At 39.5% G+C, this 230686-nt stretch carries 161 protein-coding genes, 9 tRNA genes, 1 other RNA gene, 1 CRISPR repeat array and 2 riboswitches (2 of these 174 running past the window's edge); of the genes, 120 read left to right on the plus strand and 51 right to left on the minus strand.

Annotation, left to right across the window (positions count from 1 at the left end; translation table 11 throughout):
- The 3 genes from HXT47_RS03265 to HXT47_RS03275 all read right to left on the minus strand — a co-directional run.
- On the minus strand, window positions 1–532 hold the 5' portion of the coding sequence (locus HXT47_RS03265; protein ID WP_421789394.1) for an FtsK/SpoIIIE domain-containing protein. The gene continues 1292 nt to the left of window position 1, outside the view; only the first 532 of its 1824 coding nucleotides appear in the window; its start codon is at window positions 530–532; its stop codon lies off the left edge, out of view.
- A gap of 235 nt (window positions 533–767) precedes the next feature.
- Entirely contained in the window at window positions 768–2066 is a 1299-nt protein-coding gene (locus tag HXT47_RS03270) for an LCP family protein (RefSeq protein ID WP_032842522.1), read from the minus strand.
- 103 nt (window positions 2067–2169) lie between these two features.
- Complete coding sequence (locus HXT47_RS03275) at window positions 2170–3603, minus strand: LCP family protein (RefSeq protein WP_421789396.1); 1434 nt, start codon at window positions 3601–3603, stop codon at window positions 2170–2172.
- A gap of 321 nt (window positions 3604–3924) precedes the next feature.
- Between HXT47_RS03275 and HXT47_RS03280 the strand changes: the two genes are divergently transcribed.
- Both HXT47_RS03280 and HXT47_RS03285 read left to right on the plus strand, forming a co-directional pair.
- On the plus strand, window positions 3925–7326 hold the full coding sequence (locus HXT47_RS03280; RefSeq protein ID WP_101885989.1) for a glycosyltransferase family 2 protein: 3402 nt from the start codon (window positions 3925–3927) through the stop codon (window positions 7324–7326).
- On the plus strand, window positions 7313–8899 hold the full coding sequence (locus tag HXT47_RS03285; RefSeq protein ID WP_421789367.1) for a DUF5719 family protein: 1587 nt from the start codon (window positions 7313–7315) through the stop codon (window positions 8897–8899). Before HXT47_RS03280 ends, HXT47_RS03285 begins: the two co-directional genes overlap by 14 nt.
- 76 nt (window positions 8900–8975) lie before the next feature.
- On the opposite strand, the gene HXT47_RS03290 is transcribed toward HXT47_RS03285, so the two are convergent.
- Entirely contained in the window at window positions 8976–9404 is a 429-nt protein-coding gene (locus tag HXT47_RS03290; RefSeq protein WP_004119868.1) for a metallopeptidase family protein, read from the minus strand.
- A gap of 119 nt (window positions 9405–9523) precedes the next feature.
- On the opposite strand from HXT47_RS03290, the gene HXT47_RS03295 reads away from it, so the two are divergent.
- Window positions 9524–10345, plus strand: coding sequence for an HAD-IIB family hydrolase (locus tag HXT47_RS03295; protein WP_004119866.1), 822 nt, complete (start codon window positions 9524–9526; stop codon window positions 10343–10345).
- A 91-nt stretch (window positions 10346–10436) separates the two neighbouring features.
- Window positions 10437–11330, plus strand: a complete 894-nt coding sequence (locus tag HXT47_RS03300; RefSeq protein ID WP_101885990.1) for a ComF family protein — start codon at window positions 10437–10439, stop codon at window positions 11328–11330.
- Here the strand turns inward: HXT47_RS03300 and HXT47_RS03305 are convergent.
- From HXT47_RS03305 to glgB, 3 genes are all read right to left on the minus strand, one after another.
- On the minus strand, window positions 11327–12502 hold the full coding sequence (locus tag HXT47_RS03305) for a sensor histidine kinase (protein WP_004107079.1): 1176 nt from the start codon (window positions 12500–12502) through the stop codon (window positions 11327–11329). The genes HXT47_RS03300 and HXT47_RS03305 overlap by 4 nt on opposite strands.
- 61 nt (window positions 12503–12563) lie before the next feature.
- A complete protein-coding gene (locus HXT47_RS03310; protein WP_116442670.1) occupies window positions 12564–13316 on the minus strand; it encodes a response regulator transcription factor in 753 nt (250 codons plus the stop codon).
- Between the two features lie 16 nt (window positions 13317–13332).
- Window positions 13333–15606 carry a 1,4-alpha-glucan branching protein GlgB gene (gene glgB, locus HXT47_RS03315; protein WP_410295040.1) on the minus strand — a complete coding sequence of 758 codons (2274 nt, stop codon included), beginning with the start codon at window positions 15604–15606 and terminating at the stop codon, window positions 13333–13335.
- A 134-nt stretch (window positions 15607–15740) separates the two neighbouring features.
- Here glgB and HXT47_RS03320 point away from each other — a divergent pair, with 134 nt between their 5' ends.
- Window positions 15741–16337, plus strand: a complete 597-nt coding sequence (locus tag HXT47_RS03320; RefSeq protein WP_180946758.1) for a CarD family transcriptional regulator — start codon at window positions 15741–15743, stop codon at window positions 16335–16337.
- A gap of 220 nt (window positions 16338–16557) precedes the next feature.
- Here HXT47_RS03320 and HXT47_RS03325 read toward each other — a convergent pair whose 3' ends face one another.
- Window positions 16558–17610 (minus strand): metal ABC transporter solute-binding protein, Zn/Mn family, encoded by a 1053-nt coding sequence (locus HXT47_RS03325; protein ID WP_116442672.1) that lies wholly within the window; start codon window positions 17608–17610, stop codon window positions 16558–16560.
- A gap of 122 nt (window positions 17611–17732) precedes the next feature.
- Between HXT47_RS03325 and HXT47_RS03330 the strand changes: the two genes are divergently transcribed.
- The 21 genes from HXT47_RS03330 to glgX all read left to right on the plus strand — a co-directional run bounded on the left by HXT47_RS03330 (window position 17733) and on the right by glgX (window position 50549).
- Window positions 17733–18617 carry a bifunctional methylenetetrahydrofolate dehydrogenase/methenyltetrahydrofolate cyclohydrolase gene (locus HXT47_RS03330; RefSeq protein ID WP_174191543.1) on the plus strand — a complete coding sequence of 295 codons (885 nt, stop codon included), beginning with the start codon at window positions 17733–17735 and terminating at the stop codon, window positions 18615–18617.
- Window positions 18618–18763: 146 nt separating this feature from the next.
- The gene (gene rpsA / locus HXT47_RS03335) at window positions 18764–20266 is read left to right on the plus strand and encodes a 30S ribosomal protein S1 (RefSeq protein WP_004107061.1); all 1503 of its coding nucleotides are present in this window, start codon (window positions 18764–18766) and stop codon (window positions 20264–20266) included.
- Window positions 20267–20478: 212 nt separating this feature from the next.
- Entirely contained in the window at window positions 20479–20805 is a 327-nt protein-coding gene (locus HXT47_RS03340; protein ID WP_004119289.1) for a TM2 domain-containing protein, read from the plus strand.
- A 67-nt stretch (window positions 20806–20872) separates the two neighbouring features.
- Window positions 20873–21583, plus strand: a complete 711-nt coding sequence (gene coaE / locus HXT47_RS03345) for a dephospho-CoA kinase (protein WP_032835422.1) — start codon at window positions 20873–20875, stop codon at window positions 21581–21583.
- A 6-nt stretch (window positions 21584–21589) separates the two neighbouring features.
- Window positions 21590–23704, plus strand: a complete 2115-nt coding sequence (gene uvrB, locus HXT47_RS03350) for an excinuclease ABC subunit UvrB (RefSeq protein ID WP_421789370.1) — start codon at window positions 21590–21592, stop codon at window positions 23702–23704.
- Window positions 23705–24004: 300 nt separating this feature from the next.
- Entirely contained in the window at window positions 24005–24277 is a 273-nt protein-coding gene (locus HXT47_RS03355) for a type II toxin-antitoxin system RelB/DinJ family antitoxin (protein WP_004107052.1), read from the plus strand.
- Window positions 24274–24555, plus strand: coding sequence for a type II toxin-antitoxin system YafQ family toxin (locus tag HXT47_RS03360; RefSeq protein WP_004107050.1), 282 nt, complete (start codon window positions 24274–24276; stop codon window positions 24553–24555). The genes HXT47_RS03355 and HXT47_RS03360 overlap by 4 nt, the downstream gene beginning before the upstream one ends.
- A 397-nt stretch (window positions 24556–24952) precedes the next feature.
- Window positions 24953–26392, plus strand: coding sequence for a pyruvate kinase (pyk, locus tag HXT47_RS03365; protein WP_004107046.1), 1440 nt, complete (start codon window positions 24953–24955; stop codon window positions 26390–26392).
- Between the two features lie 233 nt (window positions 26393–26625).
- Window positions 26626–26699 (plus strand) — tRNA-Leu (locus tag HXT47_RS03370).
- A 275-nt stretch (window positions 26700–26974) separates the two neighbouring features.
- Window positions 26975–28513, plus strand: a complete 1539-nt coding sequence (locus HXT47_RS03375) for an alpha-amylase (RefSeq protein ID WP_410299670.1) — start codon at window positions 26975–26977, stop codon at window positions 28511–28513.
- 216 nt (window positions 28514–28729) lie between these two features.
- Window positions 28730–34597: a type I pullulanase gene (gene pulA / locus HXT47_RS03380; protein ID WP_415688472.1), complete on the plus strand. Its 5868-nt coding sequence runs from the start codon at window positions 28730–28732 to the stop codon at window positions 34595–34597.
- Between the two features lie 179 nt (window positions 34598–34776).
- Entirely contained in the window at window positions 34777–36459 is a 1683-nt protein-coding gene (locus tag HXT47_RS03385) for a VWA domain-containing protein (RefSeq protein WP_004119297.1), read from the plus strand.
- Window positions 36460–36511: 52 nt separating this feature from the next.
- Complete coding sequence (locus HXT47_RS03390; protein ID WP_415688473.1) at window positions 36512–37939, plus strand: glycoside hydrolase family 3 protein; 1428 nt, start codon at window positions 36512–36514, stop codon at window positions 37937–37939.
- A 561-nt stretch (window positions 37940–38500) separates the two neighbouring features.
- Window positions 38501–39127 (plus strand): hypothetical protein, encoded by a 627-nt coding sequence (locus HXT47_RS03395; protein WP_004107001.1) that lies wholly within the window; start codon window positions 38501–38503, stop codon window positions 39125–39127.
- 223 nt (window positions 39128–39350) lie between these two features.
- Window positions 39351–41315: an ABC transporter ATP-binding protein gene (locus HXT47_RS03400; protein ID WP_415705900.1), complete on the plus strand. Its 1965-nt coding sequence runs from the start codon at window positions 39351–39353 to the stop codon at window positions 41313–41315.
- Window positions 41316–41341: 26 nt separating this feature from the next.
- Complete coding sequence (locus tag HXT47_RS03405) at window positions 41342–42115, plus strand: energy-coupling factor transporter transmembrane component T family protein (RefSeq protein ID WP_004106997.1); 774 nt, start codon at window positions 41342–41344, stop codon at window positions 42113–42115.
- A gap of 54 nt (window positions 42116–42169) precedes the next feature.
- On the plus strand, window positions 42170–43255 hold the full coding sequence (gene menA, locus HXT47_RS03410; protein ID WP_004119308.1) for a 1,4-dihydroxy-2-naphthoate octaprenyltransferase: 1086 nt from the start codon (window positions 42170–42172) through the stop codon (window positions 43253–43255).
- Between the two features lie 232 nt (window positions 43256–43487).
- Window positions 43488–44276 (plus strand): ANTAR domain-containing response regulator, encoded by a 789-nt coding sequence (locus tag HXT47_RS03415; protein WP_421788828.1) that lies wholly within the window; start codon window positions 43488–43490, stop codon window positions 44274–44276.
- Window positions 44277–44354: 78 nt separating this feature from the next.
- Window positions 44355–47432, plus strand: coding sequence for a DNA polymerase I (gene polA / locus HXT47_RS03420; protein ID WP_004106991.1), 3078 nt, complete (start codon window positions 44355–44357; stop codon window positions 47430–47432).
- Window positions 47433–47453: 21 nt separating this feature from the next.
- Window positions 47454–48338, plus strand: coding sequence for a Nif3-like dinuclear metal center hexameric protein (locus HXT47_RS03425; protein WP_004119313.1), 885 nt, complete (start codon window positions 47454–47456; stop codon window positions 48336–48338).
- An 81-nt stretch (window positions 48339–48419) separates the two neighbouring features.
- Window positions 48420–50549, plus strand: coding sequence for a glycogen debranching protein GlgX (gene glgX / locus HXT47_RS03430; protein WP_032835386.1), 2130 nt, complete (start codon window positions 48420–48422; stop codon window positions 50547–50549).
- 106 nt (window positions 50550–50655) lie between these two features.
- Here the strand turns inward: glgX and HXT47_RS03435 are convergent, their stop codons facing one another.
- On the minus strand, window positions 50656–51759 hold the full coding sequence (locus tag HXT47_RS03435; protein WP_004119320.1) for a hypothetical protein: 1104 nt from the start codon (window positions 51757–51759) through the stop codon (window positions 50656–50658).
- Between the two features lie 184 nt (window positions 51760–51943).
- On the opposite strand from HXT47_RS03435, the gene HXT47_RS03440 reads away from it, so the two are divergent.
- A tRNA-Pro gene (locus tag HXT47_RS03440) sits at window positions 51944–52017 on the plus strand.
- 81 nt (window positions 52018–52098) lie between these two features.
- A complete protein-coding gene (gene aroA / locus HXT47_RS03445) occupies window positions 52099–53460 on the plus strand; it encodes a 3-phosphoshikimate 1-carboxyvinyltransferase (RefSeq protein WP_064340547.1) in 1362 nt (453 codons plus the stop codon).
- Window positions 53461–53537: 77 nt separating this feature from the next.
- On the opposite strand, the gene HXT47_RS03450 is transcribed toward aroA, so the two are convergent.
- The 3 genes from HXT47_RS03450 to HXT47_RS03460 form a co-directional block, all read right to left on the minus strand.
- Window positions 53538–54767, minus strand: a complete 1230-nt coding sequence (locus tag HXT47_RS03450; protein WP_004106960.1) for an acetate/propionate family kinase — start codon at window positions 54765–54767, stop codon at window positions 53538–53540.
- 150 nt (window positions 54768–54917) lie between these two features.
- Window positions 54918–56624, minus strand: coding sequence for a phosphate acetyltransferase (gene pta / locus HXT47_RS03455; RefSeq protein WP_004111340.1), 1707 nt, complete (start codon window positions 56622–56624; stop codon window positions 54918–54920).
- A 263-nt stretch (window positions 56625–56887) separates the two neighbouring features.
- Complete coding sequence (locus tag HXT47_RS03460; protein WP_004111342.1) at window positions 56888–59365, minus strand: phosphoketolase; 2478 nt, start codon at window positions 59363–59365, stop codon at window positions 56888–56890.
- 401 nt (window positions 59366–59766) lie between these two features.
- Between HXT47_RS03460 and guaA the strand changes: the two genes are divergently transcribed.
- The 3 genes from guaA to HXT47_RS03475 all read left to right on the plus strand — a co-directional run bounded on the left by guaA (window position 59767) and on the right by HXT47_RS03475 (window position 64178).
- A complete protein-coding gene (gene guaA / locus HXT47_RS03465; protein ID WP_004106945.1) occupies window positions 59767–61329 on the plus strand; it encodes a glutamine-hydrolyzing GMP synthase in 1563 nt (520 codons plus the stop codon).
- Between the two features lie 518 nt (window positions 61330–61847).
- Window positions 61848–63236, plus strand: coding sequence for a PTS ascorbate transporter subunit IIC (locus HXT47_RS03470; RefSeq protein WP_004106942.1), 1389 nt, complete (start codon window positions 61848–61850; stop codon window positions 63234–63236).
- Between the two features lie 210 nt (window positions 63237–63446).
- Window positions 63447–64178, plus strand: a complete 732-nt coding sequence (locus HXT47_RS03475) for a GntR family transcriptional regulator (protein WP_004106937.1) — start codon at window positions 63447–63449, stop codon at window positions 64176–64178.
- Window positions 64179–64277: 99 nt separating this feature from the next.
- Here the strand turns inward: HXT47_RS03475 and HXT47_RS03480 are convergent.
- The 5 genes from HXT47_RS03480 to HXT47_RS03500 all read right to left on the minus strand — a co-directional run bounded on the left by HXT47_RS03480 (window position 64278) and on the right by HXT47_RS03500 (window position 70208).
- Window positions 64278–64365 (minus strand) — tRNA-Leu (locus tag HXT47_RS03480).
- A 114-nt stretch (window positions 64366–64479) separates the two neighbouring features.
- Window positions 64480–66435 (minus strand): FAD-binding protein, encoded by a 1956-nt coding sequence (locus tag HXT47_RS03485; RefSeq protein ID WP_421788829.1) that lies wholly within the window; start codon window positions 66433–66435, stop codon window positions 64480–64482.
- Between the two features lie 40 nt (window positions 66436–66475).
- A complete protein-coding gene (dprA, locus tag HXT47_RS03490) occupies window positions 66476–68020 on the minus strand; it encodes a DNA-processing protein DprA (RefSeq protein WP_421788830.1) in 1545 nt (514 codons plus the stop codon).
- A complete protein-coding gene (locus HXT47_RS03495; protein ID WP_117008853.1) occupies window positions 68017–69660 on the minus strand; it encodes a YifB family Mg chelatase-like AAA ATPase in 1644 nt (547 codons plus the stop codon). The genes dprA and HXT47_RS03495 overlap by 4 nt, the downstream gene beginning before the upstream one ends.
- Window positions 69660–70208, minus strand: a complete 549-nt coding sequence (locus HXT47_RS03500; protein WP_421788832.1) for a YraN family protein — start codon at window positions 70206–70208, stop codon at window positions 69660–69662. Before HXT47_RS03500 ends, HXT47_RS03495 begins: the two co-directional genes overlap by 1 nt.
- 320 nt (window positions 70209–70528) lie before the next feature.
- On the opposite strand from HXT47_RS03500, the gene HXT47_RS03505 reads away from it, so the two are divergent.
- The 4 genes from HXT47_RS03505 (at window position 70529) to HXT47_RS03520 (ending at window position 78101) form a co-directional block, all read left to right on the plus strand.
- Complete coding sequence (locus HXT47_RS03505) at window positions 70529–71851, plus strand: O-acetylhomoserine aminocarboxypropyltransferase/cysteine synthase family protein (RefSeq protein WP_117008851.1); 1323 nt, start codon at window positions 70529–70531, stop codon at window positions 71849–71851.
- A 270-nt stretch (window positions 71852–72121) separates the two neighbouring features.
- Window positions 72122–72961, plus strand: coding sequence for an ABC transporter ATP-binding protein (locus tag HXT47_RS03510; RefSeq protein ID WP_004106907.1), 840 nt, complete (start codon window positions 72122–72124; stop codon window positions 72959–72961).
- Between the two features lie 17 nt (window positions 72962–72978).
- Window positions 72979–75672, plus strand: coding sequence for an ABC transporter permease (locus HXT47_RS03515; protein WP_064340419.1), 2694 nt, complete (start codon window positions 72979–72981; stop codon window positions 75670–75672).
- A gap of 383 nt (window positions 75673–76055) precedes the next feature.
- Complete coding sequence (locus HXT47_RS03520; protein ID WP_004106902.1) at window positions 76056–78101, plus strand: hypothetical protein; 2046 nt, start codon at window positions 76056–76058, stop codon at window positions 78099–78101.
- An 81-nt stretch (window positions 78102–78182) separates the two neighbouring features.
- Here the strand turns inward: HXT47_RS03520 and HXT47_RS03525 are convergent, their stop codons facing one another.
- Entirely contained in the window at window positions 78183–78965 is a 783-nt protein-coding gene (locus HXT47_RS03525; RefSeq protein WP_004106900.1) for a response regulator, read from the minus strand.
- Window positions 78966–78983: 18 nt separating this feature from the next.
- A complete protein-coding gene (locus HXT47_RS03530) occupies window positions 78984–81512 on the minus strand; it encodes a sensor histidine kinase (protein ID WP_421788835.1) in 2529 nt (842 codons plus the stop codon).
- Window positions 81513–81628: 116 nt separating this feature from the next.
- On the opposite strand from HXT47_RS03530, the gene HXT47_RS03535 reads away from it, so the two are divergent.
- The 4 genes from HXT47_RS03535 (at window position 81629) to HXT47_RS03550 (ending at window position 86008) form a co-directional block, all read left to right on the plus strand.
- Window positions 81629–83011 carry an alpha/beta fold hydrolase gene (locus HXT47_RS03535; RefSeq protein ID WP_064340433.1) on the plus strand — a complete coding sequence of 461 codons (1383 nt, stop codon included), beginning with the start codon at window positions 81629–81631 and terminating at the stop codon, window positions 83009–83011.
- A gap of 126 nt (window positions 83012–83137) precedes the next feature.
- Window positions 83138–83941, plus strand: coding sequence for a pyrroline-5-carboxylate reductase (gene proC / locus HXT47_RS03540; RefSeq protein ID WP_004106891.1), 804 nt, complete (start codon window positions 83138–83140; stop codon window positions 83939–83941).
- Between the two features lie 54 nt (window positions 83942–83995).
- Entirely contained in the window at window positions 83996–85084 is a 1089-nt protein-coding gene (gene ychF / locus HXT47_RS03545) for a redox-regulated ATPase YchF (protein WP_415683855.1), read from the plus strand.
- A gap of 159 nt (window positions 85085–85243) precedes the next feature.
- Window positions 85244–86008, plus strand: coding sequence for a L,D-transpeptidase (locus tag HXT47_RS03550; RefSeq protein ID WP_004106885.1), 765 nt, complete (start codon window positions 85244–85246; stop codon window positions 86006–86008).
- Window positions 86009–86110: 102 nt separating this feature from the next.
- Here the strand turns inward: HXT47_RS03550 and HXT47_RS03555 are convergent, their stop codons facing one another.
- Window positions 86111–87172, minus strand: coding sequence for a YeiH family protein (locus HXT47_RS03555; protein WP_032842515.1), 1062 nt, complete (start codon window positions 87170–87172; stop codon window positions 86111–86113).
- A 220-nt stretch (window positions 87173–87392) separates the two neighbouring features.
- Here HXT47_RS03555 and HXT47_RS03560 point away from each other — a divergent pair, with 220 nt between their 5' ends.
- The 3 genes from HXT47_RS03560 (at window position 87393) to HXT47_RS03570 (ending at window position 93049) form a co-directional block, all read left to right on the plus strand.
- A complete protein-coding gene (locus HXT47_RS03560; protein ID WP_004106880.1) occupies window positions 87393–87758 on the plus strand; it encodes a DUF488 domain-containing protein in 366 nt (121 codons plus the stop codon).
- 337 nt (window positions 87759–88095) lie between these two features.
- On the plus strand, window positions 88096–89385 hold the full coding sequence (locus tag HXT47_RS03565) for a uracil-xanthine permease family protein (RefSeq protein ID WP_004119362.1): 1290 nt from the start codon (window positions 88096–88098) through the stop codon (window positions 89383–89385).
- Between the two features lie 133 nt (window positions 89386–89518).
- Window positions 89519–93049 carry a UPF0182 family protein gene (locus HXT47_RS03570; RefSeq protein WP_421788837.1) on the plus strand — a complete coding sequence of 1177 codons (3531 nt, stop codon included), beginning with the start codon at window positions 89519–89521 and terminating at the stop codon, window positions 93047–93049.
- Window positions 93050–93148: 99 nt separating this feature from the next.
- Here the strand turns inward: HXT47_RS03570 and HXT47_RS03575 are convergent, their stop codons facing one another.
- Complete coding sequence (locus HXT47_RS03575; RefSeq protein WP_421788839.1) at window positions 93149–93940, minus strand: ABC transporter permease; 792 nt, start codon at window positions 93938–93940, stop codon at window positions 93149–93151.
- A 308-nt stretch (window positions 93941–94248) separates the two neighbouring features.
- Between HXT47_RS03575 and HXT47_RS03580 the strand changes: the two genes are divergently transcribed.
- The 3 genes from HXT47_RS03580 (at window position 94249) to mfd (ending at window position 99638) form a co-directional block, all read left to right on the plus strand.
- On the plus strand, window positions 94249–95301 hold the full coding sequence (locus HXT47_RS03580) for an ABC transporter substrate-binding protein (RefSeq protein ID WP_421788841.1): 1053 nt from the start codon (window positions 94249–94251) through the stop codon (window positions 95299–95301).
- A gap of 139 nt (window positions 95302–95440) precedes the next feature.
- Entirely contained in the window at window positions 95441–96040 is a 600-nt protein-coding gene (pth, locus tag HXT47_RS03585; RefSeq protein WP_421788843.1) for an aminoacyl-tRNA hydrolase, read from the plus strand.
- Window positions 96030–99638, plus strand: coding sequence for a transcription-repair coupling factor (gene mfd, locus HXT47_RS03590; protein WP_421788845.1), 3609 nt, complete (start codon window positions 96030–96032; stop codon window positions 99636–99638). Before pth ends, mfd begins: the two co-directional genes overlap by 11 nt.
- A gap of 77 nt (window positions 99639–99715) precedes the next feature.
- On the opposite strand, the gene HXT47_RS03595 is transcribed toward mfd, so the two are convergent.
- From HXT47_RS03595 to HXT47_RS03605, 3 genes are all read right to left on the minus strand, one after another.
- Window positions 99716–100453 (minus strand): ABC transporter ATP-binding protein, encoded by a 738-nt coding sequence (locus HXT47_RS03595; RefSeq protein WP_064340217.1) that lies wholly within the window; start codon window positions 100451–100453, stop codon window positions 99716–99718.
- Between the two features lie 175 nt (window positions 100454–100628).
- Window positions 100629–101627: an ABC transporter substrate-binding protein gene (locus HXT47_RS03600; protein WP_004106854.1), complete on the minus strand. Its 999-nt coding sequence runs from the start codon at window positions 101625–101627 to the stop codon at window positions 100629–100631.
- Window positions 101628–101778: 151 nt separating this feature from the next.
- A complete protein-coding gene (locus HXT47_RS03605; RefSeq protein ID WP_004119379.1) occupies window positions 101779–102594 on the minus strand; it encodes an ABC transporter permease in 816 nt (271 codons plus the stop codon).
- Window positions 102584–102708, minus strand: a riboswitch (TPP riboswitch). It overlaps the preceding gene by 11 nt.
- A gap of 210 nt (window positions 102709–102918) precedes the next feature.
- Here HXT47_RS03605 and eno point away from each other — a divergent pair.
- From eno to cas2, 10 genes are all read left to right on the plus strand, one after another.
- Window positions 102919–104214, plus strand: coding sequence for a phosphopyruvate hydratase (gene eno / locus HXT47_RS03610; protein ID WP_004106847.1), 1296 nt, complete (start codon window positions 102919–102921; stop codon window positions 104212–104214).
- Window positions 104215–104411: 197 nt separating this feature from the next.
- Entirely contained in the window at window positions 104412–105326 is a 915-nt protein-coding gene (locus HXT47_RS03615) for an L-lactate dehydrogenase (protein WP_004106846.1), read from the plus strand.
- A gap of 262 nt (window positions 105327–105588) precedes the next feature.
- On the plus strand, window positions 105589–106089 hold the full coding sequence (gene folK / locus HXT47_RS03620; RefSeq protein ID WP_116971370.1) for a 2-amino-4-hydroxy-6-hydroxymethyldihydropteridine diphosphokinase: 501 nt from the start codon (window positions 105589–105591) through the stop codon (window positions 106087–106089).
- Window positions 106090–106143: 54 nt separating this feature from the next.
- Window positions 106144–107283 carry a dihydropteroate synthase gene (folP, locus tag HXT47_RS03625; protein WP_116971371.1) on the plus strand — a complete coding sequence of 380 codons (1140 nt, stop codon included), beginning with the start codon at window positions 106144–106146 and terminating at the stop codon, window positions 107281–107283.
- A 189-nt stretch (window positions 107284–107472) separates the two neighbouring features.
- Window positions 107473–107949 (plus strand): FtsB family cell division protein, encoded by a 477-nt coding sequence (locus tag HXT47_RS03630; RefSeq protein ID WP_004106839.1) that lies wholly within the window; start codon window positions 107473–107475, stop codon window positions 107947–107949.
- 94 nt (window positions 107950–108043) lie between these two features.
- Complete coding sequence (locus tag HXT47_RS03635; RefSeq protein WP_162861605.1) at window positions 108044–109711, plus strand: DUF501 domain-containing protein; 1668 nt, start codon at window positions 108044–108046, stop codon at window positions 109709–109711.
- A 140-nt stretch (window positions 109712–109851) separates the two neighbouring features.
- Window positions 109852–109935 (plus strand) — tRNA-Leu (locus tag HXT47_RS03640).
- A 278-nt stretch (window positions 109936–110213) separates the two neighbouring features.
- Window positions 110214–113729 carry a type II CRISPR RNA-guided endonuclease Cas9 gene (gene cas9 / locus HXT47_RS03645; RefSeq protein WP_421788848.1) on the plus strand — a complete coding sequence of 1172 codons (3516 nt, stop codon included), beginning with the start codon at window positions 110214–110216 and terminating at the stop codon, window positions 113727–113729.
- Between the two features lie 17 nt (window positions 113730–113746).
- Complete coding sequence (gene cas1, locus HXT47_RS03650; RefSeq protein ID WP_421788850.1) at window positions 113747–114652, plus strand: type II CRISPR-associated endonuclease Cas1; 906 nt, start codon at window positions 113747–113749, stop codon at window positions 114650–114652.
- Window positions 114649–114981 (plus strand): CRISPR-associated endonuclease Cas2, encoded by a 333-nt coding sequence (gene cas2 / locus HXT47_RS03655; protein ID WP_101886016.1) that lies wholly within the window; start codon window positions 114649–114651, stop codon window positions 114979–114981. Before cas1 ends, cas2 begins: the two co-directional genes overlap by 4 nt.
- A 49-nt stretch (window positions 114982–115030) precedes the next feature.
- Window positions 115031–115324: direct repeats of the CRISPR family, unit length 38 nt; unit sequence ACAAGTATATCAAGAGGGGTAAGAGCTAATTCTCAACT.
- A 23-nt stretch (window positions 115325–115347) separates the two neighbouring features.
- On the opposite strand, the gene HXT47_RS03660 is transcribed toward cas2, so the two are convergent.
- Window positions 115348–115635: a hypothetical protein gene (locus HXT47_RS03660; protein ID WP_346284388.1), complete on the minus strand. Its 288-nt coding sequence runs from the start codon at window positions 115633–115635 to the stop codon at window positions 115348–115350.
- A 2057-nt stretch (window positions 115636–117692) separates the two neighbouring features.
- Between HXT47_RS03660 and HXT47_RS03665 the strand changes: the two genes are divergently transcribed.
- The 16 genes from HXT47_RS03665 to HXT47_RS03740 all read left to right on the plus strand — a co-directional run bounded on the left by HXT47_RS03665 (window position 117693) and on the right by HXT47_RS03740 (window position 137945).
- Window positions 117693–118292, plus strand: a complete 600-nt coding sequence (locus HXT47_RS03665; RefSeq protein WP_421788852.1) for a hypothetical protein — start codon at window positions 117693–117695, stop codon at window positions 118290–118292.
- A 313-nt stretch (window positions 118293–118605) separates the two neighbouring features.
- A complete protein-coding gene (locus HXT47_RS03670; protein WP_004119400.1) occupies window positions 118606–119241 on the plus strand; it encodes a zinc ribbon domain-containing protein in 636 nt (211 codons plus the stop codon).
- 189 nt (window positions 119242–119430) lie between these two features.
- Window positions 119431–120462: a cation diffusion facilitator family transporter gene (locus HXT47_RS03675; RefSeq protein ID WP_410294523.1), complete on the plus strand. Its 1032-nt coding sequence runs from the start codon at window positions 119431–119433 to the stop codon at window positions 120460–120462.
- A 116-nt stretch (window positions 120463–120578) separates the two neighbouring features.
- Window positions 120579–121487 (plus strand): TrmH family RNA methyltransferase, encoded by a 909-nt coding sequence (locus HXT47_RS03680; RefSeq protein WP_410294522.1) that lies wholly within the window; start codon window positions 120579–120581, stop codon window positions 121485–121487.
- Between the two features lie 35 nt (window positions 121488–121522).
- Entirely contained in the window at window positions 121523–122623 is a 1101-nt protein-coding gene (gene pheS / locus HXT47_RS03685) for a phenylalanine--tRNA ligase subunit alpha (RefSeq protein ID WP_116973279.1), read from the plus strand.
- Between the two features lie 5 nt (window positions 122624–122628).
- Window positions 122629–125250, plus strand: coding sequence for a phenylalanine--tRNA ligase subunit beta (gene pheT / locus HXT47_RS03690; protein ID WP_421788854.1), 2622 nt, complete (start codon window positions 122629–122631; stop codon window positions 125248–125250).
- Window positions 125251–125507: 257 nt separating this feature from the next.
- Window positions 125508–126047: an arginine repressor gene (locus tag HXT47_RS03695; protein WP_421789399.1), complete on the plus strand. Its 540-nt coding sequence runs from the start codon at window positions 125508–125510 to the stop codon at window positions 126045–126047.
- A 275-nt stretch (window positions 126048–126322) separates the two neighbouring features.
- Window positions 126323–127537, plus strand: coding sequence for an argininosuccinate synthase (locus tag HXT47_RS03700; protein ID WP_076002803.1), 1215 nt, complete (start codon window positions 126323–126325; stop codon window positions 127535–127537).
- Between the two features lie 37 nt (window positions 127538–127574).
- On the plus strand, window positions 127575–129092 hold the full coding sequence (gene argH, locus HXT47_RS03705) for an argininosuccinate lyase (protein ID WP_421788856.1): 1518 nt from the start codon (window positions 127575–127577) through the stop codon (window positions 129090–129092).
- Window positions 129093–129258: 166 nt separating this feature from the next.
- The gene (tyrS, locus tag HXT47_RS03710) at window positions 129259–130578 is read left to right on the plus strand and encodes a tyrosine--tRNA ligase (protein ID WP_421788858.1); all 1320 of its coding nucleotides are present in this window, start codon (window positions 129259–129261) and stop codon (window positions 130576–130578) included.
- Between the two features lie 154 nt (window positions 130579–130732).
- A complete protein-coding gene (locus tag HXT47_RS03715) occupies window positions 130733–132373 on the plus strand; it encodes a hypothetical protein (RefSeq protein ID WP_421788859.1) in 1641 nt (546 codons plus the stop codon).
- Window positions 132374–132518: 145 nt separating this feature from the next.
- Window positions 132519–133619, plus strand: coding sequence for an HAD-IIA family hydrolase (locus HXT47_RS03720; protein ID WP_421788861.1), 1101 nt, complete (start codon window positions 132519–132521; stop codon window positions 133617–133619).
- Window positions 133616–134419: a TlyA family RNA methyltransferase gene (locus tag HXT47_RS03725; RefSeq protein ID WP_421788862.1), complete on the plus strand. Its 804-nt coding sequence runs from the start codon at window positions 133616–133618 to the stop codon at window positions 134417–134419. The genes HXT47_RS03720 and HXT47_RS03725 overlap by 4 nt, the downstream gene beginning before the upstream one ends.
- A 90-nt stretch (window positions 134420–134509) precedes the next feature.
- Window positions 134510–135433 carry an NAD kinase gene (locus tag HXT47_RS03730; protein ID WP_419399301.1) on the plus strand — a complete coding sequence of 308 codons (924 nt, stop codon included), beginning with the start codon at window positions 134510–134512 and terminating at the stop codon, window positions 135431–135433.
- A 54-nt stretch (window positions 135434–135487) separates the two neighbouring features.
- Entirely contained in the window at window positions 135488–137281 is a 1794-nt protein-coding gene (gene recN, locus HXT47_RS03735) for a DNA repair protein RecN (RefSeq protein WP_421788863.1), read from the plus strand.
- On the plus strand, window positions 137265–137945 hold the full coding sequence (locus HXT47_RS03740) for an HAD family hydrolase (protein ID WP_119526734.1): 681 nt from the start codon (window positions 137265–137267) through the stop codon (window positions 137943–137945). Before recN ends, HXT47_RS03740 begins: the two co-directional genes overlap by 17 nt.
- A 20-nt stretch (window positions 137946–137965) precedes the next feature.
- Here HXT47_RS03740 and rnpB read toward each other — a convergent pair.
- An RNA gene (gene rnpB / locus HXT47_RS03745) (RNase P RNA component class A) lies at window positions 137966–138339 on the minus strand.
- Window positions 138340–138550: 211 nt separating this feature from the next.
- Here rnpB and hpf point away from each other — a divergent pair.
- Both hpf and secA read left to right on the plus strand, forming a co-directional pair.
- Window positions 138551–139222, plus strand: a complete 672-nt coding sequence (gene hpf / locus HXT47_RS03750) for a ribosome hibernation-promoting factor, HPF/YfiA family (protein ID WP_004106803.1) — start codon at window positions 138551–138553, stop codon at window positions 139220–139222.
- Window positions 139223–139410: 188 nt separating this feature from the next.
- The gene (gene secA / locus HXT47_RS03755; RefSeq protein ID WP_421788864.1) at window positions 139411–142206 is read left to right on the plus strand and encodes a preprotein translocase subunit SecA; all 2796 of its coding nucleotides are present in this window, start codon (window positions 139411–139413) and stop codon (window positions 142204–142206) included.
- 82 nt (window positions 142207–142288) lie between these two features.
- Here the strand turns inward: secA and HXT47_RS03760 are convergent, their stop codons facing one another.
- Window positions 142289–142957, minus strand: coding sequence for a hypothetical protein (locus HXT47_RS03760; protein ID WP_421788865.1), 669 nt, complete (start codon window positions 142955–142957; stop codon window positions 142289–142291).
- A 75-nt stretch (window positions 142958–143032) separates the two neighbouring features.
- Between HXT47_RS03760 and HXT47_RS03765 the strand changes: the two genes are divergently transcribed.
- Window positions 143033–143740 (plus strand): lysophospholipid acyltransferase family protein, encoded by a 708-nt coding sequence (locus HXT47_RS03765; RefSeq protein ID WP_032842512.1) that lies wholly within the window; start codon window positions 143033–143035, stop codon window positions 143738–143740.
- Between the two features lie 123 nt (window positions 143741–143863).
- Here HXT47_RS03765 and HXT47_RS03770 read toward each other — a convergent pair whose 3' ends face one another.
- Both HXT47_RS03770 and HXT47_RS03775 read right to left on the minus strand, forming a co-directional pair.
- Window positions 143864–146254, minus strand: a complete 2391-nt coding sequence (locus HXT47_RS03770) for a protein kinase domain-containing protein (protein ID WP_421788866.1) — start codon at window positions 146252–146254, stop codon at window positions 143864–143866.
- 97 nt (window positions 146255–146351) lie between these two features.
- Window positions 146352–147458 carry a polyprenyl synthetase family protein gene (locus HXT47_RS03775; RefSeq protein ID WP_415686892.1) on the minus strand — a complete coding sequence of 369 codons (1107 nt, stop codon included), beginning with the start codon at window positions 147456–147458 and terminating at the stop codon, window positions 146352–146354.
- A 207-nt stretch (window positions 147459–147665) separates the two neighbouring features.
- Here HXT47_RS03775 and HXT47_RS03780 point away from each other — a divergent pair, with 207 nt between their 5' ends.
- The 4 genes from HXT47_RS03780 to HXT47_RS03795 all read left to right on the plus strand — a co-directional run bounded on the left by HXT47_RS03780 (window position 147666) and on the right by HXT47_RS03795 (window position 153910).
- Window positions 147666–148532, plus strand: a complete 867-nt coding sequence (locus HXT47_RS03780) for a hypothetical protein (RefSeq protein WP_415683886.1) — start codon at window positions 147666–147668, stop codon at window positions 148530–148532.
- A gap of 129 nt (window positions 148533–148661) precedes the next feature.
- On the plus strand, window positions 148662–150131 hold the full coding sequence (locus tag HXT47_RS03785) for an RNA polymerase sigma factor (protein WP_421788868.1): 1470 nt from the start codon (window positions 148662–148664) through the stop codon (window positions 150129–150131).
- A gap of 106 nt (window positions 150132–150237) precedes the next feature.
- Complete coding sequence (locus HXT47_RS03790; protein ID WP_004106785.1) at window positions 150238–152619, plus strand: DNA gyrase/topoisomerase IV subunit B; 2382 nt, start codon at window positions 150238–150240, stop codon at window positions 152617–152619.
- A 115-nt stretch (window positions 152620–152734) separates the two neighbouring features.
- The gene (locus HXT47_RS03795; protein WP_032842534.1) at window positions 152735–153910 is read left to right on the plus strand and encodes an MFS transporter; all 1176 of its coding nucleotides are present in this window, start codon (window positions 152735–152737) and stop codon (window positions 153908–153910) included.
- Window positions 153911–154044: 134 nt separating this feature from the next.
- Here the strand turns inward: HXT47_RS03795 and HXT47_RS03800 are convergent, their stop codons facing one another.
- On the minus strand, window positions 154045–155769 hold the full coding sequence (locus HXT47_RS03800; RefSeq protein WP_004106782.1) for a PASTA domain-containing protein: 1725 nt from the start codon (window positions 155767–155769) through the stop codon (window positions 154045–154047).
- A gap of 144 nt (window positions 155770–155913) precedes the next feature.
- Window positions 155914–158577 carry a DNA gyrase/topoisomerase IV subunit A gene (locus HXT47_RS03805; RefSeq protein WP_004106781.1) on the minus strand — a complete coding sequence of 888 codons (2664 nt, stop codon included), beginning with the start codon at window positions 158575–158577 and terminating at the stop codon, window positions 155914–155916.
- Window positions 158578–158738: 161 nt separating this feature from the next.
- Between HXT47_RS03805 and HXT47_RS03810 the strand changes: the two genes are divergently transcribed.
- Window positions 158739–159998, plus strand: a complete 1260-nt coding sequence (locus HXT47_RS03810) for an alkaline phosphatase family protein (RefSeq protein ID WP_410297343.1) — start codon at window positions 158739–158741, stop codon at window positions 159996–159998.
- Between the two features lie 138 nt (window positions 159999–160136).
- Here HXT47_RS03810 and sepH read toward each other — a convergent pair whose 3' ends face one another.
- The gene (sepH, locus tag HXT47_RS03815) at window positions 160137–161345 is read right to left on the minus strand and encodes a septation protein SepH (protein ID WP_421776938.1); all 1209 of its coding nucleotides are present in this window, start codon (window positions 161343–161345) and stop codon (window positions 160137–160139) included.
- Window positions 161346–161503: 158 nt separating this feature from the next.
- Here sepH and HXT47_RS03820 point away from each other — a divergent pair, with 158 nt between their 5' ends.
- The 3 genes from HXT47_RS03820 (at window position 161504) to HXT47_RS03830 (ending at window position 164750) form a co-directional block, all read left to right on the plus strand.
- Window positions 161504–161797, plus strand: a complete 294-nt coding sequence (locus tag HXT47_RS03820) for a DUF4193 domain-containing protein (RefSeq protein ID WP_004106775.1) — start codon at window positions 161504–161506, stop codon at window positions 161795–161797.
- Window positions 161798–162277 (plus strand): dUTP diphosphatase, encoded by a 480-nt coding sequence (gene dut, locus HXT47_RS03825; RefSeq protein ID WP_004106773.1) that lies wholly within the window; start codon window positions 161798–161800, stop codon window positions 162275–162277.
- Between the two features lie 121 nt (window positions 162278–162398).
- Complete coding sequence (locus HXT47_RS03830) at window positions 162399–164750, plus strand: RelA/SpoT family protein (protein ID WP_004119477.1); 2352 nt, start codon at window positions 162399–162401, stop codon at window positions 164748–164750.
- Between the two features lie 89 nt (window positions 164751–164839).
- On the opposite strand, the gene HXT47_RS03835 is transcribed toward HXT47_RS03830, so the two are convergent.
- From HXT47_RS03835 to HXT47_RS03885, 11 genes are all read right to left on the minus strand, one after another.
- A complete protein-coding gene (locus tag HXT47_RS03835; protein WP_004119480.1) occupies window positions 164840–165121 on the minus strand; it encodes an HU family DNA-binding protein in 282 nt (93 codons plus the stop codon).
- A gap of 205 nt (window positions 165122–165326) precedes the next feature.
- Window positions 165327–167762, minus strand: a complete 2436-nt coding sequence (locus HXT47_RS03840) for a lysylphosphatidylglycerol synthase transmembrane domain-containing protein (protein ID WP_116442712.1) — start codon at window positions 167760–167762, stop codon at window positions 165327–165329.
- A gap of 15 nt (window positions 167763–167777) precedes the next feature.
- A complete protein-coding gene (purB, locus tag HXT47_RS03845; protein WP_112928637.1) occupies window positions 167778–169220 on the minus strand; it encodes an adenylosuccinate lyase in 1443 nt (480 codons plus the stop codon).
- Window positions 169221–169281: 61 nt separating this feature from the next.
- The gene (locus HXT47_RS03850) at window positions 169282–170889 is read right to left on the minus strand and encodes an esterase/lipase family protein (protein WP_117008801.1); all 1608 of its coding nucleotides are present in this window, start codon (window positions 170887–170889) and stop codon (window positions 169282–169284) included.
- A gap of 300 nt (window positions 170890–171189) precedes the next feature.
- Window positions 171190–171780, minus strand: a complete 591-nt coding sequence (locus HXT47_RS03855) for a DUF6466 family protein (RefSeq protein WP_004106760.1) — start codon at window positions 171778–171780, stop codon at window positions 171190–171192.
- Window positions 171777–172892 carry a vWA domain-containing protein gene (locus tag HXT47_RS03860; RefSeq protein ID WP_421788870.1) on the minus strand — a complete coding sequence of 372 codons (1116 nt, stop codon included), beginning with the start codon at window positions 172890–172892 and terminating at the stop codon, window positions 171777–171779. The genes HXT47_RS03855 and HXT47_RS03860 overlap by 4 nt, the downstream gene beginning before the upstream one ends.
- Window positions 172889–174025, minus strand: coding sequence for a vWA domain-containing protein (locus tag HXT47_RS03865; RefSeq protein ID WP_117008798.1), 1137 nt, complete (start codon window positions 174023–174025; stop codon window positions 172889–172891). Before HXT47_RS03865 ends, HXT47_RS03860 begins: the two co-directional genes overlap by 4 nt.
- Window positions 174025–174552, minus strand: a complete 528-nt coding sequence (locus tag HXT47_RS03870) for a hypothetical protein (protein WP_004106752.1) — start codon at window positions 174550–174552, stop codon at window positions 174025–174027. Before HXT47_RS03870 ends, HXT47_RS03865 begins: the two co-directional genes overlap by 1 nt.
- Before the next feature lies 1 nt (window position 174553).
- The gene (locus HXT47_RS03875; protein ID WP_064340180.1) at window positions 174554–175495 is read right to left on the minus strand and encodes a DUF58 domain-containing protein; all 942 of its coding nucleotides are present in this window, start codon (window positions 175493–175495) and stop codon (window positions 174554–174556) included.
- The gene (locus HXT47_RS03880; protein WP_421788871.1) at window positions 175492–176616 is read right to left on the minus strand and encodes an AAA family ATPase; all 1125 of its coding nucleotides are present in this window, start codon (window positions 176614–176616) and stop codon (window positions 175492–175494) included. Before HXT47_RS03880 ends, HXT47_RS03875 begins: the two co-directional genes overlap by 4 nt.
- Window positions 176617–176706: 90 nt before the next feature.
- On the minus strand, window positions 176707–177423 hold the full coding sequence (locus HXT47_RS03885) for a uracil-DNA glycosylase (protein WP_004106746.1): 717 nt from the start codon (window positions 177421–177423) through the stop codon (window positions 176707–176709).
- 129 nt (window positions 177424–177552) lie between these two features.
- Here HXT47_RS03885 and HXT47_RS03890 point away from each other — a divergent pair, with 129 nt between their 5' ends.
- Window positions 177553–178227, plus strand: coding sequence for a LytR C-terminal domain-containing protein (locus tag HXT47_RS03890; RefSeq protein ID WP_004106743.1), 675 nt, complete (start codon window positions 177553–177555; stop codon window positions 178225–178227).
- 199 nt (window positions 178228–178426) lie between these two features.
- Window positions 178427–180052, plus strand: coding sequence for a chaperonin GroEL (gene groL / locus HXT47_RS03895; protein WP_004119509.1), 1626 nt, complete (start codon window positions 178427–178429; stop codon window positions 180050–180052).
- 103 nt (window positions 180053–180155) lie between these two features.
- Here the strand turns inward: groL and HXT47_RS03900 are convergent, their stop codons facing one another.
- Window positions 180156–180449 (minus strand): WXG100 family type VII secretion target, encoded by a 294-nt coding sequence (locus HXT47_RS03900; RefSeq protein ID WP_410294514.1) that lies wholly within the window; start codon window positions 180447–180449, stop codon window positions 180156–180158.
- Window positions 180450–180502: 53 nt separating this feature from the next.
- Here HXT47_RS03900 and HXT47_RS03905 point away from each other — a divergent pair, with 53 nt between their 5' ends.
- The 5 genes from HXT47_RS03905 to HXT47_RS03925 all read left to right on the plus strand — a co-directional run bounded on the left by HXT47_RS03905 (window position 180503) and on the right by HXT47_RS03925 (window position 186050).
- The gene (locus tag HXT47_RS03905; RefSeq protein ID WP_410299633.1) at window positions 180503–181408 is read left to right on the plus strand and encodes a hypothetical protein; all 906 of its coding nucleotides are present in this window, start codon (window positions 180503–180505) and stop codon (window positions 181406–181408) included.
- A gap of 79 nt (window positions 181409–181487) precedes the next feature.
- Window positions 181488–182228 (plus strand): response regulator transcription factor, encoded by a 741-nt coding sequence (locus HXT47_RS03910; protein WP_004106736.1) that lies wholly within the window; start codon window positions 181488–181490, stop codon window positions 182226–182228.
- A 2-nt stretch (window positions 182229–182230) separates the two neighbouring features.
- Window positions 182231–184180 carry a sensor histidine kinase gene (locus HXT47_RS03915; RefSeq protein WP_112928644.1) on the plus strand — a complete coding sequence of 650 codons (1950 nt, stop codon included), beginning with the start codon at window positions 182231–182233 and terminating at the stop codon, window positions 184178–184180.
- Window positions 184181–184371: 191 nt separating this feature from the next.
- On the plus strand, window positions 184372–184761 hold the full coding sequence (locus HXT47_RS03920) for a cold-shock protein (RefSeq protein WP_004106732.1): 390 nt from the start codon (window positions 184372–184374) through the stop codon (window positions 184759–184761).
- 17 nt (window positions 184762–184778) lie between these two features.
- Window positions 184779–186050, plus strand: a complete 1272-nt coding sequence (locus tag HXT47_RS03925; protein ID WP_421788872.1) for a DUF3027 domain-containing protein — start codon at window positions 184779–184781, stop codon at window positions 186048–186050.
- Here the strand turns inward: HXT47_RS03925 and HXT47_RS03930 are convergent.
- Window positions 186028–186216, minus strand: coding sequence for a hypothetical protein (locus HXT47_RS03930; RefSeq protein WP_421788873.1), 189 nt, complete (start codon window positions 186214–186216; stop codon window positions 186028–186030). The two genes, HXT47_RS03925 and HXT47_RS03930, sit on opposite strands and share 23 nt — an antisense overlap.
- A gap of 130 nt (window positions 186217–186346) precedes the next feature.
- On the opposite strand from HXT47_RS03930, the gene HXT47_RS03935 reads away from it, so the two are divergent.
- Window positions 186347–188953 (plus strand): ATP-dependent Clp protease ATP-binding subunit, encoded by a 2607-nt coding sequence (locus HXT47_RS03935; RefSeq protein ID WP_410299635.1) that lies wholly within the window; start codon window positions 186347–186349, stop codon window positions 188951–188953.
- An 83-nt stretch (window positions 188954–189036) separates the two neighbouring features.
- On the opposite strand, the gene HXT47_RS03940 is transcribed toward HXT47_RS03935, so the two are convergent.
- The 3 genes from HXT47_RS03940 to HXT47_RS03950 all read right to left on the minus strand — a co-directional run bounded on the left by HXT47_RS03940 (window position 189037) and on the right by HXT47_RS03950 (window position 189920).
- Entirely contained in the window at window positions 189037–189201 is a 165-nt protein-coding gene (locus HXT47_RS03940; RefSeq protein WP_223293642.1) for a type IIL restriction-modification enzyme MmeI, read from the minus strand.
- Between the two features lie 81 nt (window positions 189202–189282).
- Window positions 189283–189609 carry a type II toxin-antitoxin system RelE/ParE family toxin gene (locus HXT47_RS03945; protein ID WP_004119526.1) on the minus strand — a complete coding sequence of 109 codons (327 nt, stop codon included), beginning with the start codon at window positions 189607–189609 and terminating at the stop codon, window positions 189283–189285.
- Window positions 189606–189920 carry a type II toxin-antitoxin system RelB/DinJ family antitoxin gene (locus HXT47_RS03950; RefSeq protein WP_421788874.1) on the minus strand — a complete coding sequence of 105 codons (315 nt, stop codon included), beginning with the start codon at window positions 189918–189920 and terminating at the stop codon, window positions 189606–189608. The genes HXT47_RS03945 and HXT47_RS03950 overlap by 4 nt, the downstream gene beginning before the upstream one ends.
- A 987-nt stretch (window positions 189921–190907) precedes the next feature.
- On the opposite strand from HXT47_RS03950, the gene HXT47_RS03955 reads away from it, so the two are divergent.
- The 8 genes from HXT47_RS03955 to HXT47_RS03990 all read left to right on the plus strand — a co-directional run bounded on the left by HXT47_RS03955 (window position 190908) and on the right by HXT47_RS03990 (window position 201747).
- Window positions 190908–191906, plus strand: a complete 999-nt coding sequence (locus HXT47_RS03955) for a hypothetical protein (protein WP_004119533.1) — start codon at window positions 190908–190910, stop codon at window positions 191904–191906.
- Window positions 191884–195960: a DEAD/DEAH box helicase family protein gene (locus HXT47_RS03960; protein ID WP_421788875.1), complete on the plus strand. Its 4077-nt coding sequence runs from the start codon at window positions 191884–191886 to the stop codon at window positions 195958–195960. Before HXT47_RS03955 ends, HXT47_RS03960 begins: the two co-directional genes overlap by 23 nt.
- Before the next feature lie 124 nt (window positions 195961–196084).
- Entirely contained in the window at window positions 196085–196636 is a 552-nt protein-coding gene (locus HXT47_RS03965; protein ID WP_421788876.1) for an AAA family ATPase, read from the plus strand.
- A 78-nt stretch (window positions 196637–196714) separates the two neighbouring features.
- Window positions 196715–197611, plus strand: a complete 897-nt coding sequence (locus HXT47_RS03970; RefSeq protein ID WP_004119543.1) for a HamA C-terminal domain-containing protein — start codon at window positions 196715–196717, stop codon at window positions 197609–197611.
- Window positions 197608–199743 (plus strand): DEAD/DEAH box helicase, encoded by a 2136-nt coding sequence (locus HXT47_RS03975; RefSeq protein WP_004119546.1) that lies wholly within the window; start codon window positions 197608–197610, stop codon window positions 199741–199743. The genes HXT47_RS03970 and HXT47_RS03975 overlap by 4 nt, the downstream gene beginning before the upstream one ends.
- Before the next feature lie 100 nt (window positions 199744–199843).
- Window positions 199844–200062, plus strand: a complete 219-nt coding sequence (locus HXT47_RS03980; RefSeq protein WP_004119547.1) for a hypothetical protein — start codon at window positions 199844–199846, stop codon at window positions 200060–200062.
- Window positions 200063–200083: 21 nt separating this feature from the next.
- On the plus strand, window positions 200084–200527 hold the full coding sequence (locus HXT47_RS03985) for a hypothetical protein (RefSeq protein WP_004119548.1): 444 nt from the start codon (window positions 200084–200086) through the stop codon (window positions 200525–200527).
- Between the two features lie 446 nt (window positions 200528–200973).
- Window positions 200974–201747 carry a helix-turn-helix domain-containing protein gene (locus HXT47_RS03990; RefSeq protein WP_004119551.1) on the plus strand — a complete coding sequence of 258 codons (774 nt, stop codon included), beginning with the start codon at window positions 200974–200976 and terminating at the stop codon, window positions 201745–201747.
- Window positions 201748–202965: 1218 nt separating this feature from the next.
- On the opposite strand, the gene HXT47_RS03995 is transcribed toward HXT47_RS03990, so the two are convergent.
- Both HXT47_RS03995 and HXT47_RS04000 read right to left on the minus strand, forming a co-directional pair.
- The gene (locus tag HXT47_RS03995) at window positions 202966–203268 is read right to left on the minus strand and encodes a hypothetical protein (protein WP_004574237.1); all 303 of its coding nucleotides are present in this window, start codon (window positions 203266–203268) and stop codon (window positions 202966–202968) included.
- Window positions 203269–203271: 3 nt separating this feature from the next.
- Complete coding sequence (locus HXT47_RS04000; protein WP_421788877.1) at window positions 203272–203427, minus strand: hypothetical protein; 156 nt, start codon at window positions 203425–203427, stop codon at window positions 203272–203274.
- Window positions 203428–203916: 489 nt separating this feature from the next.
- Between HXT47_RS04000 and HXT47_RS04005 the strand changes: the two genes are divergently transcribed.
- The 14 genes from HXT47_RS04005 (at window position 203917) to HXT47_RS04070 (ending at window position 218489) form a co-directional block, all read left to right on the plus strand.
- Window positions 203917–203989: transfer RNA gene (locus tag HXT47_RS04005), tRNA-Gly, on the plus strand.
- A gap of 28 nt (window positions 203990–204017) precedes the next feature.
- Window positions 204018–204088: transfer RNA gene (locus tag HXT47_RS04010), tRNA-Cys, on the plus strand.
- Window positions 204089–204118: 30 nt separating this feature from the next.
- Window positions 204119–204190 (plus strand) — tRNA-Val (locus tag HXT47_RS04015).
- A gap of 39 nt (window positions 204191–204229) precedes the next feature.
- Window positions 204230–204302 (plus strand) — tRNA-Val (locus HXT47_RS04020).
- Window positions 204303–204560: 258 nt separating this feature from the next.
- A riboswitch (TPP riboswitch) is annotated at window positions 204561–204650 on the plus strand.
- Window positions 204651–204844: 194 nt separating this feature from the next.
- The gene (locus tag HXT47_RS04025) at window positions 204845–206041 is read left to right on the plus strand and encodes a hydantoinase/carbamoylase family amidase (protein WP_421788879.1); all 1197 of its coding nucleotides are present in this window, start codon (window positions 204845–204847) and stop codon (window positions 206039–206041) included.
- Window positions 206042–206384: 343 nt separating this feature from the next.
- On the plus strand, window positions 206385–207869 hold the full coding sequence (gene allW / locus HXT47_RS04030) for an allantoin permease (RefSeq protein WP_004574240.1): 1485 nt from the start codon (window positions 206385–206387) through the stop codon (window positions 207867–207869).
- Window position 207870: 1 nt separating this feature from the next.
- Window positions 207871–209247, plus strand: a complete 1377-nt coding sequence (allB, locus tag HXT47_RS04035; protein ID WP_004106667.1) for an allantoinase AllB — start codon at window positions 207871–207873, stop codon at window positions 209245–209247.
- Window positions 209248–209307: 60 nt separating this feature from the next.
- Complete coding sequence (gene thiS / locus HXT47_RS04040; RefSeq protein WP_004574242.1) at window positions 209308–209505, plus strand: sulfur carrier protein ThiS; 198 nt, start codon at window positions 209308–209310, stop codon at window positions 209503–209505.
- Window positions 209506–210129 carry a sulfur carrier protein ThiS adenylyltransferase ThiF gene (thiF, locus tag HXT47_RS04045; RefSeq protein ID WP_004106663.1) on the plus strand — a complete coding sequence of 208 codons (624 nt, stop codon included), beginning with the start codon at window positions 209506–209508 and terminating at the stop codon, window positions 210127–210129.
- Entirely contained in the window at window positions 210119–210886 is a 768-nt protein-coding gene (locus HXT47_RS04050; protein WP_421788880.1) for a thiazole synthase, read from the plus strand. Before thiF ends, HXT47_RS04050 begins: the two co-directional genes overlap by 11 nt.
- Before the next feature lie 143 nt (window positions 210887–211029).
- Window positions 211030–211105: transfer RNA gene (locus HXT47_RS04055), tRNA-Gly, on the plus strand.
- A 174-nt stretch (window positions 211106–211279) separates the two neighbouring features.
- On the plus strand, window positions 211280–214531 hold the full coding sequence (locus tag HXT47_RS04060; RefSeq protein ID WP_421788881.1) for a tetratricopeptide repeat protein: 3252 nt from the start codon (window positions 211280–211282) through the stop codon (window positions 214529–214531).
- Window positions 214532–214589: 58 nt separating this feature from the next.
- A complete protein-coding gene (gene ligA, locus HXT47_RS04065; RefSeq protein ID WP_421788883.1) occupies window positions 214590–217358 on the plus strand; it encodes an NAD-dependent DNA ligase LigA in 2769 nt (922 codons plus the stop codon).
- 3 nt (window positions 217359–217361) lie between these two features.
- A complete protein-coding gene (locus tag HXT47_RS04070; protein ID WP_004574245.1) occupies window positions 217362–218489 on the plus strand; it encodes an Mrp/NBP35 family ATP-binding protein in 1128 nt (375 codons plus the stop codon).
- A gap of 91 nt (window positions 218490–218580) precedes the next feature.
- Here the strand turns inward: HXT47_RS04070 and HXT47_RS04075 are convergent, their stop codons facing one another.
- Window positions 218581–219951, minus strand: a complete 1371-nt coding sequence (locus tag HXT47_RS04075) for a DUF349 domain-containing protein (RefSeq protein ID WP_004574246.1) — start codon at window positions 219949–219951, stop codon at window positions 218581–218583.
- Window positions 219952–220047: 96 nt separating this feature from the next.
- Between HXT47_RS04075 and hisS the strand changes: the two genes are divergently transcribed.
- The 8 genes from hisS to HXT47_RS04115 all read left to right on the plus strand — a co-directional run.
- A complete protein-coding gene (hisS, locus tag HXT47_RS04080) occupies window positions 220048–221448 on the plus strand; it encodes a histidine--tRNA ligase (RefSeq protein ID WP_004106651.1) in 1401 nt (466 codons plus the stop codon).
- 91 nt (window positions 221449–221539) lie between these two features.
- Window positions 221540–223336, plus strand: coding sequence for an aspartate--tRNA ligase (gene aspS, locus HXT47_RS04085; protein WP_116431675.1), 1797 nt, complete (start codon window positions 221540–221542; stop codon window positions 223334–223336).
- A 146-nt stretch (window positions 223337–223482) separates the two neighbouring features.
- Window positions 223483–224295: an amino acid ABC transporter ATP-binding protein gene (locus HXT47_RS04090; RefSeq protein WP_004106646.1), complete on the plus strand. Its 813-nt coding sequence runs from the start codon at window positions 223483–223485 to the stop codon at window positions 224293–224295.
- A 68-nt stretch (window positions 224296–224363) separates the two neighbouring features.
- Window positions 224364–225197, plus strand: coding sequence for a glutamate ABC transporter substrate-binding protein (locus tag HXT47_RS04095; protein WP_116971043.1), 834 nt, complete (start codon window positions 224364–224366; stop codon window positions 225195–225197).
- A 1-nt stretch (window position 225198) separates the two neighbouring features.
- Window positions 225199–225876, plus strand: a complete 678-nt coding sequence (locus HXT47_RS04100) for an ABC transporter permease subunit (RefSeq protein WP_004574250.1) — start codon at window positions 225199–225201, stop codon at window positions 225874–225876.
- A gap of 5 nt (window positions 225877–225881) precedes the next feature.
- Complete coding sequence (locus tag HXT47_RS04105; RefSeq protein WP_004106637.1) at window positions 225882–226967, plus strand: amino acid ABC transporter permease; 1086 nt, start codon at window positions 225882–225884, stop codon at window positions 226965–226967.
- 208 nt (window positions 226968–227175) lie between these two features.
- On the plus strand, window positions 227176–228615 hold the full coding sequence (locus tag HXT47_RS04110) for a UTP--glucose-1-phosphate uridylyltransferase (protein ID WP_004106635.1): 1440 nt from the start codon (window positions 227176–227178) through the stop codon (window positions 228613–228615).
- A 292-nt stretch (window positions 228616–228907) separates the two neighbouring features.
- On the plus strand, window positions 228908–230686 hold the 5' portion of the coding sequence (locus tag HXT47_RS04115; RefSeq protein ID WP_004106631.1) for a helix-turn-helix transcriptional regulator. It continues 141 nt past the right edge of the window; 1779 of the gene's 1920 nt are visible here — the first part of the coding sequence; the start codon lies at window positions 228908–228910; its stop codon lies beyond the right edge, outside the window.

A 230686-nucleotide genomic window follows, 5' to 3' on the forward strand; every position in this document is an offset into this window, starting at 1 on the left:
TCGTAAGAAGTACTGATTTACCAGAACCAGTTGTTCCAGCAACTAAAGCATGTGGTCCATTGTTAATTAAATCTAAATAGCAGTATCCATTATTGCTTATTCCAAGTGGAGCTATAAGGTGTTTAGTTTTTGAATTAGGTAAGTAGTTATAAATATTTGTATTTAGATTTTCCTTCATACTATTAGATTGGTTTTTTGTGTCGTATGTTCCTGCATTTTTTAACCATATTTGCAATACTTCTTTCCAGTGATGTTGCGTATTAGAAATTGCATTTCTTCTCATAAGTAATGTTTCTAAACTTACTGGTGTAATAGTATCTGGCAAACTTTCTACAGTTTGTTGATTATAAGTTAAGTTATTTGACGATTGCGTAGTGTTTAATAATTGAATTTGCTGATTTTGTTGAACACTTTGAACAGAATTTTTCTCAGATATGTATTGAAAAATTTGTGGAATAAGACTTGCTATGTACATCATAATGCTTGGAATAATCATGGTTAGCATCATCCAATTATTTTGCATCCATGCCATTATAGCCAATGCTATGTGAGCGAATATGGGAACTATACTCGCTGCCATCTGTACATGCATAAGTACTTTAGTTGTAGACATTCCTGTATTAGATTTGTTACTCATAAATGTATGAGACAATATTTTTGATTTTTGTGCAATACTTATGCAAGATTGTGGTTAAAAGATACGAGTTTAGTGCTTTCTAAGTTATGGTATCTAATTGAAGTGTTGTTTATACAACAATACTTCGAAATTATTGTTGCTCAGCAAGAGTTCCAACTGATCCAGGTTTATGAGTGCCTGATGCAAGTTGGTTGAATAAATCTAAGTTTTTAGCATCATCGAGAAGCACAGATGAACCAACTCCTGGAACTTGATAGTCAGGATTCGTCCAATATACTGTTCCAGATATGCCTGACGGTCCAGTTGCTTCTTTGAATGCTTGAGCCATTTCCCATAATGTTCCTGGATTGGTTTTCTCGTCAAAAATAACTGAAGCAAGTCCCGTTTCAGCAAGCTTTTTTACTTTTCCAAAATTCAATAATGTATTGTGATCTAAAGCTTTTTTCATAATAGCTGCAATAACCATTCGTTGACGTGCAGCTCGTCCAAAATCAGATTCTGGATCTGCGTATCGCATTCGCGAAAATGCTAACGCTGTATTCCCATCAACGTGATGGCATCCAGAAGTCCAATTTAACCCACTAAACTTATCGCTTACGGTACGGTTGTAGCATAAATCAATGCCGTCTATAGCGTTAACAACATTAGTAAGACCGCCAAAACGTATTTCTGCAACATGGTCAATGCGATGACCTGTAATTTTTTCTATTGCTGCTGTTAATGCTTTATTTCCAGCTGCTTGCGCAACGCTATTAATTTTTACTTGTTCGCCATTTAAAGAAACAAGAGAATCTCGAGGAATAGAAATTAGAGAGCTGTGACCATTGCTCGGCTTTGTCAATACAAGAATAGTATCTGTTCTAAATCCTGTTATCTCTTTAGCTTCTTCGCCTTCTCTTTGATCAGAACCAAGAATAAGCCATGCTTTGCCTTGAGTGCTAGGAGTATTAGTAAGCCAAGTAGTGCGGTTAATTCTTGAGTCAACCCAGTTCCACGAATATACCCCAAAACCAGTTACACCTACTGCCAGAACAACAAAAAATGCAATAAATGCATGTAAAATTCTGTGCGGTTTGTGCGGTAGTATTTTTGCTGCACTTCCAACTGCTTTATTTATAGTTGTTGGAATACGCATTTGTGAAATAGAACTTGTGCGCGGTGCTGGTCTTGGTTGCAATTGCGATGTGTAAGAAACAGGTCTAGAAGAACATTGTTCTGGACTTTTTAAGATTCTTGTTCTTTGAGTTGTAGGCGCAAAAGACGGCGCTTGTGATGGAAGCGCATTAGACTCTATTTTGCCTCTTTTTACGCGTTTTGGAGTGAAACTAGGAGGCACGTTTGAGTTAGATGAATCGTTATTATGAGAAGGAGTGAAGATAGGTGGGTTTATATTATCTTCAGAAGGGTCCTCATACAATCTCGAATTCATTCATCCTCCAAAATAAGCATGTATCTTCAATGACTATGAATATATAATATATAAATTTTATGCTCGTACATTAATATTCATAGATTACATCTTGCTTAATTGTTTACTTTTTTCTAGGCACAGCGCAAAGTACATTGTTTGCATACTTGTCTGCAAAGCCAACGTATTGTCCTGTTTGTGGATCGTGAATAGTTCCATTTTCAGGATTTACAATTCCTCCAGTATTTGGATCAATAAGTTGTCCTTGAGAATTTTTTATTAATCCTGTTTTTGGATCAACATGTCCCATCTTCTTTGGATTTGTAGTTTTATTAAGTTTGTCGTTTTCGCTTATATTGCTATTGTCATCCGTATCTTCATTGTCTTGATCGTTCGTATCATTAGGCGAATTATTGGCATTCTTTTTGTTAGTGCCGTTAGTTTTATGATTTAGCGATAGCGGTTTATTTTCACGCATTAAATCCCAAATATTGTCTGCTTCGTCAGACCATACAACACGATTTGGATCATAAGGATCTGGAATAACAGGAGTAGTACGAGCATAAATATGTGAAGAATCTAATTTACGCATGCTTAATGCCAAACCGACCAAAGTGGTAGGATTGGCCAAGCCTTCACTTATATTTAATGCTCCCAACGATGCTTTTGCAAGCTGGTAAAGCTCACTTGTCTGAGTAAATAAGTTTTTAGACAGTGCTTGATGTAAAAGCTGTTTAATCAAGTATTGCTGTCTTGTTGTTCGCATTATGTCAGAGCCATCGCTTGCTGTATCGTGGCGCATTCTAGCGTATTGAGTAGCAAGTCGACCATTAAGATGCTGCATTCCTTGTTTGAAATTTACACCCGTATAGGCATCGCGAGTTGCTGTTGGGATGCATACGGATACTCCACCAACTGCATCAATCATATTGCTTAATCCACTGAAATCAGCGACTATAAAATGATGGATATTTAAACCAGTAAGTGAATTAACAGCTTTTAACGAGCATGATGCTGCTGAGGCTAAATCTCCGCCTTGTGCATATCCTAAGGCGAAAATTGAATTAAACATCACATGTTTTCTTGCAGGAATATGTCCTTTTGTAGTGTCGCATGCTGGTGCGTTTACCATAGAATCTCGTGGAATAGAAACGATATTCATGTATGATCTATCTGCGCTAATTTGAACTACCATAGTAGTATCTGACTGATGATCACCAGTTTCACCGTCGTGTGTGAAGCTTTGATTGTTCCCATCTCGAGAATCTTGACCTAAAACAAGAAAAGTTACTGGTTTGCCTGCGTTAATATCAAGTGTCTGATTAGCTTCTGGATCTTTAGATATGACGTTTACAACTCTGTTACTTACAGCAGAAGAAAAATCTAACCACACTGCAGCTATGATTGTTGAAAAGAATGTAAGTACTGAAATAACAAGCATACACAGTATCTTGCGCGTGCGGTTAATCATTCTATAACCAAGACTATGATGAGGAGTTGAATTCCAATCTTCGCCTGGTTGGTACCGCATGCCTTCATGATACCGTGAAGTTGTCATCGTACCTTCTTTCTCAATAATGAGGAACCTTTTAGGTTGTGGCAATATCATTTCTTTTGCCATCGAATAAATCAATATTCAATGGACACATATAACGCGCCATTATAGTACATGGCAATGAGATTTATGACACCTGGTTGTGTTGAATATTATTTGATCTTTTAATGAAAATTTTAATAAGTTTAAGCAAATATTCTAATTAAATTTATATGGAATGCACTGGTTAATATGAACAAAAATATTAATAAAATATGTATAAATTTATTTAGAATTACGACTTGTGTTTTGGTGGATACATACCCCCTGCGTAAACTGGTAAGTATGGATTCGATAACCGCTCATAATCTTACATTTGAAGACGAAGTTTTACAGGTGCTGTCATCTGCGAAAGATGCGCATCCTCATGATGTGGATTCGTCCATTATGGCAATGATGTGTGTGGAGCGAGATACTCGTTTTTATGCTGATACGTTACATGCAGTACTAAGTCAATCAATTCTTCCTGGAACTTTGGTAATAGTCGATTGTGCTAGTCGAGTAAAGCAGACTATGCAAACGAATTTACAAATAAAAATTAATTCATCTATGCTTGCGGGAGCAATTAATACTAGAAAATCATTATTGCAGAATGCTAATAATATCGATTCCAATAATACAATTGATAGCGATTCAAAATATAGACCAAATACTAATCGCGTAAATAATGCTCGCGTAAACAATAGTGAAAATAAATCTGTACGCATAATTATTATTCCCATTTCTTATGCTCATTCTTTTGGAGATGCAATAGAAAAATCTTTGCGCAAGATTTTGCCTTGTGCAGGAGTTTCTGCATTATGGCTTTTGCATGATGATTCTCGTCCTGCAGACTTCCATTGCTTAGAATATTTGCGTGAAACTTGGCGCAATACTCCGACTGCATCAGTATTGGGAGCTAAACAAGTTGATTGGCAAGGAAATATCTTGCACAACGTTGGAATGTATGCTTGGCGTCACGATGTTCATACTCTTACTGTTGACGGCGAGCCAGATCAAGAACAGTATGATGGGCGTGGAGATGTGTATGCAGTATCGCTAGCAGGTGCTTTAGTCACATTAACTGCATGGCAAACTTTACGCGGTACGCAACCATGGATGACAACTTTTGGCGAATCAAGAGATTTTTGTCGTAGAGTATGTCTATCTGGAGGTCGTGTTGTTGTAGTTCCTTCAGCTCGTATCGCACACAGGCGTGCAAGGTTAGAAGGTATCCGTACTCGTAACGGTGATGCTAGAAATCATAATAATTCAGGATCTAAATATGGTGTAGCAGCTTCTCTCGTAGCTAAGCAGCGTTACAAATACACTGATATTAGTATTTTTTTGTGGCCTCTTATATGGATTCTTAGTTTGCCTGCTTGTTTCGTTGGCGCTTTGCATTCGCTGTTTGCTAAACATCCTTATATAGCGTGGATCCGTCTGCTTTTGCCATGGCTTGCTATCATGCAATTACCTAGAGCAGTTTTTGCTCGCAGAAGGATTGCAAGGAATACTCGTGTTCCATTAAAGCGACTTGTTCCTCTTATCGCAGATCGTCATCAAGTTGCACGTTGGCGTGATCGTAGTTCTGCTTTCCAAGCTCAACAGCATTTCGTGCTGTTAAGTCCTCTAGCGAAGCGGCATTTGCATATTCGAGTGTTGCGTAGGTGGAGTGCTGTTATTCTTGCGTCTCTTCTTCTTTTTGCAGTCATATTGAATTTATATGGCTCTCCATGGCGTGAAATTTTAAGTGGCGCTTCTTGGAATGCGCAGCAATGGTTACCAACGGGTGCAGATTTCAATCAACTATGGAATTCTGCTATTGGTGCATGGGTTCCTGATGATGGTTTTGGACCTGCAATTCCTCCAGCACCATGGCTAAGTATTTGGGCAATCGCATCAACTGTGGTTGGCGCTAACCCGTTATTGGCTGTCACATTAATGTTCTTCTTAGCTGCTCCAGCTATGTGTTTAAGTTTTTGGGCTCTTGCTGGCGTATTTACGCGCTCGGATACTGTACGTGTATGCGCTGGTATTTGCTGGACTATGATTGCTATTGCTTTTGGTTTGTTTGCACGCGGTGATTTGCCAATGTTAATGACTATGGCATTTTTGCCTGCAGCATTTGCTTTTGCGTTCCATGCTGTTGGAATGTACGTAACAGAAGATCCTGTGCGTCCTGTTAAATCCACTCAATGTGCAGCATGCGCAGCATTATGCTTTATGGTTCCAGTAGCTGCAGAACCGCAGCTTGTTTTGCCTCTTATTGTTATTTTTATTGCAGCGTTTATTATGGTGCGCTCTCATCGTATTATGTTTGCGCTTATGCCTATACCATCGATAATTGTTCTGCTTCCTACAATAGGAAGTGCTATTAGATATGGCGGATCTGGAATGTGGCGTCAATTGTTCTCTAGTATGGCTTTGCCATTGAGAAGTGTGCAAGGTGCTCCACGCGTAAGCGATTACGCTGATGTTTTGTTGCACGCTTTTAATATGGCTTCTCCTAATGTTGAAATTAATATGCCATTGATGAGCTTAAGAACAATAATAATGGTAATTTTTGCAATTCTAGCTGTTGTTATGGCTGTTACGTCATTAACTTTGCCTTTTGCTTTGCGAGTTTCTCGAATGATGTGGGTTGTGATTATTTCCGGAATGCTGTTATCTCTTATTGCTGCTCGTGTTGTAGTTGCATCCGATATTTCGGGACCTGTTGCTGCAAGCGTTTTGCCTGGAGTCGCATTATCTACTGTCGGCATTTTATCTTGTATGTGCATGGTTGCCGGTCAAGCTGTTCGACGCTTTGAGCCACTACGTACTTCGAAGGAATCTGAGTCCCAAATTTTTGATAACTATAAAACTCGTGCAAGTAGACGTGCTGCAATGCGTCGTTCTGCGGCACAATTGTTGCAGCACATAATTCGCGTAGCACGCGCTGTTCTTGCAAGTGGCATGTTGACTATGGCGGTTCTTTTGGGTCTTTTTGCTGTATTGAGCGGACCTGCTACATCTATTTGCGCAAATAACAATGAGCTCCCTATGGTTGTTTCTGATTATTTGCGAAAAGACGATACTCGGCGAATACTTGCTTTAAGAGCTCAAAGTAGCCATGATTTGTCAATCTCTATTATGCGAACATCTAAGGGAGATGCAATAGACGAATCTCCAGCACTTCGTGTTAGACAAGTAATGTTTGGTGATTCATCAAGTAATAAAGCAATATATCGCGCCTCAGCACAATTGTTATCTCATGCAGATAATGGCGCAATTTCAACGTTAAAGCAACTTGGAATTGGCGGTATTTATATTGTTAATAGTTCAGAAAATAAGCAGGTTTCCCATAAAACTTCTATGTCAATACAACAATTGTTACATCCTTCTGTGCAAACTGTAAGTAATGTTAACAAAGAAGCTACTGAACAATTAATTGCACACGTTAACGCTTCTGACGGTACACAATTGGTTGTTTCATCACCGCAAGGAACTTATTGCAGATTTGATGGTGTGCCTGATTCTAAGTCGTTGTCTTCTACATCTCCGTATTATCGATCTAGGCCTCTTGCGTGGAGAGTTCCTTGGATTATTGTTTCTTCTATGGTATTACTGCTGTACTGTATTGTTGCCGTGCCTCGATTTGGCAGACATGCAATGATAGAACGTTCAGATGACAGGCATGAGGAGGAATTAGATGAACTGGCATAAAAATCCTCATGAGGGCTCTAAGCATGGTGAAGTAAATGCAGATGTAGATATTAATCGCAAGAACAAAATAGTCAGTATTGTCTCACTTGCTATTTTTAGTGCAATAATACTTATTGCTTCTGCATGTGTTGTTGCATTATGCCTACCAATGCCTCACTTTGTAGATAATCCTAATACTCCATCTAGTGGCGTTATAAGTAGTGTTGGTTCTACTCGTTTGCAAACTATTTGTCCTATTCGATTGTCTCTTCCAGATTTGACTCAATATGGTGATAGCGAATATAACGAATCAGAAGGCGATTTACAATCTTCTGCTCGTTATGGTGCTTTTGGAGATGTGTATAGTTCTAGCTTGCGTAACATACGAGATAACAATGATCAATCTATTACGTTGAATTCAAAATCAACTGATGATGATACGTCAGCTTTTATTGTTAACAATAATGTAAATCATGACGCTCAAGTTCTAGAAGGACATTTGTCACGAGTTGGATCTGGCACTGGAATATCTGCTTCCATGGTTTCATGGGCTACTAAAGGTGACGTAAAAGGTTTATCTGCAACTACCTGTTCCATGCCGTCTATGAAACAGACATTCCTAGTTCCAGAATCTGCTGATGGAATTTCTATTCGTTTAGAAGCATTTAATGCTGCTTCAAAATCTACTGTTGTTCGTGTTAAAGCTTGGTCTGCAGAACATGGCAACAATCAGTTAAATCTTTCTACAGGAAGTGCTTTTACTGTTCCTGCTCGTTCTCACGCATATTTTGATCTTGCTGCTGCTTCTCCTAAGACTTCTGGATTATACGTGCAAGTTGAAAGCGAACAGACACCTATAGCATCATTTGTAAAAGTCGTTCATATGAGTGGCTTATCTGTAAAAGGTGTAGATATTGTTCATGAATTAAGCACTCAATCTAATACAAATATTCTTTCAGGTATTAGTGAAGGCGATCAATCTAAGTTATATGTATGGCCAAATAAAGATGGTAATGTAACACTTTCATGGATGAATGATACAGGTTCTAAAGAAGTAAAGAATTTGACGTTAAAAGCACACCATTTGCAAGTTGTCGATCTTGGAAAAGTTCCAGAGCATGTTAATGCTTTGAGCGTAAGTGGAGATGTTCCTACTCAAGTAATGATGTCTATTACTAAAGATGGCAAAGATAATCAATCAGATGTAGCTTTTATTACACCATCTAGCGTGCAAGGTAGTGGCGCAATTGTTTCACCTGTTTCTGCTAATGAAACAGCTCTATACCTTTCTTCTTCAAGCGATAAAGATACTTCTGTGCGTTTGCAAGGATTTGATTTAAATGGTGTATTAGCTGCTACAAAAAACGTAACGATTCCTGCGAATGCATCTTTAAGAATTCCTGTTTCAGACATTTCGCACGATGTAGTTATGTTTATTGCGAAATCGCATAGCAAAGTTTCTTTGTCTGCCCGTATTCATAAAGATGAAATCGATAAGGCTGGTATAGCAGGTATTTCTTGGCTTTCTGCGCAATCTTTGGAGCCGCAAGAAATGAAGGTATACGTTAAAACTGACAATCATATTGTGCAATAATACGAATAAAAATATTGCTATAAGCGACTATAAATTAATTAAAATACTTAATAATTTTAATTAATTTAAAAATTGTTTACAAACCCCAATCTGGATCAATTTCTTCTGGTCTGCGACCGTATAGTTCTGCTAAGCGTTGCACAAGCTCATCTCTGATAGCATATTGAAGTTCACTTCTGCTGCTTACATGAGTGCATAGCGGAAGCCTATACAATACAATTCTAGATTGCATACCACGGCTAGCTGGAAACGCTTGTGAAAGTATTCTGCGGTTTTGTTCCCATAACAGTGGTTGTGAAGGTGGCACATCTTCTACTGCAAATTGAACGTCTTTAGTTAATGCTCTCCAAGCACTGTTAAGACGTCTAATTTGAGCCGCTACCATAGCATCGAACATTCCGCTAGCGGTTCTATATTGTGGCAGGCGAGTACCAAATATTGGTGCCCTAAGACCTCTACCATGCCTATTTCTATAGTGACGTTCTTCCCAAATTAGACCTGTCATGCTTCCACTTTACGAGAAGGCTAGGGCAATAATATGTAAATAATTAATATGCGGTGTGTGAAATACGCTCACACTATAGAATACTATATATATGGTTTTAAAAGTCAGGAGGATTTGTAATGCTCAAACCAATAGTGCATGATTGGAATGAGTTTAATCTTGACTTGAGCATTGCTGAATCGTCTCTTATTGCTTTTGATTTAGATAACACACTGGCATGTTCTAAAAAACCTATGCTTAAATCGATGGCTGAATCATTAAGTAAGCTGATTGATATAATTCCTGTTGCTGTAATAACAGGTGGCTGCTTAGAGTTAGTTAAGAAGCAAATTTTAGATATGCTAACTACTGGCACTAATCTTAAAAATATTCACATAATGCCCACTAATGGAACTAGTTATTATCGTGTGAATAATGACATGTCATTGCAATGTGTTTATGAGCATAGTATCGATTTTAAGCAAGCGCAATGCGTTATTGATGCAATACACAAGTGTGCAAAAAATATGGGCGTTTGGAAAGAACCCGGCGATCCAATGCTGTGGGGAGAACAGATAGAGAACCGCGGTAGTCAAATTACTTTTTCGGCACTAGGACAACTAGCTCCTATTGAATATAAAAAAACTTGGGATCCTAGCGGTTGTTTGAAAGCTCAACTTGCACAAAGCATTTCTCAAGCTTTACCTAATTTTGCTGTACGCGCTGGAGGAGATACTAGCATCGATATATACAGGCGCGGTGACGATAAAGCTCAAGCTTTGCGAATGCTATCTCAATATTGTGATTTTAATATTGAAAAAATTACTTTTATTGGCGATCGTATGTATCCTGGAGGAAACGATTATCCTACTGCCTTTACAGGAGCGTTAGTTGTTAAAGTAAGTAATCCTTCGGATACCTTAGAGCTTTGTAATAAGGTACTTAATATTTTAGAAATATAGAATTTTATTAATTTTTCATTTTAAAATACCTTTTATCCACAATAACATTTTTTATTTGCATAGTTAATAAGCGATCGCATATGCTGTCATTATGGTTGGGAGACGCAAGGTTATAAACCACCAAAACAAAAAGAAGTATAGAAGCGTGACATCTCATGGGGGATTAGCATGTCACGCATCTGTACCTTGTGGTGTATGTGAAAACAAGGATGTTGATTCTGTAAATTGGCGTTTTGCTACTTGGAAGAATGTAGCGATTGCTTTATTTAATTTATTTTTGCCTCGCGCATGTGCAGGCTGTGATACTCCAGACTATATATTGTGTGACAACTGCAAGAAAGCGTTGCAATGCTGGAAACGTGCACCATTTACCAGAACAGTATGTGGATATCGCTACGCGTGTGGTTCGTATTCTACGGTTGTTCGCCGCTCAATATTATTGTGGAAGGATCATTTCGATATTGCATGTGACAAAATATTTGGTGAACTTATTGGCGATTTAGTAGTAGAAGTTATATCTAAATTTTTGCGCTCGCATTCTTGTTATATAAGTGAAAATCCTATATTTGTTATACCAGTTCCGTCATCTAAGTATTCATCAAGACATCGTGGGCGTAAACATATGTTGCCTGTTGCAAATTGTGTTGCTAAACGATTGTGTAATAGTGGCATTAGGGCATACGTTTTAGATATTGTAAGTATGAATGCTAGAATTACTGCGAAATCAGTGCAAACTTCCGGTTTTCGTGGAAGGTCTAACAGAATTTCTAAAGCGTTTAGCATCGATTTCAAAGAATTGAGAAAGCAAAAGTCTGAAAATCAACGCGAGTATAAAGCTATTGTATTGGATGATATTGTAACTACTGGCTCAACTATGAATAGCTGCGTTTCAACTCTACAGAGTAGTGGAATTACTGTTTTGGCATGCTTTTCTTTAGCGTGTGTATGCAATAAGGATGATCGTACAGCAGATTACGAATGTTAGTTTACTATTGTATTGCTATAGTTTAGCGGAAGCGTAATCTCAAAGTTTGGACCACGCTTATCGTCTACTACTTTTACAGTTCCATGGTGCAATTGTGCAGCCCAACGAGCAATTGACAATCCTAATCCTGTTCCTCCTGATTCTGTGCCAATTCGCTGATTTCCTTTAACAAATCTTCTGAAAATATCGGCGCGATCTTCTTGAGGAATTTGTTCTCCAAAATTCACAACATTACATATTACAGAGTTTTGGTTGTGATTAATATGAGCACTTATAAGGACACGAGTTCCATCATCTGAATGTTTTAGAGCGTTGGAAATAATATTAGTAAAAAGTTGCGAAAGGCGAGCTTGATCTCCTGTTAATTCAATCTCATCATTAATTTGAACTTCAATATTATGATTATGACCTGAATCAGCTATTTCTAGTGGCTCAATAATTTCGTCAATAAAGTCTGTGAAATTAAATGAAGTTATATTAAGGCTTTCCGCACCTGCTTCAACTCTAGATAAATCAAGAAGGAAAGTAATAAGATCAGCAAGTCTATGAGTTTGGTTTAATATAGCTTCCATATTAGATGGAGTAGGATCAACAACTCCATCTGCAAGATTTTCAAGCATTGCTTGTAAAGCAGAAACAGGAGTGCGTAATTCGTGGCTTACGTTTGCTATAAGCTCTCTACGCATCTGATCTGCATGTTCAAGTTCTTCTGCCATTTCATTAAATGCAAGAGTTAATTTACCTACTTCGTCACGACGATTTTCTACAGCAACTCGTACAGAGTAGTCGCCGTCAGCCATGGCTTCTGCAGCATTTTTCATTTGACGAAGTGGTGCTGTAAGTCCTCTAGAAAAAATGTATGTAATTCCTAGAGCAACAATAAGCGTTAATGGCATTGCAATCCAGCCATTTAGACCAGTTTTAAGTAAAAACCATGCCATTACAAAAGCAATTGCTGTTGCAAAAACAATAATTGCCGAAAGTTCAATTTTTAGAGATGAAAAAAATCCGACAGGTCTATTTGGATAATTATGCTTTATAGAAGAATTCGTAAATCGAGTTTTTGACTTATTTCTAAGTTGAGGATTTGAGTTTTTATTTAATAAATTACGTTGTTTAGTATTTTTATATTGTTCAGAATTAGCAGTATCTATTTTATTTTTTAATACCATTTACGAATTTTCCGAAGCTAAAGTGTTGTAACTATTTACTATTTATGAAAGTTATAACTATTTATGAAACTTGTGATTGCAGAACTTTGTCGTAATCACTAATAGGTGGCTCGAATGCGTATCCTATTCCGTGTACAGTACGAATCCATTCCGATCCAATTTTATGCCTTAAAGACTTAATGTGCGAGTCCACTGTGCGAGTTCCAGAGGCATCTGGCCAATCCCACACCTCTTCAAGTAACTCTTCACGCTTAAATACGGTATGAGGATGACGAGCTAGAGTAGCGAGCAAGTCAAACTCAGTTGGTGTAAAATGTACCTCTTTGTCGTTTAAAGTTACAAGTCTTTGACGAGGTCTAATAATAAGTGACCCAAAATTAATTGTTCGTTCATGTTCCATTGTCTTTGCTATTTGCGATGCGCGTTCTACGCGTCTCAGCAATGCTGCGCAACGAGCAATTAACTCACGTGGCGAAAATGGTTTAGTCATGTAATCATCTGCGCCTGCGCTTAAGCCAACAATTTTATCGGCTTCTGCATCGCGTGCTGTTAACATGAGGATAGGAACAGGCATTTTGGAGATAATTCGTCGAGTTGCTTCAATCCCATCCATAATAGGAAGCATAACATCCATAATTATGAGATCGGGTTTTAGTTGTTCAGCAGCTCTAACAGCAGACGCTCCATCTGCAGCGACTCTTGCTCTCCAGCCTTGTGCAGTAATGCGTTGTGCAATTGCTGTAGCAAGATCTGGCTCATCCTCAACAACGAGAATCGTACGAGCACTTACGCTAGCTGATGGAGCGTTTAGCATATTTTAAAAAGACCTTTCAGTGTTGTACTGGTTTCAAGAATACCGCACCTAACGCTGGAACAGTGATTCTTGCAGAGTATGGTCGAGAATGGTACTCTTCAGCAGCAGCAGTGAATGTGCCGTTGTGAATATTAGATCCGCAATACTTTGCATCATCAGTTGTGAGTATCTCTTCCCACTGTCCACCTTTTGGTAACGCAACCTGATAGTCTTGCCAAGCTTGACCTGAGAAGTTTACTACTACAACGATTTCTTCTCCGTCGTCGCCAATACGCATGTAGCTTAAAGTATTGTGATCGGAATCGTCGCTTGTAAGCCACTGGAAACCATCAGGAGTAAAGTCTTGACTCCAGAATGCACGAGAGCTCTTATACAGAGTATTCAAATCTGCAACAAGCTTTTGCACACCTTGATGGAACGGCCATTGCAGCTCATTCCAGTTAAGCGAAGTATTGAAATTCCATTCGCTGGACTGTCCGATTTCTCCACCCATGAACAGAAGGTTCTTGCCTGGATGAGACCACTGGTATGCAAGCAATGCTCGCAATCCTGCGAACTGTTGCCATTCGTCTCCTGGCATCTTTCCAAGTAACGAACCCTTACCGTACACAACTTCATCGTGGCTTAATGGCAACACATAATGCTCAGAGTATGCATAAACCATTGAGAATGTAATTTCGTTATGATGCCAACGACGATTAATTGGTTCCTCTTTAAGGTATTGCAAAGTGTCGTGCATCCAGCCCATATTCCACTTCAAGCCGAATCCTAAGCCACCCATATCGGTCGGTGCAGTTACGCCTTGGTAAGCAGTGGATTCCTCAGCAATCATCATGATGCCAGGATTATTCTTGTATGCAGTTGCGTTTGCTTCTTTAATGAAGTCAATTGCTTCAAGATTTTCGCGTCCGCCGTAGATGTTTGGTCTCCACTGTCCTGCTTCACGGCTGTAATCCAAGTAAAGCATTGAGGATACTGCATCAACGCGCAACGCGTCAACATGGTATTCATCAAGCCAGAAGCAAGCATTAGCAACCAAGAAGTTACGAACTTCATGACGACCAAAGTTGAAGATGTAAGTACCCCAATCAGGATGCTCGCCTCGCATAGGATCAGGATCCTCATATAATGCTGTGCCATCAAAACGACCGAGTGCAAAGTCATCCTTAGGGAAGTGAGCTGGAACCCAATCCATAATGACGCCAATACCTGCTTTATGGAGTTTATCTATCAAGTACTTAAAGTCATCAGGGGAGCCAAGGCGAGAATCGACTGCATAATAACCTGTTACCTGATATCCCCAAGATCCAGAGAATGGATATTGTGTCAACGGCATAAATTCGACGTGAGTAAAGCCTTCTCTTTGCACATAATCAACTAAATGATCAGCAAGTTCGCGATAATTACCCAGATCGCGATTCCAGCTGTTAGCTTGCACTTCGTAAATGCTTATTGGACCGTTGTGAGCGTCTGTTTTTGCGCGCTTATTCATCCAATCGGTATCGTGCCACTTAAACTCAGAATCAACAACAACAGATCCTGTGTTTGGTGGAACTTCATGAGAGCGCTCCATCGGATCGGCTTTCATAATCCAATTACCAGATTGCGTAAGAATTTCGTATTTATATACTTCGCCCGCTGTAACTCCTGGAATAAAAAGTTCCCAAATGCCAGAAGAGCCGAGCGAGCGCATAGCGTGGCGACGACCATTCCAGTAATTAAAGTTACCAACTACGCGTACTGCACGAGCATTTGGTGCCCACACTGAGAAAGCAGTACCAGTAACTTTCTTTACCATCTTTCCAGTTTCAGGAGATATAAGCCCCCATGAATCTGTTATTGTTTTGACATGTGCGCCTAATGCTTCCCAAAGACGTTCATGACGACCTTCTCCAAATAAGTACATGTCAAGTTCGCCAACTTGAGGCAAATAACGATAAGGATCGTCATCTGTGGATTCAGAACCGTCTATTTCCACAGTGTAAACGCGATAACTAGGAACAGACCAAGACTTTGTTTTTGTGTGCTTTACTGCAGGAATAACAGCTGTAAAGATGCCGTTATATTCGTGTTTAGCTTCGTATTCACCGTTCTTAGTAAGAATAACAACTCTCTTTGCCATAGGGCGCAATACGCGGACGGTTACAGTGTCGGCACCTTTGCCAGTTCCAAGGTGACCTCCGAGAACCTCATGTGGATTGTAATATTCTGCATTGCTCACCGCAGCTAATACGTCCTGTCGGACTGGGACTGCGACTGCATCTTCATTGATGTTAGTAACTGTACTCATGCTGACTATCATACATGCTTTATTGCTGTAAGTCGCGTGTGTTTCGCGCTATTGTGAAAAAAATATGAAAATTTTTTCAAGTCGTGACCTTATGGGAAACTGTTATGAGTTTTTCTGTGCATACGGAGGGTTCTGTGGAATATCAAGTCGGCGATATGGTCGTCTATCCTCGTCATGGTGCGGCTCGTGTTGAAGAAATTAGTGAGCGCACCGTAAAAGGTGTAACTCGTCAATATTTACGATTGGTAGTGTTATCATCTGATGGTTTAGAAATTAACGTACCTGTCGATAATGTTAAAAAAGTTGGCGTGCGAGACATTGTTGGAGCGCAAGAAGTTGCAAAAGTTTTTGAGATTTTGCGTACTCCAATAGTTGAAAAAGAAATGAATTGGTCTAGACGCTACAAGCTTAATGTAGAGAAGATTGCTACTGGCGATGTTAACAATATTGCTGAAGTAGTTCGTGATTTATCTCAGCGAGATGTTGATGAGCATGGTTTGTCTGCAGGAGAAAAGCGAATGCTTGCTCGCGCTCGCAGTATTTTAATTTCCGAAATTGCTTTGTCTGAAAAGATTGATGAGATTGAGGCGGAGCGACTTTTAGATGTGAATCTTGGATACAAGGAGCCTCAAAAAGGCGATGAAAATCACCATACTGTAGCTCCAGAAGAGCCTGCATCGCGAACTTTAGCGCTGTTAGAAGAGCGTAATAAGAAATCTAAGAAAAAGTGATTTGCGTTATGCAAAATAAATAGATATTAATTGTTCATATTATTTTAAGCCCTTCTAGACGTTGGTATATCGGCGAGTTAGAAGGGCTTTTGCTTATATATTTGCTTATTACGTATTTATTGTATGTTTTGCTTTTGTTCTTGCTTAAAACAGATAATAAAAAATCCTTGCATTTATAAAATGCAAGGATTTTTTATGTTAATAGATTATTCACCTAAATTTACTTACCTGGATCTTGTTGACCTTGGTTAGAATTTTTAGGATCGGTATTCTTTGCTATGTGTGGCTTCTCAGTGATTGGCTTTTTTTGAGGCTCTTTGTCATCAATGTCTTTACGCATATCCTTTGTTGCTTTTACAGCATTATGTAGGTCGTCACAAATCTTCATAATCCATTTATCAAGCTGATCTGCGTATTTTGGCATAAGTTCGCTTACTCGCACTGTGGACGTATAGCTGCGTCCTGCGATTCCGTTTAGCAAATTTAGAACATCGTTTCCTTGTTGGCTATCGCTAATCAACACATCGATTTTGCGACCTTCAATAAGCTTCTGAAACTCCTCAACGCTTGAATGTTCTGGTTCATTATTGTTATTTAGTGCGTCAGCATATTCTTTAGGTGAGCTATCTTTCAAATTGGCATCAGACATTAGCCAGAAAAGAATAGGAGATGTAGAAGCATACTTTGCATTACCATTTTCTTTAGAGAAATCACTTAAGTAGGTGGTTAATTTCTTTTCCTTTTCCTGCCATTGTGCTAGTCGCTTAGAAAAAGCTTGTTTTTTTGATGGCAAAACTTTGGAGAAGGTGTCAGCCATGGCAGATGCCATTGCGTCCCTAGCATCGTGAGAAAACCAAAGATATGGATTGTCTCCGTTAAGTGCTCCTACAGTACCTGCTGCACTAAGCACTTCAGCTTTAGCTGGGTGTACTTTGTTTGCCCAATCATCGTAGCCTGCACCATTTGTAACTAATACTTGTGCATTCTGCATATTTTTTAAATCTTTTGAGCTAGGTTTAAACGACGATATGTCTGTATCTGAGCCAGTCATAACTGATTCAACTTTGACGTCAGAGCCACCGATCTCTTGAGCTAAGCTACCCCAGGTGTCAACAGTGGATACAACAGAAATATTTGTTGCAGCTTTTGGTTTTTCTTTTGGTTTTTCCTCAGTTTTTCCACAAGCTGCAAATCCAAGTATTACTGCAGAAGCAATAAGGCATGTTATGGCAGTTTTTCCAAACTTCTTTACTGCACAAAGAACGGTACGCATCACTGTGACTCCTCCCGTGATAATGGTGCGTCGGCGCACGCAAAATTGTTAGTCGACCCATATCTTCTATACTTCACGATAGCCTATCCTTACGAATTGTGCGAGTTGGGAGGAAATTTTTTATGGCTATTGTGTTAGATGGTAAAGCTTTAGCTAGTAAAATTAAAAAAGATTTGGCAGCGCGCGTTGCTATTTTACATAAAAAAGGCATTAATCCAGGTTTGGGTACGTTGCTTGTAGGTAGTGATCCTGGTTCGTTGAAATATGTTGCTGGTAAGCATCGTGATTGCGAAGAAGTGGGGATTAATTCTATTCGTTGCGATCTGCCAGAAGATGCTAGTGAAGATGAGATTCTTGCTGCTTTACAGAAATTAAATAATGACCCTCTTTGTACTGGATTTATTGTGCAACTGCCATTGCCAAAAGGAATTGATGTTCAAAAAGTTATTTCTTCTATTAATCCTGCAAAAGATTGTGATGGAATGCATCCGTATAATTTGGGTGAACTTGTTACGCATATTTCCGGTAATATTACAACACCTTTGCCGTGCACGCCGCGTGGAATTTTAGCTTTGCTTGATGAGTACGGTATTGAACTTTCTGGTAAGGAAGTTTGTGTGCTTGGTCGTGGCATTACGGTTGGACGTACTATTGGTCTTCTTTTAACCCGCAGGGGAGTAGATGCAACTGTTACGTTGTGCCATACACATACTCGGAATGTGCAGGAGATTATGCGTCGTTCTGATGTAATAATTGCCGCAATGGGTTGTGCTGGTTTTGTTAAGCCAGAAGATATTAAACCTGGTGCTGTTCTTGTTGATGTAGGCGTATCTCGTGTTTTTGATGAAGAAGCTGGTAGATACCGCGTAAAAGGTGATGTTGATTCAGCTTGTCGCGAAATTGCTGGAGCGTATTCTCCGAATCCTGGTGGAGTAGGTCCGATGACTCGAGCTATGTTGCTGGCGAATGTTGTAGATATGGCTGAGCGAGCAGTTAATTGCAAATAAAATGCGACACGCCCGAAGTAAAACGTAAATTTTGGCTATGCCTGTATATAAAATCGACAAAGCGTGTGCATGGCATACATGCGTAACGTAAATACATAATTAAATATCGAGTAATATCCACCCCAAGAAGAAACCACTAATAACTAATGGCAGAGAATAATAACGAAGTCGCCAAGGTTGCGATTAATGATATTGGCACCGAAGAAGACTTCATCAAGGCAGTCGATTCAACCATCAAGAATTTTGATGATGGTGATTTAGTTGAAGGTACCGTCGTAAAGATTGATCACGACGAAGTATTGCTGGACATCGGCTACAAGACTGAAGGTGTAATTCCTTCCCGTGAACTTTCCATCAAAAAAGACGTTGATCCAGATGATGTTGTCGAGGTTGGCGACACCATTGAAGCCCTTGTTGTCACTAAGGAAGACAAGGAAGGACGTCTTATTCTCTCCAAGAAGCGTGCACAGTATGAGCGTGCTTGGGGTGACATCGAGAAGATTAAGGATGCAGACGGCATCGTTGAAGGTACCGTTATTGAGGCTGTTAAGGGCGGCTTGATCGTAGATATCGGTTTGCGTGGCTTCTTACCAGCATCCTTGGTTGAAATGCGTCGCGTTCGCGATCTTTCTCCATACATTGGTCAGAAGATTAAGGCTAAGATTCTTGAGCTCGATAAGAACCGCAACAATGTTGTGCTTTCTCGTCGTCAGTTCCTCGAGGAAACTCAGTCTGAAGTTCGTGAGACCTTCCTCTCGCAGCTTAAGAAGGGTCAGATTCGTGAAGGCGTTGTGTCTTCTATCGTAAACTTCGGTGCATTCGTTGATCTCGGCGGTGTTGACGGTCTCATTCACGTTTCTGAGCTTTCTTGGAAGCATATCGATCACCCATCTGAGGTTGTTAAGGTTGGCGATAAGGTTACCGTTGAGGTTCTCGACGTTGATCTCGATCGCGAACGTATTTCCCTTTCCCTTAAGGCAACTCAGGAAGATCCATGGCAGCGCTTCGCTCGCACTCATGTTCCTGGACAGGTTGTTAAGGGTAAGGTCACCAAGATCGTTCAGTTCGGCGTGTTTATCTCCGTTGAAGATGGCATTGAGGGCTTGGTTCACATTTCTGAGCTTGCAAACCGTCATGTAGAGAATCCAGAAACTGTTGTTAAGGCAAATGAAGACGTATTCGTCAAGGTTATTGATGTTGATCTTGATCGCCGTCGTATTTCCCTCTCCTTGAAGCAGGCTAATGAGGCTGTTGATCCAAATTCTGAAGATTTCGATCCAGCTCTTTACGGTATGCCAGCTGAGTACGATGCTGAAGGCAACTACAAGTACCCAGAAGGCTTCGATCCAAACACTAACGAGTGGATGGCTGGTTACGAGCAGCAGCGCGAAGAGTGGGAAGCTCAGTATGCTGCAGCTCACGAGCTTTGGGAAGAGCACAAGGCTTTCGCTGCTAAGGAACTTGCAGCTGCAGCAGAATCTGCTGCTGCTGACGGTCAGCAAGAAGAAGCTGAAAAGAAGCCAGCTAAGGAAGAAAAGAAGGAAGAAGTTGCTTCCAACTATTCTTCTGAAACAACTAGTGAAGGTGCTTTAGCTGATTCTGATCAGCTCGCAGCTTTGCGCGAACAGCTTTTAAGCGAAAAGAAGTAGTTTTCTACTAAAAGCGTATGAACGAAATGCCCTGGTGAGTAATCATCAGGGCATTTTGTTCATTGCGATTATCACAATGTGCTCTAAATACTCTGATTTTATAATTTATATTCTGTAATTAAATGTGAGTACAACAAATTTTCTTTTAAGAAGCACGATTATATGATTTTGTTAAAGCATTAATTAAGTTATTAAAAGGATTGGTGAAAATTATGAGTACATTTGATAACAATCAGAAGAATGCTCAGTTCCCTTCATACGATGGGAATAATTCAGCGAATAATGCTACTTTAGTAAGTTCTCGACATAAGCTTGCTGCCGGTCTTTTAGCGATTTTTGTAGGTGGTTTAGGGATTCACAATTTCTACCTTGGTTTTAAAGGCAAGGCTATTGCCCAATTGTTGATTTCTGTTCTTTCTATTGGTTTGCTTGCAGGTATTTCGATTATATGGTCATGTGTTGAAGGAATTTGCATTCTTTGCTCAAAGCCTGGGACTAAGTGGCATAAAGATGCTGATGGTGCAGAATTACAAGATTAACCATTTGTTTTCTTTTAATAACAATGCCCTGGTAATTATTTACTGGGGCATTACTTATAATTTATATATGACAATAATGCGGATTGCGGTAACAGGCGGAATTGCAGCCGGAAAATCTACTGTAGTAAACCATTTGCGTTTGCTTGGTGCGTTTGTTATTGATTACGATGTTTTAGCGCGTAAAGTAGTGGAACCGGGAAGCGCAGTATTGCAACAAATAGTAGGTATTTTTGGGGAAAATGCTGTTAAGAATGATGGTTCTTTAAATCGTGCGTTTATTGCAGAGCATATTTTTGGAGATGGCTATGAACGTAAGCAAGCATTAAGTAAGATTGAGTCTATAATTCATCCTGCTATTTATGATTGCGCAAAGCTTTTAGAAAGCGAGTATATTAGTAAAATTTCTAAGGAAAATTGCAATGCTAAAGAAAATCGCAATGAGGTAAGCAGCGTAAGCTCGGTTATTGTGCACGACATTCCACTTCTTGCGCAAGTAATCGACAGCATTCCATTTAGTTTTGATCATATTATTACTGTTGAAGCGCCTCAAGAAATTCGCGTTAAGCGAATGATAAGCGAGCGGAACATGACTGAGAGTCAGGCTTTAGCGCGCATAAATAGTCAACTTCCAAGTAAAGTTCGAAAAGATATGGCGGATTTTGTAGTTGATTCCACTAAACCAATGGAATCTATGCTTAACAGTGTTGACGATACGTTGAAATCATGGTTGCGCGAAATAAACAATAAAAGTGCTGAAATTGCGAAACTGGGGAAGTAAAAGATTATGTCGAATAAAATTCAGCGCACAAACAAGCCTTTTGTAGTAAAAGCGCCGTATGCGCCTTCGGGTGACCAGCCGCAAGCAATCGAAGAGTTAGCGAATCGCATTGAAAACGGAGAAAACGACGTTGTTTTAATGGGTGCTACTGGAACTGGTAAAACTGCTACAACCGCTTGGCTTATTGAGCGTTTGCAACGACCGACACTTATTATTGAGCCGAATAAAACTTTGGCAGCTCAGCTTTGCGCGGAATTTCGCGAGCTTATGCCAGATAATGCTGTGAGCTATTTTGTGTCTTATTACGATTACTATCAGCCAGAAGCGTACATTCCGCAAACAGACACGTATATTGAAAAAGATTCGAATATTAACGACGATGTTGAGCGGCTTCGTCATGCTGCTACAGCGAATTTGCTTACTCGACGGGATTGCGTTGTTGTGGCTACTGTTTCTTGCATTTATGGACTTGGTACTCCAGAGGAGTATGCCGAACGAATGCTTATGTTAAGCGTTGGCGAGCAGCTTGAGCGAGATGATTTATTACGCCAATTTGTGAGCATGCAATACAAGCGCAACGATATTGCTTTTACGCGCGGAACTTTTAGAGTGCGCGGAGATACGGTTGAGATTATTCCAGTTTACGAAGAATTAGCTGTGCGAATTGAGTTCTTCGGTGATGAAATCGACAGAATTACCATGTTGCATCCTCTTACAGGAGAAGTAATTCGCCAGGAGAGTAGCGTTCATATTTTCCCAGCATCTCACTACATTGCAGGACCAGAGCGCATGGAGCGCGCGTTAGAGGCGATTGAAAAAGAGCGCGACGAGAGAGTAGCTCAGCTTAAAAAGCAGAACAAATTGCTGGAAGCTCAGCGTTTGGAAATGCGAACTACGTACGATTTGGAGATGCTGCGTCAGGTTGGTGTGTGCCCAGGAGTGGAAAATTATTCTAGGCATTTTGACGGACGCGATGCAGGCACACCTCCGCATACTTTGCTTGACTTTTTCCCAGATGACTTTTTGCTAGTTTTAGACGAGTCGCATGTAACAGTGCCGCAAATTGGAGCTATGTATGAAGGTGATGCTTCGCGCAAAAGAACGCTTGTGGAGCATGGTTTTAGGCTTCCTTCTGCAATGGATAACCGCCCGTTAAAGTGGAAAGAATTTTTGGAGCACATTGGTCAAACTGTGTATCTTTCTGCAACGCCTGGAGATTATGAGCTGGGGCTTTCAGATGGCGTAGTTGAGCAAATTATTCGCCCAACTGGGTTGCTTGATCCTAAGATTGAGGTTCGCCCTGTTGAAGGCCAGGTTGACGATTTGCTTGCGGAAATCAAGGAGCGAGTAGCAAAAGATGAGCGCGTGCTTGTTACTACGCTTACAAAGAAAATGGCGGAAGACTTAACTGATTACTTTTTGGAGCTTGGTATTAAAGTTGAGTACTTGCATTCTGATGTTGATACTTTGCGCAGAGTGGAGCTTTTGCGTGAGCTTCGCGAAGGCAAAATTGATGTGATTGTTGGCATTAATTTGCTTCGTGAGGGTTTGGATTTGCCGGAAGTTTCGCTTGTAGCGATTTTGGATGCAGATAAGGAAGGTTTCTTAAGATCTTACCGTTCGCTTATTCAGACGATTGGTCGTGCTGCTCGTAACGTTTCTGGAACTGTTCTTATGTATGCGGATACTGTTACGGATGCTATGAGCAAGGCGATTAGCGAGACAGAGCGCCGCCGTGAAAAGCAAATTGCGTATAACAAAGCTCATGGAATTGATCCTAAGCCTTTGCGAAAGAAGATTAGCGATGTTAACGACATGCTCGCTAAAGAGGATGTTGATACGCAAACTTTGCTAGCAGGCGGTTACAGAAATGCTAATAAGGCTGGGAACTCGCATTATGGAGTGCCAAAAGAGCCAAATCTTGGGCGGCAAAGCAAAGAAAAGCGTATGGCGAATATTTCTGAGCTGCCGCAAGACGATATTATGTCGCTGATTAAAAATTTGAGCGATCAAATGCATGTTGCTGCTGAGCAGTTGCAATTCGAGCTTGCAGCGCGATTGCGCGACGAAATACGCGATCTAAAGAAAGAGTTGCGGCAAATAGATGCGGCTGATAAGTGATGCTAATAAATGAGCATTGCAAATTGATGAGCGTTGCAAATCAAAAATGTTCGTGCAATTGATTACTTTTATCTAGTGAAAATATTTGACGCGTATGTCAAAATATTTATTGATTTTTCTAACATGATGTAATTTTGGGCTTAAAACTACTTAATTAGTAAGAGAGTTTAATTTATTCAATCATGTGAATTAAAGATTATTGGATTACTTTAGTCAGTTTAAGTTATATACAATGCAATGACAATATGTTGAATGTAAACGAATGTTTGCGTATAGTAAAAGAAGATGGAGGTGTCGTATATGACTACTACGAATTTAAATATTAGAACAGATAAGGGAATTAAAGAACAAGCTGATAAGATTTTTTCAGAACTCGGGCTCAATATGACAACAGCGATTAACATGTTTTTGCGAACAACTATTCGTGAGAACGGGATTCCATTTTCTCTTAAATTAGAGGTTCCAAATGATACAACGATTGCTGCTATTGAGGAAGGTAGACGGATTGCGTCTGATCCTAGTGTAAAGGGTTATCGGAATATGGGAGATCTTAAGGTGGCTCTTGATTTATGAAATATGAAGTAAAATTCACGAATCAATTCAAAAAAGACCTTAAATTAGCTAAGAAGCAAAATAAAAATACGGATAATCTTTTAAAAGTAATTGATGTTTTAGCTAACGGTGGTGTACTAGAAGCTAAATATTGTGATCACGGTCTGACTGGAAAATATAGCGGAACAAGAGAATGTCATATTGAACCCGATTGGCTTTTAGTTTATGAAATTAAAAATGAAATTCTTGTTTTGATGTTATACAGGCTTGGTACGCATTCAGAATTATTTAAGAAATAAAAACACATTTTAAATCTACAGCTTTTGTTGATAAAAGGTTTAGTGTGTGGCTGCTTTAGGCTGAGCTTGTGCAGAATAAGCAGGTTGCAAAGTAGTCTGGCTGGTATAAATCGTAAGCATGCTAGGCATTTGCGCTAGCTAGTGTTAGCTATATAGTGCGCTAATCGCGGCTAATCGCAAGCTAAACGCGATTAATAAGAGAGCGTATCTAGTCGTGTTTAATCGTAGTAAATAGATATTCCTTGAGTATTTTTTGTGAGCGTTCACAAAACGCCGAATAAATACAATAAGCGGTCACAATACGTTGATACACTGGAAAGCGGAATTGGGCGTTTTATGGTTTTATCATTAAATCGCCCATAAAAAAATAAACAGAAATAGAAAATAGGTAGGCATTATGCGTAAAGCCAAAATCGTTGATACTATTGGTCCAGCTACCGAATCCTTGGAAGGTATTACCAAGCTTGTTGAAGCCGGTATGGATGTTGCTCGTTTGAACCGTTCTCACGGCACTCCTGAAGATCATTTGCGCGTTTACAACAACGTTCGTGCAGCTTCCAAGTCCACTGGCCGCAATGTTGCTGCTCTTGTTGATTTGCAAGGTCCAAAGATTCGCTGCGGATGGTTCAAGAAGAACGCTGAAGGCGAAGATAAGGTTTATTTGGAAGAAGGTCAGGAGTTCATCATCACTACTGATGATGTTGAAGGTGACGAGCACCGTACTTCTACAACCTTTAAGGGCTTGCCAGGAGATTGCCACGCAGGCGACCCAATTCTTATCGATGATGGTAAGGTTCGCCTTGAGGTAACTAAGGTAGAAGGCAACGACGTTCACACTAAGGTTATTGTTGCTGGTCCAGTTTCCAGCCACAAGGGCATTAACCTCCCAGGCGTTGCAGTTTCCCTCCCAGCTTTGACTGAAAAGGATGAGGCTGATCTTCGTTGGGCTATTCGCACTGGTGCTGACATTATTGCTATGTCCTTCGTGCGTTTCGCTACCGATATTGATCGCGCTCACGAAATCATGGACGAAGAAGGTCGTCGCATTCCAATCGTCGCCAAGATTGAAAAGCCACAGGCTGTTGAAAACTTGGAAGAGATTGTTAAGACCTTCGATGGCATTATGGTTGCACGTGGTGATATGGCTGTGGAAATGCCTCTCGAAGAGGTTCCACTTGTCACCAAGCGCTGCATTGAGCTTTCTCGTCGCTATGCAAAGCCAGTTATCGTTGCTACTGAAGTTCTTGGCACAATGGTTAACTCTCCAGTTCCAACCCGTGCAGAAGCTTCTGACTGTGCTAACGCTGTTCTCGACGGTGCTGACGCAACAATGACTTCTAACGAAACTGCTGTTGGCAAGTATCCAGATGTTACCGTTAAGACTATGTCTCGTATTTCTCAGTATGCTACTGAGCACGGCTATGATCGCATTCCTGCTGTTGAGCTTGACATGTCTAGCACCGGTGCAGTTTCTTCTGCAGCTGTTGATTTGGCAGATAAGCTTAATGCTAAGGCTATTGTTGCCTACACTCAGACTGGTCGCACAGTTCATCGCATTTCTCGTGAACGCCCAACCGCTCCAATCTACGGCTTGACTAACAATGAGCACACTTATCGTTGGTTGGCTTTGAGCTGGGGTACTGAAGGCTTCTTGATTGATGAAGATTACCATGACATGAATCGTCACGATTTGATGATCTTCACTGACAAGGTTCTTCGCGAAGCCGGTAAGGTTTCCGATGGTGATCAGATTGTTATCTTGAGCACTGCTCAGGGTGAACGCCAGGCTGGTCGCACTGACTCCATCTACGTTCACACCGTCGGTGCTTGCGACTAATTGCTTGATTCTGCGTTTCTTGTACTAATACGCTAGTTCTTCTAGTTTAAGTGCATTTGCGCAGTAGTATAGTTTGCATAATGCGCGCTAGCTGTTTTGCAGTTTGCGCGCATTATGTTATGTATGATCAATATTGTTGATTTGCGACACGCGCAAAACGCTTTAACTATTTGCATGTGGCTTAAAGTGTGCTATAGTCAACAAGTCGCAAAAAAATGCGGAAAATTAAAAATGCCCCTGTATCCCAATTGGTAGAGGAAACAGCCTCAAAATCTGTGCAGTGTGAGTTCGAGTCTCACCGGGGGCACGTGCACGACGTCGCTTAGCTTGCTAGGCGACGTTTTTATTTTATATTTTAATGTCTCGTACATAAACAATAAGCGTATAATAATAAAAGTATTCTCGCACAATGAAAGTGCTGTACGTGATGTGAAAGGAACAACGATGATCCACAGTGCACGATTGCAAGTAAGTGAGCGTAAAAGAAGTAATTATGCTTGCGAATTAATCAATAATTACAAGCGCAATGTAATGTGCTCTTTTACTGCAATTACTGCAATTGCTGCTGTAGCAACAGTATTAATGTGTATTTTTGCTATTGTTCCAAACTCTTCGGCATTTGCTTCAACTAAATCAACAGACGGTCTTCCGTCAAAAGGTGTGATTGTTACTGCTTTTCAGCAAAATTGGAAAAGTATTGCAAAAGAGTGTAAGCGAACTTATGGTCCTGAGGGTGTGAGTTATGTACAGGTTTCGCCGCCGCAGGATCATATTAAAGGTAAAGCGTGGTGGACTTCTTATCAGCCAGTTAGTTACAATCTAAATTCAAAGCTTGGCACTGAAGACGAGTTTAAAAATATGATTACTACTTGCAGGGCAGCTGGTGTTGGAATTGTTGTTGATGCTGTAATTAATCACACAACCGGTGATAGTAATAAAGATACTGTAGGTGTTGGCGGTAGTAAGTATGATGCGGCAAATCAAAGCTATCCGGATGCTGGTTACACAAAAGATGATTTTCACCAAATAGATAAAGATATTTACACATATAAAGATGCGCAAGTCGTTTGGAATTATCGTTTAGTTGGTTTGCTTGATTTGGATACTTCTAAGCCTCATGTACAAAAAATTCTTGGTAACTATTTTGCAAAATTGCTGAAAATGGGTGTTGCGGGCTTTAGAGTTGATGCCACAAAACATATGTGTCCTGAAGATGTGAAAGGCATAAAAGAAGCTGCTGCTAAAGCTGCTGGAATGAAGCCTGAAAATATTTGGTGGATGCAAGAAACAATTGGTTTTCCTGAACAAGATCCTAAAATTCAGCCAGATCAATATGTTGGTACAGGTGAAGTAGATGAGTTTGAATACTCGTATCGCTTGCGTAATTATTTCTATGGCTCAATTGAGAATTTGTCTCATATTACAGATCAGCTTATTCCTAATAAGAAAGCAGCTATTTTTGTGACTAACTGGGATACTGAGCGTGACAATTCGACTCGAGTTCTCACTTATAAGGATGGGGCAAAGTACGAGTTAGCTAATGCTTTTATGCTTGCTTATCCGTATGGAACACCAAATATTTATTCTGGATATAAGTTCACTCAGCGCGATGACGGTGCTCCTGGTGCAACTGATACGAACATTCCAGATGTAAAGTGCGGAAAGAATTCTCAGTGGCAATGCACTCAGCGTTGGACTTCTATTCGTGGAATGATTGGATTCTACAATGCTGTTAAGGGCACGAAAGTAACTCAATGGCAGGATGACAACGATAATAACATTGCTTTTAGCCGCGGAAACAAGGGATTCTTGGCGATTAACAATACTGATAAGCCTAAAAATGTGAGTTATAAAACTGATTTGCCTGACGGTGAGTATTGTAACGTATATGCTTCACGTAAATGCTCTAGCACAGTTACTGTAAATGGTGGGAAAGTAGAGACAACTATTCCAGCTAATTCTGCTATTGCTTTGCATGTTAAGGCTGTAGAGCATTTTGGAAGTACTTCCACGTTTAGTACTTTGTTAATGATCGTAATTGTTTTCGCTGTGCTATTGATTGAGTTAGCTCTGATTCTGTGCAAGAATAAGGCTGATTCTAATAAGAAAGATGCGAAGTAAAAGACGATTTGGAAATAAATTTGTATTGACATTATTACAGTTTCCGTATAGTTATTGCAATATTGTCAGTATGTAGATGTTATAATTTTCTCCGCTGATAATGCACGCTTATGACGATGGCTGGCAACATAGTAGTGCTAGCCATCGTTTGTGCATTGAGGCTATTAATGCGCCCAAGGAAGAAGCGTGTTGATACCAATGGAGGAAAGGATACTGATGAGTCATCGTCGACACTTTGCATCGAAGATGGTTGCTGTTGTTGCGTCTGTTGCAATGCTTGTAACTGGTTTTGCTGTTACGAGTAGTGCAAACGCTGTGACTAGCGGGGAGTCTAGCAATAGCAAAGAAACTTCTTCGAATGTAACTCTTAAAGGTAAAGGTGTTATTGTTACTGCTTTTCAGCAAAATTGGAAGAGTATTGCTCAAGAGTGCACTAAAACTTATGGTCCTGAAGGTGTGAAGTATGTGCAGGTGTCTCCACCGCAGGATCATATTAAAGGTAAAGCCTGGTGGACTTCTTACCAGCCTGTTAGCTATAAATTAAATTCTAAACTTGGCACTGAAGCTGAGTTTAAGCAGATGATTCAAACTTGCAAAGCGGCAAATGTTGGAATCATTGCTGATGCTGTTATTAATCACATGGCTGGCGCTGATAATAAAGATAAAGTCGGTGTTGGTGGAAGTAAGTATGATGTGTCTACTCAGACTTTTGAAGATGCTGGATACACTAAAGACGATTTCCATCAAAGTGCTGAAAATATTAAAGATTATACGAATGCTGAAGAAGTTTGGACTCACAGGCTTGTAGGCTTACTTGATTTGAATACTGGTAGTCAGCATGTTCAGCAAGTTTTAGGTAAGTATTTTGCAGATTTGTTGAAGCTTGGCGTTGCTGGTTTCCGTGTGGATGCAGTTAAGCATATTTCGCCAGAAGATATGAGGGGCATTAAAGCTTCTGCTATAAAGCAATACAACGAAAGTGTTGAAGATAGCAAAAAGATTAATGACATCTGGTGGATGCAAGAGACTATTGGCAACTCTTCAGAAGCTGCACAAATTCAGCCGTCTGCACATTTGAATGAAGGCGAAGTTAACGAGTTTGGCTACTCTTACCAGCTTAAGCAAAACTTCAAAGGCTCGCTGATTAAGGCAAGCAAGCCTCTGAACAAAATTCAAGACGGAATGGTTAAGAGCGATAAAGCTGCTATTTTTGTTACGAATTGGGATACAGAGCGCGGTAACAGCGTGCTTACGTATAAGGATGGTCGTCGTTACGCTTTAGCAAACGCGTTCATGCTCGCGTGGCCATACGGCACTCCAAACGTGTATTCCGGATACAAGTTCGATAAGAATGATGATGGCGCTCCTGGTGCAACTGATATTTCTGTTTCGGATGTGACTTGTGGTAAGGATTCCAATTGGCAGTGCACTCAGCGTTGGACTTCTATTCGTGGAATGATTGGATTCTACAATGCTGTGCAAGGTGCGAAAGTTACGAATTGGCAGGATGATGGAGACAATAACGTTGCTTTTAGCCGTGAAAAGAAGGGCTTCTTAGCAATAAACAATTCGCTTGACGAAAAAGAAGTTTCTTATAAAACTGATTTGCCTGATGGTGAGTATTGCAATGTGTACGCTGCAGGTGACTGCTCTAAGACTGTTAAAGTTGCAAAAGGTGAAGTTAAAACCAAGATTGGCGCTCGCGAAGCAGTAGTTTTACATGTTAATGCAACAAAAGCTACACATCCGGCTGGCACTGCTACAGACCCATCTGATCCTAAATATGGTGAAGAAAAGCCTGATGCAGGCATGCCAGAAGATCCTACAACAACTATTTACTTTAAGCCAGACGAAAAGTTTAACGGTAAAAAAGTATATGTTCATTACGGCATAGGCTCAAGCTGGACTCAGGCTCCTGGCGATGAGATGAAGAAGGCTTGCGACGGTTGGTATAAGAAGACAATTAGAACCAATGGTAAAGCTTATGAAGCAGTGTTTAATAATGGTGAAAACTACTGGTATCACGAAGGATATAATAATAACTTTAAGATTCCAGCTCACACTGATTCGTATTTAGCTCAAGATCACAAGGGTAGCGTTGGAGTAAATCCTTGCCCAGTAGCGTATAATCCAAAGACCACTGTTCGCATCCACTATGCACAAAAAGCGGGTGATACTCGCAATATTGGCATTTGGTTGTGGGGCAAAGACAAGGATGGTAAAGATTTACCTGGAGCTTGGTATAAGTTTAATGGCACTGATAAATTCGGCAAAGTTTTTGAAACTAAAGTTGATGGTGCTTTTGAAAACAAGTCACTTTCCTTTATTACTACTACAAAAGGTTGGAGTAAAGACGGTGGCGATCGTGCTATTGAAAACTGTGCAAGTGGTCTTGCTGAAGCTTGGGTAACAGGCGGATCGGATACTACACAGTTCACTGCTCCAGACAACCTTAAGAGTAAGCCAAAAGAATTAAAGGTAACAGTTCATTATCGCAGGAATGCTGGCGATTATGAAGGCTGGAACATGTGGACTTGGAACGACGGAACTAATGGATCTGCTCGTTACTTCACTTCGCATGACGATTACGGCAAAGTTGCAACCTTTACTGCTAAGAATGATGGTGGTATTGACAGTGTTGGTTTCAAAGTTAGAAAATCTACGCCAATTGACGCTTGGAATCAGCAAGATCCTAGCGATCGCAGTATTCCAAACAATGCTATTAAGATAGATCCAAGTGATCCAAACAAGGGTAGTGCTGAAGTCTGGTTAATGCAAGATGACATGACAGTGTATTTAAACGCTACTATGCCACAACTTACAGCTCACGTGATGTCTGCTGATATTGCTGGTTTAAAGAAGTTAGCTGTAAAAGTATCTGGAGATGTGTCTTCTGTAAAAGACTCTGACGTAACACTTTTGGATACTAGTGAAAATCCTAGCAAGAAAGTTGAAATTGCTTCTGCTAAAGCTAATGGTTCAGAGATTACTATCGAAACCAAGAATGACCTTAATATTAAGCATAAGTATGAGTTGAGTATTAAGGGATTAGCTACAGGTATTAAGCTTTCTGCTTCCTCGAAAACTGGTGCTAGCGTAATTCGTACCGATGAATTCGATAAGAAATACGCTTATACTGGCGATGATTTAGGTGCTGTGTATTCTGCTTCTTCAACTACTTTCAAGCTTTGGGCTCCAACAGCAACTGAAGTAAAGTTGATTACTTATAAGTCAACTGCTGAAAAAGCTGAAAAAGATAAAGAAACAGTTATGAAAGCAGAAAATCATGGCGTATGGTCTGTAAAGCTTGATGGCGACAAAGCTAATACGGCTTACGCATATGAAGTTCATTTTGCTGATGGCACAGTGAATGTTTCTGCTGATCCTTATGCTAAAGCTGCAGTAGTAAATGGTGAGCGTTCTGTTGTATTAGCAGATAAAGACGCTGGTAACGCTGGAAAGCGTATGCCAAAGTTTACGAATCCAAGTGACGCAACAATTGCAGAAATGGATGTTCGTGACTTCTCAATCGATCCAAACTCTGGTATTAGCGATTCTCATCGTGGTAAGTATCTTGGAGTAATAGAAGAAGGTACTAAGACCACAGATAAGCATAATATTTCTGGCTTTGATTATTTGAAGTCGCTTGGTGTCACTCACGTACAAATCATGCCAATGTATGATTTTGGTTCTGTGAATGAAGCAGGTAACTTGGGTTACGGTCAGCCAGGAGCTCAAAACTGGGGTTATGATCCGCAAAATTACAATGTTCCTGAGGGGTCTTACTCTACGAATCCTGCTAATCCAACAACGCGAGTTAAGGAAGCTAAACAAATGATTGCTGGCCTTCATAAGGCTGGTTTGCGTGTGATTATGGATGTTGTTTACAACCATGTTCATGATGTGCAAAAGCATTCGTTTAACAAGACAGTTCCTGGATATTACTTCCGTTATAAGGATGGCGCTCTGAATGGTAATTCTGGATGCGGTAACGATACTGCTTCTGAGCGTCAAATGATGCGCAAGTATATTTTGGATTCTGTGAAGTATTGGGCTACGCATTACAACCTTGACGGCTTCCGATTTGATTTGATGGGCTTAATTGACCTGAAGACTATGCAGGAAGTGCGTGCTGAGCTTAATAAGATTGATCCTTCAATTATTGTGCTCGGCGAAGGCTGGGATATGAATAAACTGCTTCCTAAGAGCGAGTCTACTATTCAGCCAAATGCTTATAAGATTCCAGGTGTAGCGTTCTTTAACGATTCCTTCCGTGATTCTACGAAGGGTTCTGTGTTTGGTGATGCGTCTACTGGTTTTGTCAATGGCAATACTAGTAAAGACACCAAGGCTTTGCTTGAGCATAATTTGCTCGGTTGCCAATTTGGTACAGGCAGTAAGACTGCAGATGGTAAGAGTACTATCAAGTGTTGGAATGGTAATGCTGAAACGCACTTTGCTGATGCAGGTCAAATTGTTCAATATGTTGAAGCTCACGATAACTTGTCGTTGTACGATAAGCTAAAGGTTTCTGCTACTCATGACACTGAAGACGTACGATTGAAGCGAGTAAAGCTTGCAAATTCAATGATTTTGCTTTCTCGTGGCATGCCATTCATTCAACTTGGTCAGGAGTTCTTGCGAACTAAGAACGGTAACGCTAATAGCTACAATTCTGGAGATAAAGACAATGCTCTTGATTGGAATCGTGCAACAGAAAAGTCTGATTCCGTGAACTATTTCAAGGGATTGTTGAAGTTACGCAAGAGCATTAAATCTCTTCGTGATTTTGATTATGCAACAATTAACAAGAACATGAAGATGATTGATGGCACTCCTGATGGTGTAATTGCTTACACGCTTAAAGATGCAGATAAGCAATACGTTGTAGTGTTCAATGCTAATAATGCTGAAACTCAAGTAAAGATTCCAGCAGGAAAGTATTCTGCTCTTGTTGCTAATGGCAAAGTTAATGACGCTGCTCAAGCTCAAGAGGCTAATGTTTCTGCCGACGGAACATATAAGGTTGCTGCTCTTTCGACTGCTGTGTTGCTTAATGCAGAAAAGACTCCAACTCCTAAGCCTGGTCCTGGTCCTGTTAATCCTCAGCCTGGTCCTGTAGTGCCAACACCTCAGCCACCAGCTCCTGGACCTCAGCCGCAGCCTGGTCCGCAACCAGCGCCAGTTCCAACTCCAACTCCTGGTCCTGTGAATCCTGCTCCGGCGCCAACGCCTCAGCCTGCACCAACACCGTCTCCGGCGCCGACTCCTCAGCCTCAGCCATCTGAGCATGAAACTCCAGCGAAGCCGGATCAGACTAAGCCAGGTCAGACTAAGCCAGGTCAGACTAAGCCAGGTCAGACTAATCCGGATCAGTCTAAGACTGAAACTCCAGCTGAGCATTCTGCACCAGCAAAGTCTGAACAGTCTGCGCCAGCCCAGTCTGAGCATTCTGCACCAGCAAAGTCTGAACAGACTGAGTCGGCTAAGTCTGAGCATTCTGCACCTGCAAAGTCTGAACAGTCTGCGCCAGCTAAGTCTGAGCATTCTGCACCGGCTAAGCCAGCATCAGCTGCTCCAGCTCCTACCGCTCCTGAAACTGTTCAGCAGCTTAATCCAGAATTAAAGGGAACTCTTAGCGTTGGTAACAATAACGTTGCAACTGCAGGTGTTGTTAACAGTGTAAGAATTAATCTTGTAAACAGCGAGTTCATCGAGCGTTTGCAGCGCGATGGAGTAGTTTATGCATACGCGTACATTTACTCGTCTCCTCGTTTGCTTAAGGGTGCTGATGGTTCAAAGTTTGTGACTGTTCGCATGGTTAATGGCAAGCCTCAGTTTGATGCTCAATTCCCAGCTGGATACATCGGAAAGCATACGGTTGTTTTGGTTGACGAGAAAGGTAATCAAGTTGCTTGGACAGATATCACAGTAACAAACAATGCAGTTTCGCAACAGCTTCATAGTTTAAGTGCGACAGGCAGTAATATATTCGTAGTTACTGCTGTATGCTCAATACTTATTGCTGCTGCGAGCGTATTGCTACTTCGTATTAAGAGTCACAAGCGCTATAGGAATTCGTGAGGTTTTATTAGTAAATAAATGAACTAATAAGTTCGCTCATTATAAAAGCCGAGGATAATTGCATTTGTTGCGATATCCTCGGCTTTGTGTTTGAAGCAGGGTATAGAATTAATAGATAGTTTGGTTTTTTATAACTGTATGTGAATGTTTTACTAATAAGGAAGAGAAAGAAGAAAATCATGTACTGCGTTAATTGCGGAGCTATTTTAAAAGATAATACGAGGTTCTGCACGCAGTGTGGTGCAGAAATTACTTCTTCAGCAAATAATACTCAGTCTCAGCAAGCAGAGCAGCCTCATCCTGAAGCGCAAACGCAAGTATTTTATACCAGCAACATTCCTAATCAGTATTATCGCCCTGAAGCAAATACACAATACCCGTATCAACAACAATACGGGTATGCGCAAGTTGCTGCTGAAAATGATGCGAAGCGAAGGAATATTATTATAGCTATTATTGTTATGATTGCTGTTATTCTTTCAAGTATTTTCGGGTATTGCATTTGGGATTATATGAGACCAAAACAAATTCCTTACGAAACTTTGCGAAAAGAAATTATGAAATCCAATAAATACGCGGATTATAAGTTGAAAATTGTTGACTCTGACGTATCTAAATATCCTCATGTAAAACTGTACTTTTCGCTTACTGATAGTAGTGGAAAAGCTTTGGAAATTGATTCTCCTACTGCTGCAATTCGTGAGAAGATTGGTGGTGGCAGAGAAGCTGAAAGACTTATCCATAAAGTTGAGCGCATTAAAGATAAACAAGGTGTTAATTACGAAATTCTGCTTGATAAATCTGGATCTATGGAAGATTCTATAGATACGATGAAACGTACTATGAGTGATTTTGTGCGCAATCTTAATTATAAGGTTGGCGATACAGGAGAGCTTATATCTTTCGATAGTTACTTAATGTATATGGCAACGTATACTAACGATAAAGATCGATTGCTTACAGGCATTGATAATATGACTCCTTACGGCATGACAGCTTTGTATGACGCACTTTATACCGGAATTACTAATGCTTCTAATCATCCTGGCTTTAATTGCGTAATTGCGTTTACTGATGGTCAAGATAATGAGAGTACTCATACTGCTGATGAGGTTATTTCTTTAGCTAAAGAAAAAGGTATTCCTGTATATTTGATTGGTACTAGTGAAGCTGATTCAAGTACTCTGCAAAATATTGCGAATGAAACGAATGGTTACTTCTGGGATATGAATTCAATTTCAGATATGCAAGAGGTAATGAATAGAATTCGAGTCAATCAAGATAATGTTTATTGTTTAGAATATGATTCTGATTCTTCTTCGAATGCGTATGCTGATCGAGTGGTTTCTGCATTGGTTGCAGATTCCAAGAATCATCAGTCTGGTGGTATTGGTGATGATTTGTCGTTTAAGCCAATTAAGAAGAAGAATTATAAGAAGGGTGCAACTCGCTTCGTGCTACATAAGGGCGATGTGAAGTGGACTGAAGCTAATAGTGCATGCATGCAAGATGGTGGTTACTTAGTAACTCTTACCAGTAAGAGTAAAGAGAAAAAGGTAATCAATATGGCGAAAAAGGAAGGCGTTAAGTATGTGTGGATTGGCGGTTATACTTCGCAACGTGAGAATGGTGACGTATTTGCGCACTGGGTTACTGGTGAAAAAGTAAAGTATGAAAACTGGTTGCCAGGAGAACCAAGTCGAAACGATAAAGATGGAGAGCCTGAGTTCTATCTTATGCTTTGGCGTTTAAATGATGAGTGGTCTTGGAATGATCAGCGCGATGATTTATTTACGACTCCTACATTGCGTAAAACCTTTAGCGGTAAAACTGGCTATGTTTGTGAGATAAATAGGCATTAGTATTACGCTACTACTTTTTGGTTCATTTTTAGCGAATTAGAGGAAACTCGTTATGCGAAAGCAAAGGACACGTAAACTACAAAGCAGTCCGCATTATGTAGATGGTCGCACTATGCAATATCGTAGTGCTCAGCATCATAATCAAATTGCAAGTGTTGTTCCAAGAAAGCGTTTTGCTGCTATTTTAGTGGCTATTATAGCTATTGTTTTACTTACAATATCTATGTTTGCTGCAGTATCTGTTATGCGCTCGCATTTTTTTAATGTTTCTTCTAAAACTTATGTTAGTAAGAAAACAGTTAACCCTGCGGATGTGGCTAAAAAACTTGAAGCACTAAAGCAAGCACGTAAAAGGCAAGCAAGACGGGGGATTGACCCTAATAGCAGTGTTGTTAAAAATGTGCTATCAAAGATGTCTCTTGAAGATAAAGTTGCTCAAATGTTCATAGTTAAGCCTGAAGAATTAGCTGGAACATACGGGACTGTGGTATCTTCTGGCTCGCAAATGCAGCAGTCGTTTAATTCCATACCTGTTGGCGGAATAATGTATAGCAGGGAGAATATTCAGAATCCTAATCAAACTCAGCAAATGATTTCTGGGTTGCAATCAATAAGCGAATCTAGAGTGTCACTGCCTGCTTTAGTAGCTGTTGATGAAGAAGGTGGCACTGTTGCGCGAGTTAGCTCAAATCCTCAAATGGGTGTTAATTCCTCGCCTAATATGAGGGATATTGGAGCGACTAAGAAAACTCGCAAAGCTTATAAAACTGGTGCTTACATTGGTAATTATCTTTCGAATTTAGGTTTTAATGTTGATTTTGCTCCAGTTGCTGATGTGATTACTAATCCGGATAATAACCTGATGATCAAGCGTTCATTCGGCTCTAATGCTTCGCTAGTTGCAAATATGACAGATGCGTTTACTGACGGTTTGCAAGAGCATCACGTTTTTGCCACGTATAAGCATTTTCCTGGTCATGGCTCAACTTTTGAGGATTCTCACAAAGGCGTTACTGTTTCGAACCAAACTCCACTTGCGTTAAGAAAAATAGATTTAGTACCATTCAAAGATGCTGTAGACACTGGTGTTAAGTTTATTATGGTCAGTCACGTGTCGTATCCGAAGATTACAGGTGATGATATTCCTGCTAGCATGTCTGAGAAAATTGTTACTGGTTTAGCTCGTAAAAAGCTTGGTTATAAAGGTATTCTTATTTCTGACTCTTTAGGAATGGGCGCAATATCGTTGCGCTATTCTCCTGGAGTTGCTGCAATTACAGGAATTAAAGCAGGCATCGATATATTACTTTCTCCTGCAAATTTGCGTCAAGCGTATTATTCTGTTGTTAATGCAGTTCGTCAAGGTAATATACCTGAGTCTCGAATTGATGAGTCTGTAAAGCGAATTATTGCAGTAAAATTGCAAATTGCTCAGCAATTAAAGAGTCAAAATGTAAAAAATTCTAAAATAACTAAATGAATCAGCGTGTTGCATTTATTTAAGTAAATTTTTTCTTTTACATTATTTCGGGAGTTTCTTTATTTAAAACGAGATTTTCTTTGCAAAATAAGGATTTACGAATAATAAATTTATAAATATTTTTGTAATAATTATTTCATTAGGAGAATATTTTTGAAAAAATGTTTGCATTTGTACTTTTATGGTGTTAGCATCATTTCCAACACAAACAAATATCGAATACTTCGGTTGGGGTTTGTGCGTGAACCACAGTTAGTATTAATGAGTTAAGGAGGCAGACATCATGCTTAACATGAACATGAATGCTGAATCTTTCGATACTCTTAATGCTGCACGTATGTGGTGGTGGCAGTCTTCTTTTTGGCGTGAGTTTACTCTGAAGTTTTAGAAGCTGCGTATAAAAGCTTGTAAAAGACCTCCGGGTAAGCCCCGGGGGTCTTTTTGTATACAAGCCTTAAATTTCAAAAATAACCAAATCACAAATCACAAATCACAAATCACAACAAAATATTCGATAGCTTTGTATTCAAATAATATGAAGCTTAAACAAGGAGAGAAATCATGGCTAATGAAACTAATGAAAAAGTTATGGAAGCTACTAGCGGCGTCGCAAATGCAACTGCTGATGTTGCGTCGGTAATGATGAAAAATGCGAAAGTTAAGAATCATGCACTAAATATTACTTCGTTAGTGCTGGTTGCAGTTCTATTTGCAGCAGGATGCATTCTTGATTTTACTGTTGCCAAGCCTCTTTCTATTGGAAATATCCAGCCTGAGTTTGTTATTGCTTCATTCTGCTTGGCGATTTTGTTGGTTCGTCCAAAGATTTATCAAGGAGCTATTATTGGAGCTCTTGCTGCAACATTAATCCAACTTAATACTTCGATTCCATTCCTTGAATATGCGTGTGACATTCCTGCTGCAATTATTATGACAGCTATTTTAATTGGATATGTCCATCTCTTCCCAAAGGATGCTGCTCGTAAAGTAAGTGTTTTCCCATTTATTGCAACTTTTGTTACAACAGTAATTTCTGGTTGCATTTTCGCTTCTATTGCTGCTTACTTTATTCTTCATTCTCCAAACATGGTAATCGTAATGATGCCAATTATTTTTGGTACTGCTGCATTTAATGCGATTATTGTTGAAATTCTTTATACTCCATTGCGACTTGTATTGCACAAATAATAAATAATGTAACTAAGAAATTCTTATGATTGCATGTTTAATTGCACGTTATACATCATTATTAACGAATGTGTTTAATGCGTATAAATGTATAAAGTCATAGAAGTATAAATATAAAGGTATAAAAGCAAGTTGGCATCAGTCTAATATGATTGATGTCAACTTGTGTTTTTGTGTTATTAATTTTTTAGCGTTTGCTCGGTGTGTTAGAGTTAGGAATGTTATGTCTCAGCAAGAAAAATATGTTGCAGATAATCATTTAGTTGATTCTGCCGAACCGTGTAAAGAGCCTATGAAAAAAAGTGATGAATCAGTAAAAGAAGTGCCATTGCTTGAATTAAGCAATGTATCTTTTCGTTACGATACTCATAGTGATGAAAGTGTTGCAAATAAAGATAAAAAAGACAATGAAGATAATTGCAACTATGCTCTTCATAAAGTAAACCTTAGTATTCATCAAGGTGAATTCGTTGGAATTATTGGACCTTCTGGGTCTGGTAAAACAACTCTTGCTTCACTTTTTTCTGGAGCAATTCCTCACCATTATTCGGGAAAGTTTTTCGGAACTGTCAGAATTGCTGGTCATGACACTACTACTCTTGAGCTCACTAATATTGCTTGTTTAATTGGCTCTGTTATTCAAGATATTGATGCGCAAATGGTTGCTGCAAACGTTGAAGATGAGTTGCTTTTTGGCTTAGAAAACTTCGGAGTTTCGCACGATGAAATTCCTGAGCGTATAGCAAATGCACTAGAAACTGTTGGTATTAGCAATTTGCGGAATCGTGATTTAGACACGCTATCTGGAGGTCAAAAGCAGAAGGTCGCAATAGCTGCTATTTTGGCTTTAAGGCCTAAAGTGATGGTTTTAGATGAGCCTACTTGTGCGCTGGATCCAGTTTCTTCACGTATGATTTTCGACGTTTTAAGTGATTTGAATAAAAACTTTGGTATTACTATTGTAGTGATTGAGCAAAAAGTAGCTTTATTAAGTGAATATTGCAAGCGTCTTATAGTGCTTTCTAAAGGTGAGCTTGTTCTCGATGCTCCTGTTTGCGAAGCTCTTAAAGATATAGAGTTACTTCGTAAAGTAGGTATTAATTATCCACGTACTACGCGATTGCTTAAACAATTACAAGATGAACAAATTTGCGATCCAGCACCTCTTAGTGTTGGCGTTGAAGAAACTGTAAATACTATTGTTAAAACTTTGCATTCTGATTATTCTAAACTTTCTAATAGCGATTACGCGCATGATGCAGAAGCTGATTTAGAACTTAATAAAGAAGATTCTAAAAGAGCTAACAATGCAGTTAATAATACTGATAAGCCATGCCTTTCAATAGATCATGTGAGTTTTGCTTATGCAAATGATGTCAAGGCTCTAAAAGATATTTCATTTGATGCTTATGCTGGTGAATTGATCGCACTAATTGGTAAAAACGGTGCCGGAAAAACTACTATTACAAAAATTATTAACGGTTTACTAAGACCTACTGAAGGTAGTGTAACAATTGATGGTATCGACACCAAGCCATTGCGAATTAGTCAAATAGCAAAATATGTTGCGACATTATTCCAAAATCCTGATCATCAATTATGTAAAGAGACTGTTCTTGAAGAAGTAGAGTTGAGCTGTATTTTAATTGGTGAAGATTCTAGTCAGGCGAAAACGCATGCAATGGAAATTATTGAGAAACTTGACTTAAATCCTACTGACAGCCCATTCATGCTTTCTAGAGGGCAGAGACAAATGGTGGCATTGGCTGCAACTGTCGTAACGCGTCCTAAAATACTTGTTCTCGATGAACCAACTTGTGGGCTTGATTACCATGAATGCGTGAGAATTATGCAAGTGGTTGAGGAGTTGCGAGCTCACGGTTGTTGCGTGATTATGGTTTGTCATGATATGGAAGTTGTGCTTGATTATGCAACTAGACTTATAACGATTAATGATGGAAAGCTTATTATTGATGGTTCAGCGCATGATGTTTTTGAAAAACCAGACGTCTGTTCAGCTGCTTCTTTATATCCACCATTATTGTGTGCTGTTTGCCAAGGTTTGGTTTCTAACGGTTTTAAGCAATGCTATGGATTGTATACGCGAAAAGAATTAGTTGAAGCGTTGCGTTTTGGTAAAATCGCAAAACTTAGTCAGAATAAGCAGCATAATCAGCAGAATAGTTAGAAGTAAAATAAAGGCATCTGATATTTATGAAAACGAGACTATTAACATATCAATCAGGCAACACATTCCTTCACCGCACAAACCCTATTGCGAAGCTAATTCTTGCTGCGAGTATTGTAATAAGCGTATTTATTGCTAAACAGTATTCTGTACTTATTGCGCTAGCTGTTATTATTTTTGTTGGCATGGCTTTTACTCATGTTGTTAAAACATTATTTGGCCTTATTAAAGCTATGCTAATAATTTCTTGCGTAATGTTTTTGCTACAAACTGTTATTGCTCAAAGTGGGAACTATATTTTTCTATGGTTTACGTTAAGAGGTATTGATATTGGAGCGAAAGCTTCTTTGCGTTTGTTCTGTTTTGCTTTTCCTCTTGTTACAGTGCTAACAGTAACTAAATTAAACGATCTTGCAAATGCTGTAGTCCAATATTTGCATATTCCATATTGTTATGCTTTTACTATAACTACTGCGGTTCGTTTTGTGCCTATTTTTGCGCAAGAAATGTCTCAAATCACAGAAGCTCAAATGGCTCGCGGAGTTGAATACGATAGTAAAAATCCATTTAAAAAATTAAAACTTATGATGCCTCTTATTGTGCCTCTTTTGGTTTCTTCAGTGCGTAAAGCAGATAGTTCTGCGCTAGCAGCGGAAGAGCGCGGCTTTTATTTGCGTACACGCAAGTCTTCGTATTACAAATACCCATTCGGATGGCGTGGATTCTTGTCTTTAGTTATTTCTGCACTTATTATTGCTTTACCAATATGCACTTCAATCTTTTTGCCAAATTTAGTGTAAAATATTTGTGTAAATCATAAATAAATAAATCATAAATAATTTATGAGGCTTTTGATGAAAAGTGTAAAAATTTGGCTTAAGGGTGCAAGAATTTACACGCTTCCAATAGGCTTAGTTCCTGTTGTTATGGCGTTTGCGGTTTCATTTAGAATGATGCGATTTTCGTATTTTGAAGAACCAATTATGCATCTAGAGCAATGTTTTATACAATTTTTCTTGTGCTGCATGGTTGCTGCGTTTATGCAAATCGCCGTCAATTATGCCAATGATTATTGTGACGGATTGAATGGCTTGGATGAGAATCGTAGTTTGCGTGCTTTAAGTAGCAATAATTCAAAGCCTTTATGCGATGTATCTTGGCGCCTTGCAAATGCTGGAATTTCCCCGAAATCTGTGCTTAAAGCTGTAATAATTTCTGCTTTTATTTCTTGTATTTTTGGTTTGATTATTGTTTTGCGAACTGGAATATATTGGTTTATTTTACTTGGAATTGCGTGCTTTGCTGCAGCCTGGTTTTATGCCGGGGGTAAACATCCTTACGGTTATAAAGGTTGGGGAGAAGTAAGTGCGTTTGTATTTTTCGGTCCTGTTCCTTTTATTGGTTCGTTATGCGCAATTACATATGGAATTGGTATTCCAGAAACTAGTATATTTATTAATGGCGGGCAAAGGATTTTGGCTTGTTTGCTAATATCTTGCATTCCTGGTGCTTATTCGGCTTGCTTAATGATGGTAAACAATCTTCGAGATATTAAAAGCGATAAAGAGCATGGAAAAATAACTGCTATGGTTAGAATTGGTGAGCGCAATGGTAGGCGTTTATGCGCTGCTATGAGCATTGTTTCTGCTGTTCTATTGATCGCATATTCTATTTTGATTATTGTGTTACCTTCTGCAGTGCCATCAATATGGCGCTTTTATAGTGTTGAAGTTTTCCTCAGTTTTAGTGCGATTGTATGCAATACTTCATGGCATTTATTTTTTGCTGCTTTTCAGTGGCTCTTATTGTTAGTCATTGCAATTAAAGCTTATAAGTTTACTAAATGTGTGCTTATAGGTGATTACAAGAACGCTTTTCCTATGTGCGTTGCTCAGGCAATACTTGGTGCGCTGGCTGTATTATTATCTGCGATTATATAAAATAAGCAAAATAGTGCTAATTGTATGTGCTTGTTCGCGCGTCTTGCAATTCTTATGATATTATTAATTGACACGAACATGGTGCGCGTGCGGTATTTTAATGACTTGCAAATTGTGTTATGATGCGCAATTTCCACTAGTGTTTGTGAGTGTGCCGTTGCGTGAGCGCCATGTTAAAGATGCATGGTGATGTTGCCCTGTGAATGTGTGGCAATGAAGTGAGGTTTTGAATATGCCAGGTATGGATGAAAATGAAGGGACAGAGCCAGCGATGCTTGAGGTACTTACTGATGATGAGCTGCGCAAAGCTGCAGATGATGAAGCTGCTCAGCGAGAATCTAAAGAAAAGAAAAACAATCATATTCGTACTGTGGTAGTTGCAGAAGATGAATCAGTTAATCGTATGGATTTAGTGGCAATGCTTGAAGATAACGGATATCAAGTTGTAGGTCAGGCTGCTAACGGTCAAGAAGCTATTGAGTTGACGCGTGAAAATCATCCAGATGTTGTATGCATGGATGTTAAGATGCCTGTTATGGATGGCATTACCGCCGCTGCAACAATCTGTGATGAGAATATTGCTCCTGTAGTAATGCTCACTGCTTTTTCACAGTCAGATTTAGTAAAACAAGCAACTGGTGCTGGAGCGATGGCGTACGTTACTAAACCGTATGAAGAATCTAAACTTCTTCCTGCTTTGGAAGTTGCTATGGGTCGCTTTAGCGAGATCAACGATTTATTAGATAGTGTTGAACGTGCAGAAAACAAGTTACACGATGCTGAAGATCAGTTGAAGAAAACAGAAGAAAAGTTGAAGAAAGCTGAAGATACTTTAGAAGAACGTAAGCTTGTAGATCGTGCTAAAGGTCTTCTTATGGATAAGGCTGGATTCTCTGAACAGGGTGCTTTCCGCTGGATTCAAAAAACTTCTATGGATCAGCGTATCCCTAAGAAGCGTCTTGCAATGGCTATTATTGCAAAGTATAGCGATGATAAAGCAGAATCTTCATCTGAAAATTAGTAGGGTTATATTTATTCATTTTTATATAACTGCATAGTTATTTATTAGTAATTACGGAACGTGGGTGAGTAGTCAACAGTGAATACCGACATCGTTGAAGAACATTCTTCGGAACTTAAGAATGAGAAAGGAACGTTGTTGGTTGTCGATGGCCATTCTCTTGCGTTCCGTGCTTTTTTTGCAATATCTGCAGATAATTTTTCTACTCGCTCTGGGCAAGCAACAAATTCCATTTGGGGATTTATTACTATGCTTTCGCAGGTTGTAAAAAAAGAGAAGCCTGACCGCTTAGCTATTGCTTTTGACGTTAAAGGTGGAACTTTTAGAAATACTATGCTTCCTCAATATAAAGGTACTCGTGATGCTGCTCCGCAGGAGCTTCTTTCGCAGCTTCCTATTATTCAACAGATGCTTAAAGCTCTTGGTATCACTTATATTGAGAAACCAGGTTATGAAGGTGATGATGTTATCGGCACCCTTGCAACAATGGGAGCGAATGCCGGTTATAGAACTTTGGTACTTTCTGGCGATCGTGATGCATTCCAACTTATAGATGACAATATTACTGTTTTGTATCCAGGACAGCATTTTAAAGATTTAAAAGAAATGGATAAGGATGCTGTTTTTGAAAAATATCATGTTACGCCTAAGCAATATCCTGATCTAGCAGCGTTAAGAGGAGAAACTGCAGATAATATCCCAGGAGTTCCAGGTGTTGGAGATGGGTACGCTGCTAAATGGATTAATCAATTCGGCAGCCTAGAAAATATTATTGAACATTCGAATGAGATTAGCGGTAAAAAGGGAGAAGCTTTAAGAGAAAATATTGATCAAGTTCGTTTAAACCGTAAAGTTAATGCTTTAGTTTGCGATTTGGATTTAGGCGTAACTGTAGATGATTTGTGCTTTGGTGATGTTGATGCTGCAAAATTAGGAATCTTGCTGTCTCAACTTGAATTTGGCGAATTAAAAAAGAGAAAGATTCTCAAAACTTTTAGCAACGGTACGCAACAATCTATTGAAAATAATATGCGTATAATGTTTTCGTCTACGTATGAAGGTAATGCTAATAACGATGAGCTAGTTCAAGGTGATCAATCAAATATTGACGCAGAAAATTTTCAAGAAATGCTAGCAAGCATTGACTTGCATCATGTTAAAACTGTAGAAGACTTTATTAATTGGGAGAATTCCGTTTCTTCTTTACTTTATACAGAAATAAAGAAAGATTCAAAAAATACTGAAGATACTTTCGACCAACTAAGTTCCGAAGAAGAGAATTTTGAAGAATTAAGTTCCGAAAAAATTATAAATAATTCTCGTAAATGTGCCGAACCTATACTGAAAAATCAAGAAGTTGTAATATACGCTCATGAGTGCAAGAAGAATTCAAAACATCATTTTGAGTTGACTGCAGATTCTTTAATAATTCTTGTTGCTCATAAAGCTGTGTTATTGTACGCGTCTGATTTGCAATCGGCAGATCGAGCTTTGCTCGAGATGTTGCGAAAGTTCTTGCAAAAAAATTCTTCAATAACAGTATTGCATGATTATAAAAAGCATTTGGGATTGCTAAAATCGCTAAAATTATTCGATTCGAATAATTCATTTGGCACTCCACTTCTTGATACTCGATTGGCATCATATTTATTGGAGCCTGATTTTCGAGCTGAAACTTTAGAAAATATGGCTGAACATTATTTAGATATTCAGTCAGATGAAGATAATTTGGGTGAAAATGAAGCTAAGCAGGGTGAGCTCGATCTTCTTATTGACGATGAAACGCCAGCCAGTGAAGAAGAAAATAATGAAAAGCAAACTCAAGCGCGTGAAGCTAAATTCTTAAGAACTGCGCTTCTTATTCGTCTTTTGGCTCTTCATTTTGCTTCAACACTTGATGATAGAAAACAAACTGGTTTGATGACTGATTTGGAAATGCCTATTTCGCGAGTTTTGCGTGGCATGGAAGACGTCGGTGCTGCAGTTGATATGCAACGTTTAAGTGGTATGCTTAAGCAATTTTCTGCAGATGCTGAGTTCGCGCAAAATATGGCTTGGAAAGTTGCAGGTAGTTCTGTTAATTTACAAAGTCCTAAGCAGTTGCAGCAAATACTTTTTGAGCATTTTGGTCTTAAACCTACTCGTCGCACAAAGAATGGCTCGTACACGACTAATGCCGAAGCTTTGCAAGCTATGTACGTTAAACTCGATCCCGAAGAGCCTGCAAGTCAATTCTTGGGCGCCTTACTTAAACATCGCGAAACTAATAAATTGAAGCAGATTGTGCAAAGTTTAATTGATGCGGCTCATTATGATGATAGGCGCATCCATACAACTTTTGAGCAGACTATTGCGGCAACTGGTCGTTTAAGTTCTGCTGATCCTAATCTCCAGAATATTCCTAATAGGAATGCTGCTGGTCGTGAGATTCGTGCTGCTTTTATTCCAGGAGAAGAATTTGAATATTTAATGAGTTGTGATTATTCACAAGTTGAGCTTCGTATTATGGCTCATGCATCTCATGATAAAACTCTTATTGAAGCATTCCGTTCCGGCGCAGATTTTCATAAATATGTTGCGAGCTTAGTTTATAAGATTCCTGTTGAACAAGTAACGCCGGATCAACGTTCTCATGTAAAAGCTATGAGCTATGGATTAGCATATGGATTGAGTACTTATGGACTAGCCAAACAGCTTTCTATTAGTCCGGCTGAAGCTGAAATGTTGAAGAATAAGTATTTTGATACTTTTGGCAATGTTCATGACTATCTGGAATCTCTTGTGTCAAAGGCAAAAGAACTTGGATATACAGAAACTATGTTTGGTCGACGTAGGTACTTCCCGCAGCTTTCTTCCAATAATCGTGCATCTCGTGAAGCTGCTGAGCGCGGAGCTCTTAACGCTCCAATACAAGGTACTGCCGCAGATATTATGAAACTTGCTATGCTTCGTGTTGATTTGGGATTGCGTGAAGCAAAAGTTCGTAGCCGAGTAATATTGCAAATACATGATGAATTGATTTTAGAAATTTCACATGGTGAGCAAGAGCAGGTAGAAAATATTGTGCGTAAAGCTATGGAAAATGCTGTGCATCTAGATGTTCCTCTTAATGTTTCTACTGGAGTTGGTGTAGATTGGCAACTAGCAGCGCATTAACACTACTTAAAGGTAGAAGAAATGATTAGATTAAGCAAAGTAATTGAAGCTATAGAAACATTGTACCCATTGAGCTTTGCTGAAGAGTGGGATGAGCCTGGTCTTATTGTTGGAGACTTGAATTCCCAAATTCAGCGAATCGTATGTGTCAGTGATCCTACGATTAGCGCAGTTGATCGAGCGTTATCAATGGGTGCCAACCTATTAGTGACTCATCATCCGCTATTTTTCAAAGCTGTGCATGGAGTTTCAAACGAAACTGTTCGTGGCGAAATTGTACAGCGTTTAATTAGTAATAATTGTGCGCTATGGGTTGGCCACACTAATGCGGATGTCGCGTGGCGTGGAGTTGCTCATGCTGCGGCAGAGTATTTTGGTCTTCATAATTTGCGTCCAATTGTTGTTTCTAAACAGATCGATTCTGCTGGACGTAACATTGGCTTAGGCAGAATTGGTGTTTTGGATGTGCCAATATCATTGCGTGATTTTGCGCAAAATGTTTTTAACGTTCTTCCTCATACAAAAGTTGGTGTTCAAGTTGCTGGAAATCTTGATGCGAAAGTTAGTACAGTAGCTGTTTTGCCTGGTTCTGGGGAAAGCTTGTTAGATGAAGTTCGCAAGGAAAAAGTTGACGTATATGTTACAAGCGATTTGCGTCATCATCCTGCACTTGACGCAATTGAGCGAGCTAAATATGAATCGAAACTGCGTCTTTCTTCTGGTGAAGATTACATTCAACACACATATCCTATGATTATTAACACTTCTCATAGTGCTATTGAGTCATTGTGGTTTACTTATGCGATTAATGATATTGCTGACTGCGTAGAAGAAATGTATGGAGAGCGTCCAGAAGTTGCTTGGTTAGGTGAAGCTTGCGATCCATGGAATTACGTTATTAATTGAGGCTTTCATTTAAAATTCAAGCTTTTTTAAATAACGTCAACATGACGTGAAAACTACTCGAATATATGAGATACTTATATTATGCATATACGACCAGGTTCCATGTATCCGCTTGGCGCAAACTATGATGGCGCTGGCGTGAATTTTGCGCTGTTTTCCGAAGTTGCAAAGCGCGTTGAATTATGTTTATTTGATGAGCATGATAATGAAACACGTATCGATATGACTGAGCAGAACTCATACGTGTGGCATAACTATGTTTCAGGCATACAGCCTGGTCAGCGTTATGGTTATCGTGTTCACGGACCCTATGATCCTTCTCATGGTTTATGGTGCAATCCTCATAAGTTGTTGCTTGACCCATATGCCAAGGCGATTGAAGGAAATATAGACGGTGATGAGAGTCTTTTCTCGTATTGGTTTGATAATCCAGATGATATTTCAGCAATGAATACTTTGGATTCTGCGGATCATACGATGAAGGCTGCAGTTATTAACCCGTATTTTGATTGGGGTAATGATCAGCACCCTATGATTCCGTATCATGATTCTGTTATTTACGAAGCTCATGTTCGTGGAATGACTAATCTTGATAAACGTGTTCCTCCAGATATTAGAGGCACTTATGCTGGACTTGCACATCCAAGCGTTATTTCTTATTTAAGGAAGCTTGGTGTTACTGCAATAGAATTGATGCCTATCCATCAGTTTGTAAACGATTCTTTCTTGCAAAATAAAGGATTAAGTAACTACTGGGGATACAACACTATTGGTTTCTTCGCTCCTCAAAATTCTTATTCCAGTTCTGGTCAGCGCGGAGAGCAAGTTAACGAATTTAAGTCAATGGTTAAGGCATATCATGCTGCAGGCATGGAAGTGATTCTAGACGTTGTCTACAATCACACTGCTGAGGGCAATGACCGTGGTCCTACTTTGAGTTTCCGTGGTATTGATAATCGCGCATATTATCGTCTTGTAGATAATGATCAGCGTCATTATTTTGACACTACTGGTACTGGTAATTCCTTACTTATGCGTTCTCCAAAAGCGTTGCGGTTAATCACAGATAGTTTGCGTTATTGGGTAACTGAAATGCATGTCGATGGCTTCCGTTTCGATTTAGCAGCAACTCTTGCGCGTCAGTTCCAAGAGGTAGATAAACTTTCTGCATTCTTTGACATTATTGAGCAGGATCCCATTATTTCAAGTGTGAAGCTTATTGCTGAGCCTTGGGATATTGGTGTTGGTGGATATCAAGTTGGTGGATTCCCTCCAAGTTGGTCTGAGTGGAATGGAAGATATCGCGATTGTGTTCGCGACTTTTGGCGCTCACAACCATCTACATTACCTGAATTTGCTAGCAGGCTTATGGGTAGCTCAGATTTGTATGAGCAAAATGGACGAAAGCCTGTAGCTTCCGTGAACTTTATTACAGCTCACGATGGCTTCACTATGAATGATTTAGTTAGCTATAACGAAAAGCATAATGAAGCTAATAAAGAAGGCAATTGTGATGGTGCAAACGACAATCGTTCGTGGAATTGCGGTGTTGAAGGACCTACTAATATTCACGATGTTAACGAATTGCGTGAACGTCAAATACGCAATTTGTTCTCAACTCTTTTGATGAGCCAGGGCATTCCTATGATATGCGCTGGTGATGAAGTCATGCGCACGCAAAATGGTAATAACAATGCTTATTGCCAAGATAACGCTATTTCGTGGATAAGTTGGGATTATAACGAAACTCAGCGAGATATGTTCGATTTCGTTTCTAAGCTTATTCACCTGCGTTTGAAGCACCCTGTGTTGCATCGTCGTCGTTTCTTTACGGGTCGTTCTGCTGGAGATGATGTAAGCGATATTCCACAAGTTGAATGGCTTGACCATAACGGTACTGTTATGGATATGGAGGACTGGTCAAATACTCATGCTTTATCTGTGATGATTTATTTGAATGGTTCGGATATTCCAGAAACTGACTGGTATGGAACGAGAATGGTTGATAATGACTTTATTCTTATTTTTAATGCGCATTATGAACCTATTACTTTTACTTTGCCAGATAAACGTTATGGTGAGAAGTGGAAGTTGATTGTGGACACATATAATCCAAAGGGTCCGGAATTGTTATATGAAGCAGGATTTAATATTGTCGCACAATCTCGTAGTTTCTTGCTTCTTATGAGCGAGCATAAGCCAGAATGTTGAGTATTATGCTTTATTCGTAAAGAAGTTCGTGACCTGTAAAAACTAAAAGCAGCGCAGAAATTTAAGTTTCTACGCTGCTTTTGTTAGTTTAATTTATCTTTTGTTCTTATTCTATTTGTGCTTTTGAGCTTCTATTTAATATTAAAGCTTGATTTATTTTTGATTGAAGACGATCGCTTTGCATAGCCGCAACTTGTCGTGAAAATACAATAATCCATCCAAGAAATAGCAGACATGATAATGCTTCAACATTTGTAAGAGTATTATTTCCATGTACCCACTGATTTCCTGCCCACGCAGTAAGAATAACCGCTAAATCGGAAGCAATATAGAATGTGCGAGAAAGCCTAGGAGCAAGCCATGGAAGGCAAACAAGCATTGTGCAAATTAATCCTGTCACTCCTCGAGCACATAAATCATGTAAGAAAGGATGTGGCGTGTATCTAAAAGTTCCTATTCCAATAAACGATATTCCTCCAAGAATCAGCAAAGCTGCCATAACAGTTGTGCGCATCTTGAAGTGTTTAATCAGTTTTTGGTTATTGTGTTGTAGCATTTCGTGCTGTGTTGCAACGAATTCAGTAATAGCAAAGTAGCTCGTTATGATAATGCAAATTCCTGACAAAACAAGTGTTGCATTAAACATACTAGCTGCAAATGTTGTGCGGTCTCCAAGTTGAGAGAAATTATTGTTATACCAGTACGGATCATCTGTCGTAAGACCTGCAGTTGCAGCTCCAGAAATAACGAATAATGGCAGGAGGGAAGCCACAGTTTTAGCTTCAAGAAGTTCAGCTTGAATAAGAGTTGCGTATCCAACTATTCCAGATAAAGCTGAGCATAATACTGGTAAATAGCTGTTCATTGCCGCTCTGCCAATAATGCTATTAATAATAGATAGCAAAGCAAAAGACATAAGAAACATCGTTGCGCCGTAAATCGTAGAAAGCGCTGTTATTTCAAACGCGTGCTTAGCTACTCGAATTAAGTGATGGCTGATAACTTTTTTATTTGTACGCAAGTATCCAACAATAAAAGCGCCTACGCTGCACAAAGACACAATAGTTGAAGCTGTAAGGAATAATCGCTGGCTAATTTGCCAAAATGCTGGCATTGTTGCCATATACATTCTCATAATAATCATTCCACAAGCTGCACAAACTATGAATGATATTAACCCCATTGCCTCTGTTCGCTGGAAGCGTCCCATACTTAGCCCCTTTTTCTTTAAACTAATTCTATTGTATCGTTTGGTGGCTAGTAATGAGTTTTGTTAGTCGAATTTTGTAATGAAGAAAAAATTTTCATAATACGTGTGTCGTAATTTGCATTTGTCTGCAAAGTGCGCTATTGTAATTGATTGTGCTTGGAACTGGTAATCAGTTCAAAAGCCTCGGGGTGTAGCGCAGTTTGGTAGCGCGCCTGCTTTGGGAGCAGGATGTCGCAGGTTCGAATCCTGTCACCCCGACTTTTTATATCTAATGAAATATGCGTATTTTTGCTTTTTATTCTTATTTAACAGTACATGTCAATCGATAGTATTCATAGTATGAGTGGTATTAACGATATTGCAGATTGCACTACTTTTTGGAAAGCGCCGTATGCTAATCATCAATTAAAAGCTTATATTGAGGTTCCTGGAAGTAAATCTTTGTCGAATCGTTATTTAATTTTGGCAGCTTTGGGCACAAAACCAGTAGTTTTACAAGGATTATTGCGCTCGCGCGACACGGAGCTTATGATTAGCGCTTTATCTACATTTGGCGTTAGATGTGAGTCATTAAATGAAGATGGAACTAAGCTTCGTGTAATTCCTCCAGAAGACGGAGTTTTTAGGATTCCAGATAATGCTGAAGTGTATTGTGGTTTAGCTGGAACTGTAATGCGTTTCGTTGCAGCTTTAGCTTTATTTGCAAATAAAGCTGTGCGATTTGATGGCGATAAGCAAGCTTATGCGCGTCCTATGAAGCCAGTTCTTGACGGTTTAGAGCAGCTTGGTGCTCGCGTAGAGTATCAAGGAGAAGAGGGTTTCTTACCTTTTACTATTACGCCACCTTCAGTCGAATTTAAAATAAATAATTTTTCTGAAAAAATCGTGCAAATTGATTCTTCTTCATCATCACAATTTATTTCTGCGATGCTTCTAATTGGTTCACGTATACCTGGAGGCTTAAGTCTTAAACATATTGGTGACACATTGCCAAGTATGCCGCATATTCGCATGACTATGGACGATATTTGCAAAGCGGGTGGGGTTGTAAATATGACTAGCAACGCAATGTGGCATGTTAAAGAGAGCAAAATAGCTTTATCTGATACTGTTACTATAGAGCCTGATCTTTCTAATGCTGCGCCATTTTTAGGAGCATCATTGATTGCTGGAGGAAGTGTCAGTATACCTAATTGGCCGTTTTCTTCAACTCAACCTGGAGGATTGCTTCCTGGAATATTAGAGAAAATGTGCGCAAAAGTTAGTTTTGAAAAAACAAGCGATGACGCTGGAATAATGCATGTGGAAAGCGATGGTTCGATTAAAGCAATTCCGTATCTTGATTTGAGTGCAGCAGGAGAGATTGCTCCTAGTATTGCAGCTATTCTTGCTTTTGCGGACGGTCCGAGTGAACTTCATGGTATCGCGCATTTGAGAGGGCATGAAACGAATCGTTTGCAAGCTTTAGTTAATGAATTGAATCGAGTTGGGATTGGTGCTAAAGAGCTCGAAGATGGCATTCGTATTGAGCCAAGTAATCATATGCATGGGGAAGTAATGGAAACTTATGCGGATCACAGAATGGCAACTTTTGCTGCAATGCTTGGATTACGCATAGAAAATATAAGAATCAAAAATATTTCTACTACTCGCAAAACGATTCCTGATTTTCCAGGAATGTGGCATAGAATGCTTGAATAATAAATAATCCCGAGCCTTTTTGACCCGGGATTATTCATATTTATTTATTTTGTTCTACGCCGTTAAGCGCAAACAATTTAGTGCTCAAACTTGTTGCCGTAGCTATCTTCACCAGCTTCAGCAATGGTTGCAGCCTTGCGCGCAATAGCCAACTCTTCGTTCGTTGGAATCACAGCAATAATCACAGAGCTGTCTGGAGTGGAAATAACGCGTGGCTCCTTAGAACGAACCAAATTCTTTTCCTTATCGAGCTTAACGCCGAATGGCTCAAGCTTTTCGCATACGCGAGCGCGCACAATTTCGTCGTTTTCGCCGACACCAGCTGTGAAGGTAATGACATCAACGCCGCCCATTTGAGCAGTATAGTTGCCAATATAACCAACAATGCGGTGCACGTATACGCCGAGAGCGAGCTTAGCGTTTTCATCGCCTTCTGCGATGAGCTTGTGAATATCACGCAAATCGCCATGACCAGTCATACCCATCATGCCTGAACGCTTGTTGAAGAGAGTGTCAAGTTCGTCCACGTTCATGTGAGCGTTGCGAATAAGGTGGAATACTACAGCTGGGTCAATATCGCCAGTGCGACCGCCCATCATCAAGCCTTCGAGTGGGGTTAAGCCCATAGAAGTTTCGACTGGTTTTCCAGAAATCTGAGCAGAAGCAGAAGCACCGTTACCAATGTGCAAAACAATCTGCTTCAAACCTTCTGCAGGCTTACCGACAACGCTTGGAACAACAGAGCCAATGTATTCGTGAGAAGTGCCGTGAGCACCATAACGACGAATATGATAGCGATCTGCGATTTCCTTGTTCAAAGCATAAGTTGCTGCAACCTGTGGCAAATCATGGAAGAATGAAGAATCGAATACCATAATTTGTGGAACATCTGGCAAAAGTTCAGTCATGACTTCAGCGCCAACAGCTTCTGGACCGTTGTGAAGTGGAGCCAAAACTGCCAAATCCTTAACCTTATTGATTGTCTTTTCATTGACTAATGCAGGCTTAGGGAATGTTAAGCCACCCTGAACAACGCGGTGACCGACAGCAACAATGCCAGACTCTGAAAGCTTTGGACCATATTCTTCGAAGAATCCAAGTACGCGTTTCAAGCCCTGCTCGTGATCGTGAACTGGCTCATTGAACTCATGCTTTTCGCCATTGAATACGTGCTTGTAGTGGCCGTCAACTGGCTCGCCAATCTTCTCAACGATGCCGGAAGCGATGCCTTCACCGCTTTCCAAGTCAACGAGTTGATACTTAATCGAACTGGAACCAGAATTGATAACAAGAACGGTTTTTGCCATGTGGGCATCCTCCATAAGTATTGATAAGGCTTATAAATTGCCACGCTCTAGTTTAGCGTTAAGTTCCTACAAACTTAAAGATATTGAGTGCAATGCAATACCTCAAGGTTACGTACGCACTGTGATGCTGTTTTAGGAGCTTTATTATGTTTATTCTGATTGTGCTTCTAACGCGGTTAAAGCAACGGTATTAATAATATCTTGTACTAAAGCTCCTCTAGACAAATCATTTACAGGCTTATTTAATCCTTGCAAAATTGGACCAACAGCCAGTGCTCCGCTAGAGCGTTGCACGGCTTTATAAGCGATATTTCCTGCGCATAAATCAGGGAATACAAATACATTCACATGACCAGCAATACTATTATTTTTTGCTTTTGCTGCAGCAACTGTAGGAGACCATGCTGCATCAAACTGTATAGATCCAACAATTGCTAAATCAGGTGCTTTTTCTTTCGCAATGCGTGTTGCTTCCTCTACAGTATCAACATCTGGCCCTTTTCCTGAACCAAGCGTTGAATAGGATAGCATTCCAACTTTAGGGTTGAGTCCGAAAGTCTCTGCAGTGTGTGCAGACTGAATAGCAATATCAGCAAGCTGTTCTGCACTAGGATTTGGGTTGATTGCACAATCTGCAAATACAGATACGTGATCTTTGAAGCACATAAGGAATGCTCCAGAAACCAGCTTAGAACCAGGCTTAGTTTTGATAACTTGAAGAGCAGGACGTACAGTGTTAGCGGTTGAATTAACTGAACCAGAAACAAGACCGTCTGCTTGACCTAGTACTACTAGCATGGTGCCGAAGTAGCTTGCATCTGTTAATTGTTCACGCGCTTGCTTTTCTGTCATTCCTTTCTTTGCTCTTAATTCGCAAAGTTTTGTAATCATATGGCTTAGCATTGCTTCATCGTGCATAGATTGGAAACTAGCTTTGCAAAGAGAATTGAGATTTAGTTCTTCTGCTCGAGCAAGAATAGATTCGCGTTCTCCAATGATAATTAGATTTACAATATCACGTTCTAGCAAATAGTTTGCTGCTTTAAGAATACGATCTTCTTCTCCTTCCGGAAGAACTATAGTTTTCTTATTTTCTTTTGCTTTCCCTAATAAACTGTATTGGAAAGCATAAGGTGTAGTTGGAACTTTAAATGGTTGGTGGAGAGCATTAAGAACATCATTTTCTCGAACGCAATTTACGAATGTTTCTAATGAAGAATTTTTAGTTTCTTCATCTATTGGTGGCAAAACCCATAATGGAGTTTGGCTTACTCGGGATGCTTCGTCGTTTGAGTTTGCATAATTCCTAGAGCTATAGTCACGCATTAACTCAGCTCCAAGTTCTGGATCGCAGTTTGTAACAAATACTCCTAAAACTTGTGTGCATGATTTAAGAACGCAAGCATTTGCAGAATCTATAGTTTGTAAAATTTGTTGTGAGTTTCTGCCTTGAGCTGAAACTGTGAGAAAAACAGGTGATGCCAAGTCAGCTGCAACAGTTGCGTCGAAAGAAAACAGTTCTGGATCATATGCTGGGTTTGCGTCACTAGAAACAATAATAGAAGCTTGAGCAGAGGTGGATTGCAACAATTCGTTATAGCGCGCAACGATATCTCCTCGCACTGTGTCTTTATTTGTTCTAACTATTTCTGGAGTTGTTGCAATAACTTGCTCTAATTTCGTTGAAGTATTTGTGATACCCAAAAGTTGTTTAGTAAAAGTGTCATTTGGTTGAGCGCATGGACGAAAAACAGTAGTGCTGTAGTTATTAGACAGAATATGTGTTATTCCGAATGCAACAGCATTTCTGCCGTACATATCTTCGTTGCCGATAATTGTTACATTAATATGCGACACGATGCGTTCTCCTTTGATACTTCGTGTTACTGCTAGGTTTATATTGTTAATGTAAGTTTTGCATTTTGCAATATAAACAAACTTTTTCTATTGTACGGCTTATCTATGTTGTACACGCACAAAATATTAATTATAAATGTAATTTATTTTGCATATAACTAGTTTTATTGCATTGTTTGTTTTAATACACAAAACGGGAGCCAATCTTTCGATTGACTCCCGAAATGTTTTAGCTAACCAATTTTAGCTTTATCAGCTTAAAACTACTCGTTATCGCCTGCGGTTGCAGCGGTAGCGGTGACAGCGCCTGGCTTATCGGTCTTAACGCCTGGCCATACCCAATCGGTGTAGTCTGGGTGATCAAGACCCTTGTCGACTGCATACTGGAAGGCTTCGAGGCGGAAGTCCTCGAGCTTCTTGATTTCGTCGGCATACTTAGCGGCGTCAACCATGCGCAATGCTTCAGCGGTAAGCTCGTAACGATCCATGTCGTTCACACGAACCATATCGTATGGCGTTGTGGTGGAGCCCTGCTCCTTGTAGCCATGAACGTTGAAGTTATCGTGGTTTGGACGATCATAAATCAAGCCGCGAACGTCATGTGCATAGGAGTGATAAGCGAAGAGGACTGGCTTGTCAGCAGTGAAGAGCTCAGTGAACTCTTCGTCAGTCAAAGCTTCGTTGTTTTCCTTAGCGGACTGCAACTTGAGCAAGTCAACAACGTTAACAACCTTGAACTTAACGCCAAGCTTGTTCAACTTGTCGGCAGCTGCCATCAATTCCTGCTGTGGAACATCGCCAACACCAGCGAGAACAACCTGAACTTCGTCATTGTTCTTAGCGTTGGAAGCCCACTTCCACTCAGCAGCACCCTTCTCGAGCTCTTCGCGAGCTTCGTCGAGAGTCAACCAAGTAGCAGCTGGCTGCTTACCAGCGAAGATAGCATTAATCATGTTGGTGGACTTGTAAGCCTTTTCAGCAACAGCAAGCAACATGTTGGAATCTACTGGGAAGTAAATGCCGATTACGTGATCGTTGTTGAAGGTCTTGTTCAAGAGCACGGAGGTTACGCCTGGATCCTGGTGCGAGAAGCCGTTGTGATCCTGACGCCATACGTGAGAGGACACCAACAAGTTCACAGAGGAGATTGGCTTACGCCATGGGATCTCACGAACGGTAGCCTCAAGCCACTTTGCGTGCTGGTTCAACATGGAGTCGATAACGTGTACGAAGGACTCGTAGGAGCTCCAGATGCCGTGACGACCGGTGAGCAAGTAACCTTCGAGGAAGCCTTCCATCTGATGCTCGGAAAGCTGCTCGGTGACCTGACCGGTAACAGCCATGTGCTCATCGACTAAGCCGGAGAGATAGCCAGCATCCCACTGCTTGTTGGTTACTTCGTAAGCAGCCTGCAAACGGTTGGAAGCAGTCTCATCTGGTCCGAAGATACGGAAGGAATCTGGGTTGTTCTTGATGATGTCACGAGTGTAAACGCCAAGACGACGGGTAGCTTCGAGCTGACCCCAGCCGTGACCGAATTCCTTAACTTCCTTGACTTCGTAATCCTCAAGCTTTGGAAGCTTCAAATCTTCACGAATACGACCACCGTTGGCGTTTGGATTTTCACCAATGCGGAGTTCGCCCTTTGGCATGAAGGAAAGAACGTCTTCCTTCACAGCGCCCTTTTCATCGAAGAGCTCTTCAGGCTTGTAGGACTTCATCCAGTTCTTCAAAACCTCGAAGTGAGCTTCGGTATCGCGAGCAGATGCCAGTGGCACCTGGTGTGCACGCCAAGAACCTTCGGTCTTCTTGCCATCGATGAACTTCGGGCAGGTCCAACCCTTTGGAGTGCGGAAGATAATCATTGGGTAGTAAGGACGAGTTACATCGTTAGTCTGAGCCTCAGCCTTAATATCGCAAATTTCATCGAAGATAGTTTCGAACATGTCAGCAAAGCGACGGTGGATGGACATATGATCCTCATCGTCGAAGCCAGCAACGAACTCGTATGGTTCATAACCCATGCCGTGGAAGAACTCATGAAGCTCCTCATCGGAAATACGGGAAAGAATTGTTGGGTTAGCGATCTTATAGCCGTTCAAGTGCAAGATTGGAAGCACGATACCATCGGTACGTGGGTTCACAAGCTTGTTGGACTGCCAACCGGTAGCCAAAGGACCGGTCTCAGCTTCACCATCGCCAACGATTGCTGGAACGAACAAGCTTGGGTTGTTCATAACAGCGCCGTAAGCGTGAGAAAGTGCGTAACCAAGCTCGCCACCTTCGTGGATGGAACCTGGGGTTTCAGGAGCGAAGTGAGAAGGAATACCGCCTGGGTAAGAGAACTGACGGAAGAACTTCTGCAAACCAGCTTCGTCCTTAGTAATCTTTGGATAGTACTCAGTGTAAGTACCGTCGAGGTAAGACTGAGCAGTACCAGCTGGACCGCCGTGGCCTGGACCCATGATAATCACGGTGTTCTGCTGGTGATCAGCGATAAAACGATTAATGTGGCCGATAAGGAAGTTAAGACCTGGAGTGGTGCCCCAGTGGCCCACCAGACGATGCTTAACGTCTTCGCGAGTGAACGGCTCCTTCATTAGAGGGTTGCTGCGAAGATAAATTTGGCCGATTGCAAGATAGTTGGCAACGCGCCAGTACTTGTCTACGCCTTCGATAGCTGCCTCGGAAACTGGAGCGTTTAGCTTCTTCCAAGGTGTGCCAATAACAGGACTCGTCATGTGTACTCCTGTACTCAAGCACTTTTCAGTGCAATTTGATCATTACCATTTGGTTATAGAGACTGGAAAACAAATGTATTACAGCTCTTTTTCCATCCGTTTCAGTATAGTGCCAGCGTCTGACTTTTGTTCGTTTGGTTACTTCTTCGTGCATTTGTGTTGAAAAAATGTGTGATTATGTGCGTAAAAAATGAGCCATTTGTATAGATTATGTTATATTTAATGTTCATTTTATACTTTATAGTTAAGCGTTTCGCACAAAAATCTACCAACGTTATTTGCAGTGTTAGACTGTACGTGTAACTTTTGTGTTTAATTTTCGGCGTTTTGTAATTACGTAACGTCGCAAAGTTTCACTATTATAAGTTGAATCGTGTTAGAACTTATATATAAGGAGAATCATGGCAAAAGGACCAGTGCTTGTCGTTGATTTTGGCGCTCAATATGCTCAGCTTATTGCTCGTCGAGTGCGCGAAGCAAATGTGTATTCAGAACTTGTTCCTCACTCTATGCCAGTTGACGAAATGCTTGCTAAGGATCCTCAAGCTATTATTCTTTCAGGCGGTCCTGCTTCTGTTTATGAACCAGGTGCTCCTGACATTGATCCAAAGATTTTTGAAGCAGGTGTACCGGTTCTTGGTATTTGCTATGGCTTCCAGGTAATGGCTCATGAGCTTGGTGGCGATGTCGATAAAGCTGCACTTGGTGAGTATGGCAAGACTGCTGCAACTATTGATGATTCTGAAGGTTTACTTTCCGGATCCCCATCTGCGCAGAATACTTGGATGAGTCACGGTGTTGCTGTTAAGCGTGCTCCAGAAGGTTTTACGGTTTTGGCTCACACAGAAGGTGCTCCAGTTGCAGCAATGCAAGACGAAAGTCGCAAACTCTACGGTGTGCAATGGCATCCAGAAGTTAAACACACTCCATTGGGTCAGGAACTTATATCTACATTCTTACATAAGTGTGCAGGACTAGATAATAATTGGAATCCTTCTAATATTATTGAGGATCAAGTTGCTAAGATTCGTGAAGAAGTTGGCGACGCGCAAGTTATTTGTGGTCTTTCTGGCGGCGTAGATTCTGCTGTTGCTGCAGCATTGGTACATAAAGCAATTGGCAATCAGCTTACTTGCGTTTTTGTTGACCACGGTTTGCTTCGTAAAGGCGAAGTTGAGCAGGTTAAGCATGATTTTGTTGAAGCAACAGGCATTAAACTTATTGCAGTTGATGCAGAAGATGACTTTTTGAACGCACTTAAAGGCGTGAGTGAGCCGGAGCGCAAGCGCAAGATTATTGGCGAAAAGTTTATACGCACTTTTGAAAAAGCTCAGCGTCAAGTTATCGAAGAAGCTGGAAAATCTGGAGCAGAAGTTAAGTTCCTTGTGCAAGGCACGCTTTACCCGGATGTAGTTGAATCCGGTGGCGGTGATGGTGCTGCAAACATCAAATCTCATCACAATGTTGGAGGTTTGCCAAAAGATTTGAAGTTTAAGCTTATTGAACCTTTGCGTACTTTGTTTAAGGATGAAGTTCGTGCTATTGGAACTGAGCTTGGACTTCCAGATGAAATTGTTTGGCGTCAGCCATTCCCAGGACCTGGTTTAGGTATTCGTATCGTGGGCGAGATTACACGCGAACGCTTAGCTGTTCTTCGTGAAGCAGATGCTATTGCACGCGAAGAGCTTTCTAAAGCTGGATTGGATCGCGACATTTGGCAATGCCCAGTCGTTTTGCTTGCTGATGTTCATTCTGTTGGTGTTCAAGGTGATGAGCGTACATATGGTTCTCCAATTGTTTTGCGTCCTGTGAGCTCTGAAGATGCTATGACAGCTGATTGGTCTCGTGTGCCTTACGATGTGTTGGCAAATATTTCTACTCGAATCACGAATGAATGCCGTCAAATTAATCGTGTAGTGCTTGATGTAACGTCTAAGCCGCCTGCCACGATTGAGTGGGAGTGACAGTTTTTGATGAGAATTATTGACTGAAATATAAACATATGTTTATACAGTAAAACATATGTTTATTTTCATTAAAAACTGTAATAATTACTGATTTTTATAAAGCACTTCGTGAAAATGGAGTGCTTTTTTCTGTATATTGGTGTGTCGAATTTTCTAAAAACAGGTAAATTTTCGAATTTTATCGATATTTAATGAATATTTTAGTAGTAAATACTGTTGTTTTTAATTGTTTATAATGTTTACGATATAATGAATTTTACATGAAACAACAGTATGAGCTGTAACAGTAGTTGTTGGCTGGGTGTAAAAACTGCTGCTCGTAGTAGCTCTTACTACTTTGCTTCATTGCGGAACCGTGAATTTTGTATGTGTAGTTTTACTGTGCTACGAAACTAATCGTGTATTTCGAATAGTTTCGCCTACGGTATCGTTTGCGAAGTTTGTAAGATATTTTTGCCGCCAATAATTGCGTAAGCCGCTCAAACTATATCGATTAATATGGTAAGGAGAGTTACGTGGACGGCATTCTGTCAGTACTGCTCGATATTTTCAGACAGCCATCTGTTATAGTTGCGCTTATTTCTTTTATTGGGCTTGCAGTGCAAAGAAAGAAATTCTCGGATATTTTGCAAGGATCAATCCGTACCCTTGTTGGTTTTCTTGTTTTAGCAGCTGGTTCTGGAGTTATTACTGAAGCGTTGAATCCATTTGGCAAAATGTTTCAATACGCATTTCATGTGCAAGGCGTAGTGCCGAATAATGAAGCAATTATTGGAACTGTTTTATTGAAGTATGGCTCTGAATCTGCGCTTATTTTCTTCTTTGGAATGATTGTTAATATTATTCTTTCTATTACTTCTCGTTTTAAATTTATCTATTTAACGGGTCACGTAGCTTTCTATATGGCAAGTATGCTTGCTGTTATATTTAATGTTGCTGGTTTTAGCATGTGGGAAGTCCTTTTATGGGGTTCAATTGCTCAAGGATTGTTTACGACAATTTCTCCAGCACTGGTGCAGCCGTTTATGAAAAAAGCTTCAGGCAAAGATGATGTTGCTTTAGGACATCCTGCTGGTACTGGTGTTGCTTTAGGTGCGTTAATTGCAAAGATTACTGCTTCAAAAAAGCGTCCTTCTAAGTCAACTGAGGATATTAAATTCCCAGCAGCATTGGGATTCTTGCGTGATACAACAGTTCTTATCACGCTTTCTATGGCTGTTATTTATATCGTAGTGGCACTTTTTGCTGGATCTTCGTATGTCGAAACACATTTATCTAATGGTCAAAACTCCATTGTTTTCGTTATGTTGAAGGCTGCAACTTTTGCTGCAGGTGTTTATATTATTCTTGCAGGCGTGCAGATTGTTCTTGACGAAATTGTTCCAGCTTTTAAGGGAATATCGGAAAAGCTTGTTAAAAATGCTCGTCCTGCTTTAGATGCACCAATGACTTTTGGCTTTGCTCCTAATGCTGTTCTTATTGGCTTCTTGGCTAGTTTCTTTGGCGGCTTGCTTGGAATGACGTTTATGGCGATTTTGGGAACGACAATTATTATTCCTGGAATTGTTGCGCATTTTATGGCTGGTGGTGCTGCAGGAGTATTTGGTAATGGTCAAGGTGGAATACGTGGTTGCTTGACTGCATCATTTATTAATGGCCTTTTCATTACTTTCCTTCCGTTGTTCCTTTTGCCAGTGCTTGGCAATTTAGGAAGTGCAAATTCTACATATTCTGATGCAGATTATGGCGTATTTGGTGTAATACTTGGTCACGTAAATATTGTCGGTGGTCGTACTGTTCTAATTTCTGTAATACTTATTGCACTAATATTGTTCTATTCTGTTTCGATATTGATGAATAAACGCGATTCTAATAATTTTGAAAAAGTTGAAGAAATAAAATAAGTAAAGAAAATAAAAATACAATTAAATAATTGTGTAGACATAGATTAAATTCTTTTTACTCATTTTCCTATTTGTTTGTACATTTTATGTTAGGGCTGATAGGATAACAGAGTTATTAGTTTTGCATGAGCCGTTGTTACTATGCTGTGTTTTACACAAACTAGTATCAGCGGCTTTTTCATGCTAGCGCTTAGTTAGGGGAGAGTGATAATGGTCGACGGTGTGCCTAAATATATTGCTGTGCGAGATAATCTACGCGCTCGTATTGATTCTATGGAAGCTAACGAACAATTACCTCCTGAAATTGAATTGTGCAAACAGTACAATGTGAGTCGTATCACTTTGAGGCATGCAGTTGATAATCTTATTACTGAAGGATTACTTGTTCGTGAGCAGGGTAGGGGAACATTTCGAGCTTCTTCAATTATTCATACTTATAATCAGGAAGTGATTTCTGATCGCGCGCAAGGATTTTATGAGCAGGCTTATTCTAATGATGCAAAAGTTAGAATAAAAGTTATTGAAAAAGATGTTATTCACGATGAAGATGCTGCTGCTCGTTTAGGTCTTGATCCAGAAGATGAGTTGATATGTTTGAAACGCTTGCGCTATGTTGACGATGTTTTATCGCGTTATAGTGTGATTTATTTGTCTGCTTCGCGTTTTCCTAAAATTTTGACGCATGATTTTTCAGATGATTCGTTAGCTGATTTTTTGTTCAAAGCGTACGCTGTTCAGCTTGTAGAAAATGAGGTGTCTGTGCATGTAGAAGAGCTGTGTGACCGGCTTGCGGCAGTACTGAATGTTGAAGTTGGAACTTCTGTAATTGCAGCTTATTCTACTGTAAAAGATAAGTTTGGCACGATTATTGCTTTTGGTGCAGCTGTTTATACGCCAAATTCTGGCGAGATTCGTTTCCATTTGCATTCAAATGCTGCTTAATTAAATTTTTTAGGGCTAGCTAAGATGATCTTCTTAGCTAACACCTTTTTGCGTTAGAAAACAATAAAACCTTGCTGGCTTTCCAGCAAGGTTTTTTCGTGTCCGGAGCGGGAGTTGAACCCGCACGCCTGTAACAAATAGGCACTAGCACCTCAAGCTAGCGCGTCTACCATTCCGCCACCCGGACAGGTGTTTTAGACAACAGATAAGACTATAACATCTTTTTTTCTTCTTCGCTTCGGCGTGTTGAAAAAATTACGAATTTTCAAAATATTTATATATGAAAATAGTAATAATAGTTTTAAATTATGCTATTTTCAGTATAAAAATCTCCTTTACTATCTTGTTTAAAATCAATAACATTCACTGGCTTTTTTGCCAAGTTTCCATCAAAGTCAATGAACGAGTGTTGTGGCAATGAAGAAATATCATGTTTTGGATAGTCTCTTCTAAAGAAAGCACCTCTAGATTCATGTCTAGCAAGTGAAGATTGTAATACTGCTTTTGCAAGTAGTGACATGTTCTTTATTTCCCATATTGCAGTAATTTCTTGGTTAAAAACTAAATTATCGCTATGAATGTGTAATGACTGAATTTTAGGATCTATAAATTCTTGTATGTCATTGAGTGCTTTCTTAATTGATTGTTCGTCGCATGATATTGCAACAGCGTTTTCCATGATTTTTCCTAAATCTGCAAATAATTTATAAGGATTATCTTCTTCTATTTGTGAAGATTCGTCGTTATAACTGTTGTCTGTAAAATCTGTAACTTGCTTCGCACTCGTTTCCATAAGCTGATTAAGTTCATTATTTCTTTGTTTATATAAGACTTGTAGTGCAACATTACTTGAGATAGTTTTATTGGTTTTGTTCGTTTCGTTCGTTTCATTGATTTCGTTACTGTTAGTTTCATCATCCTTGTTTAAGTTTTTCAATTCTTTTGCTATTGTTGCTCCCGAACGATTTCCAAAAAGGCATGCGTCAAGCAAGGAGTTTCCTCCTAATCGATTAGCTCCGTGCACTCCTACGCATGAGCATTCTCCGGCAGCATATAAACCATAAACAATATTTTGGTTGTTATTTTGCCATCTATATACTTTTCCATCCAAAGTTATCGGTATTCCGCCCATTGTGTAGTGAGCTGTAGGGCGAATTGGGACTAAATCGCAAGTTGGGTCAAGATGAGCATATTTTTCAATAGTTTCTGTAACTTGTGGCAAGTATTCCAACATATTTTCTCGGCTGATATGTGTCATATCTAGCCAAACACAATCGTTATGCGAATTGCTTTGTTGCGTAGTTGTTGAATCGTTTACACCTCTTCCTTCGCGAATTTCTTTGGCAATTGCACGAGAAACAACATCTCTTGGAGCTAAATCTGCATGTACTTCATCGTACTTTTTCATAAAAGCTTCGCCATTTGAGTTCCTAAGCACGCCGCCTTCAGCTCTTGCTGCTTCTGAAAGCAGAATACCAGTATGAGCTAGTCCAGTAGGGTGGAATTGGATGAACTCGCAGTCTTCAAGTTGTAATCCTGCTTTTAAAGCTAAGGCCATGCCGTCGCCTGTTAAATCCCACGAATTGGATGTTGTTGCAAATAATCTTCCCGATCCGCCTGTAGCTAAAAGTAAGAATCTAGACCTTATTGCTCGCAAGTTTCCTGCAGATAAATCAAATGCAACAATTCCTTCAACGCTCATAGTTTGATCGTTTATAGCAACATCTGTTACGTAACAATCTTCAGCAAATACAATATTCTCGGAAACACATTGTTGCCATAAGCTATGCAAAATTTGGTGGCCAATACGATCTGCAGCAAAAGCCGCACGTTCAATTGGATTCTTTCCAAAATTAGCAGTATGCCCACCAAAACGGCGTTGATTAATATACCCATTTTGCGTTCGAGAAAATGCTACGCCATCATGTTCAAGCTGAATAACTGTTTTCGGCGCTTCTTTTGCAAGTAGCTTTGCTGCATCTTGATCGCTTAGCCAATCTCCGCCATGAACTGTGTCATAATAATGCCATTGCCATTTGTCTTGTTCAACATTTCCAAGGCTTGCTGCTATACCTCCTTCAGCAGAACCCGTGTGTGAACGCAATGCTGGCACTTTAGAAATCACTAAAATTGATGGTGTTTTTCCTTCTTTTCTCATACATGCGTATTCTTCGGATTTAATTAATCCTAGTGCTGCAGATAATCCTGCAGCTCCAGCGCCAACAATAATAACATCGTAGTATTCGCTTGATTGCATACTTTTATTTTCTCACATATCTTGTATTGGGCGCGTTATTTTACGCTACTTTTTGCTGTGATAATGTTAAATTTTCTTTATTTTGTACAATAATTCCTTCCAATTCTAGCAATGCAATTTTCCCAGAAATTTCAGCAATAGATGGTATGTAATCTAATTGTTTTTCTTTGTAAGAAGCTTTTATTATTTCGTATATTCTGTCAACATTTGCAAGTTCACGTTTGCGTTTGCATGTTGTAATTGCGCCGATAATTAGTTTTTGCGTATTGTCATAATTTTTATAGTCTATACTTAATTTTTCTGGTTTAGGTTGAGAATAAGCAAAGTAATGATGAGATTGAGGAAACAGAATATCTATATCTTGAGTTGAACACAATATTATAGCTTGTGAATCGTGTATTAGCTTGTTGCATCCTGCGTTATTAGGCTGATTGATATCTCCTGGTATAGCGTATAGTTCGCGATTTAAATCAGTTGCCCATGTTGCAGTATTTAGCGCTCCGGATTGTAATCTTGCTTGAGCAACTATAATTTTTGATGCTAGAGCTGCAATAATTCTATTTCGTAATAAAAATCTGTGGCCTACAGGTGTTGTATCTGGGCATAGTTCGCTAATACACGCTCCGCCTTTTGCAATAATTTGTTCAAAAAGCTGATAATTGCATCTGGGTCCCATATGATTTAATCCTCCAGCAAATACAGCAATGGTTTTTCCTGTAGGCTTATTTTCATCTACATCTTGTGCATCTAATGCGCCCCAATGTGCTGCTGCATCAATTCCGTACGCTCCACCAGAAATAACAGTATGGCCTTTCGAAGCGCAATCATAAGCAAATTGATATGCAAGTTCTCTTCCGTAGTCTGTGCAAGAGCGTGAGCCAACAATAGCAAGTGGATTATGACATTGTGTTAATGCTTGTGGATTCCCTACACCCCACAAGCATAAAGGTGGTGAGAAATGACTCTGAAAAGCCAAATCTTGTAATTGTTTCGGCCAATATTTGCTGTGTGGTGCAATAATCCATTGCTTTCCGCCAGAAGTGAACCATTGACATAGTGATTCATTATTCCATGTTGGTAAATGCAATAATCGAACGCACCATTTTGAAATAGAATTGTGTAACACTTCTAAAGACTTAGGCGCATTATTGTTGTGATAACCCCACGCTGTTAAGCCCTTCTTGAAATAATTTTCTAAGAGTGTAAGTTCTTTATGGTTTTTTATGAAACTTAACATTGTAGATACTAATTCTTGATTTTTGTTACGTTTTCTTGAACTAAAAGTTTTAGAATTGGCATCGTTTTCTTGATCTGCTACTTCACTAATAATTGGAAGTTGCATTTGTTGAGCTGAGCCTGTTGATTGTTGTTTCGTATAATTTTTCACAATTGTTTTTAATATTGAAACAATTTCTTTAGCGCTTTTAGATCCCAATAGTAGCGTGTACATAATTGCATCCGCTCCTTCAAGGCAGAATGTAAGTATTGCACGAGATATTGTTTCTTCGTCTGGTGAAGAAAAATCGCTAGGTACACTAATGGTTTCTTCAGTGTTATCCGTGTTGTTTATGTTCTTAGTATTCATATTCGTGTCCTTAAACTGATAGCTTGTGCAATGTCTGTCATGTCTGGTGAAGTGTGTCCAGAAAGATCAGCAAGCGTCCACGCGAGTCGCAATGCTCTATCTGCTCCGCGCAAACTCAGTTGATGCTTTTCTAATGCACGGTTGATAAGTCCTACAGCTTGCTGTGAAGTGTATTTTCTAAGCCACGTTCCAGATGCTTGTGCGTTGCAATCCCAACCTTGTTTTATAAAACGGTCTCGAGCAATTTTACGAGCTTCTATTACGTTATCTCGCATTGTTTTGCTATTTAGATACGTGTTTTTAACTGTGTTTTGTACATTGTTTTGATGATGGTTTGAAATAATAATTCGTTCTACCGGAGGCACATCCATTTGAATATCAATACGGTCAAGAATTGGACCTGAAAGGCGTGAAAAATATCGTGCTCTTTCGCGCTCTTTGCAAGTACATCGTTCTCCATTTCCGTATGCGTATCCGCAAGGACAAGGATTTGCAGCAATAACAAGCTGGAATTTAGCTGGATAAAGAGTTGTCCCTTTTGAACGAGAAATAGCAATATGCCCTGATTCCAATGGTTCTCTTAGGGTTTGCAATACTCTAGGAGAAAACTCTGGAGCTTCATCCATAAACAGCACTCCGCAATGTGCTCTAGTAATAATCCCAGGTTTTGCAACTCCTGTTCCTCCTCCGATAAGAGAAGCTGCTGAAGCAGTATGGTGAGGTGCTTCAAATGGTGGAATATTGCTAATTCCGTAATAGGGTAGTGTTCCACAAAGTGAACGAATTGAAGCAACCTCAAGCTGTTCTTGTTCGTTAAGTGGACACATAATGCTTGGTATTCGTGAAGCTAGCATGGTTTTCCCAGATCCTGGAGGCCCAATCATCATTACGTGATGCCCTCCAGCTGCAGCAACTTGTAGAGCCCATTTTGTATGTTCTTGCCCTATTACTTCAGACATATCTCCAATTTCATATTTTGGTTCAATTTGTAGTGGAGAAGTGCTTTCTTCGTGAATTGACGAATTATAATCTTCTTCTCCATTGTTATAATTTCCATTTCGTTCAAGGACTTGCATATGTTTATACGCAGGGTCTTCTTCAATAAGCTTGAGTGATTCTTCGCTCAAACTGCCATGCAATTGCGTCACTAAATCTAAAATATGGTGTATTCCAATAGATTCAATTCCATCTACAAGTTGCGCTTCGGCAAGATTTTCTTGCGGAATAAGCATTCGTTTAAAATGCATCTTTTTTGAGTAAAGTGCAATAGGAAGAATGCCTTGAATAGGTAATACTGTCCCGTCAAGATTTAGTTCTCCTAAAATAACTGTATTTTCTAATTCTGTAAGTGGAATATACTTTTCTGCGCTTAGTATGCTTGCCGCGATAGCTAAATCGTATGATGCTCCGCTTTTTGGCATTGAAGCAGGTGATAAGTTTACTGTTACCCTTCCTTCAGGCCATTTGCAATGCAACGCAAAATGAGCTGATTTAACGCGCTCTCTTGCTTCGCTTAATGAAGTGTCAGGTAAGCCGATAATAGAAAAGTTTGGCATATTTCCAGATATAAAAGCTTGCAGATGAATAGTAAAAGCTTTAAGACCAATAAGTCCTATTGATGTTGCGTTTCCAATATGCATTAGAATGCTCCTTGAACATGCTTGAATTGGATTGATGAATTATCTTCAATTTCTTCCAAAGATTGCAATTCATATGCAGAATCTGGATAAGTGTATTTGTTAATAATAAGAATAGATACAGCGTCAAATCGAATACGGTAATGAGGTATGTCGCTTCCGAATTCTTCCAGCCATTTCATGCCAGTTGTACGTAATTTGCTACGTTTTTCTTGAGTAATTGCTTCAAGTGGAGTGCCACAACGTACGCTTCTTCGAGTTTTTACTTCCACGAATACCAATTTTTGTTCTGGAGTAATCATCACCAAATCTAGCTCTCCATTACGGCAATGCCAGTTTCGGTCAATAACGTGCCACCCTTTTTGTATGAGTCGCAAAGCTGCGTATGTTTCTCCCAGTTTTCCCAACTCTTTACTTTCAAGAGAATCATCTTGAAGCTCGTTGGACACTTGTTCAAGTTTTTCTTGCAAAAATACTTGAGCAGTCTCAGCGTCGTCAATCTCGTCAAGCGAGATAATTTCATCGTCAATAATGTGTTTTTGTGTAATCATGCTGCTATTTTCTGTGCTTATTGAGCAGTAATCCAGATTTTTTAAGCATTGTGGATAAAAGCTGCATACGGCGTGTTGTATTAGAAATTCAGTATATTTTCTGTATTTTTCTAAAACAGATTTCGCTATTTTTTGCAAACTGTTAATTCGTTATAGCTAATTTTGATAACCTCAGGTATGTACGAATGAACCATAGTGGCATATTGTCGTTATCACTTAAATAAATATGTAAACAGAAAACGGAAAAGTAAGCGGATGCGCAAAGTAAGCTGAAGCAAGCTAATCTACTGTTTAAAAAGTCGCAAAACTGGAGGGGTATTATGAGCGATATTGAAGAAACGCAAGGAAAGTATCATTTTGAAACCTTGCAGTTGCATGTTGGTCAAGAGCAGGCGGATCCGGCAACTGATTCTCGTGCAGTTCCTATTTATCAAACGACGAGCTACGTGTTCCACGATTTTGATCATGCCGCTGCTCGTTTTGATTTGCGTGACGCTGGAAATATTTATGGCCGTTTGACGAATTCTACTCAAGATGTTTTTGAGCGTAGAATTGCAGCTCTTGAAGGTGGAACTGCAGCTTTGGCTGTTGCTTCTGGTGCGGCAGCTGTAGACTATGCTATTCGTAACATCACTCAGCAGGGCGATCACATTGTGTCTTCAAAGAATGTGTATGGTGGAACTTATAACCTTCTTCGTCATACTCTTCCTCGAGATGGTGTAACAACTACTTTTGTGGATCCTAAGAATCCTCAGAACTTCGAGGATGCAATTCAGCCGAATACGAAGCTCGTGTACTTTGAAACTTTTGGTAATCCTAATGCTGATTTGCCTGATTTTGAGGCTATTTCCGAGATTGCGCATCGCCACAATCTTCCTGTTTTTGTTGACAACACTTTTGCAACTGCATACTTGTTCCGTCCGCTTGAGCATGGTGCAGATATTGTAGTTGAGTCTGCTACGAAGTTTATTGGCGGCCATGGCACAACTCTTGGTGGCATTATTGTTGAAGGCGGCAATTTTGATTGGGCTAAAGTCCCTGGAAAATTCCCAACTCTTACTGAAGCTGACCCTAGCTATCATGGTTTGAACTTCTATGAAGCTTTAGGTTCTGTGGCTTTTGTGACTCGTATTCGTGCGATTATTTTGCGCGATACTGGCGCTTGCATTAGCCCGTTTGCAGCGTTCTTGCTTTTGCAAGGCACGGAAACTTTGAGTTTGCGTGTTGAGCGTCACGTTGAGAATGCGTTGAAGGTTGTTCAATATTTGCAAACTGTGCCAGAGGTTGAATCTGTAAGTCATCCTTCTATTGAAGGTCGTTCTGATCACGAGCTTTATAAGCGTTACTTCCCGAATGGTGGAGGCTCTATTTTTACGTTTGATATTAAAGGTGGAAGGGATGCAGCTCGCGTATTTATTGACAATTTACAGCTTTTCTCATTGCTTGCAAATGTTGCTGACGTAAAGTCATTGGTTATCCATCCTGCATCTACTACGCACTCTCAGGAAACTTCTGAAGAGTTGGAAGATCAGGGCATTCATGAAGGTACTATTCGTTTGTCTATTGGAACTGAACATATTGACGATATTCTTGCCGATTTGCAGCGCGGATTTGACGCTGTTCGTAAAGCAGGACTTGCTTAAATAGAAAAGAGAAAGCAAAGTAAAAAATTATTAATTAAAAATATTCCTGAAGATCCATTACCATTTTATTCGGAGCGCATTCGTATTTGTATGTGCTCCGATTTTTTATACATTATGTAAATTTACGCATCATACTTTAGGATGAGATGCTAATTTTTTCTCAATAATTTCCGCCTTACGCACGATAGTAACCAGCAGTCTTTTCACGTAAATTTAAGTATTAGCAGTAGATAACTATGCGATTACTACTTTTTAAGAAAAGGAGCAGTTATGAACAGTCCGTACGAAACAAGCTCATACGAGCAAGAAAATGCTTTAGATTTTAGAGCAGATTTTAACCAAAACTTGATTGGTGAGACGGCAGTTGCAGCTTTGCATGTTGTTAAAGATTTTGGCAAGGGTGCAGGCATTGTTCACGCTTTGCGAGACGTTAGTGTTAGCTTTGAGCGCGGCAAGTTCACTGCGATTATGGGCCCGTCTGGCTCTGGAAAGTCAACTTTAATGCATTCTTTGGCTGGTCTTGACAGCGTTAATTCTGGAAAAGTTTTGGTAGATGGCCTAGATATTACAGGAATGAGCGATAAACAGCTTACGCTTATGCGACGCGAAATGGTTGGGTTCATTTTCCAAAGTTTTAATCTTCTTCCAATGTTTAGTGCTGAGCAAAATATTCTTATGCCTCTTACTTTGGCAGGCAAAAAGCCAGATAAGCAATGGTTTAATACTTTGGTTTTAACTCTTGGCTTGCAAGATCGCTTAAAGCATAGGCCTGCTGAGCTTTCTGGCGGTCAGCGACAACGCGTTGCAATTGCTCGAGCTTTAATCTCTAAGCCTTCCGTAGTTTTTGCGGATGAGCCTACCGGTAATCTTGACTCTGCTTCCAGCTCAGAAGTTTTGCATTTTTTGAAGAAGTCTGTAACGGAACTTGGTCAAACTGTGATTATGGTTACTCACGACGCTGTTGCAGCGTCTTATGCGGATCGAGCAATCGTGTTTGCAGATGGTCAAATCGTTGAAGACGTGCAAAATCCTACTGCAGAAGGAATGAGCAAGATGCTTATGGAACGCAGCGAGGCTGGCGTTAATAATCAGCCTGCTCAATTGCAATAAAAGGTGGTGAAGTTAGAATGTGGAAAATCGCACTAAAACTTATGCGTAAAAGCGTGCGCATGCTAATCGCCTCTGGAATTGCAATTCTTATAGGCAGCATGTTTATGAGCGCTACTTTGCTTTTTGCAAACAGCGTTGATGACTTGATGGTTCGTAACGCAACAAATGAATTCGGTAGCGCAAATTATGCAATCTCATTTAAAAATCCTAACAGCTCTCCGAGTAGTGAAATTCATTACAAAGACCTTCATTTAGACAAAATATCGAAGATGCCTGGTATCAACGGTATTCGTAGTGACGATGCGACTGCGCTTGTAAGAGTGGAAAAAGGTGATAAATCAGTTACAAGTATTGCTTGGTCTAGTGGTTTGTATGGAAATCTTCCTGTTTATAAATCAACAGAAGGTAGAGATCCGCAAAAAATAGGCGAAATTACGCTTATTAAAAGTATTGCAAAATCAATACATGCAAACATTGGCGATACTATAACTTTGGTTAAAGTAGATGACACTGGCGGAGATAAAGAAAAATCGTACGATGTTCGTGTGGTTGGTCTTGTAGACGATGGAGAACATTCTCAAATACCAGTTTCAAATCGCGGCACGTATCTTGGTGGAGTAACGAATGATTTTTGTGCAAAACTCAACAATCTTAAGAATTTTGACAATGAAGTTGTGCAAAGCAAAGTGTACATGAGTATTGATGAATCTAAAATAAACGATTTATCTCCTAAGATTAACTCTTTGCTTCCTTCGAGATTCTCTCTTATGTCTAGGCATGAAGTTGGCGTAAGAGCTGTTCGAAATGTGTCTAACGGCACTAATTTTGTAACCATGTTCTTGCTATCTTTTGGTATCCTAGCGTTGCTTATTTCTTCGCTTGTTATAGCAAACACATTTCAAGTTTTGGTTGCTCAACGCAGACGCACTCTTGCACTTTTGCGCGTAATCGGCGCACAATCGCACCAGCTTTATGCAGCAGTTTTGCTTGAAGCCGCAATACTTGGAGTTATTTCTGCGGCTGTTGGCGTGCTTTGCGCAATAGGATTTATGGGCGCAATTAGTAACGTGAATATTAATTCTGGACCGTTATCTAAGATTCCTTTGATTGTTTCACTTCCGGCAATTGTGTGGCCAATAGCAATTGGTACGATTGTAACAGTTCTTGCATCTATGAGTGCTGCTCGATCTGCTACAAAAGTAACGCCTATGGAAGCGCTGCGACCAATGGATTTGATTAAAGATAAGCGTGCAAGCATTATTCGCGCTGTTTTTGGCGTTCTGTTTATTGTTGTAGGTATTTTAGCTACGGCTTTAAGTGCTACTTCTTTGGCAAGCATGATTGCGGGTAAGTCGCCTACTGCTGGTTCTGACTCTTGGATGACTTTGCTTGGAGCAATGTTTGGTTGTGCGCTTGTTTTTATTGGCATTATTATTACAGCAACATTCTGGATGCCGTTTGCTATGAAGGCAACTGGAGCAATTATGGCGCTTTGTGGGCCCGCGTCTAAAGTTGCTAATGCAAACGTGCAAAGAAATCCTAGAAGAGTTGCAGCAACTGGAACAGCTTTGCTTATTGGAGTAACGCTTGTTTCTACAGTAGTAACGGGCGCAATTTGTGGTAAAGCAACTCTTAAAGGTGTTGTTGATGACCATTACAGTGTTGACATTATTATTCAAGGCAAGAATGTTGATGAATCTTTAGCTGCCGACATTTCAAAGATTAGTGGAATAAAGCATACTGAGTTGCTTCCTGCAGTTCCTATGACTTTTAAGAACGCTAAGGGCAAAACTGAGTATGCTATGGCAGCTGGAGTTGATAATGTAAATCAACTTAAAAATGTAATGCACACTGATCTTGATGGCGTTAATATAAACAAAGATTCTGTGCTTTTGCCTAAGTTTAACGAAGAAGGGGGAGAACCCTTTGAACTTAAAAAAGGAAACCTTAATCTACAAGCTTATGTAGAAAAGTACAGTTCTGGTGAAACAGACAGTGATGATATTACGCCATTTACCGGAATGAATACAGACCCGAGTAATAACGATAAGAGCATTACTGTAAAGCAAGTTCAGTTTAAGAAGTATAGGAATGTCAATATATATTCAAGGAATACTGCTTTTGTGAGCAAATCTTACTTCAATAACTACCTTAAGCCTACAACGCATATTCTGCTTATTTCGGTAGACTCTAGCAAAGCTAATCTTGTAGATATTGTTAAGAATATTAGAAATATTACATCTAGCTATGCGGAGGTTATGGCTGGTGGAAGCGTGTTCCAGCGAGCGCAGTGGGAAAGTGCTATCGACGTAATGATGATGTTGCTTGTTGGCTTAATAGCAGTAGCTGTTGTGATTGCTTTAATAGGTGTTGCAAACACATTAAGCTTGTCTGTTATTGAGCGAACCAAAGAATCTGCAACTTTGCGAGCAATCGGCATGACAAGAGGACAGGTTAGAAGATCTCTTGCGTTGGAAGCAACGTTGATTTCCTTAACAAGCACCGTTTCTGGCTTGATTGTTGGAACAGCGTTTGGGTGGATTGGATCCTACATGGTGTTTAGCGCAATTGGCAAAGTTCCGTTTGTAATTGATTGGACTATTTACGCGGTTCTTGCTCTAATCGCTTTGCTTGCAGCGCTTCTTTCCAGCGTTCTTCCAGCTCGTAGAGCAGTAAAGTCTTCGCCAGTAGTTGCGCTCGCGGAGGACTAAATTTCGTAAGAACATATGTGAAAAGATAGTCTGTAGAAGTTAAGTTGCAGAAAAAATAGAGATAATGCCGGTATGTAAATTTTACTTATCGGCATTATCTTTTTCTTAGGCTTTTTCGACACTCTGAAAAAATTTGTAATATTGTTATTATTTTTTAAAAATTATTGTGTATAACTATTCGAATTATATAATATTATGTGCATAATTGGCATTTTTTATTAATGGTCTTCAAAAATAATACGATTATTATTCATTATGACAAGTTTTATCGGAAATATTCCGAATAAATAGCGTTGAAAATGTATTTATTCCTTTGTTATGCTCAAGGATGACTGCTGACATAAGTTAGACATGAAGGCCGCTACGAGCAAGGAGTAACAAATATGGTAACGGTCAAGAAAAAATCTGCCGCAGCAATCGCAGGATTTGTTTTGTTCCTGCAAGGCCCAATGCCAGCATGGGCGCAAGAAGCTGTTGAGGATGTACAAAATACGCAAGCTCAAACAGAGGTGACTGCAAAAGCATCTACTGAAGAAGCAATTGAAAAAGCTGAAGAGCAGGTTCAGCAATTAGAAGCTCAAATTGAAGAGTATAAGAAAAAAGTTGCAGAATTTGACGATCTTTTAAGTAAAATCTCTGAAACTGAAAAAGGATTTGAAAACGTTGAGAAAGATAAGGAAAAGGAACTTTTAGAAGCTGAAAATGCATTGAAAATGGATTCCGAAGCCGCAAAAGTAAAAATTGCAGAATTTGAAAAATCCAAAGAAGAAAAGGATAACGAGCTTATTGGATTAAAAGCCGCATATGAACTTTTAAAAGAGCAATATGATCATGCAAAATTAGCTCTTGATGCTTTGCAAAGTGACGAAGAAGAAAAAAGTCAAACAAAAGAAAGAGCTGCAGCTAATATAAAACAATATGAATCACAGATTTCAGATCTTCACAAAGAAGTAGATAATCTTAATGAATCTATTGCAAGTGATTCTGCTCAAATTAAAGAGTATGATACAAAAATCGGTGAATTGGAATCCGCATTAGAAAAAGTTGATCCAAACGATGGTGATAATATTTATTCTATAGCGGAGCAGTTTAGAAAAGTCTCTAATGATCAAACTTCACTTAGCAAAAAAGTTGAAGAAAATAAGAAACTTGTTGCTGCTAAAGAAAAAACTGTGAAAGAATTAGAAGTTCTTTTCCAGAATGCAAAGCAAGAATTTGAAAAAGTAAGTGAAGATCTTCAAAAAATTAAAGATCAAATTGATGAGTCTAAAAAAGATGTAGCTAGTAAGCTTGAAGCTTCCAACAGTAAAGATTCTGAAGTAAAGAAAGCAGAGTCTGAAACAAAGCTTCTTAATAATATTATTGAGAACTATAAGTTAGTTGACGACAAAAAGAAACTAGATGAAAAAATTAAGTCATTAAGAAATGGCTTTGAAGGCGCTAAAACATTTAAGAACAATCAGATTCAGGAGAGAACTGCGAAAAGTGATTTAAAGAAGCAAGCTGAGGATTCTTTAAAGGACGCAGAAAAGAATCTTGAGGAAGCTAAAGCTAAAGTTACTATTCTTAAAGCTCAATTGAAGAAGGAAAAAGATCAAAAAGATCAGCAAAGTGGTAACAGTTCTGCTGGTAATAATGAGGCAAAAGAATCAGGAAAACAGACTGGTCCTACTGCTCCAGCACCTTCTGATTCTAAAAAAGATAATGAATCTCAAGAGCATGCTGCTCCAGTCCCTGCACCTCCAGTAGCATCTGCTCCGAAAGTAGCTGCTCCTGCCGAATCCGATACACAATCAAATGCTGCTTCTGAGGTTCCTAAAGCTAAGGTTCCAGTGCCATCTGTTAATTCTCCGGTTGTGCCGCCAGCTTCTGCGGCTCCAACAGTACCAGTTCCTACTGTTCCTACTGTTCCGTCGGCACCTGCTGCTCCTGCAACCCCTGCGGTTCCAGCAGTTCAAGTTGAAAATAATTCAACTCATGTTGTTCCTGCAGCTTCTGCGGTTCCAGCAGTGCCAAGCTCCAAGCCTTCTGATGCAAATACTCAGAAAGTAGTAGTTCCGGTTGTTGAAATAGTTAAAAAGGTTTCTTCTGCAGCCGAATCTCATGCTCCAGCTGCTGCTAATACTTCTTCTTCGCCTGTGACTCCGACAGACAATACTTCAAAAACAAACAAGTCAACCGAATCACAGGTTTCAGAAGAAAACTCTACGAAGCCTGAAAATAACAAGGGTGATGTTGAGGAAGTTGAAGAAAAGACTCCTGTTGAAAGCAATAAGCCACAAGCTCAAGCTAAAGTTGCAGGCGAAAACAAGTCTTCTGGTAATATGCTTAGCACTATAATGCTAGGCGTTTTGGGTGCATTAACTATTTCTGGAGCTGCTGCTGCCGGCGTGACTGTTATGCGTCACCGTCGCCTTCCAAGAGCATAAATTAAAAGGCTACTAGGTACGTTGATAATCTAAATTGCGGCTATTTGTGTCTATGCATAAACAGCCGCAATTTTATATTTTTTACGGCTTAACTAAGCCATTTTCGTAAGCGAAAACTACAGCTTGAACGCGGTCTCTAGCATCGATTTTTCCTAAAATATGCGCAACATGCGTTTTTACTGTGGGCAAGCTAATAAATAGTTTGTCAGCAATTTCCTGATTTGAAAGTCCGTGAGCAATTTCAACAAGAACTTCGCGTTCTCTATCAGTAAGTTCTGGAATAGCAGAATTTTCGTATGTGCAGCTTTGCGTTTCTTGTACATCCGGATTTGTTTGCGCAGTCGAACTTGCCTGTACATCGTAACTTGCTTGTGCGGTATAATTCGCAGCACTGTTTTCTGTAGTATTTGTTGCTACTTTGCTTTGCTGAATCATAGTTTCAATCAAACGCTTCGTAGCAGTCGGAGCAATAATTGCGTTTCCTTGATACACTGTTCGTATTGAATTAAGCAAAGTTTCAGGTTCAGTATCTTTCAAAAGGAACCCGGAAGCGCCAGCATGAATTGCAGCCATAACATATTCGTCTAAATCAAAAGTTGTCAGAATAATAATTTTAGTATTTTCGTTAGTTTTTTGCTGCAGAATCTTGCGAGTTGCTTCCAATCCGTCCATTACAGGCATGCGAACGTCCATAAGAATAATGTCTGGATGATCTCTTTCTGTAATCTCTACTATTTGTTTTCCATTCGCTGCTTGAGCAACAACTTGCATATCTTGCTGCGAGTTAATTACCATAGCAAATCCTGCACGAACAAGCTCCTGATCGTCTGCTATTGTAACGCGAATTACTCCATTGTTTTCCATATTTTCTATAGTATCAACTTATTCTTGCTTATTTAATGCACTGTGTTGAATTTGCTCATCGAGCGAGGGAGCAGGGCGAACTGCAATTTCAGTTACATTCGCACCATTATTTGCTGAATTAACGCTTGATCCTGTTTCTCGCAAAATTCCAAGCAATTTTCGCATATATTTTAGTGCTGAGCGACCTTCATCTCCAATATTTTTGAAAGCTTTACTAATTTCTTCACTTTGTCCCTGTGATTGCTCTGGGTCTGATGACTTTCGATTTTCTGTATTGTTATTTGCTTTTTCGTATTTATTTAGCATATCAATTCCGTTATTTGCGGCATCGATTACTTTATGCAGTGTAACAGCAACTTTTTGCTGAATATTTGAGCTAAGTCGCTGCCTTTCTGCGTTTGCTGCAAGTACTTCTAGCTGTTTTTGTTCTTGCTCGAGTTCTGTTCTGCGTGTTTTTAGAAGCAATAAATTATTGTCATCGTTTCTTCGGTAATAAGCAAACGCAATAACTGTAAAACAAATTAACGCAACTGCGAAACCAAAAACTAATCCTACGGATGCCATTTGCATAATGATATAAAAATTAGTCGTGTCTATATTCGATGTAAAGAATTGTATTGGAGTTGCATTTTTTGGAATATTTCTTGATGCGATGCCAATTTTTAGTGCAAAAATAGCAGATTCTAAAAGTACTATTGCGCTAATCCATTGCCATGCGCGCTTTTTGCCGTATAGAACCGCAGCATAAATAATGCTTGGAATGAATAAGTTAGCAAACAAAATATTAGGTAAGAATATTAGCTGTATTGCAGAAAATATTGCGGCAACAATTGCGCATGTTGTTGGAGATTTTCTACGGAACATAAACGGCACCATGGTTGCAAGAGTAAATACTCTATAAAATATTTCTAACGAAAGTGAGTCGAAATATTGTGAAGACATTCCATCTCCAAGAATAAAATCATAAGTTGGTACAAAAAGCATCAGAACAATCCAAGGCGCTGCATAAATAATGTCTCCAATAAGCCAATGTTGTTCAAACCATTGTGATACTTTCTCAATCTTATTTTTTGAAGCATTTACTTCTGGAAAAACTTTTGATGAGGTTGGAACATTTGCATTTGCCGGTTTTGTTTGCGCTACTGATTGATTATTAATTTTTGCATTCTTATAAGTAACGTTAGGAATACTATTTAATACAGAAGCAGTAGTATTTGACGGGTCTGTGCTGTAAGAATATGGAATAAAAGCAACAATACTAAACGTTCCATCGTTTAGTTTCCCGTAATTAAGCGTTCCGTGAAGATTTTCAATGCGTTCTTTCATGCCAATTAAGCCATAACCGTTTTTATGCTGCGCATTGCTATTTTGCGTTTGGTTAACTTCGATTTTGTGTATTTCATTTGTAATTTTTAGTTTTAAACCTTGGTTGTTCCATTCTTCATGAATGTTTACTTTAACGCATTCGCCTGCATGCTTGCGAATATTAGTAAGTGCTTCTTGAATAATTCTATATGCTACAGTTTGTGCAGCTTTGTTGAGTTTATGAGAAGAATTTATGCCATCAACAGTATGCCAAAAAATATTATTTGGTGAAGCAATTCGCGCTTGCTCAATAAGTGATGGCACGTGATTCAAATTTGTGTCGTTAGAAGGTGCATCAGTTAAAGCTTCTAGCAGCCTACGCATGTCGTGAACGGCGCGCTCAGCTTCATTTTTAATAATATGCATTGTTTTTTTAGCGAGCGAAATATTTTGTGTTGCGGCATAACGGCCGCCATCTGCTTGCACAATAATAATAGAAAGCGTATGAGCAACAATATCGTGCATATCTCTAGCAATTCTTGCTCGCTCTGCAGTAACAGCAATGTGTTGAGCTTTTCGGCGGTACGCGCGAATAGCGTTATTGTGTTCTTGCAAAAGTTGAATAGTATGCACATGAGTGCGCTGCCAGTAGCCAATAATAACCGTAATAGTGGTAATAATAATCGCAAAAATTATGGAAGGAATCGCAAAATTAAGTATATTTGAAACGCAATTTTTTATATTACTGCTATTTATATTTCGTACACTGCAGGTATAACTAGATTTCGAATGATTATTGCCATATATTGGTCCCATTACAACATTCCACGATATTAATGCGCAAGATAATATGGTTGTTATGTAAGCTGTAATAACAAAAACTTTCGTATGCGTTGGGTTTCCGCGCGCAATAGCGTTAACAAGCAGCACGAAACCAAAGAAATCAGCGAAAAGTTGAGCTGGACCAAATATTACTTGCACAATGCAAATAACAATAAAAATAATAGCCGCCTGTTCAGGCCATATCTTTCTTACTGAAAGTAGTAGTGCAACAACGATATTTGTAAGCGCTACTGTAACCAGCGAACCCTGAGTCAGTAAACCGTCAACATAGCTTATACTATATCTATTGTTTGAAAGTATAAAAAGAATAAGTGGAATAATACCCCATAATATGTCGTTTAATGTGAGCTCTTTTCGTAAGGACTGTATAACACTTTGAAACATATTAGGTACTTTCATAATTACTAGGCTAGTGCATAGCACTTTATAGAACAATCGAACTTGAGTATGATTTATATAAGAATGTGTAATTGACATTGCATGTAGCATGCAAGAGTACAGAAAGGGAGTGCGAAATGGCGTTACTTACAAGCTATTATGTTCCGGGATTGCATATCGAAGAACGTGCAATTGACGTGCCGCTTGATTGGGAAGGAAACACTCCTGGTGGAGCTATTAAAGGCGAAACAATCCGATTGTTCTGTAGAGTAGTTTGTGCTCCTGAGCATGTACATGATAATTTGCCTTTATTAGTATTTTTGCAAGGAGGTCCTGGTGGGCAGTGTCCACGACCGCTTTCGCCTTCTAGTGATGGCTGGATTCAAGAAGCTATTAAACATTTTCGCGTAGTCTTGCCGGATCAGCGTGGTGTTGGGCGTTCTTCAAGAGTAGACGCTTCAACTATGAAGCGCATGGCAGATGACGGTGTAAGCGTTGAGCGACAAGCCTGGTATTTAAAGCGTTTCTTGGCTGACTCTATTATTCGCGATTTTGAACATCTGCGACTTACTGAATTCGATGCTAAGCCATGGGTTTCACTTGGTCAAAGCTATGGTGGCTTCTTGACTCTTACATATCTATCACTATTCCCTCAAGGATTAATTGCAAGCTTTACAACAGGAGGTATTCCTCACGTTCCAGCAAATGCGCGTGAAGTCTATGAGCATACTTTTCCTCGTATGGCGCGTAAAACTGAGCAATTCTATGAGCGCTATCCGCAAGATGTTGCTCGTGCTGCAGCTATTGCAGATCGTATTGCACAGGGTGATGTTGTGCTTCCGAACGGTGAAAAACTTACGGTTGAGCGATTCCAAATGTTGGGTTCTTCATTTGGAATGAAACCAAGTTTTGAACGAGTGCATTGGTTAATTGACTCTGCGTTTGCAGATGGTGATGGTTCCTTGAAAGCATTTAAGCACGGCGGAGGAGCTTCTGCAGGTAGTTTAAGTGACGATTTTGTGTATGGTGTCATGGATTCTACAGCTTCTAGTCCACTTTATTGGCCATTACAAGAATTTATTTATGCTGATGGTGAATTGGAACACCCAATTTTGTGGGCTGCTCAGCAGGTTCGAGAAACTATGCCAGAGTTTTCTGGTTCTGCTCGCCCTATTATGTTTACAGGTGAAGCAATGTTTCCTTGGATGTACGATCAAGAGAAAGCTTTGCAACCATTCCTTCCAGCTGTTGACTGCTTGATGAAAGATAAGCAGTTTGGCAAAATTTACGATCAAGATCAACTTGCTAATAACGAAGTTCCATTGCAATCAGCAGTGTATTTTGATGACATGTATGTCGATTCTGGTCTTCAGCTTGACACTCTTTCTCGTATTGCCAACTCCCACTATTGGACAACGAACGAGTTTGAGCATGATGGTTTGCATGGAGACATTGTTTTCCGTCATTTGTTTGATGAGGCGCTGAATCGTGGTGATTTAGAGGGAATTTATAAGAGATAAGCCATATATAAAGGTAATAATTTTAATATGCGCAATGATTATAGTGCACTCTTTGCTATGCTATACATCTGTTTGCTTAGTAATGAGTGCGCTATTGTTTTATCAATGCGCTAAAGGGGGTCGTGTATGAGTACTTGTGTATCTGAAACTGTTGGTTTTATAGGTTATGGCAACATGGCACAAGCAATCGCTAAAGGTGCGCTGAATGCTGGCGTATTACAAGGTGAAAATATTGTTGCTTGCGCGCATAATTTTGAAAAACTCGAGCGTAATACTTCGCTGATTGGCGCTCGCGCTATGCACACTGCTCAAGAAGTATGTGAAGCAAGTGATGCGATTATTATTGCTGTAAAGCCATATCAGGTTGCTGAAGTACTTAAGCCAATTTGTGAAATTATTAATGAACGAGGTATTGCTGTTATTTCCGTTGCAGCCGGTTGGACGCTTGAGCGTTACATGGAACTACTTGGCAAGGAAGCTCATGTTCAGTGCATTATTCCTAATACTCCTATTTCTGTAGGCCAAGGTGTGACTTTAGCTGAAACTACTCATACGCTTACTGATAGTCAACTTTCAATGTTTAATGCTTTATTTGAGCCAATTTCTTTGGTAGAGCGAGTGACTAGTGATCATATGAATATTGCAATGTGTATTTCTAGCTGCGCTCCAGCTTTTACAGCAATGTACATGGAAGCATTGAGTGATGCTGGTGTGAAGTATGGTTTGCAACGTGATTGTGCTTACCGTTTGGCTGCAAAAATGATTGAAGGAGTAGGTGCGTTATACATGGATTCGCGCACGCATCCTGGTGCTATGAAAGATGCAGTGTGCTCTCCTGGAGGAACCACTATTCGTGGCGTTGCTGAGCTAGAATCTCGCGGATTTAGGGGAGATGTGATTGCTGCAGTTGATGCTATTGAAAATAAATAGTAAATAAAATCAAGTTGTGTCGGCTTTCCCGGCGCTGGTCTAAACTAGGTAAATATGTCTTTAACTATTGGAATCGTTGGATTGCCAAACGTTGGTAAGTCCACTATGTTTAATGCTTTAACCCGCAACAACGTTTTGGCGGAGAATTATCCGTTTGCAACTATTGAGCCTAATACTGGTATTGTTCCGCTTCCGGATCGTCGTCTTCCAGTTTTAGCTAAATTAGTTAATACTGAAAAGATTGTTCCAGCAACAGTTACTTTTGTTGATATTGCAGGTATTGTTAAGGGTGCTTCCGAGGGCGAAGGCTTGGGCAATAAGTTCCTTGCTAATATTCGCGAAGCAGACGCTATTTGCGAAGTTGTGCGCGCATTTAATGATGATGATATTGTGCATGTTAACGGAAAAGTAGATCCTGCTGACGATATTGACACGATTAATACTGAGCTTATTCTTGCCGATATGCAAACTATTGATAATGCTTTGCCAAAGCTTGAAAAAGATTTGCGTGGTAAGAAAGTTACGCAGGAATACGTAGACGCTGTAAATAAAGCTAAGGAAATTCTTGAATCTGGCAAAACTATTGACCAGGCTCATAACGAAAAGCTTATTGATAAAAACGATGTGTATGATTTGCACTTGCTAACTGCTAAGCCGTTTATTTACGTGTTTAATGTAGATGATTCGGAGTTGGCTGATGAAGATTTGAAGTCTAAGCTTTCTGCATCTGTAGCTCCTGCAAAAGCAATCTTCTTGAATGCTCAATTTGAGTCCGAACTTACTGAGCTCGACGAAGCAGATGCTCGTGAGATGCTCGAAGATGCTGGTTTGAAGGAATCTGGTTTGGATCAGCTTGCTCGCGTAGGATTCGATATTTTAGGTCTTCAAACCTATTTAACTGCTGGTGTTAAGGAAGTTCACGCTTGGCAGATTCATAAAGGTTGGACTGCTCCTCAAGCTGCTGGTGTGATTCACACTGATTTTGAGCGCGGATTCATTAAAGCAGAAATCGTATCTTACGATGATTTCGTTGCGGCTGACGGTTCTATGGCAAAAATTAAGGAAGAAGGAAAGCTTCGTCTTGAAGGTCGCGACTATGTGATGCAAGACGGTGATATTGTCGAATTCAAATTTAATGTATGATTATTTTCATGTTCGTTCAAAAAAATTTATGATTTTTATGTTACGAGTGATTTTAATATCATAATAAATAAAAGATTTATTTTTTTTTTAAGCGTTGCTCTCCTCGGTTTGCTGTTAAACTAGGGGGAGCGACGTTTTTGCTTTTACAATGGAGATGTTATGCAATTTATTCGTAACTTTGTGAGCGATATACGCAAGTGTGTTCGCATTGTTGCAAGATTTTGCAAATGGTGGAAGCGTAGTTCTAATTTTGCTCGTTGTGTTGCATCAGCTTTATTGGCTACATTATTGATTCCGTTCTTCTGCTTTGTTGGTTTTGAAACTTCTAATGTTGTTTCTGCTTCTTTAAGGCATAGTGCTCAGTTAAAAAAAATTAATTTGAGTGAGCGTGAAAAAATTGATTGCAAAATAAGCAAACTGAACGGTAATGATAAATCTTTTATTAAAAAATATTGCAAAAATTATCTAGAAAATAAGTCTTTACTTAAACCTAATTTTTGGAAATATCCTACTGGTGGAGCCTATCCTAATCTTACAGGAATAAAGGTTTCGGATTTGCATGTGAATGTAAATTTGAAAAAACAGCGTGTTTATATTATTGCTCATGGGAAAACTGTGTATTCAATGGTTATGAGTTCTGGAATAAAAGACTCGACTCCTCATGGTAATTATCAAATTAATGGTCGTGGTGATCATTTCTTTAATCAAGATGAAAAAGTTGGAGCGGATTACTGGGTTGCTTTTATTGGATCGCAATATTTATTCCATTCTGTGCCGACGAATTATAATTTTGGAGAATATATTCCGTCAGAAGGCATGAAGCTTGGAAAGCCTGCATCGCATGGTTGTGTGCGTTTAAGCGTTGCGGATGCCAAATGGTTTTATAAAAATATTCCTGATGGAACGGCTGTGCATATTGGATAGATTTTTCAAGAATACACGAAAATAAATTATCGAGAATATAAAATGAGGATCTTCAAACGAAGACCCTCATTTGTTAAGCAAAACTATTTTGTAATGTTGTATTTAGAAGAACAGTACTGCAGCTGCATAAGCCAAAGCAACTAAAACAATAGAAGCTAGGAAGCTTGCTGCAAATGCTGCGCGACCTTGCTTAAAAATAGCTCGGAAGTTTACGTTAATTCCAAGTGCAGCCATAGCCATGCCAAGGAAAACGTATCCTGCTTCTACAAGAGTTGATGCGTGAGCTGTTATGAAAGGAACATAAGTTCCAATAACGGATGCTGCAATGAAGCCAAGCATAAACCATGGGAAGCTAATCTTATGCTTTCCGCCATTTTCAACTTTGCTATGACGAGCATTCCACCAAATTGCAATAAAGATGGAGGCTGGAACGAGCATAAGAACTCGTGAAAGCTTCATGATTGTTGCAACATCGATACTATCGAATGCTCCGCCAGCTGCAACGGCATGTGCGATTTCGTGAAGTGATGCACCTGCTGTAATGCCAAGCTGCTGCTTAGTCATGCCAAAGTTAGGCAGGATGAAGATTTCAGCAAGAGCGTAAATAGTGCCCATAATTGCAACTGTTGCAACAGCCATAACTTCGTTCTGTTCTTTCTCATCTTCCTCTTCTGGAAGAACTGGCATTGAGCCAGAAAGACCCATAACTGCAGCAGCTCCACAAATACTTGTGCCTCCTGCTGTAAGCATTGCAAGCTGAGGATTTACCTTCAAGAGTTTAGCAATGTTATAAGTTACGCAAACCATTATTGCAACTAACACAGCTGCAATAGGCAAGCATTTAATGCCCTTGGTAAACAAATCATGCAAATTCAGCTTAAATCCGAGGAGAATAATACCTAGGCGAAGAAGTTTGTTTGCAATCAAACCAGCAGCGCTTTTAACGCCTGCTCGCCTTGAATCATTATTCATTTTGTACACGTGCAATGGCAGCTGCAGAGCCATGCCAACAAGCAACGCAATAATAAGAGCACCAAGTAATTGGAAACCTGGGTACTGCTTAAGCCAGCTACCAATGAAGGAAGCTAGAAGTGTCAATACAGCAATAAGAGCCATATCGATGGTGCAGATTTTCTTTTTCCATGTATCAAAGAAATTAACCATTTAGCCAAGTATTCTCCCATAATCGGACAAAAACGAACATAAATTAAAAAATTAAGCAAATTTTATATAATTTTGCTGCAAATAAACGCGACACGCCGACAGAAAATCACATAATCGAACATAATAACTCAATTTATATCGCATATATCTTTTGCTAGTAAATAATTCCTTGAAAAAATAAATAAAGCTGCGATTATAGTAAACGTATAAAGGAGATTTTATGAACAAGTGCACTGTGAAGATTAAGCGTGTGTATGAAACGGTTAGTGAAGATGATGGTGTGAGAGTCTTGGTTGATAGACTTTGGCCGCGTGGTATAAGCAAAGAATATGCTCATATTGATAAATGGCTTAAAGATATTGCTCCTACTTCGCAGTTACGTAAGTGGTTTAATCATGATCCGGAGCATTTTGAAGAATTTTCACATCGTTATGTTGAAGAACTTGATTCAAATCATGAAGCTGTTGGTGTGATTATGGATTTGTTTAGTAAGTATCAAACTATAACTTTGTTGTATGCTGCAAAAAATCCAAAAGTAAATCACGCATTAGTTTTGCAAGAATATTTACAAAAATTACTTGCTTGAATATGTGTTTACTAATTTTGCGATTGTTTAACTTTGCCTAACTTTAATTATTTTATAAACATAAGTTAGTAAGTATCAACTTTAGTTGGTGTTCATTGCATTCTTTTCAACACGCCGACTTTGCTTGATATTCCAACAAAAATAAAAAACAAAACTGTAATTTTTTTCTTATGCTCGACACTTTCGTTTTGCAACATTAGAATGTCCCTTTGGCATATGGGTCGGTGGTGCAATGGACCTCCCAGAAGCTGCCATCCCAGCGCTCAATGAGTGCTTGTTTTTTAGCGACACTTGTTTACACAACATTTTGCATAGCTTGTTTTTGCAAGGAGAAGAAATGAATTCATTATTCACGTGGCAGCTTCACGGTAATGGCAAAACGTTAAAGCCTGGTGAAGTTGTAGAGCCAGACGAGCGTTTGACTTGGACTCGTACTGCTGGAATTGGTGCTCAGCATGTTATTGCAATGTTTGGTGCTACGTTCTTGGTGCCTATTCTTACAGGCTTTGATCCATCAACAACATTGATGTTCACTGCTATTTCTACAGCACTGTTCTTACTTATTAACGCAAATAAGCTTCCTAGTTATCTGGGAAGCTCTTTTGGTCTTATAGCACCTGTTATGGCTGTAACAACAGCTCATAAAGGTATTGCAGTTGCAAGCTTTGGCATTATGTGCACAGGTTTACTTCTTGCTCTTATAGGTGTGCTTGTACATTTTGCAGGAGCTAAGTGGATTGACATTATTATGCCGCCTGTTGTAAACGGTGCAATCGTTGCAATTATTGGTTTTAATTTAGGACCTGCAGTTTGGACTAATTTCCAGAAAGCTCCAGATACGGCTCTTGTGACATTAGTTGCTGTAATGCTTATTGCTGTAGTATTTCGCGGTCTTCTTGGTCGTTTAAATATTCTTTTAGGTGTTCTCGTTGGTTACGCTTATGCATGCTTCCAAGGTCAAGTCGATTTTAAAAAGATTGAAGAAGCTTCTTGGATTGGTTTTCCTAAATTCCACACTCCACAAGTTGATTTCTCTGTTCTACTTATGTTCTTGCCGGTAGTACTTGTTCTTATCGCAGAAAATGTTGGTCACGTAAAGTCTGTAGCTCAAATGACTGGTCGCGACTATGACTCTAAGATTGGAACTGCATTATTTGCAGATGGTTTTGGTACAGCTATTGCTGGTTTATTCGGTGGCTGTGGTACTACTACGTACGGCGAAAATATCGGTGTTATGGCCGCAACAAAGGTCTATTCTACTGCAGCTTATTGGTGTGCTGCAGCTTTTGCATTCATCCTGAGCCTTTGCCCAAAGTTTGGTGCTGTTGTAAACTCAATTCCAGCTGGTGTTCTCGGTGGCGTGACCACTTTGCTTTACGGCATGATTGGCATGATTGGCGTAAGAATCTGGGTAGAAAACAAAGTGAACTTCGATAAGCCAGTGAATATTATGATTGCTGCAATCGTTATGATTATTGGTATTGCTAACTTCCAGTTTGCTATTTCTGGCATTCAGTTCAACGGTATTGCAATCGGAACCGTTGTGGTGTTGGTTGTATATCACTTATTGAAGGCTATTGGAAAGCTTACTGGTACGATCGCTAAAGATGATCCTGATGTTGCCTAGCTTAAATGCTCCAATTTGATTTAATTTAATCGCTTTAAGCGCGCTTGCATTAATTTGCGGGCGCGCTTTTTGTAATTAGTTTTGATTACATAATATGTAGAGTGGGAATAATTAATATAGTACTATTAACTTTATGTTGAAACTCATCATAGAAATAATTATTGGCGTTGCATGGGCTGCTTTTGGCGTGTATATGGCTAAAAAACCTAAAAATACTAAGACGCATAAGCGTGCCGATTATACAAGCGACGGAAAGAAAAAGCGCCAACAAGATAACGATTCTACTGATTCTATTGAGCAAGATGTAATTGTAGAAAGCATTGATGAAGATAATAAAAGTAATGATGTTGTTGCTAAAGACGATTCTAAAGAGGATGCTAAAGACGATTCTAATAGTGAAAACAAAGGTAAGACTTTTTCAAAGTTTACAAAAAAAATAGAAGATTGGGCAGACTATTATAGTGATGATGGTGACCTTGGTGACCTCTTTAGTGATTTATTAGAAGCTAAGAAAAAACTAGAGAACAAAGGCGATTTTCCAAAAAATAGCGAAAGTAATAATATCAATAAAAGCGATTATAAGAGCACTGAAAATAAGGAGCATAAGCGTTCTATGAGATTAGAGTTTAATGTAGGTAAATTTATTGGCGGCTCAAGAAGATGGCGGTGGATTCTTGCGATAGTAGTGTTAATCGTTGTGCTTGCTATAGCTGCAATATTTGCTCTCGCAAGGTTCATAACTGATTGCATGTGGTATTCACAGCTAGGCTTTGAAAGCGTTATTTGGATTCAACTTGCAGCAAAAGTAGGCGTTTGGGTGCTTTATGCAATATTAATGTCTGCTTTTGGCTACTTGTCTGCAGCTTTGGCAATAAAAGCGCGTCCAAGCAATGCAGATGGAACTTATATTCGAATTAAAGGCAATGTTATTGATTTAAAGCAGGGAATTAGTTCAAAGCTTGCTTTGCATGTTGCAGGAATTTTTTCATTGATTGTAGGCGCGGTATTTGGATTTAAATTCTACAATCATTGGGCGCAAATTTTGTTAATGTTTAACGCCCAACCTTTTGGCATTAAGGATCCGCAATTTGGAATTGACAATGGGTTTTATGTATTCGTACTACCAGGATTAAGGTTATTTATAAGCGCATTTGTGCTCTTATTGGTAATATCCCTTGTTTTCTCTATTATTACGCATGTTCTTATGGGAGCAATTCGTTTTAGTATGCCTATCGACGGTAAAGGCATATTAAGTATTACAAAACGAGCACGTAGACAAATTTCTGTATGGTTTATGCTTGTGATTTTGACGTGGGCAGCTCAGCAAATTTTAGACATGTTTGCTGTTGTAACTCTTGACGGTCCTCGTATTACTGGCGGTTCATACACGGATATGAATGCTGGAGTTCCTGGAAGCATAGTTATGGCAGTAATTACAGTGTTAGTTGGTTCTGTTATTGCATTTTGGTTTATGAAATCTCACGCTTTATCTGTAGAAGCACCAATTTCAGTGCGTTTTAAAACTGCTGTAAAAGCTTGGAAAACTCCGACTATTGCTTTAGCTTTTATGATTGTTTGCTCAATTGTTATATCTTTTGCCTGGCCGGCACTTGTGCAGCGATTTAAAGTTGCTCCTAATGCTCAGGAATTGGAAGCTACTTATATTCAGCGTAATATCGATGCTACAAAGTTTGCTTACGGTCTAAATAATGTAAAGAAAGAATCGTATAACGCTACTTCTAAAGGTAAATCAGGTGCATTATCAAAAGAAGCAGAGTCAACTGCGCAAATTCGTTTGTTAGATCCACAAGTTACGTCTCCAACTTTCCGCCAATTGCAGCAATCGAAGCAATACTACACTTTCGCAGATACGCTTTCAGTTGATAAATACGATATTGACGGTGTAAGTCAAGATACAGTTATCGCTGCACGTGAACTCGATTTAGCTGGAAACGATAATCGAAACTGGGTTAATGATCATACAGTTTATACGCATGGCTACGGAATTGTTGCAGCCTACGGAAATAAAGTAACTACAGATGGTCAGCCGCAATTCATGGAGTACGGTATTCCTGCTCAAGGCAAACTTACTAAGTCACAAAAGTATGAACCACGTATTTATTTCTCTCCGAATGCTCCTGAGTATTCTATCGTTGGATCTCCAAAGGGTACAGCTCCATGGGAGTTTGATTATCCGACTGGTTCTCAAGGTGCATTAACTACTTTTAATGGCAATGGTGGTCCAAGTTTAGGCAATTTCTTCTCTAAACTTTTGCATGCAATTAGGTTTGGGTCTGATCAGATTCTTTTCTCTGATCGTGTGACTTCTGAATCTCAAATTTTGTATGATCGTGATCCTAAGACACGCGTGTCTAAGGTTGCTCCTTACTTAACTTTGGATGGTCGAGTTTATCCTGCAGCAGTAGATGGTCGCGTTAAGTGGATTGTTGATGGCTATACTACTTCTGATTCTTACCCTTATTCTCAGATGACTGATTTTGGTAAGGTAACTCAAGATTCCACAACAACAACTTCTCATTCTATTAAAGGATTGACTAATCAACGCGCAAACTACATCCGTAATTCTGTGAAAGCTACAGTTGATGCTTATGATGGTTCTGTTGATTTGTATGTGTGGGATACGAAAGACCCTGTAATCAAGGCTTGGAGATCAATTTTCCCAGGTCACTATCATGACATTTCTAAGATTTCTGGTGATTTGATGAAGCATTTGCGTTACCCAGAAAGCTTGTTTAAAGTTCAACGTCACTTATTAGCAAAGTATCACGTCGATACCGCAAGTCAATTCTTCTCTGGAGAAGACTTCTGGCAGATTCCTGTTGATCCAACTGAATCTCAAAAAGCACAAAAAGAAGATATTTTGCAACCTCCATACTATTTGACTTTGCAAACTGGAGACGCAAAGAAACCAGTATTTTCGCTTGTCTCTACTTATATTCCAGCTGGTAAAAGTACGCGTGAAATATTGACTGGTTTCTTGTCTGTTGATTCAGATGCGGGGGATACTCCTGGAAAGATTGGTTCAAATTACGGTAAGATTCGTTTGCAAGAATTACCCAAGATATCTAATGTTCCAGGACCTGGCCAAGCTCAGAATAATTTCAACGCTAATGCAAATGTTTCTAAAGAATTGAATTTGCTTGAATCCGGTTCTACTAAAGTTAAACGTGGCAATTTGATTACATTACCTCTTGGTGGAGGACTGGTTTATGTAGAGCCTGTTTATGTGCAATCTAGCGGTTCTACTAGCTATCCTTTGCTTAAGAAGGTGTTAGTTGCGTTTGGAGATCAAGTTGGATTTGCAGATACGTTAGATGAAGCACTTAATCAAGTATTTGGCGGAAACTCGGGTGCTTTGGCTGGTGATGCTTCTAATAATTCTTCTTCAAACAATGCTGCTGAAAGTAATGAATCTAAGGATGCTGATTCTAAAGAAGGTAGCTCTAAGGAAAGTGAGTCTAAGAATTCAGAAAAATCTCATTCTATGAGTCAAAAAGCTAAAGAAGCACTTAAACGTGCAGCTCAAGCGTTAAAAGATTCTGATTCTGCTATGCGATCCGGAAACTGGGAAGCTTACGGAAAGGCGCAAAAAGAGCTGAGCGATGCTATTAATGAAGCAATGAAAGAAGAATCAGGTAAGTAGTAAGTTTTCATTAATATCTCAGTTTGTGAGTTACAAAAGTAGCGAATGTTGCGTTATTTTCGTCACTTTTGTAGCTCACATGCGCTGTTTTAATGCAATTCACAATTGGTTATCTAGATCATCATCTTCGTCTGCTGAACCAATCATAATTCTTTCACAAACGTTAACAATGCACATAAGAAGCGCAGTAAGAATTATTATTACTATTGTTGCAGAAAAAATAAGTGGTGTTCTAAATGAGTTATAAGCGAATTGAAGCCAAATTCCTAGCCCATCTTTGGCTCCCAAATATTCTGCAGTTGAAGCAGTTCCAAAAACATAAGCTGCACTAATGCGTATGCCACCAAAAATTTGGCGAGCTGCAACCCTTAATTTAACATGCCACAAAGTCCAAGTTCTACTTGCTCCACAAGTTAAAGCAACATCTGTATAAAAACTTGGAACGGCGTCAAGACCTCGTATAGTTTGCACAGCAATAGGGAACATGCTGAAAACCATTACTATTACAATTTTCCCCGATATTTCAAAACCAAACCAAATCAAAAAAATTGGCGCAATAGAAATTAATGGCATAGTTTGCGCTGCGCATAAAAGCGGGAATAAAGCAGATTTAACAAGCTTACAAACATGGAAAATAACACCTAATAGAATTCCAACTACTATTGCAATAGAAAAACCGATAACTGTTTCTTGTGTTGTAATTAATGCTGCAGGTAATAGAGTTGGCAAAGCGTCAGCTGTTGATTGAGCAATTGAAGATGGTGTTGGAATCAAATTTTCCGAAATTTTATAATATTCGCATGCATACTGCCAAAAAACAAGTAAAACTATTACAGAAAATACAGTTGGCAGATATTTAATTAGCATACGTTTAAAACGCGATTGCGCCATGAAAACTCGATCCCTTTCTTTAAATGACTTCGATTGCTGCCCCAACCGAATTATTTAAGACTACAAATAGCATGTACATTCTATTAGAAGCGCACAACTTCTGTGAATCTAATAGTGTATATGATTTTTATTTGTCTATTTAATCGTGCATAATCTAAATGTTTCGTGAGTCAATGTGTGGCAAACTGTAGCAGATTGAATCTGCTCAGGGGCATTGAACGGCGCGGGCTAGGCCCTTTGTTACCGTTTTCTGCCGAGTTCGTGTCACTTTCCCAGAAGAACGGTACAAGAAACAAAGTAGGGAACTCATGAATATGCGTATTGTAAAGCGTACTCTTGCGTTTATTCTTTCTGCGTGCTGCGTATTTTCTTTCTCGGCATGTGGATCTGCAAGTAGTAGTAAGAATGCAAATCTTCGTAAAGTGTCGTTTATGCTATTTTGGGCACCGGATACTAATCATATTGGTATTTATGTTGCTAAGCATAAAGGATGGTTTAAAGATGCCGGATTAGATGTCAATATACTTGCTGTTGCTCAGACTGGTTCGGAACACGCAGTTGATAGTGGTGTTGCTGATTTTGCTCTTAGTACTTTGACAAATGCTGCTGATTTTTCAACAAAGGGAGCAAATCTTGAGCAAGTTATGCAAGTTCAGCAAAAGCCAAGTGCTATTTGGTGTTCACTTGCTTCGAATAATAAGATTCATTCTCCAAAAGATTTTGATGGTCGTACTTTTGCAACTTTTGGTTCAGCTGAAGGTGATGCTGTAATTCGTAGGATGATTCAACACGATGGCGGTCAAGGTAAGTTCGACAAAGTTACTGTTGGAACTTCAACTTTTAGAACTCTTGAATCTGGAAAAGCTGATTTTGGTGGCTTCTACGGCACTTGGGAAGGCGTGCAGTCTGAAATGTTTGGACCAAAGCTTCGCTGCTTCATGGAGGGCGACTACGGTGTGCCAGGTCAGCCAGATACTATTGGAATAATTGCAAATAAGCGTACTGTAGCTAAAGACCCTAAGCTTGTTCGAGCATTTGTTAAAGTTGCAAAGCGCGGATATGAATATGCTTATGAACATCCTGATGAGGCTTCTGAAATTCTTGTGAAAGAAGCAAAAGATGCTAATCTTGACATAAAGTTTGTTAAGCGTAGCATGAAGATGATTGTTGACGGTCAATATTGGGGCAATCGCGCGGATATTAAGAGCGGAAAATTTGTGTTCGGAACTACTGATGTTAAAGGCGCTCAAGCTTACTTTAACTTCTTAAGTAAGGAAGGTGCTTACACTGATTCTAAAGGCAAAGTAACTCATAAAACTCCGCAAGCAAAAGAATTGTCTACTGACGAATTTTTGAAATAAATAACATAATGACTTGAGTCTTGATAGAATAGGCTGAAGTATATAAGGGCGTATCGAGTAGTTGTAATTTTACGTTCAGCTACAATCGATGCGCCCGTTTTGTTGTTTTGCTAAATATTTGAATGGGGAGTGGTCTGCCATGGCATCGGATTTTTGGCTTATTGCTGGCTTGGGAAATCCTGGTACAAAATATGAGGGTACTCGACACAACATGGGTTTTATGGTTGCAGACGTTTTGGTACAACGTTGGTCAGTATCTCTTTCGGATCACAAAGGTTTAGCTAAACTTGGCAAAGGTGTTATGAATCTTGATGGTCGCGTAGCAAAGTTTTTCCTTGCTAAACCGTTGACTTTTATGAACGATTCTGGTGCTGCAATATCTTCTATAAGCTCCTATTATCAAATAGAACCGGATCATATTGTGATAATTCACGATGATATGGATTTAGATTTTGGGCGCATTAAAGTAAAAGCAGGAGGCTCTGCTGGAGGACATAACGGTATTCGTTCTATCGATCGCTCTCTTGGTACTCCTCAATATTCTCGAGTGAGAATGGGTGTTGGTCATGCGCAGCGTGGTGCTCACGCGCACGATAATACAGTCAATTGGGTTCTTGGAGGTTTTGCTGCAGCTCAAAAATCTGATCTTCCAAACTTTTTAGCAGATGGTGCTGATGCTGCAGAGAGTATTATTTTCCATGGATTAGCAGCAACGCAGGAGAAGTTTAATGGCCGCTGATAGCAGGTCTAATACCAGAAACAACAAGAATGATAATACTGATGATATTTCAGTAATAAGCTTGAGAGATATTCTTAATGATTTATCAACTAAGGATTCACTTTTTAAAGCTTTATCTGAATATGATCTTGATGCGATATCTGATTATTGTTGCGAAAGTGCAAATAAAAATCGTAAAGATTTAGATTCAATAAGTGAAGATTTAACAATTTCTTCTCCTATTGGAATTCGTTCTGCTATTGTTGCTGCATTAGCTAAGAAAAAGCCAGTTGTTGTTATTGTTCCATCGAGTAGAGATGCTGAAGATTTTATTGCGTCTGTGCGTGATTGGTACGATGGTGATGCTCAAGACGTTGCTAAATTAGAAGCTTGGGAAACGTTACCTCATGAAAGGCTTTCGCCTAGGGCAGATACTGTTGCTAGCAGGATTGCAGTGTTTCGTAGGCTTTGTCATCCTGAAAATAACGCATCACTTTTTGGTCCGATTCGCGTGTTGGTTATGCCTGTGCGATCGCTTATTCAGCCTGTAGTTGAAGGCATTGGTGATATAGATCCTCTGTTGTTTGAGTGCGGAAAAGAATTAACTCTTGAATATGCTGTGAAACGTTTGGTAGAAAACGCATATACTCGTGTTGATTTGGTGATGGAACGTGGAGAGTTTGCTGTTCGTGGTGGAATTATTGACGTTTTTGCGCCAACAATGACGCATCCTGTGAGAATTGAATTTTTTGGTGATGAAATTGATACTATAAAGCAATTTCATGCTTCTGATCAGCGTACTTATGGCAATAATATTTCAAGCATTTGGGCTACGCCTTGCCGTGAGCTTCAGATTACAGAAAAAATTTGCAAGCGCGCGCGTTCTCTTATTGGCGCAATTCCAAATGCTGACGATATGCTTGAATCAATCGCAAATTCTATACCTGTAGAAGGTATGGAGTCTTTGTTGCCTGCACTAGTGGATCGCATGGAATCAGTGCAAAATATGCTTCCAAAGGAATCTGTTATTATTCTATCTGATCCCGAAAAATGCCGTAGAGCTGCAGATGACGTAACTGCTACAGCTAACGAATTCTTAGCGGCTAGTTGGCATGTTGCTGCTTCTGGACACGGTTCTGGAGCTCCAATAACATTCGATCAAGCTAATTTCTTGGATTTTGATGAAACGATTTCATCGTTAGAATTGTCTAATCATGACGTATGGAAATTAACATCTTTTGGTGTTGACAATCAAATTTATGGAAATATTGCGTTGCCAGCATCGGCGCCACAAGAGTTTCGAGGAGATGAATCGAAAGTTTCTGGTGGTATCACTTCTCTTGTCGACAATGGTTTTGCTGTAACTATTACAGCTGCGGCTTCTGGTACTCTTGCACGCTTGAGACGCGCTATATATGCGACTGGTGTACATGAATTTACTACAGTGCGCTCAAGTATTTCGGATGGCTTCATTGATAATGTTGCGCGTATCGCGCTTCTTACAGAGCGTGATCTGACAGGTAAATCTTCTGCATCAGCTCAACTAAAAACTCCAAAACGCAGGCGCAAAGCAATCGACCTAATGGAACTAAAACCTGGTGATTTCGTTGTGCACGAACAGCATGGTATTGGACGTTTTGTTGGTATGAAACAACGTAATATTGCTGTTTCGGGTGGTAGTGCAACTCGCGAATATTTAGTAATTGAATATGCTCCTAGCAAACGTAATGCTCCTAACGATAAGCTGTTTATTCCAACAGATCAGCTTGATTTAGTGAGTAAATATATTGGTGCCGAAATACCAAAGCTTAACAAACTTGGAGGTTCTGACTGGGCTCAAACTAAAGCAAAAGCTAAAAAGCATGTTCATGAAATTGCTGAAAATCTTATTAAACTTTATTCAGCAAGGCAGCAATCTCGCGGATTTGCGTTTAGTAAAGATACTCCTTGGCAAAAAGAGTTGGAAGACGCATTTCCTTATCAAGAAACTGCTGATCAGCTTACAACTATTGACGAAGTAAAAGCAGATATGGAAAAGCCAATACCAATGGATCGCTTAATTTGTGGAGATGTTGGTTTTGGTAAAACTGAAATTGCGTTACGTGCAGCTTTCAAAGCTGTGCAAGATTCTAAGCAAGTTGTTGTTTTAGTTCCAACGACTTTGCTTGTTCAACAGCATTACGAGACTTTTACAAATCGATTTGAAGGCTTTCCTGTAAAAGTTGCTGCAATGAGTAGATTCCAAACTTCTAAAGAGATTGAAGAAACTTTAGCTGGATTGCAAGATGGAAGCATTGACGTTGTTATTGGAACGCATAAGCTTTTGAATCCTAGTATAAAGTTCAAAGATTTAGGTTTGGTTATTATTGACGAAGAGCAGCGTTTTGGTGTGGAACATAAGGAAACGCTCAAAGCTTTGCGCACAAACGTTGACGTATTAAGTCTTTCGGCAACGCCAATTCCTAGAACTCTTGAAATGGCTGTAACTGGTATTCGTGAAATGTCTACTCTCGCAACTCCTCCAGAAGATAGGCTTCCAGTGCTTACATACGTTGGTGCGTATGATAATTCTCAAGTTGCTGCGTGCATTAAGCGTGAATTGTTACGTGGCGGTCAAGTTTTTTACGTCCATAATCGTGTTGAAGATATTAGTTCTGTTGCAAGTAAGATTCAGGAGCTTGTGCCAGATGTCCGTGTTGCTATTGCTCATGGAAAAATGGGCGAGAAGCAGCTCGATGCTGTTATTCGTGATTTTTGGCATAGAGATATTGATGTGCTTGTTTGTACAACGATTATTGAAACAGGTCTTGATATTTCTAATGCGAATACACTTATTGTCGACCACGCAGATAGATTCGGTTTAAGCCAGTTGCATCAGTTGCGTGGTAGAGTAGGTAGAGGTCATGAGCGTGCTTACGCTTACTTCTTGTATGATCCTTCAAAGCCTATGACGCAACAATCTCACGATAGACTCTCAACAATTGCTCAGCATACTGCACTTGGTTCTGGTTTTGATGTTGCGATGAAAGATTTGGAATTGCGCGGAACTGGAAATTTGCTTGGAGATGAGCAAAGTGGCCACATTGAGGGTGTTGGATTTGATTTGTATGTTCGTATGGTTTCTGAAGCTGTTGAAAAATATAAGGAACCTGAAAGAGTTGAGCCTGTTTGTGTAACTATTGATCTTCCTGTTGAAGCTTCTCTTCCAGTTGATTATATTGCTTCTGACAAGCTTCGTTTGGAAGCGTACCGGAAGCTTGCTGCTGCTAAGGATAATAGTGATTTGCAAGAACTTCACGATGAGCTTCTTGATCGCTTTGGTAATCCGCCTGAAGAGTTTGAGTCTTTGTGTGATGTTGCTCGTTTGCGCTTTAAAGCACGCGAGATTGGTATTACGCAAATCAGCTCTCAAGGAAAATCAGTGCGAGTTGTTGGCGTCGATCCAAAAGAGTCTGTGATGATGCGTTTGAAGCGTATTTATAGAGGATTACAGTATCGTCCTCTTACCCATATGCTTATTGTTCCAGCTCCTTTTGAATCTTCACTCGGGTCTGGTTCAATGAGTGAGCATGAAATAATCTCCTGGGTGCGTCAGCTTCTTGATGACGTCGCTTGGTAAATTTTCTTGTGTTTATTTTATAAATAAAGGCGGCCGCTATTTTGCAGTCGCCTTTATCAATTATTTTTTTCGCGTTCTTACTGTAACGCTTCTCTAAGCTCGTCTTCTATTTCAACGTGATTATTTGGACGCTTTTGTGCATCAAGTTGGCTTCGATCAATATTCCAGTTTTTCTCAATGATTCCGTCTTTAATCATAAGAATTCTGTCAGAAAGTCTTACTGCTTCAGAAATATCATGCGTGACCATTATTGTGGTCCAGCCATGTTTCTGTCTTAGATTATCAAGCAAATCTTGCATGTCTAAACGAGTTAAAGCATCTAATGCGCCGAAAGGCTCGTCTAAAAGTAGTAATTCAGGATTATGAACTAAAGCTCTAGCTAATGAGACTCGTTGTGCTTGACCACCTGAAAGTTCTGATGGCCATTTTGACCCGCAATTATTAAGTTGCATATCGTTAAGAGCTTTTTCTGCAATAGATTTTAGTTCTGATTTGTTTCCTTGCATGCCGAAAACTACGTTCTTACTTACTGTTATCCATGGTATTAATCTTGCGTCTTGGAAACCTATTGCTTGATGTTGTGTGACGTTTATTGTTCCAGAATCAGGTTTGATTAATCCTGAAATAACTTTAAGAAGAGTGGTTTTTCCGCATCCTGAGCGTCCGATTAGAGATACAAATTCACCTTTTTTAATATTTAGATTTATATCTCGCAATATTTTAGCGTTATTTTTAAAAGTCACGCCAATATGTTCTAGAGTAACGCAGTAAGAGTTATCTTTAGTCTCATAGTTTTCTTCTATTTGAGTGTTCATATTTACTCCTACTGCGTTGCTCTAAATCATGTTTATATAATATTTATATAACTTTGTTATACAAGCATGTTATATAACTTTGTTTTAATTTTGATTAATCAGTTATATATTATTTTATTTTGATATTTAATTTTTTGTTTTTACTGATATGTGTTTTATAGATATATGGATTAATTTACTTCGTGCAATCCATTACAGAATCTTTCAAATTCTTTGGAGCTTGCTTAATTAAACCATATTTCACGTATTCTTTAGCCTGAGTTTCCATCATTTTCAAACCTTTTTCATCGATTGGACGAATAGTTGGATTGTCAAACTTTTCAATTTGCTTAATAATGGTTTCGCTTGCTCCGAGCTGCTTGTAAGCGTTTCCAATAACATTGTTTTCTTTATGAGACTTTTCTGCTTCGCGAACAAGTGCCTTGTACATCTTCTTAACAAGATCTGGATGCTTTTGGGCAAAGCTCTTAGAAACAATGTGAATAGTAACATTCATATTGCCGTACTTTTTAGCATTTACAAGCAATTTTGCGCCTGGAGTTGTCATTGCTGCAGCAAGATTCTGATCGAATGAGGAAATTGCATCAATCTGTCCAGAAGTAAATGCTGCCTGGAAGTTCTTAGGGCTCATCTCAACTTTGTTAACTTTAGAAACGTCTAAACCGCTTTTATCAAATGCGCGGTGAAGCATGTAGTCGCCAGTGTCACCGTTATGAATAATAGCAACTTTCTTTCCGTATAAGTCTTTTAGTGTTTTTACGCCGCTTTTTGCGGATGCAACGATTCCTTGAGAATCACCATTGTAATATTCGAGCGCAAAAGCTACCCATGGTTGTCCTTCAGCAATCAAATCAATGAAGCGTCCGGTTCCAGTAGTTGTAGCATCTGCATTTCCGCTCATAACAGCAGTAAGACCATCAACTGGAGTGTAAGGACCAGTGTAAACTACTTTAGATTTGCCAAATTCGTCTTGAAGGAATTTCTCATTTTTCAAAGTAGTTAGATAATTTGCTGTAGAAAGATAAGCGACTCTCATAGTTCCAGCGTCTTCTTTTGAAGAAGCGCTTGATGATTTTTGTGAGCTTCCGCAAGCTGCGAGAGATACTGTTGCGCAAACAGCGCAGATTAATGCAATAATGCTCTTTTTAGAAAATCGCATTTTTAAATTAGCCATGATATATAGTTCCTTTTGTTTGTTGTTTTATTTATCTGTTGTTCGGTTGTTATTATTTGGTTGTTGATTCTAAGTATTGACTAATTCTTAAAAAGCAATTTAATGCATTTTAAAAAGTAGTTAACTTTAGAAAAATGTTGATATTACTAGATTATTGGCGTGATTTTCTATCTAATCTGCGCTCAGGTATAAGAAGATACTCTAATATGTTTGCAGTAAGCTCAGATCCAAGACCTGCAATTGCGTACATAATAACGCATGCCATCATTTGATCTGGCCTAAAGAATTCTTGCGCTCTTGAAAGAATGTATCCAATTCCAATAGAAGAATTAACTGTTTCGCAAGTCACTAATGCAACCCATGCTACAGATATTGCAAATCGCAAACCTGTCATAAAACTTGGAAGTGTACCGCGAAGCAAAATAGATATAAAAATAGTAGATTTTTTAACGTGATAAACCTGCGCTAATTCGAGAAGTTTCGGATCAATATTACGCACTCCGTCGCGAATATTAACGTACATAGGTCCAAAAACGCCAACAGCTATAAGCGCTATTTTCATCGTTTCATCTATTCCGAGGAAAATTATTAATATTGGAGCTAAAGCCGGGAATGGAATTGACCTCAACATGTGGCTTGGTTTATCAACTACAATATTGCCAAGCTTACTGCCTCCCGCAAGTATGCCTGCAGGAACAGCAAAAATAATTCCTAACAAAAGTCCTAAAAGAACTCGTAAAATACTTATTCCTAAGGATTTTAACAATATGCCTTCGTTGTTTAAATCAATAAAAGCTTGTATTACTTCATATGGGGATGGCAAAGAACGGTCTTCGATTGGAGAAAGAGTTGTAAAAAACCACAAAACCAAAATGAGGATGGTTGAAATCCACACTTTACACGAAGATACCGCTTTAAATGCAATCTTCAATATGTTTTTCGCTTTATTAGGCGAACTGTAAGTCATGCGACAATCCCTTCGATAGTTTTAGCTATATCAGGTTCAACGAGTGTATTCTCAGCGCAACACTGTATGTATTGTTGTTTGGCACGATGTAGTTGCGCACCCCGTGTCTGTGGTCATTATCTCCCAAGGGTATGGACATGTATATTTGAAATCGATATTTATAAACGATATTGCTTAAAAATATACAATTGGCTCATATGACTCGAATTAAATCAAAATATTGTGAACGTTCACGGCATAAATACGCTGGTACTCAATATAACGTCCATAAAACGCACTAATCTTGGAAGAGTCATCACAACCCATAGGTATAAAGGAGTAGTTGTGGCAGCTATTGAAAGCGTATATGCACGCGAAATTTTGGATTCTCGTGGAAATCCTACTGTTCAGGTTTATTTGGAGACCGAAGATGGCGCTCAGGGTATTGGTTTAGTGCCTTCTGGTGCTTCTACTGGTGAGGCTGAAGCTTGGGAACGTCGCGATGGCGACAAGTCCCGTTATCAAGGCAAGGGCACGTTGGAAGCTGTTAAGGCTGTCAACGAGGTAATCGCACCTAAGGTTATTGGCATGGATGCCACCGATCAGCGCGCTCTTGATGAGACGATGATTGAGCTTGATGGCACGCCGAACAAGGGCAAGCTTGGTGCTAACGCAATTCTCGGCGTTTCCCTCGCTGCTCTCTACGCTGCTGCTGAGTCTGCTCAGCTTCCGTTGTACCGCTACATTGGCGGCACCAATGGTCACATTCTTCCAGTTCCAAACATGAACATCATGAACGGTGGTGCTCACGCTGATTTCGCAACCGATATTCAGGAGTACATGATTTCTCCTTACGGTTTCGCAACCTACAGCGATGCTTTGCGCGCTGGTGTTGAGGTTTATCACACCTTGAAGAATGTTTTGAAGAAGGAAGGTTTGGCTACTGGTCTTGGTGACGAAGGTGGCTTCGCTCCAAAGATGAAGTCCAACGAGGATTCCTTGAAGTACATCATGGATGCAATCGAAGCCGCTGGCTATGAGCCAGGCAAGCAGATTGGTATTTCTCTTGACGTTGCTTCTTCTGAGTTCTACAACAAGGAAACTGGTAAGTATCGTTTCGATGGCGAAGAGCGCGAATCTGCTTACATGCTCGATTACTACGAGAAGCTCATTAACGAGTATCCAATCGTTTCCATCGAAGATCCATTCCAGGAAGAAGGCTGGGATGATTGGGCAGAAATCACCAAGCGTCTTGGTGATCGTTTGCAGTTCGTTGGCGATGACTTGCTCGTCACCAATCCAAAGCGTTTGGCTAAGGGTATTGAGCTTGGTGCAGCTAACTCCTTGCTCGTGAAGTTGAACCAGATTGGTTCCGTTACCGAGACCCTCGACGCTATTGAGCTTGCAACTAAGAACGGCTTCACTTCTATGGTTTCCCATCGTTCTGGTGAAACCCCAGATACCACCATTTCTGATCTTGCCGTTGCTAAGAACACCGGCCAAATCAAGACTGGTGCTCCTGCTCGTGGCGAGCGTATTGCTAAGTACAACCGCTTGCTTGAGATTGAGGAAGAGCTTGGTTCTACCGCTCAGTATGCTGGTTACAGCGCATTCAAGGCTTGCAAGAAGTATATGAAGTAACTTTTAGTTTTAAGTAACTTAGTGGCTTCTTGAGTCTTTGAGTTTTAACGGTCAGTCGTGTTTACGGCTGACCGTTTTTTATTAAATATTTTTGAAAAAATCACAACACGCAAAAAATTTTTCTTAAATTTACTTTCATTCTCCGCATAATGGTGATATTTTTGTGAGAAAATCGAAACAGAAGGAGATGTTTCATTATGCGAAAAGTAGCAGTTATTGGTATGGGAAATGTTGGCGCAGCTGTTGCTCATCAGCTTGTTGTTGGTGGTTACGCCGACGAGCTGTACTTATATGACAAGAATGAAGCTAAGGTTAAGGCTGATGCATTGGATTTTGAGGATTCAATGGACAATTTGCCTTTTAATGTAAACATTACTGTCAATGATTACGATGCTTTGAAAGATGTTGAAGTTATCGTAAGCGCTATGGGCAATATTAAGCTTTTAGACGTCCCAAATCCTGATCGTTTCGCAGAACTTAAACATAATCGTGTTCAAGTTGAAGAAGTTGGCGCAAAGATTAAAGCTTCTGGCTTCCATGGTGTTCTAATTGATATTACGAATCCTTGCGACGCTATTTGCCAGCTTTATAAAGAAACAACCGGTCTCCCTTATGAAAAAGTTATTGGCACTGGAACATTGCTTGATTCTGCACGTCTTCATCGCGCTGTTGGTAAATTCTTCGGAGTGCATCCAAAAGCCGTGAAGGGCTATAGCTTGGGTGAACATGGTGATTCACAGTTCGTTGCATGGTCCACAGTTAAGGTTCTTGAGCAGCCGATTGTTGAGTTTGCAAAAGAAAAGAACATTGATTTAGATGCTGTCGATGAAGAAACTCGTCAAGGCGGCTTCACTGTGTTCTACGGAAAGAAGTATACAAATTACGGTATTGCTGCTGCTGCAGTTCGTCTGGTCCATGCTGTTCTTTCGGATTCAAAGGAGCAAATGCCTGTTTCGAACTATCGAGAGGAATACCATTCTTATCTTTCTTACCCAGCAATCGTTGGTCGCGAAGGTATTGTGAAGCAGTGCCAACTTGACTTGACTGAAGAAGAGTTGCAAAAGTTGCAGCATTCTGCAGATACAATTTTGAGTAAAGCTCAAGCAAAATAGATAAGTCAAAAATAAAATAACTAAAAAATACTACTTTTGAATCTAAAATATTTTTACAGACTTTAGACAAAAGCGTATTGAAAAATGTCGTTGTAGATTTAATTGCTCCTAAAGAGTGTTGAATTTACAGCGACATTTTTGTTATAAAAATTTTTGATATTAGCTTATTTATTATTTGAATTTATAAAGTTGGCTAGTCCTAACTGTTCATGATATATACTTTTAACTATAAATTGAATTATTTTTTTTGGGGGGTGGAAATATGATTTCTAGTGCATACATAAGTGTTGGAAGCAATATAGGTGATAGATTACTTAATTTGCGTCAAGCTGTTTCGCTATTGAAGCAAAATTCGCATATAAGCAATATTATCGTTTCTTCAGTGTATGAAACTGAACCAGTTGGTGACGTAGTGCAAGACAGTTTTTATAACATTGCTTTACGTTTGGACACTGATTTAACAGCTTTTGAACTGCTTGATTTTATTCATGATATTGAACAGCGTCTTCACAGAAAGCGCATAGTTCGTTGGGGTCCTCGAACAATCGATTTAGACATTATTGATTTTGGTGGTCAAACTATAAAAAGTGAAAATCTTACGATTCCGCATAAAGAAAGAGATAATCGCAGATTTGTATTAGTTCCTTTGCTTGAAATAAGCACAGACGATGCAAATTATCATGAGCTCATCCAAGATAAGCTTAATAAAACTAGCGACACTAATTGGATTAATATTATTGAAAGTAGTGAAGTTTTTAATTAGTTTGGAATATAAATTTAGTTTTTAAATATGAGGTTTTAGAAAGAAAGAATACAAATGCGAATTATTGAAAGCAATTTGGAGAATGCATCTTCTAAAAGTATTGCAGATATAGCGTTACTGCAGGATCTTTGTGTAAATCAAAAAATTTTATGCACGTGGGAAAATATTAGCGAAAACGATTTAAGCAAAGTAGCTGATTTTCTCGATCATTTTGATACAGCTATCAAAGTTTCCGAGTCTTCTATTGACTTCATTTTGCCGCTTATTGCTCTTAAACCTTTTATGCAAGAATGCGAAAAAGCATGGTATGAAGATCAAGAATTACTTGCAAGTTTGCGCTCGCTATTAAAGCAAAAAGCAATTGTGTGGAATGCAGGGCGATTCTGCTTTGATACACTTGACAAGCCTATAGTTTACGCGATTTTGAATATTACTCCTGACTCATTCTATGATGGCGGCAAGTACCAAAGTGAGGACGAAGTAAATAGCCATATTAAAGAAATAGTTGAAGCTGGTGCTGATGTTATAGAAGTAGGCGGTCAAACTACAAAACCTGGCGGTTATTTAGAAATTACTCCAGAAGAGGAAATAAGGCGCGTTATACCTGCTATTAAGTATATTCACAAAAATTATCCTCAAATTGCTGTAGCAGTAGACACTTACAAGTTACCTGTAATGGAAGCTGCAATTGAAGCTGGCGTAGATATTATAAATGATGTTCGTGCGTTTGATTCTCCAGAAAAAGTAAAGCTTATGGCAGATTCTAACGTTGGATTAGTAACAATGCATAGCAATAGAGATACAGAATATGACAATTTAACAAAGGTTATGTGTCAATTCTTTAGTGATAATTTAAAAATGCTTGTTGATGGAGGAGTTGACTTAAATAGGATCATTCTTGATCAAGGAATTGGCTATGCAAAGGTTGCTGATGGTGAACAAGATTATGCAATGATGCGCAATATTAATCAATTGCATCGTTTTGGTCGACCAATATTGGTTGCGATTTCTAGAAAAGGCTTTGGTAAGAAGCTTTTTAATTTAGATAAAGAAGATCGTTTGCCAGTTACTTTAGTTGCAGAAACAGCGATGTTTATGGCTGGTGGACGTGTAATACGTGCTCATGATATTGCAGAAACAAAGCAATTAGTTGAAATGATCGATGTTATTAATAGAAATTACTGGTTTAAGTAGAAAAATTTGAATATTTTTTTGCAGTTTTGTTCGTCAGTTTTTTTAATTTTAATAACGAATAAATGTGAGCTACTGTAAATGTAGCGTGACTGTAAATGTGGCACAACAGCATTTTGCATCTAAAGCACGTAAGATATTAGCGGAATACATGATGTTTTCACGTCGAATACATCAAGTAATTTAGAGAGTATGGTTATGAAAAAGCGTCGTAAAACGGCATTAGGTGAGGATGTAGTATCACCATTGCAACAGCGTCGACTACTTTCAGGACCGCTCGTGTTTTTATTTATGGTTTTTGTAGTTACCGTTGGTTCAATTGAATGCATTTCAACAGTTAGAAATTATGCGTTAAGCTTGTCGGAGCTTCATGCACTTCAGCGTGAAGAAAGTGATTTACGTGAACAAAAGCGTACGTTGGATAATAATATTGACCGATGGAAAGACAAAGCATACGTTACCGCTCAAGCTAGAGATCGTCTCGGCTTTATTTTTCCTGGTGAGCAGGCTGTTCGTGTAGAGCATCCTGAGGCAGTAACTGGAAAAGTTCCGAATGAATTTGCTCAAGAAAATAGCGAAACTAAGACTCATTCAGTCTTGCCTTGGTATAGTGACTTAATGTATGCAATACATAAAGCAGACAAACCAGATACTGTGCCATCCTTATAACATATAAACTGATAAAGTAAAGAATTATTTATTTGTAAAACAGCTTTAACAGGAGTAGAAACGCATGGCTAACAGCCAAGAAAGTTCAGATAAAATGCAGAACAGTAATAAGAATTATATTCCAAAAGAAGCTGTAAAACCTTTATTTACTACACCTGCGAGTGATGCTGAGCGTGCAATTGTTGAAAAGCAACTTGGAAGATTCCCTAGAGGAATGGTAGCCGTTGGTGCGCGTTGCGTTTGTGGTAGGCCTCTTGCTGTTATTACTAGACCATGCTTAGAAGATGGCACTCCATTCCCAACTACATGCTACCTTACCAGTCCTGAAGCTGTAAAAGCGGTGTCTCGCGTAGAAGCAGACGGTATTATGCGAGAATATAACGAGCTATTACAATCGGACGAAGATCTAAAGAAACAATATGAGCGTGCACATAAGTATTATTTGGAATTCCGTCATGAATTAGCTGTGTCTTTGGGGGATAGTGAAGAGCATATTAGTCAGATGAGCGCTGGTGGAATGCCAGTTCGTGTTAAATGCTTGCACGCTTTGCTTGCGCAAACATTGGTAATGGGCAAAGGTGTAAATCCGATTGGTGACATGGTATTAGAGCGCATTAAAGATGAGTTTGATCCTAACGTGTGCCGCTGTACTACTCCGTGGAGCGATGATGCATATGCTACTGAAACGGAAGTTGTTGTGGAAGACGAAACGGCTAAAACTGCAGAGGGTGAAGCCGTAAAAAGTGAAACGACTACTTGCGCAGAAAAAACAGTACAGGTTGCTGCAATTGACTGCGGTACAAATTCTATTCGACTAAAAATTGCGCAAGTTTCTGAGCATGGAATGAAAGATATTGTTCCTCGTATGCTTCGCGTCGTTAGACTCGGTCAGGGAATTGACGAAACTCATCGTTTCGCAGATGACGCTTTGAAGCGAGTGAGGGAGGCTGCGCACGAATTTGCGCAAGTTTTGAAAGAACATCCAGTTGATGCGATTCGTTTTGTGGCAACCTCAGCTACACGAGATGCTGAAAATCGTGAGATTTTTGAACAAATGATGATTGATGAGCTTGGTGTTCGCCCTGAAGTTATTAGTGGTACCGAAGAAGCGGCTCTTAGCTTCCTTGGAGCAACAAGCGTTGTGTCTCGCGATGAGTTGCAGCCACCGTATCTCGTAGTTGATTTAGGTGGAGGCTCTACTGAGTTAGTGCTTGGAGGGGATGGTGACTGCTTGCCAGCGCACAAGGTTTCTGCAGCATACTCCATGAATGTTGGTTCCGTTAGAATGACGGAAAGGCATTTGCATACTGATCCTCCGACTGAAGAGGAAATTCAAGCTGCGATTGAAGATATTGACAAGCATATTGATGATGCTTTCAAAGTTGTTCCTGCAGGACGAGCTCGCACTATTATTGGCGTTTCTGGAACTGTGACAACTATGGCTGCTTTGACTATGGGATTGCAGCATTATGATCATACTGCTGTCGATGGTGTGCGTATTGGATTAGAGCAGGCTTATGCTGTTAATAATCGATTTTTGCGTATGCCTAAGGACTGCAGGCGCACGTATGCGACGATTCACCCAGGGCGTGTGGATGTTGTTGGCGGTGGAGCAGTGATTTGGAGCCGAGTGTTGGAGAGATTAGCAAAAGCTGCGTATGAGGATCACGGTGGGGTTTTGGATACGTTTGTTGCAAGTGAGCATGGTTTGCTTGACGGAATCACGATTGATTTGGGAAGGAAATTACTTGCCACACGCTGAGTGCGTGTGTTTGCGGTTTCTGACGGTTGATGAGTGCGCGTGTTTGCAGTTTCTGACGGATACTGAGAATATGTGTTTGTGATTTCGCCACACGCTGAGCTTGTTCTTTGCTTAAATGTATGGCATAATAAGTGATTGCTGCCTCTGTGGCGGAATTGGCATACGCATCAGACTTAAAATCTGACGCCCTTACGGGCTTGTGGGTCCGAGTCCCACCGGAGGCACAAACGAGGCGCTGCACAGTTTTTAGCTGTGTGGCGCTTTTGCTTTTTGAGTTTTTTGGGTAGTCTATGACAGTTCAGTAAGATTGATGGGTTAGTGTCAGAAAATGTGCATGAGATTAAAACGTATTATTCGATGAATTGTGTTGTGTTTGTAAAGCGGCTATATTGAGACAACCGTAGCGCAATACATACATAAGATTCTGTTTTTATAAATTGGTTTTTCTTCTGAGATTATGTAATTTTTATACGAGTATAGGATTTTGATGTAAAATTATTTCATGAAGAATGTAACTTATGCTATAGGTATTGATGTCGGTCTTAATTCAACTGGTTTGGCTGCAATACAATTGGACGATAATGGTTGTCCTATAAGAATTCTAAAAGCTTTAAGTTTCATACATGATTCTGGAATTGATCCGACAGGTAGAAAAACTTCGGATACTCGCAAGAAAGTTTCTGGTGTTGCAAGGCGTGCAAGACGTTTGAATAGAACTAGACGCAAGAGATTAAGTAAATTGGATTCTTTGTTAGAATCATTAGGCTATCCAATTGTAGATAATTCTTGTTTAGAGTCTAAAGATTCATTCGAACCTTGGTATATTCGAGGTGAACTTGCTGATGCGTATATAAGTGACGATAAAAAACGAAAGATAATGTTGAGTGTAGCTATTCGTCATATTGCCAGGCATAGAGGATGGCGTAATCCGTATCAATCTGTTAGATCAATGATGCAGGCCAAAGAATACTCCAAGTTTTATGATCAGTTTATAGATACTGTAAACCGTTTAGCTCCTGGTGTTGCTAATTACGGTTGTACCATAGGGCAGATAGTTTGTGATTACATAATGTCTAAAAAAGGCATGTCTTCTCCTAGGATTCGTGTTCGTATCAAAAAAGATAATAAAATTTATAATCCAATTCTACCCGGTAAGTTTATCCAAAGTGATTGTATGCTTGAACTACGCAAGATTTTTGAGATGCAATCCGTTGATGATACAGATGCTACAAAATTATTAAATTGTGTATTTGAGTCCAAATCTCCTAAAGGCTTTGCTACTAAATTAGTAGGCAAAGATGCTATTACTAATATTGGTCGTCGTGCGTCGAAAGCGTCTCTAGCATTTCAGCGTTATAGAATTATTTCTTCTATTTCAAATCTTCGCATTCGTGAAAATTCTATTGAGAGAAAATTAACTTGCGAAGAAAAACAGCAAGTGTATAAATTGTTGACAACAACTTTTATATCTACTACTGAAAAGGAAGCATTTATTCCTAATGAGTATAGTTGGAATGACGTTTCAGAATTGCTGCATATAAAACGTAGTGATTTGCGAGGCATTGGTAAGCAGACAGGTGATGGTGAATCTATTACTCTTCAGCCGCCTAGATTAGATAGCGAAATTGCAATCTTCTCAGAAACTGGCAATTCTTCTAGGGATAAGTTTGTTAAGGAAAAATTGAAGCCTTGGTGGAATGAGCACACAGATGATTCAGATGAGCATGAGGCTTTTATTGATTTAATCAGTAACTCGTGTGATTTTGAATCAAAAAGTGATACAGCTGCTTCTGCGTTTATAGAAGATCTAGCAGATAATGAATTTGAAATATTAGATAATATAAGTTTGCCTAGTGGACGTGCTGCTTACAGTATTGATACTTTAAATAAGTTATCTCAGCAAATGTTAAATACTGATGATGACTTGTTTGAAGCTCGTAAGCATCTTTTTAATCTCAATGATAATTGGAGGCCTTCAGCTGAACCTATTTCTTCTCCTATAGGTAATCCTTCTGTAGATCGTGTTTTAAAAATTGTAAATCGTTTCATTGTTAATGCAACAAATCGCTGGGGTTCGCCAATGCGGGTGAATATTGAACATGTTCGTTCTGGTTTTAAATCGGCGAAAATGAGCAAAGATTACACGGAGAATATTAATGGAAGAACCAAATTTAGGAACAACTTAAGAATGGAGCTTTCCAAAGAACTTGGAATTAATGCTTTAACTATTTCAGATGCAGATATTCGACGTTATGAAGCGGTGCAAAGACAAAATGGACAGTGCTTGTATTGTGGGAATCCTATAACGTTCAAAACTTGTGAAATGGATCATATAGTTCCTCGTAAGGGAGTTGGGTCTACCAATACTCGTGTGAATTTAGCTGCAGTTTGCGTACTTTGTAATCGTAATAAAAGCAATATTCCGTTCGCAATTTGGTGTAAGTCACAATATTGTGTTGAACATAATATTACCGTTAATAATGCAAATAAAAGAGTGAAGCATTTTATATTTCCTAGTAAATTGTATGGTAATAAAGCATCAAAATTAAAATTTGAGAAATCTGTTATTGCTAGACTTTCTCAGACTGAAGAAGACGAACCATTTGATAATCGTTCAATAGAATCAGTTGCGTGGATGGCTAATGAGCTACATCATAGAATTGATTGGTATTACAATTCTGAATATTATATTGGCAATACCTATGCAACAGATGCAGTGATTTCCAATACAGATTCTAACCTTGGAACAAGTGTTGGCGTATACGCTGGTTCGATTACTGCTATGAGCCGTAAATTATCTGGAATTGATGGTAAATTGCAGTTCTTTGATGCAAAGCATAAAACACGCTTCGATCGAAGACACCATGCTGTGGATGCGGCTGTTATTGCCATGATAACGTCCAATGTTTCACAAGCATTATATATAAAAAATAATCTTCGTGAAACACAAAGAATATTGGGACATCCAGATTATGGTGAGTTAGATTGGCGTGATTATCCATCTGAACACGATGCTATGTATCCTAGTTACGAATCGTGGCATAGAAATATGCAAAAGTTACTTGAATTGCTTAATGCATCTATGACAGAAAATCGTATTCCTGTGGTTCGGCAAGTTCGTATGAGATATGAAAATTCAGCTGTTCATGATGATAGTATTAACAAGTTACGGAGTTTGCATGTTTCAGACGCAATTAGTTCTGATGATATACTTCGTGCCTCTACTCCTGCACTGTATTGCGCTTTAGTTAATCAGCCTGACTATACCATTAAAGATGGTATACCATCTTCGCAATCTAGAGTGTTACGAGTGAATAATAAAACGCTTACTGCAAATGATGAAATAACTTTCTTCAATGGTAAATCCGCTCAGATTGCAGTTAGAGGTGGATCTGCTGATATTGGTAATAGCATTCATCATGCTCGTCTTTATAGATATAGAAAATCAAAGAAAGAAATTGCCTATGGCATAATCCGTGTCTTCCAATCTGATTTAAATAAATTCCGCGATGAGGATTTATTTACTTGTGAATTGCCGTATTATTCTGTATCAATGCGTTATGCAGATGGCACATTATTGAAAGCAATTCGTGATAATAGAGCTGAATATATTGGATATTTGCTCGTTGGTGATGAACTTGTAATAGATCCTGCGTTTATAAAGAGCGATACTGTTGCTGGGAAGTTCATACAGTTTCTTAAGGAATTGGGCATTGATTCTGTTGCTTATTCGCATTGGGTTATAGATGGTATACCAGAATCAACCAAGATTAAGCTTCGACCATCCATGTTATCTAAAGAAGGATTTGATAAATTAATTACTAGCGGATATGTAAGCGATGGTAATTATTTAGAAGATGCAGCTAAAGTCTTAGGTGAAAAGGGCTGGATTGTTGCTGTTAATTCACTTGCATCATGTAAGCCTGTAACAATTCGCCGAAATGGTTTTGGTGAAATTCGTTGGAAATCGCTTTCCGGTATGCCGGTTTCTTGGAAATGGTGTAATGATTCAAAATAAATTATGGATGGTGCATCATGCAGAGTGCTTGGCGAGTTGTTGATTGTACGTCTTTAGACGGTAGTCTTACTTATGTTCGTGGAAGATTAGTGGTGAACAATCGTGTTACTAGCGAGATTGTAGAGATTCCTCTTGCTGAAACTGCGGTTTTACTAATTGGATTGCATTGTGGATGTTCACCTGGGTTATTGCATCAATGCGCTGCATATGGAACATGTGTGATGGTATGCAATTGGCAAGGAGTTCCTGTTTGTGCAATGCATTCTTGGAGTGATGTTCCTACTCGTATTGTTACTAGACAGTTAGCTCAAGCTTCGTTATCTATTCCTAGAAGAAAAGCTGCATGGGCTAATGTTGTTAGATCAAAGATTCGTGGACAGGCTGCATGTCTTGATGCGTTGAACATTGAAGGAGGCGGAATGCTACGTGGTATTGCAAATGAGGTACATTCTGGCGATAGTACCAATAGAGAAGGTCAAGCTGCAAGAGAATATTGGAAACGTATATTTTCCTCTGAAGAAGATTTTCACAGAGTGCCAGGTTGTAATGTTGGACGTAATGCTGCTCTTAATTATGCTTATACGATACTGAGGGGTTTCTCCATAAAGGCTGTAATTTCTGCAGGGCTTAATCCTGTATTAGGTATGAATCATCATAATAGGTCTAACTATTTCTGTTTAGCTGACGATATTATAGAGCCATTTAGGCCTGCTGTAGATTTTGCCGTAGCTCAATTAGCTGTTGATGATACGCCAGATAGTAAGTCAGTTAAGAAGTATCTTATTGAAAGTGTGAATAAGCAATTTAACGGAGTTGGGCCAACTATACCTAGTGCTCTTAATGATATTGCACAGGCTTATGGAATGTATGTGGAAAAACAGTCAAAAGATTTCTTGGTTCCAGAATACAAGGGAGGATTATGAAAATTGATGAGGATAGTGGCGGAATGTGGTGTCTAGTAATGTTTGATTTACCTGTAGCTACAAAAATTCAAAGGAAAGCCGCTACTGATTTTAGAAATTTGTTGTTAGACATGGGATATGCAATGGTGCAGTTTTCTGTGTATGTTCGTTACACTCCAACTCAATCTGGTAATCGCTCAACCGTAAAAGCAATAAAAGAGAATTTACCACCATTTGGTCAAGTTAGAATACTGCATATTAGTGACCATCAATGGTCTTCTGCGCTGAGATATACTAATTTGCATCAGGATATTTCGTCTGAAACTCCTGAAATTGCTACACTTTTTTGAATGAAAAAATGCCTAAAAAGATTGAAATCTTGCCCCTCTTGAGCTTATAACAAGTATATCAAGAGGGGTAAGAGCTAATTCTCAACTCTCCTTTCCTTGACTTTTCGTCACCTACAAGTATATCAAGAGGGGTAAGAGCTAATTCTCAACTGGGCAGTGGCTTATCAACGCTGGTGAACAAGTATATCAAGAGGGGTAAGAGCTAATTCTCAACTTGATAAGGCTCAGAAAGAGTTGTGCCTCAAGTATATCAAGAGGGGTAAGAGCTAATTCTCAACCTGGTAAAGCTAATAGTGCGACTAGCGCCAAGTATATCAAGAGGGGTAAGAGCTAATTCTAAAAACGTATCCCCGGTGAGACTCAAACTTATTCATCTGGTGAATGAACTTTACGAGGTACACCTAAATCGTCTGCTATATCGTCGTAGTCATCACCACATTCATAAGGGTCTAGCAAATTATAAGCTTCGATTAGCAACTCTTTAGGTGCGCTCTTGTGCATCCATGCTTCTACTAAATAATAATCAATTGCAATAGACGGTTCGCCTGCTCTAATAGCACTATTGGCTGCTTCTTTAGAGAGCTTATCCATGTTAGGTTCTGCATATGGACGGAGTTTCTCAACCATGTCATAACAAATTTTCATCATGTCCATTAGCCTTTGACTACTCTAGTATTATCTATCTTATTGTATGCAGTAAGATGCATCGTATATGTTTTCCTTACTTATATGTATGTATTTTAATTATTGATATTTAGATTATCTGATATTACTTTTTATGGAAGCTAGGGCTCCTCTTACCCTTAATCTCTTTCTAATAGAGTTGGTTTGGGGGAATGATTGGTCTTCTTATTTTATGCGTAATGCATAAAATTCAATGTTACAAATGTGAGGCCCTCGGCAACCAGCTTTCAAGACTGGAACATTAGTCTGAGGAGTACTTCACATTTTTATCATTGTGATTGCTGCATAAAATAAGTTATTATTAACGTCGTGCGCAAGTCCCTCGCAGCTGTCGTTTACGGCAGAGTGTTAGTCGAGGATTGGCTTGCGCTCGGTTATTTGATGTTTTATCAGAAATTTTAACTGGTTCAATTCCACAGATAAGCACGAGACTGCGAGCATATCGGCTTATATGCCAAAAAGTGCGTGAAGCTAAGCTGATGAATATTATGTGTAATCCATAATCTAAACAGCATTAAAAACTCAGCTAACAAACTGAGAAAACAACGGTCATATGTTACTCGCGCAGCACGTAGACTGCGTTAATAACGAATAAGCGGGGTTATATGTTACTGGTGCAGTAGCTAATCTGCGTTAGTAACAGCGTTTGACGATTTATTGTTAAATACTCAGCTAATACATGCTTCGAACGCCGCTTAGCATAAGAAATAACCCACATTCGATATACTGCGAGCCCTACTGCCATAAGGGTTATGAGCTTATTTTTACACACTTTTGGCTCTGGTGGTGAATGTGCAGAAAACAGATTCGATTACCGCAAAACGCTTGTGCAATACGTGAGACATGATTTCTTACACATTTTTTGGCATATAACCCGCAATTCGCGAAACTTTTCTGAATGCGTACACATTTGGTAAGTTGAAATAACGAGAATGATTGTGTGCATATAACGCATAAATAATTTGCTTATTATAAAAACATAATTGGAACGCTATCTTAGTAATCTTCCCATTATGAATATATGGATATTGTTTATGTAAAAGCTACATACATGCACTCAGTAAGGTATTTTTTCTAAAACACGTGAATATGGAAATTAATAATATGTTCAACTGTACTATTCATTGATTATATAGATATGTTAACTTTTTTAAATCTTCTAACCAAACTTAAAAAATCACTTGTTTTCTATTTCCTAAAGATGATATATTGTAAATGCTAATTCTCAATAAGACTGGACTTGTTATCCAGTTTGATTGCTCAGCAGATTTGATAATTATCACTGCAGGGGAAGCTTCCAGCTTCCCCGTTTTTATTTATTAGTTTTCAAATTAGGGGTTATAGGGGTTATAGGCAAAAAAGTGGGGTTATAGGCAAAAAAGTGGGGTTATAGGCAAAAAAGTGTGTAAAGCTAAGCTGATGAGTATTCTTAAAATAGAAGCAACCCGCTTAGCTTTTTAATAACTACTTGTAGTATTCACCGCTCTTGCGGAACTCATTTCAATCAACTCAAGTACCCTATCTTGCTGGTATTTTAAATACTTCAGATAATCCCTACTTAAGGATTGCAAAGCTACATCACACGTTCAAAATAAAGTTGATAAAAACGTAAGCTTAATGTATTGATAAGTGAAAAAATTGATTCAGAAAATGTTTAACAGGGTATCTGCCATTTAGGGTTCACAGGTTGCCACCTAGTAGTAATAAGAAATCTGATGACTGGAATCTCAAATCTTATGCCCATTTTATGTTAGCTGTATTGTTTGTTACACTCTGTCTTGTCTTTTTGCTCAATTCGTGCAATGGTTATTGCGGTAGTAACTATATATTCTGATGCTATATCAATTTAGTAGTAATGCTTTATGAGTTGTTTTTGTGTGCATGCGCTTTTGTGATTGTGCAGAGTAATAGATATTCATTCTATTTATAATACTCCGTGAGTTTAGAATAAAGTTAAGGTAGTATATTAATTAGGAATGCAAATATAGTAGCTAATTTAAATATAATTTGGTTTGTAAGGAGGAGTAGTGAATAATGGGGTTAATGATAATGAACAGCCTTCAAATGTTTCCGAGCATTTATCCGGCAAAGAGTGTAGAACAGATGCGTCAGGAGTCAATGAAAATGTCCCAAGAGCGTTTGCAGCGTCAAATGCGAGCAAGGATTCTTCAGTCTCTGATTTATCAGAAGGAGCAGGAAAAGATTCGCTCGCTGTAAATTCCGGTGAATCTAACATTGATTCATTGATTAACAGTCAGCTATTTTTGGGAAGTGTTCAGTGGAGTGGCATGTTGCCAGATCCTAAGAGTTTCCGTCAATATCCTGCAGAAGTACAGCAGAAGCTTTGTGATTGGAATGATGCTAGTACTGTTGATGAGTCGATTAGGCAGGATAGGCTTGTTGATTTAGAGATTAAAACAGCATTACGTGGTCAGTGGATTGGTGCTATTTTATTCATTCTCTGTTTAATTATTTCGTTTATTGCGTTTCTTTATACAAAAAGCCAATGGTCATGGGTTCCATTGGCTTTGCCGGCATTATCGTTCTTGAGAGATTTTTTAAATAAGCCTCATTCTAAGTCGAGTCAAGCAAACAGCAATGACGATAAAGGTTTGTCTAATAAGTAATATTTTTTACGTTTGTTTTATACCTGATATATTCTTTACGGAAGTTTGACACCCGTAATCATTGACCTTCAAGGGCTGGTTTTTGGTGTGGTGCAGCTTCCTCTTTAACTTAACTGCAGCATTTCTTTCGATATTTTAACGAGACTTAGGTTTTAAAAATACTTTTTGGCCTATAACCCACATTTGCACTTTACTTAGCATATTTGCGATTGACAATCCCGTATTTGTCTTATAGTCAGTTCGATTGTTATAATTGTTGCGAATTTGCAATGCAATAGTTGTATTGCTTAACAACTGAAGTAGAAGGTGAATTATGCTTTGTAATTTTTGCGGTAAAGAGAACGACGCAAATAGTCAAGTATGTGCTAATTGCGGAAATCGCTTAGGAAACCCAAATGTGCAGCAGACTGTTCAAAATACTCAGCAGCCAGCAAACGATACTTTAAATTCTGTTAAAGATGGCTTTAAGAATTTTAATGAGACAATAGATTCAGTAATTGAAGATTCAGATCCTGAGCTTTTACATAAGTACTCTTTGATTGCTTATATGGCAGCTTCTGTTGTTGCAATTATTGCTCCATTCTTGCCACTTATCACTGTAAATTGCTTTGGTCTCTCCAAGTCGTTTAATTTTGTAAACAATAATAACACTCCTGGCGATGGAATTTTCTATATAATTATTGCTATTGTTGCTTTAGTTTTTGCTTTTATGAATAAGTCAAAAATAATGATGATTGTTGGCGGTGTTGCTGCCGTATTTATGATTTTTGAGTTTTTCCATATTAATGGCAAGATATCTTCCCTCAAATCGCAGTTTGGCGGATTCTCGATGCTTGGATCTGTAAGTTATGGCATTGGTTTCTACTTATTCATTCTCTCTGCACTTGCTTTGCTTGGATCCTCTGTATTGTACTACCTGTGTGAAAGAGTGCTAAAAGCAGAGAAATAGCATTACTTTGTAACATGTTTTGTACAATGTTTATGCATGTTGACAGCTTGTGATTACATAGTCATAGACAAAGTAATTGATAATAGTGAACCCCGGCTTAGGCTGGGGTTCATTGCGTATACGGCAAAATGCGAATGATATTGAGAAACGATATCGCCCAAATATTTTAATATTTTAGGAGGCTGGAAAGTGCATAATCATAACGATGTAATTCAAACTAACGGCACTGGTTCACGCTCAAGCAGTGTGAATGCAAATGTCAACTCTTTCGATACTCATTACAATAACGCCAACGCAGCTTCCCAAGCAGCCGCAATTCACGCAAGTCATGCACATCAGCATCGTTTGCTTCTTACGCTTTCTCTTACTGCAACTGTGTTTTTTGCTGAGGTAATTGGTTCTTTTCTAACTAATTCTTTGTCGCTGCTTATAGACGCAGGTCATATGCTTACAGACATTTCAGTTCTTGCAGCTTCAACAGTTACTGCAATTCTTATGCGTCGTCGTCCAAATAGTAAGCGTACGTGGGGCTGGGCGCGTCTTGAGGTTATTACAGCTGCTGCGGGAGCTCTTATTTTACTGCTTGTAGGAGTGTATGCTCTTGTTGAAGCTGGAATGCGTCTTTTTGGTAGTGGTCATCAAGGCATTCATGATGTAAATCAGCTTCTATTCTTTGGTATTCTTGGCTTAGCTGCGAATTTAGGCTCTCTTGTAATTCTTATGTCTCAATCGCAAGACAATATGAATATGCGTGCTGCTTTTCTTGAGGTTATGAACGATGCTCTTGGATCTGTTGCAGTCGTAGTTTCAGCTATTGTAATGATGAGCACAGGTTGGGCAGGTTTTGATGCTTTAGCTGGCGGTATTATTGCGCTTCTTATGATTCCACGTGCGCTAAAGCTTCTTAAGAATGCTGTTAAGGTTCTTCTTGAGCAGACTCCTGAAGGTCTTGATTTAAACAAAGTTCGTGAACATCTAGAGCATGTTCCTCATGTTCTTGCAGTTCATGATTTGCACGCTAGTACTGTCTCTACTGGTATGCCGATTTTTATGGCACATGTCGTTGTGGATCCTAATATGACAATGTCTCAATGCTCTCATGTGCTTTCTCAGCTTCAGGACTGCTTACGCGAACATTTTCCTGTTTCTGTGTCTCACACTACTTTTCAACTTGAGCCTAAAGGCTATACAACTTCCAGTGCTTCAGAGCATCATGAATAGAGTTTATAAGGTTTTGCTTATTTACAAGTTTTGTTGCAATGAATGTGGCAGGTTTGCATAAATATGTGAATGTGTATTTCCTGTGTCGTAATCGTTTTTGAAGTAAAGTTATATTTATGCCGTTAAAAGAACTAATTGATAATACTCACAGTGAGCGCGTGCGCAGACTCGTTTCTTTAGGTCGCGCAAAGTCGCATGATTTGCAGCGTTTTTTAGTTGAAGGTCCGCAAAGTGTGCGCGAAGCTGTACGTTATGCCACAGATTCGTTATGTGATATTTATGTTACTAAAGATGCTTGTGAAGGTAATGAAAAGGAAAGTTCACAATTTTCTTCTTTGCGGGAAATAGTTAAAGAAGCTTTATCTCGATCTTGTTATGTTCATCCTGTTGAACCGAGTATTATGCAAAAAATTAGTGCTGATTCACAGGGAATTGTTGCGGTTGCTAATTCGAAATCTTTAGATGATATCTATTTTAGTGAGTTTAAAAATTTGCAACAATCAGCACAAGTAAAATCAAAAAACGATTTTAAGCCTCTTCGTATTGCAGCTTGCTGGCAGGTAAGAGATCCTGGCAATGCTGGTGCTATTATTCGCGTTGCAGATGTTGCTGGATGCGATGCTGTTGTTTTTGTTGATGATTGCGTAAGTCGTTGGAATTCTAAGCTTGTGCGTTCGACTGCAGGTTCACTATTTCATCTTCCTGTAGTGCAATTAAGCGTTCAAGACTGGTTCGAATGCGCTGCAAAATCAAATATTCGAATTATTGCAGCTGATATTTACGGAACTGACAAGATTAAACCTGTGCCATTTCCAAAAATTTTAGTCAATTCCGAGGTTATTAGCAGTTCTTTGGCTATTTTATTTGGCAATGAAGCTAGAGGCTTACCTAAAGAAGTATTGCAACAGGTTGATGATATTTCAATAATTCCAATATATGGAAAAGCAGAATCAATGAACCTTGCAACAAGTGCAGCAGTAATGCTTATGGGCTTGGCTATGTCGAGTCATGAGCGAAAAATATAGCTTTGGGCAATATTTTGCAATATCGTATATAAACAATGAATACGTATAACACAGATAGGAAGGGTGCTGTGACCGATAATAAGCCATTCGATATTAAAGCTGTAACTAAAGCAGTAAAAGAAGGTATTGCTAGCGTTACAGCTGCTCAAACTATGGAAGAACTGAAGGCTGTTAAAACTAAGTATGCTGGCGCACAGTCAGTGATGACTGTTGCAAGCAAAGCAATTGGTTCTTTGCCTGCAGATCAAAAGAAGGAAGTTGGCAAGGTAATGTCAACTTTGCGAGCTGATTTTGGTCGAGCTTTTGCAGAAGCTACAGAGCGAATTAAAGCCGTTGAAGAAGCTAACATGCTTTCTGCAGAGACTGTAGATATGACTCTTCCAATTAATCGTAAGCCTTTAGGTGCTCGTCATCCTATTGCTCGTATTATTGAAGATTTTGAAGACTTCTTTGTGTCTATGGGTTGGCAGATTTCTGCGGGTCCAGAAGTTGAAACTGAATGGTTTGATTTCGATGCATTGAACTTTGGACCGGATCATCCTGCGCGTCAAATGCAAGATACTTTCTACGTTCAAGGAAATCAAGCTAAGGATGCCGCAGGCTTTGTTGGTTCAAATATGGTTTTGCGCACGCAAACTTCTTCTGATCAAGTACGTGCGTTAATTGAGCGTGGAGTTCCTCTGTATATTGCTTCTCCTGGTAGAGTGTTCCGCACTGATGAACTGGATGCAACGCATACTCCAGTTTTCCATCAATGTGAAGCTTTGGCTGTGGATAAGCATTTAACAATGGCTGATTTAAAGGGTGTTCTCGATCGTTTGGCTGTTGCTATGTTTGGTCCAGATGCAAAGAGCCGTTTGCGACCAAGCTACTTCCCATTTACTGAGCCTAGTGCTGAGCTGGATCTTTGGTTCCCGGATAAAAAGGGCGGTCCAGGCTGGATTGAATGGGGCGGATGCGGAATGGTGAATCCTAATGTCCTTAAATCTGCTGGTTTAGATCCAGAAGTTTATACTGGTTTTGCTTTCGGAGTAGGTTTGGAGCGAACTTTGCTACTTCGACATGACATTAACGATATGCATGATTTGGTTGAAGGCGATAAGCGCTTCAGTGAACAGTTTGTGATGGGGGAGTAAAACTCATGCCAATGGTAGATATTGACTGGCTTAAAGATCATGTTGAAGTGCCAGAAGGTTTAACATACGAACAGCTTGCTAAAGATTTAGTTCGTGTTGGTTTAGAGGAAGAAGAGATTCACACTTCTCAAGTTACCGGTCCAATTGTTGTCGGTTACGTAGTTGACGCAACTCCTGAACCGCAGAAAAATGGCAAAACTATTAATTGGTGCCATGTTGATGTCGGAGATAAATACAACGATGTTGACGAAAACGGTAAAAAAGTTCCTCGTGGCATTATTTGCGGTGCTCCTAATATGGCTGCTGGTGAAAAGGTTGTTGTAACTCTTCCTGGTGCTGTTCTGCCTGGAGATTTTAAGATTGAGCCGCGCAAGACTTACGGTCATATTTCTGACGGTATGTGTGCTTCAGAGCGTGAGCTTGGTTTGGGAGATAGCCACAATGGCATTATTTTGTTGCGTGAATATGGCTTTTCTAAGGCTGAATATGATGAGTTGAAGCCTGGCGATGATGTAATGGAGTTGTTGCATCTTAATAAGCCGATTTTGGAGATTAATATAACGCCTGATCGTGGTTATGCTTTCTCTTATCGTGGTGTTGCTCGCGAATATCATCATTCAACTGGTGCTGTTTATACGGATCCTGTTTCAAAGTTGAATGAGCAGGTATCGCAAATTAATGATGAAGGTCACAAGACTTCAGATATTGACGTGAGCATTGAAGATACTAATCCAATTCATGGTGTACCTGGTTGTGATCGATATTATGCGCGTGCTGTACATGGTTTTGACTCCACTTGTGCAAGCCCACGTTGGATGCAGCGTCGTTTAACGCGTGCAGGTATGCGCAGCATCTCTCTTGCTGTTGATATCACTAATTATGTCATGCTTGATTTGGGTCAACCTCTTCATGCTTATGATTTGGACAAAATTGAAGGTCCAATTGTAGTTCGCCGTGCACATGAGGGCGAACATCTTACGACTTTGGATGGCAAAGATCATGAATTGCATGTTGAGGATTTAGTTATTTGCGATTCTCCTCATGGAAACCACGGTTCACGCGTGCTTGGCTTAGCAGGTGTTATGGGAGGCATGTACGGCGAAGTAACGAGTGAAACGAAAAATATTTTGATTGAGGCAGCGCACTTTGATCCCGTTTCAATTGCTCGTACTGCTAGACGACATAAGATTCCGTCTGAGGCTTCTCGTCGTTTTGAGCGTGGCGTTGATACTCAATTGCAGCCAGCAGCTGCGCAAATGGCTGCGAATCTTTTGGAACAGTTTGGTGGAGCTAAGCCATCTACATCGCCGTGTGATGTTAATAATACTCAGTCGCGAAATGTGATTGTGTTTAAAGCTAATGAAGTGCAGCGAGTTGCTGGTTTGGAAGTTGATTTGAATCGCATTAGCGATATTCTTACCGATATTGGTTGCTCTGTTGCTGGTGGTGGCAATGGATCCTTCTCCGTTCTTCCTCCAACTTGGCGTCCTGATTTGAATGAGCCTTGCGATCTAGTAGAAGAAATCGCTCGACTTATTGGATATGATGAGATTCCTGTTAAGGTTCCTGCAGTTCCTGTTACTGGTCGAACCGGTTTAACCACGCAACAGCAAACTAGGCGAGCTATTGCTTATGAGTTAGCAGAAACTGGTTTTGTTGAATCTTTAAGTTATCCATTTGTTGGTGAAGAAGATATTAAGGCTTTCCGCCAAAATGTGGACGAAGTTGCTGAAGTAAGTGTTCGTATTGCTAATCCTTTGGCTGGAGACAGACCTTGGCTTCGTCGTTCTGTTTTGATGACTTTGGCTGGCACTGTTCGACGCAATCTTCATCGTGGTTTAACAGATATTTCCATGTATGAGCTTGGTCATGTGTACTTTAGCGATCCAAATGCTCCTGCAATTCCTGCATTACCTGGTTCTGTTAGACCTTCTAATGCTGAACTTGCTGCGCTGGATGCTGGATTACCGGAACAACCTTTGCATGTTGCTGCTTTGCTAACTGGTCATGCTGAAGAAACTGGTTGGCTTGGTACTCATAGAGATGTCGATTGGAGCGATGCTGTTGAAGCACTCCAGCGAGTTGGTAAGAGAATTGGTGTTAAGTTCATTCTCGAACAGTTTAAAGCTCAAGATGCTCCATCTTCTTGGCATCCTGGTCGTAGTGCTCAAGTTTGTGTTCTTGCTGAAGATGGTTCAAGCGTCAATCTCGGTATTGTTGGCGAATTGCATCCGCATGTTTGTGAAGCGCTAGATTTGCCTAAGCATTCTGCAGCATTCGAGCTTGATTTAACTGAATTGTTTAAGAATATGCTTATGAAGCCTGTTCAAGCTAAACCAATTTCGACTTTCCCTCCTGTAAAGCAAGATTTTGCTTTCACTGCACCAATTGAGTTGAAGGCGAATGAATTGCAGTCTGCTATTGAAAAGTCTGCTGGAGATTTGCTTGAATCTGTTGAGTTGTTCGATGTGTATGAGGGTGAGCAGCTTGGAGAAGGTTTGCGTTCTCTTGCTTATTCTGTAACGTTCCGAGCAAATGATAGAACACTTTCTGGCGAAGAGATGGAAGAAGTTCGTAAGAAGATTACGGATGCTGCTGAAGTCTTGCACGCAACTTTGCGAGTGTAAAATATAATATATTTTAATTAATGCGATTGTGCATACGTTCTAATAATAGTATGCATAATCGCATTTATTGCATTATTGACTCTTTTTTCTTTTTATGTAAAGTAACATTCATTTTTTAATGAGAATCTAGCGTTTTCATGCATAATAGATATGTGTGACGAAGAACACATAAATAATTTTTTATGCATGTAGATATGTATACACATATTCGTATATATTTAATTGAAAATATGTTTATGAAAGGTTTTGATAAAACTATGATGAATCCAGAAACGGATGCAGAATCAAATAACGAAGTGTCAATAAAACAGCAACGTCCTGCAACAAAAGCAGCGCGTTTAAACGCTATTGAACAAGCGTTACTGGCAGAAGTGATTACTTCTCAATCTCAACTCGCTAAAGTGTTGGCGCGTCATGGTTTTAATGTTACTCAAGCTACTTTGAGCCGAGATTTAGATGAGTTAAATGCAGTTAAAATTCGATTGACGGATGGTAGGATTGCGTATGTGCTTGGCGATGGTACTAGCAATCGTCATGCTATGGATACTGTGCGAATTGATCAGCAAGTTGCTCGCACTTTAGCAGGTCTTGTCACTGAAGTTGGACATGCAAATAATATTGTTGTTATTCACACTCCATCAGGCGCTGCACAATACGTTGCAAGTGTTATAGATCGTCAGCCTTTGAAAGGTATTTTAGGATCAGTTGCTGGAGATGATACAGTTATTATGGTTTGCGTTTCAAATGAAGAAGCTGAAAATCGAGCAAATTGGATGCTTTCAGTAGCTTCTCGTTAAATAATCTATTAAGAAGTATTGTGTTTATTTAAATAAGAGTTGTATTAAAAAATAATTTCGCAGTAGAAGAGAAGATTTATACGCGTGCAGTGCATTGTTGAGCTGCACGCGTTTTTATATGCATAACTATAATCGATATATTTTTTGTATTTTGTAATAATTCTCCGAAGATTATAAAAATATAATAATTTTTTGGCGCGTCTGTTGATTTTATTTTATATGTATAATATGCTCTTTATTGTTTATTTATTCAATACATGACCTGGGAGGTCACAATGACTAATAAAAAACGTATTGTCTTGGCGTATTCAGGTGGCCTCGATACTTCGGTAGCAATTCCATACCTTAAAGAGCAAACAGGTCAAGACGTTGTAGCTGTGTCGCTAAACGTTGGTCAAGGCGGTGAAGCGCTTGAAGTAATTAAAAATCGTGCTTTGGCTTGTGGTGCAGTTGAAGCATATGTTGTCGATGCTCGCGAAGAATTCGCAGATAATTATTGCATGCTTGCATTAAAAGCTAACGCAATGTATGAAGACGTGTATCCATTGGTTTCTGCTCTTTCTAGGCCTTTGATTACTCGCCACTTAGTTAATGCAGCTCATCAATTTGATGCAGACACAATTGCTCATGGTTGCACTGGCAAAGGAAACGATCAAGTTCGTTTTGAAGTTGCAATCCAATCTTTGGATCCAGAATTAAAAGCTATTAGCCCAATTCGAGACTTGTCACTTACTCGTGATGTTGAAATAGAGTTCGCTAACGAGCACAAGCTTCCAATTGAACAAAGCAAGAAAAGCCCATATTCGATTGACCAAAACGTGTGGGGTCGTGCAATTGAAACCGGTTTCCTAGAAGATCCATGGAATGCTCCGACTGAAGAGTGCTATTCTTATACGCAAAATCCTCTTGAATCTCAAGAACCGGATGAAGTTACAATTACTTTTGAAAAAGGTGTTCCAGTCGCAATTGACGGTCATAGTGTAACGCCTTTGCAAGCAATTGAAGAAATGAATGCAAGAGCTGGAGCGCAAGGAATTGGACGAATCGATATTATTGAAGATCGTCTTGTAGGAATTAAATCTCGTGAATTGTACGAAGTTCCAGGTGCTCAAGCTTTAATTGTTGCACACCAAGAGCTTGAAAATTGCTGCCTGGAGCGTGAACAGCACAGGTTAAAGCGTGCTCTTGATAAAAAGTGGGCTGAATTTGTCTATGACGGTCAGTGGTTCTCTCCAGTTGTGCGTTCTCTTAACGCATTTATTAATGAAACTCAAGAGCATGTTTCTGGAGAAATTCGAATGACTATGTATGCTGGCAAAGCTGTAGTTACTGGACGCCGTTCTGAGGAATCATTGTATGACTTTAATTTAGCTACGTATGATTCTTCGGATACATTTGATCAGCGTGCTTCCAATGGATTCATTGAAATCTACGGATTGTCTAGCAAGGTTGCAGCAGCAAGAGATATGCGCGTTGCAAACAACAACTAATACGATATATATAAAAAAGATATAAAGGTAATAAACTATGCACGATGCAACAAAAGCAGCAGCCGCAGAACTAGAAAATAATGAAACTAATAATACTAATCACCCTATTGCATTGTGGGGTGGACGATTTAGTTCAGGCCCTTCAGCAGAGCTAGCGAAACTAAGCAAGTCCACACAATTTGATTGGCGATTAGCGGATGATGATATTGCTGGTTCTAGAGCTCATGCGCATGTGTTGCATCGTGCAGGTCTTCTTAACGAAAAAGAGTATGCTGATTTATCTTGTGCATTAGATGAATTGCAAAAGCGTGTAGATGACGGAACTTTCGCACCCATTGAGGAAGATGAAGATGAAGCTACAGCATTAGAGCGCGGTTTACTTGAAATTGCTGGAAATGAGCTTGGTGGAAAGCTTCGTGCAGGTCGATCTAGGAATGATCAAATTGCAGCTTTAATACGTATGTTTTTGCGTAGGCATGCGCGCGTTATTGCATCATTATTGTTGTCAGTTTGCCAAGCGTTGCTGAATCAATCAAAAAATGCAAAAGACGCAGTGATGCCGGGTCGCACTCACATGCAACACGCTCAACCAATTTTGCTTGCGCATCAGTTAATGGCACATGTTTGGCCGCTTTTACGAGATGTAAATCGCTTCATAGATTGGGATTCGCGTGCAGATGAAAGCCCTTATGGAGCAGGAGCTTTGGCAGGCAATACTCTTGGTCTTAATCCAGAAGAAGTAGCTAAAGAGCTTGGTTTTTCTAAAGTTTGCGCTAATTCTATAGACGCAACTGCAAGTAGAGACTTAGTCGCAGAATTTTCATTCATCGCCGCAATGGTTGGCGTTGATATATCACGATTAAGTGAAGAAATTATTATTTGGAATACTCAAGAATTTGCATTTGTTCGTTTAGATGATGCTTATTCAACTGGTTCATCGATTATGCCTCAAAAAAAGAATCCAGATATTGCGGAACTTGCTCGCGGTAAAGCTGGTAGATTAATAGGCGATTTAACTGGTTTAATGGCAACTCTTAAAGGTCTTCCTACTGCTTATGCTCGCGATTTGCAAGAAGATAAAGAAGCTGTTTTTGATCAAATTGACACTTTAGAAGTGCTTCTTCCAGCTTTTGCTGGAATGGTAGAAACTATGAAATTTGATTTAAATAGACTTTATGAACAGTCTTCTACTGGTTTCGCTCTTGCTACAGATATTGCAGAATGGCTTGTAAAAAAGGGTGTTCCATTCCGTAATGCTCATACTTTGTCTGGTTTGTGTGTAAAGCGAGCTGAGGGAATTGGGGGAGATCTTGCTGATTTAAGAGATGATGATTTTTCAAATATTCTAAACGGTTTTGTTGATAGCGCAGAAATTGCGAATATTAGAACAATATTGACTAGTGCTGGATCTGTGTCTGCCAGATGCGGTCGTGGCGGTACAGCCTTCGTGCGAGTTAAAGAGCAAATTTTAGAGGCTGAAAACGCAATGGATAATTATTATAAATTTGCAAATTCAAAAAGCGATGGTTCTGCTTATATCTCGCCTATAAAATAATTTTAAAAATTAGATTATTAGCTGTCACGTTATAGTGCCAAGTATCGTACTTTATGATATTTGGCACTTTTTATTATGCGTGTCGTCATGTGCTGCAAAAATTGAAAGGCTTGTGGACGCGCAAAGCGCCCGATATTTATCGGTATTCTGTATTAAGGAGATACGAATGGCTCAGGTCAGGAACTACAAGGAAGCAGGTTTTGCTTCTTTGTTTGAAGAGCTTAAGTGGCGTGGATTAATTTCACAATCTACTGATGAGCAGCAACTTGCTCAAGCGCTTGACGGAGAACCATTAACGTATTATTGCGGTTACGATCCTACTGCTGCTTCATTGCATATTGGTAATCTTGTGCAGCTTATTAATATGCGTCACTTGCAGGCTGCAGGTCATCATCCTATTGCTTTAGTTGGTGGTGCCACTGGTTTGATTGGTGACCCTCGTCAAAGCGGAGAACGCACTCTTAATTCTAAGGATATTGTGGCTGGCTGGGCTGAACGCTTGCGTAAGCAGATTGGCAGAATTTTGCCTCTTGATGGTGAAAATCCTGTTCGTTTTGTCAGCAATTACGACTGGGTTTCTAAGATGTCTGCTATCGACTTCTTGCGTGATGTTGGTAAGAATTTCCGTGTTGGCACAATGCTTTCTAAGGATATTGTGGCTCGCCGCTTAAATTCTGATGAAGGTATTTCTTTTGCTGAGTTTAGTTATCAAGTTTTGCAAGGCAATGACTTCTTGTACTTGTTTGATAATTACAACGTAACTTTGCAACTTGGCGGTTCGGATCAGTGGGGTAATCTCACTTCCGGCATGGATTTGATTCGTAAGGTTCGCGGCGCATCAGTAAACGTGTTTACTAGCCCAATTATTACAGATAATCAAGGTCGTAAGTTTGGCAAGTCAGAAGGTAACGCCATGTGGCTTGATCCTTCTATGCTTAGCCCTTATCGCTTCTACCAGTTCTGGTTCAATCAGCCTGATGATGAAGTTGTTAAGTTGCTTAAGGTGTTCACTTTCTTGCCAAAAGATGAAATTGAGCGTTTAGCTCAGCAAATTCAGGATGATCCTGGAAGTCGTGAAGCTCAGCGCGTGCTTGCGTGGGAAGTTACAAGTTTCGTTCACGGTGAAGATTTAACGAGCCAGGCTATTGAAGCTTCTTCCGCTTTGTTCGGACGTGGTGATCTTTGCAATATTGATGAGCAGACTCTTGAAGCTGCTTTAGATGGCGTTAAGGTTAAGGCTGAAGACGGTAGTTTAGATTTCGCTAAGGCTAAAGTTGCAGATCGTGTTGTTGAGGCTGCAGTTGCCGCTGGTCTGTTCCGCACTGTTTCCGAAGCTCGTCGTGCTATTGAAGCAGGCGGTTTGTATCTAAATAATGAACGTGTAAGTGGTGTCGACGATGTGTTAAGTGAGGGCTCTTTCTTGCACGGTCGTTTCGCTTTGCTTCGCCGCGGCAAGAAAGCTATCGGTGCCGTAGAGCGCGCTTAATAAATGTTTGTGATTTATTAAAAAATACATCTGTTGTAAGCTTGCTGCTTGATGTATGCTATAGCTTGCTTACAGCAGATGTTTAGTTGTTTTATGAATATAATTAAAATGTGATTTTGTAATAAAATTGCACATAGATGAGAGGTATGCCAGAATGGGCGAAGAACGCGAACACTCGCGGAGTGGTAAGAAATCTTTTGGTGAACGTGGTGGATTTGGTCATCGCAATGGTGGTAAAAGTAGCGAGCGTCGCGGTGGTTTCCATAAGGATGGTTTCCATAAAGGCGGTTTTAAGAAGGGTGGTTTCCGCCGTAATGATGATGATCGTGAAGAGAGCTTCCACTCTGGCGTAAAGCGTGATGGTAATCGTCGTTTCAACCGTCATGACGATCGTAAAGATGACCGTCGCGGTGGTTTTAAGAAGAATGGTTTTAAGAAGGACGGATTCCGCTCAGAGAATCGCGATAATGATCGTCGCTTTGATCGTAACCGTCATTTTGATCGTATAGATGATCGTCGCGATGACCGCCGCTCTAGAGATTTTGAACATTCTGGTGACGAAGGTGGCAACCCACGCTACAAGAAGTTTGATGGTGATCGTCGTTTTAACCATCGTGACGATCGCAGGGATAATCGTCGTGAGAACCATCGCAATGGCGATTTCCATAAAGATTTCCATAAAGGCTCTAAGGGTGGCTTCCGTGATGACCGCAGAGACGATCGTCGCGATGAGCGCAGAGATAATGAGCGTCGTTTTGATCGTCGTGACGATCGCAGAGATGATCGTCGCGCAAATTCGCGTAGTAACTTCCGCTTTGAAGATGGTCCACGCCGCAATTCTGACGGAACTGTTTCTTATCCATCTCAAAATCCTTATACAGCACGTCGCCCTGGTGAGCCTAAGATGCCAAAAGGTTTGGAATGGGCAATGCTTTCTAAAGAAGATCGCGAGCGTTTGCGCGGTCTTTCAAAGGAGCATGCTGAAAATATTGGTCTTCATATTCTTGCAGCTTATACTTTACAAGAAGAAAATCCTGAACTTGCATTAGAACATGCAAAGTGGGCTGCTAAGCAAGCATCTCGTATTGATTTTGCTCGCGAAACTTTAGCTTTTGTGACCTATCGTCAGGGTGATTACAAGCTTGCTTCTAAGGAATTCCGCACTGCAATGCGAATGAATGGTTACCTTGATTATTTGCCATTTATTGCCGATTGCGAGCGCGGTATGGGCAATCTAGACAAGGCTTTAGAAATTTGCATGTCAGATGAAGCGAAAACCTTAAGAGGAGAAGTAAAAGCCGAAATGTTCCTCGTTTATGCAGGCGTTTTGGCTGATACTGGTCATGCTGATAAGGCTATTGAATTGGTTCATGCAATGGGTCGTTCAAAGGGTCTTCCTGGGGAGTATCGTATGCGTGCAGTTCAAGCAGAACAATACTTCTTGGAAGAAGCCGGTCGTAGTGACGAAGCAATTGAATTAGAGTCTTTGCTTGATAAGCTTGAGCAACAGTATGCTGATGTTGATGACGAAGATATAAATCCTGATGATATTGTTATCGACTATGATTTAGAGCATTTGAATGATGACATGATGGATGAAATTGGCATGAGTGAAGATGATGCTCAATTTGCTCCTGATGAAGATACTGATGAAGAATCTGATGAGGAATCTGAAGCAACTGAAGATTCTGAAGATTTAGAAGATTCTGAAGAGTCAGAAGAAACAAGTAACTCTGAGAATGCGGATAATACGGATACTATCGAGATGAGTGCTGTTCACGCTGACGAAGAGTAGTTCGTAACATTTGAATATTTGCGCCCGGCTGCTTTTAAGTAAGCCGGGCACTTGCTGCTTTAAGAGTTGATATTTATAAAATAGGCTTAATAAGATTTGAATCTAAATTAAGTGCAGTGTTTAGCAAACTTAAATGAGGTATAGTATGCAAGTTGAAACGAAAAAGAATTTTTCTTCATGTAATCGTCCGTTAAGCGATGCATTTCGTTTAGCACTGCTTGATTTAGATGGTGTTGTATATCGTGGTGGAAATGCTGTTGAATATGCGTCTGATTCCATTTTGTTTGCGCAAAAAAATGGAATGGCAATTGAATACACAACTAATAATTCTTCGCGTTTCCAGTCTGTTGTTGCAAAACAACTGGAAAGTTTTGGCTTAAAAGTAGAACCATGGCAGATTATAACGTCTTCTGTTGTTGCAGCAAGAATGGTAGCTCGCAATGTTGAGAAAGGATCTAAAGTTCTTGTTCTCGGCGCTGAACATTTGCGTCAAGAAGTGCAACGCGTAGGATTACAACTCGTAGATTCGTGCGAAGATAATCCTAAAGCTGTTATTCAAGGCTGGTATCCTCAAATGACATGGCAAGAAATGGCGGAAGTTTCTTTCGCTGTTGAGCATGGTGCAAAATATTTCGTTACTAACCGCGACTTAACTATTCCAAGAGAGCATGGTATTGCTCCTGGATGCGGTTCCATGATTCAAGCTGTTATTAATGCTACGGGTGTAGAGCCTATTTCGTCTGCTGGAAAACCAGAATCTGCAATGTATGATGAAGCAAGGTTTTTGGTTGCTGCTAATGCTAAGCATGATGATTCTGAATGTGAAGAATACACTGAAAAAGACGAGTATGGGAATCCTGTAATTAGTATTGAGCATTCATTAGCAGTTGGAGATCGTTTAGATACTGATATTGAGGCTGGAACAAGAGGAGGCTATGCTTCATTACTTGTTCTTACTGGAGTTACAGATCCTCGCATGCTTATGCTTGCGCCAAAACATTTGCGTCCAAGTTTTGTTTCTAAAGACTTGCGAGGATTAAACGAATCTCATAACGCTCCTGAACGAGTTAACGGTACTACTTTTACTTGTGAAGATGCTATAGCAAGAGTTGTGAATAATAATATTATTGAAGTTAATAACACCAACGATTGCAATGCTTTGAGAGCTGCTTGTGCGCTGGCATGGAGCTTGCAAGATTGCGGTGAAAATATGGAAAATTACACTCTTCCGGAGTTTTCCTTATGACTGTAAATGAGGATTTAAGTAAACTTTCAAATAGCAATATTTCACAACGTTTAGATTGCGCTTTGGTTAAGCGTGGTTTAGCAGAAAGTAGGACAACTGCTCAGCGTTTAATTCGTGCTGGCGTAGTGAATGTTGACAATCAAAATATTACAAAATCCTCATTTTTAGTAAACGATTCACATGCAATAACAATCGATGAATCAAAAAATACGCAATCTTGTATTAGATACGTTTCTCGCGGAGCGCTTAAGTTAGAAGGTGCTTTCGAAGCGTTTTCTAAAAATGGTTTAACTACTTCCAAATCAACTAAAGCTCTAGATATAGGTGCATCAACGGGCGGTTTTTGCGACGTTCTTTTGCAAAGAGGAGTTAATTCTGTAATAGCTTTAGATGTTGGTCATGGTCAATTGCATCCAAAAATAGCTAACAATTCACATGTAATTGAAATGAGCGGTGTAAATATTCGAGATGTGTACGAAGAGAACTTGCCATATAAGCCAAATCTTATAGTTTCGGACGTTTCTTTTATTTCTCTAACGCTTGTTATTCCAGTAATTTCTAGAATAGCTCAATTGCATGCAGATATTGTGCTTTTAGTTAAGCCGCAATTTGAAGTAGGAAAAGGAAACCTTGGAAAAGGTGGAATAGTAACTGACGAAACTTTAAGAATTAAAGCTTTAGAAACAATAAAAAGTTGTGCAAATCAAAACGGTCTAAAGGTTATCTCCTCTTGCGAATCTCCTATTGAAGGAACACATGGCAATACGGAGTATCTTCTTTATGCGCGTTACGAGAAATAAGTTAATCATTGAATGTTTAGCATTTTTCAATATGTATCCTAACAATTACAATAGTAGTAGTTGTGTTTAAACAGTACGAAGGGGCTGTATATGCAGGAACATTTCGATACTAATTCCGCTTCGTCGGCTCGTCGTGCTCTTGTAGTTACTCACGCTAGAATCGATGTTCACAGTGATGTGGTAAATCAAGTCAAGACTCAACTTATTAAAGCTGGATTTGTTGTTGACGTATTCAACAGTGCTTCTGTGTCTGATTTTGCTAAAAAAACTACTCGTATAGTTGACGAAAATACGGAAATAGTTGTGGTGCTTGGGGGAGATGGCACCATGCTTCAGGCTGCTGAGTTAGTGCATTGTACTACTGTTCCAATTATCGGCATAAATCTTGGTCATGTTGGTTTTTTGGCAGAATTTGAAAGTTTTCAAATTAATGATGCTATTCGTAGGATTGCAAACAAGGATTACACTATTGACAGGAGAATGGAAGCTCATGTAGATGTGTGGCTTCCTGGCGAAAGCGAGCCTTTAAGTGATTGGGCGTTGAACGATATAACTCTTGATCGTGAAGACAGAGGTCGAATGGTAGAACTTTCAATACGAGTAGACGATGTTGAAATGTCATCTTTTGGTTGCGATGGTGTAATAGTTTCAACTCCTACTGGTTCTACAGCTTACGCATTTTCAGCAGGTGGATCAATTATGTGGCCAAATGTAGAAGCATTGCAATTAGTGCCATTAGCTGCTCATGCTCTTTTTGCGCGTCCTCTAATTATTGGTGCCGGTTCTACTTTTACTATTGACATTCTTAATGAATCGTCTTCTGGCGGTTGGATTTGTTGCGACGGTAGAAGACAGCGTGCGCTACCTCAAGGATCAAGGATTCAAGTTCGTCAATCAAAAGATGAGCTATTGTTAGCTAGACTTTCTGGCGCTCCTTTTACGAAGCGTTTAGTTACAAAATTTGATTTGCCAATAGTTGGATGGCGTGAGCACAATAATAATTCTTTAAAATGAATTATTTAAGTAGAAAATAATATTAAATATAGCATTTATAAAACGAGGTACAGCGTGCTTGAAGAGTTAGAAATACGTAATCTTGGGCCAATTTCACATGCGCTTATTACTCCTTCGTCTCACATGACAGCTATTACGGGCGAAACAGGTGCTGGAAAGTCAATGCTTTTAAGTGCTATCAAGCTTATTTCTGGATCGAAAGCAGAAGTTGCAAGGATTTCTCCAAATGCTAAAGAAGCATGGGTTCAAGGAATATTTAGTATTCCTAAAACAAGTGAATTAGTAGATGCTGTTGGCAAATCCGGTATTGAATTAGAGCCTTCAGAAAATGACGAAAATAAATCAGACATGTATGTTTCTAGAACAGTACCACAAGAAGGTCGTTCAAGAGCAACAATTTCTGGTTTCGCAGTACCAAAAACAGTTCTTGAACAAGTATGCTCTCGATTGATAGTGATTCATGGACAAAGTGACCAATTACGCATAGCAACAAATACAAAACAGCGCGAATTGCTTGATACTGTATCTAAAAATAGTGAATTACTTAAGCAATACGCATGTGCGTATCAAGCATGGAAAGATGCTAAAGAAACATGTAATCGACTAGAAAATCAAGCGTCTTCTTCACGCCAACGTGCAGATTACCTTAGAGAATCATTAGCGCGAATACGAGATGTGAATCCTCTCCCTAATGAAGATAAAGAATTGCGTGCAAAAAGAGAAAGAATTGAGAATTCTGCTCAAATTGTCAAAGCAGTGAGCATTGCGCTCGCATCCCTTGATTCCAGTCAAATAGATTATGGTGCTTCAGAATCATCTGAAGATGCTTGTTTTCTTGTAGATAAAGCTTCTCAAGCATTACGAAATATTCGTGTAGATGATTCTTTCAATTCTATTGCAAGTCAACTTGACGATATTCATGCTCAACTTGACGATATCGTAATGCAGCTTGCTCAACAGTTGGATATCGATGTAAGCGAAAAAGATTTAGATGATTTAAATTCTCGTATTCATGATCTTACTGATTTAACTCGTAGGTGGGGGCCAACATTAGATGATGTACTTGATTGGTCCGAAAAAGCTCAGTTTGAACTTGAAGATTTAGATGATTCTCCTGAAGCTATTGTCAAAGCGCGTGCTAAATGTGCTCAACGATATGATGATGCTCTTAAACTTGCTGAAGAATTATATAAAACTCGTTTAAATGCAGCTCATGATTTTGGTACTTTAGTTAGTGAAGAATTAAACTCTTTGGCTATGCCAGGTGCTCAATTAATTATCACTGTAAATAAGCGTTGCGAAGATTTATCTGGTTCTATTCCGCTTGATGCTAACGGATGTGATGATGTAGAGTTTTTGTTCCGACCATTTCCTGCTTCTTCAGATTTGCCTATGAGCAAAAGTGCTTCTGGCGGTGAATTAAGTAGGCTTATGCTTGCAATTGAGCTTGTTGTTGCGAAGTTGACAGATTGCGACGAAGATAATATGACATTTATTTTCGACGAAGTAGATTCTGGTGTTGGTGGTGTTGCGGCAGTAGAGCTAGGTAAACGTTTGGCTCAACTTTCTAAACATGCTCAAGTTATTGTTGTTACTCATTTAGCTCAGGTTGCTTCTTTTGCAGATGCACAATTTGCAGTACAAAAAAATCTTGTTGAAAATGGCGATAATAGCGAGAATAGCTCTTTTGCTAAAGTTGCAAATACTTCTGTTATTGAGCTTAATGATTTGTTGCGTGAGCAAGAGATTGCTAGGATGCTTGATGGAAGTGAATCAAAAACTTCACTAGAACATGCTCGTGAACTATTGAATGCAAGTAGGAAGATCATTGATGGATTTACAAAATAATTCGTCTATTGTTGCAGCGATTTTTGATTTTGACGGCACATTACTTGATTCTTTAAGCGTTTGGGACGATATTGATCGAGTAAGTTTTGCGAAACGTGGTATGAGCGTTCCCTCAATCTTTGCTAGTACAACTGCAACAATGAATCCTAGACAAATTGCAGAATATGTTATTAAAAATTACGGGTTCACTGATTCTCCTGAAGCTTTGATGAAGGAGTGGTCAGATATGGCTTTTGACGCTTATGCTAATCATCTTCCGCTAAGAAAAGGCGCGTATGAATATGTGCATTATTTGCATTCTAATGGTGTAAAGCTTTTTCTTGTCACAACTCTTTCTAAACGCTTGTGTATTCCAGCTTTAAAAAGAGTTGGTATTTTTGATTGTTTTGATTTTCTTCATTTTGGAGAAGATTTATCTGAAAAAGGTAAGCATAGTCCTAAAACTTATACCGATATTGCTAATCAACTTAAAGCAGATCCAGCTGAATGCATAGTTTTTGAAGATTCTGCTACAGCTTTATGTTCAGCTCAGCAAGCTGGTATGCAAACATGCGGGGTAGTTGATAATTCAAACGTAAAAATTGATTTAGATTCGTCGTTTAATAAGTGTTTAGCAGTATTTTCTGATTTTTCTTTCGCTCCAAAAATCAGCGATATAAGTTGAAAATATGCTATTTGGTTGAGTTGATGAGGTTTCACATACCCCGGGTTTTGTCGCATGCACAAGTGCATGCGGATGACCATCCATCTCGATTTGACGTTACCGCCAAACTCTAGCAGTCTACCCGAAGACTTGAGCGAGCAGCTCTAAAGCGTCTTCTGCTTGACCTTGCTCCCAATGAGGCTTGCCATGCGGCTTACTGTTACCAGAAGCCCGGTGGTCTCTTACACCGCCGTTTCACCCTTACCCGAACGAAACGTTCAGGCGGTCTATTCTCTGTTGCGCTATCTCTCAGGTCGCCCTGGGCGGACGTTATCCGCCATTGTGCTCTGTGGAGCCCGGAAGTTCCTCAGCCACTCCGAATGAACATTGTGACCGCGGCCATCGTGAAACCTCAACCTTCCTAATTATAGCAGATAATATTAATATCGTAAAAAATTCGTTATTTTATAAGAAATTCCGTAATAAACGTTAATTTTTTTATTTTAATTTAATAAATTGCTAGGTTTGTATGGATTTAGCAGATATAATAGAAGAACCGACGGCATCGTGGCAGTCGGGTTGTACAAATCGAGCTTAAGGTTCGAGTCTATATGGGGAGGTTTCGCATGGAAATCGTCATTACTGGTCGTCATACGCAGATTAATCAAAGGTTCCGTGACGTTGTAGAAAGTAAGATGAATCGTGTGACCGCCATTGCGCCTGATGCGCAGCGCGTGCAAATCGTGTTGACTCATGAAGGCAATCCAAGGCAGGCTGACACAGCAAAGCGAGTTGAAATCACTGTTGTTGCAGGAAGCACTGTGATTCGCGCAGAAGCTTCTAGCACTGATCAATTTAGCGCATTAGATATGGCGCTTGATAAGTTGACGCTTCGTTTGCGTCGTACTCGCGATCGTCGTAAGGATCATCGCCGTGGATATACGGAAATGACTCCTGTAGATATGGGTGCTGTAGAGCCTGAGATTGAAACTACCGTTGAAGAGCCAGAAGAAAATGAGGTTAATAGCGCAGATGCTGCTGTTGCTTCCGATTTAGGTCCTGGTGAATCTGTGGAAGTAAGTGTTGGCGACACTCCTATTGTGATTCGTCGTAAGCTACATATTGCAGAGCCTATGAGCATAGATGAGGCTTTGTATGAGATGGAGCTTATTGGACATGATTTCTTCCTGTTTGTAAACAAAGAAACTATGAGACCATCTGTAGTATATCGCAGACATGGTTGGAGCTATGGCGTGTTTGAAATTGATACACCTGAAAATGTTGCTAAGCAAAAGTAATGGTTAAAAACATGTCTAAAGTGCGCGAATAAGTGCGCGTGCCCGTCTAGCACAATGTTGGGCGGGCATTTTTATGTAGAAATCAGACTCGCTAACTTACAAAAATCGTAGCCGTCGCGTAATATAGGCACAGTTTACGTCTATGTTGGCTAGGCCGTCGTCATAGACATGACCTAAGGGAGCAAAACGTGGTAGATATCGTCGATAAAGCCTTGCGTATGGGTGAAGGCCGTCAATTGAAGCGCCTTGAGAACGTAGCCAAGGCTGTGAATGCGTTGGAAGATGAAATTTCCGCGCTTTCCGATGAAGAATTGAAGGGTCAAACTGCTAAATTCAAGCAGCGTTTAGACAATGGTGCAAAGCTTGATGATTTGATGCCTGAAGCCTTCGCTACTGTGCGAGAGGTTTCAAAGCGTACGCTTGGCCAGCGTCATTTCGATGTGCAGCTTATGGGTGGTGCTGCATTGCATTGGGGCAATATTGCAGAAATGAAAACTGGTGAAGGTAAAACGTTGGTCGCTACTTTGCCAAGCTATCTGAATGCTTTGGAAGGCAAAGGCGTGCACGTTGTCACAGTCAACGATTACCTTGCTAGCTATCAAAGCGAACTTATGGGTCGTATTTATAGATTCCTTGGCATGAGCGTTGGCTGCATTATTACCGACCAGCAGCCACCTGAGCGTCGTAAGCAATACAATGCTGATATTACTTACGGTACAAATAATGAGTTTGGCTTCGATTACTTGCGCGATAATATGGCGTGGGAAAAGAGCGAACTTGTGCAACGCGGTCATCACTATGCAATTGTCGATGAGGTTGATTCCATTCTTATCGATGAAGCTCGTACGCCACTTATTATTTCAGGTCCTGCTGAAGGTGATGTAACTCATTGGTATCGTGAATTTGCAAAACTTGTTTTGAAGCTTACTCGCGATGTTGATTACGAGATTGACGAAAAGAAAAAAACCGCAGGTATTCTTGATCCTGGCATTGCAAAAATTGAGGATTATTTGGGCATCGATAACCTTTATGAGCCAAGCAATACAGCTCTTATTGGTTATTTGAATAACGCTTTGAAAGCTAAGGAGCTTTTCCTTCTAGATCGTGACTATGTTGTCACCAACGGCGAAGTTTTGATTGTCGATGAGCATACTGGTCGTGTTCTTCCAGGTCGTCGTTATAGCGAGGGCTTGCATCAAGCAATTGAAGCTAAAGAAAATGTGGAAGTTAAGGCAGAAAATCAGACTTTTGCTACTATTACTTTGCAAAACTATTTCCGCATGTACGACAAGCTTGCTGGTATGACTGGTACTGCTGAGACTGAAGCTGCAGAGTTCATGGGAACTTACAAGCTTGGTGTTCTTCCAATTCCTTCCAATCGTCCAGTAATTCGTAAAGATAAGGACGATTTGATCTTCCGCACAAAGAAAGAAAAGCTTACTGCTATCGTGCGCGATGTTGCTGAACGCCATGCTAAAGGACAGCCTGTGTTGCTTGGTACAGCTTCTGTTGAATCTTCTGAGATTCTTTCTTCACTCCTTGACGTTGCTCGCATTCCTCACCAGGTTTTGAATGCTAAGCAGAATGCTAAGGAAGCTGCTGTTGTTGCTGTTGCTGGTCGTAAGGGTGCTGTAACTGTTGCTACTAACATGGCAGGTCGTGGTACTGATATTATGCTTGGTGGCAATGTTGAATTCTTGGCTGATGCAAAGTTGAAGGCTGATGGTTATTCTCCAGACGATACTCCTGAAGAATATGAGAAGCGTTGGCCAGGCGTTTTAGCTGAAGTTAAAGAGCAAGTTAAAGACGAGCATGAAGAAGTTAAGAAGCTTGGTGGCTTGTATGTTCTTGGCACTGAGCGTCACGAATCTCGTCGTATTGATAACCAGCTTCGAGGTCGATCTGGTCGTCAGGGCGATCCTGGCGAATCTCGCTTCTACTTGAGCTTGGAAGATGATTTGATGCGTCTGTTCAACACTCAGCTTGTTGCTCGTGTTATGGCTAAGGGATTGCCAGAAGGCGAACCAATTGAGTCTAAGTACGTTTCTAACGGTGTACGCACCGCACAGAAGACTGTTGAAGCTCGTAACTTTGAAATGCGTAAGAACGTTTTGAAGTATGACGATGTTATGAATAAGCAGCGTACTGTGATTTATGCAGAGCGTCAGATGGTTCTTAAGGGTGAAGATATTCACGAGGACATCTTGAAGTTCATCAGTGACACCGTAGAAAGCTATGTGCGTGGCGCAATGAACGGTTCTGATAAGCCAAAGAATTGGGATTTGGACGGCTTAAAAGATGCTCTTAACTCTGTAATGCCTGTACTTCTTGATTGGGATCAGGTACGTGAAACGATTATCAATCTCAAGGGCGAAAAAGCTGTTTCTGCTTTGCGTGATTTGATCGTCGACAGTGTAGTAAAGGTTTACTCTCTCGTCGAAGATCGTCTCGGTGCTGATCCACTTCGTCAAATTGAACGTCGCGTTGTTCTTTCTGTTCTCGATCGCAAGTGGCGTGAACATCTTTATGAGATGGATTATTTGAAGGATGGTATTGGTCTGCGTGGTATGGGTCAGCGTGATCCTCTTGTTGAATACCAGCGTGAAGGCTACCAGATGTACAATTCAATGATTGAGGCAATTAAGGAAGAAAGCATTCAGCTTCTATTCCATATTGATATCAATCAGATTGCTTCTACTGAAGATATTTCTTCTGACGATGAGCTTGATGAAGATGTTGCACAAGCTTCATCTGAGGTAGATGCTGAAGATCAAGCTGCTGGTATTGTCGGTCCTGCACCTTTGAGCCATGCTGAGGGAGATGTTCCATTGAGCATGCGACCAAAGAATGAAGAATGGAAGACTCCATGGTCTGATGGACGTACGTTCCCAGGAACAAATAAGAATGACGAGTGCCCATGCGGTTCTGGTCGTAAGTACAAGCTTTGCCATGGTCAAAACGAAGCTGAAAATGAAGCTGAGTAACTTGAAAGCTTACTAAAGTAAATAAATAAAAGGCGGTGTGATCAAAATCATGCCGCCTTTATTATATTCGATTGATTACTAGCTATATTCGAGCGCCATCTCCATAATCGCTGTAATCTTCCTTATAAGGATCAGGTTTTTTGCGATTCATAAGTAATCCTGCTCCACTAAGTAGCATTAATAAGCCGCATATAATGCCAGCAACGTTCGCTATAGCAGGAATAAAAGCACTTACAATAACACCGAATACACCTATAACAAATAGAATCCACAAAACTACATTAACTAAAGATACGTTATAAAATTGTGGATTTGGAGGCACAAAATCATCGCCATATGCTTCCATAGTATTATCTAAATCAAGCCAACTTGTGCGAGTATTATCACGAGGACCTTTAGCAGTTATGATTGTGTGAGAATCTTGCATTCTAGTAGGAATAATATAAGATTTATGGCTACTTAGATTTTTTAAGTTAAATTTATTTTTTATTACACTTTTTTGATTTTTAGAATTATTGTCGCTTGCTATAGTGTTGCGCTCTTTCTTTTTTTCTTCTTTCTGAGCGTGCTTTTCAAAACTTTTTGCGCTACGTGAATTAGCAATATCGTTCATGTCGTCAGAATGTTCTGCAACAAAAGATGACCATTCGTCATCAAAATCTCCGTTGTTTTGTTTTTGATTATTCTTTAACGATTCTGACATTAACTCGTCGTCACGGCGAGGGTCGTTGGTATTCTTAGAAGAAGTCATGAACTATACTGTAGCAAGTCTTCCTGATTCTATGCTTAAAATGTTCGAAATTGGACTTGCAAGAAAGGATATGGTATGTTGTACTGGTTCTTCGTGAAGGGACTTGGGGGTATTGCCCGCATGAGGATTCATCCATCAGCGCAAGGTGTTAAAAATGTTCCTAAAAAAGGTGGAGCTATTATTGCTGCAAATCATCTTGCTGTTATTGATGACGCGCTTCTGCCATTGACTTGTCCTCGTATGATTCACTTTATGGGTAAAGCAGAATATTTTGAAGGCAAAGGTTTAAAGGGTCGTTTCAAGAAGTGGTGGTTTACTTCTGTGGGCGTTTTCCCTGTAGATCGTTCTGGAGGAGCAAAATCGCTTGGTGCTTTGAATCATGCTCGTGAAATATTAGAAAAAGGTCAGCTTTTTGGCATTCATATTGAAGGCACAAGAAGCCCAGATGGTCGTTTATATCGTGGTCATACTGGTGCTGCACGTCTTGCTCTTGAAACAGGTTGCCCGATTATACCTGTTGCAATTATTGGAACTAGAGAATTACAAGTGCATGGTCAAGTTATTCCAGCAAAAGGCAAGACTAAGGCGATTTATGGCGAGCCTATTCAAGTAGAGCGTGTTCGTGACGAAAGCGAGATTACTCACGAGCGTTTACGCGAAATTACAGATAAAGTGACTAAATCTATTCAGCAAATGAGTGGTCAAGAATACGTTGATGAATATGCTCAAACCGTAAAAGAACGTATGCGCCAAAAACGTGAAGAAAGTAACGAAAATAAATAATATAATGCTGATCCTAATGCTATTAAGTTAGCGTTATTAGATATTTAAATTTTATTTATATTCAAATATTTAAGCGGCGAAAGTTATTTAGCTTCCGCCGCTTTTATAATACTTAAGACACGCTTATATTACTGTAAGAGTAATGATAGAAGGATTTCCATTAGAATCCTTCAATGGCACTTCGCTTCCAGCTCCAGGGGATTGGAAGCGCACTACGTGCATTAAATCACCAAGTGGAGCAGAAATACGAACTTTAAGCCCTAGACTTTCAATAATCCTTCTAGCTTCATCACTGCTCTTTCCGCAAACGTTTGGCAATGTAACAGTTTTTGGACCTTTTGAAACAACAACTTTAACGCTATCGCCCCAATGTAAGTCAGAACCAGCTTCAACAGAAGCGCTGATAATCTTACCCTTTGCTACAGTATCGCTATTTTCTTCTTCGTACTTTACATCCAGCTTAGCGTCGGTTAAAGCTAAGTCAGCTTCACTCTTTGCTTTCCCAACAATATCTGGCATTTGCACAGGCTTAGGTCCCTTAGAAAGTAAAACACTTACTTCTTCGTTATGGTTCATGCGTGTGCCAGGTTTAGGGTTAATATCAATTAAGCTGCCAGATGGTATATCTATAGAATACGTGTCTCCTGACTTATCGTGAACAATGTTAGTAAAGCCTGCTTTACGCAATGTTTTCAAAGGATTTTTGCCATTGTAGGTTTTTGGATCTGTAATATCATCTGGGATTGTAGACTTACGAATTCCACGCGAAATAACAACATTAAGAGTGCTATTATTGTGCTTTTGAATATGGCTGCCGACGACATCAGGATTTGTTGAAACTACTTTTCCTTCTGGCACATCATCACTATAATCTTTTGAAACTTTGTAAGGAATTCCAGCAATTTTAAGTGTGTGCTCATATTGTTGCCAATTTACATCAGTTATTTTGCAAGATGCATAATTTTTGCATTGAAGATCATCAGGCTTAGGCAGCGTCCAATAACTGCCAGGACCTAAGAAATACCAAAAACCACCGATAGCAGCAATTGTCAATACTCCAGCTGTGCTTAAACCTGCAATAAGGAAAACACGCTTTTTAGAAGAGCGATTAGGCTTGTTTGCTAAGTTTTTCGCTTTATTCGACATGCCAAATGGTTTTGTTGCATTTAAGTTGTTGTTAAAATTGCCAGAGCTAATAGCAATTGTTGGCATATTGCTATCGTCAAATTCTTCTAAAGGATTATCCTGCGAATTGTATGACGCATCTTCTGCATTAGCAGCATGCCATTGCATAGCTTGTGTTTTTTGAAGATTATTCGTATCGAAAGCACCGTCGGGCTTCGCTAGTGAATTATCTATTGCTACATTATTGACTTCAGAATTATTTAAATCATTATTTGTGCGTGAATCGAGTCCACTTACAGAATTATCTCTAGGTATTGCAACAGTTTCGTCTGTAGCATTTTGCAATAAAGAGTTTGAATTAGCAGAAAAGTCAGAGCCTGAAGTATTTATTGCTTGTGTAGCATCTGAATTATTATTAGGATTCAATTTATCCGAATAATTTGCTTCAGGTGCAACACGCAAATTGTTGATAGGAGAAAGGTCTGTTTCTTCTGAAAATTCTTGTGGTTCTTCTGCTTTGTATTGCCAATCTTCAGGGTTTAATTGTGTAGAAAGTGCACGCAATTTTGCTAATGCATCACTTGCATCTTTAGGACGTTCGTTCATGTCGCGAGCAGTTAAGTTTGCTATGAATTGTGCAACTTTTTCGCTAATTCCAGGGCAAGCTGTAGCAATTGAAGGAGTGTTTTCATGCACATGCTTAAAAACAAGCGTAACAGGATTATCTGCAGTAAAAGGCACTCTTCCTGCAAGCATTTCCCAAGCCATCATGCCTGCTGAATACAAATCACCTTGAGGAGTTGCAAGATTATGCTCAATAAGTTCAGGAGCAAGATAAGCTGCTGTGCCAAGAAGCAATCCTGTAGAAGATAATGTTGCTTGCGAAATTGCTCTAGCTAAACCGAAATCAGTAATCTGAACATGACCTCGATCGTTAATTAAAATATTTTCCGGCTTAATATCTCTATGCACAACTCCAGCGTTGTGTGCAGAAGCGAGACCATCCAAAGTTTCTGCAAGTAAACGCAGCGTATCTCGCACACTGAATGTGCCTTGCATATTCATTTCATAGCGCAAATTAACGCCATGAACATATTCCATTACAAGATAATCGAGCCCGTCATATTCGCCTGTATCATACACTTGTACAATATGTGGATTTGCAATTGCTGCAGCAGAAGTTGCTTCTCTGCGGAATCTAGCAATAAATTGCTGGCGATGTACCCCTTGAGCAAGTTGAGTGTGCATGATTTTAATTGCTACAGGTCTATCAAGGCGTTCATCTTCTGCTTGATAAACAGTAGCCATGCCACCCTGAGCTATTTTGCGCACAATGCGATAGCGATTTTCAATGCGCATACCTGGCTGCGCCTGCGTAGCTTCATCCATTGTCACAATCCTTATACGCGTAAAACCATTTTTACTACTTACGAGTGTACAAGCAAGATAGTAAAGAAGGCTAATTTCGAGCGTTATTTACTAAATATTATTGTACATTACGCCATGCTTCAGGTATAAATCGTTTGCTGATTTCATGCAAGATAGCTTTTCCACTATCGCTCAATGTACTCGATTCGATTGCTTGTTGTGAATCATTCCACAGATTCTCAATTCGCTTTTTTGATTTTTCAATAGCACCAGAATCATAGTAAATCTGTATTATTTTATTTACATCATCTTCACTTCGAGTACTACTCGTGTAAGCTTTTAATAGTATTTCTCTTTCACTATCGGTTCCGTATTGCAAAGCGTCTGCAAGAAGAACTGCACGCTTGCCTTCTCTAATATCACCGCCAATAGGTTTACCTGTAATCTTGCTATCTGAAACAATATCAAGCAAATCGTCAGCAATTTGGAAAGCAACACCTAACGAATCGCCAATAGAATTAGCAAGATTGTATGCTTCGCTTGGTTGCATGTTTGCTGCAAGAAAGCCGAGAGTTAATGGAGCAACTGTAGTGTAACTGGCTGTTTTCCATCTAAAAACATTCAAAGATGATTCAGCAAGTTGCATTGGATTATCTAGTTGCATCATTTCTATTGACAAATCCAATACTTGACCAATACCAACATTTCTTTGCATAGATGCAAATGCTGCTAACAATTCCTCGCCATAAGTAAAATTCTTCGCACAATTTCTTGCAATATCGAAACTTTCTGTGGCAAGTAGATCTCCCAGCATTAAACCTAAGCCTGTGCCAATATGCTTATTATTGCAAGCTTTACTTAATGCACAATACGCACTAGGCTTTCCACGTCTCAAATAAGATTCGTCAATAATATCATCATGAACTAATGCAGCTGTTTGAAATACTTCTAGAGCACAAGCTATGTCAAATACAGACTGTTCATGGATCTTTTGAATATTGTTTTCTTTTGATGCAGCGTAAAATGCTGAAATCGTAAGAAGAGCTCTAAGACGTTTTCCGCCTTCGCTTGAAACAATAGCTTGCTTTATTACTTGCTGTAATGTTTGCGCACATGTGGATGAAAGATTATTTTCTAGTTCCGTATTAAATTGCTGAGAAATTAAAAAAGCAATTCTAGATTCAATATCGTTAAGACTGTAATTGTTGCCTATAAATGTGCTCATATTATGAAAGTTATCCACAGGGCTGAACATTACAAAACGCAGTTATTATTATGCTTTAATAAGCTTTTCACCGCAGAAATAATTTTTTATTGAATGCTGACTTATATCTTGAGAAACTTCAATATATCAAAAAATGCTATTGCATAGTTTGATTATCAAAATAAAAAATCATGTAAAAAATCATGTAAAAAATGAGGGGGAGTATGCATGGAAATTGTAGAGGATGATTTGAAAACGAAGATATCGCATAATTGTATGGATGACTTTGATATGCAAAGTCTTATGCAAATTTATGGCGAAAGCGCTAATTCTTTTAATGGTTGTTTAGATTTTGCAGGTTCAGAAGATTTTGAAAGTTTTGCTGGAAGAGAAATTTCAGATATTAATGGGAATATATATCCTTCCAAAGAGTGCAGCTTTTTTATGACTTTTTCTAAGGAATATATTTACAACAACTGTAGTGACAGTGCGCAATGGATTAAAGGATTAGAATATTGGGTTCCTGCAGTTTCGGAAGCTTTTATAGAAAATGTTGATCGAAATGGCAAGCAATACGCTATTAGAGATATTGCAAGCAGAGCGCTTATGCGATGGTACAACATGTTTGCTTACGATGAAAAAATTTTTGGATATGATCTAGTAAACCTGCCAATAGCAATGTTGCATAATATTAATGTTCGTGATGCAATGCTTATTTCTATTCTGGATGAAAATCAAGAATGGTATGACGAAAAAACTTTGTCGGAATTTGCTTGGTGCCCTCACACTCCTGAAGTATCTCGTAATTTGCGGCATTGTTTAGAAGCAAAATTCACTCAAACAAATAATAAGCCTGATATAAAGAGAGCTATTTTCGCGTGCAAAATTTTAAAATCTATGGCTATTATTACTAGAAGCATTCCAAAGTTATCTGTGCAAGTTTACGCTTTGTTAGCTTATATCAGCTGGTGGTTTAGGCTCGGAGAAGTAAAGTATTATTGTGATTGTGCATTGCGAATTGATCCTGATTGTTCTATGGCAAAAATAGTTTGTGGAGCATTCGAAAATGGTCTTGAGCCAGCATGGATTGAATAATTCGCCACGCCGCAAAAATTAGTTGGGGAATAATCGTCTTGCTTAAATGGTTTACTACTTAAGGTAAAACTTGCCCTTGCATGAACTATGCCTATATGCGTTACAAGGGGATAATACAGGAGGAACAGTTTGACGAGTGAAGTTGGATCAACGGTCGACAGCGACGAAATGCAAGATGATACTAAGCCTGTAAAAACTCGCAAGGCTAGCGCTGCGCGTAAAACCAGTACTCGAACTTCGTCAGCTGATAGCAAGACGCGCAGTTCTCGCTCAAAGAAAACTGAAGACAACAAGATTGATACTGAATCAGTATTGTCTGATGCTGAACATGACGAAACCGAGGATAGCGTAGACATTGAATCTCAAGATCAATTATCTATTGACGATCCTTTAGATGACGATCCACATCTTGATGTTGATGATGAACATTTGAATCTTGATGATTTAGACGATATCCAGCCAGAAGATATATCTGATGTTGACGATTTAAGCGATATTGACGTTGCAGATGATCTTGATGATGAAGAGTCTGAAGATCTTGATGAAATTGATGATCACGACGAAATTAAGCATGATGCTCCGCAAGTGCCACAAGCAAAAGGCGCATTTGTTGTACGAGACGATGACGATGATGATAATCTAACTCCGTCTGGTAATCCTAAGCGTCGTGTAATTGCTACAGGCGCTACTGCAGATCCTGTTAAGGATTATTTAAAGCAGATAGGTCGCGTGAGCTTGCTTAACGCTGAGCAAGAAGTTGATTTGTCGGAGCGTATTGAAGCTGGATTGTATGCTCAGCATTTGCTTGATACTCAAATTGATCAAATGGAGTTTAAGCGTAAGCGTGAGCTTAAGTGGGCTGCAGCAGATGGTAAGAAAGCTAAAGATCATCTTCTTGAAGCAAACTTGCGTCTTGTTGTTTCTCTTGCTAAGCGTTATACGGGTAGAGGCATGCTTTTCCTTGATTTGATTCAGGAAGGTAACCTTGGTTTGATTCGTGCAGTTGAAAAGTTTGACTGGAAGAAGGGCTTTAAGTTCTCAACTTACGCAACTTGGTGGATTCGCCAGGCTATTACTCGTGCTATGGCAGATCAGGCTCGTACTATTCGAGTTCCAGTGCATATGGTTGAAGTTATTAATAAGCTTTCTAGGGTTCAGCGTCAAATGCTTCAAGATTTAGGTCGTGAACCTACACCAGATGAGCTTGCTCGCGAACTAGATATGCCAGTAGAAAAGGTTCAGGAAGTACAAAAGTACGGTCGTGAACCGATTTCTTTGCACACTCCTTTGGGTGAGGATGGCGATTCTGAGTTTGGCGATTTGATTGAAGATACTGACGCAATCGCACCGTCTGATGCTGTTGCATTCTCGCTTCTTCAAGAACAGTTTAGGCAAGTTTTGGAAACTTTGGCCCCTAGAGAGGCTGGAGTTATTAAGATGCGCTATGGCTTGGAAGATGGTCAACCAAAGACTTTAGACGATATTGGTCGCGTTTATGGTGTTACTCGTGAACGTATTCGTCAAATTGAGTCTAAAACAATGTCTAAGCTGCGTCATCCTTCTAGATCGCAAACTTTGCGTGACTTCTTAGATCAGTGATTGTGTGAAGTTATATTACAAAGTGTCGTATTGTTGCTTTTGCGATAGTACGACACTTATTGCTTAAAATAATCGGTTGTACGTTTAATAAGTGCAAGGGGTAGAAGTGGTCTCTCATAAAGAGCAATATGATGCTGATAGCTTGACTGTGCTTGAAGGCTTAGACGCAGTTCGTAAGCGTCCAGGCATGTATATTGGCACTACAGACAGTCAAGGTTTAATGCATTGCCTTTGGGAGATTATTGACAACGCAGTTGACGAAGCTTTAGCTGGAGCTTGCGATCATATTATTGTTACTCTTCACGACGATGGATCTATTGAAGTTGCAGATAACGGTCGTGGTATTCCAGTAGACGTTGAGCCTAAAACAAAACTTACAGGCGTTGAAGTTGTTTTAACTAAGCTTCATGCTGGAGCAAAGTTTGGCAACGCTTCTTATAATGCTGCAGGCGGTTTACATGGCGTTGGCTCTTCTGTTGTAAACGCTTTGAGTTTGCGTTTGGATGTCGAAGTTGATAGAGACGGTAAAACGCATCATATGGCGTTCCATCAGGGACATCCTGGAGTTTATAGTGATGCAGATCCAGAGCATCCATCTCCTGCTTCTCCGTTTAAGCGCACGCGAAAAAATAAGCCTACTGAGCTTGAAATTATTGGCACTGTTTCGCCAAAAACTACCGGCACTCGTGTACGCTACTGGGCGGATCCAGAAATTTTTAACTCAACTGCGCATTTCAGCTATGAGCAGCTTATTGCTCGCGTGCGTCAAACAAGTTTCCTGGTTCCAGGCTTAAAAATTACTGTTATTGACGAGCATGTGCCTGAAGGTGAATCTGCAAATATTGAAGAAATTGATTCTCCAGAAGACAATGTTATAGAAGATAATGCTGCAGAAGATAATCTTCTTGAAAACCAGTCTGATAATAGCGATGACTCTGTGCCTGAATTTGAAGAATTAGAATCTGAAACAACATTAGAAGATGAAGATGATTCTGAAGATGAGACTGAAAATATCGCGAATGAAGATGCTGAATCTGAAGAATCAGTTGCACAATCTGTTGCAAATGCTGAGTCTGCTAACTCAATGCAAAATAAGCATCATCCTCGAGTAGTTGAATTTTTGCATAATGGTGGCGTCAAAGATTTCGTTGATTTTCTTTCAAAAGGTGAAGCAGTATCGGATATTTGGCGTATTTCTGGCGAAGATACATATGTAGAAGAAACGCAAGCTGTTGATTCTGCTGGAGATTTGCATGCTCAACAAGTAACGCGTAAGTGCGGCGTTGACATTGCAATGCGTTGGGTAAACGGCTACGATTCAACGATTATTAGTTTCGTAAACGTTGTTGAAACTCCTGGCGGAGGTATGCACGTTGACGGATTCTTGCAAGGATTGACCAAGCAAATTCGTAAAGCTGTTGAAGACAACGCACGCAAATTAAAAGTAAATCTTAAAGATTCGAATACGAAAATTGAGCGAGACGACATTACAGCAGGATTGGTAGCAGTCGTAACTGTCCGCATTGCTGAGCCTCAATTCCAAGGTCAAACTAAGGATGTTCTTGGAACCGCACAAGTTAAGCCAATCGTTACTAAAATGACTGATGCTCAATTTGGCGAAATGATTACTGGATCTAAGCGAGGATTCAAAGAGCAGTCTGCTAGGGTTTTGGAAAAAATCGTTTCCGAAATGCATGCGCGTATTCAGGCGCGTAAAACTAAGGAAGTTACGCGCAGAAAGAATGCGCTTGAGTCTGCTTCAATGCCACCAAAACTTTCTGATTGCCAGCCTGGAAACGACGATGTTGCAGAACTTTTCATCGTCGAGGGTGATTCTGCACTTGGCACTGCAAAAGCTGCTAGGAACTCTGCTTTCCAAGCGCTTCTTCCAATTCGCGGTAAGATTTTGAACGTGCAAAAGGCAAGTCTTGCACAAATGCTTTCAAACAAAGAGTGTGCTGCAATTATTCAGGTTGTTGGAGCGGGATCGGGCGCAAGTTTTGATATTTCGCAAGCGCGTTATAACAAGATTGTTATGATGACTGATGCTGATGTTGACGGCGCGCACATTCGTATTTTGCTGCTGACGCTGTTCTATCGTTATATGCGTCCGCTTATTGAGCACGGTCATGTTTATGCTGCAGTGCCGCCTCTTCACAGAATTGCGCTCGCTGGAAAGCGAAAGGGTGAGTATATTTATACTTATTCAGACGACGAATTGGCTGGAAAGCTTGATGATTTGCAAGCTAAGGGCATTGATTTTAACAGCGATATTCAGCGCTATAAGGGCTTGGGCGAGATGGATGCGGATCAGCTTGCAGACACTACTATGGACCCTAGAACCCGTATGCTTCGAAGGATTCGTATGGAAGATGCTCAGCAAGCGAGCGAAGTATTCGATTTGCTGATGGGTGATGATGTTCCTCCGCGCAAGCAGTTTATTGTTGATAACGCTGATGACTTTGATCGTTCCAAAATCGATACCTGATGTCGGCATGTTGTTTGCGTTGCTTTATGTCGCCTTGTATATTTATATTCCTTTATATTGCTTTATGAAGGCGTGTTTGCGTTAGAAATATGAAGTACTAATGTTTGGGAATTTTATGATTAACCTTCTTCTTGTTGTTATTTATCTTGCTTTTATTAGTTTGGGTTTGCCGGATGCTCTTTTAGGAGCTGCGTGGCCTACGATGAGTCACGATATTGGTGCGCAAATTTCTTGTGCTGGCGGAATATCAATGGTTATTTCTGCAGGAACAATTATCTCTGCATTACTTTCGAACAAACTTACGTGCAAATTTGGCCCTGGGAAAGTTACGCTTATTTCAGTTGCTCTAACAGCTTTAGCGCTACTAGGTTTTTCTTTTGCTCCGAATTATCTTGTGCTTATTTTTCTAGCTATACCCTACGGTTTAGGTGCTGGAGGAGTGGATGCGGCTCTTAATAACTACGTTGCAGTGCACTATGAGAGTTGGCATATGAGCTGGCTTCACTGCATGTGGGGAATTGGTGCTTCTACAGGTCCTTATATTATGGGTTTTGCGCTTTCGCATGGTCAAAGATGGACTGCTGGATACCAGTATATTGCCGTTATGCAGATTGCTTTAACACTTGTGCTGCTCATGAGTTTGCCGTTGTGGAAAAACAATAAAAAGAATGAATTGAATAAGATCGTTGAGTCAAAAACAAAATCTTTTGAAAAGGTATCTTATGCGGGAATTTTGCGCATTCCAGGAGCTAAAAATATACTTATTATGTTCTTTTGCTATTGTGCGTTGGAACAAACTGCAGGCTTGTGGGCTAGTAGTTACATGGTTTTGCATGGAGGAGTTAGCCGCATTGTTGCAGCTGGTTGGGCAAGCCTGTTCTATGTTGGTATTACGGTTGGTCGTTTTGTAAGCGGATTTCTTACTATGCGTTTTAACGATGCAACCATGATTCGTATTGGGCAGTGCGTAATGCTTATGGGCATTCTGGTGTTGCTGCTGCCTTTGCCGAATCATATTGAGCTTGTTACAGGATTCATTATTATTGGACTTGGTTGCGCTCCTGTTTATCCATGCATCATTCATTCAACTCCGCATTATTTTGGTGCTGATAAGTCTCAAGCAATTGTTGGCATGCAAATGGCAAGCGCATACATCGGCTCTATGGTAATACCTGCGATTTTTGGAATAGTTGCACAGAATGTTTCCATGATGTTGCTTCCAGCTTATTTGCTTATTCTTCTCGCTGTAATGACTTTTATGCATGTGCGTCTGATGCGCGTTTATGCATAATAATCTCTTATAATAAAATTAAGCCCTTAAAAAGTTGAAATACTACAACTAGAAGGGCTTAATTTATTGATAAGCAAATGATTAAGCGTTTTTTTAAGTGCTAATATTATTTGCTTTACAACGTCAAATTTTAACTACAAGGTTTTTATAATATCGAACCTTAACCAATTTAAAGGTTCTTCAATCTTGTAATAAACATTGTCGTCGTCTGGAGCTGGCGCGAAAGGCACTGGCTTGTTCTTTTTCGTTGGCACAAACGGGCTAGTTGGATAATCGGGTCCAGTAACTCCATCAGGAATAGCTACTTGTGTTTTATCGTACAGCTTTGGATCTCTTCGCATAATGAATGGTCGGCTAAAATCAGGCTTATTTTTCCCTTTGCCTTTAAAGTATCCGCTCTTTTCAAGTTCATCAAATTTTGTATTTACAGGAACAAGTACAAAGAAATCATGCATTTTGTAGGTTAATCCTGTATTAGCATCTTTGTTAGAACCTTTATACATTCCTTGATCATCAAATTTTTCAGGGCTGTTTTCTGCGTTTATATCTTTACCATGTTCACAAACTCTTACACCTGGTGATGGGGAAAATATATTGTTTCCGCAAGATGGCAAATCTAATCCTTTGTAGAATTCTACTGCGCCAGTATCGCCGGAAAGTAAATGATTTTTCATCATATCATTCATAGGTAATTTTTTATCGTATAGAATAGATCCAGATATATCTTGCGAATAGTTATTCATGCTAAGATAATTTTCATCACTTATCATAATAGGCTTAGCTCCATCATTCATGAGATCGCCAACGCGTGTCCCTAACACAACTGTAGATTCACCTTCAACAAACGATGGCATTTCATTGAAGTATAAGCATTCGCCGCCTTTATTACACCAAACTCCTGCAATTGGAGAAAGGCCTTTTGTTACGCGGACATCAGCATTATTTATTCCGTCCAGATGCTCTTTTTTAGTTAGTACTTCTTTTGTTTCACTTGCATCAACACCGTAGTATAGAGTAACCTTTTTTACTTCTTTCAAATTTTCTTCACCCAATGCAGGGTAGGAGCCCACAATTTTATCAATATAATTACGAGAAGAAAATCGTGGTTTTAATTCGTATTTCGTTATTCCAACTTTTTCCAGTATTTGTTTTGCGCTGTCTATATCTTTTCCTAACAAGTCTGCAGGTACTACTTTTTTGTTGCATTTACTAGCAATAGCAATATGCATATTGTCACCTTCGTAAGCTGCATTAAAAGCTTCTCCGGGCATAGGATAAGTTGAAATAATGGTTCCAGGCTTTACTGTTGCAGGAACTTTATGAACTTCTACTTTTAAGCCCATTGCTTTTACTTCGTCAGTAATTTCGTCTACAGTTTTCCCAATAACGTTTTTTGGCATACCTGGACCAAGAGATTCCACAACTGTTATTTTTGTGGAATGATTAACTTTACTACCTGGTTTAATGCCTTTTAATGAAATGAAGGAACCTTTTTTGCGTTTATTAAGTTCCCTAACAATTTGTACTTTAAAACCTTTTGAGCGTAAATTCGTTGCAGCAGCTTGAGCATTTGTATCTTTAATTACTGGCACTGTAGCCATACCTGAATTTGTCTGTACTCTCGTCATGTAATAAATTGTTCCAATGGCTGCAACTATAGCTAGAACGATTATTGCGCAAATAATTGATATGAATGCACCTTTTTTCTTATGATTTTTATTACCTTTATTAGGTTCTTTTTGCAACTCTTGTGTATGTGTTTGTTGCTCTACTTGATTTATTTCTTGTTCTTTAGTTTTATCTTCGTAATTTTCGTTAGGCGTACCGCATTGTTCGCAAAACTTTGCATCGTCTACCATGCTAATGCCGCAATGAGTGCAAAATGACATATTTTCCCTTTCTCTTTAAAAAATTTACCTAATTTTTAATAGCTTTAGTTTTATATTATCTATTTTCTTATTGGTGACTAATCACTAATAATTTTCTAAAAATTGTTCGTAATGCTATCCAATATGTGCAATTGGGGAAACAAGCTCAGTTCCAGAAGCATCCCTACGCATATCTGGTTTAGGTAGCTCAACATTGCTTCCGCCTTCTGTAACGGCTTGCAATGGATAGTATCCAACGTACGCGTGTATCAACGTATCTTGACCTTTAAGGAATCTTTGCGAGCGCACGCCACCAGTTGCGCGACCTTTTGTTGGGTACATGTCAAATGGAGTAATCTTTGCAGAACCGTTTTCGGTTCCAGGAAGAGCTTCACTGTCTCCAGCAACGGTGAACACTACTGTTCCAGAAGCGGAGAATAAACCATTTTCGCCTTCTTCGTAATGCCACTCTATTGATTTTTCTGGCACTACTGCGAAGGTTGCAACTTTAGCGCCTTCTGCTAAACGAATACCTGCCATTCCGCCTGCTGTACGTCCTTGTGGCCTAACTTGTTTAGCGTCAAAAGTAAGTAATGAAGAATCACTACTAATGAACACAAGTCTGTCGTTGTCTTCCGCTGGGGCTGCAGCAATAACGGTGTCGTCGTCTTTTAAGTCAATTATGCTCCATGAATCCATGGTAGTTGGAGCTTCAAAATTCCATCTTTTAACTACACCGTTTCGTGTGCCGATTGCAAGTGGAGTAGCGTTTTGTGAGGCATCAAATGCTATTGCTGAAACTACGCGTTCTCCTCTTACTGGATCCGTGCTTTGTGTGGAAGTTAGCAATTCTTGTGCTTTTACTCCATGGCTGAGCAGCGCAGGTTTTCCTTCTTCATAGTTAAGTTGTGGCAAATCTGCAACATGAGCTAGAACTAGTCGACCAGATGAAGTAACAAGAGCACAAGTTGAACGCGTTGTTGTTTCAAACATTGTTTTACAAGGAGTGTTAAATACGTTGTTGTTGTGCGAATTCCAATGTTCTAACACTGCAATGCTTGTTCTGGCAATTAACCCTGAAGTACTTAATGCTACTGCACAAGGCTCGTCACTTAATTGCATTGCAACAGAAGATGCGTCAGCTTCTCCAGTTTTACGAGCTGCATTAGCTGCTGCAGCCAAATCTGCTTGAGTTGAAGTAATTTTATTTGCTGATTGCACAGCTTTAATCGCAATATCCTCACTGTTTTTATTTATGCTGGAGGCTACTGGAGTAAAACTACCATCTTCATTTTCGTCAAGCAAAATTGTTCTGCGTGGAGTATCCCATTGTTTAACTGCAGTATCCATATCTGCTATTACGACGTTGTCGAGTTTCGCTTCAGAACTTAATATTTGATTTAGCTCTTCAATTTTTTTGAGCAAATCGTCGCGTTCAGCTTCGAGCTCTATTCGGCTCATTTTAGTAAGTCTGCGAAGACGTAAGTCAAGAATATACTGTGCTTGAATTTCATCAAGATCGAATACTTTAATTAACTTAGTTTTTGCACTATCTGCATCTTCAGATGAACGAATAACCTGAATTACTTCATCAATATCAAGAAGTGCAAGAAGTAAGCCGTCAACCAAATGTAAGCGTTCTTGAGCTTTTTTGCGCCTAAATTCACTGCGTCTGCGTACTACTGTTCTGCGGTGAGAAATCCAAACGTCTAATAGCTCTCTCAAGCCCATTGTGTGAGGTCTGCCGTCAACAAGTGCAACATTGTTAATAGTAAAGCTCTCTTGCAAAGGAGTGTGCTTAAAAAGTTGAGCAAGCACAGCGTTAGGATCAAAGCCTGTCTTAATCTCAATAACAATACGAGTTCCGTTATGTCGATCTGTTAAATCAATAGCACCTGAAATACCGTCTAATTTTCTTGATTTAACTCCTTGAGAAATTCTTTCCAAAACGCGTTCTGGTCCAACCATAAACGGAAGTTCTGTAACAATAATAGCTTTTTTGCGAGCAGTAATATTTTCTATATGTGTTGTAGATCTTGTAGTGAATGCTCCGCGACCTGTTGCGTAAGCTTCGCGAATGCCACTTCGACCGATGATAATTCCTCCGCTAGGCCAGTCAGGTCCTGGAACTAGTTTCATAAGATCATCTAGGGTTGCGTCAGGATGTTTCATAACATATTTTGCTGCAGCAACTACTTCGCCTAGATTATGCGTTGCCATATTAGTTGCCATGCCTACAGCAATTCCAGAAGCGCCATTTACTAAAAGATTTGGAATAGCTGCAGGAAGCACAGTAGGTTCTTTTAGTTTATTGTCGTAATTTGGTACGAAATCAACTGTGTCTTCGTTGATATCCGCGTTCATACCTAGTGATGCAGGAGCTAAACGCGCTTCGGTGTATCGAGAAGCTGCTGGACCGTCGTCAAGAGAACCAAAATTACCGTGTCCGTCAACAAGTGGCAAGCGTAGGGAAAATGGTTGAGCTAAGCGAACCATTGCCTCATAGATTGCAGAATCACCGTGAGGATGAAGTTTACCCATTACTTCACCAACAACGCGCGCTGATTTCATATAAGCATGATCAGGACTCAAATTCATATTGCCCATTTGATACACAATGCGTCGCTGCACTGGTTTCATTCCGTCTCGTGCGTCCGGTAAAGCTCGAGCATAAATAACTGAATAAGCATATTCCAGGAAGGATTTGCTCATTTCTTCGTTCAATGGTGTTTCAACAATATGCTCTTTAACTTTTCTTGGGTCGAAAGCTTGCTGTGTTGAGTGATGGCGTGAGGGCATATTTAGAACTCCTTGAATGACATTACGGCTATCAATCTTACCAATTTATATGCACAAACAGCATGTTTTTACTGAATTTTTCAGCAATTTGATTAGTTATTTATATAAATATTTGTTATTCGCGTTTTGTCCAATGCAATATAAGTGGTTCAATAGTAAGTATGAGTGCTGAAATACCGTCTGAAAATGATCTTTTACAATTCGTTGGAAATGTTAAGTACGGTGATTTTTCTAATTTCGCAGTTAATGAAAATTTTTCTTATGATTTTAATGAAAAAAATCTTGGTGGAGCGTTACATATATCTTCGGTTCTTCCAGCTTTAAGTGATGCAATAGACGCTCCTGTTAAAACAGCTATTCATAACGATCCACACGCTTTACGAGAAAGCCTTGGTTTTCCTAAATCTAATTCTGCAATTGTAGTGCTAATAGATGGTTTAGGATACTGGAATATTCTTATGCGCAAAGGTCACGCTCCTTACTTACGATCCTTGCTTAAAGAATCAATAAATCAAAGACCAATTAGCACGTGTGTCCCAAGCACAACTGTTGCTGCAATGGCTACTTTTGGAACAGGCACATGTCCGGGTCTTACTTGTATGACCGGTTACACGCAAAAGAATTCTCAAACTGGTAAACTTGCGCAGCTTATTCAATTTAATGATGCGCCTGATCCGCTAGTTTTGCAGCAAGAGCCAACTATATTTGAAAGTTTAGTTTCTAATGGAGTCCGTGCAGATAGCGTGGGATTACCAAAGTTTGAAAATACTCCTCTTACCAAAGCTGCTTTTCGTGGAGCAAATTATATTACTGCTGGAACTCCTAGAGCTCGCATTCTTAAGGCTGCTAATAGCAGTAAAACTCCAGGTTTAACTTATATGTATTTACGTGACGCTGATAAAACCGGTCATAATTATGGTTGGGATTCTCAGCAGTGGGTTTCTGTTTTTGAGCAAATTGACGAGCAGTTGCGTCTTTTGCGAGCAAATTGTGCTCCTGGAACATTAATTGTTATTACTGCAGATCATGGGATGATTAAATCTGATCCAAATAAGCGAGTTGATATTGCTAAGCATGATAAGCTGATAAAAGGCATATCGATGGTTGGTGGTGAACCTCGTTCTGTAATGTTGTATGCTAACAGTGACGCAAATCCTGAAGATATTATTTACCGTTGGCGTGAATATTTTGGAACTAATGCAATTGTACGCAGTAAAAAACAAGCCATTGACGATGGTCTTTTTGGTTTAGTAAACAACAGGGCAGAGGCTGTTATTGGCGATGTTATTGTGCAAGCTTGTGGAGCTTACACAATTGTTGATTCTCGCATTCAATCTGATAAAGCTATGAGTTTACCTAGCGTTCATGGATCAATGACTCACATGGAAATGGATATTCCGTGCCTCATAGATTTAGTGTAATTAGTGAGTTTTTGCTTCTAGTATTGAAAATGTTTTTATAAATCACAACTTAGCAAATAAAATGTGTGACACTCAAATTTTACTAAGAGTGTCACACATATTGTCAATAAGCGAAAAATTTATTTTTAAACTTCTTATTTAGCTTTCACCAAATAATATTTCATCCCAGCTTGGTACTGCTGCTCTTCCAGCTTTACGTTTATTGTGCTCAGAAGATGATTTTTCTTGACCATTAGCATTAATTTCTTGATTATTTTTAGCAGAATTTTGATTACTTTCAGCAGCATTTTTTTGCAAATTCGTATTAACAATATCTGCTTTTTCAGCATTTTGAACTTTTGCAGCCAATGATTTTTGTGCTTCATTAGACTCATTGACGATTTTGCTATTCGTTTCGTTTCTATTAATAAATTCAGCATCCGGTTGTATTAGCGAAGGCTGCTGAGAATTATCTTCTTTAATAAATTGCGTATTTGTTTTAGTAGAACGCTTAGAATAGCCTTTTTCTAATACTTGCTGTATGTCAGAATTATTGTCCTGATTTTCGAAGGAAGATTGGGCTTGTGCATCTGCAAGTTTGTCACTGTTTCTAAGTTCCCATTGAGAAACAGCTCGTTCGATTCTGGCAGAACGAATAGAATTTCCTGGAAGCTCTTCAGTGTTGAATGGGAAATTAATGCTTACAGTGTCTCTATAAGCTCCACCATATGGAGACTGTTTAGAAGTATCCGCTGCATTAACATCTTCACCAAGCAATAATCTAGACGAAGGGTTCGCGCATGTAACAGAGTTGTCATGCATGTTCCATGTCCACTCAGCTTTAATAGTGCGACTAGCAGTTTTGAAAGTAGCAGTAATTCGCCATGGCTCTAATCCTCTGCGCGTTGCTTTCCATTGCACTGTTTCCATGCCAATATGTGCTTTAGCTAACGTTCTTTCAATTAAATCTGCAATAGTGCGCATATTGCTTTGTTTAGGAGCAGGTACTAGAAGGAACTGCTCAATTGCATACTGCTTTTCGGTTTCAACGCCTGCAGAAAAACGCCTAACTTGTGCTTCACTAACGTTGTATCTTTGTGCTACATGTGAAGGTGCAACTCCTGCGCGAATCAATGCCTGAATTTGCGAAATAGGCAATGTTGCATTAGATTGCATAGAATTTGCGCCAGCGTTTGCTGAGTTCTGTTCATCGCTGTTTTTACTCGTAATTTTATGTGAACCAGCGATGGCGCGTTCCAGCGTGTCGTCCACTTGAATACGTAACGGCGTGTTTTCACAAATGAAAATCAAATTACCGTCTGCGTCAATATGGTCGAAACTCGCCTCTTTTGGCGGATTTTCAAGCATTATGCACCACTTTCTTCGCTTTTAACAATACTATTTATATACTTTAGTCCATACACTGCATTCTTTACCATTTTATTTAAAATAAAAAATGTGTAATATACGGGGTAGCATTCGTGTATGCTATGCGCGTAAGTAGCTTTAAAAACGAAAGGACCATAATGGCACAGGATTATGATTCTCCTCGTAGCAAAGATGAGGACGAAGAGTCGTTGGAAGCTTTGAGTAAAGGTTCTCAAAATTCAAGCAGCGATATTGACGATGATGAAAATGCTATTGCTGAAGACTACGAGTTGCCAGGTGCTGATTTAAGTAACGAAGATGCATCCGTAACTGTTATCCCTATGCAAGGCGATGAATTTATTTGTTCTGAATGCTTCTTAGTTAAGCATCGCAGCCAGTTAGCTGAAACTAATGCTGATGGTCAGCCTATTTGCAAGGAGTGCGCAGCTTAAATGGCATATGACGAGACCTATACTGGCCCCGAACAGGTTGAGGTATTAATTAAGTATCTCGATGATGAAACATCTACATTACAGCCGCTTTGCTACGCGCATGCAGGTGATGCAGGTGCCGATTTAAGAACTACCCAAGATTTTACCTTGCGTCCTTTCCAGAGAGCGCTTGTTCCTACTGGAGTTGCTATAGCTTTACCTGCAGGTTATGTTGCTTTAGTGCATCCTCGTTCTGGTTTAGCAGCAAAACAGGGTGTGACTGTGCTAAATGCACCTGGAACAGTTGATGCCGGGTATCGTGGTGAAATTAAGGTTCCTCTTATTAATTTAGATCCTGAGAACACAGTGCAATTCCATAAAGGTGATCGTATCGCTCAAATGGTTATACAACGTTATGTAGAAGCACAATTTATTCCCGCATCTAAATTACCTGAATCTGATCGCTCTGATAAAGGTTTTGGCTCCACTGGCGTACAATAATCTTTTTATAAATATCCGACCGGTTTTTAAAACTGAGTCGGATTTATTGTATGTATTTTTTGTTTTTGTAGTGTATTGAGCGAATTGCAGGTAGGATAGTAAAAGTACCAGGAGGTGCCAAATGGGTGAACTTCAAGAGGATGTAAAAGGATCCAATAGGCTCGGATGTGAAATCAGCGAAGATTCTCGAAATCCATTATTGCCAATATTGAGCATGTGCCAATGGCATCATCCTAATGAGGATATGAGCATTCTTCATAGAGCTTATGATCGTGCTGTAAAGCAGCATACAGGTCAAAGACGCAAATCTGGTGAGCCATACATTATTCATCCTCTTGCTGTAGCTCAAATTCTTGCAGATCTTGGAATGGGACCAATTGTTGTTGCTTCAGGATTATTACACGACACTGTAGAAGATACAGATTACACGCTAGAAGAATGTCGAGCTGAATTTGGCGATACTGTAGCAGGTCTTGTAGATGGTGTTACAAAAATATCCAACATGGAATATGGCGAAAGTGCTCAAGCAGAAACTATTCGTAAGATGGTTGTTGCAATGAGCCGCGATGTGCGAGTGCTTGTAGTAAAGCTTGCGGATCGTTTGCACAATGCTCGCACTTGGAGGTATGTTAAGCCATCAAGTTCACATAAAAAAGCAAGAGAAACTCTTGACGTATATGCGCCTCTTGCTAACCGTTTAGGTATGAATGCAATTAAAACTGAACTTGAAGAGCTGAGTTTTAAAGTACTGTATCCAAAAATTTATAATGAAATTGTTGTTTTAGTTGCTCGTAGAGCAGGTCAGCGCGAAGTTTATTTACGACAAATTCTTGAAGAAATTAATGCAGATCTTGCAGAACAACACGTTAAAGCATCAGTAAAAGGTCGACCAAAAGATTATTTCTCTATTTACCAAAAGATGATCGTTCGAGGTCATGATTTTGCTAATATTTACGATTTAGTTGGCGTGAGAATAATAGTCGATTCTATTCGTGACTGTTATGCAGCATTAGGTGCAGTGCATGCTCGATGGAGCCCTGTTCCAGGACGTTTTAAGGATTACATTGCAACTCCAAAGTTGAATATGTATCAAAGCTTGCATACTACAGTTGTAGGCCCTGGTGGAAAGCCAGTAGAGATTCAAATACGCACATGGGATATGCATAGGCGTGCTGAATTTGGTATCGCAGCGCATTGGAAGTACAAAGCTAATGGTCAGGCTGGTCGCGCTTTAAGTAAGCCTGATAATGATGATTTAAAACGCGAAAATAATATTGATGACAAAAAAGAGCTTAGCGAAGCAGATAATCTTAAGTGGATTCAACAGCTTGCTGATTGGACTAGTGAGACTCCAGATTCAGATGAATTCTTAGGTTCATTAAAGCAAGATCTTGGTGCTTCTGAAGTTTATGTTTTTACTCCAAAGGGGAGTATTGTTGCGCTTCCGCAGGATGCAACTCCTGTTGATTTTGCATATTCTGTGCATACTGAAGTTGGTCATCGCATGATGGGTGCTCGTGTAAATGGACGTTTAGTTCCTCTTGATACGAAGCTTTCAAACGGTGACACTGTAGAGGTACTTACTTCAAAGTCGGATACAGCTGGACCATCACGCGATTGGCTGAGTTTTGTAAAATCTCCTCGTGCTCGAAATAAAATACGTCAATGGTTTAGCAAGGAACGCCGCTCTGAGGCGATTGAAGAGGGCAAGGATGAGCTAACTCGCGCTATGCGTAAACGTAACTTGCCTTTAACTACTTTGATGACGCAGCAGGCATTAATTGGCGTTGCTGATGAATTGAATTTGCCTACTAATGTTGAGTCTTTATATGCGGCTATTGGCGAAGGCCAAGTTTCTACACAGAATGTTATTTCGCGTTTAGTAAAAGATGCGGGCGCTGATGAAGTTGCAGAAGAAGTAGAACAAGAAGCATTGCCTTTACGTCATGTTGAGCGCAGCCATAAGTCTAACGGCGCTTTGGGAGTATCAGTTAAGGGTGTTGGAGACGTTTGGGTAAAGCTTGCAAAATGTTGCATGCCAGTTCCAGGAGATATGATTATTGGTTTTATAACACGAAACCAAGGTGTGTCTGTGCATAGGACTGACTGCCAGAACATGCTCGATTTGCAAAAAACTCAATCAGAGCGCGTTATTCCTGTTCAATGGACTAGCGATAAAGGCTTGTTCTTGGTTAAGGTCCAAGTTGAAGCATTGGATCGACAACATCTTCTTTCGGATGTTACTCGCGTTCTTTCAGATCATGGAGTAAATATTCTTTCCGGAACTATTGCTACAGGCGATGACCGTGTTGCAACAAGTCAATTTACCTTTGAAATGGCAGATCCTCAGCACTTAGCAACTCTACTTGCTGCTATCCGTAAAATTGAAGGCGTTTTTGACGTTTACCGCATTACGGGAGCAAAAGATAGCGCAGAGCCGCGTTTGCGAAAAATGGAACGAGGAGATTTATAAAAGATGGGCACCCCAGCTTTGGAGTGCCCATCTTCGTTTTTGCGCAAATAGTATTTGTTTAATGTAATAAATACGAAAAACGCTTAATTTCAGGCAGTGACAGCCTTCTTCAACAAGGAGCCAGCAGAAATACGTACACCGTAAGAAGCTGGAATCTTGATTGTTTCACCGGTACGCGGGTTGCGGCCAGTGCGCTCAGCACGCTTTACGCGTTCTGCGGAGAACAGACCAGTAAGCTTCAAACCTTCACCGGACTGTAAAGCCTCAACGAACACATCCTGGAATGCGTTGACGGCGGCTTCGGCCTGTGCCTTGGTCAGGTTGGACTTCTGTGCGATCTTAGAAACGAGATCAGACTTGTTGTATGCCATGCAGCATCCTTTGTGTCAGGGGACCTTCTCTTCAAAGGTCACGTTCATACTAGATACTAGTACATTTTCCCTACAAATGTAGCCATTTTTGCATTTTTTCTTAATATTTTTATTTATTTTTTGTTATTTTTTATTTAAAACATACTCGTATTAAATCAGATACGATATTTGCTAATAAAAATACACAAATGTTTGTAAATCTCACTTATATAAGCTCATTATTGCTAAGCCACTTCATTGCAAACGCGCCTAACGGAATTCTTAACCAGTAGAACATAAGTCTATACAGAAGGGTGGCAGACAAAGCAACTGTTGGAGGAACACCTACAGATGTAAAAGCGAAAGTAAGAGAAGCTTCGACAGCACCCAAGCCGCCTGGTGTAGGCACTGCCGATCCAGCAGCGTTAGCAAGTAAGAATAGTAAGATTGTTTCCCAAGGATTTGCGTAATATCCAAATGCAAGTAAAGAAATCCAATAACCCAATCCAATGCATGAAACAAGCACAATAGCACCGAAAGAGCCCGCAATAAGTTGCATAGGATGTGAAATAAGTTCCTTAATTTGACGACCGTAATCAGATAATATTGGCAAATAATGTTTGCGAATTGTTTTACGAGCGGACGGGATAACCATTAAAACACAAACTATAAGAGTGATTATTCCAATGAAAGTAATGAGCATATGAGTAGGAATCATTCCAGAAAGCACATTTTTACCAGTGAAAACGCCTATAGAAAGTAATACCAAAGTTGTCATTAATGCTTGAATAAGCCATACTGCACTAGTAATTGCTGTAGCTTGAGCTGGGGTGTACCCGTTTTTCTTTAATAATTGCATATTTACAAATGCAGGACCAACACCAGCAGGCATAGAAACTGCTGTGAAACCAGAAGCTGCTTGAGATGCAAACAAAACATGTGCAGAAGGTTTTTGATCATCCATGAATGAGCCGAGAGTAATTGCAGATCCAATCCAAGCAAACATGCTGCAAGCAAAGCACATAAATACCATTACATTATCTGCGTGACGCAAGGCAGCAAATATTTCCTGCGGATGCCACTGTGTAGCAATAACAGCAACAGCAACAATCGAAAGAACTAAGCTAACAAAGAAACGTATATTGAAACGAGCTAAACGCACAGTATCATATTCTTCTTCATCTGTGCTTAAAGCAACTGTTTCACTTAGCTTATTGCAAAGATTTTGGAAAACTTTTTTATTCCAAGATGGCAAAGATCTCGTAGAAGCAGGAATAGCGGCTTTTTGCATAAAAGGCAATAGTGCAGATAACTTTTCTACACCCCATGTGTTAATAGCAGCTTTAAGAGCGGTGTCAATATCTGTGCAAGATGCAATAAGCGTTAAAAGCTGAACTTTATCAAGTGCAATATTTGTATCGTCGCTGGCAACATCGCCATTTTGCCAACCTGCAATAACTGGGGTTCCATCTTCAAGCCTAGCAATAGTTTCAGGAGTGATGCGTCTATGCGTAATACCGCGAGTATTAGCCGCATCGACATAACGCATTAATTTTGCTGCATCATCAATAGTTAAAGTGTTCAAATTACAAGGCAGCAGAGCGTTAGAAGCGTGAAAAACCATTATTGAAGATTTATCACTGTCGCTTACTCCATAAACATTCGCTGTTGGTAAATGCATATTTCGTAAAACAAGAAGCATAGAAAGATGGTGATGAACAGAATGCCTAGCAGAACGATCTCTACGAGTCGGTATATCTACTAAACGCACCCACTGCCATAATTGATTTAAATAACCTGGTAAATGAACTTGATTATCTAATACTGAAATTACATAACGTATGCCGTGAATGTCTGTTGCATCATACAATCTTGAATTTTCAATTAAATCGTCATCAAGACTTGAACGAAGAACTCCAGTATGATCAGCTTGCTGAGTTCTACGAGTTAATTGAGTAAGATTATCTATGCCAATATTTTTTAAAGCAAGAACAATATCGTCACCCCAAGCACCCTTACTGCGTGTGCCTTTTGCGAAACGAATAAGCGTACCAATTGCTCTTCCTAAGCAGCATGATACAAGAACAGCGGAGTAGGAGTCCCAAGATGAAAATAGAAGTATTGCTGTAACAATGAATAAAGCATTCCAGCCCCACATTACATGCTTATATTCGCGTCTAGGACCACTAACTGTAAGAAAAGCAACTAGAACAGCATACATGTCTGGAAGCAAATCAGCCCAAGTGTTATTGGACTGCATTTGTAAAGATTCAATCAAAGCTATATTGTGTGTAGAAAATATCGCAATAGATAACAGCCATACTGAACCATAACTTATAAACAGTGTAATAACAGAAATAGCGGTATCAATCCAACGCCTGTCAGAAACCATGTGTGCAATAACTTCTGCAACAACAATGAGAGTAAGACCTTGCTGTATCAGAACAAATGAAAGATTATTAAAAGATAACCCTATAATTTGAGTAGCACTTCGTGCATCAATCTTCATAGCATCAGCCGTTGCTGACAAACACATTGACGACAACAAAGTAAAAACGCCAATTACAACTGATGATATTGCATACAACAAATCAGCCCAACTACGTACTAAGCTAGGCTGAGTATCTTCAATAACAAGATTTGGATTTATGCTAGATTGCATCGCTTTACCGTCTACTTAATCAATAAAGTCCACCAATCGTGAAGCAAATCCAGTGTAAGATTCTGGTGTCATTGCTTGCAAACGAGCTGCAGTATTGGCATCAAAGCTACGAGATTTAATGAATTCTTCTACGTCACTTTGTGAAATATGGTGACCGCGCATTAATTCTTTTACTTGCTCATATGGTTGTTCCATACCAGGTACGCCAGCAATTTCTTCAGCACGCATTGCTGTTTGAATTGGCTCTCCAAGAACTTCCCAATTTTCGTCTAATTCTTTTGCCATAAATTCTTTATTAGGATGAATAGACTTCAAACCGCCTAAAAGATTATTCAAAGCAAGAAGAGCATAACCGAAAGCTGAGCCAACATTCCTTTGAGTAGTAGAGTCTGTAAGATCACGCTGCCAGCGGCTTTCAGTAAGAGTTGCACATAATGTGTCAAACAGTGAGCAAGAAATCTCAAGATTAGCTTCAGCGTTCTCAAAACGAATAGGGTTAACCTTATGAGGCATAGTAGAAGATCCTGTAGCTCCCTTTACAGGAACTTGCACAAAAATACCCCTAGAAATATACATCCATACATCAACTGCAAGATTATGCAAAATATGGTTTATGTGACTTACAGTGCTATAAAGTTCAGCTTGCCAATCGTGGCTTTCAATTTGAGTTGTTAATGGATTCCATTGAAGACCCATTCTATTTTCAACAAACTCTTGAGATACGCTAATCCAATCAACTTCTGGGAAAGCAGCTAAATGAGCTCCAAAAGTTCCTGTAGCACCATTCAACTTTCCTAAATACTCTTGATTATCAAGATGACGAAGTTGACGACGCAAACGATATGCAAACACTGCCAATTCCTTACCCAAAGTAGTTGGAGTAGCAGGCTGGCCATGAGTTAACGAAAGCATAGATAAATCTCTATATTCGTTAGCATTCTTAACTAAATAATCAACTATCGCTTCTAAATTCGGACGATAAACGTTTAAAACAGCTTGCTTTACGCAACGCGCAATAGAAAGATTATTAATATCTTCACTTGTGCATGAAAAATGCACTAAAGTTTTTAAATTTGAAAGCTCAGTAGCATGACCAAGCTTATTCTCTGCTTCGTCTAACGCATCGTCAATGTAGTATTCAACAGCTTTAACATCGTGATGAGTAATAGCCTCATGCGCAGCATGACGAGCAATTCCTTCAGCATCAAAATTTTCAGGAATAGAACGCAAATATGAGCATTCTTCATCAGTTAAAGGATTAACACCCTTAACAATTGGCTGGAATTGATTAGCTTCATAACCATTTGCGAGAAGAATCATCCACTCAACTTCTACACGCATGCGCTCGCGATTTAACGCAGGTTCGCTTAAATATTCAACGAGTGCGGATGTTTGATTATGATAACGTCCATCGAGAGGAGTCAGAGCTATTGCAGGAGAAATATCGGTAAGCTTCATAGTTTAAGGTTACATCATGCTGCGAATTAGCTTAATTTTACTCAATAAGAATTTAATTATTTTATTTTTTCATTACTCCTTGCCACAATGTAGTACTTTGCAATTTGCCATTAATAGTATTCTGAAAATGTCGATCTTGCTCGCGCACACTTTTAGATCCGAGTTGAAGAGCATCTTCATAAGCTGCAGTATGGTAATGCAAATCATGAGTTAAAGTTCCTTCTTCTGGAACATCATTAACGAATATTCCGTCATTATCGAATTTTTTAATCGAATATTGTTTGCCAGAAAAACGCGTGACTCCAGGAGGTAAAGAACGCTTAGATTCTTTAACATGAATTGCATGCCCATGAATAGTCACCCAATTATTTCTACGAGGATTCTCCTTGCCATCTAAAGAAGGTACAATCTCATCGTCCATCTCAATACTAGTAACCCAAGTCTTCTTAGGAATTGGATGATTTGCAATAGGAGATCCAGCAGTAACAACATGCTGTATGTTGTACTGTTTAGAGTAATCGCTTGCAATGCTTGCTGCAACAATGCCTCCCTGAGAATGGCCTACTAAAGCAACAGGCTCGTTAGGTTTAATTCCAGAACGTTTCATAGCTTCTACAACCATTCGAGTGCTATCAGCTTGTTTTCTCATTAAAGAACTATGACTCATTACTTCTGCGTTTTGTGCCCAACCAAAAGGAGAGTGTGCTTTACCGTCAGTTCCTGGAATTATTACTAACCATGACGAACTGCCATCGCTGCGCTTAAAACGTTGAATTGCAATAGTAGCAGCATCTGGATTAACAAGTGGTGGCCTAACGCCCAAATTTCCGCTTCCAAGTTCCGTTAAATTTTCTAAAGTTTCAAGCAGATTACGTCCAGGTCTAGCAAGAACAGATCCAGGTTTTCTCCACGTCTCATTTACTTTAGTGAGAAGTAAATTATTACCTTGCTTTCGATCATTAATAGGCGCGCTTACGAAGCTAAGAGCACTAGAAATAAATGGAATAGCTTGTGATAAATATTTTTGAGCATTGGATAAAAAGTTTAGTGAGGTTTCACGCTCTTTTTTATTTATGGGGCCTTTCGCATTTCCGGCAATAAATATTGGCAAACTTGTAATAGGATTTAAAATAAGGTGCTGCGATAAACCTCGAATAATTCCTTGTTGCATACTCTTAGTTGCGTAGGACCATTTAGCAAGATATTGGAAACCTGAATGATTTTTATCATCTTGTTTGACAGCAAGACTTGCGGACAATAAAACGTGTAAAGCAAAAATAGGGTTTGCAAGAGCCAAGAAAGAAATTTTATTGTCTAACTCGTCTTTTGCACGAAATTCTGCATCTTCATATAAATTATTTGCTCTTACAATAAGAAAAGCAAGATTTTCTAAATTTTGAGACATTAAATAACATTTATGAGCATACTCATGACATATGCTTTCAGTTAAAAATGATTGCGAAGAATCATGAATATATGCTCCTGATTCTTTTTGTATACCATAATTTTGACCGGCAATAACCATCGCTGCATTAAGCCATAAATTTTTTAGCGTAAGCAATTCTTTAGCAATATTGTTGAGTTTTCTGGAAAAACTAATATACGCTTCTCTATCAGCAACGCTAATCGTCATTCCACCTACAACAGAGGACTTAACTTTCCAAGACATACTATATTCCTCCGCGAATGTTATATAACGCATACGCTTGTGCGGAAATATTTTTCATACTATGACGAAAATGTTCGGCTGCAAGCCCTTGCCAATCTTCTAATTCAGTCGCTGCGGATTCTGCTATAACGCAGCGAGCGCACTCTTGAGTGCGTTGTATAAGCCATTGCCATTCGTAATATGTGTGCATAATCGTTATTACACACGTTCATTAATAAAAAGTCACTAAAAAATATTCAATGTGGTTAAAAGGTTATTCAATGCTTATTGCTTCGCTTATAACCAATCTTGAAGATTTAATTACCAAGGCTTATTGCTGCTTTCATCAGTTTTAGTACGTTTTTCTGTCTTTTCTAAACCTTGCTGGTCTTCTTGATCCTGTGAATATTTAGAATCCACATGATCGTTCTGTTTTAGCAAGTTTTCAACTTTATTGCGCTGAGTATTGTCCAACTGAGGCTTAGACGAATCTGACTGCTTTTTATCTTTAGAAGAATTGTCAGAATTATCGTTTTTAAAATGATTGTTATGCTTTTTCGGTTTCTGTTGCTTATTAGTATTGTTTTGATTCTGCTTTAATTTTTCTGTTAACTTTCGTGATAATTCAGCATTTTTGTCAATACTATTTCGAAGTTGAGGAAGCAGCATCATTTCTTGAGATTTAGCATCATCAAATTGAGCATCAGTTTGCTGTTGCTGAGTTAAAAGCACATTCTTGTCGCTATCGATACTCTTGGAAGATTTTATGTTAGAAATAAGGCTATCAGTAGCAGCATTATATGCGTATTGTGCTCTCCAATTTACGATAGCAAAATACGCTATTAATATCGCAATAATCAAGAACAAGAATGTAACAATGCGAATAATTGTGCGACTAGACATGTGCTTCATACTAATTTCCTTGAAGTTATAAACCACGACATTAATTCCCAAATTAAAAGTATCGACGCAAATATTGCAAACGGCCAAATAATTGGTTCAGGTCTCAAACGAGGCTTTGCTGTCTCGTTCATTCTCCATTGGTGTGAAAGAATTGGTTTTGCTTCGTCTCCAAATGTTACATTTAAAGATGAGTGCATATACTTGCCGCTAAGCTCATCGGCAATATTTCGTAAGTTCTTTTCATCAAGCTTTGAAATGCCAGGATTGCCCGTAGCAGGATCAATAACCCATTGATTAGAGGTATTGTTTTCGCTGTAGTCGTCAAGTTGCAGCTGTGTTTTTTCCAAAGGTATTTTAGCTCCTTTAGATGAGCCTATTCCAATAACAAATGCGTTAGTAATATAAGCTCTGAGCGATGAAAATGTGCGGCGCTTCCGTTGAGTTGTTTCCTCACCGTCGCTTATAACATACAAAACTGTTGTGTCATCTGGATGAGCATCATGTATAGCTTTTGCAGTAAGCAAAGTTTGATCTATAGGTTCGTCAAGACTAGTTCCAGTAGCTACGCTAGTTGGCTCAGTTCGTAGAGTATTTATCCAATTGTCAACTGCTCTAGCATCAGGCGTCAATGGGACATCAACAGACGTAGAAGCACCAAAAGAAATAGCAGCAAAACTTGAGTTAGCATAGGATTTTGTTATTTGATGAATAATATTCCTTGCTGCTTCAATACGCTCAATCTTACTATTTTTTGCATAATCAGCGTCTTTTGCTCTCATTGAACCTGTTATATCTAGAGCAATAATCACGTTTGTTGCATTTACTGCTCTTTGTAAAGTTGAACGCATAATACTTGGAGATAGCACGCAAATTATTAGCATTATACATATGCCAATACGTCTTAATCTCATGCAAAAAGTTTCATCACTTGATTCAGGTTTCCTGCGTATAGGCACAATTTCAAAAAACATTGCTGCCAACAAAACCAATATTGCAATAATCGCAATAATCCAACCATATGATGGAGAAAAAACCAACTGACCTGCTTGAGAAGTGTCAGAAGCTTCAGTTTTAGCATGTGCAAACAGTAGGGTAGTAGCAGAAAATAGTGTTGTTGTCATCGCTTCATCCTCTTTGCAATAGCTAGCCAAATCACAACGCTAAACACAGTAAACAAAACCCAAAGACCAGGATCGTCACTAAATGCAGACTGAGCAGCGCCTTGAGGAATTGCTGTATGTCTTTTTTCAATTTCTTTTACTAAATTAATAACGGAATCAGAATTGCGTTGAGACAGGAAAATTCCACCATGAGATTCAATAAGCCGTTTCATTTCTAATGTAGTGTCATCATTCTCATTCTGTTTTGCGCCAGAATATAACCCATCGACAGTAATTTTAGCCTGCTTTGTTAAATCTAAAGCTTGCTTTAATGAGTAAGTTTGTTTTCCAGAAACAACATTATCTGTAGCAAGAACAATAGAAGAACTTCTATTAAAACGGCTTTGTATTTTATGGTTATTATGAGCAGAACCATAAATAAAACCTGGAAGCATTGCTGCGCAACTAACTAAACCGTCTCCAATAAGCGATGTTGCGTTTTTGCGATTTTGAGTTCCTTCAAGCCAGTCAGAAATTTCTTGATATTGACGTTGTTGTAAACGATTAATGCGACTTTGCGATTGAACTCCGCCAAGCAAATTTGCAGCATATTGCAATTGTTTTTTAGCCAATCGATAGTCGTCAGTCAGTGGAAAAACTGTCCTAGATGTGGAGTTAAAAATGCTCAATCCAATGCGTTCACCCTGAAAATGCTCAATAAAATTAAGATACGCTTGAATCACTTCGCGATCATATGGTAGAGCAGAACCTGAAACGTCTAAGCATAAAACAATGTCTCTAGAACTAACTTGCTCGTTCGCATTAAACACTCGTGCTGGCCTGGAAGCAACAGCAAGCGCACTGCACAAAGATACTACCAATGCAGCCGTAGCAAACCTTCTAAACATTCGCCACATATACCATGAATGACTAGTAGTAGTTCCTTGTAGATCATTGTCAAAAGTAAAAGTATAGAATTTTCGCGTAATATTACTAGTTTGACTCTTATACTTCTTTTTTAAAATATTGCTACGAATGGAATCTAAAATTAGTAAGACAGCAAAAATTGCTACAGAAACAACAACACCTGCAACAAAAAGCAGCGGCCATTGCCATCTCCATGGCCATATGTATTCCCAAACATTATTACTCATCAACGTTTGTCCTTCGTTTGCCAGCCTTCAAGCAATACTAAAACCCATTCAGCAGCCTGCTCAACAGTAGTATTTCGCGCTTGCTCGTTTGCTTTGCGATCAGCAAATTCTGGAGGATACAAAGCAGATATTGTTTGGCGTAACATATCAGCACCTTTTTTATTGCGCCATTTCAAACGCAAAGAAGCCAATTCTCCCAAAGTGTGAGTTTGAATATCTTCACCGCTCATCTTCGAAATATAAGATCTAGCAATAGACGCCAATTTTGCACAAGCCTGATCTTTAGTAAGTTCATTGTTATGATACTTCTCAACAATCGCATCAATATCTTTACGCCAAGCTTGTTTGTTTACATTATGAACGTGAACTGCTTCTGTAGAATTGCTACTTTCAGCTAATTTCTTTGGCTTTTTAAAAGAAAAATATAAAACCGCAAAAGCAATAAAGATAACAACAAGCGATGCAGAAAGTAGTATTAAAAAAAGCGTTTCATCATGTAAAGGCTTTTGAATATCTTCCAGGCTCATTCTATTCAACCTCCTTGCTAAATGAGTCAGCAAGATAATTTGTACGGCTCACTTTTTGCGCAGAAATATGGAAAACTTCTTCACTTGAAGAACCATGAATTATTGAAGATTGAACACCAAGCAGCATATCGTATAAAGCGTTTATTCTAATATTTCTACGAGCTTCAACTTCATTTTTATTTGATTCTTTTTTCAAAAACGCTGGTACTTTACGTAAAGTAATTCCATCAAATATTTGCAAATCAATTGCAGAATCAAAAGGATTAATAGGAGAAATAACAATAACAACAAGCTTATGGTTTTGCGTAATTTTGCGCAAAGATTCAGCGTTATGAGCTTGTAATGCATACTCATCAGTTATTAAAACTACCAGACCATTATTGTCAATATTTTTTAGTAGCGAAGTAAGCAACGCATCAATATCTCTGGTATTTTTACGAGTATTAAGCAACGTATAATCTAGATTTCGCTCAAAATCAGAAAAGTTGCTAGCAGCATGAACATTGATAACATTTTTTCCATCTGCACACAACAACGAAACAGCATCATGACGTTTTAAACTCAAAGACGCAAAAAAGCATGCAGAATTAGACGCAACTTCATACAGAGATTCTCCAGAAACACAAGCTCCATTCATATTTATGCTTGTATCTAAAGCAATCCAAGTATGAGAAGACGAAGTACGCTCTCTAGAAGACACCATAGGCTGTCCAGTTCGAGCGCTCGCAGACCAGTTCATCATGCGAGCTTCATCTCCTGGCTGCCATGCGTGTATGTCAATAACATCACCTGTGCCAAAACGCCTGTGCGAAGGATGGTCTCCCTCTAATAAGCCTAAAGCTTTACGCGCAATAGGCAAATCAATTCGCTGATCCAAAAGCTCAATTTTGCGACGCACGGCTTTAGCAGGTTCAGATAATACTAACCGCTTCGTACGCATCATGGCACAGGAACCGTCTTAACTAATGCATCAATTACTTGATCTGTAGTAATAGAATCAGCTAAAGCTTCAAAAGTTAAAAGTATGCGATGCCTTAACACTTCATGCGCAAACAATTTAATATCTTCAGGTATCACATAATCGCGTCCAGAAAGTAAAGCGTGAGCTTGAGCAATACGAATAAGTGCAATTGATGCACGAGGGCTAGCTCCCATACGAACCAATGAATTAATCGTAGGAAGTGGATGCGTACCTTCACCGCGAGAAGTGGCAACAAGATCAACTACATACTTCATAACTGCTTCAGAAACGTGTATGTGACGCGCTGCAGTACGCATAAAAACAACATCTTGCAAACTTATGCGTTGAGTATTTAGCTTTGAAGGATCAACGACATCCGATCCTCGTTGAGTAAGTAATTGCAGCATACGAACTTCCTCGTCAGGATTAGGGTAAGCCATAACTGCTTTTACCATAAAACGATCCATCTGGGCTTCTGGAAGATTAAATGTTCCTTCTTCCTCAATTGGATTTTGCGTAGCAATAACCATAAATGGTTGAGGCAGAGGAATTCTTTCGCCTCCAATAGTTGTTGCTCCTTCTGCCATAGCTTCAAGCATTGCAGATTGAGTTTTTGCGTTTGAACGATTAATCTCATCCAACAAAATAACATTTGCATGGATAGGACCAATTTGCGTAGTAAAACGTTGGGAAGCAAAATCAAAAACTTGAGTACCAACTAAATCTGCTGGCATTAAATCCGGAGTACACTGCACACGACGGAAACTACCTGACATAGCTGTTGCAAGAGTTTGAGCAGCAGTAGTTTTTGCGAGACCTGGTACTGATTCAATAAGAATGTGTCCGCCTGCAATAAGAGTAAGGATAAGAGACTCTCGTAAAGCGTCTTGACCGACTAAGGTTTGTGCAAAACGTGCGCGCAAAATATTTGCAATTTGTTGGCAACGACGTATGTCATCACTCGAAATAGTTGCAGTAACTTGCGCACTTGTATTAGAAACAGCAGACGGCTGAGGTACAGCTGATCCAATGCCAAGCTTAGAAGCAATTGAAGTTTTATCGGTTAACGGTTTCTTCTGTGGTTGCGGTGGAAATAATGCCATAAGAGACATTTTAACCGATATGCAGTACTGACATGTTCAAAAATGGCATTTTTATTGTCTTTATAAGATAATTTGCAATATTTAAGACAATTAGATTTCTTGAGAATCTAGGGACCAATTAATCGGCGAAACTCCCATATTAATTAAGGCCTGATTAGCTCTTGAAAATGGATGCGATCCAAAGAATCCTCGCATTGCAGAAAGAGGGCTTGGGTGCGCTGATGTAATAAGAGTTGCATTCGTCAGCAAAGGAGCCAAACTTTGCGCATTACGACCCCATAAAATAGCTACAAGCGGCAATGGATTACCATTGCAATCAGTTCTATTGTTTAATGCTCGAATAGCTGCATCGGTTACAGGCTCCCAACCTTTTCCTTGGTGGCTATTTGCCTTACCAGCCTCAACAGTTAAACATCGGTTAAGAAGCATCACACCCTGCCTGGTCCACGGTGTTAGATCTCCACTCTTTGGAGTTTCTACGCCTAAATCGTTTACTAATTCTTTATAAATGTTTATGAGACTTTTTGGCAGTGGGCGCACTTTTGCAGCTGTGCAAAAACTTAAGCCTACTGGATGGCCCGGCGTTGGATATGGATCCTGGCCAACAATTAAAACTTTAATGCTTTTTAGTGGAATAGAAAAAGCACGCAAAATATTGTGGCTAGCAGGAAGAATATGATGTCCGCTTTCTATCTGCTCTCGCAAAAATACTCCCATTGCGCGTATTTGTGGCTCAACTGGCTTTAATGCTTCAGCCCAATCAGGATCCATTAGCTCGTTTAAAGGTTTAATATTTTGAGGATTCATATTGCTACTGTATGTCAAGGCATACCATAAAAGGAAATTAATCAAATTTTCTAAATTTGTGCTTTGTGCTAAGCATTGGATAATATAGATTCATTGTTGTTTAAATGATCTTTTATAAGGAGTGCAATTATGGCGCGAAATAATCAGAACGTGTCGTATACGCCTGATGCTTTTGATGAGCCACCAGAGGGACCAGTTGGAGTTCATCGTGGAAATCCTGCGTGGTATGCCGTAATACTTCCTTATTTTGTTGCATTAATCATTGCGGCGGTTGTTGGCGTTTTGGTTTGGGCTATTGCTTCTGGTGAAATCTCACATCTTCCGTTGCCTTGGAACCATCAGCAACAATCATCTCAATCAGCATCTCCTACTAAGCCTTCTGAAAACAAAAAGTCTGCTAAAAGCGACGAAGATAAATCTTCTGAAGACGAAGATGATGACGACGATAATAATAAATCTGAAGAAAATAAATCAGATAAGAAAGATGCTGATGACTCTAAAGATAATTCAGCAAATGATTCTAAAGCACAAACTTCACTGGACAAATCAGTTGCTGTGAAAGTTCTTAACGCAACCAAGATAAGCGGTCATGCTGCTGCTGGCGCAGATAAGTTAAAGCAAGCAGGATACGCAAATGTGACAGCTGGAAATCCAACTGGTAAAGTCCCAAGCGAATCTGTTGTTTGGTATAAAGACGATTCCCAAAAAGCTGCAGCTGAAGATATTGCAAAGACTTTAGGTATTAGCGCTGTCGAAAACGAAAAAGAAATCGTTTCTCCGATTGTAGTTGTGCTTTGCAAGTAATATTTTTCGCATAAAAATAACCGGTTAGAATTATTTCCAACCGGTTTTTGTGTATAAACGCCAAAAAAGTTGGCACTCGGGTACATAGAGTGCTAATCTTCAAATTAGCACTCAAGCCTTGAGAGTGATAATAAGCAGCTGACGGCTTATTACTCAAGATTGCAGTGAAAAGTCCATAAATAACGTATGTGGAGGAATAATGGCAAAGATTATTGCCTATGAAGAGGACGCCCGTCAGGGTATGCTCGCAGGTCTTGATAAGCTTGCAGACACTGTTAAGGTTACACTTGGTCCAAAGGGTCGAAACGTTGTGCTTGACAAAGCCTACGGCGCTCCAACCATTACTAACGATGGTGTTTCTATTGCTAAGGAAATTGATCTTGAAGATCCATACGAGCGTATTGGCGCCGAACTTGTTAAAGAAGTAGCTAAGAAGACTGATGACGTTGCAGGCGACGGAACCACAACTGCTACTGTTTTGGCACAGTCTTTGGTGCATGAAGGTTTGAAGAACGTTGTTGCAGGAAGCAACCCAATTGCTCTTCGTCGCGGCATTGAAAAGGCTGCTGAAGCAATCGTTAAGGAATTGCTTGCTTCTGCAAAGGATGTTGAGACCAAGGAACAGATTGCTGCTACTGCTACGATTTCTGCAGCTGATCCTGAAGTTGGCGAAAAGATCGCTGAAGCTTTGGATAAAGTCGGTCAGGATGGTGTTGTCACAGTTGAAGACAACAACAAGTTTGGTCTTGACTTGGACTTCACTGAAGGTATGCGCTTTGATAAGGGTTATATTTCCCCTTACTTCGTCACTAACGCTGACGATCAAACTGCTGTTCTTGAAGATCCATACATTTTGCTCACTTCTGGCAAGGTTTCAAGCCAGCAGGATATCGTCCACATCGCTGAGCTTGTTATGAAGTCTGGTAAGCCATTGCTTATTATTGCTGAAGATGTTGATGGTGAAGCATTGCCAACGCTTGTTTTGAACAAGATTCGTGGAACTTTCAATACTGTTGCTGTTAAAGCTCCAGGATTCGGCGATCGTCGTAAGGCTATGCTCCAGGATATGGCTATTTTGACCGGTGCACAGGTTGTGTCCGACGATCTTGGTTTGAAGCTTGATTCAATCGATGCTTCTGTTTTCGGTCATGCAGCTAAGGTGATTGTTTCTAAGGATGAAACAACTATCGTTTCCGGTGCTGGCTCAAAGGAAGATGTTGATGCTCGCGTAGCTCAGATTCGCGCCGAAATTGAGAACACTGATTCTGATTACGATCGCGAAAAGTTGCAAGAGCGTCTTGCTAAGCTCGCTGGTGGCGTTGCTGTTATTAAGGTTGGCGCTGCTACTGAAGTCGAAGCTAAGGAACGCAAGCATCGCATTGAAGATGCAGTTCGTAATGCTAAGGCTGCCATTGAGGAAGGTTTGCTTCCAGGCGGTGGCGTAGCTTTGGTTCAGGCTGCTGCGAAGATTGAAAAGACACCAGCTATCACAGAGCTTAAGGGTGAAGAAGCTACAGGTGCTGCAATTGTGTTCCGTGCTGTAGAAGCTCCAATCAAGCAGATCGCTCAAAACTCTGGTGTTTCTGGAGACGTCGTTCTCAACAAGGTACGCGAACTTCCAGAAGGCGAAGGCTTCAATGCTGCAACTAACACTTACGAAGATTTGATGGCTGCCGGCGTTACTGACCCAGTTAAGGTAACTCGTTCTGCTCTACAGAATGCAGCTTCTATTGCTGGTTTGTTCTTAACTACTGAAGCTGTTGTTGCCAACAAGCCTGAGAAGGCAGCTGCTGCACCACAAGCTGGTGCCGACATGGGCTACTAAATAAAAAAATAAAAGTGGCTCAAAAGTCTAAAACTTAATAGTTTAAGTAAATGGCGACATGCTCAATGTAAGCGTGTCGCCATTTACTTTTTCATCACATTAATCAGCTCATCCCAAATAACGAAGTAGCTTGCGTTTCAGCATCAAGATACACTCCTGATGCATGTTGCATAGCTTGCTGAATTGCTTCTAGCGATTGTTCCATTTGTTGTTGCGCTGCTCGCCATTGCTGAGCGGTCGACGCAAATCGTGTAGCCGCCAATCCAGTCCACACGCTTTGTAATTGCTGTAAATTGGCATACATCCCGTTGACTGCATCTCTAATTGCACTAACCGAGGTTCCAACGGCTGCCGCAGCCTGCTGAATTTGCTCTGAATCAACTCGAAATTGTGCCATATTTCCCCTCCATTTGTTTTGCGTCTAAATAAACGCTTCTTTATAAATTATTTTTGCGAAACATTTCACATAAATTAAGCAAAGATTTTTATAATGGTACTTTTACTTGTGTGATGTCACGCTATTATGAATATATGCCATCAAAAAAGTACGAAAAAGATTTATGCGCCAATGTGGTTAAAAGCTTATCTTGCACGCGCGTTGCAAATTTTAACTACCAGCTTCCTCGCTCAAAACTATTTTTAGCTAAACGCGTATTGCTTTTATTAATGGCATTTTTATTTAGTTTTTCTTTTATTCTTCCAACTCTTCCAATAAATTCGCTCATATTTTCACCTTTAAATGGAGTAAATACAATTAATGCATATGCTGAAAGTAATGAGCAAAATTCTGGAATAGTTGCAACAGACTCAATAACAGACACAGAAAATTTGCTTGGGGATTCTGTCAGTAAAGTTGCTGACATGATTGAGACAACAAAAAAGCGTACAGGAGTAAATGTTAGGCTCTTATATTTGTCTACTTTTGGAAATACAAAAAATCCATCAAAATGGGCTAGTGATTTGTTGATTAGTACGCTTCCAGCTAAAAATACTGTGCTGCTTGCACTAGCAACTCATGATGGAAGATTAGTTGTAGCTGTTTCACCTAATTCCGATGAATGGCTCAAAAATAAAAATACTGTAGACTCGTTATCCGATGCAGCTTATAAGCCATTAGTAAGCACAACTGGAACGCATTGGGATCAATCTGCAATAATGATGATGAAACAAATAATGCGTGCAAAACGTACGTCAACAACTTCTTCTGCAAGTCTTATTTCTACAATTATTATGCTATTAATATTGTTGGCATTATTCTCAATAGTCGCGATTATTCTGTTTAGAAAGAATCGCATACAACGTCAAATACTTGCTGGTGTTAGAAAAGCTCGTAGAAGGCACGCTCGTCACAGGTAGACAAAAAATATTCGATAACTTGTTTTATTTTCAGCAATTATTCAGGAAACATTCAGCTTGATAAGTGATGCTAATCAATATGAGTAAGAACGTTGAAGCATCTATTGTCGTGGTCGATGACGAGCCATCAATCCGTGAACTTTTGGTAGCATCTTTGCATTTTGCTGGGTTTGAAGTAGAAACTGCCGCATCCGGCTCAGAAGCTGTTGAAGTAATTGAACGAGTAAATCCGAATCTTATCGTTATGGATGTTATGCTCCCAGATATTGATGGTTTTACTGTTACGAGGCGTATTCGTCAAAATGGAATTAAAGTTCCCGTATTGTTCCTAACTGCAAGAGACGATACACAAGATAAAATTATGGGTCTAACTGTTGGTGGAGATGACTACGTTACAAAGCCATTCAGCTTGGAAGAAGTAGTGGCAAGAATACGAGCAATTCTTCGCAGAACACAAGAACCTGATGAAGAAACTCATATTATAAAAGTTGCGGATCTTGAGATTAATGAAGATTCTCATGATGTAACTCGATGCGGTATGCCAATCGAACTTAGCCCAACTGAATACAAACTACTTCATTATCTTATGGACAATGAAGGTCGAGTTCTGTCAAAAAGCCAGATTTTGAATCATGTATGGCAGTACGATTGGGGCGGAGACGCAGCGATAGTTGAATCTTATATTTCTTATTTAAGAAAGAAGATTGATGGCATTGAAATTACTGACGATTCAGGAAAGCCGCAAAAAGTAGTTCCTCTTATTGAAACTAAACGTGGCATCGGTTATATGATTCGAGAACCTAAGGCAGGTCAAGCCTGATCATGCAATCTAGTAATAATAACTACGATAATGCTGAATCAACTATTAGCAACAGTACGAATAATAACTCTAAAGATGATTCAGATGTTAGCACTGCTGGAAAAAGTGTTGCGATAGTGCTAAGCGAAAATGACAAAAGAGATAAAAAACCTCGTAAAACCTGTTGGCTACGTCGTCGCATAAATACAATACCACTGAGTACGCGCTTAGTTGCATGTACTCTCGCTATTTTAACTGTAGCTGCTTTTTGCATATCACTATCGATCCAGCAGCTCGTAGGAAATTATTTGCTAGAAAAAACTGATGCACAATTAGCCGGTCAAGCGCAATTTGTTTATGACAATGTTGATTCATTGCGCATGAAAAACTCAAATCAATCTTCAGTAGGTCCGAATAATTACTTTATGCAAGTTAGGGATACGCATAATAAGATTATTTCTACTCCGTTAATACCAAAAATTAAAGGATCGATTGTTTCGGTTCCTAAACTTCCTGCAGACGGTTTTGATAGTAAAAAAATTGTTACTCACAAACCTTACACAGCACCTGCAATCGTCAGGGGAAATACCAATAAAGTCGATGCAATCACTAAAAAAGCTGCAAAATCACCATGGAGAGTTTTAGTATTAACGTGGGGTCAAAAGAATAACTATAACTCAGAGTTAAGCGTTAGCGGTTACGTCTATATTGCTTTATCTCTTAGCGATCAAATTGACACCGTTAGCACACTTACTCGTTACTGCATAATGGTAAGTATTGCAGTTATTTTGTTTGGAGCAGTATTTGCAGCAATTATTATTCAATCAGCTTTAAGACCGTTAAAACGAATTGAAAAAACAGCTTCAAAAATTGCTTCTGGAGATTTAAGCAAACGAGTTCCATCTGCTCCTGAAAATACTGAGGTTGGATCTTTAGCAGCTTCTCTTAACTCTATGCTCGCTCGTATTGAAAGAGGATTTAATGAGCAAGAAGATATGACAGAAAAAATGAAGCGATTCGTTTCAGATGCAAGTCATGAATTACGTACTCCATTGGCTGCAATTCATGGATACGCTGAATTGTATACAATGTGGCGCAACATGCCAGGAGAGCAGGAGAGAGCAGATGACTCTATTGCTCACATTAAAGCTTCTAGCGAAAGAATGACTGAGCTAGTAGAAGATTTACTTTCTTTGGCGCGTTTTGATGAAGGTCGTGGAATTAATATTTCACAGCAAGTTAGCTTGTCTCCAATACTTTCTGACGCAGCTAATGATTTACATGCTCTTGATCCTGCTAGATCCGTTCAGCAAGGCTATTTGACTATTTCGGATGAGTGGAAGCTTATGAATTGCACAAATTGCAATTTTGAGCGTAAGCTCCAATTCCATGCTGGAAAACTTCCAAGTGTTATGTTACTTGGCGATGGTGCTAGATTACGCCAAGTAATGACAAATATCGTAGGAAATATTCATAGATACACCCCTGTTGATTCTCCTGTAGAAATTGCAGTAGGAGTTATGAAGGCATCTATAACTCCAAATGAATTATCTAAATTACCTTCTGTAAAAGAATCACTGAAGGAGTTTTTGGAGGCAGCGGAAGTTAGCCAATCTACTGATACTGGTCATAAGTATGCTGTAATTCGAGTTGTTGACCATGGTCCTGGAGTTCCAGAAGAATCTTTATCTAGAATTTTCGAGCGTTTCTATATTGCTGACCCATCAAGAGCTAGAGAAAAAGGTGGAACTGGCTTGGGTATGGCAATTGCGCAATCTGTAGTAAAAGCACATCATGGTTTTATTTGCGCAACTATATCTTCTCCATCAGAAGCATCGACCGATTCTAAAACTAATCTTGATGACACTATGGATGGGTCTGAGCCGATAGATGTTAAACCTCATGGCTTAACTCTTACTGTAGTGCTGCCAGTTAATGAAATTGAAGATCCTTCTAAACTTGTTAGCGATTAAAATATTGGCATGAGTAACACTTGCGTAGGTTAAAAAAATTTTATTGCCCGCGTGTATGCGCTACAATGTAATAAGGAAACAAGTAATAATAATATTTGGTACACTATCTATAGACCTATCGCATATGCTGATGTTTTATGCCTTGTGCACTTCAGCGTGCGAAATGAGAATTATTTGGAGCGAGGTGTGTTATGCCCAATGGGCGCGTGCGTTGGTACGATACGCAGAAGGGGTACGGCTTTATTGTTGGAGATGATGGTAAGGATGTTTTCCTGCCAGCAGCAGCATTGCCAGTTACTGTAAAAACTTTACACAAGGGTACACGAGTTGAGTTTTCTGTAATTGAAGGTCGCAAAGGACCACAGGCGATGGGTTTGAATGTTATTGCAACAGCACCGTCGCTTGTCAAGGCTACTCGTCCTAAAGCCGAAGATATGGCGGCTATTGTAGAAGATCTTATTAAACTTCTTGATTCTGCTGGTAATGGTTTGCGTCGACGTCATTATCCATCAACTGCTGAAAGCAAAAAACTTGCTACATTGTTGCGTGCAGTGGCAGATAATTTTGACGTTCAGGAATAGTGTCTGGAATATTATTTATGACTGATGAAGTGATGGATCCACAAGAACTAGCTAGAAGTATAGCTGTGGAAACTTCAGAACGTACTGGTGCAGTAGGTGATTTTGTATCTTCTACAGAGCTTGGTGACGGAGTTACAGACTTTCGTTTCGTAAGCAATTTAGTTGGATATGAAGGCTGGCAGTGGTCAGTTACGTTGTATCATGATGAGGAAACGCAACGTTGGACTGTGAATGAATCAACGCTTGTTCCTACTGAAGATTCTTTGCTTCCACCACCATGGATTCCATGGAAAGACCGATTGAAACCAAGTGATCTTTCTGTAATGGATTCTATTGGCACATCTGAAGACGATTCTCGACTAGAAGATGGCTTCCGTCAAGTAAATAATATTGATGATAGTAATTCTGAAAAGAATATAGAATCAGCAAATTCAGATGATAATTCTGAGTCTAAAACTGAAGATGACGCTAAAGCTAATACTGAGGCTGAAGATAATACTGAAGCTAATACTAGCGAAGAAGATGCAGACACAAACGCAAACGCAGAAAAAGATATTAATCAAAATCAAGAATCTTGCGATGCAAATAATGATTTTGATGAAGATCTTGAAGAAGCTGTTTCAACGCTAAGACTGTCTCGCAGACGAGTAATGACTGCGGAAGCAATTTCGCAAACAGCTAAACGCTGGTACGCAGGTCAACATGGTCCAAAGTCGTTATCTACAAAAATTGCCGATGGCAAAGCATGTTCATCATGCGGATTCCTCATTCCTCTAGCTGGAAGTTTAGGCTCTATGTTTGGCGTATGCGCAAACATGTGGAGCCCAGACGATGGGCGAGTTGTCTCGCTTGATCATGCTTGTGGTGAGCATTCTGACATTGAACCACCTGAGCCATCGCAGCTTTGGATTCAATCTGAGCCTGCATACGACGATTATCATATTGATATTTTGCAACAAGCTCCACGAGATGAGCGAGCAGACGTTGAGCTTATTGAGGAAGCAATTGAAGACAGTAAGATGCATCGTCGTAAGCACAGAAAATTAGATTCAAAATTGCGCAACAAAAAAGAAGCATCAACAGATAAAGATGAACAAAATAATTTATCTGAACCTGATTTAATTGACAATTCAACTATTGACGAAAAATCATATGAAAATAATGATGATAAAAATCGCGAAATTGAAGTTGAAAATCAAACTGAAAAAATTGAAGAGACTGTAGCTAATGAATCTGAAAAATCTAAAAAATCCCAAAAGATACAGATTATCCTGATTCTTCAGAAGTAAACTTAGTAGACGAAAATTCTGTTACAGAAGAAATACCGTTAACAGGAAAAGTGGAAGAGCCACAAGAATCTGAAGACACTTCAAAAACTACAGCATCCGCATCAATGCGATTATATAAAAGAAAATCTCGCAGACAGCATAAGTAATTATGCAGAAACGAAAACATGAATATTTAGGTTCATCATGCATGACTATTGTGATGCTATGGAATGCTGTACGAATGAGTAAGTATATACGACGCTTCGCGTCATGGCGACTCGTTACCATGGAATGAAAGAAAAGAACGGAAGGCAGTTATGTTTGAACGGTTCACTGATCGCGCACGACGCGTGATTGTGCTAGCTCAGGAAGAGGCTCGCTCACTTCAGCACAATTATATTGGTACTGAGCATATTTTGCTCGGGCTTATTCGCGAAGGTGAGGGCATTGCCGCGAAAGCGTTAAGCTCAAAAGGCGTAGACCTAGAAGGCACTCGCAAACAGGTTGAAGAGATGATCGGCAAAGGCACTGTTTCGCCTGCTGGTCATATTCCTTTTACGCCTCACGCTAAGCAAGTGCTTGAACTGAGTTTGCGTGAAGCTCTTCAGCTTGGTCACAGTTATATTGGTACTGAGCATATTTTGCTAGGGCTTATACGCGAAGGCGAAGGAGTTGGCACGCAAGTACTTATAAAGATGGAAGTTGATCTTGGAGACTTGCGAAGCACTACTGTTGATTTAATTCGTGGAGATAATGCTCCTAACGGTAGCGAGAAGGGCGAGTTAGCTAATGCTGGAAGTGTGCAAGATAAGCGAAATCAATCTGGCTCTGCTCTTCTTGATCAATTTGGACGCAATTTAACATTTGAAGCTCAAGAAGGAAAGCTCGATCCTGTTATAGGTCGTTCTGAAGAAATTGAACGCGTTATGGTTGTACTTAGCCGACGCACGAAGAATAATCCTGTGCTTATTGGCGAGCCTGGAGTTGGTAAGACTGCAGTTGTAGAAGGTCTCGCACAGAAAATCGTTGAAGGCGATGTGCCTGAAACGTTAAAAAATAAGCAAGTTTATTCGCTAGACTTAGGTTCAATGATTGCAGGATCTCGCTATCGTGGCGATTTCGAAGAGCGCTTGAAGAAAGTGCTTAAAGAAATTAAAACACGCGGCGATATTGTGCTTTTTATTGATGAAATTCACACTATTGTTGGAGCAGGTTCTGCTGATGGAGCTCTTGGCGCATCCGATATGCTTAAACCAATGCTTGCGCGTGGAGAGCTACAGACAATTGGTGCTACTACTACTGACGAGTATCGCAAGTATATTGAAAAAGATGCTGCTTTGGAGCGTCGTTTCCAGCCGATTCAAGTTCCAGAACCTACAATTGCTGAAACTATTGAGATTCTTAAGGGATTGCGTTCTCGCTACGAAAATCACCATCATGTAACTATTACCGATGGAGCTTTACAGTCTTCTGCTGAGCTTTCTGATCGTTACATTCAAGATCGTCACCTTCCAGATAAGGCTATTGATCTTATTGATGAAGCTGGTGCGCGCTTGCGTATTAAGCGCTTGACTCAGCCACCTGAGCTCAAAGAATTAAACCATAAGATTGCTAAGATTTCCGAAAAGAAAGATGAAGCAATCAAGCAGCAAGATTTTGAAGAAGCTGCCAATCTTCGCGACGATCAAGAAAAGCTTGAGAATGAAGCTGCAGAGAAGGAAAAGGCTTGGCGCGAAGGCGAGTCTAACGTCAAGATGGTTGTTGACGAAGACATGATCGCTTCCGTTGTTTCAAGCACTACAGGCATTCCTGTAGTAAAGCTTACTCAAGCGGAATCGCAGAAGCTTCTTCAAATGGAATCTGAACTTCACAAGCGTATTGTTGGTCAAGATGAAGCTGTGTCTGCTTTAGCTCGCTCGATTCGTCGTGCTCGAGTTGGTTTGAAGGATCCTAAACGTCCTTCTGGCTCGTTTATTTTTGCCGGTCCTACTGGAGTTGGTAAAACTGAGCTTGCCAAGGCACTCGCAAACTTCTTGTTTGATGACGATAATGCCTTAATTAGAGTTGACATGTCAGAGTTTGCAGAAAAGTACGCCGCGTCTAGGCTTTTCGGTGCTCCTCCTGGATATGTTGGATATGAAGAAGGCGGCGAGCTTACTGAAAAAGTTCGCAGAAAGCCATTCTCCGTGGTGCTTTTCGACGAGATTGAAAAAGCTCATCCAGATATTTTCAACACGCTTTTGCAAGTACTCGATGACGGTCACTTAACAGACGGTCAGGGTAGAAAAGTGGACTTTAAGAATACGATTATTATTCTTACCACCAATCTTGGTACTCGCGATATTGCGAAGGCTGCAAACACTGGCTTTACACTTGGAAATAACGCTGATTCCACGTATCAGCGCATGAAAGATCAGGTTAATTCTGAGCTTAAGCGTCATTTCCGTCCAGAGTTCTTAAACCGTTTGGACGACACTATTGTGTTCCGTCAGCTTACAGAGCCAGAAGTTCGTAAAATTGTTGACATGGACGTGAAGTTGCTTAACGACAGGCTGTTTGACCGTCACATGTCTCTAGAAATTACGGATGCCGCTAAGAATTTGCTTGCACAGAAAGGCTTCGATCCTTTGCTCGGTGCGCGTCCGTTGCGTCGCGTAATTCAGCGAGATATTGAGGATACTATTTCTGAAAAGATTTTGCTTGGTGAACTTTCTGACGGCGAACACATTAAGGTGGATGCTGAAGGCGAAGGATTGCTGGGGGAGTTCACAATTAAAGGCGAAAAGTTTGAGACAATAGACACAACTGCTGTTGTTGCTACTGAAGAGAACAAATCTGAGGAAAATAAGTCTGAAGATAGCGAAAAGGAATATAGCGCAGATAAAGAAGATATTACTGCTAAAGAAGATAGCAGCAAAGAATAAGTAATCTACGCAATAACTAACTGAATACACTAAAAGCCCGGCGCGTAAATCTCGTCGGGCTTTTCTACTTATTTAACTTAAATTCATTCTTGAGTCATGCGAATATAGGATTTGAAGAGAATTTCCAAACGCTCGTCATTATTGGAGCAAGGCTTTGTAGCACCAAAAGCAACGTCTACTATTCTATCTAGCTCGTCATGAGCTTTGCGCAAATCTTGAGGCATGTAGGTCGGATCAAAAAAGTTCATTGGCACCAAGTCATGATTTTGACCATATAAAACGTTACATTGGACTTTTAGAAAGATATGTCACATATTGTCGAATTTCCATTATTTGTTGTTGATAATATTTTCAATGTTTCTGCCTGCATAAAAGATACGAACAACCATTACGCTACATTTATCTTCATCTACGAGGTAAAAAGCTGTGTAGTTATCTATGTGAACCCTGCGTATTCCCATAGAATGCCACGGCTCCCACTCTACAAGCGTATATCGCATAGGCATAGTCTCAAGAGAACGTATAGCATGCTTAATGCGGTTGACTTGTTTTTCAGCTGTTTTAGGAACTTGTAAATTAAAGCGAATGTATTCGTATAGCCCAGTGAGATCAAGGAACGCTTGTGGAGAATAAATGACGCTATAGGTTGTGCTCATACGCCGTATTCCTTAGCGAAGAATTGGTCTACTTCATCTGCACTATAAGATTTGCCAGTCGAAAGTGAGTTGATGCCTTTTTGCAATTCCTTATCCAACTCATCTCTTGTTAAGTTGCCTAAAGCAAGCGGTTTTTCTTGCGTATTAGTCGGCAGACGAAGTTCAAATGGCATGCCTTTTTGTAAAACGATTTGACTATAAAGCATTTGGATTGCTGAAGATGGTGTTATTCCAAGCTGGTTCAATATGCTTTCAGCGTTTTCTTTAAGATTTGTATCGATTCTTGCATATACAGCATTCGTATTTGTCATTGTGTTTGCGTCCTTTCTTCACTCATTTTACAAAATAGTTGCAAGCATACGCAAGCAATTGAAAGCAAAAGTTTAATCACTATTCAGATTATAGCTTTCCGTTGTTGGTTTAGGTGTTTTGCGTACTTTAGGCGGTTTTGCGTACTTAGCGAAGGCTATCCTAAAAAGTTTAGCGCGCTGCGGCTTTAAGCTGGTTGATTCAGAAAGTAGTACGTAGCAATCGTCAAACACTGTTACTTTCTCAGATAGTTGACTGAGAATTTAACGGTGTTTAGATCTTGGCTTATGCCCCCAATAATATTCACCAGATTGGCTTTACACACTTTTTGGCCTATAAACCCAATGCTTAAATTGCAGAGACGCTTATCAAAAAAGAACTCCCAGATTTGAGCACTGTTAGTAGGCTTAGGGGGCTGCTGTCATCAGGGAGTTTATCACTATTTCTAGATATTAGCTATTACTATTCAACTACTCAAAATAAAAGAGGGAGCCGAAACTATGTCAGCTCCCACAGGTGTGTGTCCGCAAACGCACACCGCAATTACATTTTCATTGTACCTTATAGTCTTTAAAAAGCTAATTAATCCATCAATAACACTTCCTATAGTGAAGTGAGCTTGTCGTACATATAAGCGTATACAAATTTTGACGTTTTTACAAATTTTATGACTATGTTGTTGCAGCCATAATTTTTAAATATAATAAAAATATATTTATCTGATTATTTTTCTCATACCGAGTAGGGATATGTGATATTTATATGTAATTTATAGGGGGAAGAATAAGAATTATAAGCAGATTATATCGATACAAGATAACTGTATGTAAAATATAATTTAAGAAGAGAGTCATTGCGGCAGTAATTTGATTACTAAGTTTAAGGGGAAAAGAGCTTGATTATATAATATATCAACAAAATTATTTGCCTCGTTTGACTAAAAATTGAAGACTTATTGAAACGGTGGTTGATTTTAAGGAAATGAGTAAATGAGTAAATCAATTCTTGATTATGCTTTTGAGCAAAATGTTGATGAACAAACATTGTATGAGAAATATCCTAAGGTTTTCTCTGCTTTATTGTTAGATCATACAACAAAACGCAATATTTGCTGGGCAACTAACGATTATAAAAATTATGGTCATATTCATCAAGCGCATTCCGAAATAACCATTGCTTCAATTACTGGTAAATATGCAGGGTTGATTGCACCTAGAACATCAAAATCTCGCGAATTGCAAACATCCCGAACTAAAAATAAGGCTGAGGTATTTACCCCATCTTGGATTTGCAATGAACAAAATAATATTGTTGATGAAGCATGGTTTGGTAGATCTAATGTTTTTAATCGTACTAATGACAAAAGTTGGACTTCTACCACAGAAAAAATTGAGTTTTCAGATAATCGCTCAAAAAATTGGATGGCGTATGTAGATGAACGTCGAATGGAAATAACATGTGGAGAGGCTCCTTATTTAGTTAGCAGATATGATGCAACAACTGGCGAAATAATTCCACTTAAGCAACGTATCGGACTTTTGGATCGCAAGCTTAGAGTAGTTAAAGAGAACACTAGTGATGAAATAGATTGGCTCAAGTGGTCTAAACGTGCATTTGAATCTATATATGGTTTTGAATATCAAGGAGATAGCCTGCTTCTAGCAAGAGAAAACCTTCTTGCAACATATGTTGATTATATGCGTGATTCACTTAATAGAAAACCTACAGAATCAGAGCTTTTAAGCATAGCAACTATTATTTCTTGGAACATCTGGCAAATGGATGGACTTACAGGATATCCGCCTTATTGTAGTGAGATACATGCAAATACTCAGCCAACTTTATTTGATTTTGAAGAAACTGAAAAAAATATAGACTCTCAAACTTCAACATCCTGCCAAATAAAAGATTGGCGCACTAATAAAACCAACACATTTAATGACTTACTTTTACAGGAGAAAAACAATGAAGCAAGTAGACAATCTTGAATTGCTAGATAATATTATTTTTGGAAGAGTTACACCTCACATTTATGCTTTCCAAACAGGCACAATTCCCAACTATCTAAAAGTTGGAGATACCTATCGTCCTGTCAGCATTCGATTAAAGGAATGGGAGCACAAGTTCCCAGATTTGAAGAAAGAATATGAACATACAGCAACAGTGACTGACGATGTCTATTTTCGTGACCACGCTGTTCATCATTACTTAGAAGTATCTCTTGGCAAAGAACGATTAAAACCACAAGATTTACCAAAAAAGGATCTATACTATAGCCGTGAATTTTTTAAAGATGCTACTCCTTCTGACATTGATGAAGCCATAAACGATATTTGTGAAAAATATAGTGAACATAGTGATAAATATGCCTACTATGATTCCAATGAGCGCTTGGCTGTTACAGTACACTATGAACGAGGTGCAAAGTGGACACTACGCCCGAATCAACAAGAAGCGGTTGATAATTTTATAAAAGCAGTGAACTTGGGGCGTACAAATCTTTTAATGTATGCTGTTATGCGATTTGGCAAATCATTCACATCACTTGCATGCGCCAAAGCCATAAATGCAAAGACTGTGCTTATTGTTTCTGCTAAAGCAGACGTTCGTGAAGAATGGAAGAAGAACGTAGAACAACCCGGCAATTTTGAAGGCTACAACTTTTTAACTTCAAAAGAATTATTAGAGAACGATAACGCAATTTCAGATATTCATGCCAAAGATGAAACGGCAGTTATTTTCCTAACATTACAAGACTTGCAAGGTACTGAGATTAAGGCAAAGCATGCACAAGTCTTTGAAAATAAAATTGACTTATTAATTGTTGATGAAACACATTTTGGTGCCCGTGCTCAAAGTTATGGCGAGATTTTGCGCAATGTGCAAACAGACGAGAAAAAAGACCTAAAAGACAATATTAAGTTTCTTGATAAGCAGGAAGATGACCAAATAGATCTGGAAGATGCCAATAAGCAAATCAAGGAATTAAAGGCTAAAGTGCGGTTGCACCTCTCCGGAACACCTTATCGCATATTAATGGGTTCAGAATTTGAGCCAGAAGATATTATTTCTTTTGTTCAATTTACAGATATCGCTCATGAACAGGAAGCTTGGGATGCTGAAAACTTAGATAAGGATGATGTTGAGGAATGGGACAACCCTTATTTTGGTTTTCCCCAAATGATTCGTTTTGCTTTTCACCCAAGTAAGCGGGCTATAGAAAAAATGAATGAGCTGAAAAAGCATGGTGTAAGTCTTGCTTTATCTGCTCTCTTTAAGCCGCAATCCATTAGAAAAGACACAAAAACAAATGCGCATCAAAAATTTGTACATGAAGATGAAGTTTTTGACCTTCTAAAAATTATCGATGGTACTTCTAGTGACTCAAAACTTTTAGGATTTTTAGACTACGATAAAATTAAGCAAGGTCAAATGTGCAGGCATATTGTAATGGTTTTGCCATATTGTGCTTCTTGCGATGCAATGGAAAAGCTAATTTCAGATCATGCTTTAGAATTTAAGAATCTCGGCGAGTATGAGATTTTAAATATTTCAGGCGTAGAATCACAACACTACTTCCACGCGCCAACAGATATTAAAAATCGTATTGCAAAACTTGAATCAGAAGGTAAAAAGACGCTCACTTTAACAGTAAATAGAATGCTTACTGGCTCAACTGTTGAGCAATGGGACACTATGATTTATCTAAAAGATACAGCGAGTCCGCAAGAATACGATCAAGCAATATTTCGCTTACAAAACCAATATGTTCGTGAATTAAGTGACGGCACAAAAGTTATAAAAGAGTGCCTAAAACCGCAAACTCTGCTGGTAGATTTTGACCCACATCGTCTTTTTACTATGCAGGAGCAAAAATCTTTAATTTACAATGCCAACACTGAAAAGAATGGTAATTCATTGCTTGACAAGCGTATTGCTGACGAGCTTCTTATATCGCCAGTTATTACAATGAATCATAATCGCTTAGAACAGGTGCAAGCTACTGATATCTTAAAAGAGGTTAGCCACTACAACAATTCTCGTTCAATTACCGACGAGGTAATGGATTTACCGATAGATCTCTCAATCCTAAATAACAAGCATATGCGGGATGTAATTGAAGCACAAAATCCATTTGGATCTAAGGCAGGCTTAACTCTGGAAGCCCATGCAAGTGAAACAGATGGGCAGGATTTTGATGTCAATGATGACGCAGATGACGCGCTGGATGATTATAATGATGACGCAGAGCCACAGAGACAGTCACCTCTCACAGCTATAACAGATGATAAAGAAATCAAAGACTTAGAAAACAAGATACGCACGTATTATCAGCGCATCCTCTTCTTCTCGTTCCTTTGCCCAGAATCAGTAAGGTCACTGGACGACATTTTAGAAACATTGCATCACGGTAAAAATAATAGAATTGCTCAAAATCTAGGTATCAATACGTATGATATCGAGGTTTTGCGAAATTCACTCAATGCTTTTAAGCTCAGTGCATTAGATTATAAAATCCAAAATATATCTACACTTGCCACTGACGAAAACTTAAAGCCCCTTGAGCGTGCTGTAACTTCACTTGCCAAATTTAGCCGTATGTCTGCTTCTGAAATCATAACTCCCATAAAAGTGGCAGATGAAATGGTGGAGATGCTCTCCGAAGACCAATTGCGCAACATCATTAAATCAGGTAAAAAATTACTTGATATTGCATCAAAAGCAGGCGAATATACAGTAGCACTCGCAAAACGTTTACAGGCATTAGGCTTTACGCTTGAAGAAATAAGAAACAGCATCTACGCTATTCCTACTTCAAGCGTTGCATATGAGTTCACAAGACGTTTCTACGAAATACTTGGACTAAATACTGCTTGTATTGCTAAGAACTTTACAAGCTACGACCTTCTCGATATTAAAACAAATAACGAGGAGGTGGACTATAATCGAATAATTGAACTTCTCAGTCAGAAGAAAGATTTTGATGAGATTACATTACAAGATAACATTCAAGGGGGTGAAAAAGTGGAATTTGGAGCAATCGTAGGAAATCCGCCGTATCAGGAAAATTCAAAAGATACTAGCGATAAACCTATTTACCCAATGTTTATGGATTTGTCTCATTACTTGTCCTATTTAGTTTGTCTTATTACTCCAGCAAGATTTTTATTTAACGCTGGAAAGACAGATAAATCCTGGAATCTTAAGATGCTTAATGATAAGCATCTTAAGGTTAGCAAGTATATTGCTAAATCAACAGATACATTTCCAGATGTGGATATTAAAGGTGGGTTAGCTATAACAGAGCGAAACAAGACAGCATCGTTTGGTGCAATTGATACATTTAGCGCGTTCCCTGAATTGAATATTATTCTTCACAAAGTAAAGAAATCAAAAGACTTTGTTGGGTTGGATAAGAGCGTTGTACTTCAGAATAAATTTAATTTAAAAAAGCTTTATCAAGATCATCCAGAATTTAAAAATATTATAGGAAGTAATGGCAAAGAAAAGCGTTTAACAACGCCAATCTTTTCACAGCTGTCCGTTTTTACTGATAGTCAGCAAACGGAAAATGATGTACAAATTTTAGGTTTGATAAAAAACAAGAGAGAATATAAATGGATTAATCGTAATTATTTAGAAGAACACAAAAATCTTGATTACTATAAAGTTATCGTACCTGCGTCAAATGGAACAGGCGCGATTGGTGAAATATTAAGTACACCTCTAATTGGTGAACCCCTAATTGGTGTCACGCAATCATTTATTACCATTGGTACTTTTGATTGCTATGAAGAAGCTAATGCAGCGTATAAATATATCAAAAGCAGGTTTGCTCGTACTATGCTTGGTACGCTAAAGATTACACAACATAACCATACGGAAACTTGGTCTAATGTTCCAATACAGGATTTCACTAGCTCGTCCGACATAGACTGGTCAAAATCCATTGATGATATCGATCGGCAACTTTACCGCAAGTATGGTCTTAATGATGAAGAGATTGCCTTTATTGAAGAAAAAGTACAGCGTATGGAATAGTACGAGGTATGCCATGGAAAATAAAAGCAAACTAATCCATTTACTTGATGCTTGCGCAGATCGTCTTCTATACACTTATCGCACAGCACACAAGAAAAAGGACTATTAAACACTAGGGCTGCAGATGATTACAGATGTAAATATTTACCAACATGTTCCATTTAATAGAGATTCTGAAATGTCGAAATTGGACAAAATACAGCCAATATGTTTTATATTTGGATCTAATGGATCAGGGAAGACTACAATTAGTCAGTTTATTAAAGATAAAACCGATGAGAATTCCGATGATACAACATGGGATGAGCGTTCTAATACCAAGGTATACGTTTATAATCGCAATTTTGTTAGAAAAAATTTTTTGAGTGGTACAACAATACCTGGTGTTTTTACTATTGGTCAGGAAGAAGTTGCTGCTAAACAAGAAATAGAACGATTGTCGAATGAAATTAAGAAAGAATCTGTAAAATTAGAAAACTGCAAAAACAATTTAAAAGATGCAGAGGAAGAAAAGCAAAGTATTGAAAAACGAATTGCTGACAAATACTGGGAAGTAAAAACCTCGCTTCCACAAGATTTAGACAAACAGTGGGCGAATGTAAAAGGTAAGCAAGATTTTAAAAAACTTATTGATGAGAATATTGAAACAAAATTATATTTGAATAATTATTTATAGCATGTTGAATATAATCGTTAGAGAAGTTATAAATTATTAGAATTCATATTAAATAAAAACTAAAAGAAAGGAGAAGAAATGAGTCATATTTATTCAGAGAATATAAAAATTAATGATGAATTACATATTTACTATATAAGTTTTGATTTACTTGATAGTGGCTATTGCCAGTCAAAAGATAAATTTTATGATGAGTTATTTAACGATATACCTGCTTTTGCCTTTGGAACAGACGTAATGAATATGAAAAAAGATACAATAGGATTGGTTCCAACTGTAAGAGAGGCTTTGAAGAAAATATATTCTATTAAAGAAATCCAAGAAGCTAGTAGAGAATATTTAGATTCTAAATCTACAGAAGATAAATATATCAAAAGAGGTGAATTTGGCGAATTACTACTATATCATATCTTACATGAGTATTTTGGTGCAGATTCATTAATTTCTAAAATATATTTTAAAGACAGTATTAACGGTGTCGCACATGGTTTTGATGCAGTACATGTAGACACTGATAAAAAAATTATATGGTTGGGAGAATCTAAGCTATATAGAAATCCAACTACAGCAATTGATGAACTCGTAAAAGATGTAATGAGTCATTGTAATGTTAATTTTCTAGAAGATGAATTCCAAATTATAACAAATAGAATATGTGACTCTAAAACTGCATGCGATGATTATATTTTAAAACTGTTGGATTATCGTACGAAAAATCTTGAAAAATTAGCAAATATTAACATTTGTCTGTTTGCTGCATTTGAAAGTAACAGCTTAGTTCACTTCAATGAAGTTAATTTCAAAGAAACATTAAAAGAAGAAGTTAACAAATTATATGATAGAATGGATAAATCGTTGAGTAAGCACAAATGGAAGGAACATCTTAATGTTTATTTGTTAGCATTTCCTTTGGATAATAAGAGAGAATTCGTATCTTCTCTTCATCAAAAATTAAAAGGAGGCCAACAAATATGAGTAATAATGATGTTGAATTTAATGTTAATTTTTTAAAAGATTTTGAATATAATTGGGAGTGTGCTAAATATTGTACCTCGGTTATAGATACGTCTAAAGCAAGAACTTTTCTGATAAATATATTAGAAAATTGGGAACAAGTCAATGACGACATCAAACCTATTTGGCTGGATTTGATTGAAAGAGCTGGGTTTTATCCTTACTACATTGATAAAATCAAAAGTGTTAAAAGTTATAATCAATCTTTACAATCTAGCATTCGTAGTGCTTTTTTCAAATCAGATTTTTTAAATGGCGTATATTTTCATGAAAAGCAAAAAGAAATTGAAATAGCAGTTAGTTTAAAGAAAAATATTGCAGTTAGTGCTCCAACAAGTTTTGGCAAAAGTCTTCTTATTGAAGAATTTGTTGCTAGAAAACAATATAAAAATATTTTAATAATTCAACCTACACTTGCTCTAATTGACGAAACAAGAAAAAACATGAGCAAATACCGAGACTATTACAACATTGTTATAAGCACAAATCAAAAAGCGGCAGAAAATAATATATTTATATTAACTGCGGAAAGAGTCCTTGACTATACAAGTTTACCAAAAATTGATTTTTTTGTTGTTGATGAATTCTATAAAGTTAGCAGTTTGAGAAATGACGATAGAATAGATGCTCTAAATATTTCTATAATGAAGATTATGGAACACAAGCCTCAAGCTTTGTTTTTGACTCCTTGCGTAAATTCGCTTTCAGACAAATTTATTGAAAAATATAATGTTGAATTTTTTAAAACGGATTATTCATTAGTTAATACCAATATAAAGGAAGTTCGTAAAAATAATAGACCTTTGAAAGGTAATCAAAAAAAGCGTGAACTATTTAAATTACTTGAAAAATTAAAAAAACCAAGTATAGTGTATGTAAAATCACCAAATGAAGCCTATAAATTAGCTAATGAATACATAGCTTATTTAAAACCTACTAATTTTTGTAATAGTAGATTGCCAATATTTGAATGGATTGATGAAAATATATCTACTGAATGGAATCTTAAAAAACTTATGGAGAATGGAATAGGAGCTCACAATGGAGCTTTGCCTAGACATATAGTTTCTTCCGAAATTGAAATGTTTAATAAGGGAATCCTTTCAATTATGTTTGCAACCGCGTCATTAATAGAAGGTGTGAACACTATTGCAAAAAATATTTTAATATATAGCCAAAATAAAGGAAATAGTCGTATTGATTTTTTTGACTTTTCTAATATTAAAGGTAGAGCAGGTAGAATGGGAAAGTACTACACTGGAGATGTTTATTTATTTAATGAAGAATTGCAGCATGAAGAATTTTCAATTGATGTTCCTTTTGTTGATCAATATAACATATCAGATGAGATATTATTCAGTATACCTGACGAATACGTTGAAAATAAAAATAGAAAAAAGCTATTGACTTCAAACATGCCAGTAGATCTACAGAAAATAATTAGAAAAAATATAATTTCTGTTGAGGGACAGAAGAATTTATATAATTATATTAAAGCAAATGTTGATAATTTGTCTTATTTAAAGTGGACTGGAATTCCGTCGTACAATGATTTATGGAAGACTCTTTATTTAGCATACAAATATTTAGATAATAAGGATAATGAAAAATTTGCGCAATCCAAAGCTATAATGTCATTAAACATTGTCAACAAATCGTTAAAAGAAATAATTCTTAAAAGAGAGAATTTTTTAAAGACAAAAAAATCAATTAAAGATCCTCATGAAAAAGCTATAGAAGATGTTCTGAAGTTTGTTAGAAATGATGCTAACTATAAAATTCCAAAATTGCTTTCAGTAGTAGAGTCTATTCAAAAATATACTTTTGAGAATAATTGCAATAATGAATATGGTGACTATAGTGCATTCAATGCTCTTTTAGAGAATGAAAATATAGGTGAAAAATTCAGATTTTTGATAGACTTTGGAGTTCCATCATCTGCTATTAAAAAAATAGAAAATCACTTTAACCAATGCAATGAAATAAATGACGACACAGAAGTAATATCATTTCTGAAACAAAATATTAAAGTTTTAAGAAGAATATTACTGGATTATGAATATTATCTTTTGGAAAGAGCTTTAGGCATTTAATATAGTTTACATGCCAAAGATTTTTCAATTTATTCGTTTGATTCAGGTGAACGTTTTGAGCCTGATTTCATACTCTTTATTCGTGAGAAAGAGTATGAGGATGTTAAAAACATATCAAGCATATGTTGAGCCTAAAGGTAGTCAACTTTTATTTGAAGATGAGTGGAAAGAAAAATTCTTAGGGCAGATTGAGAACAACTACAAGATTAACGATATTTTAGGAAGAGGATACAAGATTATAGGTCTTCCATTCTTTAATCAAGAAAACAGAATGTCTGAATTCGACAAAGTACTAAACGATTTAGTATCAAAATTATAGTGAAAGGTCTGCGTGTATATTATGTCTCCAGAATTAATCATTTCTTCTACTTCAGTAATAGTTGCTTTAATTGCTATTTTCTTCGCTTGGAAATCAGCACGCGAAGCTCACATAGCTAATGATAAATCAGAAGAAGCAAACAAAATAGCACGACAAGCCCTAGATTTACAAAGACGTTTAGCTCCAGCACCTTGGAGTGAAATTATCCGAAGTAGCCCAACAAAAAATCTAATAAAAAATACGTCTGGGCATAATTCAATAATTACATCAATTGAGGCAATTCCTGAAAGCGCATCCTGGTTACTTAAAATTGACAGAAGTATGCCAATATGTGTAAATAATGGAGATTCTTTTCAATTATCGATTACACGAGTTGCGTGGGGTAATTTAGAATCTATCAAAATACAATGGCATTATGAGGACGACCCTGACTCTACACATGAGATTACTAGAAACGTGAATTGAGATAAAATTTCTAAAAACCCTCATATTTAACAGAAACAAGTGTGTGTTAGAATTTCTATAATCCTGCGCTATCGCTTGATATCTCATAGGAAGTGGTCAAATTGGTGAAATATTAATATATAGCAGCGCGCAGCTCATTTTATCTACTTAATATATGCAATACGTATTTTGCAATCTTTATTTATATAACCTTCAATCTTTCCAAGAGCAACTACAAAGGTTTCAAATTTAGACAAGAAATGTAACTATCAATCAATCTCTTATTTTTTAGAGGTAACTTTTATGTTGTTTGATTTTATTTTTTCATTGAATTTTAATTTTTAAGTTAAAAATTAGTGTGTTTATTTTTTATTAAGTTTTTATAATTAAACTGAGTATTTTTACAAAACTACTCAGCACGTATCAAAACTGTTTCCTTAGCGCAACAATTTTGATACACTTGCGTTATGTCTATTTTTGTGAATGATACTCTTCTTACGCGTGAGGAAGCTGCAGCCAAGCTAGCAGTTAGCACTCAAAGAGTTAGCGCATTATGCTCTAATCGTTTACTAACAACATACGCATTTGGAAGTAGGAAGATTTTAATTTCACTTGATTCCGTAAATCGTTATAAACAACAAAGCTCTAAAAGCGGTAGGGCATATGCTCCGTCATTAGCTTTTGCTGCATTATTTATGCTTAGCGATTGTGAAGTTTCGTGGATAAATAGACAGCAGAAGTATCGTATAGAAGCATATTTGCGCTCAATTACTCCACAAGAGCTAGTTAATCGTTCCAGAAATCGCGCAAAAACAATGAAGTATTGGTGTAGAAAATCGCGTTTGGTAGAACTTTCAAAGCACTTAATACTTTCAGCTGCAACCGGAAATATGCACACACAATTCCAACTTACGCAAACTGACGAAATAGAAGGATACGTAAGCAGCAACAATTTAGGGGATTTAATAAATAAGTTTCATCTTAAAAAGAGCGAAGATGGCGCAGATAGTTCAATAATTAATGTTAGACTCCGCGTTATCGAAGATTCTGAGGTTTTCGATTTTATTTGCCAAAATGTGTCTTCACACATTACTGAAGGCACACAAGAATCATCAGCAATATCCTTTATGCCAATCGCAGTGTGCGCTGCAGATTTGGCCGAATCTCTTGACGTTCGCGAGCGCCAAGCAGGATTAACTAAGCTCTCAGAACTACTTAATGAATACAATCTCGCAAAATAAAATCTTATATGACAACAAAGTTGTGTAATAAAGCGATAGTTGATACTATCGCAAGAAGGAGTCTTCCTGCGTTGAAAGTCGGCTTCATGCCGTCGGTTGATTTACTCACCTTAGATGTTGTGCAGGCTCCTTTACTTTTGGCTATAACATATGAATCATTAAAGACTATAAAACAGTTGGAATATACGAAAGCTAGTCATACCCTCAAACCAACTCATTACGAGATTAAAGGGTAAGAGGAGCCCTAGCTTTTACTTCGATTCTATCATATGAGTCTTTCCCTGCATATGCGGGGTAATCCTTTCAATAAAGTGCCCTCTCACCGGGGGTACTAGTCTTTCCCTAATACGCAGTGGTAATCCTTGAAACGCAATAAGTAAATAAAGAGTCCCGAACAATCGAAGTGTCCAGGACTCACAATCCACTATAGTCTTTCCCGCATACGCGGGATAGAACCTACACGTGCGGCAAGTGTGGTTGTAGTAGTCTCGTGGCGGACATGATAGCCGCCGCACACGCGGCAGTTAAAACGCATCGCGGCGCATCATACCGCGCGCGCTAATCTTTTTAAAGAGGGTAGGCAAATAAAAAACTTGCCTACCCCTTACTTTTTACTATTGCTTGCTTGACTCAGTTTTAGCTGCTTTATCAACAGTCTCTTTTAACTCTTGCCATGATGTTGGCAGCTCTACGGGGCGATGTGGGCGGCGTGCTGCCCAATTGCGGATCGTATCATAATCCCACGCGGGCTTTGTGGTTAGTACGCCAACCGAGTGTGTTGGTAGTGGTATTAGACCACGTGACTCACTCGCGTTTTGACCTTCTAAGGCGGCGCGCCTAGAGCGCACTAAATACTGGCGCATAGACTCGTAGCTAACACCAAGAAGCCGCGCAATGTCATGTAGTGATACGAGTACTGTTTGTCCGTTCTCGTCTAACATGGTAAGCTCCTTTTATTTTTCTTTGCTACTGCCTGTTAAGCCAGCGGATAAGCCAGCGATGCCAGCTGCTAGAGTGAACCCGATGCCAGCGAATGGCACTTGTAAAATAACGTTTGTTACCGCGGTAATAGCGCAGATAGCTGAAATAATGCCTAATACTCTTGCTCTACTCATAATCGTGTGGAAAGATTGAGGCTAGGGGTTCTAGCCAATATGAGTGGTTGGAACCCCCGTTTTTTGACCTATAACCCCAACATAACACCATGACTCTTCTTGCTCACCGCCTAGCAGTGCCATCAGCCACACGGCAGCGGATAAGCTCCGCCGCGTCAGACGCACTATCAGGCAAAACGATAGGACTACGAGAACGGTTAGCAGCATACGCGCGGATCGTCTCATAATTCCACAATGGCGCTTCTTGCACAATGCCAGCTAGCGCGTCGGGTAGCGGAAAATCCGCGATTGTGAGCGTGCCTGCTTTCTGCTTTTTCCTACTAATCACCAAATACTGGCGAATCGTAGGACGACCAACAGAAAGCAAACGAGCCACATCAAGAGCAGTCAGATACACTTTACCCATTTTCTACCCTTTCTTACTACGCCCCGCTATATAGCCAAAAATGCCAGCATTCAAACTCATAAGCATCGCAAGCAAAGGAAGATGCAATGCAAGCAAAACGCTACATACTGCACACAGTAAACTAACAACACCATAAGGGTTTCTATTAAAAAATTTCATTTCTACATTTTCGATGATATACTAAAGGAAAGCACAGAGCGCAGATGCTAGCTACGCTCCATGCAATCCGCTACTTGCCTTTCTTTATGGCATATAGCGCGGCTATTGAAGTAATTATGACGCCAACAATTGCGAATATTTTATAAGTGACGTAATAATTGTGAGTATATCCATCTTTCAGCTCCTTTCTTTTTTAGCCGTCTTAATAATATTAACACAAAGCGCTAATATTATTAAGTGTAAACACAAAATATCATGAATGCATCACCGCCTCAACGCCACATGCCTCGTACCTACACTCTCACAAAGAACTACATACACTCTCACTTTGAAAGAGCTTGAAATGCACTATGCAATTCCAAGCTCACTTACAACCAGCTTGAGAGCACCAGCGACACGCCAAAATAGGCGAGGGCTTGCATTTGAGAATATTTCGGGTATAGTAGTTACTCGTGCTTCGGCGCTGACATTGTTCAGTAAAGTTGCATTGCGGACATAGCTTAGTTGGTAAAGCGCAACCTTGCCAAGGTTGAGACCGCGGGTTCGAGTCCCGTTGTCCGCTCTAGGTCCGATGAGTTATTCGACCTTACGGTGGGTTAGCCAAGCGGTTAGGCAGCGGCCTGCAAAGCCGTATAGATGAGTTCGACTCTCGTACCCACCTCGATTAAGCGGGTTAGCTTAATACACAACCGGGCGGTTGGCGCAGTGGTAGCGCACTTCCCTGACACGGAAGGGGTCACAAGTTCGAACCTTGTATCGCCCACTCGAAAGGATTGCCTTTCACGCATAATTAAAAAATTTTGGGTGATTGGCGCAGCGGCTAGCGCACTTCCTTCACACGGAAGGGGTCATAGGTTCGATTCCTATATCACCCACAATATGTTCGCAGTGTAGAAGCACTGCGTTTTTTGTTATCTGGCTATTTTTTATTTCCTAACTTACATATGAAAATTTTTCGCAGCCAAACACACATGCAACCACAAATAGAAGCAATATCTCATAGCAGTCAGTCAATCAATCAACCAACCAACCGACCAGCCAAGCAAGCAACCAATCATTTCTTCACAGAAACACACATACTAATGTTCATTTTGAGTTCATTTAATATCGTGCTATACTCGTCCGAGTACAAGTGAAAATTGCAGGGGTACTGGAAACAGTTGAGAAACACCCTTTGAACCTGTTTTGTTAAGACATGCGTAGGGAGCAATTACAATAAGTGATTTCTTTCTGTCACGATTTTCGTGACATCTTGCGTTGCCACAAAGTAGTAGCAATTACACGAGTATCAACTAAACAATTAAAAAAAAAGATTTAAAAAACAATTAAAAACTAAAAACCAAACACCAAAACCAAAAAATATCCGCCTGAATGTCACTTTTGGGAAAACTTGCACAAGTGAGGAGGAATACTGCACATGATTGATAGCAGCATAAGTGCTGAAACTATAGAATCGGCCATAAGCTGGCTTGCAGGATTCACAGAAAAACCAGGAGAACAAGGAGTTACTCGACCTCTTTACACAAAATCTTGGAAACAGGCTCTTTTTGCTCTTCGTCAACGATTTGAAAAACTCGGTATGACTGTAGAATTCGACCAAGTTGGAAACCTAATTGCAACTGTTGAAGGATGCGAAAAACCAGAAAGCATAATAGCTTGTGGATCGCATATTGACACAGTTTCAAGAGGAGGTCGTTTTGACGGCCAACTTGGAATAGTTGCAGCCTATTTAGCAATTAAGAATTTACTTACTAGATATGGAAAGCCAAAGAAAAGTCTTCGCATTATCTGCTTAGCAGAAGAGGAAGGCTCACGTTTCCCATACGTATTCTGGGGTTCAAAGAATTTCTTCGGACTAGCCCAAAAAGAGGACGTAGAAAATATTTGCGACAGCGAAGGTGTTCCTTTCGAAACAGCAATGCGTGAAGCTGGGTTCAATTATCAAACAACTCAACCTAAGTTCGCAAATCTTGAAGCCTGGATTGAGCTACACATTGAGCAGGGACCAACGCTTTACAGCAATCACGAAGATTTAGGTATTATCACTAGCATTGCTGGTCAGCATCGTTGGGATATTCATCTTAAAGGCGTACAAAATCACGCTGGCACAACAATGATGTCCTACAGGCACGATGCAGTAGATTGCATGTCTCATATAATCGCCAAAAATCTTGACAAAGCTAAGCAAGCAGGCGACCCACTGGTGCTTACTTTCGGTAGAATCAGCGTAGTTCCAAATCAAGTAAATATTGTTCCTGGAGAAGTTACTTTTTCAATGAACTGCCGTCATACAGATAAAGCTTTTCTTGATAAATTCTTGCAGGAACTCGACGAGGATATTCACGAAACTGCCAAGTCTTATGGCATTACAGCGCAGATCGATAAGTGGATGTCTGACGATCCTACACCACTTAGCGACGATATTATTAATCTTTTGAAAGATCAAGCTAATAAGCAAGGTTATGCGTACAGAGTCATGCATTCAGGTGCTGGTCAAGATACGCAAATTTTTGCTCCGTTTGTAAAATCCGGAATGATTTTCGTTCCTTCAAAGATGGTATTAGTCACGCTCCAGAAGAGTACACAGATCCACAAGACGCTGTTCACGGAGTAAAGCTTTTACGAGATGCTCTGCATAGTTTGGCTTATGAGGACTAACTAAAAACCAACTAAAAAGATAACGAAAACCAAATAAATAGAAATCTAGGAAGGACGCAAAAGGCATATACGATGCAAACTTCACTGCTTAATTAATCGCAGCGAAGAAAAGTGAATATCGAATGAGAGTACAACGCTTATTCACGAATAAGAGGCTGATACGAAGGGGCGCACCACCACGGGTACGAAATCCTTTCGTATCTTTTTTTATTTTTGAGCAAAGTTGCGATTATTACTTTCAAAAAACTCAAAACACAAAAAAGAATCAAATTACAAACAAGAAAAGTAAGGAGGTGCGCATGCAAATTAGTAAACTGCTACAAGATGAGCCAGTAGCTAGTAAAAACTTGGAATGTTACCGCGAGCGCGGCTACACTAATGAAGATTTACTGCCAAAGCCGCAAGAAAAACGCACAATGAGTGCTCTTAATTTTTGCACTTTGTGGATGCAGTCTGTACACAATATTCCTAATTATGCTGCAGTTGGCGCGTTCCTTTTAATGGGATACTCTCCAATTTACGTAATGATTGGTATCATGCTTGGCGCAATTCTTACAGCAATTGTCATGGTTGCTAACGGTGTTGTAGGTTCCAAATACGGCATACCGTTTTCTATGCATTTGCGCGCAACATACGGAAAAGCAGGCGCTCAACTACCAGGATTCCTCAGGGGAGTAGTTGCTGCAATATGCTGGTATGGAATTCAAACATATATAGGTGCGAAAGCTTTAGAGATTCTAGTTGGCAAAATTTGCCCTGAGTTTCTTACGTTTGGAAACAAAATACCATTTGTAGGTTCGCACATACCTATTATTATTTCCTTCGCAATATTTTGGTTGCTTAATTTGGCGATTGGTTTAGGCGGAGGAAAGACTCTTAATAAGCTAACTGTAGTATTAAGCCCACTTATTTACGTTGTTTTTGGTTGCATGAGCGTATGGGCTATTAGCTGTGCTGGTGGATTATCTGCAATCATGCAATATCATGCTACTGTTCAAGCGCCAACTAATTACGGTCTTGGGCTTTTCATGATGATGGTTGTAAATTCTGTACTGGGCGTTTGGGCTGCTCCTGCCGTTTCTATTGCTGATTTTACGCAAAACGCAAAGTCAACTATGGCTCAACTAAAAGGTCAAATTGCTAGCTTCTTGCTAAGTTACGCGCTTTTTGCTTTTACAAGCGTAGTTATTTTAGTGGGCGGATCGCTTTTTTACCATGAAACCATTACAGATGTTCTTGTTATCATAAACAAGTGGGATAATCTTCCTGCAATTGCAATAGCTACTGGGTTGCTTCTACTTACTACAGTTTGCACAAATGCTACTGGCAATATTGTTCCTGCAGCATACCAGCTAACTGCTTTAGCTCCGCGATTTGTAAATTATAAGCGTGGCGTAGTTATTGCAGCTCTTGTAAGCACTGTGTTAATGCCGTGGAAGTTTATGGCTAATATTACAGGCTTTTTGAATCTTATTGGCATGCTTTTAGGCCCTATTGCAGGTGTTCTACTTGCCGACTATTACGTAGTAAAGCGCACGCATATTGATCTTGATCAAATTTATTACGATACAAATAGCTCGTCAAAATCTGCCTATTCTGGAACTAACTGGATATCTTATACTTCTACGATACTTGGGCTTTTATTTGCTCTTTCCGGGCAGATAATTCCTCTACTTTCACCGCTTACTCAAATCTCATGGATTGTGGGATGCGCTGTAGGCTTCGTGTGTCAAATATTACTATCAAAAGTTTTTCAGCCAACAATGGCTAAAGAAAGGAAATAATATGAACTACGATGTAGTAATCACAAACGGTTTGGTTGTATTCGATAATGAAGCAACTAAAGCCGATATAGCAATTAAAGACGGCAAGTTTGCCGCTTTTGGAAGCAACTTTACAGCCGATAAAACTATTGACGCAACTGATTTAATAGTTGTTCCTGGAAAAGTTGATTCTCATGTTCATATTAACGCTCCAGGCGGCGGCGTTCGCGACGATTGGGAAGGTTTTGTAACAGCAACTTCTGCCGGCGCAAAAGGCGGTATTACTACAATGCTGCAAATGCCTTGCAATCAGATTCCTGCTACTACTGATGGAAAGTCATTTGAAGCAGTGCTTAAAGAAGCCGACGGAAAGCTCAAGGTTGATGTTGGTCAAACTGGTGGCTTGGAACCACAAAACCTCAATGGCGGAATATGCGAGCAAGATAAGCAGGGTGTCGTTAATTACAAGGCATTCCTTGGAACTACTGGCGACAAGGATTTGCAAGTTGATTTGTATAATTGCGACGATTATTCCCTCTACACCGGTATGCAGCAGATTGCAAAAACCGGCAAAATTTTGATTATGCATTGCGAAAACGCTCCTATTACAGACCAGCTTGGAAAGAAAGCTCATCAAATGGGAGCTAGAAAGCTTTCTGAGTTCGTAGCAACCAGACCTGTTTTCACCGAAGTTGAAGCGATTGAACGCGCTTGTCTTTTTGCTAAAGAAACTGGATGCAGAATTCATATTGTTCATGTTTCTTCACCGGAAGGCGCTCAAGCTGTTGCTGACGCTCGTAAGAATGGCGTAGACGTAAGCTGCGAAACTTGCAACCATTACCTGTATTTCGACACTTCTGAGCTTGACGAAATTGGAAATATCGCTAAGTGCACTCCGCCAATTCGTGACAAGGAAAACCAGAATGGCTTGTGGGAAAAGGTTTTTGACGGTTCTATTAACTTCATTGTTTCCGACCATTCGCCAGCTCCTTTGAGTTTGAAGCAAACTGATGATGCTTTCACAGCTTGGGGTGGTATTGGTAGCGTTCAAAACGATGTTGATGTGTTCTTTGATGAAGCTGTGCAAAAGCGCGGAATGTCATTAACTCAATTTGTGGCATTGAATTCTAGCAATTCTGCAAAACGCTTCGATTTGAAAGGAAAAGGCAGCATACGTTTGGGTTATGACGCAGATCTTGCATTCATTAAGCCAAACGCTCCTTATGTTCTTAAAGCTGAAGACCTTGAGTATCGAAACAAGTTCAGCCCATACGTTGGTCGCACTATTGGCTGCCAGGTGGTAAGAACTTTGCTTCGCGGCGAAGAAATTTACAGCCAAGAAAATGGCGTTTGCAAAGGCTTCAAGGGCAAGTTTATTCTTCATCCAGCTAAGGATTAGGTAGAATCTTTAAACGTAATATTTAAAACTTAAAGCATATTCTACAGAAAGGAGGTAAGTGTGCTGAAACTTAATCACGATACTGTGGATTATGTTGAGAACGAGAATTTACTTGAACTACTTAAGCGCGAAGGCTACGACAGTACTTTTGTTGCAATAGAAGTTGATGGTGAATTAGTAAAACGCAAAGATTTTGAAACTTTCATAATTAAAGATAACGCAAAAATTGAAGTATTTAGCATTATGGGAGGAGGATGAATGGAAAGTGACGATATTCGCGCAAAAGTTCTTAAACGTCAGCTAAAGGAAGATAATGATTTGTTTGCTCAACAATCAGTTTCAATACTTGGCTGCGGCGGTTTGGGATCAAATATCGCGTTGATGCTTGCGCGAGCCGGCGTAAAAAAGTTGTACATTTACGATTTTGACAGTATCGAGTATTCGAATTTAAACCGTCAAAATTATACGATTAACGAAATTGGACAACACAAAGTATCTGCTACTAAAGCACGGCTTAATGAAACTTTGCCGTACGTTGAAGTAGAAGCTTTCGTACAAAAAGTTACGCCGGAATCGTTAGATGAGATTGCTGAGCGCTCCGACTTGTTTATTGAAGCATTCGACAATCGCGAATCGAAAGCAATGGTTCTTGACTATTTCATGAATCATCCTAACAAATATGTTATTACCGCTTCTGGCTTATCTGGACTAGGAGATATTAAGAACGTAAAAATTAAGCATCTTTCAAACGTGTGCTTAGTAGGTGATTTTAAGTCTTCTCCTGAAGAAGGCTTGTATTTGCCTTATGTTTCGATTATCGCAAGTTTAGAAGCGTTAGAAGCGTTGAAATGGATAAAAAATGGAGGAAATTATGGAGAATGAAGATTATTTAGAATTAGGTGGTAAGAAGTTTACTTCTCGATACATTTTGGGTTCTGGAAAGTATTCTGAGGAGCTTATTGATGCCGCAGTAAATAGTGCTAAAGCTGAAATGATTACTGTAGCAATTCGCTATAGCGAGAAAGCTGCAGGAATTTTAAAGCATATTCCAGAAGGCGTTACCATTTTGCCTAATACTAGCGGATGCGTAACTGTAGAGGAAGCAGTTAACACTGCACATATTGCTCGCGAAATGGGTTGCGGAAACTTCATCAAGCTTGAGATTATTCCTGATCGCAAGTATTTGTTGCCAAACAATGAAGCTACTTTGCAAGCAACAAAGATTTTGGCTGACGAAGGCTTTACTGTTCTTCCTTACATGTATCCAGATTTGTACTTTGCTAAGGCAATGCGCGACGCTGGAGCTGCTGCAATTATGCCTCTCGGCTCTTTGATTGGCTCTAACAAGGGTCTTGAAACTAAGAAGTTTATTCAGCTTATTATCGACGAAATCGATCTTCCTGTTATTGTCGATGCTGGCATTGGCGTTCCAAGCCAGGCTGCTGAAGCAATGGAAATGGGTGCTGCAGCTGTAATGGCAAATACTGGAGTTGCTACCGCAAAAGATATCGTGCTTATGGCTAAAGCATTCAAGCTTGGCATTGAAGCAGGCCGCGCAGCTTATCTTGCAGGCCCAGGTCGAGTACTTGAAAAAGGCGCTACTCCATCTTCACCAAAACGCGATGACGAAAGCAAGTAAGCAAACAAATAAAATAAGTCTTCAACTTAAAACACTAAAAATCTGAAACAAGTAAGCCTTACAAGTGCAGCCAGTACTTGTAAGGCTTGCGACATACCTAATTTGCACTTTTTATGAAAATGATATAAGGTATTCACTTGTTTGCGGACATAGCTTAGTTGGTAAAGCGCAACCTTGCCAAGGTTGAGACCGCGGGTTCGAGTCCCGTTGTCCGCTCCATTTGAAAATAAAATATCCACAATTCTGCAACATTCACACATCGAACATGCGTTTCCTATATACTACTTATATACTGAACTATGATGTGACGAGTGCAGTCAGCGCATAAGATTAAATGCTGAATGCTTACGAACGCAACTTGCATTATGTCAACGACTTGAAGGAATGGGGATTATGGCTGAAGACGTGCAATCTACCGAGCAGACACACTCTAAAGAAGATCGTATGTCAATCATGTCAGACGCTATTGATTCCTTATGGCAACAAGGCGAAATTACTTCCATTCCTACTTTTTCTAAACACCGTATTTTTCGTGATTTTCCAGGACTTCCACCAAATACCCAACTAGCTTGGTTTAAAATCCCTGGGAAACTATTTGGAATTGCGCTAGGTTTATGCAAAGATGATGGAAAACATTTTCGTCAACTTGCAATCGCAGACAAAGATGGGAGAGTTTACACAGGAGATAAAGTAACTCCTGTAGAAGCAATTGAGCGCATACCACAATTGTCATTTATTGAGCAAGGGTCTTTTAATCTATATAACAAAACTAGATTCTATGGATCTAAGCAAATACAAGCATCACATAACTTTACAAAACAACTACAAAACGTATTTAAAAATTTACGAAAAAAGAAAGTAAATAAGAATACTTCAAGCTCATACGCAAAACAAAACATTAACGATAAGCCTTTTGTCTATGGCGATGTTGTTATGCAAGTTTCTTTAGATGATGGCTTACATCAAGTTGCTTCATGGATCTGCTTAAACAATGGAAAGCATAAAAAATATACTATCGAAGGCACACGCGTATCGTTGAGTGACGATTTTAGATGCAATCTTTCATATGAAGACGCTATTGCTACAGTATTTTTTGCGACTTTTTTTGTGCCAGATTTACACCAATCATTAGTTGGTTTTGGATATTTTCACGTATTACACCGCTTGCATACAGAAGCTCCTCTTGGCGCAATAAGAAGAAGCGTTTCCGATATTAAAACTGCGCGCAAAGAAGGTTTTAGAGTTTCCGGTTTGGAAGAATACTACGAACGCGTCATGCGCGACGTTGGAGCATTAGAGCAAACTCACAGTCTAGAAGCAGTCCATGCAGCGGAAAGATTACACTTACAACCTGCACAGAAAACTTCAGCACATTACTTGATTTGGGATGATTCATTAGAGCCTTCTGCAGCTTTGAAAGTGTTGCGCATTGAAGGTGCATTAAACAGACTACAAGCAATTTATCAATGCATTCAAGCAAACGCATCGCAAGGTGGTAAAAGTTTAGAAGATAATATTACTTGCGAGCGCATTTGTGCTATCGATAACTCATTTATTGAAGATCCAGCTTTTATTGCTAGCGAAGATTTAGGAATGCAAAGTTTCGGAGATCCTACGCAAGATGACTGTATTCGCCCATTAATGCATTTATGGCGCAAAGCTCGCAAGTGCCAACAGTCTGCATCGTATTTAAAACAGACTGAAGCAGGAGAGTGGTTGTATCGCCAATCTTTAGCTGAACTTATTCGTAGCTTGTATTTACCGTTCCGTTTTGATGCAGATTTTCGCTCTAATTTAGGAGATGGGAAAGTTGCATTAGCTTTTACAGCAACAGGATCATCACTAATGCCAAGAAGTATCTACGATACTCATAAAAATAAGTGGCATGAGTATAGCGATAGCGAAAAGTCCAATATTTCAGTAAATTACAATTTGAGAATTGGAATTATGCTTGCAACTCTCGCTTTTGGTATTAGCGATAAAATACAGCAAGTTTCTATTAGACTTGACTCTATAGGTTTAGAAGAAATGGTTGCTGCACAAGATAGCGCTATTAGCAATCTACTAAATCGTACGCTAAGAGCACTAAATAGAATTGATAACAATAGTACGCACGAAAAAGGTGAGCCAAAAGATGGAGACATTCATGGTGACCCTTCTAAGTTGCAAGATTTGCAACACCTACCGTTTGCTGATGTTGTAGAAGCTGCGCAATCATTAGTAGATGAGCATAGTGATGATTTAACAAGCGCGATGGAAGTCGGAAACAATGAAAACAACGCAAACAACACAAATAACACAAATCCTTTAGCAGCATTTAGCGAACCGCCAGAAGTGCGAACTTTAATGACCGTCACTTTCGAACGTGACAATTTCGTAAAACATATTCGCTCGCACGGATTACAAAATCCTATAGAATTCTACAAAAAATCTAACGCGCGTATAAGCTTAAACGAAAATTGCAAGTTTAACACTGTAGAACCATCATTCGATTTGCATGACACTTGCTTCTCGCCTAACGGCGCACAGGAAGAGCCAGAGTTTTCAGACACACTATTTAACGAAGAACAAGAAGAAATACTCGGAACAGAACATGCTAAAGGTCTTTCTATACAACGAGAAGACTTGCTACAGCAAGCAGTCGCCGATTTTCATCATATTGCTTCACAACCATTGCTAACAACAGCTGAAAAAGCTCGTGAAGCAATGAATATCATCGAACAAATTGGCGACCCAGAGCTTAACAACCAAGCAGATATAGTAACTCGTTCACTTATTGACGAAACTACAATACCGGAACTTCATTTCAAAGCATCTCAAAATATAAGAGATATGCGCATACACGCCCAAGAACAACTCATAGAGGGCGACATTAAACAAGCATTAGAATCTTATGAGAACAATATTGCAAAATTTGACACCATGTTCACAATAGATAATGCTGTGCCACGTTACTTTAATTCATATGCAGAACGAGTAGTGTACAACCGCTTATTCGCAACACCAGACGAGCAAACACTACTTATTCCAGACGGATTATTCTACGCCCACATGGAATTAGCAGATTTGCTCTCACAACTACATCAATATGATGCGGCGTTAAAACATTTAAACACAATGGTTTCATACGCTCCAACATACGCATTATCGCATTTGCGACTTGCAGCAGCATTATCGCAACAAGAAGATTGGACGTCAACAGTAGCAGCATGTCTAAACGCACTTCGAGTCGCATTAGACAAAGACGACGCAGCATTCGCATACTATAGATTAGCTTATGCAGCTTGGATGCAAGACAAGTTCACTCTGGCAGCAAGCGCTTACCGAATGGCAGACTATTTAGCTCCAGGAAGAATAGAACCGCTACAAATGGAACTAGAAGAATTATTATCACGAATGCGCTCGCAGTGTTATAAAGCTCCTACTAGTATGGATGATGTTAGACATTGCTTTATGAGTGACGATATTCCTGTCTGGCCTAATATTGAAGCAAATCATATTATTGGAAAAGCCGCAAAGCTAACTGTTGACGATGGAATGTTTGTAATTGCAAGAACTTTGTGCGTAGCGCATATTCGAATGTCACTGAATGACGATTGTGAAGGTGCAGTACAATCACAGTTCTTACGTTCATTAAATGCGTAAATGGTAAGTGACATAATCTATATAAAGCAACAGCTGATTTGAAGGGGGTTTCATGAGTATGGCTCACGATGATATCGAGTCAAAAAACGCACAATGGACTCTTTTTGACGATTTTGACGAGCAAAATGAGACTCATGAAAATACGCAAAAAACAGATACGTGGATTGCTCAACTTCAGCCAACAGACACTGATGCGTTGGCTCTTGGAAACTTGCAGCCAGCGACGCTTACTATAGAGCAAGCTGCGAAACTTTGGGCAAAATTGGCAGCTTGGGCACAATCTGATCAAATTGCTTATTACGTAGAAGATTCTCCGACTAGTTCAGACGCAGCATATGATGCAAGAATGCGAGCGCTAAGCGCTTTAGAAGCTGCCTTCCCAACTTTAGATACTCCTCAATCCCCAACACATCGCGTAGGTGGAACTTTTTCTAACGATTTTACTTCTGTAAAGCATCCGTCTCGAATGATGAGTTTGGATGATGTATTTTCAATTGAAGAATTACACGATTGGTATAACAGCGTAATTCGCGATTTACAATGGGATGAGTCTAAACCTCTTCCTATGACTTGCGAAGTAAAAATTGATGGTCTTGCTTTAAATCTTATTTATCGCAACGGTACTCTTGAACAAGGTCTTACTAGAGGCGACGGCGTAACTGGCGAAGATATTACATTAAACGTAAGAACGATTGAAGCAATACCAACACAGCTTCATTCTGACAATCCTGACGATATTCCTGAGTTCGTGGAAATTCGTGGCGAAGTTTTTATGAAATGGGAAGACTTTAGAAAATTAAATGATGAACAAGAAAATGCTGGACGAGTTGCTTTTGCAAACCCTCGTAACGCTGCAGCTGGCTCTTTGCGCCAAAAAGACCCACGAATTACAGCCACGCGTCGATTAAGCTTTTTTGCACACGGACTAGGTGAGCTTCGTTGGAAAGAAAATACAAGCCATAACAATAGTGAAACAAAATTTAATCAGTCTGACGCATATAAGCTCTATCAACAGTGGGGAATACCTGTTTCTCCGTACACAAGAAAAGTCACAAATTTTTCTGAAATAGAAGAAATGATTGACTATTACGGAAAGCATAGAGCAAATATTTTGCACGCTTTAGACGGCATAGTTGTAAAAGTTGATGACAGAGCATTACAGCATCAACTAGGAGCTACTTCTAGAGCTCCACGATGGGCTATTGCATACAAGTATCCTCCTGAAGAAGTTAATACTTACTTGAAGGATATTATTGTCCAGGTTGGAAGAACTGGAAGAGTAACTCCTGTAGCTGTTCTTGAACCTGTTACTGTAGCAGGATCGACAATTTCTCGCACAACTCTTCATAATACTTACGAAGTTGAACATAAAGGTGTGCTAATTGGCGATACTGTCGTAGTTCGTAAAGCTGGGGATGTTATTCCAGAATTAGTCGGACCGGTACTTAAAGCTAGGGAAGGGCGAGAAAGTGAACTTAGAAAGTTTGTTATGCCAGAATACTGCCCATCTTGTGGAACTAAGCTAGCTCCTGCAAAAGAGGGAGATAAAGACATTCGTTGCCCAAATGTAGAAAACTGCCCAGCTCAACTTACAGAACGAATAATTCACTTGGCTTCCAGACAAGCTTTTGATATTGAAAATTTGGGCGATAACGCTGCGCTAGCTCTTACAAATCCTGAGGATTGCAGGCCTACAACTGCAGAAGTTTACTGCCCAGATATGGATAAAATTATAATTCAGCGAGGCGCAACTCAACAACCATATATACCGTCACCAGATTTAACGCTACCTGAACCACAAACTCCAGTACTTAGAAATGAAGCTGGATTATTTAGTATTACTGCCGACGATTTGCAAAATGTAATGGTTTGGAAAGAAATTCCTCTTGTTGAAGAGTGGAAAGAAGTTAGTAAAGACGGTAGCTTTAAAAAGCGTACACGCAAAATAGGCGGATCTGGTCTTTGGCATCAAGTTAGAGCATTTTGGACTCGCACAATCGAAGCAAAGTTATCTACAAATTACGAAGCAGAAGGAACTCCCGAAAAAACTACTTCACCAAACGAACAATGGGATCCTCAATATCCTAAATTCCAAGTTCCAATTGACGCTAAAGTGGTACTTTGGAAAAATAAGCGCATTACTAGAAATGCTAAAACTAGCGACAACGCTAAAGAAACAATAAATGTGCCATGGTATACAAGACCTTCTGAAACTACTCGTAGTATGCTTGAAGAAATAGCTCAAAAAGGCAAAAATGCAGCACTGTGGCGAGTTTTGGTTGCTTTATCTATTCGTAGACTAGGTCCACCAACTGCACGTCTTATAGCGGCAAATTTTGGATCTTTAGACAATATTTCCAAAGCATCTATTGAAGAACTTACACAAATTGATGGAGTTGGTCCTGAAATTGCGCAAGCAGTATACAACTGGTTCCAACAAGCTAAAGATCCTACTAATTGGCAATTTGAAGTATTAAAATCGTGGCAAGAAGCAGGTGTAGTAGGGAAAGTTGAAGCATCATCTTTCGCTCAAACATTAGTAGGTAAAACAATAGTTGTTACAGGATCTTTGCAAGGATTTACAAGAGACAGCGCAAAAGAAGCTATAGTCTCAAGAGGCGGCAAAACATCAGGATCAGTAAGCAAGAACACATATTGCGTTATTCTAGGCGAAAATGCAGGATCCAAGGCAACTAAAGCGCAAGAACTTGGCATCCCTATGCTTAACGAACAACAGTTTAATACTCTTTTAAAAACTGGGAACTTAGAAGAAATACTACAAATTGCAAATAATACTATGCCAAATCTCATTGCTGAGGAATCATAACGCATGAATACAAGTGAACTCGAAAAACAAGTTTACGATTTGCTGGGTAGCGTTATTGATCCAGAATTAGGTCGCTCTGTTACCGAATTAAATATGGTAACCGGAGTGCATGTGATAGAAAAAGCTGAAACCATTGATACAACAAAGTTTGCTTATGATGTAGAAATAAATCTTGAACTTACTGTGCCAAATTGCCCTCTTGCAGAAGTAATTACAGGACGAGTTCAAGAAGCTATATCTAAATATCCTCAAGCAATACTCATACCGCACGTTAACGCCACTGCAATGAGTAAAACTAAATTAGAAAAGTTGGTTGCAGATTTAAAAGCTGAACGCAAAGAAAATCCATTTAATAAAGCTGGCACTCGCACGAGAATTTTTGCTATAGCTTCTGGGAAAGGCGGAGTTGGAAAATCTTCTATAACTGCTAATTTAGCTGCAACTTTTGCAGCATTAGGTTACGATACTGCAGCTATTGACGCCGATATTTACGGCTTTTCTTTACCGCGAATGTTTGGAGTTAATTCTCAACCAACAAATTTAAACGGAATGCTTATGCCTGTAGTTGCTTGGGGAGTAAAGCTTATTTCTATTGGAATGTTTGCTGGAACTGATCGTGCTATTTTGTGGAGAGGACCACGATTACAACGTTCTTTAGAGCAGTTTCTTTCAGATGTTTGGTGGGGCAACCCTGATGTTTTACTTCTTGATTTAGCTCCAGGCACAGGAGATATGGCATTAGCTGTAGCGCAATCCTTACCAAACGTAGAGCTTGTTGTAGTAACAACTCCACAGCCTAGCGCATCAGATGTAGCAGTTAGGTCAGGTCTTATGGCTTTGCAAATTCCTGTAAAAGTTCGCGGAGTTGTTGAGAACATGAGCTGGTTTGAAAATAACGGCGAGCGCTTAGAATTATTTGGTTCAGGAGGAGGAAGGAGAGTAAGCGAACAACTTTGTAACGCTCTTGACACTAATGTGCCTCTTTTAGCTCAACTTCCTTTAGATCCTGCGCTTAGAGAAACTGGTGAAGCAGGGAGACCTGCTGTTCTAACCGAAGATGGAAAATTGGCAGATTCTAATTTAGCTAATACTTTTATTCATTTAGCTAAATCTTTAATAAAAAACTCTTAAAGCAAATAAAGCTTAAAATACAGCCGAAAAAATAAGTATGGGGTTGCTTAAAATCAAGCGACCCCATACTTTTAGTTAGTTATAAAACTAATTATTTAACAGCGTTCAACCACTGCTCTTTAGTAGCCTTTTCAGCTTCCAACTTAGCTTTACGCTTATTATCGGTTTCCTTAGCAATAGCAGCGTTAAGCTCTTCTAGTTGTGCTTCCAACTGTAAAGCAAAACTGGACTTACGAGCGTTAGCTTCAGGATCAGCCTCACGCCAAGCAGCTTCTTCAACAGCCTTAATCTTTTTATCAACGTCGTTTAAGCGAGACTCAATACGACGCATATCTTCACGAGGAACGAAACCAATAGCATCCCATTCTTCCTGAATCTGAGACAAAGCCTTACGAGCTTTCTTAGCAGCTTCTTCATTTTCTACTGGCAACAAAGCCTCTGCTTTTACGAGCAAAGCTTCCTTCTTAGCAAGATTTTCGTGTTCTCCAGCATTAACCTTTTCACGGTCATTTTGACGAGCATGATAGAAAGCATCAGCAGCTTCGCGGAACTTAGCCCACAAAGCATCATCGTGCTGGCGGCCAGCATTGCCAGCTTTCTTCCAACGATCCATCAAAGCATTGAACTTCATAGAAGTTTCACGCCAATCTTTTGAATCTTTTAAGCTTTCAGCTTCTGCAATAATAGCTTCCTTAAGCTGCTTAGCAGTATTACGCACGTGCTCACGTTCTTTAACCCAAGAATTGCGAGCCTGAGAGAATGCAGAACGAGCCTTTGAAAAACGCTGCCACAAAGCATCGGCATCAGACTTATTCAAGTGAATAGTAGTACGCTGATGCTCCTGCCATTCGTCAAATAAAGCACGTAGCTTATCGTTTAATTCACGCCAATTAGTAGATTCATTCATTTGCGCTACTAACAATTCTGCACGTTCTACAATATTTGTACGCTCTTTCAAAGCTTTTTCCAGAGCTTCTTTTCGAGCTTTAGCGATTGCTTCCTTCTTTTCATTACCTTTTGCAGTCAATTCGGCGTGTCGCGCACGTAAAGCAGCAATATCGCCTACGGCAGCAGGATTTTCCAATTCAGCTTTCAAAGTATTAAGCGTTTCGTCAATTTCTTTTGCTTTTACATTGGAAGCTTCTAAGCGCTTAGCAAAAAGATCAAGCTTAATCTTCAAATCAAGATAACGGTGAATATAGAAAGTCAACGCTTCTTCAGGAGTGCCAGTGGAGTATTGACCAACCTCACGCTCAGCACCGTTTTCAGTAACGTAAACAGTGCCATTTTCATCAACACGGCCAAAGGTTTTTGCGGCTTTAATATCCTCTTCACTATAAGAAATGGTTGGTGCTTGAGCAACAACACGAGTCTTATGCGCGAAGCTTGCTGGAGATGGAGCAACCGGCTTTGGCGCGGTAGTAGTTTTAGTAGTTTCTTCAGGTTTAGTCTGTTCGGTCACGGGACGACTCCTTACAGCAGATGCACGGTAACATTGTTACGAATAAGTATGACGGTAAGCCATGATTTTTCCGCAACACCACCTATTATAGTGGACATGGTACAAGGCTCATCAATATCGGGTTTCCCTGAATGGCTTCCTAGTGAACGCGCTGTTGAACAGCAAGTAATTGACACACTAAGAGAAGTGTTTGAACTCAACGGTTTTATTGGAATTGAAACACGTGCAGTAGAACAGGGTTCAAGCTTATTAAAAAAAGGCGAAACCAGTAAAGAAATTTATTTATTGTCGCGTTTACAAGAAGTTGGTCACGAATCCGACACTCCTGTAGAAGAACGCATTGGCTTACATTTCGATTTAACAGTTCCACTCAGCCGTTACGTCGTTGAGCATACTGGTGATTTGACGTTCCCATTTAAGCGCTGGCAAATGCAAAAAGTTTGGCGAGGGGAGCGTCCACAAGAAGGTCGTTTCCGTGAGTTTGTTCAAGCAGATATCGATGTCGTAGGAAATGGCGAATTACCTTCACACTACGAAGTTGAACTTCCACTTGTCATGGTTGAAGCTCTTGAGCGTTTACGTAAGTTCGGTCTTCCTAAGGCAACTGTTCATGCTAACAATCGAAAGCTTTCTGAAGGTTTTTATCGCGGTATTGGATTAAGCGATATCGAGGGAGTTCTTCGAGAAATCGATAAGCTAGACAAAATTGGCGCTGAAGAAGTATCCAAGCTTTTGGTAAAAGAATGCGGAGCTACGGCTTCTCAAGCTGATGCATGCTTAGAATTAGCTGAACTTACTGCCGAAACAGGAGATGAGTTGAAGTCTCGTTTCGACGAATTATGCGATAAGCATAATATTTCTCGAAGTGATGATAACGAGTCTTATGTTTTAGCTTCTCAAGGTGTTGAAACTCTTGCAATGATTGTAGACGAGGCAGCACGTATTCGCCCAGGCGCTGTTGTTGCTGATTTGAAGATTGCTCGTGGACTTGACTACTATACTGGTTCTGTTTACGAAACTTTCCTTGATAATGCAGCATCTCTTGGTTCAATTTGCTCTGGTGGACGTTACGATAATTTAGTTTCACAGGGCAAGAAGAAGTATCCAGGCGTAGGACTTTCAATTGGCATGTCTCGACTGCTTTCTTATATGCTTCACACTGCAGGAGCTACTGTTTCTCGAGTTTCTCCTGCTGCAGTACTTGTTGCAGTGTGGAATGAAGAAGATCGTCCTGCATGCAATGCTATTGCTAAAACTTTACGAGATCGAGGCATTGCAGCAGATGTTGCTCCTAGCGCAGCAAAGCTTGGTAAGCAAATAAAATATGCTGACAAGCTCGGCATTCCTTATGTGTGGTTCCCTGCTGATAGCACTGAATCAGAGTCATCTCACGATGAAGTAAAAAATATTATTACTGGCGAACAGGAAACCGCGGATGCCACGTCTTGGCAACCGGATACTGTTTATGCCCGGCAGACAGTTTCTTGCGCTAAATAATGTTCTTGCAAATTTGCTTGAATATTGTGCGCAAAATCATGTCAATAGAAACAAATGAATATATCAATTAGATTGTAGAGGAAGTGGACTTATGAGCCAGACGGCGTATCGCACACATCATGCCGTTGAAGTGACTGAAGAATTAGTCGGGCAAAAAGTAACCATCGCTGGTTGGGTTGATCGTCGCCGTGATCATGGTGGAGTCGCCTTTGTTGATGTCCGTGATAACACAGGCTTAGTGCAAGTTGTTATTTACGATGAAGAAACTGCACGACCATTGCGTAGTGAATTCGTTGTACAAGTGACCGGCGAAGTTCGCTTGCGTCCAGATGGCAACGAAAACGATCATTTAGCAACCGGTAAAATTGAGATTGTTGCAGAAACTGTTACTATTCTCGCAAAGTCAGACGCTTTGCCATTCCAGGTTTCAACGGCTTTGGAAAACGAGTCCGAGAACAAGCTTCCAAGCGAAGATGTTCGTTTGAAGTATCGTTACCTTGATTTGCGTCGCCCATCTATGCAGCGCAATTTGAAGCTTCGCTCTGATATGGCTAAGGCTGCCCGCCATGCTTTGGAAGACATGAACTTTACTGAAGTTGAAACACCAACTTTCATTAAGTCAACTCCTGAAGGTGCTCGCGACTTCGTTGTTCCAGCACGATTGGTTCCAGGCTCTTGGTACGCACTTCCACAGTCTCCTCAGCTTCTAAAGCAGTTGCTCATGGTTTCTGGCGTCGAGCGCTACTATCAGCTTGCTCGTTGCTATCGCGACGAAGACTTCCGTGCAGATCGTCAGCCTGAGTTCACTCAGCTTGATATGGAAATGAGCTTTGCAAGCCAGGAAGATGTTATGGCTATGGCAGAGCGCGTTATTGCTGCTATTTGGAAGGAAGCTGGTCACGAGATTACTCTTCCTTTGCCTCGTATTACTTGGCAGGAAGCAATGGATAAGTATGGTTCCGATAAGCCTGATTTGCGTTTTGGAAACCCACTTATTGAGTTGACTGACTACTTTAAGAACACTCCATTCCGCGTGTTCCAAGCTTCATACGTTGGCGCTGTGCTCTTTAAGGGCGGTGCTGCAACTCCTCGCCGTCAGTTTGACGCTTGGCAGGATTGGGCTAAGCAGCGTGGAGCTAAGGGATTGGCTTACGTTGTGTTTGGTGAAGATGGCGAGTTAAAGGGTCCTGTTGCTAAGAATCTTAGTGAAGAAGAGCGCGCAGGTCTTAAGGAAGCTGTTGGAGCAGAAGATGGCGATGCAGTGTTCTTCGCAGCAGGCTCCCGCGAGTCTTCGCAGCTTTTGCTCGGTGCTGTTCGTGTAGAGCTTGCTAGCCGCGCAGGATTGCTTCACCCAGATGAGTTTGCTTTCACTTGGGTTGTTGACTTCCCACTGTTCAAGCGCACTGATGATCCAGATGATGACGACGTTGCTGTTGGTCACTCAAAGTGGACTTCTATGCACCATCCATTCACAATGCCATCTGCTGATTGGATCGATAAGTTTGATAAAGATCCAGAGCACGCTATGAGCGATTCTTACGATATCGTGTGCAACGGTAACGAAATGGGCGGCGGATCCGTTCGTATTCACCGCGACGATATTCAAGATCGTGTGCTTAACGTTCTTGGAATCGATAAGGCTGAAGCTGACGAAAAGTTCGGCTTCTTGCTTGAAGCTTTCAAGTATGGTGCTCCACCTCACGCTGGTATTGCTTTGGGTTGGGATCGTACTGCTGCAATTTTGGCAGGCGCAAGCTCAATCCGCGACGTAATTGCATTCCCTAAGGCTGGCGGCGGTAGGGATCCTCTAACCGGCGCTCCTGCTCCGATTTCTGACGAGCAGCGTGCTGAAACTGGCGTTGATTACGATCCAGAAGAAAACGAGTAAATAGAAATACTTGTAAAAAGTGTTATTGATAAGCCGTTGATTGTTGATTTTATGATTACAATTAACGGCTTTTTTGTAACGTAAGAGTTACAAAACGTAACGATAGTGATAAATAGCCGTAACACAGGTTAGCTAAACTTCTTGTTATGGATAAGCAAGTATCAAAGTCAAATCCAAACGCCGAGGATATGACTAATCGCACTATTTCAGTGCAAAAAGCGGCAAATCCCCTCGTAGAACTAAGTCATGTCGAAAAGCATTACGGAAAACTTCATGTGCTTAAAGACATCAATCTGACTGTTAACAAAGGCGAAGTACTAGTTATTATCGGTCCATCTGGTTCTGGTAAATCGACAATGTGTCGCACAATTAACCGTCTCGAAACTATTGATTCAGGTGACATACGTATTGACGGTGAGCCACTTCCTCAAGAAGGAAAAGAACTTGCAGCTTTGCGAGCAGAAGTTGGTATGGTATTCCAGTCCTTTAATCTTTTCGCTAACAAGACTATTTTGGAAAATGTTATTCTTGCTCCGATGAAAGTGCGCCATATGGATCAGCAAAGTGCTGAATCTCTTGCTATGGAATTGCTCACTCGAGTCGGAGTTGATAATCAAGCAAATAAAATGCCTTCACAACTTTCCGGCGGTCAGCAGCAGCGTGTTGCAATTGCTCGAGCTCTTGCTATGCAGCCAAAAGTTATGCTTTTTGATGAACCTACATCTGCACTAGATCCGGAAATGGTTAATGAAGTTCTTGATGTCATGGTTGAACTTGCAAAAGAAGGCATGACTATGATTTGTGTTACCCACGAAATGGGATTTGCACGCAAGGCAGCTGACAGAATTGTATTTATGGCAGATGGTCAAATTCTTGAACAAGGCACTCCTGAAGAATTCTTTGAACATCCAAAAACTGATCGTGCAAAAGATTTCCTTTCCAAGATTCTTACGCATTAATCTGCTTTTTGTTTTATCTTTCAGTAAAATTCTGAAACTTTAAAACAGTTCTTATGAAGGGAAAAGATATGAAAATATTACAAAATCGCATTTTTCGTGCGATACTAGCGATGCTTTGTACCATATGTTGCGTTATGCCACTTACAGCGTGCGATCGTAGCGATGGTAAAAAAGTCATACGCATCGGTATTAAATTCGATCAGCCTGGTTTGGGTTTCAAAAAATCAGGAACTTACGTTGGATTCGACGTTGATGTTGCTAAGTATGTTGCCAAAAAGCTCGGCTATTCAGAAGATCAGATTGTGTGGAAAGAATCACCATCTAAGCAGCGTGAAACAATGCTTCAAAACGGTGATGTCGATATGATTGTTGCAACATATTCCATTACTGATGCTCGTAAAAAAATGGTGACATTTGCAGGACCATATTTTATTGCTGGCCAGGATTTACTAGTTCGAAAAGATGAGCATAAAGTAAGCGGTCCAAATGATTTGGACGGAAAGCGTTTATGCTCAGTTTCAGGCTCAACATCTGCAATTGCTATTAAGGAGCGTTACTCTTCAAAGGTACAGCTTATGCAACAGCCTGGTTATGCAGAATGTGCAACTGCATTATTCTCAGGAATTGTAGATGCTGTAACTACCGACGACATTATTCTTGCTGGTTTAGCAACCGCTTCTCGAGGTCGTTTAAAGCTTGTAAACAAGCCATTTACCGCAGAATATTACGGAATTGGCATTAAAAAAGGAAATACAGGCTTAGCTAAGAAAATTAACGCAGCCTTAAAAGACATGATTCGTAACGGATCATGGAAAAGAGCTCTAGACGACAATTTACGAGGCACTGGCTTTAAGCCAAACGCAAAGTATAATCCGCCAATTCCTCAAGAAGGAGAGAAGTAATATGCAAGATTTTATGCAGCTATTTACCTCCTACAATATTCCAGGAGCATTCTTGGTTAATATTGAAATAACTTTATGGAGTGTACTTTTTTCATCAATTATTGGCGTAATTCTTGTTACTATGCGCATTTGCCCTGTTTCATCATTACGCATGATTGCTACAGTTTATGTTGAATTGTTTAAAAACATGCCACTTACCATCATTATGGTTTTTATGGTTTTAGGCGTTTACGCTCAGCTTAAGATAGGATTCTCCTCAATTTTTGAAGTGAATTTCTTCTGGCTGGCAATTGCTGGATTGTCGCTTTATACTGCAGCATTTGTTTGCGAATCTTTGAGATCTGGTCTTAATACCGTGCCTGTTGGCCAAGCAGAAGCTTGCCGCGCTCTTGGATTAAATTTCTTCCAATCTGCAACACAAGTAATTCTTCCACAAACTTTCTGCGGTTCAGTAGCACCATTAGGTAATACATTTATTGCTTTGCTTAAGAATTCTACAGTTGCTGCTGCAGCATCAGTTGCCACAGAGACTTCAACAATGATGAGCGAAATGATTGAGAAACATGCAGATTTGATTGTGCCAATCTTCTTAATTTTCGCTTGCGGATACATTATGCTCATCATTCCTATCGGCATTTTGACTACTTATTTGTCAAATAAACTTGCTGTGAGAAGGTGATAACAATGGCTAAACAACGTGAACAATCATTATTATTTGATGCTCCAGGTCCAAAAGCTCTTAAGAAAATTCGCATAGCTAATATTATTGCCGGTTGCATTTTTGTTATTTGCATTATTGCTATTCTCGTTCGTTTGAGCAATCCTCCAGAGGGAGAAAACCAACTTTCTTGGACACTTTGGAATCCTGCACTCGAATCTGAAGCCTGGGTTGATTTTTATCTTCCTGGATTATGGATGACACTAAAGGCATCGTTACTTGCAGTAGTTGGTTCTATTGTATTTGGCTTATTCTTCGGACTTTGCCGTTTACTACCTAATTTTATTATTCGTAGTATTTCCGCAATAGTAGTAGAATTTTGCCGTGCAGTACCAGTATTGATGCTTATGATTTTCTTGTGGAGAGCATTCGCACTTTCTGGTATGAAAGAATCATCATACTGGGCTGTTGTTTTGGCACTGATTATGTATAACGGTTCTGTTGTTGCAGAACTTGTTAGATCTGGTGTTGGCAACTTGCCAAACGGTCAAAGAGAAGCTTCGCTTGCATTAGGATTGAGCGAATACCAATCATTGACACAAATTGAAATGCCTCAAGCAATTATTGCTATGATGCCTGCAGCAGTAACTCAGCTTGTAGTTGTTTTGAAGGATACTGCACTTGGTTCAATTATTATGTACACTGATTTGCTTCAGGAATCGCGTCGACTCGGATCAATGTACTTTAATATTTTGCAAACATTAAGCGTTGCAGCAGTAATATATTTCCTTATTTGCTTGGCATTGTCTTGGTTTGCACAATGGTTGCCATCGCACTTGAAGAATCGAACTGCCGCTCCAACAGAACCAGAGCCTGTTGCTCCAATTGCTATTATGGATCCTTCTAATGTGAACCAAATAGCAGTTGCTAGCGAAGTTAAAGAGCTTCCTTATGGTGGTACTCCACGTAAGTATCACGTACATCATCGCGGTACAAACGCTTCTATTCACCATTGGCGTCACACTCGTTACTTGCAAGGCTATGACGAGCATCATCTAAAAACTGGAGATGAACCGGAAGAAAATGATGACAACAATGCAGAAAATAACTAAATTTCATATTTAGTGGTGTTTAGTAGCAAATTTCTCATAAGCGCAGTCAGTATTTATTATTGGCTGCGCTTATTATTTTCTATCTTGCAATTTCTAACTTTGGTAGAATCATAATAGTATTTCAAAATAACCGTTAAAAGCAATATTTGCGCAGCGACGCACAAATCGCTAAACTATTAAGGTCACATGCATACGAGGAGGCTTTTACATGGATGACGCGTTTGAGTTGTCCGCTGCAAAGATGCGCGAACAAGGCATGAGCGAAATTGCTATTGAACAATTTAAACACTTATATAATGCTTGGAATTTAGATAAATCAGGGGATAAGCCTGCGGAGTTTATTCGCGAGAGCACGGTTGAGCCTATTAAAAGCGTTCCAACTTTCCACGAAATTTACGAAACTATTGATCACGACAAAGCTGTTAACGCATTCGCAAAAACTGCTTTTATTAAATTAAATGGCGGTTTGGGAACATCTATGGGCTTGTCTTGCGCAAAATCTTTACTACCAGTTCGTAGGCATAAAGCTCGCCAAATGCGCTTTATTGATATTATTATTGGACAAGTTCTTACAGCTCGTCAACGATTAGGAGTTAATCTTCCGCTTATTTTCATGAATTCTTTCCGCACGTCTCATGATACTTTGCAAGTACTAAAACGCAATCGCAAGTTTGTGCAAGACAATATTCCTGTAGAAATTATTCAACATCAAGAACCAAAATTAGTAGAGGAAACTGGAGAACCGGTTTCTCACAAGGAAGATCGATCTCTTGAATGGTGCCCTCCAGGTCACGGCGATATTTTTTCAACTCTGTGGGAATCTGATTTATTGCATACTCTTAAAGAAAATGGAATTGAGTATTTGTTTATTTCAAATTCTGACAATTTAGGTGCTAGACCGTCGCGCACTCTTGCTCAACATTTTGAAAATACTGGCGCACCTATCATGATTGAGGTTGCGAAGCGAACGCAAGCAGATCGTAAGGGCGGTCACATTGTTAGGGACGCGCAAACAGGAAGACTAATACTACGAGAAATGACACAGGTTCATCCTGAGGATCGTAGAAGCGCACAAAGCATTAAAAAACATCCATACTTCAACACAAATAATATTTGGGTTCGTGTAGATGCTCTAGAAAAAAAGTTAAAAGAGCACAAAGGAATTTTGCCTTTGCCTGTTATTTTTAATCACAAAACTGTTGACCCAACTGACGAAAGCAGCACACCAGTAGTGCAATTAGAAACAGCAATGGGCGCAATAGCTTCACTTTTTGATGACGCAATTTGCGTAGAAGTTGATCGCATGCGTTTCTTGCCTGTTAAAACAACCAATGACTTATTTATTATGCGATCAGATAGATTCCATCTTACTGATTCATATGAAATGGAAGATGGTAACTATATATTTCCTGATATTGATTTGGATCCACGTTATTACAAAAACATCAATGATTTCAACGAAAGATTCCCATATTCTGTTCCAGCTTTAGCTGCTGCAAAATCAGTAACTATTAGAGGGGATTGGACATTTGGAAATCAAGTTTCAATGTTTGCTGACGCTGTTTTAGAAGATACAGGAGAACCAAGTTATGTGCCGAACGGAGAATTCGTGGGACCGCAAGGAATTGAACCAGACTCTTGGGTTTAAAGCAGATTTCTTGCAAATATGCGATTTTTATTGATAGTAAATAAAATTATCTATAAAAAAGTTATATGGCGTGTCGCGAAAAAATGGCGTATTTTCAACGTTGTTGATGTTCGTGTGAATAAAAAATACATAATTATTAGAAGTTTTTTAAAAAATGTCCACACGTACCGCAAAACACCATTAAAATAGAAAAGGTGTGCGCAGTATTGCAACACAAGTTTTGCTGCATTTCGTAGTCGCTTGTATGCAAGGCGCATAAGTAAATTGATACAAACATGATACGTGAGGACTAATGGTAGAAGGAAGCAACGGAAGGCGACGTTTTTCCGACAAATGGGGCAAACACGAGTTAGATGTACTCGCTGTATTGTCTTCCGCATTCCCGCAATGGCTGACTTCGCGTCAAATTGCACAGCGCGTAAAGGCATATGCAGATTCGTACGGTGAGCTTGCAGATCAAGCAGCTAAAGCAGCATTCGCAAAACAATTCCAGCGAGATCGCGCAAAGCTTGCTGCTATGGGTATTGCAATCGAATCTAGGCAGCCAGAATATTCTTCAAAGTCCGAAGGTCAAGACTTTGCGTCTTATCGTTTGCAATTAGGCGATGAACCTCGCGTACGTTTACGTTTCGACCAATCTGAATTACCAGTTTTAGCTGCAGCAAATTATCTTGCTCGTTCAATGTCTATTTCTTCTCTTGATTCAGGTCAACACGAGCAACAGCGCACTTCTCGCACTGCTCCTAGAGTTCCACAAACTCCTATTCCTGGCTTAGGCTTGGATTCAATCGCACCTGGTCTTGGAACACAAATGCTACCTGATTCATTGGTAAAAGTTATTGATTCTCGCAGATTTGCCGCAACTGTGGATGTCGATGGTGAACATTTAAACGTTGCTTATACTGATGCTGACGACTTAGCGATGTTTGTGCTAGAACATCCTGGATCTAGCGTAGTAAGCCCTCAAGAAGCAGTTGATGCTTTCCATCGCCGTTTGCACGCAGCAGTTAATTTTGCTCAATGTGACGAAAATGAGCAAAAAGATGAAGAAGATGCTATACAAGAAGCGCAAAATATTGAAGAACAAAATAGCGACACTGATAAATCGCATACCAAAAAAGGCTCTTCATTCCAAACTGGAAGTGAAGTAGATCGTAGGCTTCGATTGATGCTTTTCTTGTCTGCTCATCTTGGAGAGGAATTCCCATTAGACGAGCTTGCTGAGCGTTTTATTGGTAGACCAAAAAGCGATGATGAACTTCGTCGATTTGTTACAATTCTTCACAAGGATATAAATACTCTTACTACTGTTTCTGACGATGGGGAAATGGCCGGAAGCCAATTCTTTGATATAGATTGGACTCTTCTTGAGAACGAGGGAATTGTTTCTGCTACTAATTCTCTAGGATTGGAAAGACTTGCTGGAATTTCGCAGCAATATTTGAGCATGCTTACTGCGTCTGCTAATTATTTGGCACATTCCTTGCTTTTGCCTATTGAGCAGCGCACACAAGCTGAATCCTTGTATAAACGTCTTCGCCGTCATGTTCTTCCTGGTCAAACTCCATGGCTGAGTTTAACAGGTTACGAAATTGAGCCTCGAAATTGTTCTATTGTTCGCAGTGCTATTAACTCTGGATCTTTGCTAGATATGGAATACACTGACGGGGCAGGACGTATTCGCCGCAAGATTGTTGCACCGTCGAAGATTTACGTTGATGAAGGCGTTTACTATGTTGCAGTGTGGACTGATGTAGAGCAGCAAACACCAGAAGATAAACGTGAATTTGTTGCTAAAGATACGACAATTAATAAAGCGAATGGATTGCCTCGCATTTGGCAAGTTCTTCGCGTAGCACGTATTGAACGTGCAGAAGTTGTAGAGCCTGTATCTCAAGTTGAAATTCCAGATGTGCCAGTTAGTGAACTTCGTAAATGGTGCTTTGATAACGGAACTGAAACTTGCTTCATTACCGACGAAACAGAATTGAACTTTTTGAAGAATCTTTCTGGAGCCACTATGGAAACTTGTGGCAGCGGAGTAAAAGTCCATCTTACTGTTTCTTCTGAT

The sequence above is a fragment of the Gardnerella sp. DNF01205 genome, from assembly GCF_049244135.1.
Classification (GTDB): Bacteria; Actinomycetota; Actinomycetes; order Actinomycetales; family Bifidobacteriaceae; genus Bifidobacterium; species Bifidobacterium leopoldii.

Bases quoted from the DNA above. Each gene is read 5' to 3' on its own strand.
- HXT47_RS03270 (WP_032842522.1), bottom strand. From the start codon at position 2,066: ATGAATTCGAGATTGTATGAGGACCCTTCTGAAGATAATATAAACCCA.
- HXT47_RS03275 (WP_421789396.1), bottom strand. From the start codon at position 3,603: ATGACAACTTCACGGTATCATGAAGGCATGCGGTACCAACCAGGCGAA.
- HXT47_RS03280 (WP_101885989.1), top strand. From the start codon at position 3,925: ATGGATTCGATAACCGCTCATAATCTTACATTTGAAGACGAAGTTTTA.
- HXT47_RS03285 (WP_421789367.1), top strand. From the start codon at position 7,313: ATGAACTGGCATAAAAATCCTCATGAGGGCTCTAAGCATGGTGAAGTA.
- HXT47_RS03290 (WP_004119868.1), bottom strand. From the start codon at position 9,404: ATGACAGGTCTAATTTGGGAAGAACGTCACTATAGAAATAGGCATGGT.
- HXT47_RS03295 (WP_004119866.1), top strand. From the start codon at position 9,524: ATGCTCAAACCAATAGTGCATGATTGGAATGAGTTTAATCTTGACTTG.
- HXT47_RS03300 (WP_101885990.1), top strand. From the start codon at position 10,437: ATGGTTGGGAGACGCAAGGTTATAAACCACCAAAACAAAAAGAAGTAT.
- HXT47_RS03305 (WP_004107079.1), bottom strand. From the start codon at position 12,502: ATGGTATTAAAAAATAAAATAGATACTGCTAATTCTGAACAATATAAA.
- HXT47_RS03310 (WP_116442670.1), bottom strand. From the start codon at position 13,316: ATGCTAAACGCTCCATCAGCTAGCGTAAGTGCTCGTACGATTCTCGTT.
- glgB (WP_410295040.1), bottom strand. From the start codon at position 15,606: ATGAGTACAGTTACTAACATCAATGAAGATGCAGTCGCAGTCCCAGTC.
- HXT47_RS03325 (WP_116442672.1), bottom strand. From the start codon at position 17,610: ATGCGTACCGTTCTTTGTGCAGTAAAGAAGTTTGGAAAAACTGCCATA.
- HXT47_RS03330 (WP_174191543.1), top strand. From the start codon at position 17,733: ATGGCTATTGTGTTAGATGGTAAAGCTTTAGCTAGTAAAATTAAAAAA.
- rpsA (WP_004107061.1), top strand. From the start codon at position 18,764: ATGGCAGAGAATAATAACGAAGTCGCCAAGGTTGCGATTAATGATATT.
- HXT47_RS03340 (WP_004119289.1), top strand. From the start codon at position 20,479: ATGAGTACATTTGATAACAATCAGAAGAATGCTCAGTTCCCTTCATAC.
- coaE (WP_032835422.1), top strand. From the start codon at position 20,873: ATGACAATAATGCGGATTGCGGTAACAGGCGGAATTGCAGCCGGAAAA.
- uvrB (WP_421789370.1), top strand. From the start codon at position 21,590: ATGTCGAATAAAATTCAGCGCACAAACAAGCCTTTTGTAGTAAAAGCG.
- HXT47_RS03355 (WP_004107052.1), top strand. From the start codon at position 24,005: ATGACTACTACGAATTTAAATATTAGAACAGATAAGGGAATTAAAGAA.
- HXT47_RS03360 (WP_004107050.1), top strand. From the start codon at position 24,274: ATGAAATATGAAGTAAAATTCACGAATCAATTCAAAAAAGACCTTAAA.
- pyk (WP_004107046.1), top strand. From the start codon at position 24,953: ATGCGTAAAGCCAAAATCGTTGATACTATTGGTCCAGCTACCGAATCC.
- HXT47_RS03375 (WP_410299670.1), top strand. From the start codon at position 26,975: ATGTGTATTTTTGCTATTGTTCCAAACTCTTCGGCATTTGCTTCAACT.
- pulA (WP_415688472.1), top strand. From the start codon at position 28,730: ATGAGTCATCGTCGACACTTTGCATCGAAGATGGTTGCTGTTGTTGCG.
- HXT47_RS03385 (WP_004119297.1), top strand. From the start codon at position 34,777: ATGTACTGCGTTAATTGCGGAGCTATTTTAAAAGATAATACGAGGTTC.
- HXT47_RS03390 (WP_415688473.1), top strand. From the start codon at position 36,512: ATGCGAAAGCAAAGGACACGTAAACTACAAAGCAGTCCGCATTATGTA.
- HXT47_RS03395 (WP_004107001.1), top strand. From the start codon at position 38,501: ATGGCTAATGAAACTAATGAAAAAGTTATGGAAGCTACTAGCGGCGTC.
- HXT47_RS03400 (WP_415705900.1), top strand. From the start codon at position 39,351: ATGTCTCAGCAAGAAAAATATGTTGCAGATAATCATTTAGTTGATTCT.
- HXT47_RS03405 (WP_004106997.1), top strand. From the start codon at position 41,342: ATGAAAACGAGACTATTAACATATCAATCAGGCAACACATTCCTTCAC.
- menA (WP_004119308.1), top strand. From the start codon at position 42,170: ATGAAAAGTGTAAAAATTTGGCTTAAGGGTGCAAGAATTTACACGCTT.
- HXT47_RS03415 (WP_421788828.1), top strand. From the start codon at position 43,488: ATGCCAGGTATGGATGAAAATGAAGGGACAGAGCCAGCGATGCTTGAG.
- HXT47_RS03425 (WP_004119313.1), top strand. From the start codon at position 47,454: ATGATTAGATTAAGCAAAGTAATTGAAGCTATAGAAACATTGTACCCA.
- glgX (WP_032835386.1), top strand. From the start codon at position 48,420: ATGCATATACGACCAGGTTCCATGTATCCGCTTGGCGCAAACTATGAT.
- HXT47_RS03435 (WP_004119320.1), bottom strand. From the start codon at position 51,759: ATGGGACGCTTCCAGCGAACAGAGGCAATGGGGTTAATATCATTCATA.
- aroA (WP_064340547.1), top strand. From the start codon at position 52,099: ATGAGTGGTATTAACGATATTGCAGATTGCACTACTTTTTGGAAAGCG.
- HXT47_RS03450 (WP_004106960.1), bottom strand. From the start codon at position 54,767: ATGGCAAAAACCGTTCTTGTTATCAATTCTGGTTCCAGTTCGATTAAG.
- HXT47_RS03460 (WP_004111342.1), bottom strand. From the start codon at position 59,365: ATGACGAGTCCTGTTATTGGCACACCTTGGAAGAAGCTAAACGCTCCA.
- guaA (WP_004106945.1), top strand. From the start codon at position 59,767: ATGGCAAAAGGACCAGTGCTTGTCGTTGATTTTGGCGCTCAATATGCT.
- HXT47_RS03475 (WP_004106937.1), top strand. From the start codon at position 63,447: ATGGTCGACGGTGTGCCTAAATATATTGCTGTGCGAGATAATCTACGC.
- HXT47_RS03485 (WP_421788829.1), bottom strand. From the start codon at position 66,435: ATGCAATCAAGCGAATACTACGATGTTATTATTGTTGGCGCTGGAGCT.
- dprA (WP_421788830.1), bottom strand. From the start codon at position 68,020: ATGAATACTAAGAACATAAACAACACGGATAACACTGAAGAAACCATT.
- HXT47_RS03495 (WP_117008853.1), bottom strand. From the start codon at position 69,660: ATGCATATTGGAAACGCAACATCAATAGGACTTATTGGTCTTAAAGCT.
- HXT47_RS03500 (WP_421788832.1), bottom strand. From the start codon at position 70,208: ATGATTACACAAAAACACATTATTGACGATGAAATTATCTCGCTTGAC.
- HXT47_RS03505 (WP_117008851.1), top strand. From the start codon at position 70,529: ATGAGCGATATTGAAGAAACGCAAGGAAAGTATCATTTTGAAACCTTG.
- HXT47_RS03510 (WP_004106907.1), top strand. From the start codon at position 72,122: ATGAACAGTCCGTACGAAACAAGCTCATACGAGCAAGAAAATGCTTTA.
- HXT47_RS03515 (WP_064340419.1), top strand. From the start codon at position 72,979: ATGTGGAAAATCGCACTAAAACTTATGCGTAAAAGCGTGCGCATGCTA.
- HXT47_RS03520 (WP_004106902.1), top strand. From the start codon at position 76,056: ATGGTAACGGTCAAGAAAAAATCTGCCGCAGCAATCGCAGGATTTGTT.
- HXT47_RS03525 (WP_004106900.1), bottom strand. From the start codon at position 78,965: ATGGAAAACAATGGAGTAATTCGCGTTACAATAGCAGACGATCAGGAG.
- HXT47_RS03530 (WP_421788835.1), bottom strand. From the start codon at position 81,512: ATGAAAGTACCTAATATGTTTCAAAGTGTTATACAGTCCTTACGAAAA.
- HXT47_RS03535 (WP_064340433.1), top strand. From the start codon at position 81,629: ATGGCGTTACTTACAAGCTATTATGTTCCGGGATTGCATATCGAAGAA.
- proC (WP_004106891.1), top strand. From the start codon at position 83,138: ATGAGTACTTGTGTATCTGAAACTGTTGGTTTTATAGGTTATGGCAAC.
- ychF (WP_415683855.1), top strand. From the start codon at position 83,996: ATGTCTTTAACTATTGGAATCGTTGGATTGCCAAACGTTGGTAAGTCC.
- HXT47_RS03550 (WP_004106885.1), top strand. From the start codon at position 85,244: ATGCAATTTATTCGTAACTTTGTGAGCGATATACGCAAGTGTGTTCGC.
- HXT47_RS03555 (WP_032842515.1), bottom strand. From the start codon at position 87,172: ATGGTTAATTTCTTTGATACATGGAAAAAGAAAATCTGCACCATCGAT.
- HXT47_RS03560 (WP_004106880.1), top strand. From the start codon at position 87,393: ATGAACAAGTGCACTGTGAAGATTAAGCGTGTGTATGAAACGGTTAGT.
- HXT47_RS03565 (WP_004119362.1), top strand. From the start codon at position 88,096: ATGAATTCATTATTCACGTGGCAGCTTCACGGTAATGGCAAAACGTTA.
- HXT47_RS03570 (WP_421788837.1), top strand. From the start codon at position 89,519: ATGTTGAAACTCATCATAGAAATAATTATTGGCGTTGCATGGGCTGCT.
- HXT47_RS03575 (WP_421788839.1), bottom strand. From the start codon at position 93,940: ATGGCGCAATCGCGTTTTAAACGTATGCTAATTAAATATCTGCCAACT.
- HXT47_RS03580 (WP_421788841.1), top strand. From the start codon at position 94,249: ATGAATATGCGTATTGTAAAGCGTACTCTTGCGTTTATTCTTTCTGCG.
- pth (WP_421788843.1), top strand. From the start codon at position 95,441: ATGGCATCGGATTTTTGGCTTATTGCTGGCTTGGGAAATCCTGGTACA.
- mfd (WP_421788845.1), top strand. From the start codon at position 96,030: ATGGCCGCTGATAGCAGGTCTAATACCAGAAACAACAAGAATGATAAT.
- HXT47_RS03595 (WP_064340217.1), bottom strand. From the start codon at position 100,453: ATGAACACTCAAATAGAAGAAAACTATGAGACTAAAGATAACTCTTAC.
- HXT47_RS03600 (WP_004106854.1), bottom strand. From the start codon at position 101,627: ATGGCTAATTTAAAAATGCGATTTTCTAAAAAGAGCATTATTGCATTA.
- HXT47_RS03605 (WP_004119379.1), bottom strand. From the start codon at position 102,594: ATGACTTACAGTTCGCCTAATAAAGCGAAAAACATATTGAAGATTGCA.
- HXT47_RS03615 (WP_004106846.1), top strand. From the start codon at position 104,412: ATGCGAAAAGTAGCAGTTATTGGTATGGGAAATGTTGGCGCAGCTGTT.
- folK (WP_116971370.1), top strand. From the start codon at position 105,589: ATGATTTCTAGTGCATACATAAGTGTTGGAAGCAATATAGGTGATAGA.
- folP (WP_116971371.1), top strand. From the start codon at position 106,144: ATGCGAATTATTGAAAGCAATTTGGAGAATGCATCTTCTAAAAGTATT.
- HXT47_RS03630 (WP_004106839.1), top strand. From the start codon at position 107,473: ATGGTTATGAAAAAGCGTCGTAAAACGGCATTAGGTGAGGATGTAGTA.
- HXT47_RS03635 (WP_162861605.1), top strand. From the start codon at position 108,044: ATGCAGAACAGTAATAAGAATTATATTCCAAAAGAAGCTGTAAAACCT.
- cas9 (WP_421788848.1), top strand. From the start codon at position 110,214: ATGAAGAATGTAACTTATGCTATAGGTATTGATGTCGGTCTTAATTCA.
- cas1 (WP_421788850.1), top strand. From the start codon at position 113,747: ATGCAGAGTGCTTGGCGAGTTGTTGATTGTACGTCTTTAGACGGTAGT.
- cas2 (WP_101886016.1), top strand. From the start codon at position 114,649: ATGAAAATTGATGAGGATAGTGGCGGAATGTGGTGTCTAGTAATGTTT.
- HXT47_RS03660 (WP_346284388.1), bottom strand. From the start codon at position 115,635: ATGGACATGATGAAAATTTGTTATGACATGGTTGAGAAACTCCGTCCA.
- HXT47_RS03670 (WP_004119400.1), top strand. From the start codon at position 118,606: ATGCTTTGTAATTTTTGCGGTAAAGAGAACGACGCAAATAGTCAAGTA.
- HXT47_RS03680 (WP_410294522.1), top strand. From the start codon at position 120,579: ATGCCGTTAAAAGAACTAATTGATAATACTCACAGTGAGCGCGTGCGC.
- pheS (WP_116973279.1), top strand. From the start codon at position 121,523: ATGAATACGTATAACACAGATAGGAAGGGTGCTGTGACCGATAATAAG.
- pheT (WP_421788854.1), top strand. From the start codon at position 122,629: ATGCCAATGGTAGATATTGACTGGCTTAAAGATCATGTTGAAGTGCCA.
- HXT47_RS03695 (WP_421789399.1), top strand. From the start codon at position 125,508: ATGATGAATCCAGAAACGGATGCAGAATCAAATAACGAAGTGTCAATA.
- HXT47_RS03700 (WP_076002803.1), top strand. From the start codon at position 126,323: ATGACTAATAAAAAACGTATTGTCTTGGCGTATTCAGGTGGCCTCGAT.
- argH (WP_421788856.1), top strand. From the start codon at position 127,575: ATGCACGATGCAACAAAAGCAGCAGCCGCAGAACTAGAAAATAATGAA.
- tyrS (WP_421788858.1), top strand. From the start codon at position 129,259: ATGGCTCAGGTCAGGAACTACAAGGAAGCAGGTTTTGCTTCTTTGTTT.
- HXT47_RS03715 (WP_421788859.1), top strand. From the start codon at position 130,733: ATGGGCGAAGAACGCGAACACTCGCGGAGTGGTAAGAAATCTTTTGGT.
- HXT47_RS03720 (WP_421788861.1), top strand. From the start codon at position 132,519: ATGCAAGTTGAAACGAAAAAGAATTTTTCTTCATGTAATCGTCCGTTA.
- HXT47_RS03725 (WP_421788862.1), top strand. From the start codon at position 133,616: ATGACTGTAAATGAGGATTTAAGTAAACTTTCAAATAGCAATATTTCA.
- HXT47_RS03730 (WP_419399301.1), top strand. From the start codon at position 134,510: ATGCAGGAACATTTCGATACTAATTCCGCTTCGTCGGCTCGTCGTGCT.
- HXT47_RS03740 (WP_119526734.1), top strand. From the start codon at position 137,265: ATGGATTTACAAAATAATTCGTCTATTGTTGCAGCGATTTTTGATTTT.
- hpf (WP_004106803.1), top strand. From the start codon at position 138,551: ATGGAAATCGTCATTACTGGTCGTCATACGCAGATTAATCAAAGGTTC.
- HXT47_RS03760 (WP_421788865.1), bottom strand. From the start codon at position 142,957: ATGACTTCTTCTAAGAATACCAACGACCCTCGCCGTGACGACGAGTTA.
- HXT47_RS03765 (WP_032842512.1), top strand. From the start codon at position 143,033: ATGTTGTACTGGTTCTTCGTGAAGGGACTTGGGGGTATTGCCCGCATG.
- HXT47_RS03770 (WP_421788866.1), bottom strand. From the start codon at position 146,254: ATGGATGAAGCTACGCAGGCGCAGCCAGGTATGCGCATTGAAAATCGC.
- HXT47_RS03775 (WP_415686892.1), bottom strand. From the start codon at position 147,458: ATGAGCACATTTATAGGCAACAATTACAGTCTTAACGATATTGAATCT.
- HXT47_RS03780 (WP_415683886.1), top strand. From the start codon at position 147,666: ATGGAAATTGTAGAGGATGATTTGAAAACGAAGATATCGCATAATTGT.
- HXT47_RS03795 (WP_032842534.1), top strand. From the start codon at position 152,735: ATGATTAACCTTCTTCTTGTTGTTATTTATCTTGCTTTTATTAGTTTG.
- HXT47_RS03800 (WP_004106782.1), bottom strand. From the start codon at position 155,769: ATGGTAGACGATGCAAAGTTTTGCGAACAATGCGGTACGCCTAACGAA.
- HXT47_RS03805 (WP_004106781.1), bottom strand. From the start codon at position 158,577: ATGCCCTCACGCCATCACTCAACACAGCAAGCTTTCGACCCAAGAAAA.
- HXT47_RS03810 (WP_410297343.1), top strand. From the start codon at position 158,739: ATGAGTGCTGAAATACCGTCTGAAAATGATCTTTTACAATTCGTTGGA.
- sepH (WP_421776938.1), bottom strand. From the start codon at position 161,345: ATGCTTGAAAATCCGCCAAAAGAGGCGAGTTTCGACCATATTGACGCA.
- HXT47_RS03820 (WP_004106775.1), top strand. From the start codon at position 161,504: ATGGCACAGGATTATGATTCTCCTCGTAGCAAAGATGAGGACGAAGAG.
- dut (WP_004106773.1), top strand. From the start codon at position 161,798: ATGGCATATGACGAGACCTATACTGGCCCCGAACAGGTTGAGGTATTA.
- HXT47_RS03830 (WP_004119477.1), top strand. From the start codon at position 162,399: ATGGGTGAACTTCAAGAGGATGTAAAAGGATCCAATAGGCTCGGATGT.
- HXT47_RS03835 (WP_004119480.1), bottom strand. From the start codon at position 165,121: ATGGCATACAACAAGTCTGATCTCGTTTCTAAGATCGCACAGAAGTCC.
- HXT47_RS03840 (WP_116442712.1), bottom strand. From the start codon at position 167,762: ATGCAATCTAGCATAAATCCAAATCTTGTTATTGAAGATACTCAGCCT.
- purB (WP_112928637.1), bottom strand. From the start codon at position 169,220: ATGAAGCTTACCGATATTTCTCCTGCAATAGCTCTGACTCCTCTCGAT.
- HXT47_RS03850 (WP_117008801.1), bottom strand. From the start codon at position 170,889: ATGTCTTGGAAAGTTAAGTCCTCTGTTGTAGGTGGAATGACGATTAGC.
- HXT47_RS03855 (WP_004106760.1), bottom strand. From the start codon at position 171,780: ATGAAGCACATGTCTAGTCGCACAATTATTCGCATTGTTACATTCTTG.
- HXT47_RS03860 (WP_421788870.1), bottom strand. From the start codon at position 172,892: ATGACAACAACACTATTTTCTGCTACTACCCTACTGTTTGCACATGCT.
- HXT47_RS03865 (WP_117008798.1), bottom strand. From the start codon at position 174,025: ATGAGTAATAATGTTTGGGAATACATATGGCCATGGAGATGGCAATGG.
- HXT47_RS03870 (WP_004106752.1), bottom strand. From the start codon at position 174,552: ATGAGCCTGGAAGATATTCAAAAGCCTTTACATGATGAAACGCTTTTT.
- HXT47_RS03875 (WP_064340180.1), bottom strand. From the start codon at position 175,495: ATGATGCGTACGAAGCGGTTAGTATTATCTGAACCTGCTAAAGCCGTG.
- HXT47_RS03880 (WP_421788871.1), bottom strand. From the start codon at position 176,616: ATGGCATTATTTCCACCGCAACCACAGAAGAAACCGTTAACCGATAAA.
- HXT47_RS03885 (WP_004106746.1), bottom strand. From the start codon at position 177,423: ATGAATCCTCAAAATATTAAACCTTTAAACGAGCTAATGGATCCTGAT.
- HXT47_RS03890 (WP_004106743.1), top strand. From the start codon at position 177,553: ATGGCGCGAAATAATCAGAACGTGTCGTATACGCCTGATGCTTTTGAT.
- groL (WP_004119509.1), top strand. From the start codon at position 178,427: ATGGCAAAGATTATTGCCTATGAAGAGGACGCCCGTCAGGGTATGCTC.
- HXT47_RS03900 (WP_410294514.1), bottom strand. From the start codon at position 180,449: ATGGCACAATTTCGAGTTGATTCAGAGCAAATTCAGCAGGCTGCGGCA.
- HXT47_RS03910 (WP_004106736.1), top strand. From the start codon at position 181,488: ATGAGTAAGAACGTTGAAGCATCTATTGTCGTGGTCGATGACGAGCCA.
- HXT47_RS03915 (WP_112928644.1), top strand. From the start codon at position 182,231: ATGCAATCTAGTAATAATAACTACGATAATGCTGAATCAACTATTAGC.
- HXT47_RS03920 (WP_004106732.1), top strand. From the start codon at position 184,372: ATGCCCAATGGGCGCGTGCGTTGGTACGATACGCAGAAGGGGTACGGC.
- HXT47_RS03925 (WP_421788872.1), top strand. From the start codon at position 184,779: ATGACTGATGAAGTGATGGATCCACAAGAACTAGCTAGAAGTATAGCT.
- HXT47_RS03930 (WP_421788873.1), bottom strand. From the start codon at position 186,216: ATGTTTTCGTTTCTGCATAATTACTTATGCTGTCTGCGAGATTTTCTT.
- HXT47_RS03935 (WP_410299635.1), top strand. From the start codon at position 186,347: ATGTTTGAACGGTTCACTGATCGCGCACGACGCGTGATTGTGCTAGCT.
- HXT47_RS03940 (WP_223293642.1), bottom strand. From the start codon at position 189,201: ATGAACTTTTTTGATCCGACCTACATGCCTCAAGATTTGCGCAAAGCT.
- HXT47_RS03945 (WP_004119526.1), bottom strand. From the start codon at position 189,609: ATGAGCACAACCTATAGCGTCATTTATTCTCCACAAGCGTTCCTTGAT.
- HXT47_RS03950 (WP_421788874.1), bottom strand. From the start codon at position 189,920: ATGACAAATACGAATGCTGTATATGCAAGAATCGATACAAATCTTAAA.
- HXT47_RS03955 (WP_004119533.1), top strand. From the start codon at position 190,908: ATGAGTAAATCAATTCTTGATTATGCTTTTGAGCAAAATGTTGATGAA.
- HXT47_RS03960 (WP_421788875.1), top strand. From the start codon at position 191,884: ATGAAGCAAGTAGACAATCTTGAATTGCTAGATAATATTATTTTTGGA.
- HXT47_RS03965 (WP_421788876.1), top strand. From the start codon at position 196,085: ATGATTACAGATGTAAATATTTACCAACATGTTCCATTTAATAGAGAT.
- HXT47_RS03970 (WP_004119543.1), top strand. From the start codon at position 196,715: ATGAGTCATATTTATTCAGAGAATATAAAAATTAATGATGAATTACAT.
- HXT47_RS03975 (WP_004119546.1), top strand. From the start codon at position 197,608: ATGAGTAATAATGATGTTGAATTTAATGTTAATTTTTTAAAAGATTTT.
- HXT47_RS03980 (WP_004119547.1), top strand. From the start codon at position 199,844: ATGTTAAAAACATATCAAGCATATGTTGAGCCTAAAGGTAGTCAACTT.
- HXT47_RS03985 (WP_004119548.1), top strand. From the start codon at position 200,084: ATGTCTCCAGAATTAATCATTTCTTCTACTTCAGTAATAGTTGCTTTA.
- HXT47_RS03990 (WP_004119551.1), top strand. From the start codon at position 200,974: ATGTCTATTTTTGTGAATGATACTCTTCTTACGCGTGAGGAAGCTGCA.
- HXT47_RS03995 (WP_004574237.1), bottom strand. From the start codon at position 203,268: ATGGGTAAAGTGTATCTGACTGCTCTTGATGTGGCTCGTTTGCTTTCT.
- HXT47_RS04000 (WP_421788877.1), bottom strand. From the start codon at position 203,427: ATGAAATTTTTTAATAGAAACCCTTATGGTGTTGTTAGTTTACTGTGT.
- HXT47_RS04025 (WP_421788879.1), top strand. From the start codon at position 204,845: ATGATTGATAGCAGCATAAGTGCTGAAACTATAGAATCGGCCATAAGC.
- allW (WP_004574240.1), top strand. From the start codon at position 206,385: ATGCAAATTAGTAAACTGCTACAAGATGAGCCAGTAGCTAGTAAAAAC.
- allB (WP_004106667.1), top strand. From the start codon at position 207,871: ATGAACTACGATGTAGTAATCACAAACGGTTTGGTTGTATTCGATAAT.
- thiF (WP_004106663.1), top strand. From the start codon at position 209,506: ATGGAAAGTGACGATATTCGCGCAAAAGTTCTTAAACGTCAGCTAAAG.
- HXT47_RS04050 (WP_421788880.1), top strand. From the start codon at position 210,119: ATGGAGAATGAAGATTATTTAGAATTAGGTGGTAAGAAGTTTACTTCT.
- HXT47_RS04060 (WP_421788881.1), top strand. From the start codon at position 211,280: ATGGCTGAAGACGTGCAATCTACCGAGCAGACACACTCTAAAGAAGAT.
- ligA (WP_421788883.1), top strand. From the start codon at position 214,590: ATGGCTCACGATGATATCGAGTCAAAAAACGCACAATGGACTCTTTTT.
- HXT47_RS04070 (WP_004574245.1), top strand. From the start codon at position 217,362: ATGAATACAAGTGAACTCGAAAAACAAGTTTACGATTTGCTGGGTAGC.
- hisS (WP_004106651.1), top strand. From the start codon at position 220,048: ATGGTACAAGGCTCATCAATATCGGGTTTCCCTGAATGGCTTCCTAGT.
- aspS (WP_116431675.1), top strand. From the start codon at position 221,540: ATGAGCCAGACGGCGTATCGCACACATCATGCCGTTGAAGTGACTGAA.
- HXT47_RS04090 (WP_004106646.1), top strand. From the start codon at position 223,483: ATGGATAAGCAAGTATCAAAGTCAAATCCAAACGCCGAGGATATGACT.
- HXT47_RS04095 (WP_116971043.1), top strand. From the start codon at position 224,364: ATGAAAATATTACAAAATCGCATTTTTCGTGCGATACTAGCGATGCTT.
- HXT47_RS04100 (WP_004574250.1), top strand. From the start codon at position 225,199: ATGCAAGATTTTATGCAGCTATTTACCTCCTACAATATTCCAGGAGCA.
- HXT47_RS04105 (WP_004106637.1), top strand. From the start codon at position 225,882: ATGGCTAAACAACGTGAACAATCATTATTATTTGATGCTCCAGGTCCA.
- HXT47_RS04110 (WP_004106635.1), top strand. From the start codon at position 227,176: ATGGATGACGCGTTTGAGTTGTCCGCTGCAAAGATGCGCGAACAAGGC.